The sequence below is a fragment of the Jeotgalibacillus proteolyticus genome (assembly GCF_002926065.1).
GTDB classification, from domain to species: domain Bacteria; phylum Bacillota; class Bacilli; order Bacillales; family Jeotgalibacillaceae; genus Jeotgalibacillus; species Jeotgalibacillus proteolyticus.
Genome location: NZ_PREZ01000005.1, coordinates 345,201 through 510,702, shown reverse-complemented (window position 1 = coordinate 510,702; position 165,502 = coordinate 345,201). Strand labels below are relative to the sequence as shown.

The 165,502-nt window shown below is 43.4% G+C and carries 150 protein-coding genes, 1 pseudogene, 2 riboswitches and 1 other annotated feature (1 of these 154 running past the window's edge); of the genes and pseudogenes, 96 read left to right on the top strand and 55 right to left on the bottom strand.

Annotated elements, in window-relative coordinates:
• Positions 1 to 209 precede the first annotated feature (209 nt).
• Complete coding sequence (purU, locus tag C4B60_RS15530; protein WP_104058928.1) at positions 210 to 1,109, top strand: formyltetrahydrofolate deformylase; 900 nt, start codon at positions 210 to 212, stop codon at positions 1,107 to 1,109.
• 275 nt (positions 1,110 to 1,384) lie between these two features.
• On the opposite strand, the gene rluF is transcribed toward purU, so the two are convergent.
• Positions 1,385 to 2,092 carry a 23S rRNA pseudouridine(2604) synthase RluF gene (gene rluF, locus C4B60_RS15525; protein WP_104058927.1) on the bottom strand — a complete coding sequence of 236 codons (708 nt, stop codon included), beginning with the start codon at positions 2,090 to 2,092 and terminating at the stop codon, positions 1,385 to 1,387.
• Positions 2,093 to 2,254: 162 nt separating this feature from the next.
• On the opposite strand from rluF, the gene tlp reads away from it, so the two are divergent.
• Positions 2,255 to 2,476: a small acid-soluble spore protein Tlp gene (gene tlp / locus C4B60_RS15520; RefSeq protein ID WP_104058926.1), complete on the top strand. Its 222-nt coding sequence runs from the start codon at positions 2,255 to 2,257 to the stop codon at positions 2,474 to 2,476.
• Positions 2,477 to 2,518: 42 nt separating this feature from the next.
• On the opposite strand, the gene C4B60_RS15515 is transcribed toward tlp, so the two are convergent.
• The 3 genes from C4B60_RS15515 to C4B60_RS15505 form a co-directional block, all read right to left on the bottom strand.
• Positions 2,519 to 3,532: an LLM class flavin-dependent oxidoreductase gene (locus C4B60_RS15515; protein WP_104058925.1), complete on the bottom strand. Its 1,014-nt coding sequence runs from the start codon at positions 3,530 to 3,532 to the stop codon at positions 2,519 to 2,521.
• 133 nt (positions 3,533 to 3,665) lie between these two features.
• Positions 3,666 to 4,055, bottom strand: coding sequence for a diguanylate cyclase domain-containing protein (locus C4B60_RS15510; RefSeq protein WP_245154010.1), 390 nt, complete (start codon positions 4,053 to 4,055; stop codon positions 3,666 to 3,668).
• On the bottom strand, positions 4,034 to 5,299 hold the full coding sequence (locus C4B60_RS15505) for a diguanylate cyclase (protein WP_104058923.1): 1,266 nt from the start codon (positions 5,297 to 5,299) through the stop codon (positions 4,034 to 4,036). Before C4B60_RS15505 ends, C4B60_RS15510 begins: the two co-directional genes overlap by 22 nt.
• 274 nt (positions 5,300 to 5,573) lie before the next feature.
• On the opposite strand from C4B60_RS15505, the gene C4B60_RS15500 reads away from it, so the two are divergent.
• From C4B60_RS15500 to C4B60_RS15485, 3 genes are all read left to right on the top strand, one after another.
• The gene (locus C4B60_RS15500; RefSeq protein WP_104058922.1) at positions 5,574 to 6,782 is read left to right on the top strand and encodes an NAD(P)/FAD-dependent oxidoreductase; all 1,209 of its coding nucleotides are present in this window, start codon (positions 5,574 to 5,576) and stop codon (positions 6,780 to 6,782) included.
• Positions 6,783 to 7,059: 277 nt separating this feature from the next.
• Positions 7,060 to 8,400: a multi antimicrobial extrusion protein MatE gene (locus C4B60_RS15490; RefSeq protein WP_209020096.1), complete on the top strand. Its 1,341-nt coding sequence runs from the start codon at positions 7,060 to 7,062 to the stop codon at positions 8,398 to 8,400.
• Positions 8,401 to 8,509: 109 nt separating this feature from the next.
• Positions 8,510 to 9,433: an AEC family transporter gene (locus tag C4B60_RS15485; RefSeq protein WP_104058919.1), complete on the top strand. Its 924-nt coding sequence runs from the start codon at positions 8,510 to 8,512 to the stop codon at positions 9,431 to 9,433.
• A 40-nt stretch (positions 9,434 to 9,473) separates the two neighbouring features.
• Here C4B60_RS15485 and C4B60_RS15480 read toward each other — a convergent pair whose 3' ends face one another.
• Positions 9,474 to 10,457 carry a LacI family DNA-binding transcriptional regulator gene (locus C4B60_RS15480; RefSeq protein ID WP_104058918.1) on the bottom strand — a complete coding sequence of 328 codons (984 nt, stop codon included), beginning with the start codon at positions 10,455 to 10,457 and terminating at the stop codon, positions 9,474 to 9,476.
• Positions 10,458 to 10,721: 264 nt separating this feature from the next.
• On the opposite strand from C4B60_RS15480, the gene C4B60_RS15475 reads away from it, so the two are divergent.
• Positions 10,722 to 11,744, top strand: a complete 1,023-nt coding sequence (locus C4B60_RS15475) for a serine hydrolase domain-containing protein (RefSeq protein WP_104058917.1) — start codon at positions 10,722 to 10,724, stop codon at positions 11,742 to 11,744.
• 44 nt (positions 11,745 to 11,788) lie between these two features.
• Here the strand turns inward: C4B60_RS15475 and C4B60_RS15470 are convergent, their stop codons facing one another.
• Positions 11,789 to 12,475 carry an HAD family hydrolase gene (locus C4B60_RS15470; RefSeq protein ID WP_104058916.1) on the bottom strand — a complete coding sequence of 229 codons (687 nt, stop codon included), beginning with the start codon at positions 12,473 to 12,475 and terminating at the stop codon, positions 11,789 to 11,791.
• 24 nt (positions 12,476 to 12,499) lie between these two features.
• Entirely contained in the window at positions 12,500 to 12,778 is a 279-nt protein-coding gene (locus tag C4B60_RS15465; RefSeq protein ID WP_104058915.1) for a hypothetical protein, read from the bottom strand.
• 70 nt (positions 12,779 to 12,848) lie between these two features.
• On the opposite strand from C4B60_RS15465, the gene C4B60_RS15460 reads away from it, so the two are divergent.
• Positions 12,849 to 13,760, top strand: a complete 912-nt coding sequence (locus C4B60_RS15460; RefSeq protein WP_104058914.1) for an aminoglycoside phosphotransferase family protein — start codon at positions 12,849 to 12,851, stop codon at positions 13,758 to 13,760.
• A gap of 191 nt (positions 13,761 to 13,951) precedes the next feature.
• On the opposite strand, the gene C4B60_RS15455 is transcribed toward C4B60_RS15460, so the two are convergent.
• Positions 13,952 to 14,929, bottom strand: a complete 978-nt coding sequence (locus C4B60_RS15455; protein ID WP_104058913.1) for a zinc-binding dehydrogenase — start codon at positions 14,927 to 14,929, stop codon at positions 13,952 to 13,954.
• A gap of 120 nt (positions 14,930 to 15,049) precedes the next feature.
• Positions 15,050 to 16,348: an MFS transporter gene (locus C4B60_RS15450; RefSeq protein WP_104058912.1), complete on the bottom strand. Its 1,299-nt coding sequence runs from the start codon at positions 16,346 to 16,348 to the stop codon at positions 15,050 to 15,052.
• A gap of 120 nt (positions 16,349 to 16,468) precedes the next feature.
• On the opposite strand from C4B60_RS15450, the gene C4B60_RS15445 reads away from it, so the two are divergent.
• Complete coding sequence (locus tag C4B60_RS15445; protein WP_104058911.1) at positions 16,469 to 17,722, top strand: helix-turn-helix domain-containing protein; 1,254 nt, start codon at positions 16,469 to 16,471, stop codon at positions 17,720 to 17,722.
• Between the two features lie 29 nt (positions 17,723 to 17,751).
• Entirely contained in the window at positions 17,752 to 17,982 is a 231-nt protein-coding gene (locus C4B60_RS15440) for an excisionase family DNA-binding protein (RefSeq protein ID WP_104058910.1), read from the top strand.
• A 72-nt stretch (positions 17,983 to 18,054) separates the two neighbouring features.
• Here the strand turns inward: C4B60_RS15440 and C4B60_RS15435 are convergent, their stop codons facing one another.
• Complete coding sequence (locus C4B60_RS15435) at positions 18,055 to 18,852, bottom strand: NAD-dependent epimerase/dehydratase family protein (protein WP_104058909.1); 798 nt, start codon at positions 18,850 to 18,852, stop codon at positions 18,055 to 18,057.
• Positions 18,853 to 19,042: 190 nt separating this feature from the next.
• Between C4B60_RS15435 and C4B60_RS15430 the strand changes: the two genes are divergently transcribed.
• Positions 19,043 to 20,413 (top strand): aspartate kinase, encoded by a 1,371-nt coding sequence (locus C4B60_RS15430; RefSeq protein ID WP_104058908.1) that lies wholly within the window; start codon positions 19,043 to 19,045, stop codon positions 20,411 to 20,413.
• Positions 20,414 to 20,456: 43 nt separating this feature from the next.
• Here C4B60_RS15430 and C4B60_RS15425 read toward each other — a convergent pair whose 3' ends face one another.
• Entirely contained in the window at positions 20,457 to 21,911 is a 1,455-nt protein-coding gene (locus C4B60_RS15425) for an alpha-amylase (RefSeq protein ID WP_104058907.1), read from the bottom strand.
• Positions 21,912 to 22,141: 230 nt separating this feature from the next.
• Here C4B60_RS15425 and C4B60_RS15420 point away from each other — a divergent pair, with 230 nt between their 5' ends.
• The 4 genes from C4B60_RS15420 (at position 22,142) to araA (ending at position 28,239) form a co-directional block, all read left to right on the top strand.
• Entirely contained in the window at positions 22,142 to 23,860 is a 1,719-nt protein-coding gene (locus C4B60_RS15420; protein WP_104058906.1) for an ABC transporter ATP-binding protein, read from the top strand.
• 436 nt (positions 23,861 to 24,296) lie between these two features.
• Positions 24,297 to 25,994: a ribulokinase gene (gene araB, locus C4B60_RS15415; RefSeq protein ID WP_104058905.1), complete on the top strand. Its 1,698-nt coding sequence runs from the start codon at positions 24,297 to 24,299 to the stop codon at positions 25,992 to 25,994.
• The gene (araD, locus tag C4B60_RS15410; protein WP_104058904.1) at positions 25,979 to 26,674 is read left to right on the top strand and encodes an L-ribulose-5-phosphate 4-epimerase; all 696 of its coding nucleotides are present in this window, start codon (positions 25,979 to 25,981) and stop codon (positions 26,672 to 26,674) included. Before araB ends, araD begins: the two co-directional genes overlap by 16 nt.
• Before the next feature lie 80 nt (positions 26,675 to 26,754).
• Positions 26,755 to 28,239, top strand: a complete 1,485-nt coding sequence (araA, locus tag C4B60_RS15405; RefSeq protein ID WP_104058903.1) for an L-arabinose isomerase — start codon at positions 26,755 to 26,757, stop codon at positions 28,237 to 28,239.
• Positions 28,240 to 28,510: 271 nt separating this feature from the next.
• Here the strand turns inward: araA and arfA are convergent, their stop codons facing one another.
• The 6 genes from arfA to C4B60_RS15375 form a co-directional block, all read right to left on the bottom strand.
• Entirely contained in the window at positions 28,511 to 30,031 is a 1,521-nt protein-coding gene (gene arfA / locus C4B60_RS15400) for an arabinosylfuranosidase ArfA (RefSeq protein WP_104058902.1), read from the bottom strand.
• 5 nt (positions 30,032 to 30,036) lie between these two features.
• A complete protein-coding gene (locus C4B60_RS15395) occupies positions 30,037 to 30,675 on the bottom strand; it encodes a YesL family protein (RefSeq protein WP_104058901.1) in 639 nt (212 codons plus the stop codon).
• Positions 30,676 to 30,709: 34 nt separating this feature from the next.
• Positions 30,710 to 31,546: a carbohydrate ABC transporter permease gene (locus C4B60_RS15390; protein ID WP_245154002.1), complete on the bottom strand. Its 837-nt coding sequence runs from the start codon at positions 31,544 to 31,546 to the stop codon at positions 30,710 to 30,712.
• Between the two features lies 1 nt (position 31,547).
• Positions 31,548 to 32,501: a carbohydrate ABC transporter permease gene (locus C4B60_RS15385; RefSeq protein ID WP_104058899.1), complete on the bottom strand. Its 954-nt coding sequence runs from the start codon at positions 32,499 to 32,501 to the stop codon at positions 31,548 to 31,550.
• Positions 32,502 to 32,568: 67 nt separating this feature from the next.
• Complete coding sequence (locus C4B60_RS15380; RefSeq protein WP_104058898.1) at positions 32,569 to 33,915, bottom strand: ABC transporter substrate-binding protein; 1,347 nt, start codon at positions 33,913 to 33,915, stop codon at positions 32,569 to 32,571.
• 344 nt (positions 33,916 to 34,259) lie between these two features.
• Positions 34,260 to 35,357, bottom strand: coding sequence for a GntR family transcriptional regulator (locus C4B60_RS15375; RefSeq protein ID WP_104058958.1), 1,098 nt, complete (start codon positions 35,355 to 35,357; stop codon positions 34,260 to 34,262).
• Positions 35,358 to 35,851: 494 nt separating this feature from the next.
• Here C4B60_RS15375 and C4B60_RS15370 point away from each other — a divergent pair.
• Both C4B60_RS15370 and C4B60_RS15365 read left to right on the top strand, forming a co-directional pair.
• A pseudogene (locus C4B60_RS15370) lies at positions 35,852 to 36,104 on the top strand (YjhG/YagF family D-xylonate dehydratase); the annotation flags it as partial.
• A 17-nt stretch (positions 36,105 to 36,121) separates the two neighbouring features.
• The gene (locus C4B60_RS15365; RefSeq protein WP_104058897.1) at positions 36,122 to 37,042 is read left to right on the top strand and encodes a dihydrodipicolinate synthase family protein; all 921 of its coding nucleotides are present in this window, start codon (positions 36,122 to 36,124) and stop codon (positions 37,040 to 37,042) included.
• A 76-nt stretch (positions 37,043 to 37,118) separates the two neighbouring features.
• Here the strand turns inward: C4B60_RS15365 and C4B60_RS15360 are convergent, their stop codons facing one another.
• Positions 37,119 to 37,409, bottom strand: coding sequence for a spore coat protein (locus tag C4B60_RS15360; protein ID WP_104058896.1), 291 nt, complete (start codon positions 37,407 to 37,409; stop codon positions 37,119 to 37,121).
• Between the two features lie 151 nt (positions 37,410 to 37,560).
• On the opposite strand from C4B60_RS15360, the gene C4B60_RS15355 reads away from it, so the two are divergent.
• The gene (locus tag C4B60_RS15355) at positions 37,561 to 37,869 is read left to right on the top strand and encodes a hypothetical protein (RefSeq protein WP_104058895.1); all 309 of its coding nucleotides are present in this window, start codon (positions 37,561 to 37,563) and stop codon (positions 37,867 to 37,869) included.
• A gap of 43 nt (positions 37,870 to 37,912) precedes the next feature.
• Here C4B60_RS15355 and C4B60_RS15350 read toward each other — a convergent pair whose 3' ends face one another.
• Together C4B60_RS15350 and C4B60_RS15345 are read right to left on the bottom strand one after the other, a co-directional pair.
• The gene (locus tag C4B60_RS15350; protein WP_245154001.1) at positions 37,913 to 38,458 is read right to left on the bottom strand and encodes a hypothetical protein; all 546 of its coding nucleotides are present in this window, start codon (positions 38,456 to 38,458) and stop codon (positions 37,913 to 37,915) included.
• 89 nt (positions 38,459 to 38,547) lie between these two features.
• Positions 38,548 to 39,432, bottom strand: coding sequence for a LysR family transcriptional regulator (locus C4B60_RS15345; protein ID WP_104058894.1), 885 nt, complete (start codon positions 39,430 to 39,432; stop codon positions 38,548 to 38,550).
• A gap of 165 nt (positions 39,433 to 39,597) precedes the next feature.
• Between C4B60_RS15345 and C4B60_RS15340 the strand changes: the two genes are divergently transcribed.
• The 4 genes from C4B60_RS15340 to C4B60_RS15325 all read left to right on the top strand — a co-directional run bounded on the left by C4B60_RS15340 (position 39,598) and on the right by C4B60_RS15325 (position 43,201).
• Positions 39,598 to 40,284, top strand: a complete 687-nt coding sequence (locus C4B60_RS15340; RefSeq protein ID WP_104058893.1) for a CoA transferase subunit A — start codon at positions 39,598 to 39,600, stop codon at positions 40,282 to 40,284.
• 30 nt (positions 40,285 to 40,314) lie between these two features.
• Positions 40,315 to 40,989: a 3-oxoacid CoA-transferase subunit B gene (locus C4B60_RS15335; protein ID WP_104058892.1), complete on the top strand. Its 675-nt coding sequence runs from the start codon at positions 40,315 to 40,317 to the stop codon at positions 40,987 to 40,989.
• A gap of 70 nt (positions 40,990 to 41,059) precedes the next feature.
• On the top strand, positions 41,060 to 42,379 hold the full coding sequence (locus C4B60_RS15330; protein WP_104058891.1) for a GntP family permease: 1,320 nt from the start codon (positions 41,060 to 41,062) through the stop codon (positions 42,377 to 42,379).
• A 45-nt stretch (positions 42,380 to 42,424) separates the two neighbouring features.
• Positions 42,425 to 43,201, top strand: a complete 777-nt coding sequence (locus C4B60_RS15325; protein ID WP_104058890.1) for a 3-hydroxybutyrate dehydrogenase — start codon at positions 42,425 to 42,427, stop codon at positions 43,199 to 43,201.
• A 47-nt stretch (positions 43,202 to 43,248) separates the two neighbouring features.
• On the opposite strand, the gene C4B60_RS21875 is transcribed toward C4B60_RS15325, so the two are convergent.
• A complete protein-coding gene (locus C4B60_RS21875; RefSeq protein ID WP_280632277.1) occupies positions 43,249 to 43,383 on the bottom strand; it encodes a hypothetical protein in 135 nt (44 codons plus the stop codon).
• Positions 43,384 to 43,540: 157 nt separating this feature from the next.
• Here C4B60_RS21875 and C4B60_RS15320 point away from each other — a divergent pair, with 157 nt between their 5' ends.
• Positions 43,541 to 44,104 (top strand): VanZ family protein, encoded by a 564-nt coding sequence (locus C4B60_RS15320; protein WP_104058889.1) that lies wholly within the window; start codon positions 43,541 to 43,543, stop codon positions 44,102 to 44,104.
• A gap of 725 nt (positions 44,105 to 44,829) precedes the next feature.
• Here the strand turns inward: C4B60_RS15320 and C4B60_RS15315 are convergent.
• The gene (locus tag C4B60_RS15315; protein WP_104058888.1) at positions 44,830 to 45,288 is read right to left on the bottom strand and encodes a hypothetical protein; all 459 of its coding nucleotides are present in this window, start codon (positions 45,286 to 45,288) and stop codon (positions 44,830 to 44,832) included.
• A gap of 182 nt (positions 45,289 to 45,470) precedes the next feature.
• Here C4B60_RS15315 and pxpB point away from each other — a divergent pair, with 182 nt between their 5' ends.
• From pxpB to C4B60_RS15275, 8 genes are all read left to right on the top strand, one after another.
• Positions 45,471 to 46,175 (top strand): 5-oxoprolinase subunit PxpB, encoded by a 705-nt coding sequence (gene pxpB / locus C4B60_RS15310; protein WP_104058887.1) that lies wholly within the window; start codon positions 45,471 to 45,473, stop codon positions 46,173 to 46,175.
• Complete coding sequence (locus C4B60_RS15305) at positions 46,172 to 47,197, top strand: 5-oxoprolinase subunit C family protein (RefSeq protein ID WP_104058886.1); 1,026 nt, start codon at positions 46,172 to 46,174, stop codon at positions 47,195 to 47,197. Before pxpB ends, C4B60_RS15305 begins: the two co-directional genes overlap by 4 nt.
• Positions 47,184 to 47,951, top strand: coding sequence for a 5-oxoprolinase subunit PxpA (locus C4B60_RS15300; RefSeq protein ID WP_104058885.1), 768 nt, complete (start codon positions 47,184 to 47,186; stop codon positions 47,949 to 47,951). Before C4B60_RS15305 ends, C4B60_RS15300 begins: the two co-directional genes overlap by 14 nt.
• 19 nt (positions 47,952 to 47,970) lie before the next feature.
• Positions 47,971 to 49,158: an NRAMP family divalent metal transporter gene (locus tag C4B60_RS15295; RefSeq protein ID WP_104058956.1), complete on the top strand. Its 1,188-nt coding sequence runs from the start codon at positions 47,971 to 47,973 to the stop codon at positions 49,156 to 49,158.
• 160 nt (positions 49,159 to 49,318) lie between these two features.
• Complete coding sequence (locus tag C4B60_RS15290; protein ID WP_104058884.1) at positions 49,319 to 49,972, top strand: ABC transporter permease; 654 nt, start codon at positions 49,319 to 49,321, stop codon at positions 49,970 to 49,972.
• Between the two features lie 18 nt (positions 49,973 to 49,990).
• Positions 49,991 to 50,983, top strand: a complete 993-nt coding sequence (locus C4B60_RS15285) for an ABC transporter ATP-binding protein (protein ID WP_104058883.1) — start codon at positions 49,991 to 49,993, stop codon at positions 50,981 to 50,983.
• Positions 50,984 to 50,987: 4 nt separating this feature from the next.
• Positions 50,988 to 51,725, top strand: coding sequence for an ABC transporter permease (locus C4B60_RS15280; protein WP_104058882.1), 738 nt, complete (start codon positions 50,988 to 50,990; stop codon positions 51,723 to 51,725).
• A 27-nt stretch (positions 51,726 to 51,752) separates the two neighbouring features.
• Positions 51,753 to 52,658: a glycine betaine ABC transporter substrate-binding protein gene (locus C4B60_RS15275; protein WP_245154000.1), complete on the top strand. Its 906-nt coding sequence runs from the start codon at positions 51,753 to 51,755 to the stop codon at positions 52,656 to 52,658.
• Between the two features lie 45 nt (positions 52,659 to 52,703).
• Here C4B60_RS15275 and C4B60_RS15270 read toward each other — a convergent pair whose 3' ends face one another.
• From C4B60_RS15270 to C4B60_RS15255, 4 genes are all read right to left on the bottom strand, one after another.
• Entirely contained in the window at positions 52,704 to 53,630 is a 927-nt protein-coding gene (locus C4B60_RS15270) for an ArsA family ATPase (RefSeq protein ID WP_104058881.1), read from the bottom strand.
• Between the two features lie 33 nt (positions 53,631 to 53,663).
• Entirely contained in the window at positions 53,664 to 53,924 is a 261-nt protein-coding gene (locus C4B60_RS15265) for a cory-CC-star protein (RefSeq protein WP_425331170.1), read from the bottom strand.
• Positions 53,925 to 54,069: 145 nt separating this feature from the next.
• Complete coding sequence (locus C4B60_RS15260; RefSeq protein ID WP_104058880.1) at positions 54,070 to 55,803, bottom strand: carbon starvation CstA family protein; 1,734 nt, start codon at positions 55,801 to 55,803, stop codon at positions 54,070 to 54,072.
• A gap of 234 nt (positions 55,804 to 56,037) precedes the next feature.
• A complete protein-coding gene (locus C4B60_RS15255) occupies positions 56,038 to 56,808 on the bottom strand; it encodes an SDR family oxidoreductase (protein WP_104058879.1) in 771 nt (256 codons plus the stop codon).
• 192 nt (positions 56,809 to 57,000) lie between these two features.
• Between C4B60_RS15255 and C4B60_RS15250 the strand changes: the two genes are divergently transcribed.
• From C4B60_RS15250 to C4B60_RS15240, 3 genes are all read left to right on the top strand, one after another.
• The gene (locus C4B60_RS15250; protein ID WP_104058878.1) at positions 57,001 to 57,528 is read left to right on the top strand and encodes a GrpB family protein; all 528 of its coding nucleotides are present in this window, start codon (positions 57,001 to 57,003) and stop codon (positions 57,526 to 57,528) included.
• Positions 57,529 to 57,597: 69 nt separating this feature from the next.
• A complete protein-coding gene (locus C4B60_RS15245) occupies positions 57,598 to 58,131 on the top strand; it encodes a GNAT family N-acetyltransferase (RefSeq protein WP_104058953.1) in 534 nt (177 codons plus the stop codon).
• Between the two features lie 63 nt (positions 58,132 to 58,194).
• A complete protein-coding gene (locus C4B60_RS15240; protein ID WP_104058877.1) occupies positions 58,195 to 58,575 on the top strand; it encodes a PH domain-containing protein in 381 nt (126 codons plus the stop codon).
• Positions 58,576 to 58,782: 207 nt separating this feature from the next.
• Here the strand turns inward: C4B60_RS15240 and C4B60_RS15235 are convergent, their stop codons facing one another.
• Positions 58,783 to 58,980, bottom strand: a complete 198-nt coding sequence (locus tag C4B60_RS15235) for a hypothetical protein (protein ID WP_104058876.1) — start codon at positions 58,978 to 58,980, stop codon at positions 58,783 to 58,785.
• Between the two features lie 214 nt (positions 58,981 to 59,194).
• Positions 59,195 to 60,229 (bottom strand): LacI family DNA-binding transcriptional regulator, encoded by a 1,035-nt coding sequence (locus C4B60_RS15230; protein WP_104058875.1) that lies wholly within the window; start codon positions 60,227 to 60,229, stop codon positions 59,195 to 59,197.
• A 338-nt stretch (positions 60,230 to 60,567) separates the two neighbouring features.
• Here C4B60_RS15230 and C4B60_RS15225 point away from each other — a divergent pair, with 338 nt between their 5' ends.
• The 6 genes from C4B60_RS15225 to C4B60_RS15200 all read left to right on the top strand — a co-directional run bounded on the left by C4B60_RS15225 (position 60,568) and on the right by C4B60_RS15200 (position 68,718).
• Complete coding sequence (locus tag C4B60_RS15225) at positions 60,568 to 61,881, top strand: ABC transporter substrate-binding protein (RefSeq protein WP_104058874.1); 1,314 nt, start codon at positions 60,568 to 60,570, stop codon at positions 61,879 to 61,881.
• Entirely contained in the window at positions 61,878 to 62,759 is an 882-nt protein-coding gene (locus C4B60_RS15220) for a carbohydrate ABC transporter permease (protein WP_104058873.1), read from the top strand. Before C4B60_RS15225 ends, C4B60_RS15220 begins: the two co-directional genes overlap by 4 nt.
• Positions 62,746 to 63,573: a carbohydrate ABC transporter permease gene (locus C4B60_RS15215; protein WP_104058872.1), complete on the top strand. Its 828-nt coding sequence runs from the start codon at positions 62,746 to 62,748 to the stop codon at positions 63,571 to 63,573. The genes C4B60_RS15220 and C4B60_RS15215 overlap by 14 nt, the downstream gene beginning before the upstream one ends.
• A gap of 34 nt (positions 63,574 to 63,607) precedes the next feature.
• Entirely contained in the window at positions 63,608 to 64,555 is a 948-nt protein-coding gene (locus C4B60_RS15210) for an MTP-1 family protein (RefSeq protein WP_104058871.1), read from the top strand.
• Positions 64,552 to 65,628 carry a BtaManbiosPhlase gene (locus C4B60_RS15205; RefSeq protein ID WP_104058870.1) on the top strand — a complete coding sequence of 359 codons (1,077 nt, stop codon included), beginning with the start codon at positions 64,552 to 64,554 and terminating at the stop codon, positions 65,626 to 65,628. The genes C4B60_RS15210 and C4B60_RS15205 overlap by 4 nt, the downstream gene beginning before the upstream one ends.
• 363 nt (positions 65,629 to 65,991) lie before the next feature.
• Positions 65,992 to 68,718 (top strand): hypothetical protein, encoded by a 2,727-nt coding sequence (locus tag C4B60_RS15200; protein ID WP_104058869.1) that lies wholly within the window; start codon positions 65,992 to 65,994, stop codon positions 68,716 to 68,718.
• A gap of 59 nt (positions 68,719 to 68,777) precedes the next feature.
• Here C4B60_RS15200 and C4B60_RS21870 read toward each other — a convergent pair whose 3' ends face one another.
• From C4B60_RS21870 to bglX, 3 genes are all read right to left on the bottom strand, one after another.
• Entirely contained in the window at positions 68,778 to 68,909 is a 132-nt protein-coding gene (locus C4B60_RS21870; protein WP_280632276.1) for a hypothetical protein, read from the bottom strand.
• 105 nt (positions 68,910 to 69,014) lie between these two features.
• A complete protein-coding gene (locus C4B60_RS15195; protein ID WP_104058868.1) occupies positions 69,015 to 72,320 on the bottom strand; it encodes a GH36-type glycosyl hydrolase domain-containing protein in 3,306 nt (1,101 codons plus the stop codon).
• Complete coding sequence (gene bglX / locus C4B60_RS15190; protein WP_104058867.1) at positions 72,321 to 74,498, bottom strand: beta-glucosidase BglX; 2,178 nt, start codon at positions 74,496 to 74,498, stop codon at positions 72,321 to 72,323.
• A 295-nt stretch (positions 74,499 to 74,793) separates the two neighbouring features.
• Here bglX and C4B60_RS15185 point away from each other — a divergent pair, with 295 nt between their 5' ends.
• The 4 genes from C4B60_RS15185 (at position 74,794) to C4B60_RS15170 (ending at position 78,908) form a co-directional block, all read left to right on the top strand.
• Complete coding sequence (locus C4B60_RS15185; protein WP_245153998.1) at positions 74,794 to 76,026, top strand: sugar ABC transporter substrate-binding protein; 1,233 nt, start codon at positions 74,794 to 74,796, stop codon at positions 76,024 to 76,026.
• Positions 76,027 to 76,110: 84 nt separating this feature from the next.
• Positions 76,111 to 77,010, top strand: coding sequence for a carbohydrate ABC transporter permease (locus C4B60_RS15180; RefSeq protein WP_104058866.1), 900 nt, complete (start codon positions 76,111 to 76,113; stop codon positions 77,008 to 77,010).
• A gap of 23 nt (positions 77,011 to 77,033) precedes the next feature.
• Positions 77,034 to 77,864 (top strand): carbohydrate ABC transporter permease, encoded by an 831-nt coding sequence (locus tag C4B60_RS15175; protein WP_104058865.1) that lies wholly within the window; start codon positions 77,034 to 77,036, stop codon positions 77,862 to 77,864.
• A 60-nt stretch (positions 77,865 to 77,924) separates the two neighbouring features.
• On the top strand, positions 77,925 to 78,908 hold the full coding sequence (locus tag C4B60_RS15170) for a LacI family DNA-binding transcriptional regulator (RefSeq protein ID WP_104058864.1): 984 nt from the start codon (positions 77,925 to 77,927) through the stop codon (positions 78,906 to 78,908).
• Between the two features lie 40 nt (positions 78,909 to 78,948).
• Here C4B60_RS15170 and C4B60_RS15165 read toward each other — a convergent pair whose 3' ends face one another.
• From C4B60_RS15165 to C4B60_RS15140, 7 genes are all read right to left on the bottom strand, one after another.
• Positions 78,949 to 80,091 (bottom strand): CAP domain-containing protein, encoded by a 1,143-nt coding sequence (locus C4B60_RS15165; protein ID WP_104058863.1) that lies wholly within the window; start codon positions 80,089 to 80,091, stop codon positions 78,949 to 78,951.
• 338 nt (positions 80,092 to 80,429) lie between these two features.
• Positions 80,430 to 80,936, bottom strand: coding sequence for a cupin domain-containing protein (locus tag C4B60_RS15160; RefSeq protein WP_104058862.1), 507 nt, complete (start codon positions 80,934 to 80,936; stop codon positions 80,430 to 80,432).
• Positions 80,937 to 81,165: 229 nt separating this feature from the next.
• Entirely contained in the window at positions 81,166 to 81,303 is a 138-nt protein-coding gene (locus tag C4B60_RS21525) for a hypothetical protein (protein WP_167578681.1), read from the bottom strand.
• A 39-nt stretch (positions 81,304 to 81,342) separates the two neighbouring features.
• The gene (locus C4B60_RS15155) at positions 81,343 to 81,885 is read right to left on the bottom strand and encodes a cupin domain-containing protein (RefSeq protein ID WP_104058861.1); all 543 of its coding nucleotides are present in this window, start codon (positions 81,883 to 81,885) and stop codon (positions 81,343 to 81,345) included.
• An 11-nt stretch (positions 81,886 to 81,896) separates the two neighbouring features.
• Complete coding sequence (locus tag C4B60_RS15150; RefSeq protein ID WP_104058860.1) at positions 81,897 to 82,526, bottom strand: methylthioribulose 1-phosphate dehydratase; 630 nt, start codon at positions 82,524 to 82,526, stop codon at positions 81,897 to 81,899.
• A complete protein-coding gene (locus tag C4B60_RS15145) occupies positions 82,523 to 83,191 on the bottom strand; it encodes a 2-hydroxy-3-keto-5-methylthiopentenyl-1-phosphate phosphatase (RefSeq protein WP_104058859.1) in 669 nt (222 codons plus the stop codon). Before C4B60_RS15145 ends, C4B60_RS15150 begins: the two co-directional genes overlap by 4 nt.
• Positions 83,191 to 84,417, bottom strand: a complete 1,227-nt coding sequence (locus C4B60_RS15140; RefSeq protein WP_104058858.1) for a 2,3-diketo-5-methylthiopentyl-1-phosphate enolase — start codon at positions 84,415 to 84,417, stop codon at positions 83,191 to 83,193. The genes C4B60_RS15145 and C4B60_RS15140 overlap by 1 nt, the downstream gene beginning before the upstream one ends.
• 81 nt (positions 84,418 to 84,498) lie before the next feature.
• Positions 84,499 to 84,608, bottom strand: a riboswitch (SAM riboswitch).
• A gap of 186 nt (positions 84,609 to 84,794) precedes the next feature.
• A riboswitch (SAM riboswitch) is annotated at positions 84,795 to 84,914 on the top strand.
• 119 nt (positions 84,915 to 85,033) lie between these two features.
• On the opposite strand from C4B60_RS15140, the gene C4B60_RS15135 reads away from it, so the two are divergent.
• From C4B60_RS15135 to C4B60_RS15110, 6 genes are read left to right on the top strand one after another with little or no spacing between them, the layout of a single operon-like run.
• A complete protein-coding gene (locus tag C4B60_RS15135) occupies positions 85,034 to 85,702 on the top strand; it encodes a sulfite oxidase-like oxidoreductase (RefSeq protein ID WP_104058857.1) in 669 nt (222 codons plus the stop codon).
• 25 nt (positions 85,703 to 85,727) lie between these two features.
• Positions 85,728 to 86,945 (top strand): S-methyl-5-thioribose kinase, encoded by a 1,218-nt coding sequence (mtnK, locus tag C4B60_RS15130; RefSeq protein ID WP_104058856.1) that lies wholly within the window; start codon positions 85,728 to 85,730, stop codon positions 86,943 to 86,945.
• A complete protein-coding gene (gene mtnA / locus C4B60_RS15125) occupies positions 86,942 to 87,994 on the top strand; it encodes an S-methyl-5-thioribose-1-phosphate isomerase (protein ID WP_104058855.1) in 1,053 nt (350 codons plus the stop codon). Before mtnK ends, mtnA begins: the two co-directional genes overlap by 4 nt.
• 60 nt (positions 87,995 to 88,054) lie before the next feature.
• The gene (locus tag C4B60_RS15120) at positions 88,055 to 89,209 is read left to right on the top strand and encodes a sugar ABC transporter substrate-binding protein (protein WP_104058854.1); all 1,155 of its coding nucleotides are present in this window, start codon (positions 88,055 to 88,057) and stop codon (positions 89,207 to 89,209) included.
• Complete coding sequence (locus C4B60_RS15115) at positions 89,173 to 90,747, top strand: sugar ABC transporter ATP-binding protein (protein ID WP_245153997.1); 1,575 nt, start codon at positions 89,173 to 89,175, stop codon at positions 90,745 to 90,747. The genes C4B60_RS15120 and C4B60_RS15115 overlap by 37 nt, the downstream gene beginning before the upstream one ends.
• A gap of 28 nt (positions 90,748 to 90,775) precedes the next feature.
• Positions 90,776 to 91,735, top strand: a complete 960-nt coding sequence (locus tag C4B60_RS15110; protein WP_245154009.1) for an ABC transporter permease — start codon at positions 90,776 to 90,778, stop codon at positions 91,733 to 91,735.
• A 667-nt stretch (positions 91,736 to 92,402) separates the two neighbouring features.
• On the opposite strand, the gene C4B60_RS15105 is transcribed toward C4B60_RS15110, so the two are convergent.
• Positions 92,403 to 93,569, bottom strand: coding sequence for an MFS transporter (locus C4B60_RS15105; protein WP_167578680.1), 1,167 nt, complete (start codon positions 93,567 to 93,569; stop codon positions 92,403 to 92,405).
• Positions 93,570 to 94,106: 537 nt separating this feature from the next.
• Between C4B60_RS15105 and hutU the strand changes: the two genes are divergently transcribed.
• The 5 genes from hutU (at position 94,107) to C4B60_RS15080 (ending at position 100,727) form a co-directional block, all read left to right on the top strand.
• Entirely contained in the window at positions 94,107 to 95,807 is a 1,701-nt protein-coding gene (hutU, locus tag C4B60_RS15100; RefSeq protein ID WP_104058850.1) for a urocanate hydratase, read from the top strand.
• Complete coding sequence (hutI, locus tag C4B60_RS15095; protein WP_104058849.1) at positions 95,807 to 97,060, top strand: imidazolonepropionase; 1,254 nt, start codon at positions 95,807 to 95,809, stop codon at positions 97,058 to 97,060. The genes hutU and hutI overlap by 1 nt, the downstream gene beginning before the upstream one ends.
• A gap of 19 nt (positions 97,061 to 97,079) precedes the next feature.
• The gene (locus tag C4B60_RS15090; protein WP_104058848.1) at positions 97,080 to 98,087 is read left to right on the top strand and encodes an agmatinase family protein; all 1,008 of its coding nucleotides are present in this window, start codon (positions 97,080 to 97,082) and stop codon (positions 98,085 to 98,087) included.
• A gap of 1 nt (position 98,088) precedes the next feature.
• Positions 98,089 to 99,591: a histidine ammonia-lyase gene (gene hutH / locus C4B60_RS15085; RefSeq protein WP_104058847.1), complete on the top strand. Its 1,503-nt coding sequence runs from the start codon at positions 98,089 to 98,091 to the stop codon at positions 99,589 to 99,591.
• A 416-nt stretch (positions 99,592 to 100,007) separates the two neighbouring features.
• A complete protein-coding gene (locus C4B60_RS15080) occupies positions 100,008 to 100,727 on the top strand; it encodes a YebC/PmpR family DNA-binding transcriptional regulator (RefSeq protein ID WP_104058846.1) in 720 nt (239 codons plus the stop codon).
• A 42-nt stretch (positions 100,728 to 100,769) separates the two neighbouring features.
• On the opposite strand, the gene C4B60_RS15075 is transcribed toward C4B60_RS15080, so the two are convergent.
• On the bottom strand, positions 100,770 to 100,985 hold the full coding sequence (locus C4B60_RS15075; RefSeq protein WP_104058845.1) for a hypothetical protein: 216 nt from the start codon (positions 100,983 to 100,985) through the stop codon (positions 100,770 to 100,772).
• Positions 100,986 to 101,177: 192 nt separating this feature from the next.
• Here C4B60_RS15075 and C4B60_RS15070 point away from each other — a divergent pair, with 192 nt between their 5' ends.
• Positions 101,178 to 101,543 (top strand): YidH family protein, encoded by a 366-nt coding sequence (locus tag C4B60_RS15070; RefSeq protein ID WP_104058844.1) that lies wholly within the window; start codon positions 101,178 to 101,180, stop codon positions 101,541 to 101,543.
• 53 nt (positions 101,544 to 101,596) lie between these two features.
• Here C4B60_RS15070 and C4B60_RS15065 read toward each other — a convergent pair whose 3' ends face one another.
• The 5 genes from C4B60_RS15065 to C4B60_RS15040 form a co-directional block, all read right to left on the bottom strand.
• Positions 101,597 to 103,414, bottom strand: a complete 1,818-nt coding sequence (locus C4B60_RS15065; RefSeq protein WP_104058843.1) for a mechanosensitive ion channel — start codon at positions 103,412 to 103,414, stop codon at positions 101,597 to 101,599.
• Between the two features lie 357 nt (positions 103,415 to 103,771).
• On the bottom strand, positions 103,772 to 104,473 hold the full coding sequence (locus tag C4B60_RS15060) for a pseudouridine synthase (protein WP_104058842.1): 702 nt from the start codon (positions 104,471 to 104,473) through the stop codon (positions 103,772 to 103,774).
• Positions 104,474 to 104,493: 20 nt separating this feature from the next.
• Positions 104,494 to 105,303: a Cof-type HAD-IIB family hydrolase gene (locus C4B60_RS15055; protein ID WP_104058841.1), complete on the bottom strand. Its 810-nt coding sequence runs from the start codon at positions 105,301 to 105,303 to the stop codon at positions 104,494 to 104,496.
• Positions 105,304 to 105,538: 235 nt separating this feature from the next.
• Positions 105,539 to 106,792: an MFS transporter gene (locus tag C4B60_RS15050; RefSeq protein ID WP_104058840.1), complete on the bottom strand. Its 1,254-nt coding sequence runs from the start codon at positions 106,790 to 106,792 to the stop codon at positions 105,539 to 105,541.
• Between the two features lie 515 nt (positions 106,793 to 107,307).
• Positions 107,308 to 107,561, bottom strand: a binding site (T-box leader).
• Positions 107,562 to 107,613: 52 nt separating this feature from the next.
• The gene (locus C4B60_RS15040; RefSeq protein ID WP_104058838.1) at positions 107,614 to 109,785 is read right to left on the bottom strand and encodes a beta-propeller domain-containing protein; all 2,172 of its coding nucleotides are present in this window, start codon (positions 109,783 to 109,785) and stop codon (positions 107,614 to 107,616) included.
• Between the two features lie 242 nt (positions 109,786 to 110,027).
• Here C4B60_RS15040 and C4B60_RS15035 point away from each other — a divergent pair, with 242 nt between their 5' ends.
• The 32 genes from C4B60_RS15035 to C4B60_RS14880 all read left to right on the top strand — a co-directional run bounded on the left by C4B60_RS15035 (position 110,028) and on the right by C4B60_RS14880 (position 147,955).
• On the top strand, positions 110,028 to 111,053 hold the full coding sequence (locus C4B60_RS15035; RefSeq protein WP_104058837.1) for a Gfo/Idh/MocA family protein: 1,026 nt from the start codon (positions 110,028 to 110,030) through the stop codon (positions 111,051 to 111,053).
• Positions 111,054 to 111,067: 14 nt separating this feature from the next.
• Positions 111,068 to 111,820: a sugar phosphate isomerase/epimerase family protein gene (locus tag C4B60_RS15030; protein WP_104058836.1), complete on the top strand. Its 753-nt coding sequence runs from the start codon at positions 111,068 to 111,070 to the stop codon at positions 111,818 to 111,820.
• Positions 111,821 to 111,822: 2 nt separating this feature from the next.
• Complete coding sequence (locus C4B60_RS15025) at positions 111,823 to 112,902, top strand: Gfo/Idh/MocA family protein (RefSeq protein ID WP_104058835.1); 1,080 nt, start codon at positions 111,823 to 111,825, stop codon at positions 112,900 to 112,902.
• Between the two features lie 108 nt (positions 112,903 to 113,010).
• Positions 113,011 to 114,006 (top strand): LacI family DNA-binding transcriptional regulator, encoded by a 996-nt coding sequence (locus C4B60_RS15020; protein WP_104058834.1) that lies wholly within the window; start codon positions 113,011 to 113,013, stop codon positions 114,004 to 114,006.
• Positions 114,007 to 114,393: 387 nt separating this feature from the next.
• Positions 114,394 to 115,755: an ABC transporter substrate-binding protein gene (locus tag C4B60_RS15015; protein ID WP_104058833.1), complete on the top strand. Its 1,362-nt coding sequence runs from the start codon at positions 114,394 to 114,396 to the stop codon at positions 115,753 to 115,755.
• Between the two features lie 28 nt (positions 115,756 to 115,783).
• Positions 115,784 to 118,720: an extracellular solute-binding protein gene (locus C4B60_RS15010; protein ID WP_104058832.1), complete on the top strand. Its 2,937-nt coding sequence runs from the start codon at positions 115,784 to 115,786 to the stop codon at positions 118,718 to 118,720.
• Positions 118,720 to 119,622, top strand: a complete 903-nt coding sequence (locus C4B60_RS15005) for a carbohydrate ABC transporter permease (RefSeq protein WP_104058831.1) — start codon at positions 118,720 to 118,722, stop codon at positions 119,620 to 119,622. Before C4B60_RS15010 ends, C4B60_RS15005 begins: the two co-directional genes overlap by 1 nt.
• A 4-nt stretch (positions 119,623 to 119,626) precedes the next feature.
• The gene (locus C4B60_RS15000) at positions 119,627 to 120,511 is read left to right on the top strand and encodes a carbohydrate ABC transporter permease (RefSeq protein WP_104058830.1); all 885 of its coding nucleotides are present in this window, start codon (positions 119,627 to 119,629) and stop codon (positions 120,509 to 120,511) included.
• Between the two features lie 19 nt (positions 120,512 to 120,530).
• Positions 120,531 to 122,522 carry a YIP1 family protein gene (locus C4B60_RS14995; RefSeq protein WP_104058829.1) on the top strand — a complete coding sequence of 664 codons (1,992 nt, stop codon included), beginning with the start codon at positions 120,531 to 120,533 and terminating at the stop codon, positions 122,520 to 122,522.
• A complete protein-coding gene (locus C4B60_RS14990; RefSeq protein WP_104058828.1) occupies positions 122,515 to 124,776 on the top strand; it encodes a DUF5696 domain-containing protein in 2,262 nt (753 codons plus the stop codon). The genes C4B60_RS14995 and C4B60_RS14990 overlap by 8 nt, the downstream gene beginning before the upstream one ends.
• 6 nt (positions 124,777 to 124,782) lie before the next feature.
• The gene (locus tag C4B60_RS14985) at positions 124,783 to 125,643 is read left to right on the top strand and encodes a carbohydrate ABC transporter permease (RefSeq protein WP_104058827.1); all 861 of its coding nucleotides are present in this window, start codon (positions 124,783 to 124,785) and stop codon (positions 125,641 to 125,643) included.
• 6 nt (positions 125,644 to 125,649) lie between these two features.
• Positions 125,650 to 126,609: a carbohydrate ABC transporter permease gene (locus tag C4B60_RS14980; RefSeq protein ID WP_425331169.1), complete on the top strand. Its 960-nt coding sequence runs from the start codon at positions 125,650 to 125,652 to the stop codon at positions 126,607 to 126,609.
• Between the two features lie 18 nt (positions 126,610 to 126,627).
• Positions 126,628 to 127,857 (top strand): glucoamylase family protein, encoded by a 1,230-nt coding sequence (locus C4B60_RS14975; RefSeq protein WP_104058826.1) that lies wholly within the window; start codon positions 126,628 to 126,630, stop codon positions 127,855 to 127,857.
• Complete coding sequence (locus C4B60_RS14970; protein ID WP_104058825.1) at positions 127,854 to 130,268, top strand: beta-galactosidase; 2,415 nt, start codon at positions 127,854 to 127,856, stop codon at positions 130,266 to 130,268. Before C4B60_RS14975 ends, C4B60_RS14970 begins: the two co-directional genes overlap by 4 nt.
• A gap of 312 nt (positions 130,269 to 130,580) precedes the next feature.
• Entirely contained in the window at positions 130,581 to 131,405 is an 825-nt protein-coding gene (locus C4B60_RS14965; protein ID WP_104058824.1) for a M55 family metallopeptidase, read from the top strand.
• 12 nt (positions 131,406 to 131,417) lie between these two features.
• The gene (locus C4B60_RS14960; RefSeq protein WP_104058823.1) at positions 131,418 to 132,350 is read left to right on the top strand and encodes an ABC transporter permease; all 933 of its coding nucleotides are present in this window, start codon (positions 131,418 to 131,420) and stop codon (positions 132,348 to 132,350) included.
• Positions 132,351 to 132,352: 2 nt separating this feature from the next.
• Complete coding sequence (locus C4B60_RS14955; protein ID WP_104058822.1) at positions 132,353 to 133,303, top strand: ABC transporter permease; 951 nt, start codon at positions 132,353 to 132,355, stop codon at positions 133,301 to 133,303.
• A 13-nt stretch (positions 133,304 to 133,316) separates the two neighbouring features.
• Entirely contained in the window at positions 133,317 to 134,351 is a 1,035-nt protein-coding gene (locus C4B60_RS14950) for an ABC transporter ATP-binding protein (protein WP_104058821.1), read from the top strand.
• A gap of 80 nt (positions 134,352 to 134,431) precedes the next feature.
• Positions 134,432 to 136,066, top strand: coding sequence for a peptide ABC transporter substrate-binding protein (locus C4B60_RS14945; protein WP_104058820.1), 1,635 nt, complete (start codon positions 134,432 to 134,434; stop codon positions 136,064 to 136,066).
• A gap of 148 nt (positions 136,067 to 136,214) precedes the next feature.
• The gene (locus C4B60_RS14940; RefSeq protein WP_104058819.1) at positions 136,215 to 137,135 is read left to right on the top strand and encodes a S66 peptidase family protein; all 921 of its coding nucleotides are present in this window, start codon (positions 136,215 to 136,217) and stop codon (positions 137,133 to 137,135) included.
• Position 137,136: 1 nt separating this feature from the next.
• Positions 137,137 to 138,216, top strand: coding sequence for a mandelate racemase/muconate lactonizing enzyme family protein (locus C4B60_RS14935; RefSeq protein WP_104058818.1), 1,080 nt, complete (start codon positions 137,137 to 137,139; stop codon positions 138,214 to 138,216).
• A 102-nt stretch (positions 138,217 to 138,318) separates the two neighbouring features.
• Entirely contained in the window at positions 138,319 to 139,245 is a 927-nt protein-coding gene (locus C4B60_RS14930) for a C40 family peptidase (protein WP_245153995.1), read from the top strand.
• 30 nt (positions 139,246 to 139,275) lie between these two features.
• Positions 139,276 to 140,235 carry an ABC transporter ATP-binding protein gene (locus tag C4B60_RS14925; RefSeq protein ID WP_104058816.1) on the top strand — a complete coding sequence of 320 codons (960 nt, stop codon included), beginning with the start codon at positions 139,276 to 139,278 and terminating at the stop codon, positions 140,233 to 140,235.
• 466 nt (positions 140,236 to 140,701) lie between these two features.
• Complete coding sequence (locus tag C4B60_RS14920; protein WP_104058815.1) at positions 140,702 to 140,902, top strand: cold-shock protein; 201 nt, start codon at positions 140,702 to 140,704, stop codon at positions 140,900 to 140,902.
• 194 nt (positions 140,903 to 141,096) lie between these two features.
• The gene (locus C4B60_RS14915) at positions 141,097 to 141,708 is read left to right on the top strand and encodes a DNA-3-methyladenine glycosylase (protein ID WP_104058814.1); all 612 of its coding nucleotides are present in this window, start codon (positions 141,097 to 141,099) and stop codon (positions 141,706 to 141,708) included.
• A 13-nt stretch (positions 141,709 to 141,721) separates the two neighbouring features.
• Positions 141,722 to 142,723 carry an NADPH:quinone oxidoreductase family protein gene (locus C4B60_RS14910; protein WP_167578679.1) on the top strand — a complete coding sequence of 334 codons (1,002 nt, stop codon included), beginning with the start codon at positions 141,722 to 141,724 and terminating at the stop codon, positions 142,721 to 142,723.
• A gap of 271 nt (positions 142,724 to 142,994) precedes the next feature.
• Positions 142,995 to 144,077, top strand: a complete 1,083-nt coding sequence (locus C4B60_RS14905; RefSeq protein ID WP_104058812.1) for a type III polyketide synthase — start codon at positions 142,995 to 142,997, stop codon at positions 144,075 to 144,077.
• Positions 144,078 to 144,090: 13 nt separating this feature from the next.
• Positions 144,091 to 144,615, top strand: coding sequence for an isoprenylcysteine carboxyl methyltransferase family protein (locus tag C4B60_RS14900; RefSeq protein ID WP_104058811.1), 525 nt, complete (start codon positions 144,091 to 144,093; stop codon positions 144,613 to 144,615).
• A gap of 337 nt (positions 144,616 to 144,952) precedes the next feature.
• Positions 144,953 to 145,951 (top strand): LytTR family transcriptional regulator DNA-binding domain-containing protein, encoded by a 999-nt coding sequence (locus tag C4B60_RS14895; protein ID WP_104058810.1) that lies wholly within the window; start codon positions 144,953 to 144,955, stop codon positions 145,949 to 145,951.
• A 182-nt stretch (positions 145,952 to 146,133) separates the two neighbouring features.
• A complete protein-coding gene (locus tag C4B60_RS14890; RefSeq protein ID WP_104058809.1) occupies positions 146,134 to 146,988 on the top strand; it encodes an ABC transporter ATP-binding protein in 855 nt (284 codons plus the stop codon).
• On the top strand, positions 146,985 to 147,728 hold the full coding sequence (locus tag C4B60_RS14885) for an ABC transporter permease (RefSeq protein WP_104058808.1): 744 nt from the start codon (positions 146,985 to 146,987) through the stop codon (positions 147,726 to 147,728). The genes C4B60_RS14890 and C4B60_RS14885 overlap by 4 nt, the downstream gene beginning before the upstream one ends.
• Positions 147,729 to 147,766: 38 nt before the next feature.
• Positions 147,767 to 147,955, top strand: a complete 189-nt coding sequence (locus C4B60_RS14880; RefSeq protein ID WP_104058807.1) for a DUF6440 family protein — start codon at positions 147,767 to 147,769, stop codon at positions 147,953 to 147,955.
• On the opposite strand, the gene C4B60_RS21865 is transcribed toward C4B60_RS14880, so the two are convergent.
• Positions 147,936 to 148,064 carry a hypothetical protein gene (locus C4B60_RS21865; protein ID WP_280632275.1) on the bottom strand — a complete coding sequence of 43 codons (129 nt, stop codon included), beginning with the start codon at positions 148,062 to 148,064 and terminating at the stop codon, positions 147,936 to 147,938. The two genes, C4B60_RS14880 and C4B60_RS21865, sit on opposite strands and share 20 nt — an antisense overlap.
• A 596-nt stretch (positions 148,065 to 148,660) precedes the next feature.
• Here C4B60_RS21865 and C4B60_RS14875 point away from each other — a divergent pair.
• Complete coding sequence (locus C4B60_RS14875; protein ID WP_104058806.1) at positions 148,661 to 149,428, top strand: threonine/serine exporter family protein; 768 nt, start codon at positions 148,661 to 148,663, stop codon at positions 149,426 to 149,428.
• A 29-nt stretch (positions 149,429 to 149,457) separates the two neighbouring features.
• Entirely contained in the window at positions 149,458 to 149,901 is a 444-nt protein-coding gene (locus C4B60_RS14870) for a threonine/serine exporter family protein (RefSeq protein WP_104058805.1), read from the top strand.
• Positions 149,902 to 149,993: 92 nt separating this feature from the next.
• Here the strand turns inward: C4B60_RS14870 and C4B60_RS14865 are convergent, their stop codons facing one another.
• The 3 genes from C4B60_RS14865 to nagA form a co-directional block, all read right to left on the bottom strand.
• A complete protein-coding gene (locus tag C4B60_RS14865; RefSeq protein WP_425331168.1) occupies positions 149,994 to 150,152 on the bottom strand; it encodes a YjcZ family sporulation protein in 159 nt (52 codons plus the stop codon).
• 114 nt (positions 150,153 to 150,266) lie between these two features.
• Positions 150,267 to 151,028, bottom strand: a complete 762-nt coding sequence (gene nagB, locus C4B60_RS14860; protein ID WP_104058803.1) for a glucosamine-6-phosphate deaminase — start codon at positions 151,026 to 151,028, stop codon at positions 150,267 to 150,269.
• Positions 151,029 to 151,030: 2 nt separating this feature from the next.
• A complete protein-coding gene (nagA, locus tag C4B60_RS14855; RefSeq protein ID WP_104058950.1) occupies positions 151,031 to 152,206 on the bottom strand; it encodes an N-acetylglucosamine-6-phosphate deacetylase in 1,176 nt (391 codons plus the stop codon).
• Positions 152,207 to 152,344: 138 nt separating this feature from the next.
• Between nagA and C4B60_RS14850 the strand changes: the two genes are divergently transcribed.
• From C4B60_RS14850 to C4B60_RS14825, 6 genes are all read left to right on the top strand, one after another.
• On the top strand, positions 152,345 to 153,325 hold the full coding sequence (locus C4B60_RS14850) for an N-acetylglucosamine kinase (protein ID WP_104058802.1): 981 nt from the start codon (positions 152,345 to 152,347) through the stop codon (positions 153,323 to 153,325).
• Positions 153,326 to 153,367: 42 nt separating this feature from the next.
• On the top strand, positions 153,368 to 154,288 hold the full coding sequence (gene murQ / locus C4B60_RS14845; protein ID WP_104058949.1) for an N-acetylmuramic acid 6-phosphate etherase: 921 nt from the start codon (positions 153,368 to 153,370) through the stop codon (positions 154,286 to 154,288).
• Between the two features lie 122 nt (positions 154,289 to 154,410).
• Positions 154,411 to 155,673: an ABC transporter substrate-binding protein gene (locus tag C4B60_RS14840; protein ID WP_245154008.1), complete on the top strand. Its 1,263-nt coding sequence runs from the start codon at positions 154,411 to 154,413 to the stop codon at positions 155,671 to 155,673.
• A gap of 252 nt (positions 155,674 to 155,925) precedes the next feature.
• The gene (locus C4B60_RS14835; RefSeq protein ID WP_104058801.1) at positions 155,926 to 156,819 is read left to right on the top strand and encodes a carbohydrate ABC transporter permease; all 894 of its coding nucleotides are present in this window, start codon (positions 155,926 to 155,928) and stop codon (positions 156,817 to 156,819) included.
• A 17-nt stretch (positions 156,820 to 156,836) separates the two neighbouring features.
• Positions 156,837 to 157,679, top strand: coding sequence for a carbohydrate ABC transporter permease (locus C4B60_RS14830; RefSeq protein ID WP_104058800.1), 843 nt, complete (start codon positions 156,837 to 156,839; stop codon positions 157,677 to 157,679).
• Between the two features lie 27 nt (positions 157,680 to 157,706).
• Positions 157,707 to 158,591, top strand: a complete 885-nt coding sequence (locus C4B60_RS14825) for a MurR/RpiR family transcriptional regulator (RefSeq protein ID WP_245153993.1) — start codon at positions 157,707 to 157,709, stop codon at positions 158,589 to 158,591.
• A 280-nt stretch (positions 158,592 to 158,871) separates the two neighbouring features.
• Here the strand turns inward: C4B60_RS14825 and C4B60_RS14820 are convergent, their stop codons facing one another.
• The gene (locus C4B60_RS14820; RefSeq protein ID WP_104058799.1) at positions 158,872 to 159,297 is read right to left on the bottom strand and encodes a MarR family winged helix-turn-helix transcriptional regulator; all 426 of its coding nucleotides are present in this window, start codon (positions 159,295 to 159,297) and stop codon (positions 158,872 to 158,874) included.
• A 168-nt stretch (positions 159,298 to 159,465) separates the two neighbouring features.
• Here C4B60_RS14820 and C4B60_RS14815 point away from each other — a divergent pair, with 168 nt between their 5' ends.
• Positions 159,466 to 160,917: a DHA2 family efflux MFS transporter permease subunit gene (locus C4B60_RS14815; RefSeq protein ID WP_104058798.1), complete on the top strand. Its 1,452-nt coding sequence runs from the start codon at positions 159,466 to 159,468 to the stop codon at positions 160,915 to 160,917.
• Positions 160,918 to 161,458: 541 nt separating this feature from the next.
• On the opposite strand, the gene C4B60_RS14805 is transcribed toward C4B60_RS14815, so the two are convergent.
• The 5 genes in view from C4B60_RS14805 to C4B60_RS14785 are tightly spaced (at most 13 nt apart) and all read right to left on the bottom strand, a layout consistent with a single transcriptional unit that may run on beyond the window.
• On the bottom strand, positions 161,459 to 162,427 hold the full coding sequence (locus C4B60_RS14805) for a sugar phosphate isomerase/epimerase family protein (protein WP_104058796.1): 969 nt from the start codon (positions 162,425 to 162,427) through the stop codon (positions 161,459 to 161,461).
• Positions 162,428 to 162,440: 13 nt separating this feature from the next.
• Positions 162,441 to 163,481 (bottom strand): Gfo/Idh/MocA family protein, encoded by a 1,041-nt coding sequence (locus tag C4B60_RS14800; RefSeq protein ID WP_104058795.1) that lies wholly within the window; start codon positions 163,479 to 163,481, stop codon positions 162,441 to 162,443.
• A gap of 9 nt (positions 163,482 to 163,490) precedes the next feature.
• Positions 163,491 to 164,516, bottom strand: a complete 1,026-nt coding sequence (locus C4B60_RS14795; protein WP_104058794.1) for a Gfo/Idh/MocA family protein — start codon at positions 164,514 to 164,516, stop codon at positions 163,491 to 163,493.
• Positions 164,517 to 164,521: 5 nt separating this feature from the next.
• On the bottom strand, positions 164,522 to 165,250 hold the full coding sequence (locus C4B60_RS14790; RefSeq protein WP_104058793.1) for a ThuA domain-containing protein: 729 nt from the start codon (positions 165,248 to 165,250) through the stop codon (positions 164,522 to 164,524).
• A gap of 13 nt (positions 165,251 to 165,263) precedes the next feature.
• A protein-coding gene (locus tag C4B60_RS14785; RefSeq protein WP_104058792.1) for a carbohydrate ABC transporter permease crosses the window boundary here: on the bottom strand, positions 165,264 to 165,502 show its 3' portion. 583 nt of this gene lie beyond the right edge of the window; the window shows 239 of its 822 coding nt (coding positions 584-822); its start codon lies beyond the right edge, outside the window; the stop codon is at positions 165,264 to 165,266.

The following is a 165,502-nucleotide window of genomic DNA, read 5'->3' as shown; positions in this document are numbered from 1 at the left end:
GGGAGCTTGAGATCCACTTGCGTTAGCAAGTTAGCTCAAGCCCCTCCCCGCGGAAAGCATGCCCCTGCAGTGGAAATCAACACGACACATTTTAAAGACAAGCTAAATACTAAATATAACTCCCCAAACCACATCCCTTCCATTCTGCGCCAAAATCCAGTAGGATCAAACTAATGATTTTCAAGCACAACTGCCTTAAGGAGGATAACATGACACGAGAAATAGAAAAACAACTATCAGCCCATCAGGAACAATATAAAAACCGAGGAATCCTGCTCGTTCGCTGCCCTGATCAGCCTGGAATCATCGCAGCCGTATCAAGATTCCTATTCCAATACAGCGCCAACATCATCGATTCCAGCCAGTATTCCACCAACCCTGAAGGCGGCGACTTCTTCATACGAATCGAATTCGCCTGTGAAGACCTGCAGCAAAAGAAAGAAGAAATCAAAACCTCTTTCAAAGCCATAGCTGAAAACTTCTCAATGGATTGGAAAATGAACTTCCCATCAGAGGTAAAACGAACTGCAATATTTGCCTCCAAAGAACTCCATTGTCTAAGAGAACTCCTTTTCGAGTGGCAGAGCGGAGACTTAATCACAGATATCGCCGTCGTGGTCTCCAATCACGAAACTGCCCGGGAGCTAGTCGAAGGCTTTGGCATTCCGTTTGTCCATATCCAGGCAAGCAAGGAAAACAGAAGTGAAGCAGAAGCTGCACAGCTGAAAATACTTCAGGATTATGAGATCGACGTCATTGTCCTTGCACGGTACATGCAAATCTTAACTCCGGCATTTGTAGAAGCCCATCCAAAACAGATTATTAATATTCACCATTCCTTTTTACCTGCCTTTGTCGGAGCCCGTCCATACGACCGTGCCTATCAGCGAGGTGTAAAACTGATCGGAGCCACCGCCCACTATGTAACCAACGACCTGGACGAGGGGCCGATCATCGAACAGGACATCGAGCGTGTAAATCACCGGGACAATATAGAAAACATGAAAAAAATCGGCCGCTCCATCGAACGAAGAGTCCTCGCACGAGCCGTCAAATGGCACCTCGAAGACCGCATCATCGTCGACGGAAACAAAACCATCGTATTTTAAGTAATTTATTATTTTCCTTATGGTAGGAAAGAAATAAAACACCGGAGAGTTTGCACTTCTAAAGTTAAAATTTCGAAGACGTAAACTAATTCCTAGGAGTGGATTGAAGCGGAAGGGGGCGACTCCGAGGGGAGAGAAGCGGGGAGGCTGAGATCCATTGGCGAAGCCAATTAGCTCAGCCCCCCCCCGAAAAGCGTCCCCCTGAAGCGGAAATCCACATGCTATTTTTAGAGGTGAATTAAAAAAACGGCTCCCACCAAACGGAGCCGTTTTCCTTATTTCTTCTTAGGCACATACTTCAAATCGTCAAACAGCTTCGTCCGCTCTTTCTCGGTCAGATCCCGCCATTGCCCTCTCTCAAGACCATCCAAATGAATATCCATAATCCGGATACGCTTCAGGCTCCGAACAGAATACCCCAAAGCCGTACACATCCTTCTAATCTGCCGGTTAAGTCCCTGCATCAGCGTAATCTTAAACACATGGCTTGAAAGCTTCTCCACCTTACACGGCAGTGTCTTCGTATCCAATATCCGGACTCCAGCTGCCATCTGTTTTAAAAACTCCTCAGAAACAGGCTGATCAACCGTCACAATATATTCCTTCTCATGCTTGTTTTCAGCACGAAGAATCTCATTTACGATGTCACCATCATTTGTAAGCAAAATAAGTCCCTCAGAATCCTTATCTAAACGTCCCACATGGAAAATCCGTTTAGGGTGGTTAACAAAATCAACAATATTTCCTTCGATATGGCGCTCTGTCGTACTCGTTATTCCCGTTGGCTTATTAAGTGCAATATAAACATAATCCTGTTCAATGCTAACAGGCTTTCCATCTACATAAACCACGTCGTTTTCTTCCACTCTGCTACCAAGCTCGGCATGCTCTCCGTTAATTGTGACTCTGCCTTCAGCAATCCATTTATCCGCGCCTCTGCGGGAGACTATGCCTGCTTCACTCAAATATTTATTAATGCGCATAATTGATACTCCTCTTAATTCATTGTGCTTTCAAGATACCTTATTTTCTTTATACAATTCAAGTAGTACGAAGAAGGAGGACTTTACATTTTTTAAGAATAAAAATCAACTGCATGGGGAAGCTACAAGGTGCAAGAAACCCTATTAAAAGGAGGAACCAGCATGACACAGCACAACAGACCGAACCCTGATGACCGTTCAGACAATGCAGAAAAACTAAAAGAAATGGTACAAAACACACTGGAAAACATTGAGGCAGCAGAAGAAACGATGGTCTTTTCTAATGACAAAGAAAAGGAAGCCATTAAAAGAAAAAATGAGCGCAGAAATGACAGCATTGACAGCATGCGCAGTGAAATAAAAGACGAATCAAACCAAAACTAAATTTAAAAACCGCTCAGCTAATAGATAGCGAGCGGCTTTTTATTATTTACTTTCCTCAATTATTTCTGCCACGATTTCAAAGGATCTGAGCCTTTCTTCATGGTCATAAATTTGAGAGACAACCATCAGTTCGTCTGCCTGAGTTTCCTCTGCAAACTGCTGAAGCTTTTCTTTAACTGTTTCCTTGCTGCCGATAATGGAGGAGCCTAGCTGCTGCTGCAGGGCTGCTTTTTCATAATCAGACCAGATTTCATCCATATTCTCAACAGGAGGAGGAAGAGGGGACTCCGTGTTGCGAATCAGGTTTAAAAATTGCTGCTGCAGCGTTGAAGCAAGATAGTGGGCACGCTCATCTGTTTCAGCCGCAATAACATTTACCCCGACCATTGCGTAAGGCGCTGAAAGATCCTTTGATGGAGTAAAGGAACGCCGGTATAAATCAAGTGCCGGCAGTGTATTATCGGGTGAAAAATGGCTGGCAAATGAAAACGGCAGTCCAAGCTGTCCTGCAAGCTGCGCGCTGAAGCCGCTTGAGCCAAGAAGCCAGATCGGAATGTTTAAATTTTCACCAGGCACTGCTTTTACCGGTCGGCTGTCCTCTGAAAGTGAGGGATCAAAATACGCTCTAAGCTCATCAAGAAGCTCAGGGAAATCCTGCCCGTTATTTCTGCTTCTGCGCAGGGCATAAGCAGTCCGCTGATCCGTTCCTGGCGCGCGGCCAAGTCCTAGATCAATGCGTCCCGGGAAAAGGGATTCAAGCGTTCCGAAATGCTCCGCAATAATTAATGGGGAGTGATTGGGAAGCATAATACCCCCTGATCCGACCCTGATTCTTTCTGTGCCTGCAGCGACATGTCCAATTAAAACAGAGGTTGCAGAGCTTGCGATAAAGGGCATATTATGATGCTCCGCAAGCCAAAAGCGATTATAGCCGAGCTTTTCAGTATATTGTGCAAGAGAGAGTGTATTTTTAAATGCATCTGCTGCTGTAGCTCCGGCAACAATTGGCGATAAATCCAATACGGATAATTTTACTTTACTAAGAGAATCGGTCATAAAACCAGCTGCTTTCCTTGAAATTGATAGAAGGAACAGGGAGAAATTACGTCTTTCCTTAAATCATTTACCAGTTTATCAAGTTTTATTCCCATCCGATACTAAAATGCCTGAAGCAAGAGCAGACTCTACTCTAATCAAATTTAGAGTAAAACGTCACTCTGTTTTTTCCAGCTTCTTTAGATGCATACAAGGCCTGATCTGCATACGAAATTAGTGTATGAAAATCATTAAATTCATTGTCAGGAAAAATGGAAATCCCGATACTGCAGCCTATTTGTGTCAATTTCCCCTTTAACATAATGGGTACATTAATTTTTTCAATTAAATTCTGTGCAAGCGCCTGAAGATCCTTCTTCGAATGCTCTGTTAAAGGAAGCAGAAGAATAAACTCATCACCGCCGATTCTTGAAATAAAGGCATTTTCCGTCAGCTCTTTTCGGAATACTTCAGCTACATGCTTCAAGAGAAGATCACCAGCCTGATGACCGAGTGTATCATTTACCTGCTTAAAGCGGTCCAGATCGATATAGAAAAAAGCAAGTTTGTGCCCCTCAAGTTTAGCAGTTTCAGCAATTCATCCGCAGTGAGCTCCAGTGAAATCCGGTTTGGCAGATTAGTCAGGGCATCCCGGTAAGCGATTCCTTCCATTTTTAAAAGGTTCGATTCCGTTACACCAAGTGTATTAATTAAGGTCTGAAGGGAACTGGAAAGCTCTTCAATTTCTTTAATATCCGTTTTAAAGGGGATGAAATTTGCACTGTTTCCCTTAGTGTAAAGCTCCGCCTGCTGTGTGATCCGGTGAAGCGGCTTGGCAATTTTCCCTGCCACCCTAAAGCCAATCAGAGCAAAAATAGCGGCACTGATGATCCCGCTGATTAAAATAACGATACTTAAATGATGAGCAGCAGTATAGGCCGCTTTTTCAGGCTGACGAATTAAAACGGTCCATTCGAGCCCGGGATAATTAAGGCTAATATTGTTTTGGGAATAGCCGGTCAAAAAGCTCTGATCATCCTCCCAGGTCTCAACCTCCCAGCCATTAGTGAGGTTTGATTTTGTCAGATCGGTAAATGGAAGAGTCTGGCCAATATATGATTCAGGTCCAAGGATTACCCGCTGATCCGTTGAGCTGAGGATAAAAACCTCCATTTCCTCTCCGCTGTCAATGTAAGGGTTGATGATCGAAGACTGAACCTCTCTCGCCCACTCCCAGCTCAAATGTGCAGCCAAAACGCCCTTAAAGTCGCCTGAGGTGTTCACTAAAGGGACACTGATATCCACCAGCTCAAGTTTTCCGCCATCAGGTCTTGGCAATAAATCATTCAGCAATAAAGCTTCATGAACATCTCCTATGAATGGACCTTCACGGGCTTCTATAAAAACAGGGCGCTCAGAAATAGTTTGATTCTCCAGAAGCCCTGAGGTCGAAGCTTCGATCATGCCGGATTCATCTGTGATACCGATCCAGGAAAAAGCGGGTATTTCCTCTTGCACACGATTAAGAATCTCCCGTTTATCGCTAATAGAGTCATTGGAGTGAAGGCTGTCAAGCTTACTTAAAATCGTAATTTCGCTGTACCTGCTCCACATATAGCGGTCGAGGTTATTAGCAATCTGCAAAGATAAGTTGGACAAACCCTTGCCCTTATCTTCTTTTATATAACTGTTTGTCAGGTGAACGGTAATAAACGTTAAAATAAAGGTAAATAAAATGAGAAAAACGGAGAAAGCAATTCCCCAATATACTTTCAATGGCAAAGACATTCAACAAGCTCCTTATAAATCATCTTTCACGATTATAACAAAAACCTTTAATGAAGAAGCATGAAATATGAATGTTTGGGTAAATACAGGCAATAGTATGTCTAGTAATTTCACCATTATATAAAAATTTTTTCACTGTCTATTTTTAAAAAATAAATTCCGGCATAATAAAATCAAGGACGTAAAACCTGCCCTTTACCCGAATGATTTTTTAACAGCATTTTTAACAGCAATTGTTGTACAATGCCAACCGAATAAGTAGGAGGAACAAGAAATGAAGCTACATGCCGGAAGACCTTATTGGCCTGAAACAGCAGCAGAAATAAAAAAATATCCCACACTTGAAGAAGAGGTCACATGTGATGTGTTAATAGTGGGAGGGGGCATTGCAGGATCTCTATGCGCAGAAGAGCTATCTCAAACGGCTTTAAAAACCGTTGTGGTTGAAAAGGGGACGATCGGAAGCGGAAGTTCCTTAACAAACACCGGTCTGCTTCATTATTCCAGCAACTTAATGCTGCATGAGTTAGCGGAAGAATTGGGTGAAGAGAAGGCGGTTCATTTTTATTCCCTCTGTCTTGAAGCAATCCAGGAGCTGCAAAAGGTTTCCGGGACATTAACGGAGCGGGTTGATTTTGTCCGCAGACCCGGTTTGAACTATGCAAGCAATGAGGCAGATGTAGAAAAATTAAAGAAGGAATACGAAATTCTCAGCAAGCACGACTTTGAAGTTGAATATTATACGCAGGATAAAATAAAGGAGCTGTTTGGCTTTGAAAAACCGGCAGCCTTGATGATTCATGGTAACGCGGAAGTAAACCCGTTAAGATTGGTTCATTCCTTAATTAAGACAGCCCATTCACGCGGCGTAGAAATATATGAGCATACCGAAGTAACTGCAGAAGGAACGGAAGGAGAGCATCAATGCTTTGTTGCCTCCAACGGCACAAAAATTCTTGCGAAAAAGGTCATTTACTCAACAGGCTATCAGTCATTTCCTTTCGAAAATCGATCGGTTGCTGAACTGAAAGAAACATTCGCCATTGCAACAGCACCGGTTGAAAACTTAGCTGACTGGACCTATCAGGCATTAATATGGGAAACAAAAAGACCTTATTTTTATATGAGAACGACTGAGGATAACCGGATCATTGCTGGAGGACTTGATGAGGAAGAAGGGGTGACTTCCCTGAATGCACAGAAGCTTGAGGAAAAGGGTGAAAGACTGCTTGAGAGAATAAAAGAGCATTTTCCAGCCTTAAATCTTAAGGTATCCCATGCATGGAGTACGCAATTTGGAGGAATAAAGGATGGGCTCCCGCTAATTGGACCGGATCCGGAAAAAGAAAACGTTTATTATTGCCTTGGTTTCGGGGTCAATGGAGTCCTCTACTGCAAGCTTGGAGCAAGGCTATTAGGTGAAATGCTTCAAGGGGAAGAAAATGAGGAGGCAGAAATGTTCTCCTTATCACGATTATCGTAAGTTTAGCGCAGTGAACCGGAGGAACGAGGTTGAGGCACATAGTTGTCTCAACTTTTTTTCATTTTTAAAAACCATTTGTTTCTTAATAGGAGGCCCTGAATGAAGGGTCTACACCTGAATTTTAGTAGAGTTAGCCCGGCATTCCGGTCAGTTAATGGGTTTGAAATAACCTTAAAAAATGTATATACTAAAATAACAACGTTGTTATTTTTAACTATCCCTTTTAAAACAAGAGGGATTACATATTATTTTCAGAATGCTCCCGGAATGAATACGGTTGATTAAAAAAGGACTGAAGGAAGGGAATCAAATGGGGGCCAGGGAAAATCAATTTACCTACAGGGAATTAGCGGCATTTTTTGTTCCGCTTGGCTTTTCAGCCAGCTTAACCTCAATTACCCACGTTATTATTAATGGCACCCTGAGCAGGGGGGAGGACGCAGCCTTTATTATCGCCTGCTACGCTGTTGCCATTTCATTATTTGGAATTATTGAAAGGCCGATTATTGTTTTTAGACAGACATGCTCTACGCTTGTTAAGGATATTACAGCTTTTAAGAAATTAAACAAATTTATGTTCATCGTCATTGGTATTATTATTGCTTTGAGTATGCTGATGTCTTTTACGCCCCTAGAGGATTGGGTTTACATTCGGCTGTTTAATGCGCATGAAAATATGGTGACCACAATTTCAACTACCTTTAAAGTAACTGTACTCGTTATCATTTTTTCAGGAATCAGAGGGATTTATCAGGGTATTATTATTAAGCAATTAGCAACACAATGGCTGTCTATTATGGTTGTGATCCGGCTTTTTGCTATGTTTCTGGCATCCTACTTATTTGTGCTCTTTGGCTATGTAACAAGTATGACCGGTGCATGGATCTTTCTAATTGGAATGATGATTGAATGCCTGATCAGTGTGTGGAAGGGCAAAGAATTATTAAAAACGCATTATCCTGAAAAAAGGAAGGAATTAAAAAACAAAGAAATCGCCAATTTTTATTTTCCGCTTGTTTTTTATTTTGTCATACAAACAATCCTGATTCCTGTCATTTATGTTTTTCTTGCTCAATCAAATGAAATTGAGCTGAGCATTGCATCATTTGCTCTTGCCTACAGCATTACCATCATGCTTCTTAGCTTTTTTATGTACACACACCAGCTGGTTCTGCAGCTTTACCAGAAAAATAAAAGAAAGGTTATTATCTTTTTTACGCCAGTCAGCCTTCTTCCGGCGATCTCGCTTATCATTCTGTGCTACACCCCGGCTGGCTTCTGGTTTATGGAGACTGTGATGGGAGCTGATGAATCACTTTCTTTAGCAACCCTTGCTGTTTTAAAATTTTTTATTATTAAGACCCTTGTATTCCCCTGGGTTGATTTTCTCAATGGTTTCTTAATGCTTCAACGGATGACAAGGAGAATGCTTGCAGCACAGATTGGAAATATGCTCGTGGTTTGTGTTTCAGTTTTCCTGCTTGTTGCATTATATCCTCAGCTCAATGGAATAAATGGGGCTCTTGCCGCTTCCTTAGGTGAGCTGACCGGTCTGCTTATCGTTATTGCCATCGTAATGCATGCAGTTAAAGGAAAGCGCAGTTTGGCTTCGGATTGAGCGCTTTAAAATAAGGGGCGGTACGGTGCAAATTAAAATATAAGAGAAATAGTTTTGGTGCTCTTTCGCAAACGAAGTCTTTTCTCGATAAGAAGAGGATGAACGAGCAATGGAAATGATTTTTATCTTTTTAAATATTCTTTTGCCAATCTTTATTCTGGTTGGACTAGGCGCATGGATGCATAAAGCATTTGAATTGAACCTCTATACACTGGCGAAGCTGAATATCTATTTTCTGAGTCCAGGCTTTGTATTAGTCCGTCTTTATGAATCATCTTTTTCTGGTGATCTTTTACTTAATGTGCTGGTTTTTTTCGGACTGTTTGTCATCTCGCTTTATTTGCTTGCTCAGGGAATATCAGCGATTGGGGGATATAGCAAGGGGAAAAAAGGGGTGTTTACAAATAGCATCCTTCTGTTTAATTCAGGAAATTACGGGATCCCGGTAAATGATCTTGTATTTAAACAGGATCCATTTGCGATGACTGTGCAGGTGATGGTCATGACTTTTCAAAGTGTCCTTGCGTATTCCTATGGTGTTTTCACACTGAGGGCTGCTGATGCAGGGCGCCTAAAAGCGCTGCTGGGGCTTCTTCGAATGCCTGTTATTTGGGCGATGGTGCTGGGACTTGCCCTGAACGCAGCGTCTGTACAGGTTCCAGTCTTTTTAATTAAGCCTGGTGAATATATGGCTGATGCATTAATAGCGATCGCTCTTTTAACATTGGGAGCGCAGGTAGCTCAGCTGACATTTAAGCCGAAGCTGTTCATTGTCTATGTCACTCTTTTTGCCCGTTTAATTATGGGCCCGGTAATTGGGTTGATTATTATCACGCTGCTCGGGTATGAAGGAATTTTAGCTCAGGCGCTTTTCATTACCTCAAGCGTGCCGACCTCGGTGAACAGTGCCATTATTGCACAGGAATACCGCAGTGAACCGGAGCTTGCCGCTCAAATCGTTATGGCATCTACTGTTTTTAGTATGTTTACTGTGACACTGACAATCTATTTTTCACATATTTTATTCGGCTAGAGGGGTTGTCGCTGCCTTTACTCATCCTGATTCCTGAAAATTAGGTAAAAGGCTTGCAGGAATTCCGGAGAGAAAGCCCGGGCTCCAAATAAATGATGTTCTCCTTAGAGTCGTGTTCAACAACAACATCCATTAAAGCCTCTGTAAGCTTTTCCGTGATGATCTCCAGCGGGACCCCAACAGTTGAAATTGGGACCTCCAGCTCGTTCACTTCAGGGATTGTATCGTAACTGATAAAAGACATATCTTCTGGGACAGAGACATTCAGTTCCTGAAAAGCCCTTAAAATCCCTTTTGTTAAATCATGACTGCTGCTGATGATCGCTGTTGGCTTAACCTCCTGCTGCATAAGTTTTTTTGCTGCTAAATAACCCTCGTATGATTCAAGACTTGAAACGGGGACATGCAATGTCGGAAACGCTTCGAGCTTAAACTTTTCGACTGCCAGATCAAAGCCCTTAGCTTTTTCCCTTTGCATAACATCAGGCGTATCCATGACGCCGAAATAACTGATTTTTGTATGCCCAATCGAATGAAGGTATTCAGCAGCTAAGTAAATTGCTTTTCTGCGCTGGACATCGACTGTTGGAACAAATGGAGAGGATTCTGCAATCCCGTAGCTTACTACAGGAACCTTTGAGGGACTTAGCCCTTGATTACTGCCATCATCAAAAACTAGGACAGCATCAACCCGGTAGCGGTTAAAAACATTTATTGCAAATTCCATTTCATTTATGGAAATAAGGCTTGTATAGGATAGTTGTTCAAGCCGGTTATTCATACTCGTAATTAGAGAAGAGTGTGCTGCACGCTCGATCGTTGGCCAGACGATTCCAATGGTGTGGGATTTTTTAGACACAAGACTTCTTGCGGCGGCGTTTGGCTGATAGCCAAGCTGATCGGCAATCTTCTTAATATGCTTCCTGGTCGGCTCTTTCACTAACGGACTGTTTCGAAGTGCTTTTGAAACCGTTGAATAACTCACTCCTGCTGCTCTTGCAATATCCTTAATTGTAACGCTCATATAGCCCTCCTTCTATCCGGCATAAATGGTGCCGTGATGGGGTTCACATCATTATAGTAACAACGTTGTTATTTCGGAGCAACTATTTATAGCATTGGAGGGGAGGGGGCGTTCTGTACTCGTAATGGAATCTTCATTTTTACTAGCATTCAAAGACAAATAAAAAAATCCCATCAATCAGCCTGATTATTTCGGAAATTAAAAAGGAATCCGGCATTGTTTCGAGAAAGTAGTAAAAGACAAGAAAGGAACGGGGGACCAGCTATGGGAAATTTTAAGCATGAAAGCAGTAAAATTGAAAGTGCAGCCAAAGAAATTGAGTTTTCAGGCGTCATCCAGGTGGAGAAATTGAACACTCCTTTAATCAAACGTTCGTTTGGATACTCCAATCGTTCTGAAAGCCTTGAAAACAATGAGGAGACCCGCTTTGGCATTGCATCAGGCTGCAAGCTATTTACCGCGATTGCGATTGTCCAGCTGGCAGAGCAGGGTGAGCTAAGCTTTGATCAAAAGCTGAGTGAGGTTCTGGATGAGTCATTTCCGCATTTTGATCCCGAAGTAACCATTCATCATTTACTTACCCATACATCAGGCATTCCGGATTATTTTGATGAGGATGTAATGGAGGATTTTGAGGAGCTTTGGAAGGACCGGCCAATGTACAGAATGAACAGCTTAACGGACTTCCTGCCATTATTTCAAAACGAGAAAATGAAATTTTCTCCAGGAGAAAAATTTCATTATAATAATGCGGGCTTTATTTTACTCGGATTGATCGTTGAGAAAGTATCAGGCAGGCGTTTTACAGATTACATCAGCGAAGAAATTTTCACTAAATGCGGCATGACAAGCTCAGGCTACTTCCCGTTGGATCAGCTTCCCGGTAATACTGCACTGGGATACATTGATGAAGGGGACAACTGGAGAACGAATATTTACTCGATTCCAAGAGTAGGAGGAGCAGATGGCGGTGCGTTTACGACAGCGGGGGATCTGAGTAAGCTTTGGGCGTCTCTTTTTTCATTCAGTTTGTTAAGAGAAGAATCTGTAGAGAAGCTTTTGACGCTTCATTCCCAGGAGGAAGAGGATGACTTTTATGGCTATGGAATATGGATAACGAAAAGAGAGGATTCGGTTTTCAGGTATCATATTATGGGCTATGATCCCGGTGTTTCTTTTCATTCAGCCTACTATCCCGCTTATTATGTAACGATTTCGGTTCTCTCGAATAAAAGTGAGGGTGCTTTTGATATGCTGGATGCTGCTGAAGATCATTTTTTAAAATAAAAAACGTGCCATCTCTGCTGCTCAGAAAAGACACGTGTATGAGGCTATCTAACAGCCGGATCTGCTAGCAGCTTCCATTGTCCAAGAATAGAAATAAGCTCCCCCAGCTGGTCGATTTCAGCATCTGCCTGGACATTTTCGCTTCTTGAATGCTTTTTCCAGACAGCCTTCATGCCTGCTGCCTGAGCAGCTTTTATGTCTTTTTCCGCATGATCTCCGATGTACACCGCTTCTTCAGAGTCGACCTCAAGCCGGTTAAGGGCGCGGATGAATATTTCTTTATCAGGCTTTGCGCAGCCTTCTTTTGCAGAAATTAAGATTTCATCAAAGAATGTTTCAATGCCAAGACCTCGGATTGAGCGGGATTGGACAATTTCGAGTCCGTTCGTAATCATGCCAAGCTTATAGCCGGAAGCGCGAAGGGAATGGAGGGTGGAATGCAGCCCGGGATAGGGGATGCAGCTTTCCTGAAAATGATCGGTATAATCATCCACCAGCATGTCAGTCGTACATCCGGAAAAAGAAAACTCGTCAATCATTTGGCGGTAGACTTCTTCTTTCCACACATAGCCGTTTTTTTCAAGCTCATTGAAGCGCTTGATGAAAATCGGTTTTTCAATCATGCTTACCCATGCGTGCAGTCGTTCATACTGTTTTTCTAAAAAGATGTTAACTGAGGCTTCCCGGTCCAGTAAGGTACCATCAAGGTCAAAAATAACAGCTTTAATCATGCTCTTCCTCCTCAAAAAATCGTTTCATAGTGGAATAGTCAATACGAAAAACACAATAAAAACAAGATAGCCAAGCATACGGATAGGATGTGAAAAGTAGTAATCCTTCAATGGCATGATCAGTTCAATAATCAGGTTTAACAGCATTAAGCCGGCGCCAAATGCAGCAAGGGAAATAACCAGGTGAAGCTCGGTCCGAAGTAATTCAAACATCTGCATATAAAACAACCCGGCAAGATTTCCTAAGAAGCTCATTAAAATAAGAATTTTTACGTACTCTTTATTTAACCGCTTTGTCTGCAATTAATCGCCTCCATTTAAGAGTAGGTTACCACATTCAGGAAAGTGCTGCACGCATAAAAGGAGCGATAAAATGTCTGTTGCCTTAAAACTAATTCAAACAATCCCTTCACTTTCTAGAGCTTTTTCAATTACTCAGGTATCGGAAGGTTATTCTGCACATGAAAAGATGATCATCGGATTTAAGAATAGCGAACCGGTGATGCTGAGGTTATTTCCTTTGACTGACTTGGAAATGAAGAGAGAGGAATTTACGATTCTAAAACAATTAAAGAAGTTAAAGGTGAATGTACCGGAGCCAATTGATATCGGTACACTGGAGGGAAGAGGGTACACTCTTTATTCATTTATTAAAGGTGCAGCTGCACAAAGTGCGCTTAGAACAGGAAATGGAACGTTCAACTATCAAATGGGCGTGGATGCAGGGCGGGAATTAAAGCAGATCCATCAAATAAAGGCATCTTCAGGCAGGGGGGCGTGGTCCAAACGAGCCTTGGATAAGCATGAACGTTATGTTAAAAGCTTCAGGGAATGCGAGATAAAGATTAATGGGGAAGAACAGATCTTATCTTTTATTGAGCAAAAAAAGACATGTTTAGACGGAATAGCGAATTATTTGCAGCATGATGATTATCACCCGGGAAATATTATTGTCGAAAATGGTCAATTAAAAGGAGTGATCGACTTCAATATTGACTGGGGAGATCCTATTCATGACTTTTACAAGGTGGCACTCTTCACCTCCGAGCAAAGTATTGCATTTTCCAGGGGGCAAATTCATGGCTACTTTGAAGGGGAATCCAATGTAACTCCTCAGTTTTGGGAAAGGTACGCACTCTATGCTGCAATGGCGATTTTTTCTTCGATTGTCTGGGCAGCCCGGTTTACACCTGAAGAAGTGCCGGAAATGAAAAAGAGAGTGGAAAGAATTATAGATGAGCATAAGGGGTTTGAAGACACTGTGCCTTCCTGGTATAGAAACTAAAAGGGGTAAGACAAATGTGTGGCTTATTTTCTTTTATCCGGCTCACTGCACTTCAGGCGGACGCTTTCCGCGGGGCGGGGCTTGAGCTAACTTGCTTCGCAAGTGGATCTCAAGCTCCCGCTATATCCCGCAGGAGTCGCCACCTTCCGTTCCGTTCACCTCACGTTTCTAAAATTATCTCTTGCACTCGATTAAATCCTTGCCACAATCTTCCCTGTGGTTCCCCGGCTTTCAAGCTCCTCAAGCCCTTTTGGAACCTCTTCCAAGGAAAGTACTTTCTCTACTAATGAGTGAATCTTTTCTTCGGCGAGCAGCTCCACCAGATGATCTCCTATTTGCTTTAACGTTTCTTCTTCTGCCCGGTTGCAGGATTGGTAGACGCTTCCAAGCGCTACATGGTGGAAGGAAATAGGGTGGCCGAATGAGATGGAGTCATTCATCTCAGGCTGACCGGCAATAAAAGCGATCTGTCCGTTAAAGGCGAGTGTCTCAAGTGATTTTGTTGCATTTTCTCTGCCCACAGTATCAAGCACATAATCAACGCCGAGCCCATTCGTAATTTCTTTTGTTTTTTGAACAAAATCTTCATTTTTATAATCGATTGCATAATCCGCTCCAAGCTGTTTCACATAGGAGTGCTTCTTTTCTGAAGCGGTTGTAATAACGGTTAATCCGGCGTATTTGGCAAGCTGGATAGCAAAGCCTCCGACCCCGCCGGCTCCAGCATGAATAAGTATGGTTTTATTTTTTTGGACATGCAGCTTAAAAAACAGTGCCTGGTATGCAGTGTAAGCAGCTACCGGGAGTGCAGCAGCATCTTCGAATTGAACAGAATCAGGCAGCTTCGAAACCGTATGTGCTTTTGTTACAGCATACTCAGCAAATCCTCCGTGTCTGGACATATCGTTTAAAAATACTACACGGTCTCCAGCCTTAAAATCTGTAACTTCAGCCCCGGTCTCTTCCACAACCCCGGCAACATCGAGACCTAATACGTGAGGGAACGTCCATCCAGGATAGCCGTTGCTCCCGGTTTTATAGTCTACCGGGTTCAGCCCGGCTGCTTTTACATTAACAAGGATTTCATCTGCCTCTGGAGAAGGCGTGTCCAATTCACTTACCTTCATGTCCTTCCATTTACCTTTTTCTTCTAAAAGTAATGCTTTCATTTTAATATCCTCCTAACCGATTATCAAAATCAATTCATATTTTTCTTTTTACCCGACAATGCGGGCTCGATAAACAAACAAAAAGCCATGCTCGTTAGCATGACTTTTTCATCGATTGTTTTAAGAAGAAAGGGTTTCTGCCAATTCTTCTTTAACCTCTGTCTTAGGCTCTGTATCCTTCACACGGGAAGGACGCATCCCGTAAAGTGTCACAAGGAATAGAAGCGCAGCTGACACGATAAGAATCCATTGCGGCGAAACAGAGTCGTACAAAAATCCGAACAGCACAATTCCAAGAGGGGAAATCCCTGATGCAAGCATCTCGATTAAACCAAACACTCTCCCTTTATAGTGATCCGGCGTTGTTTTATGCAGCAGAACCTGGATGGGTGTATTGACGATCACCATAAGAACTCCCATAAGTAACGCAATTCCCATATAGAAAGCAGCAAAACCTAAGTTAGGCATAGAAATGAGCAGAGGTATCGCCATAAGTCCTAAGGCAAGAGAAATAAAGAGCAGACCTCCCCGGACGGTTTTAATTGGTTTTTTTATCTCTTTGCGGGTTGAAAGATAAATGGAGGTTAAGAGCGTACCGGCACCAAGCATCGATTGGACCACACCTAATTGGTTGGAGGTTCCTTCCAGCACCTCAACAAAGATGAATGGGAGCCCCACTGCGCTCGCCATGAAAAAAAAGTTAACCCAAAGGGCAACGGTCATGATGGCAAAGAGAAGAGGGTGATTTTTAACATAAAGAGCGCCTTCTTTAATACTGGTCAGCATCGGCAGTTGTTCCTCGGGCTGATCATCTTCAGAAGCAAAACTGCGGAATAAATTAAAATGCATATTTGCAACAAGCAGGGTAACAATCGAGTATGCTAAAGCATGGCAGATCAGGAAGACTTCAATGGAGAAAAAGCCGAACATTACGCCACCTGCAATCGGTCCTAAAATAGCTGCCAGTGAATTAGAAGATTGAGTGAGAGAAACCGCCCGCTGAATCCTGTTTTCATCTACGAAGTTAGCAATAGAGGCAGTAAGGCTGATCCCTGCAAAAGTAGCAAAAATGGCGAGCATCGCAGCCGTTCCATAGATGAGGGGCAATGACAGCTCAAAAGCTAGCGTGTAGCTGAGGACAATCGCCATTGTCAATGCCATAAGGGCATGTGAGATAACTGCAACAATCTTCTTTGGCCATCGGTCGACGAGATGGCCGGCGACGGGGGAAAGAAGGATGCGGGGGACCATAGAGCAAAGCATCGTCAGGGCGAAGTTTGTAGCTGAGCCGGTTAGTCCTAACACAAAAAGTCCGATTCCAAACATATAAATAGAGGAACCAATTGTTCCAATAAATTCACTTCCTGTAAACAAAACAAGATTGCGGCTGGCACGTTTCATTTGAAGAGCTTCACTCATGGTAAAATCCCCTTTATTTAACAGTTTAATTTAATTAAACTTATAATAGCACCTTCTCACTTTCCATTCAATAGACAGTTTAATATAATTAAACTGTCGAGAAAGGAACGTGACGCTGCAATGAAGGAACTTGGAGAACGCATTCGAATGCTTCGTAAAGAGAAGGGCATGACACTTTTGGATGTGGCTGGAGACCATCTCTCAAAAGGGATGCTCAGTTTGATTGAAAACGGACATGCCAAGCCTTCGATGGAAAGTCTGAATTGGATTGCAAAACAGCTGGGAATTGAGGTTCATGTTCTTCTTGAGGAAAGATCTAGTGAAGAAATAAAACAGCTCCTTGCAAAAACAGAGGACCTGATCGAAGAAGCGGAAAGCAAGCCGTACAGTGAATTGAAGAAACATTATCATGAAGTGTATCTTACTCTTGCTCCGGTTTATGAGCAGGCATTGCCGACGACCTATGAGACTGGGCGTTTATATGAGCTTGGCGGCCGCTGTTTAATGAATACGGAGGAAAAAGAGAAGGGAAAGCAATTAATACAGAAAGCAATCGCAATGTATGAATCTCTTTCTTTGTATAATCAGGCATTTAAAGCAAAAAGCCGTTTTGTTTATGAAAAGCTGCAGGAAGAAAATTATCAAGAAGGACTTCATTATTTATATAAAATCATTAATGAATATAAAGAAAAAATTATCGTATTGGAGCCAACGGTCCAGATTGACTACGATTTTCTGGAGATGATTACGCTCTTTGCGACTGGAGAATATACAGAAGGGAAAGCCGTTTTAGACCGGCTGATTACCTTTTCCAAACGAAAAGGTGTCTTCTACAGAATGGATGACATCTATCGGGTAGGGGCCTTTTATGCGCTCCTTCATAAAGATATTGATTCCTTTAACCGCTATTTACTTAAGGCCAAACAGTTTGCGGAATTTACGGATAGCAGCGGGTCAATTGCTGCCAGTCAATTAATTGAAGCTCATTATCATAATGAGCTTACAAAGGATTTTGACAGGGCGCTTTCAATCTTAAACGAAGAAAAAACCTTTGCGCCGCTGTTTGTTCATGAATCATCGGGCTATTATTATCTGGAAAAAGGGAAGGCGTACTTAGGGAAGGAAATGGTGGATGATGCATTAGAGCAATTTGATCAGTTTTTTTTTCCTCTTCAACCAAGCCATCCGTTTGATCTTGCCATGCTCTCTACCATTGATTCTTACCGGGCATTGGCGTGGCTTGAAAAGGGGGATATAAGTAAGGCGCTTTCGTATGCTGAAAGTTCAATTGACCTGGTTGCACCGCTGCCGGAAACCCCTTATCATAAATTTATAGAGGAAACGCTTGAAAGGATTAAAATGAAAGCTAAATAGTAATACTCTATAAGAAGGGTGTTAAAAGAATGTATATGACGATTAAAGAGGCAGCAGTATATTTATCTATTTCTGAATATAACCTGACTGCGCTTATCAACGAAGGGAAGATCAGGGTGGTTCACGACGGCAGCCAATACCTGCTGAATAAAGAACAATTCAATACCCATTTTGAGCAGCTGGAGCAGGCGAAAAAACTGCTTGAGGAATGGCGTAATGAACCGATCCCTGAAAGCGTGGATGTTAAAGACGAAGATTAAGTGAATACAAAAAAAGCGCCGGTTCTTCCTCAGGGTATTTGGGAAGCACCGGCACTTTTCATTTTTTTGGATTTACTCTTTAAGGGCAGCATCCTTTTTTACAAATGCGTGCCCGCCGACAAATTTCCGGTCATCCTCATGCCCGAAGCTGTCGGGGAGCTTGTGAATATAATCCTCTGCATTATCCTTAGGCTGATAGCCAAGCGGGTTATCCTTATCTACTGAGAAGAACGACCTTGTATTGGCAGAGATTCCGTAGATAGTGACTACTTCATCAATTTCAGCAGTGATTGATTTTTTCACCAGCTGAATCAGGTCGTCATGGCTTAGCCAGATCATTAAATGCTCCTTTGAATCCGGTTCCTCGACACATCCGCAAATGCGAAGATTTACGACCTCAATGCCAAACTTATCATGATATAACTTGCCAAGATCCTCATTATATACTTTACTTAAACCATAAAAAGTATCAGGACGTGTTTCAGTATGAATATCGTAGGGTGCATTTCGTGCATCTAAAAAGCCGACAGCATGAATACTGCTTGCATACACTACCCTTTTAACGCCATGCAACCGTGCGGCCTCATAAATATGGTAGGTTCCTCTTAAGTTAGCGTCCAGAATTTTTTCAAATTCATTTTCAACCGGGAGACCTCCAAAATGAAGAACGGTTTCGATATCATGGTCTTTAAAAATAGATTCGATTGCATCAAAATCATTTAAATCTGCTTTGATGAAAGGAATATCACCCGGGATTTCTTCCTCCGGTTCTGACCGGTTTGTTAAAACCAAATCAAATTCATCAGCCAGCGCTTTTGTCAAAACGGTTCCTAATCCGCCTGAAGATCCTGTTAATAAAACTTTACCCATATCTATCTCCACCTTTCTGGTTCATAAAACTCTTTACCCATTTTTTCTAAATACAACCTACTTTATACAAAGGTTTTTAATTGATAGGTGACAATGATCCATACTTCTAGTATACTAATCTTTAAAATTCCACAGAGGAAGAACAAATGTCTTTTCAAAGAGGACAATAAGATAAAGGAGTTTTGCCTTTATGAAGGTTGTTAAATTCGGAGGAAGCTCAGTAGCAAGCGCCGAGCAATACAAAAAGGTTGCTGAGATCATTTTAGCGGATAAAGAACGGAAAGCCGTCATCGTCTCAGCTCCTGGCAAGCGATTTGACGGGGACCAAAAAACTACAGATCTTTTGATTGAGCTGGCTGAAAGCATCAACAATGGAAAAACGGATCAAGCTGTAATGGCAAAGGTTCTTGATCGCTACAATGAAATTATAAGCGAATTACATCTCGACTCTTCACTTATCCAGACAATTAAAGGCAGACTGGAGGAACTGATCTCTCTTTATAAAGAAGATGAGGAAAGGCTTTTAGATGCGTTGAAATCAAGCGGTGAGGATAATAATGCCAAGGTTATGACCGCTTATTTACTGTCTCTTGGCCATCAGGCTTCCTACATATCACCAAAGGAAGCAGGAGTCATCGTGACAGATGAGCCGGGGAATGCTCAGATCCTGCCTGAAGCATATGAACGTATTGCTGAGCTCCGCAACCGGGAAGGGATCCTGGTTATCCCGGGCTTCTTCGGCTACTCCTACCAGGGGAATATTGTTACCTTCCCAAGAGGGGGGTCAGATATAACAGGTTCGATTATTGCTGCAGGATTAAATGCGGTAGAGTATGAGAATTTTACAGATGTAGATTCGGTTTATTGTGTGAGTCCCAAAATGGTTAAAAACCCTAGGGAACTAAAGGAAATCACTTACAGGGAAATGCGAGAGCTTGCGTATTCCGGCTTTTCGGTTTTTCATGATGAGGCACTTCAGCCTGTGTTTCAAAAAGGAATTCCGGTACGGGTGAAAAATACAAACCGCCCTGAAGCGGAAGGGACGCGTATTGTGCTAAAGCGGGAGCTAAAAGGGCAGACGGTTATTGGGATCGCGAGTGATAATGACTTCTGCAGTTTGAATATTACCAAGTATTTAATGAACAGAGAGCTTGGTTTTGGGCGCCGTTTACTGACGATCTTAGAGGACGAAGGCATTTCCTATGAACACACACCTTCTGGAATTGATAATATGTCCATTATTCTTCGCTCTCATCAGCTGGTAAATGGTAAAGAAGAGCGTGTACTTCAGCGTATAAAAGAAGAGCTTGATGTGGATGACATAAACATCGAACGAAAGCTGGCAATGATTATGGTCGTTGGAGAGGGGATGAAGGAGGCTGTGGGTGTTGCAGCAAAAGCGGCCCAGGCACTTGCCGAATCCCGTTCCAATATAAAGATGATTAACCAGGGCTCCTCAGAGGTGAGCATGATGTTTGGTGTTGATGAAGAATCCGTCACACGAGCTGTTAACTGTCTGTATAATGCTTATTTTCCTTCAACAGAAAAAGCAATTCATTAAAAACACGCCTGGTGATTTCACCAGGCGTGTTTGTTTGTATTGATTAAAATCCAGGGTAAGCCCAAACTGAAACTCCACCGGCAGTAACTGGGAAGACACCGTAGCCTTCTTCGTCAATTTCGACGCGGTCCTCATGGGATTTTGTATAATCAACCCATTGCTCCCCGGCACGCAGCTTTCCAACAAACATGCGTTTCTCTCCAGCTCCACTATTAGTGATCACAACTGCACACCCGGAATGAGGGAATTCCTCAGATCCCCGGCGCACCCATCCGATTGTGTTTGGGTGATCAAAGTAATCATCCTGCTGACCATATGCTTTATGCGCACGCACGTAAACAAGAGGATCGATCTGCTCTTTTTTCCCTTCGATAGGACCGTCTCCCTCAATTCCAAAATAATCGCCGTAAAAAATACAAGGATAGCCATCTTTTCGAAGCAGAATCAGTGCATAAGCACTTGGTTTAAACCAGTCCTCAATCCAGGATTCAAGCGATTCTCCTGGCTGTGAATCGTGATTATCAACAAATGTTACAGAATTTAAAGGATATTCCTTCGTGAGTGTATTATCAAAGATAGATGGTAAATTAAACTCGTTCCCTTTTACTGAGGCTTCATGCAAATTGTAATGAAGGGTGACATCAAATAAATCAAGTTGAAAATCTGTTTCCTCTAAGAAATTTCCGCAGGCTTCAATATCGTCATTCCAATATTCGCCGAATACGTAGAAATTGTCAGTATGCTCTTTAACTTCACGAATAAATTCACCAATAAATTCATGGCTGATATGTTTAATCGCATCCAATCTGTAACCGTCACACGAGATCGTATCTGGCAGCCACTTACCCCAGCTAATCACTTCATCCCGAACTTCCGGGTGTTTATAGTCAATATTGGCAAACATTAAATAATCATAATTTCCAAATTCGTCGTCGACATTCTCATTCCAGCCTTTGTTTTCTCCTAGAATTCGGAAGAAGCCGGTTCTGCCTTCTTTTTCATCCCAGTCTGTTCCGTTAAAGTGATTGAAATCCCATTTAAAATCAGAGTATTTATCTCCACGTCCAGGGAAGGTGAATTTTGTCCAGCCTTCGATTTCAAACGGTTCCGATATATCTACCAGCCGATTATCCGGATCTACTTCAATTACTTTAAACGATTCAGTTTCATCTGCACCGGCCTTATGGTTCATAACGATATCCACATATACGCAGATCCCATGCTCATGGCAGGCAGCTATGGCTTCATGAAGTTCATCTTTTGTTCCGTATTTTGTACGCACGGTACCTTTTTGATCAAATTCTCCCAAGTCATACAAGTCGTAAACACCATAGCCGGTGTCATCTGCAGACTGACCTTTTGTAATAGGAGGAATCCACACACCATCAATTCCATTTGCCTTTAAATCAGGCGCAGCATCACGAAGCCTGTTCCAATGTTCACCATCCGCTGCTAAATGCCACTCAAAAAACTGTATCATGGTATGATTTCTTCCCACTTTTCATTCCTCCTTGGTTCTCTATATAAAAAGCTACTAACCTTTTTGATGAAAGTATAAATATGACATAAAAATAAAAACGTCAGATGAAGGTATCTACCCCTATCCACAATTTTAAAAACCTTTAAATAGGAAGAAATAGTTTCGATTCCCTAAAAAAAGACTGGATTCGACTTTGTTTTCTTGTAAAATAAAGATATTGCTGTAAAAAAATGCGAGGAGAACCTATTATGCTAAAAAGATTTTTTGGTTATTATAAGCCCCACCGCAAGCTATTTGCGATTGATTTTAGCTGTGCGGTAGTAGTAGGGCTGCTGGAGCTCGGATTTCCGCTAGCGGTTGCCTGGTTCATTGATGATCTGCTGCCTGAAGGGAACTGGCAGGCGATTACCTGGGTCAGCTTTATTTTGCTCGGGCTGTACATGATGAGCACGTCTCTCCAGTATGTGGTGAATTATTGGGGGCATAAGCTTGGAATTAATATTGAAACCGATATGAGGCAGGAGCTATTTGAGCATGTTCAAAAGCAATCCTTCCGATTTTTTGATAACACAAAAACCGGTCATATCATGAGCAGAATCACAAATGATCTGTTTGACATAGGGGAGCTAGCTCACCATGGTCCGGAGGATATTTTTATTGCTTTTATGACGTTTATCGGAGCGTTTTGGATTATGCTTACGATCAACGTAAAGCTTGCTTTAGTCGCGATTATCGTTGTTCCGTTTTTAATTTGGCTCATCACCTACTGCAATATTCAAATGAATAAAGCGTGGAAGAGAATGTACGGTAATATTGCCGAGGTAAACGCACGCGTTGAAGATAGTGTTTCCGGTGTGCGGGTGGTTCAATCATTCACAAATGAGAACCACGAAATAAAGCGTTTTACAACTGATAATTCAACGTACCGTAAATCAAAAATCAGCGCCTATAAGGTCATGTCGTTCAGCTCATCGGGCATTTACATGATGACGCGGATGATCATATTAGTGGTTCTTGTCTTTGGTGCGTGGCTAAGCTTTACAGGCGAGCTGTCCTACGGAGAATTAGTCGGTTTTGTCCTTTATATAAACGTCTTGTTTAAGCCGATTGATAAAATTTCAGCCTTACTTGAAATGTATCCAAAAGGTATGGCCGGATTCAAACGGTTTACTGACCTGCTTGATCAGTATCCTGACATCACAGACCGCCCGGATGCGGTCGAGGTAAATGAGCTTAATGGTTCGATCGCATTCAACAAGGTGACCTTCAGCTATGATGAACATAAGCCGGTATTAAATGATATTTCCTTATCGCTAAACCAGGGGGAAACAGTGGCATTTGTAGGACCATCTGGAGCAGGGAAAACCACGATCTGTTCATTAATTCCGAGATTTTATGATGTAAAAAAAGGCTCCATTACGATCGATGGAATCGATATTCGCGATATGACAAAGGCCTCTTTGAGAAATCAAATTGGAATCGTTCAGCAGGATGTATTTTTATTTACCGGAACTCTTCGCGAAAACATTGCCTATGGAAAGCTTGGGGCAGCTGATGAAGAGATCAGGGAGGCAACAAGACGCGCCAATCTGGAATCAGTCGTGGAATCTCTTCCGATGGGCTATGATACACAAATAGGGGAGAGAGGACTTAAGCTGTCCGGCGGTCAGAAGCAGCGAATTGCTCTTGCCCGGATGTTCTTAAAAAATCCGCCTATTTTAATTCTCGATGAAGCAACCTCCGCACTTGATACAGAAACAGAATCGATCATTCAGGATGCGATTGCTGAATTATCTAAAGGAAGAACAACGCTGGTCATTGCCCACCGTCTGGCGACGATCCGCAAGGCAGACCGTGTCATTGTGGTGACAGAGGAAGGAATTGCCGAGGATGGAACGCACGAAGAGCTCCTTGAAATGGAAGGGATCTTTGCCAACCTCCACCGTGTACAGTATGAACAGGGGTAACAAAAAAGCAGCTGGGGACAGATGATCCTCAGCTGCTTTTTTCTATTAAAATGAGGAACTAATCTGTTATTCATAACATATTGACACATTTTCAACTTGTATGAAAAATTGACCTCTTTTTGTACGTACGATTAGTTAAACGCTATTAATTTCAACAGTATTAAAAAGTATAGGTATGGCTCTCGATGTTGAGGAAATTCCCTTATAATAAAAGTTATCCTATTCTAGAAAGCGTTTACAAAATAATGCGTAAAAGTATTGAAAAAAGAAAATGAAGTGATAAAATTAATATAAGGTTATACGTACATGTTGTCATTTCCGTTCTATCATAATCGTATAAGTTGGCAGGTTGTTATAGGGTTCGGTTTCTAAGATGTATTGCACCAGTCTTGAGGTTCACTTCTAAACGATTCTTGTTAAAGGCAGGGGATAAAAAATGGCTAAGTATTCAATAGGAGTTGATTATGGAACTCAATCAGGAAGAGCGGTCCTGGTTGAAATCGGTACTGGAAAAGAAGTCGCGACAGCTATCAAACCATATACTCATGGAGTGATAGATGAATACCTACCTGATGGCAAAACGAAGCTTGAGCATGACTGGGCTTTGCAGCATCCATCGGATTATCTGGAGGTTTTAAGCGTAACCATTCCGAAGGTGCTGTCGGATGCAGGTGTTTTACCTGAAGAGGTTATCGGCCTGGGAATTGATTTTACAGCTTGTACGGTTTTGCCGGTGGATTCAGATGGAACACCATTATGCTTAAAGCAGGAATATAGCCAGAATCCTCATAGCTACATAAAACTATGGAAGCATCATGCAGCACAGGATGAGGCTGACCGTTTAAATACAATTGCAGAAGAGCGCGGGGAGAATTTTCTGCAGCGCTATGGAGGTAAAATTTCTTCAGAGTGGATGATTCCGAAGGTTTGGCAGATTTTAAATGAAGCTCCGGAAATCTATGAAGCTGCAGATCAGATCCTTGAAGCCACTGATTGGGTCATTTCTCAATTAACTGGATCAGTAAAACGAAATAGCTGTACAGCCGGGTACAAAGCGATTTGGCACAAGCAGGAAGGGTACCCATCCAAAGATTTTTTTAAAGCGCTCGATCCCCGTCTGGAAAATGTCGTTGAAGAAAAATTATCGTCAGAGATTTTTTCCATCGGTTCAAAAGCCGGAGAGATCACGGACGCAGCTGCGAAGCTTACTGGCCTGATCCCGGGGACAGCGGTAGCCATAGCAAATGTCGATGCACATGCGGCGGTTCCGGCAGTAGGAATCACAGGACCTGGAAAGCTCTTAATGGTTATGGGTACTTCCACCTGTCATATTTTATTAGGCGAGGAAGAAAAAATAGTTCCTGGTATGTGCGGAGTTGTGGAGGATGGTGTTTTGCCTGGATACCTGGGATATGAAGCAGGTCAATCCTGCGTAGGCGACCACTTTGAATGGTTTACAGAGAACTGCGTGCCGGCAAATTATTATGAGGAAGCGGAGGCAGGTGGAATAGGTATTCATCAGCTTCTAACTGAAAAAGCAAGCATGCTTGAGGCAGGAGAAAGCGGGCTATTAGCGCTGGATTGGTGGAATGGCAATCGTTCAACACTTGTTGACGCTAATCTGACCGGATTGCTTATAGGATCTACTCTGCTTACCAAGGCTGAAGAGATTTACCGTGCGTTAATTGAAGCGACTGCATATGGGACACGAATGATTGTTGAAACGTTTCGCAGCAATGGTGTACCTGTAAATGAAGTATATGCAGCTGGCGGGATTGCTGAAAAAAATGGATTAATGATGCAGATCTATTCAGATGTATTAAAAATGGATGTCAAAATTTCAGCCTCTTCCCAAACACCTGCTCTCGGTGCAGCAATGTTTGGAGCTGTAGCAGCAGGGAAAGAACGGGGCGGCTATGAAAGCATCGTAAAAGCAGCAGAAGATATGGGGAAAGTAAAAGAAAAAGTCTATCAGCCGATTGAAAAAAATTCTGAGGTCTATGAGCAATTGTTTACTGAATACGCCAGGCTATATGAGTATTTCGGACGCGGTGAAAATAATGTGATGAAGACCCTGAAAAAAATCAAAGCAGAAACCGCCAGGAAGGGGGAGAAGGTATGCTCGAACAACTGAAGCAGGACGTTTTGAAAGCAAACCTGGACCTTCCAAGGCATGGATTGGTTACGTTTACGTGGGGGAATGTAAGCGGAATTGACCGCGAGCAGGGCCTTGTAGTGATCAAGCCGAGCGGCATTCCTTATGAACAGCTTAAAGCAGCGGACTTGGTAGTAGTAGATTTAGAGGGGACTGTTGTGGAAGGCTCATTGCGACCCTCCTCAGACACCCCGACTCATCTTGCGCTTTACCGCGCATTTGCAGAGATCGGAGGAATTGTCCATACACATTCACCGTGGGCCACAACCTGGGCCCAGGCAGGACGGGGGATTCCGCCGCTTGGAACTACTCACGCAGATTACTTCCATAATGAGATTCCCTGCACCCGGGGACTGACCCGGGAAGAAATTGATCGGGCCTATGAACTTGAAACAGGAAATGCCATTATTGAAACCTTTACTAAAAATGGAACGGACCCGGCGGCAATGCCTGGAGTTCTTGTGTCTAATCACGCTCCGTTCTGCTGGGGGAAAAACCCTGATCAGGCGGTACATAACGCCGTGGTTTTAGAGGAAGTGGCCAAAATGGCCTGGCATACGTTTCAATTAAACCCTGATATTGAGCCGATCGATCAATTTTTGTTGGATAAGCATTACATGAGAAAACACGGTAAAAATGCATACTACGGACAAAAATAAAGAACCGGAGAAACGAAGCGGCAGTCTGAACCTGCTGAAAATTTAGCGCAATCATTCACTCTATCCAGGAGGGATTCATCTTGTTAACTACTAAACCTTATGAGTTTTGGTTTGTCACCGGCAGTCAAATGCTTTACGGAGAAGATGTCATTAGAACAGTAGAAGAGCATTCGAAAACAATGGTACAAGGATTGGACAGGGACGAAAGGATTCCATATGAATTAGTTTTTAAAGCAGTTGTAAAAGACGCAGATGCCATTCGCCGTCTGGTGCTCGAAGCGAATGCCGATGAGAACTGTGCAGGGATTATTACCTGGATGCATACGTTTTCCCCTTCAAAGATGTGGATAGCGGGTCTTTCTTCATTGCAAAAACCGTTTTTGCATCTGGCCACCCAATTTAATCGGGATATCCCCTGGGACAGCATAGATATGGATTTCATGAACCTGAATCAATCCGCACACGGGGACCGTGAACATGGTTTTATTACAAGTCGTTTAGGTGTAAAACGTAAAATTGTTGCAGGCCACTGGGAAAGTGAAGAAGTGAGGGAGCGTCTTGGCAGCTGGATGAGGACAAGTGCTGCCTTTGCTGAAAGCAAGACCTTGAAGGTGGCCCGGTTTGGTGACAATATGCGGCAGGTAGCGGTAACTGAGGGCGATAAAATTGAAGCCCAGATTAAATTTGGGTGGACGGTTAATGGTTACGGAGTAGGCGATCTGGCAGACTATATTAACGCAGTAAGTGAAGAAGCACTTGATGAATTAATGGATGTGTACAAAGAAAAGTATGAGTTCGTATCAGAAGCGCATCGCGAAGGATCTATTAGAGACGCAATACGTTATCAGGCAAGAATTGAGCTTGGAATGAGAGCTTTCCTTGAGGAAGGCGGGTATACTGCTTTTACCACCACTTTTGAGGACTTGCACGGGATAGACCAGCTTCCTGGATTGGCCTGCCAGCGTTTAATGGAGCAAGGCTACGGGTTTGCAGGGGAAGGGGACTGGAAAACAGCGGCGCTAGTTCGTGTCATGAAAATCATTGCGGGCAATGAAGGCACATCGTTTATGGAGGATTATACTTATCACTTTGAGGAAGGAAATGAAATGGTTTTAGGCGCACATATGCTTGAGATCTGCCCGACGATCTCAGCCGGCAAGCCAAGAATAGATGTTCATCCGCTGGGTATTGGCGGCAAAAATGATCCGGCGCGTATTGTATTTAACGGCAGAGGCGGCTCGGCGTTAAATGCAACCATTATTGACCTTGGGCATCGCTTCCGCCTGCTTGTAAATGAAGTGGACGCAGTGCAGCCTGAAAAAGACATGCCCAATCTTCCAGTAGCAAGAGTGCTATGGAAGGCCCAGCCATCTTTGAACCAGGCAGTGGAGAACTGGATCCAGGCAGGCGGTGCGCATCATACCTGCTTCTCCTATAACGTATCAACTGAGCAATTACGCGACTTTGCGGAACTATCCTCGATTGAATTACTGGTAATCAATAACGATACCAATCAGCATGCTTTCAAGAATGAAATACGATGGAATGATGTAGTCTACCGATAATCTTCACAGAATAAAGAAATGTAATGTAGATAAGGAGGATGGCATTTAACTCCATAAGGTAGATGATGGAAGACTGTTACGATAAGAAACGTGAGGAGAACGGAGCGTAAGGGGGCGACTCCTGCGGGATGAAGCGGGAGCTTGAGATCCACTTGCTGAAAGCAAGTTAGCTCAAGCCCCGCCCCGCGGAAAGCGTCCCCCTGAAGCGCAGTGAACCGGGCAGGGGGCTGAGACAAATAAATGTCTCAGCCCCCTGCTTCTTTCTTATTAATCAAGCTTCCTGTTTTCCCAACCGAAGCATATTCCATGACATCTTTGGCAGCACAGCCGTTAAATGACTGTTATCGATATACGATTCCTGGCTGGTGTGAGGCTTTACTTGCTCATTTCCAAGCAGGTTGACTGCTTTAGGGTTGTCATTTTCAAGCACAACATGTTCAATCAGCTCGTATCCTTCAAACGATCGAATATCAACATCAACCAATAATTGATTTTCCAAACTGCGATTAACTGCAAAAATCACTAATTCATCCTTTTCCTCATTAAAAACAACGGATTGATCCAAATAAGGAACATCAGTAAAGTCTTTGCTATCATATTTAGGAGAATCGGCAATTGAATGAAGGGCAGTTCCCCGGCCATAAACCGATGTATAGTAGTATGGATAAAAGATAGATTGCTTCCAGATACCGCCGCCTGTTTCAGTCATAATTGGGGCAATAACATTAACCAGCTGCGCCATACAAGCCATTTTCACACGGTCTGAATGCTTTAATAATGTATTTAGCATGCTGCCTACGAGGAGCGCATCCTCAAATGTGTAAATATCCTCAAGAAGCGGGGGAGCCTTAGACCATGGCTCAACTTTTTTATCCTGGTCATTTGAATGAAACCATACATTCCATTCATCAAAGCTTAGGTTAATCGTTTTTTTGCTGCGCTTCTTTGCTTTCATATAATCACAAGTGGAAATAACCGTTTTGATGAAATTATCCATATCTAATGAATTGGCTAAAAAGTTTGCCGTATCATTGTCTCTATTCCCGTAATACTGATGAAGAGAAATATAATCGGCATATTCATACGTATGCTCCAGTGTTTCGGCTTCCCATTCTGGGAAAGTTGCCATACCGGACCCGGAGCTGCCGCAGCTGACTAGCTCTATTGAAGGATCTACCAGTCTCATGGCTTTTGCCGTTTCACTGGCGAGCCTGCCATATTCATATGCGGTCTTCATGCCGATTTGCCAAGGGCCGTCCATTTCATTTCCTAGACACCAGACTTTAATTTTGTGTGGATCATGAAATCCATGCTCTTTTCTGAGATCGCTCCAATACGTACCGCCTGGATGATTGCAATATTCTACGAGATTTCGTGCAGCGTCTATTCCTCGCGTGCCCAGATTTACAGCCATCATTGCCTCGGCATTAACCTTTTTAGCCCATGCTGCAAATTCATTCGTCCCTACCTCATTTGTTTCCAGCGAACTCCATGCCAATTCTAATCGTTTCGGCCTCGATTCCTTCGGTCCGACCCCGTCCTCCCAGTTATAGGCTGAAACCATATTTCCTCCTGGATAACGAATAATCGGCACCTGCAGCTCCTTCACCAGCTCCATTACATCCTGACGAAACCCATATTCATCAGCAGTATGATGGGCAGGTTCATAGATTCCGCCATAAACAGCACGCCCCAATTGCTCAATGAACGACCCGTAGATTCTCGGATTAATTTCGGCTATTTTATAGGATTTGTCAATTACCATTTTCGCTTTTTTGTTGCTTATGGTCATTTAGGTCACCCCTCTACCAACAATGGTTTAGTCATTTTCTGATCATTTTTTTGGAATAGGTTCATTGACAGCCTGATCCACCCGTAAGCTGCGATGCTTATAGTGAAAAACGGGAGAAGACCAGGGAATTTTAATGAAAAGTAAAGCACGATAAAAAGATACATACCGATCGCGATTGTGTAATGAAGCTGGCCAAAGCCAATGATGATGGCATTTCTAAAGAAGTGTGCAATATTTCCGTTGTAATGGGCTAATTGCGGGAAAGACCATATAACCAAATTCACATAAAAAAGAATCAGGAGATAAAAGGCGACAGAAAAAATGATGTTGATATCACCCATGCTTTTTATGGCTAAATAATTCGTATAAAGAACTGCCCCTGCGATGGTAAGGATCCAGCCTACTATATTAGCGTTTATAAACTCCTCTCGATATTCCTGTTTAAAGGTTTTCCGTATTGAAACATCGAGGTCGCCCATGGTCCACTTCCTGAAAATTTTTAATGCCGCGATCGTAGCCGGAAAGATTCCGCCCACGATTAATCCAAGCATTGTATATAAGACCCATAATACATTTACGAGTACTAAGCGCATGATCCATGTCAGGATTTTATCCAATGAGTTTACAATGTTTTGGCTGGTCATTCGCTGACACCTCTTTGAAAAGTAGTTGTCTTGATCATCCTTTTACACTACCGGAAGCAAGACCTGCAACAAAGTATCGCTGGAAGAAGATAAAGAGAATAATGATTGGGATAATGGTCATGACAGACCCTGCAATTAATGTGTCATAGTTATTCCCGTAAGGAGTCAGCAATGTCGCCAGTCCAATAGGCAATGTGAATAAATCGTTTGACCGTATGACAAGCAGCGGCCATAAAAAATTGTTCCAGCTGTTTAAGCCTTGCAGGATAGCCATAGCTGAGAATGAAGGAAGCATCAAAGGCGCCATGATCCTGAAGAAGATTCCATATTCCGTACAGCCGTCAATTCGAGCAGAGTCCATTAATTCAGTCGGGAGACCCATAGCATATTGTCTGAAGAAAAAGACAGCAATAGGAGCCACGATTAATGGGAGCATCACGCCTGTATACGTATTAATAACATTTAAATTAATCATTAATTGATAGAGCGGAAGCATAAGGATTTCAAATGGAATCATGATTATAACCAGTACGAACAGGAACAGCAGGTTTCTTCCTCTGAACTTATATACGGCTAGGGCGTAACCTACCATAGATGAAAAGAAAAGCGATAATACGATCGTGAGTGTTGAAATGATTAAGCTATTTCCATACCATTGCCAGTAAGAAGGAGAGTCAGTAAAGATATGAATATAATTCCGAAGGGAGAGCTCACTCCAATTAATCGAAAAAGATATTCCGTTTCTCATTAATTCTGACGATGGACGAAAGGAGGAAATAATCAGGCTTAATAAAGGGAACAAGGCAATAAACGCGATAAGTATAAACGCACTATTTGCGATCCATTTAGCTAAGGTATTATTTTTTCTCATCCTACTCATCACCTCTTTTAAATGCACCAGTCAGTAGAAGGTAGATTATACTCACTACAAATATTAGAATCAGCAGAATGACACCAATAGCAGCGCCAAAGCCCATATCATTTTGTTGAATCCCCTGCTGATATAACATTCCGACAAGTGTTAATCCGATATTTCCAGGGGAAGTTCCCTGCCAGATAACATAGCTTTCTTCGAATACTCTAAAACCGCCAATGATACTGATGGTCGTTACAAAAATAATGATTGGCTTTAAGAAGGGGAGGGTTACATTTGTGAACCTTTGATAGATATTTGCTCCATCAATTTCAGCAGACTCATATAATTCCTTAGGGATGTTCTGCAAGCCGGCCAAAAAATATAAGACGTTGACGCCCATCCATCTCCAGGAAGCCATCATGACCATTAAAAACATTCCTGACCACGCAGTGAATTGCCACCTGATCGGGTCAAAGCCAAAGAAGCCTACAATCTGATTGGCAATGGCCTGATCCGATTCTGAAAAAACTAATCTGAAAATAACTCCGGCAACGACAATAGAGGTTAATGCCGGAATAAACAGTGCAGAACGGAAAAAGGTTTTAAATTTAACTAATCTGGAGTCCAGTAAGATTGCTAATATAATAGGGACAGTGACTAAAATTAATACGGTTAAAAGCATGAATATGGTCGAATTGGCTAATGCCTTATAAAAAGTCTGATTAAAGATCCGCTGGTAATTTTGTAGTCCTATGAATTCAACTTGACCCGGAAGAATTCTCTGGAAGCTCATAATAAATGCTTGAATTGTCGGGTAAAGGGTCAGGACTGAAAAAGATAAAATAAATGGAAATACAAAAATATAGGGAGCTACTTTTTTTGAATTTAAAAACCTCAACATTTTATTCTCTCTCTTTGCAGGTGCTAAAGTGGATGGATTGTTACTTTTATTAACATCTAATCCGCTCATATTATCCCTTCTAACTTTAAATAGTAGATCATGGGCAGGGGGGAGCCTGCCCATGGTGCACTGTATTTTAATTTCCTATTTTCTGTCTTATCGTATCAGCCGATTGCTTCAAAGCTTCTTCCGGTGTCTGATTTTGCTCTCTTAGAACGTTGTGCATAATGTTCGTATCAATCTCTGTTAAAACATCCGGCGTGTATTCATTTATTTGGATGCCTCCGACATTATCTCTAATGCCCAGTAGGATATCAAAAATATCATCGTGGAAGTATTGGTAATACACATTATCTTCTCTCATTTCCTCGTCCTCCCAAACATCCCATCGAGGAGGATCAAAGCCAAGCTCTTTCCATAGCTGTATATTTCCTTCTTTAGACATTTTAGCGAAGTAAAGAAATTCCTTTGCCAGATCAGTATTTTCTGATTGACTGATAACAGAAGTTCCGGTTCCTCCCATGGTGACAGTCTGGATGTCTGAATCAGACCATGTCGGCATAGGACGAATTTGAATTTTGCCTTCGAGATCCGGCATATACGTTGTGAAATCCTTCATATAAAACATTGGAATAACTAGAGATGCCTGACCGCCATCATTCATAAAGCCATAAAACTCCTCAGAATGATATCCTCCTCCTGGAGCAAGCTCGGCAATTTCATATTCATTCACTAAGTCATCAATAAATTGCAGTGTTTCAATGTTTTCTTCGTTGTCTAATGTTAATTCTCCATTTTCATCAAAGAAGTCAGAGCCTTTTTGCACCACATATGGCCAGATTCCGTACCAGTTATCGGCAATTGTTGTCATTGGTTTTCCTGTTGCTTCTACAACCGTCTGTCCCGCTTCTACGTAATCATCCCAGGTTTCAATTGAGTCAATATCAACGCCTGCCTGGTCCATAATTTCAGTATTGTAGTAAACAACTGAAGCGCCTAAGTGGGTAGGGGCTCCATAATAATTCCCATCCTTAGCATAGATGTTTAATCTTTCTTCCATAAATCCATCCAGTTCAGGCTCAATGAGATCATTAAGGGGTTCTAATTGAACATCGCCTCTAAGGAAGTTAGAGAATTTAGCCAGTTCAATATCAGCTAAATCAGGTGCACCAGAACCTGATTGTAAAGCCATTAATAGGTTATTGTGCATTTGGTCAAATGGATACGTTTCAGCTGTTAATTGGATCGGATTATCCGGATTTTCTTCGTTCCATCTGTCAGCTGCATTTGCAAAGAAGGTTGCGTGGGTGCCGGCAAAGGTCCAAAAAGTTAATTCTGTTGCATCTTCAATGTCGGAACCGGCAACTTCTACCTCATCAGCTTCAGATGATTCAGCGGCATCTTCTCCTCCACTGCATGCAGCTAAAACGAGTACCAGCGATAGTGATAAAGGACTTAAAGCAGAAAGAGTTTTCTTTTTCATTTTTTATTCCCACCTTTAATTTATTTATCTATTAAACAAACAAAGTTTTGGAACAATAGAGCTTATAACAGCGATCCTCCTTCCCTTATATTAACAAAATTTTCAGTTATATTTTTGGAAGCGCATACATTTATTAAAACAAGTATAAGAAACATATACGTATATGTCAACAGCAAAAAATGGGATTACATCCGGAATATCTTTCATTTCGTACGTACAAGGGAAAAGGGGGCAAATCATTACGGTGTAGAGATAGAATCCTCTAAGCAGGTTTGGGGAGAGGACAGATGAGCAATAGGGATGCTTGTTTTGTTTAAATAAAAAAACTAACGAAGGACAAGCGGTCAGCTCTTCGTTAGTTCTTTTGTGGAGTTTCGATATACAATGACCGGTTCAAATAAATGGGATTCTAGCTCAGCGAGTTTAGCGTTATTGGTTTTTGCATTTTGAGTGAGTTCAATTATTTTTTTTGCGGCCATTTCACCAAGCTCACTTTTAGGATGCTTTATACTCGTCAGCTTTACCTCTGATACATCAGCAAAAAATGAATCATCAAATCCTATAATGGATATATCATCTGGCACGCATAAATTATGCTGCCTTAAAACCTCCAATAATTTCATCGCAAGCTCATCGTTATAACACACAATGCCGGTCGGGAGGGTCGGGGAATCCTGAACTATCTTTTTTAAGGCTTCAACCGGTTTAGCAAACTTACCCTCAGTTGAATAGGTAACAATATTTTCAGGGTTAATTGGGACGCCGTTTTTACGATGCGCCTTTATGAATCCTTTCATTCTTTTTAGTCCTTGTAAATCATCGTTTTTAAAAAAGCCAACGATATCGTTATGGCCGGAACTAATTAAATGCTCGGTCTGAAGGTATCCGCCCTTTTCATCATCTAACACAACATTTACGGGTTCGAGCTCATCATACGCTGCATTAATCATTACATAAGGGATATTCTGAGCCTCTAAGTTCAAATAATAATTAATATTTGGATTGGCAATTGCACTTCTGGTAGGCTCAACAATTACACCATCGAATTTCCGGGAGATGATCGTTTCTAATATTTTTCTTTCCTGGCTGTGATCACTATTTGTACTAAACAGACTTACCTGGAAACCGGCTTGTCTTAATACATTCTCTGCGCCGCGGATAATAGAGGGAAAGATATAATCAGATATATAGGTAACAATAATAGCGATACTCTTAGAAGCAGCCGTATCAACAGCCATAATTTTTTCGGTTCGTTCTGCTACATACGTTCCAGCCCCTTGTTCCTTATAAAGCCAGCCTTCACTTACTAATTCTCCGAGAGCTACTCTGACCGTATGCCTGCTGACAGTAAATTTCTCCATTAATTCACTTTCAGAATGGATTTTTTGCCTAGGCACAAAAGTACTGTCCTGTATTTTCGATTTTATCCAGTTTTTAACCATTTTATATTTTGCTTCACTCACTACTAACACTCCATCCGTTCACTAAAAATAAAATTGTGCGTATAAGTATAATAGCATAATAGCATAATTTTCTTCCGGTATTCTAAGTGGCGGAGATTTGGATGCAGTACTTCGGAGGGTTTAATAATTTTTCGGTATAAGGTGAATCAATTAAAAAGTACAGTAGAGAAGGGCAAGGCTATTTAAAAGGAACAATTTCTCACTCATATTGAGAAGGCTGAAGTAGTCATCGAGGATCTTAAGGGGCATGCAGGGAAAATTTCTGACAAGCTGGGATACTAGAATTGACTATAAGGAGTTTTATTGATGGTTTCATTTGCAATTTTCTGATTACTAATTGCAAAAAATTATCCAAAGTGCAACAATATGGATATCAATAAAACATTTTACCTAACCGTACAAGTAATAAACATTCACTAGTCTCATTTTGTGAATAAATAAGAACATTATTTGATAATGCAGAACACTTTTTTTCTTACGGAAAATACTTCACGCTGTTAACCGATGGACGGTTTTCGGGAGTATCAACGGGAGCCTGTCTTGGTCATATTGGTTCGGAAGCGTGATTAAATAGAAAATCCTGATCTTCCTGACGATACATAACTTTTGCCGGCTCTCCAGGCAGCAAGCGGCGGCACGTGGAAAGGCGGCATTTACGATATTGATCAAATTATTGAGCTTTTGGAAAAAGGGAAGAAGTATACCGAGGAGCAAAAAACAATTTGATGTCAGGAGGTAAAAATATGAGCAGGACCCCAGCGTTTAAAGGAGTTATCCCGCCTGTATCCACCATCTTTAGTGAGGATGAAACTTTTGATGAAGCAGGAATGGCAAAATTAATTAATCATCTCATCGAAAGGGGTGTAGATGGGCTGTTTTTTCTAGGGACGGGAGGAGAGTTTAGTCAATTATCCATTGAAGAACGAAAAGAAATTGCTGAATTGGCCGTTAAAGAGGTAAATGGGCGGGTGCCGGTTTTGATTGGAACGGGTTCTACAAGCACGAGGGATGTAAAGGAATTAAATGCTCACGCAGCCCGTATAGGCGCAGATGCGGCAGTTGTTATAAACCCTTATTATATGAAGCTTTCCGAAGAGAATTTGTATGAACATTACAGCAGTATTGCCAAAGAAGCGGAACTTCCATTATTACTTTATAATTTCCCCGCATTGACCGGTCAGGACCTTTCGCCATCACTGATTCTGAAGCTCGTTAAGGAGTACGATTCAATTGTGGGGATTAAGGAAACGGTTGACAGTATAGGCCACATAAGGGAGGTTATAAGTACAGTTAAGGAATACAAACCGGAGTTTTGTGTGTTTTGTGGGTTTGAAGATTTATTTTTAAACACACTTAGTCTTGGCGGCGATGGAATTATCGCTGCAACTGGAAATTTTGCTCCTGAGCTTTCCGCAGATCTTTATAAAAGCTTTATAAAGGGTGACACAAAAAAAGCTTTGGAATTAAACAAAACCTTAACCTCTTTGCCATTCATTTATAAGCTCGATGCACCTTTTGTTAACGTGATAAAAGAGGCCATTACCATATGCGGTTTAGACGTATCAACAGCTGTTTTACCGCCTTCCCGAAAGCTGCCTGACGAAAAAAGAGAAACGTTAAAAGAAACGCTCGTTCGTTTAAAGCTGGTGAATCAATTTCAGTAATACATTTTACCTAATAAAATGTATTAAAAAAGAACTCCGGGAAATCCTGAGTTCTTTTTGTTTGCTTGATAATGGCTTAATAATAATAGCCCGGATAATAAGGAGCGTAAGGGTATGGATAGCCGTAGCCAAAACCAAGGCCTGGGCTAAGCAATGCGCCTGTCAGAAGTCCGCCAGCAAAGGCACCGGGAAAACCGAAGCCGCCATAGCCGTAGCCAAATGGGCGTCCGTAGCCAAATGGCCGGCCATAGCCAAATGGACGTCCGAAGCCTCCTGGTCTCCCAAAGCCAAACGGTCTAATTCTCTGGTCTTCTGCGCTGATGCTGTCATATGTGTAATCTGATAAAGCTGGAAAAGCATTGTTCATCATTATACCCTCCTAAATAGTTATTCTTTAAAAGCATATGCCTAACCTCTGTTTCCTTCTTGGATGAATATCCCTGTTTTTAAAAATAAGTGAGTATTGCTGAATCATATTGGAGGAAAAAGAGAAGCTAAGGGTAAGAGGAGGGAAAATCATGGACTTGCCAACGATCCAAACAAATATATGGGACGCGATTATCGCGGTACCCGTGATTGTCATCGTTATACAGCTGGCTAAAGTAGCTTTTCCAATTAAAAAAATTTATCTTCCTACCTTAGCGAATATACTCGGCCTGGTTATTTCAATTTTTATCAGTCATAAAGAGCATTTAGGAACAGGGATCTTTATGGGGTTTTTCTACGGAAATGCAGCAGTCGGAGTTTATGCCTCTATTAAAACCACGATTGTTTCTTATTTGCAAAAGGTTAGAAGAACCGGTGAATATGCGAAGACGGCAAAGTAAAACAGCCATCCGCTCTAACGAATGGCTGTTCATCTGATGACCGTTAAAAGCAGCTGACCACTTCAATACTGGCTGTATCCAGGCCAATATACGTCCATCTGCGGCTCCAATTGTTCCAATAAAAACCGCCGACAGAGTTACGGCCCAATACAATAGGATAAAACCAAAATTGTGCTCCATTTCGTAACCAGACATAGGTAAACCTAAATAGGCATGGCCGGATAACATTAGGATTTACCAGGAACGCCTGAGGTCCTCCTGCTGAAAGGGGCTTAGGAGGAATTTGTGCTGGCGGGGGGCCGGTTGGAGCACTTATGTTGCCTCCACCTCCGGGAAAGCCGGGACCACCTGGCTGTCCTCCGCCTCCAGGGAACCCGGGGCCGCCTCCTCCTCCGGGAAAGCCGGGACCACCTGGCTGTCCTCCGCCTCCGGGAAAACCAGGTCCACCGCTACCAGGGAATCCCCCAGGACCGCCCGGCTGCCCGCCACTGCCTCCCGGAAGAGGGAACCAGGTAATCGGGCTCAAAATTCTTTCATCATAATAATACGGATAAGCATACTCATGGTCACCATAATAATAGTCGCTCATAACACATCATCCCTTCTGGACTGCCTAACTAAGGATAGTGTATTTTCAAAGAGGCGAAAGGTGTGTGCAAAAGCCCGGTTTAGATGAAGTTATTCAACCTTCGGGAGCGACTTCACAAGAGAAATAAACTCTTTTGATGTAAAAGGAACGTATCTATTTTTAGCCAGAATCATGCCTAAATGCCAGGGGAAGGGCCGTGTGAGTGAAATCATCTTAACCGGGCCGCTTTTTACCTTGTCACAAATTAACTTAGGCATAAGTGTAACCCCAAGGTTTTTCTCCACCATTCCCACAATGAAATCCCACTGCGAGCTTTCATATGCAATCTTTGGTGTAAAGCCCTCACTAATACATACCTCAATTGTTCTGCTATTTAATGTAAATTCCTTGCTCAGCAGCAGGAAAGGATCATCCTTTACCTCAATTAAATCGATGACTTCCCGGTGCGCGAGCAGGTGGGCTTCATGAACAAGCAATTTGATTTCCTGTTCCACAAAGGGAATGACATCGAATTTATCTTCATTAACCGGCAGCAAAACAAACCCTAAATCCACTTCACCATCCAGAACCTTCTGCTCTACCTTCTTTGCTCCATCCTCTGCCAGTATCACAGTTACCTCAGGATATTCTTTCTGAAATTCTGCAATGATGGTCGGGAAAAAAAGCGTACTGATAACCGGAGGAAGCCCAATTTTAATCTTTCCCTTCTTTAAATTCATCACATCGTAAAGAGAAGCGGATAAATCCTCTAAGCTATTGACAACATTTTGTGCATGCTGAAGCACAATTTCTCCTGCATCTGTCAGAACAATTTGTCTTGCCGAACGGTCAATTAATGTAACCTCCAGTTCTTCTTCAAAGCTCTTTACCATTTTACTTAACGTGGGCTGAGTTACATGAAGAGCGCGGGAAGCCTTTGTAAAGCTTCTGTGTCTTGCGACTTCTATAAAATAAAGCAATTGGCGAATGTCCATTTTGTATTCTCCTCCTATAACTAAAAGTTATAAGTATTATAGTTATTATTCATTTTACCTATCTTAAAAGAAAAGGTACACTGTAAAAAGTAAATAAGTCAAAATATTGACACAAATTAACCAACAAAAAGTAAGCGATTACATTTATAGGTCAGGAGTGAGGAAATGAAAACCATTTATACTTCCTTTGATGAAGCAGTCAATCAAATTAAAGACGGTTCAACGATTATGGTGGGCGGCTTTGGACTTGTTGGCATCCCTGAAAATCTATTGCTGGCACTTGAGCGGTCGGGAACGAAGGATTTAACCGTCATTTCAAATAATTGCGGAGTGGACGACTGGGGTCTTGGATTGCTCCTGAAAAATAAACAGATTAAAAAAATGATTGGATCCTACGTTGGGGAAAATAAAGAGTTTGAAAGACAGGTTCTATCAGGAGAGCTTGAGGTAGAGCTGACACCGCAGGGAACATTGGCAGAAAAAATCCGGGCAGGAGGAGCGGGCATCCCGGCATTTTTCACACCTGCTGGAGTGGGTACCCCGCTTGCAGAAGGAAAGGAAGTCAGAGAATTTTCAGGCAAGGACTATATGCTTGAGGAAGCGTTAAAGGCTGATTTCAGTCTGGTACGGGCAGCTGTTGCAGATAAGGCTGGAAATCTTGTATATAACAAAACAGCACGTAATTTCAATCCAATGATTGCGGCTGCAGGAGCCGTTACGATTGCAGAAGCTGAAAGCATTGTGGAAACAGGCACGATCCAGCCGGATCAGGTTCACACGCCGGGAATTTACGTTCAGGCACTTATTCAGGGAGATCAGGAAAAAAGAATCGAGCGGCTTACAACCAGCTAAGACGAAAAATATAGAACGGAGGGGAACATAATGGCTGTTACGTTAGACAGAATGGAAGTTAGAGAAAAAATAGCTAAACGCGCTGAACGGGAAATTGAAAGCGGTTTCTATGTGAATTTAGGGATTGGCATGCCCACTGTCATTGCTAATCACATTTCTGAAGACAAAGAGGTAGTCCTGCAGTCGGAAAATGGATTGCTTGGAATTGGGGCTTACCCGAAGGAAGAGGAAGTCGATCCGGATTTAATCAATGCAGGAAAAGAAACCGTAACGGCTGTAAAAGGCTCATCTTTTTTTGACAGCGCGGAATCCTTTGCGATGATACGGGGAGGGCATATCGATATCGCGATTCTTGGCGGCATGGAAGTCGATGAAAATGGAAACCTGGCCAACTGGATGATTCCCGGGAAAATGATTAAAGGAATGGGCGGAGCGATGGACCTTGTCCATGGAGCAAAGAAAACCGTGGTCATTATGGAGCATGTAACTAAAAACGGGGCTCCTAAAATATTGACGGGCTGTACGCTCCCATTAACCGGCACTGGTGTTGTAGACAAAATCATCACCGACCGGGCTGTGATTGAGGTAACGGATGATGGCCTTGAGCTGAAAGAAACAGCAGAGGGCTGGACGGTGGAAGAAATTATTCAATCCACTGAAGCGCGCCTGACCGTCAGCGATTCCGTTAAAGTAAATGCATTTTAATCAAACTGCTCTTATTAATCAGGGGGATTTAAGAGAGCTTATTTAAAAAGTGGACAAAGGGGGAAAAGAAATGTTAAGCATGATTGGATTAGTCGGGGGACTTACTTTACTGATTGTTTTAACGATGAGGGGCATGAACCTGCTCGTGGCAGGTCCGCTATGTGCATTAATCGTAGCACTTTTTAGCGGAATGCCATTATTTCCTCAGCTTGTGGAAGCAGGAGAATCAAACTATTTATCGAACTATATGAGCGGATTTTCTGGATTTATTACGTCCTGGTTTCCGATGTTCTTGTTGGGCGCTATCTTTGGAAAAGTGATGGAGGACAGCGGAGCAGCAGACAGCGTTTCTAAATGGCTTGTAGGAAAGTTCGGGCTGAAGCAGGCCGTTCTTGCCATTGTAATTGCCTGTGCTGTTTTAACCTACGGGGGAGTAAGCTTGTTCGTCGTTGCATTCTCTGTTTATCCAATGGCTCTCAGCTTATTTAAACAAGCTGATCTTCCAAGAAGATTCATACCTGCAGCACTTGCTTTTGGTTCGGTTACTTTTACGATGACCTCAGCCGGATCTCCTGAAATCCAGAACTGGATTCCGATCGAATACCTTGGAACAAGTCCATGGGCCGGCTGGGAAGTCAGTTTAATTGTCGCTGTTTTTATGGCGGTATTTGGCTATTGGTGGCTTAAGCGTATGATTAATAAAGCAGTAGGCAGGGGAGAACGTTTTCAGGCCCGGGATACAGATCCGATAGTAGCAGAGCGTGCACTGCCAAACCCGTTCATGGGTGCTATTCCGCTTCTTGTGGTACTTATCATTTCGTTCATTTTCCATGATTCGCTTTTAACCTCTGCACTTATTATTGCGTTGCTTGGCGGAATCATCACTACGTATCTATTAAACAGAAAGTACTTCCTTAATTTTGGAAAGGCAATATCAGAAGGGACAGTTGGCGCGTTAATTGCGATTGGCAACACGGCGGCAGTTGTAGGATTTGGCGGCGTGGCAAGAGAAGTGCCGGCCTTTAGTGTAGCAGTAGATGCTATGACAAGTATTCCGGGAAGCCCGCTTATTGGCGGAGCAATAGCGGTTAGTGTCATTGCCGGATTAACGGGGTCATCATCAGGCGGTCAGGTCATCGCGCTGCCGTTGCTTGCACCGCATTATATTGATATGGGTGTTAACACAGAGGCTCTTCACAGGACGTTATCTATTTCCTCAGGAGCGCTGGATTCACTGCCTCATAACGGCTACGTCGTAACAACGATCCGCGGGATTTGCGGAGAAACACATAAAGATGCATACGGTCCAGTGGGTGCCTTGACAGTGATTGTCCCATTGATCGGTCTTATTATAGCGATAGCTTTATTTTCAATAGGATTGGGAATCTAATAGGTAAAGAATTGTCTCTTATGTCTTAAGGTCAGGAGGAATAAAATGGTTGAAAATAAAGTAGTGTTTATTACAGGCGCAGCCAGCGGGATCGGGTTTGAAGTCGGTCAGGAGTTTGCCAGGGAAGGAGCCCGGGTTGCACTGACTGACATTAACGAAACAGCAGTAAAAGAAGCTGCTGGTAAATTATCGGGGGATGGATTTGACTGTATTGGACTTAAATGTGATGTGACAGATGAAGCTCAGCTAAAGCAGGCCATTGATCAAACCATTGAACAGTTTGGACGTCTGGACATTTTGATTAATAACGCAGGCCTTCAGCATGTGGCTCCCATAGAAGAATTTCCAACAGAAAAATTTGAGCTTCTCACAAGGATTATGCTGGTCGCTCCATTTATGGCCATAAAGCATGTATTTCCCATTATGAAACGTCAGGGGCATGGCAGGATCATCAATATGGCTTCCATTAATGGCCTGATTGGATTTGCCGGAAAGGCAGCGTATAACAGCGCCAAGCACGGTGTCATTGGATTAACAAAGGTAGCGGCGCTTGAAGGAGCAGAGCATGGCATCACAGTAAACGCTTTATGCCCAGGCTACGTTGATACCCCTTTGGTGCGGAACCAGCTGGATGATTTAGCCCAAATACGAAATGTTTCCTTGGAAACAGTACTTGAGGATGTTATTTATCCTTTAGTACCTCAAAAAAGGCTCTTATCGGTGCAGGAAATCGCTGACTACACATTGTTTTTAGCCAGTGATAAAGCTAAGGGAGTCACTGGGCAGGCAGTAGCGCTTGATGGCGGCTATACCGCGCAGTAAACAAAAAACACAGCAGAATTCTGCTGTGTTTTTTTGTTTGCTAATGGTTAAGTAAGCCAGGACATGAGGATATCAATTGCACTGCCGCCAATCAGGAGGACCATGATTAGCCCAAGCAGCAAACTGAGAATAAGGCTTCCAGCTATGTATAAAATGATCTTGCCAAGTGCTTGAGTAAACATGAAGTAACACCTCCCGTTATAATCAGCAGCTGCGAAATAGACAATGCGAAACAGGTAAAGAAAACCATTAAATGATTCTCTTTCACCTTCTCAGTCAAAATGTTTTACAATGGACTAATAGACCAGTAATGCAATGGATGATGGAGAGTGACAGAAGATGGTGCAAACAACCATTCCCGTATTTTTAGTAGGGGCCCTTGTCTTTTTTATAATCGTAATCAGGGATACCCTTTCGAAAAAGAAGAAGCCCAAATCAGGAAGACTATTTTTTTATAGCTTTATTGTTTATTGTGCCGTTGTAGCGCAATTAACATTTGGCAGTCTTGCTTTTCCGCCATTTAACGATGCGCCATTGAGAATTCAGCTTCAGCCTTTTTATTTTATACAGGAATGGAGCACGTATAATGAATTTGACGGGTATCCGTTTTTCAATAACGCACGCTTAACGTTATTTAATTTTCTCATGCTGATGCCGCTTGGGTTTTACCTCGCTTATTTGTTTGAGGTTAAAAAGATGTGGAAGGCAGCAGCTTTTCTATTTAGCACAAGTCTTTTGATCGAAACCACCCAGCTTGTGCTTTCCTATTTTGGTTTTGTGTGGATGCGCGGGTTTAACACCGATGACTTAATCATGAACACCCTGGGCGGACTTCTTGTCTTCGTTGTCTGCTGGCTGATAAAGCGGAAGAAAAAAAGAAAAAAGCAGTCTGATGCAGCCTGACAAAGGGGCACTTCTTCCCAGGGAGTGCCTTTTTTACGTTTCAGAGTGTAGTGGGGGAACTACTGAAAGGTATGTCCTTTAGCATGCGTTGATTTCCGTTCCAGGGGGACGCTTTCTGCAGGAACGGCGAAATAAACAAGCCTAATTAAAAGGTTTTTATGTCATAGCACCTAAATTTCGAAGAGACAAATAGATTTTCAACGAGTTGATTGAAGTGGAAGGGGCTGACTCCTGCGGGATGAAACGGGAGCTTGAGATCCACTTGCGTTAGCAAGTTAGCTCAAGCCCCGCCCCGCGGAAAACATGCCCCTGCAGCGTAAATCAACACGCTATCTAAAAGGGTATTTACTTCTAGCACTCTAATTTTCAATGATGTAAACAAATTACTCAACGAGTTGATTGAAGTGGAAGGGGCTGACTCCTGCGGGATGAAACGGGAGCTTGAGATCCACTTGCGTTAGCAAGTTAGCTCAAGCCCCGTCCCGCGGAAAACATGCCCCTGCAGCGTAAATCAACACGCTATCTAAAAGGGTATTTACTTCTAGCACTCTAATTTTCAATGATGTAAACAAATTACTCAACGAGTTGATTGAAGTGGAAGGGGCTGACTCCTGCGGGATGAAACGGGAGCTTGAGATCCACTTGCGTTAGCAAGTTAGCTCAAGCCCCGTCCCGCGGAAAGCATGCCCCTGCAGCGTAAATCAACACGCTATCTAAAAGGATATTTACTTGTGGATCATTGCTTCAGATGATGCTTTCTCCTTAAATTGAACCAGCACACTCAATGTCAGCAAACAAAAAAGAATAATAAAGAACACTGCCAAACTATCAATCGCCCACCTCGACTCAATTCCGGCATTCAGCGGCAGGCTGATACCCGTAAACACAATCGCCATCACACCAGCTGCCAAGCCAATCAAGGCTAGAAGAATAACAGGCGCTCTTTTCCCTGAAAAACGGGACACAAAGCTCCCAGCTTTTCTTTCCTGAAAAAAGGTTATAAGATAAATACCACCTGTAAAGAAGGTAACAAAAAGAAGAAAACTGATTGTCGATCCTGGCAAATTTAAAACGCTAGTTTGAAAAAGCTCCTGCAGTAGTTCGGCGTAATAGCTTAAGGAGATTACAGCTCCAACCATCACCAGCAAATTTAAAAGCTGCAGGTAAAACCATTTGGAAAACATTTTTAACACTCCTATCCTTACTAAATATTAACGTTTTTACCTGTCAAAAGTTTCAGTTTTTTCTGAAATAGAGTGGAGAAATGTTCATTAATCGCAACTCTGCTTGATCGATTTCTTATAAATACGATACAATGCATCCATGATAAATATTCAGAAAACTGTATAACGAGGAGGCGAAACGCATGAATTATTCACTCCACCCTTTGGGAGACCAGGCGATATTGATTGAGTTCCCCCAGGAAGTAAATGAAGAAATCCATTCTCTGGTTCAGGGTGTTAAAGGACGTATTGAGAAAGAGAAATGGGAATGGGCCGTAGAAGTAGTTCCTGCGTTTGCTTCCATTGCGATTCACTATGACATTCGTAAATTACAGATTCAATCTTTGCCTTACAGCTTTGTGGAAGCAGAGGTCAAGAAGCTGCTTTTTGATGGGGGATCAATGGCTGAAGCCTCTTTTCGTGAGGTTTCCATTCCGGTTTTATATGGAGGGAAGAAGGGTCCGGATCTTGAAGAGGTTGCAAGCCATAATGGACTGACCCCGGAAGAAGTAATTGAACTGCATACGAGCGGTGAGTACATTGTCTATATGCTTGGATTTGCCCCGGGCTTCCCGTACATAGGCGGCTTAAATGAAAAGATTGCCACACCGAGAAAGTCAAAGCCGAGATTGAAAATACCTGTTGGCTCTGTTGGAATTGCCGGGAAGCAAACAGGCGTCTATCCGATTGAAACGCCAGGAGGGTGGCAGCTGATCGGGCAAACACCGGATGCTTTATTCAGACCCCAAAATGAAGAAGAGCCAACGCTTTTAAAGGCAGGCGACCGAATCCGTTTTTATGCGATTACGGAGGAGGAATTTACCCAAAGACAGGAGAGAACCAGATGATTCGAATAATAGAACCAGGTCTTCTCTCTACCATCCAGGATGAAGGCAGGCATGGATTTCAGCAATTTGGTGTTATTACAAATGGAGTAATGGATCCTTTTGCTCTTCGGATTGCCAATGTGCTCGTAGGAAATGAAGAAGGGGAAGCGGGGATAGAGGTAACCCTGACAGGACCGACCATTCAATTTGAGGAGGATGCACTCATTGCTGTGTGCGGTGCAGACTTTTCTGCTCTTTTGGATGACGAACCGATGCCGCTTTGGCGTCCGGTCTGGATAAGTAAAGGCAGCACTTTACATATGAAGTTCAGTAAAACAGGGTGCAGAGCGATCATTGCGATCGGCGGGGGGCTCGATGTGGAGCCTGCTATGGCCAGCAAATCAACCTATGTGCGCGCCGGTATTGGGGGCTATCAGGGGCGGGCGCTAGATAAAGAAGATGTGATAAAAGCACGTCCCTTAACAGCAGCCTCTAAAAGAATCGCCAAATCTCTTACCAAAAGAACAAATAAGCTCCTGACTGCGAGCTGGTCCATTTCATCTGTCTATTTAAAAAAATTATATGAACCTGAGAGTATAAGAGTAATGAAAGGCAGACAATACGATGAGTTCTCGGAGGAAAGTAAAATGGATTTTTGGAAGGAAACCTATAAGCTTTCTCCTCAATCTGACCGAATGGGCTACCGGTTAAATGGACCTGCGCTTAAAAGAGAGGTAACAGAGGATTTGCTTTCAGAGGCAGTAGCGTTTGGGACCATTCAGGTTCCGTCAAATGGAGAGCCGATCATTTTATTGGCTGATCGCCAGACAATTGGCGGCTATCCGAAGATTGGTCAGGTTGCCTCGGTTGATCTTCCTGTCCTTGCTCAGAAAAAGCCGGGAGAGGCATTAACCTTTATAGAGGTCTCTCATGCGGATGCCCAAAAGCTGTTTCTTCAGCGTGAGCAGGAAATTCGCGAATTAAAATGGATCATTGATCAGAAATTAATAAAAGAAGGGGTTGATACGAATGCTGCGAGTTGATCTTAATTGTGATATGGGAGAAAGCTTTGGCGCTTATAAAATGGGGAATGATTCGGCCATTTTAGATTATGTCACCTCAGCTAATATTGCCTGCGGTTTTCATGCGGGCGACCCTTCGACCATGAAAAAAACCGTTAATCTTGCATTGGAAAAGGGAGTCGGAATCGGCGCGCACCCAGGCTTTGATGATGTTGTTGGCTTTGGTCGCCGGAATATAGCTATTAGCCCTGAAGAGGCATATGACTTGGTAGTCTATCAAATTGGCGCACTCTATGGATTTGTTAAAGCATCAGGAGCTAAAATGCAGCACGTAAAGCCGCATGGAGCTTTATACAATATGGCTGCAAGAGACCCCTTGCTATCTGAAGCGATAGCAAAAGCTGTTTGGGATGTAGATCCTGAGCTTGTGTTATTCGGTCTGTCAGGGGGAGAGCTTGTGAAGGCGGGAGAAAAAAGAGGGCTGAAGACAGCTAGCGAGGTTTTCTCTGACCGTACTTATCAGGTGACAGGAGAGCTTACTTCAAGAAAGGAGGCAAATGCCTTAATAGAAGATGATAGCCAGGCCGTATCACAGGTTGTACGAATGATCAAAGAAAAGCAGGTGCAAGCTGTAACAGGGAAGGATATCAGCATTCAGGCCGATACAGTGTGTATTCATGGAGACGGGGCGCATGCCTTAAGCTTTGCTGAGAAAATTAATGAAACACTCCGGGCAGAAGGTGTTGAGCTGCTATCGATCGGTGTTGAAAGATAAAAGAAATGGGGAAGAGAAAATGAAAAATTCAAATCGCAGTGTTTTGCTGGGGGCAGCGTTTTTAATGGCTACCTCCGCAATTGGTCCAGGATTTTTAACGCAGACGACCACCTTTACCCAAACACTTGCCGCAAGCTTCGGTTTTGTTATTTTAGTGTCAATCATCATTGATATCGGAGCTCAGATGAACATCTGGCGGATTATTGCCGTCTCAGAAAAGAGGGCGCAGGACATTGCGAATGATGTTTTTCCGGGACTCGGTTATGTATTAGCTTTCCTTATCGTGATGGGAGGCCTTGCGTTTAATATCGGAAATATCGGAGGAGCGGGACTTGGAACGAATGTGCTTTTTGGTGTTTCACCGGAAATGGGCGCATTATTCAGCGGAATTGTCGCAGTAGGTATTTTCCTTGTGAAAGAAGCGGGGCGCTTAATGGACCGTTTTACCCAGCTCCTTGGATTTTTAATGATTGGTCTGACAATCTTTGTAATGTTCCAGTCGCAACCACCGATTGGAGAGGCAATTACACGCACCTTTATTCCTGAGACCATTGATTTGCTTGCGATTGTAACGCTTGTTGGCGGTACTGTCGGAGGATATATCACCTTTGCAGGCGGTCACAGATTGCTTGATGCCGGGTTAAAGGGTAGAGAAAACTTAGGTGAAGTAACAAAAAGCTCGATCTCTGCCATTGGGATTGCCTCCATCATGAGGATTTTCCTGTTTCTTGCTACATTTGGAATCGTTGCTCAGGGTCTTCAAATCGATCCGTCTAATCCTCCTGCTTCTGTCTTCCAGCTTGCTGCAGGAAATGTCGGATACAAAATATTTGGTGTCGTGATGTGGGCAGCGGCTGTAACCTCTGTTGTAGGAGCAGCTTATACGTCAGTCTCCTTCATCAAGACCTTCAGCCCTGTTTTACAAAAGTATGAAAAGCTATTAATTGTAAGCTTTATCGTTATATCTACCACAGTTTTTGTTATTGTCGGACAGCCTGTAATGATCTTAATTCTAGTTGGTTCAGTGAATGGCTTGATTCTGCCAATTTCTCTTGGCGTTATGCTGATTGCTGCCCACAAGGCGAAAATTGTCGGGGACTATAAGCATCCTATTTGGATGACGGTATTCGGAGCCATTATCGTGGTTGTGATGGCGTATATGGGCGGCTACACGCTGATAAATGGTATTCCACAGCTATTCTCATAAGCGGTGATTTTCGATGGATTTTGACAAAAAACACGCTTTTTCTACTGATTATGTTAACTATGCTATACTTAAAGAAGAGTTATCAGATGTAAAGTCTGTATAACTCTTTTTTTTTAGACGCAAAATAGAATAGAAACGATCTGGAAGGGAGGAAAATAGGTTGGAGGATTGGGTACGATTTTTAGAAATTAATGCACCCCGTATTTTAGAGCTGACGATTGACCATGCCATCCTTGTTTCTTTAGCCATCATTGTAGCCCTATTAATCGGTGTGCCGCTTGGCATTTATCTCACCACAAACGAATACCTCGCAGGAACAGTACTTCAAGTAGCTTCTGTCACACTCACGATCCCAAGTATTGCACTGTTTGGGGTTATGATCCCTATCTTTTCATTAATCAATCAGGGAATTGGTTTTCTGCCGGCATTTGTGGCGCTGGTTTTATATTCTCAGCTTCCCATCATTCGCAATACCTACACAGCAATTAAAAATGTGAATCCGGAAATGCGTGATGCTGCAATTGGCATGGGAATGAAAACACATCAGCGTTTGCTGCGGGTTGAAATTCCAAATGCCATGCCGGTTATCATGGCGGGAGTTCGCACAGCGGTTGTTCTTAATATAGGTATAGGCGTCATAGCTGCTTATATTGGAGCGGGCGGATTAGGTGTGCTTATTACTCAGGGAATCAGCAGGGGAGACAACTATCTTATAATCTCGGGTTCTCTCGCTGTCGCATTACTGGCAATCATTGCGGATGCCATCCTTTTGATGATCCAAAAGCGTTTTACAGCAAAAAGCCTTGCCAACTAACTTGTAAGAGGTGAAAAAATGATTACGTTCAATCAGGTAACGAAGCAATATAACGGAAGCAGTACAGCCGTCAAGAACGTTGATTTTACGGTTGATCAAGGGAAAATTGTTGTTTTGCTCGGTCCTTCAGGCTGCGGCAAAACGACTCTTCTGCGAATGGTAAACAGACTCGAATCCATTACAGAAGGAGAAATCATTATCGATAATGATAATTCAAAGGATCTCGATGCCATTGAATTAAGAAGAAAGATTGGCTACGTCATTCAGAGCAACGGTCTTTTTCCAAATATGACGATTGAAGAAAATGTCATGATTGTTCCGGATCTGCTTGGGTGGAGCAAGAAGAAAAAGAAAGAACGCTTCAATTATTTAATGAAGCTGATTGGCCTGGATGCAAAGGATTATGGCAAACGGCTTCCGCAGGAGCTTTCCGGCGGACAGCAGCAGCGAATAGGGGTTGTGCGTGCACTTGCAGCAGATCCGCCTGTTATGCTGATGGACGAGCCGTTTGGCGCTCTTGATCCGATTATCCGGGAAAAAATCCAGGACGAATTTTTAGCCATCCAGCGCGAAGTAAAAAAGACAATTTTGTTTGTAAGTCATGACATTGATGAAGCCATTAAGATGGCCGATAAAATTATGCTTTTGCGTGACGGGGAAATTATGCAATATGATACTCCTTCAGAAATGATGATGCATCCTAAAAATGAATTTGTCTCTCAATTTTTCGGTAAGGACCGGGCCATTAAAAGTCTGAGTCTGCATACGGTTAAAAATTTGGAGGAGGTCATTGGGTTAGCCCAAATGGATGAGTCCATTCAGGATACCAAAACAATCAATGTTCATCAGGACCTTAGAAACACATTATCAATGTTATTAAACCAGGAAGCGGATCAGGTTATTGTAACGAATGATGAGGGCGGGAAAATTGGCTCCATTACCATCGATCTTGTTCAAAAGTATCTTCATTTTGAAATAAAAGGGAAAATGTCCGTATCCCAGGAAGGGTGATTCGGTGAATAGAAAAAAACTAATTGGCAATGCTTTTCGGATAGTCGTTTACGCACTTGTCATCGGCTTTTTCATTTGGGCCTTAAGCAATCAGTATTTATCGTATATATGGAGTGATTCCAGCACGTTTCTTGTTTTGCTGCGCCAGCATTCAGAGCTTGTTCTTGTATCATCAATTCTTGCCATCCTGATTGCTGTACCAGCAGGAATACTCATTACAAGACCCAGGTTCAGAAAAGCTGAATGGCTGGTAACGAATATTGTTAATTTTGGACAGACGATCCCAAGCTTAGCTGTACTGGCCCTTATGATAAGTGTATTGGGAATTGGCTTTCAAACAGCCGTTTTTGCCCTATTCATTTATTCATTGCTGCCGATTTTCAGAAACACAGTAGCGGGACTTGATACCATTGATAAAAATTTAATTGATGCGGCAAAAGGGATGGGCATGAGGCCTTATCAGATTCTTTTTCGCATTGAACTGCCAAACTCCGCTTATTCAATTCTTGCCGGGATCAGAACGGCGGTTGTGCTGAATATCGGGACAGCAGCACTTGCCTATGTAGTGGGCGGAGGAGGACTTGGTGTCTGGATTTTTACAGGCATTCAGCTGTTTGACAATGGATTTTTAATTTCCGGAGCGATTCCTGTCACCTTAATGGCAATCGGAGCCGATTATCTTCTGCGCAAGGCTGAATATGTCTTAGTGCCGAAGGGCTCAAGGCAGGAAGCAAGAACATAGGAATTGAAAAATGGAGGTCGTAGAATTGTGAAAATATCACTTAAGCTTATTCCTCTTTTAATGACCGCTGTCATCCTGGCTTCTTGCTCGGGAATTGGAATCGCAGAAAAAGAGGTAACAGTAGGGGGAAAAAACTTTACTGAGCAGTACTTATTATCGGAAATGACCGCCTTTTTACTGGTGGAAGAAGGCTTTAAAGTAAATCAGATGAATAACCTCGGAAGCAGTGTCGTCCGTTCCGCCTTGGAGAACGGACAGGTTGATCTTATGTGGGAATATACCGGGACTGCGCTCATGACCTATATGGGAGAGGAACCCATCATTGATCCGGGTGAAGCCTTTGAGAAGGTAAAGGAAATTGACAGTGAAAAAGAGATTCACTGGATGAATATGTCCAATGTTAATAATACGTATGCACTTGCCATGAGAGCTGAACAGGCGGAGGAGCTTGGAATTGAATCGATCAGTGATCTGGCTGAGTATATTAATGAGAATCCTGGAGAGCTTTCGATGGCTTCTGATGCTGAGTTTGCCAACCGGGCAGACGGGATTCCCGGGCTCCAGGAGACATACGGCTTCGAATTTGGCTCTACTCAAATTAATCAGATGGATATCGGCCTGACACAACGGGCGCTGGATAATGAACAGGTGGAGGTATCTGTTGCATTTGAAACAGATGCCACGATTAAAAGCTACAATCTGATCGTTCTTGAAGACGACCAGGAATTCTTTCCGCCTTATCGAGCAGCGGTGTCCATTAACCAGGACATCCTTGATGAGTATCCTGAAATAGAAGACATCACAGCTATTTTAGCGGAAAGACTGGATAGCTCGATTATGAGAGAATTGAATTACCGCGTTGATATTGATGGGGAAAGCGTTTCGGTCGTTGCGTATGAGTGGCTGAGGGATAACGGACTGGTCGAAGAATAAAAAAAGAGCTTAAAAGCGTAAAAATCGCTTTGAGCTCCTTTTTTATTACTTAAAGTGATTACTGAACCATTCCAGATGATGCTTGCTTACAATATCCTGGGAAAAGAGGGGAACAAAGATTAACTGCTGCTTTTTAAACGTTTCTTTAATCAGTTCTGTGTACTGCAGTTCATGCTTTTTCCGCTCCAGCATAAAAGCGCCGTCCGCATCATCCGGCAGGACCTTATTAATAATCAGGGTTTTAACATGAAGATCATATTTATGAAGAAGCTCTAAGGCTTTTTTTGTCTCAAGAATTGGCAGCCGTTCAGGGTTGAGAACGAAGATAAAGCCGGTTTCTTTTTCGCTTAAAAGAAGATCGCGCGCTTTTGAAAAACGTTCCTGTCTTGTACGAAGCACATCATAAATTGGATCCTCCACAGGCTCCCCGTCGTTTAGCAATGCGGCATAATTTTCGTTTGTTTTCTTTCTTTTTTCAAGAAGGCCTTCAATCCAAACACCCATTAATTCCGGAAGAGTCAAAAGCCTGATCGTATGGCCGGTAGGGGCAGTATCAAACACGAGCTTATCAAAATTAGCCCGCTCTTCAAGAATAATGGAAATCAGCTTATCAAATAAAGCAGCTTCATCAGCCCCTGGGGAAGCCTTAGCTGTGTCAAGCTGGCGATGAACCTCCTCCATCATTCCAGAGTGCACAACGCCTTTAATATTTTCCTTTACCCCTTTAATGTAATTTGCCGTTTCGATCTCCGGATCAATTTCCAGTGCGAAGAGATTCTTCGAAATTTCTTTTATCTTCCCGCCTATTTTCTGATCAAAAATATCGCCGACATTATGGGCGGGGTCTGTTGAAATCAGCAGGGTGCGGTGGCCCTGTCCGGCTGATTTCCACGCTATGGCAGCAGCTGACGTGGATTTGCCGACGCCGCCTTTTCCTCCCACAAAAATGATGCTTTTCGTTAAAACTTCCATATGAATTCTCCTTTTAATCATGGATACGCGTCCCTAGCAGCAGCGGATGCCTGTCATTGGTGATTTTTCCATGCCCATTCGCAAATGCCAGTCATGGAACTTTTCAATCATATAAGGGTAGAGCTCCAACGTGTAGTAATAAACAGGATTTGGAATGCCGATCATTTCAGAATAAAGCAGCAGAAGAAATAAATCGTCCTCATTCCGAAGCTCACGGGCAATTTCCTGACGGTGGGGCATGCTGAGCACTTCTTCATAATACGCAATAAGCGCTTTTACTTTGTCGATCATCATAGCCAAGCTACCTCCGTTCTGATTAGGAAAAGGGGCCATCATAAGTCTGAAAAATACGACTGTTGACAAGCCCCTCCTTAGTAATCGTTTACGCGCATTTATGGACTGTTTCTCAGGTCTTTAATAGACTGAATTTGCAGGCTGTTTACTCATTCGGGTCAAGACGATCCGTACTTCTAAGTGCTGAAACAGCTGTAATGATGATCCAGATAGCAAAGCCCATGATAATCGCTCCGAAAATAAAGAGCAGTGAGTTCGAGTTGCTCCCCCACCACGACCACTGGGTAATTACCTGAATGAACATCGCATAAAGCGTCATGACTAACAGGAAGATCATTGGAATAATCGTAACCAGATAATTTCTTCCCAGTCTCTTCAGCCAAACAGAAATGAGCATTAAACTGATTCCGGCAAGCAGCTGATTTGCGGTACCAAATAGCGGCCACAGCAGATAGCCTCCTGAACCAAAGCCCTGAGGTCCTTCTGGAATTAACACAAGCGCAGCACTTGAAACAACAGCGATCGTTGTAGCAACATGCGTTTTTGTCAGTGCCGGAATCTTATATTCTGATCCAAGCTCAGAAATGATGTAGCGCATAAGCCGAACAGACGTATCAAGTGTTGTTGCTGCAAAGCTGACTACAATAATTGACACGATTGTTGCAGCTACTTCAACAGGAATGCCAAGACCGGTTGCAAGCTGACTCGCTCCTTGTACAAATGAGCCAAGTCCTCCTGCGCTTGCCGCCTGAAAGCTTTCGTAGGTAGCTAAAAAGTCTTCTTTTGTTGGGAAAAGTGTGATGACGGCAATAATTGAAACTAAAGCGAGAATCCCTTCCCCTACAGCTCCAAGATACCCGACAAATCGTGCATCTGTTTCTTTATTCAGCTGCTTGGAGGAGGTTCCGGATGAAACAAGGCCGTGAAATCCTGAGATCGCCCCACAGGCGATGGTGATAAAGAGAAGAGGAAGCCAGGATACATCATCAGCATTCGGGTTGGTGATTGGTGCTGTGATTTCAGGATTTGTAAATAGAAGCCCAAGATACAAAATGGCCAAACCGACAACCAGCTGGTGTGAGTTAATAAAGTCACGCGGCTGAAGCAGCTTCCATACTGGAAGGGTGGAAGCGATGTACACATAGATCATCAAAATAATAATCCAGATAAAGAAGGCGCTTGAAACAGCTCCAAGACCAAAAATTCCTGCTCCTTCTGCTCCGCCCATATAACGAACCAGGTCAATTTGGAGAAATTCGACCCTTGCTGAAATGATGGCAACAAAATACATAACCGCAAGTGCGATAAGTGATGGCACAAGCATTTTTGCATTCCGCTTATAAACGGCATGACCGATCCAGATGGCAAGCGGAATCTGGATAAACACAGGCAGCACGCTTGAAGGGAAAGTAATAAACAAATTGGCAATAACCCATGCAAATACTGCATTAACCATCAATACAAGAATTAAAATGATAAAAAGAAATAAAATCTTTGCGCGTTGGCCTACAAGTTTATTGGCTAATGTACCGATCGACTGGCCCTTATTACGCACAGAAATAACCAGCGTTCCAAAATCATGAACTCCGGCTGCAAAAACAGTTCCGAAAACGACCCATAATACAGCAGGCAGCCAGCCCCAGTAAACCGCAATTGCCGGTCCTAAGATCGGTGCTGCTCCCGCAACGGAAGTGAAGTGATGCCCCCATAATACAAACTTATTTGTTGGAACAAAATCCACGCCGTCCGTAAAGCGGTGGGCAGGCGTAACATAATTTGGGTCTAAACGGAAAATCTTTTCCGCAACGAATTTCGAATAAAAGCGGTAACCCAGAATGAAAATAAAAATACCGATTGCTGCTAACGCAATTGCATTCAATACCTTCTCCTCCCCCATTAAATAGTAATTTTTACTTATAAGGTAGTTAAACGATTTTATGTAATCGTTTTCAATACCTCATCTTAATAATAGGGTATAAGTAATGTTGTGTAAATATTATAAATTATTAGATTTTTGAATTATGTCGAATATTATCGAATAATGACAGGAAAGAAAGGAGAATTATGGAAGTTAATGGGTTTGAGGAGAGTGAAAGGCGAGGAGAGCTGGAAATCAGCTCCTATTGCGAAAGCCGCCTTCTGAATGAATAACCTGACCGGTCACCCACTGTGCACGATCACTTGCAAGGAAGGCAACAAGATTTGCTGCATCCTTTGGTTCACCCAGGCGTCCGGAAGGGGATTGGGCTAAAATTTCTTTTTTGATTTCATCGTTCATCCAGCCTGAATTTGTAGGGCCCGGATTTATGGCGTTAATTGTGATCCCTTTTTCAGCAAGTGTAGAAGCGAGGGTGTAGGTAAGTGTCTCGACAGCTGATTTAGTCAGAACATAAGAAAGCTCTTCAGGCATTGGCCCTTGAGACCACCCTGTAGTGAGATTAATAATGCTTCCTCTATCACCTTCAAACAGCTGCACAAATTGTGATGTGAGAAAGGTTACAGCACGCACATTGATACGGTAATGATCGTCAAGGCTCTCGGGTGTAATAGAGCAAAGATTATCATTTATTGAAACGGCAGCATTGTTAACGAGCACAGAAGGATAACATCCGAACTGCTTCTTACAGAATTTGAACGGTTTATCAAACGATGCGGTATCCTGAAGATTCAATTCGATTTTCTCACAACGGACGCCTATGTCGAGAATCTCCTGCTGAATATGCTCAGGATCCTGGTATTTTTTATGTAAGGACACTTCCTCATCGTACTTGGTCCAGTATGTAAATAAAATATCAAAGCCATCCTTTGCAAGCTCTCTGCAAATGGCGGCGCCAATACCTTCAGATCGGCCAACCCCGGTAATAAAGGCGACTCTACGATTCATCTAAACATATCCTTTCGTTCTTCAGCTAAGCTTGCACCGGCTATATGCCAGAGCCTAACCTGCTGAGGCTTCTGATAATCCTGAAATGATCTGCTTCTATTATATCATTAAATAGTTTTAACTTTCAGACTGTTTATAGGAGAGACTGGCTTATATAATCAGGAATACGTTTACTAAAGGGAGTGATTAATGATGATTGGCTTAAAAAAGGGAAGCGTTATTCTGGCATCTCCTGCAGTGGAATGGAAGAGGTCCTTTCACGAAGAAAAAGAACTGCTTCAGTCTGTACTCGGTGAAGAGATTATAGATATTCAGCATATAGGCAGTACTGCCATTAAAGGCATAAAAGCAAAGCCGATTATCGATATGATGGTAGGGATTGAAAATGTAGAGACTTTTAAAAACTGGAAAATAGAACCGCTTCAAAAAGAGGGTTATTACCATTTAGGAAAAGTAAAGCTGGAAGGAAAAGAAGTTCTGGCAAAGTTTTCTGATCTAAAAACATTAACAAAGACGCATATTGTTCATGTGGTTCAATACAAAGGTCAATGGTGGCAGGAGCATACCTTTTTTAGGGATTATTTGAATGCCAATCGCGATCGCGCCAAAGAATATGAAGCACTTAAAGAGAGGCTCGCAGCACTCTATCACAATGAGGATATAGAATACACCGACCAAAAGAAAGAGTTTGTAGATTCGATTCTTCTTAAGCAGCCCTAAAACAGTATTGCGCATCTAACTGTTTGTGGTTAAAATAGGAAAAAATGAAAAGGGATGCTGCAGATGTCTATGGAAAAGGTTTGCTTAATCAAGCCGTCTGAAAATATAAAAGAACAGTATGTAGACTACTACGAGGAATGGCTTGAGAGCGGAGAATCCATTATTCCTCACTCTACCACCTATGAGCCGTATAACTTTGCTGAGCTGCTTCAAAAATTTGAAAACGATGAAGCAGGGATTGGACTTATAGAGGGCTGGGTGACGAGCAGCACATTTTTACTGACAGGGGAGTACGGCCGCATTATCGGGGCAGTCCATATTCGGCATGAACTAACAGAGGATTTGACCAACCGCGGCGGTCATATCGGCTATGGGATCCGTCCAAGTGAGCGCAAGAAAGGATTTGCTACTAAGCTTCTTGCGCTTGCACTTGCAGAAGCGAAGATTCTTGGAATCTCCAAAGCGCTGGTCGTTTGTGATGCAGACAATACAGCGTCTGAAAAAACAATCCAAAAGAATAACGGAATTCCCACCAGTGATTTTGTGGAAGAAGACGGAAATGTCATTAAACGTTATTGGATTTCAACAGACGGCAGCAGGTAATGAGTGATCGGTAAAATAAGACGTGATAGGATAGGAAAAAAGAAAATGAAAGGGGAGAGTGTAATGGGACTTTTTGATGGATTAATAGGAAATGCCTCTGAGGTTAAAACGGGGGATGCTCAAAAGGAATTCGGAAATCTGCTGATTGAAGGGGAGCAGATTGAAAAAGCCTATAAACTGATTCGCGATTTGTTTTTGTTTACAAATAAACGACTGATCTTAATCGACAAACAGGGTTTGTCCGGCAAGAAGGTAGAATATCACTCGATTCCTTACTCAAACATCACACATTTTGCTGTTGAGACAGCGGGCACCTTTGATCTGGATGCCGAGCTTAAAATATGGATCTCAGGAATGAATGAGCCGCTTTCCAAAACCTTTAACAAATCGCTTAATATTTATGATGTACATGCTGTGCTTGCGAATTATATTTTAAAGAAATAAATGGTCTCGATAAAACAATAAAGGGTATGCAATTGGTGTTGCATACGTGAGGTGAACGGAGCGGAAGGTGGCGACTCCTGCGGGAAGAAGCGGGAGCTTGAGATCCACTTGCTGAAAGCAAGTTAGCTCAAGCCCCGCCCCGCGGAAAGCGTCCGCCTGAAGCGCAGTGAGCCGGGGGTAAGATACCGAAACTACTATGTCCCTTCCTTACTTTTTAAAAATAAGAGCAGCAGCTATGGAAGTAAGACCTGCCAATATTGCTAGTGGAACTGCCCGGGCCGTTAATTCTTCTGGTATGTAGCCCGCTTGAAACACAACGAGTAAACTAATGGAGGAAACAATCAATACAATCAGCACAATCCACTTAACTGCTTGTTCAGTAACCTTCAGTATTTGTTCGTTCATTTCGTCTGCCTGCTTTCTATCTATTGCGTAATAACGAAGAACTGACTGCTCTACATTACTACACATAGTCCTGATTTAGTAATTATTATTAATAATTACATATTTTATGTAATGAAGGGTAGAGGAATATTTTTTAAGCTTAATTATTTGAAAGCGTATGAGACCAAAAAACCTGCAGATACATTTTTTGTATCTGCAGGTTTTCTTTATGCTTTTAATGGCTGTTACCAGCCAGTGAAGCATGAGGAGCCTTTGCAGTTGATTCACGCTTAATTAAAGTGGCTGGAAGCAGAAGCTCAGTGATGGGCTCTTCTTTATTTTCCATTCTCCAGGAGAGCTGTTCTACTGCCTTTTTGCCATATAGCGCAAGGTCGATCCCCATCGTTGTGATTTTAGGGGTGGAAAGCTGAGACAGCTGGCCGTTATCAAAGCTCACGACTGAAGCCTGATCAGGTATTTTGATCCCCTTTTGCTGCAGCTTTGAACTGATTAAAAAACCGAGTCCGTCATTTACGCAAAACCAGGCAGTAGGGGATTCATTCAGCCCGTCAATGAAGCTGCCGATACTGCTTTCTTCCTCTTTGGCATCTAGAAACATCCATTCCTTCGCCGGCTCAATTCCATTTTTTCTTAAAGCCAGTTTATAGCCTTCCCATCTTTCCTGATAGCTGGGAGAAAAAGTTATATCGCCAATAAAGCCAATTGACTGATGACCAAGCTCAATTAAGTGGTTGACAGCTGTATAGGCACCAAAGCGGTTATTTGTGAGGATGGCATCTGCCTGAATAATAGGATCGTGGTGATCAATGAGGACGGTAGGAATGCCTGTACTAATGATCTTATTTATATAATCAGTGCTTATATGTGAAAGAATTAATAAACCGTCCACACTTTTGTTTTCTATAAAGGAAGGAAGAATCATCTCATCCTTTAACCGGCTGCTGATCGACTGAATGGTTAGGTCCATTCCTCTTTTGGTGGCTTCTTTTTCCGTGCTTAAATAGATTTCCCCGAAAAACTGCCTGTGGGAAAAGGCGAAATCAGAAGCAATTAACCCTATATTCTTTCTTTCTGTACTTAAATTCTTTCCGGCCGTTCTATATTGATAACCTAATTTATCAGCAGCTTCCTTAATGACTTTTCTGGTCTCCTCACTTACCCCCGGCTTTCCTGATAAGGCTTGAGACACTGAATTCTTAGAAATGTTCAGGTAATCAGCGATGGCTTGCATGGTCACTTTTTTGGCCATTTTAATGTAATCAACCTTTCCGATAAAAAGTAGGTGAAGCAGGTAAAATGTAACGTTACAATTTTAATATACGCTATTTGGAATCAATAGTAAATTAAGAGTTGAAAAATACAGAATAGTTTAAAAAGTAATTGACTAAAGTCGTTTTCAATGTAATAATTCATTTGTAATGTTATAAATCACGTTATTAAATTTTATTATAACTTAAATAATCATATTTTGTCATGTTCACTTTGGGAGGTTTGTTACGTGACTACTTGAGTTCAAATTATCATCAATTAAATGACAGCGCTATCATTTTGTGAGGCATTTTAAAATCAGAACTGGGGGAAATCATTGTGAAAAAGAAAACACTGGCACTTTTAGTTACAGCTTCATTGGGCGGTTCAATTCTTGCAGGTTGTTCAGGCGGGGATGAAGCTGCTTCCTCTGACGGAGTAACAAAAATCGAATTTTGGGCGGCGCCTAACCCGACGCAGCAGGTTTACTGGGAAGAAATGGCCAATAAATTTGAAGAAGAGAATGATCATATCGACATTGAGGTTAGTCCGATGAAGGAAAGCCCTACCTCTGAGGCAAGTATTCAAACTGCGATTGCCGGAAAGAGTGCACCAACCATGTCTGAAAATATTAACCGCGGATTTGCAGCTCAGCTGGCACAAAGTCAGGCGCTTGTCCCGTTAAATGAAATTGAAGGCTGGGATGAACTGGTCGCTAACCGCAATATGGAGGACACCATACAGACCTGGAAGTTCTCTGATGATAATCAGTATGTACTGCCAATCTATTCAAATCCTATGCTGTTTGGATGGAGAATCGATATTTTAGAAGAGGTTGGGGTAACGGAAACACCAAGAACCTATAGCGAAGTGCTTGAGGCAGCGAAAAAATTAAAAGAAAAATATCCTGATAAATACGTCTGGGCAAAGCCGGATCTTGCTGATCCAACCGCCTGGAAAAGATGGTTTGACTTCTTTATGCTGTATGATGCAGCATCCGGCGGCAACAACTTTATCGAAGGGGATAACTTTGTAGCAGATGATCAGGCCGGCGTAGATGTTCTGACATTTATGGATGACTTACGTGCTGAAAAAGGCATTTTGACAAAAGAAGCAACGGATCCATTTGAAAGCGGTCTAGGCATTTTCACTGATCTTGGCCCTTGGACATTCAGCTACTGGGAAGAGAAGTTTCCCGAAATGAAATTTGGCGAAACCTTTGACCTTGCTCTTCCTCCGGTTCCGGACAGTACTGATTTAGAAAATGTTAATACATTTGCTGATACAAAAGGGATTGTCATTTATGCCTCTGCAACAGAGGAAGAACGGGCTGCTGCATTGGAATTTTTAAACTGGGTCTACGAGAACCCTGATCATGACTTGGAGTGGCTTGAGACAACTAAGCTTCCTCCTGCTAGAGATGATTTGTCTGAGAACGAGTCATTTACAACCTTCTTTGAAGAGAACCCTGAGCTAAAGCCTTATGCTGAAGCGGTGCCATATGCCATTCCTTCAATTGACAACGCAAAATACAATGAGCTTCAAACCCATATTGGAAGTCATGCGGTTAATCCTGTGGTAGAAGGAACCGTTGCGCCAAAAGAGGGCTGGGAAGCGATGAAGAAAGCAATCGAGGAGGAGCTTTCTAGATGAAGAAAAACGGATTAAAAGGGTCGGGCTGGCTATTCGCCAGTCCCTACCTTTTTTATGCACTCGTTTTCTTTCTCATTCCATTAGTATGGTCGTTCTACCTGGCCTTAACGGACTGGAATTTAATTTCACCAGTTTATAACTTTATCGGATTGGACAATTTTATTGAAGCGGTCAAGCATCCCGGTGTACAGGCGGCCTTTTTTGTCACATTTAAGTTTATGGCTGCATTTGTCCCGATGGTCATCGTATCTTCCTTGACGGTTGCCCTTGTTATTAACAGCCTGCCTCGCTTTAAAGGTCTTTTTCTAATTGGATTTTTCCTTCCTTATTTAGCGTCCGGGGTTGTTTCTTCTTTAATCGTCAAAGGGCTTCTTTCGTATAACAGCCCATTAAATACATTTCTGCGCGGTACCTTTGGGCTTGATATCGACTGGCTTAATTCACCGCTTTCCGCATTGCTCGTTGTCGCAGGAATTATCGCGTGGAAATTCACCGGTTATTATGCGCTGATACTTACTGCAGGCTTTGCAAGTATTAGCAAAGAGGTGTATGAAGCGGCGGCGATAGACGGGGTTACACCATCTCAGCAATTCTTTCGAATAACGCTTCCTTTGCTTTATCCGGCGCTTTTTACCACATTAATTCTCTCGATCGGCGTTTCCTTTGGTATTTTCACGGAGGTCTACCAGCTGACAGGAGGAGGGCCAAATTACGCCACCAATACATGGCAGATGGAGATCTTTAAACAGGCCTTTACAAATCTGAATGCAGGCTATGCTTCAGCTGTTGCGATCATTGCTTCCATTGTCACGTTTGTTGCGATTCTATTAATTAGAAAACTACTAGAGGTTTGGGGGAGACGTAATGGTTGGGTCTAATAAAGGATTAACGGGTCGTTATATCATCGCTTTTGCTTTACTCACCGTTATGGTTTTTCCTTACCTCTATATGGTGTTAAGCTCATTTGCCGACTGGAGTCAGGTAGATAAGCAGATTATCCCGACTAAATTTACGCTTCGCTCCTATGAATGGCTGTTTTTAGGGGGAGAAGCTGCGATGCCAAGGCCTTGGCTGCGGGCTTTCTTTAATAGTTTAATCGTATCTGCCGGCTCGACTGCCTTAATGATGATTACTGGCGCTATGGTTGCTTATGCTCTGGCAAAAATGAATTTCAAGGGAAGAGATTTCATCAATAACGCTGTGCTTTTTCAAATGTTTTTTCCGGCGATTATTCTTCTGATTCCTACATTCTTAATTGTTCAAAATGTCGGAATGTATGATACGTATATGGCGATGATATTGCCTAAGGCATTGAGTTTATGGGCTGTATTTATGTACACAAACTTTTTCCGCGCCATCCCGGATACTTTTATCGAAGCAGCAAAGCTTGATGGTGGATCGAATTTTCAAATTTTAATACGTATTGTGCTGCCAATGTCAAAATCAATCACCACGGTTATTTTCCTGTTCCTGTTCATGGAAAGATGGACAGAGCTCCTTTGGGACATGATTGTCGTCCGGAGTGATGAAATGCTGACACTGAACGTACTGCTTTCCCAAATGTTCGGTCCTTACGGCGGATATCCTGGTCCGTTATATGCGGCTTCTGTTGTGTTAACCATTCCGATTATTATCCTGTTTTTGTTTTTCTCCAAACAGTTTAAGGAAGGAATGCAGTTTACACTTAAGTAATGTGCTGGAATTTAAGTTACGGAGGGATTAATGAATGGGTAACATGATTAAAACATGTGAGGTTCTTTTAGAGGAATATAAAAAGACTGAAGCGCCGGTTTATCCTGAAAAGCTGCTATTTAAAGGAGCAGAAGGGCGCGATGTTTACAATATAACTGCTCCATTTTGGGATGAAGGGGAGCTCGTGATTGCCGGAAGAGTAGAGGCGCGGGACAGTGAGGAATCAGAGGTTCATTTTTTTGTGGAGCAGGGAGAGGTATGGGTGCCTCGTGAAGACACACCTGTCTTTAAGCTTCAGGATCCCTTTTTTACAAGGATCTCAGGTGAGCTGATCCTTGGCGGCGTTCAAACCTTTCCGCACCCTCAACTGGAAGATGCGCTTAGCTGGAGGACGGTGTTTTATAAAGGAGCTTCCATTGCCCGGCTCGAACCCTTTGCCCACGGGCCTGATGGCATGAAGGATCTTCGTTTGATTGAGCTGCAGGATGGAAAAGTTGCAGTTATAACAAGACCTCAGGGTGAAAAAGGAGGCAGGGGGAAGATAGGCTTTACCGTCATCTCATCCCTGTCAGAGCTCACGATTGAAACGGTTGAAGGGGCACCTTTACTTGAAGGTCAATTTACAGATGAAGAGTGGGGTGGAGGCAATGAAGCCCATTTATTGAGCAACGGATTAGTAGGGATTCTAGGCCATATCGCAAGCTTTGATGGTGAAGGCAGCAGACACTACTATCCGATGGTATTTACCTTGAATCCGGAGACAGGAGAAACGACCCCGATTGAGCTGATCGCTGTCCGAAATGACTTTCTTCCGGGTCCTTCTAAACGACCGGATTTGGAGGATGTTGTATTCAGCGGAGGACTTATCCGAAAAGAAAATGGCAAGGCAGAATTATATGCAGGGATCAGTGATGCGGAAGCACAAAAAATTACATTAAATGATCCTTTTTTACGCTATGAGAAAAAGGAGCTGTCAAAATGAATGTCTATCGATATGAAGAAAACCCGCTAGTCACACCTGCGTCGATCAAACCGCATAAAGAAGGATTTGAAGTCATCGGTGCCTTTAATGCAGGCATCACGACATTTAACGGAGAAGTCATTATGCTTCTTCGGGTAGCTGAACGTCCGGTATCAGAGGATCATCATACCGTAAAATCACCTGTATTTAATCCAGAAACAAACAAGCTTGAGATTTTGTCCTTTAGCCTTAATGATCCGCGTTATGATTTTTCTGATCCAAGAGTCATCAATCAACAAGGCAGCGATCAATTCAGCTATTTAACCTCACTTTCCTATTTGCGCATTGCACGAAGCAGGGACGGCAGGAATTTTACGATTGATGAGGATCCGTTTATTTATCCTTCTACTAATCTGGAGACTTTTGGCATTGAAGACCCGCGCATTACTAAAATAGGCGCCGTCTATTATATCTATTTCAGTGCGATCTCTAAGAATGGGGTAGGGGAGGTGCTCGTTTCGACTGAGGATTTTAAAACATACGAGCATCTTGGCATGATTTTTGCCCCGGAGAATAAGGATGTACTTATTTTTCCTGAAAAAATAAATGGGAAATACTATGCCCTTCATCGCCCTGTTCCTAAAAGCACAGGTGCACCGGAAATTTGGATCGCAGAATCTGATAATCTTCTGTACTGGGGAAATCACCGTCACCTGATCGGGCTGCGTGAAAACAAATGGGATAACGGACGAATCGGAGGAGGTGCGGTTCCAATCAAGACAGAAAAAGGCTGGCTGGAGCTGTACCACGGTGCGTCGAAGGAAAGCCGTTATTGCATGGGTGCGGTGCTGCTTGATTTAGAGGACCCATCTAAAGTCCTCGCACGATCGGATGCGCCGATCCTTGAGCCGGAGGCGGACTATGAGGTACAAGGCTTTTTTGGAAATGTCGTATTTTCCTGCGGTGTATTGGTCGAAGGGGATGTGGTCAAAATGTATTACGGCGTAGCCGACACCTCCATGGCCTGTGCAGAACTAAGCCTCCAGGAGATACTTGACTCATTGGTTTATGAGAAATCAGTGATTAGCAGATAAGGTTGTAGTGAAAATCAATCTATTAAAAGTTAGCATGTGCTTCGAGATTTATTGTTGTTATTGGTGAATCCCTCTTAATGTAAAAATTGATTTCCGTTGCAGGGGGATGCTTTCCGCGGGGCGGGGCTTGAGCTAACTTGCTAGCGCAAGTGGATCTCAAGCTCCCGCTTCATCCCGCAGGAGTCACCCCCTTCCACTGCAATCAATCCGGCAATCTAAAAAGGTTAGTTGAAATTCATATGTTAGAGAGAATGTACTTCGAATACAGAAGTTGATTTTCTCTTTGCATTGATTGTTCCATTCTCCATCGAAAAATAATGTTAAGTAACGTTACAAAAAATAACTCACAAAAAGGAGAAATGCATGAAAAAATTAGTTTTGATCCTTCTGGCTGTCTCCCTGCTGCTGCCCTTTGCCCCCGAAGCAAACGCCCAGGCTAAACCTAACAAAGGCTCCTTGAAAAAAATTGAAAAAGCCATCGAAAAAAACGAGTACAACAAAAGCTTTGATTTCGACCAGGACGGCGAGCTCACCCGAAAAGACCTCTCTTACTTTAAAAAATTCAAACTCGGAATTAAAGATGAGCTGTATCTGAACCTCGACCACCTCAACTGGCTCAGTCAGGACATAACCGTCGATGGGACAGAAATGATGATCACAAGATTATACGCGGAACCGAATAACCCTGACGATCTAAGCGAGGGCTATCATTATGTCGGAGACCCTCAGGAAGGAATAGCGGCGCTCGATGACGTAGCAAGAGCCGTAACAGCGTATGCTGAGCATTACCAGCTGTACAAGGACGCTCATAGCCTCGACCAAATAACGAAAGGGCTTGAATTTGTCATGTGGATGCAGGAAGAGGATGGAGACTTCCGAAACTTTGTTGCACTTGATGAAAATGGCGGACTATTTAAACGCGATTCTCACTCCTCCTCAAAAACATTCAGTTACTGGGCAGTGAGAGCTTATACAGCCTTAAGCTATTCCTATGAAATTCTGTTAAAGAAAGATCCTGAAATGGCCGAGAGAGTTAAGCAGCATCTGGAGCTCTCAAGTAAGCGGATTAACGAAAAGGTTAAGCCTTTATATGGCACCTATACGACGAAGGGCGGGGAGGATTATCCTGCCTGGGATCTGTATGATAACTGGGTATCAACAATCGCAATTGAAGCACTTACGAAGCATTATGCTCTCTTACCGGATGAAACGGTGAAAGAAAATATTCAAATGCTGGGGGAGGCTTTGTATGCTTCTCAATATGGAGATTTTAAGGAGTATCCGCTTGGCGGTTTTATGAGTACCTACTCTGAACGGGTGGATGTCTGGAATGAGTGGGGAAGTCAGCAGACAGCGGCCATGGCGCTCGCTGGTGAAGCAGTAAACAATAAAAACTGGATTGCAGCTGCAGAGCTTGCAGCAGACAGTTTTTTAAGCGATATGATGATTTCAGGCAGAGCATTTTCAAAGCAGCCAAACGCTATTGTGTATCCGCAAATTAATTACGGAACAGCATCTTATGTTGATAATTTCATTAAATTATATGAAGTCACCGGAAAAGAAAAATACGCCTTTATGGCTGGAGTAGCAGGTCAGTGGTGGCTTGGGAATAACGACAAAGAAGTTCATATGTTTAACCAGGAAACCGGCGTTGCATTTGATGCGATCGATGAAGACAAAGTAAATATAAATTCAGGCGCAGAATCGAATATTGAAGCAGTCAGGGCACTTGCACGCATCCTGCAGCATGACACGAGCAAAGTCGCTTTGTTCTCTGCTGAAAAAGAAAAGGAAAAAGCTTTTACATTGGAGATGGAGGATCAATACGGTGAATTGCCGGATGAACCGCTGACTATTATGAATGCGAGTTTGTCAGATGAAAGTAAAGCGTTAGTATATAAACCCTCTACTGATCCAGGGCTTGATGAAACAAATGAATCGGCTCAAAAAGAAGATGTTATTCCTGAAGCATCAAGAGATCAGGAAGCACAAATTTACGAGAACTGGTTCGGTCAAAATGCTCTTTTTGTAAAAGGAGCAGGGTTCAACAATACGAGATTATATGGAGATTCCTATCTATATCAGGATATTTCCATTGGCGACGAAGATGGTGCACCGCAAATTGGCGACGCCATTAACCTCCAGTTTTCAACACGATTAGAATTCGATACAGAGCTGAAGGCTGAGGTTTTTGCTCTAAATGAAGAAGGGGAAAGCACCGTTATCTCAGAGGTACAGGGAGTAAATTATCATTACCGTCACTGGTATTCAGGAAGCAGCGCCATCAAAACCGTACCTGTGTCTGCTATTCCTGAAGACGCAGTAAAGATCCGGATTCAATTTTCAGTTCAATCTGATAATGAGTGGTTTAATAAAGGTTATATAGCGCTTGCTGATATAAAATTATTTAAATCAAACACACCTGAGCTGCGGGCAGGAGGAACCGATTTTTCTAAAGGAGCCTATATCGAAATGCCTGCAGGTCAGCAAAAAGAGATTCAATTCCCTGATGGAGTCAAGGAAGGGAACTATAGAGTGTATGTCAGCGCACGAACGAATACAGAGCCGGGCGCTTTAGGCTTACATATTAATCAACAAACTCTCTCTCTTGATTTGGAGGATGAAAGAAGAGCGGTGCAAATTCTTTATGCAGGGGATGTAGAGCTCGAAGAAGGGCAGGAGAGCTTTTTGATTGAAAACATCGGAGACCTGCCGGCAGACATTGATCAGCTGACCTTTTATCCGGTACTCTCAAGCGTTGTCTATGAAGCTCTTGACGGGAAAGCGTATAAAGTGATTCGTGACAGTATCAATAACAATCTGATAGTCGAAAGAGAAAACAAAGGGAAAAGCCCTTACTTCATTGAATCAGCGTACAAGATTGATGGAGAAACGGTAGTAATTGCAGGAACTGTTTCAGGTGCAAAAGGAAAGACTGAAAAGGGCGGCTTTATAACTGTTAAAGGGGATAAGAGCTACAGGGCGAAGCTGAATAAAAATGGTGAATTCAGTATCGTCGTTCCTTATGAAAAGGAACTAAAGCGAATTGAACTTGAGTATAAAAAAACCATGGGTTATGTGTATTTTTAATAATTGAAAGGAGCTTTGGTAAGAGCGAATGCTGCTCATACCAAAGCTCCTGTTTTTTATTATTCTTTCGGATCAATCTTTACAGAGTCCTTTGGATCGAGCGCAAGGGTCCTTATAAAATAAAAATAAGCTCCGCCGACCATTCCTAAGACCATTAAAAAACCTGCAGTCACAACACCCATATATGCCATATAAAGCAGCCCCCTTTTTGGATGTATATGCAAAAGGAGACTGCCGGTATGAAAAATATCGTAAAACAAGCAGACCTATTTAAAGGCCTGCTCGTTTTAAAGAAGCTATCCCCATATTTCAATGAGGTTATGGCTGTCCGTCAATAAAGCATACAGATCATCTTTTCTGATCCTGATGCCATTTTGGCGATAAGGATTTTCAGGATGGCTGCTTTCGATTTTTTGTCCGTTTACAATCGCATATGTTTTTTCCTGAGAAAGGTGATAACGGATTGTTACCGGCTTATTGTAAAGCTTAAATGTAAACTCCAGTCCGTCTAGAGAAGCAGGGAGGACAGGGTCAATAATGAGATGATCTGCCTGCTGGCGGAACCCGAGTGCATTTGAGATTAATTGATTCATATAAATCCCCGGGCCGCTTGAGTAAATTCTCCAGCCGCCTTTTACCGCAACATCACCTGTGCGCAGCTCCGCAAATCGTTCCTGTGCCTCATAACGGGTATTGAATTTTCCATCAGAAGAACTGAAATATGCATTGCTTTGACGCTTTTCGGCATTAGGCACGACGGATGTGATACCAATCGGGTTAATGGTTTCAAGGCCTTTCCATACTTCTTCTGTTCTGCCGAGCTTCGCCATTGCCTCTACAAAACGGATATGTGCATGTACGTATTGAAGACCAATTTCTCTTCCAAAGTTTGCCGCCTGTTCTGCCCGTTTGAAATGCTTTGAAACTCCGCCTTCATAATTAGCAGGACGGCTCATGAGCCGGACACCATCAGGATAATAGAATTTCTCCATCACAAGCTTCCTGTATTTTTCTGCTTCCTCCGGTGTTAAAAGCTCACTGATCATGCTGCGTGTCATTGGCAGGAGACGGTAGTGAATACCGGTTTTTTGATCATCCGGGTGAACCATGTTTTCCGGATTCTCAGGATCTTCAAAATAAAGGAACCCTGGAATCACATCTGTTTTTAATAAATATTTTCTGAAATCATCTCTGATGCCTTCAGCAAGACTGGCAAATTCCTCTGCTTCTTCCGGATAAGCATCCTTCAGACTTTTAGCGAACGTACGGACCGACTGATACGTAAGTGCAACGGTCCAGCTGCTGACCATATATTGTCTCAGCTGTTGATTAGCTGGCTGAAGCGTATCATCCCAATCACCATCACCATAAGAAGAAAGGTGGGTGTCATGAAGGAAATCATTTTTGATTGTTGAAATCTGCTTTTTAATATGATCAAGCAGCGGTGCCTCCTGAGTAAACGAAAAGCCGTTTCGATCTGTGTAAGGAACAGGCATTTCAAGGATAGAAGCATCATTGGTCGCTGTCAGGTAATCTGCAACAACCTTAAGCGGCCAAACGATTACATCCCCGTGGCTGTGATCCTGTTGAATGTGGCTGTAGGCATCAAACATAAACCACTGCGGCCAGCTTCCTTTATCCTCGTATTGGTGAGAATATACGGTTTTAATGATTTCTTTTACGCTGTCATATTGAGCAGTAGCTAAAAAGTATTCAGTTGGTCCCTGACAAACATCCCGCGTACCCCAGGCAGCGCCGCCGTACTGCTCAAGACCGTGCGGAACGGAGTAGTGAACGAGCATATTATGCGTATACCACCAGGCGATCGCGTTAACTTTTTCAACTTTTTCCTGATTGGCAGGAAGAGCTAATTCAAAATGGTTCATCACATGTTTAAAATACGTTTTGTAGCGTTCTTTTTCCTCATTAAAATCGAGTACTGTCTGCTCTTCAAAATCGCCTGTCAAAGATCCATCGACAGTTAGTGTCCATTCCTTTGAGCGTTCCAGCTGGATGCATAAAAGCGAATTCTCTTCTTTCGTGACTTTCGCATTTTTATGATCGAGGGAAAAACGGTAGGCAAGGTCAGGATGTACTCCGCCATTATCGGAAGAAGCGTCTCCGGAAACGGTAAAGTAGTCATCACCCGTCGTCAGGTGATAAGGCACATCATATTCATTGCCATTCATAATGACCTGGTTTGTCACTGCAAAATCATAATCAATCCCATTTTCAGAAGTCAAATGAACCGTCACGGATTTCTTATTTGTTGCAGTGAAAACTGTAATGGTCAGCCGGTCCTCCGGCAGCTTATAAATCCAGCGGGCGTAATTAAAGCCAAGCTCATAAACAGCAGGCATGGTCAAAAGCTTATATTCACCTGCCATTTTCATATAAATACGCTGTCCTGATGCCTTAAATACATTCAATGCATTTCGGACATTTGATAAAAGCTTATTCATGGTCGTGTTCCCGATTACAAGCTGAGCATTGAATACACCCGTCGTGTAGGAGGTAGAGGTAATGACAGGCTGACCGCTGAGCTGGTGATTTTCACCGCTCATTAAAATATGACCGTGCGAACGCTCTGACTGAAGCTCTTTTTCCTTTAAAATAATATGTTCAAAGGAAGGCGTGAAAAAGGACAGGAGAGTGCTGCCATCCCATTCTTCAAGTGTTCTTTCAGGATACAATTGGTTTATTTCCTCAAGGGTCGCTGCTTCTGAGGCAAAGACACCGGAGCCTGCCAAAAGGGGTTGGTCGTAGGCTGCAGCAGGTTCAAAAGTCTCTTCCTCCTTGCGAATGCCTTCCCATACTTCAGCCAGTTGAGGCTTAAAAACAGGCGCTGTTACAGCCTCCGCATGATCCTCTGCAAAACCTCCGTAAAACACAAAGGAAGCATTTCCGTTTAAATGAATTCGTTCACTTTGAAGCGCAGTATAGGCAAACTCATACTGGTACGTTTTGTTTTCCAATGACTTTTCAGTCAGTGCTTCCGGGATATTCGTTTCTTTATATGACAGCCCGAAAAATTGGAAGCCGTCTGTGCTGTAGCCTGTATTTTTCCCGAGTGACCCCTGCTCGAGGTAAGGGAACTCTTCCCCTTGAGGCTGATTTTGACGGGAACATACCACATAGCCTTCTGAATCGTTAAAGACAGCATGGTCCACGTACTGGGCGATGTAGGCTTCATTTGAGCGGACTGCATTTTTATCGGCAAGTCCCATGTCCTGTCCGTAAATTACATCGATTTCATGGCCGGCGCCTGACGTTTTTACTTCCCAGAACCAAAGCTTTTCAGAAGCCAGGTGGAATATCACTTCATAGGTTATGCCGTTATGAACGGTCCCTTCCCATTTTGCTTTAGTAGGGGAGATTGAAAATGTACTTGTTGAATTTTTTCCTGCAAGCGGATAGAAAACGATCTCCCCATTTTCAAACACACGCAAATATAAATTGTTTAACGAGCCGTCCAGCGTATTGCCTTGTAATTGATTAATCATTATATGCTTGTGTGAAAAAGTGGAAATGTCTCCAGTCGGCAGGAATTGAACGGTTGTGTCGCCATTATTTAATTGAAGCTGATTTGTTTTTAGTAGCATCTAGTATTGTCCGCCTTTCTTAGTTAAAGTAAATGTCCGGGAAAGAACTTCTTGGCTGTTTTTTCCGATAAATAACTCAAACGCACCGTTATCACTTGAAAAGGAAAGATCCTGGTGATGATAGCGTAACTGATCTTCAGTAATCGTAAACTGCACCTCAGCTGATTCGCCGGGGCTAAGCGAGATGCGCTTGAAATCTTTTAATTCCTTCATCGGACGAACGGTTTCGCCTGAAATATCACGAATATAGAATTGCACGATTTCCTCGCCGGCTTCTTTGCCGGTATTGGTTACCGTTATCGAAGCTTCAATAACTGATTTTTCATCCAAAATCTCAGTGGAAAGCTCCAGGTTTTGATAGGAAAAAGCAGTATAGCTCAGTCCGTAGCCAAACGGGAAGAGAGGGGAGTTTGGCGCATCCATATAATCTGAAACATAATGCTCCTGTGCATCCGGCGCTCCCTTTGGCCGCCCTGTATTAAAGTGGTTATAGTAAACAGGCACCTGACCAACATTGACAGGGAAGGACATGGATAGCTTTCCTGAAGGGTTAACATGTCCAAATAATAGGTCAGCAACTGCATTTCCTCCTTCACTTCCCGGGTACCAGGCTTCAAGAATGGCATCGCTGAATTCCGCCACTCCGCTAAGGTCAAGAGGTCTACCGTTAAATAACACTGTGATAATCGGTTTATTCAAAGCTGCAAGCTTCTTGAGGAATTCAAGCTGGACTTTTGGCAGCTGAATATTAGTTCTGTTATTTGCTTCCCCGCTCATGCTGCTGCTTTCACCTAGGGCGGCAATAATGACATCTGCCTGGGAGGCCGCGTTTATCGCTTCGTTCATCTGTTCAAGTGTGCCATCCTGAATTCCGCATCCTTTGGCTGTTAAGAAAGAGGAAGAGGTATGTTCAAATGCTTCCTTTAAAGAAACCGCCTCTTTCTGATCCCCAACGCCTGCCCATGGCCCTAAAAGATCCTGGCTGTCAGCAAAAGGTCCGACAAGAGCAAGCTGCTGTTCCTTTTTAAGAGGAAGAACCTGATTCTCATTTTTTAGAAGAACGCATGATTTTGCAGCAATCTCCCGGGCGGTTCTACGGTGATCAGGGTGGCCTGTGATTTCTTTTTCTTTTTCCACGTCAGCACTTCTGTACGGATTGTCAAAAAGACCGAGCTTTTCTTTTAAAGCCAGAATTCGAAGGACGGCTTCATCGAGCAATTCAAGCTTGATGCTGCCTTCTTCAATCAGCTCCTCTAAATGCTGAACGTAGCACTCAGTCATCATTTCAATATCGACGCCTGCAAGAAGGGCTTTTTTAGCGGCTTCTTTTTCGTCCTCTGCGACGCCATGCGGAATTAATTCCTTTACTGCTCCCCAGTCAGAAATGAGCACACCATCAAATCCCCATTCCTCCCGCAGAAGGCTTCTCATGAGCTCTTTATTTCCTGTAGCAGGAATTCCATCGACCGTATTAAAAGCGGTCATCACCATTTCACAGCCGGCGTCTAAAGCTGCTTTGTAAGCAGGGAGATAGCTTTCCCTCAACTGTCTTTCGGACATATCCACGGTATTGTAATCTCTGCCTGCTTCAACCGCGCCGTACGCTGCAAAATGCTTTACACAGGCAGCAACGGCATCAGGATTATTGCTGAGGTCTGTGCTTTGAAACCCTTTTACAAAGGCCTGTGCAAAACAGCTGTTTAAATACGGGTCTTCACCGGTAGACTCCATCACCCTCCCCCAGCGAGGGTCCCTGACAAGGTCCACCATCGGGGCAAATGTAACGTGTACACCAGATACAGCAGCTTCTCTTGCCGCAGCTTCAGCACTCTTTTGTGCTAACTCAAGATCCCAACTGCAGCCGATCGCAAGCGGAACAGGGAAAATGGTTTTATAGCCATGAATGATATCTGCCATGAATAGAAGGGGGATGCCCAGGCGGTTTTCTTCAAGATGCTTTTTCTGAATGGAAATCACTTCTGCTGCTCCTGAGACCCCAAGGACAGAGCCTGCATTAAGAACATGTTCATCTGTTATAGGCATTTCAGCCATTGGACCGGTAATCTCACCCTGTTGGTTTGATCCTTTAAAAAAAGGTCCGGCAAGCTGGATAAGCTGGGCAATTTTCTCCTGTAGCGTCATTTTGCTAAGAAGCTGCTGAATACTGGCTGTTGTCATCTTATTACCTCCCGATCCTTAAATAGTGAAACGTTTCAATTTAAATCCAAAAAAATAAACTGGGGAAAATATGTAGAAAATACTTATTCAATAGAGATTAATTAAATATTTGCTAAAAGTCTTGAAAGCGCCTTCAGAATTTATTATAATCAATTTAGTGAAACGTTTCAATAAAATATTTGAAAAGTTTTCGTTAAAGTTAAATAGTTTATTTTTCACAGAATTAGTTAAAACTCAAGTATTATATTTGCAGTCTCGTGAAAATTAAAGAATAAAGTAGAGGAGATGGGAAAAGATGTTGAAGAAAAAAGGGTTTATTTATCCAACAGTGTTAGCAATGGGATTATCAGCTGTGCTTGCCGGCTGCGGAGGCAGTGATAGTGGAGAAGACAGCGACGCCATTTCAGTATGGGCAATGGGTGAGGAAGGTAAGCTTTTAAATGAGATGACAGCAGGCTACGAGGAAGAAACCGGTGTGAAGGTCAATGTTCAGGCAATCCCGTGGGATCAGGCTTATGACAAGCTCCTGACAGCTGTTGCTTCAGGAAATGGTCCGGATGTGCTGCAGCTTGGAACGACCTGGGTAGCTGAATTTGCAGATGCAGGAGCGTTGCTTGACCTTACTGAGCATATGGAGGAGTATCCTGATTTTGATTTAGAAAATTACTTTGAAGGCGCTCAAACCTCTATGAAGTATGATGATCAGATAGTGGGGATTCCGTGGTACGTTGAAACACGTACGATGTATTACCGTACGGATCTGCTTGAGGAAGTCGGATATTCAGAGCCGCCTGCAACATGGGACGAGCTGAAGGATGCAGCTTCTAAACTTACGGAGTCAGGTGATAATGATAATGTATACGGGCTTGATATTGATCTAAACGACCAGATCACGCCATTTATTTTTGCTTGGCAAAATGGCTTTGAGTTTGATGCAGAGAATCCTAATTTTGATTCTCCTGAATTCAAAGGAGCACTTGAATATTATACAAGCTACTTTGAGGAAGGAATCAGCACAACCTCAGAGGGAATTGATATTGTCCAGGCGTTTAAAGACGGACAGAAGCCGATCTTCTTTAGCGGTCCATGGATGATTAATATCATGAATGACCAGGCGCCTGATTTAGAAGGAAAGTGGGCAGTAGCTCCAATGCCTGCACAGGAAAACAATCTTTCAAGCATTGGCGGAGCTAATTTCTCTGTCTTCCATAATTCTGAGAAGGTAGATGAGGCGTTAGATTTTATTGCTTATATGAATGAAGTTGACACGCAGCTTGAATGGATGGAAAAATCAAATACGCTTCCTTCACGCTTAGAGGCATGGGAATCACCTGAGCTTGCTGAAGATGAAATGTATTCTGTGTTTGGCGAACAGCTTGAAAACACAAAAGGCGCTCCTCCAGTTAAGGAATGGGAAAGAATTGCTCAGGAGCTTCTTGCTTCTATTGAAAGAATTAATATCGGCGGTGCTGATTTAGACGCTGAAATGGACGAATTTAATTCAAAGGTAAAGAGCATGCTCGAATAATGATAAAAGAAGGCAGGTAAGTGACGATTCGTGTTCACTTACCTCCTTTTATCAATAAAAGCGGCTGGGAAAGGCGGGGCAAGTATGAGTCAACTTATAAAGGGCGCAGTTCGAAACAGACATCCGTTTATCTTTATTGCGCCGGCATTAATTATTTTAATTCTTTTCAGCCTGATCCCTATCTTGATTGCGCTGGTGATCAGCTTTACTGATATGGATTTAAAGGGCCTGGCAAACTGGTCTAATATTAGCTTCATCGGATTTGAAAACTATATTAATCTACTTTCAGACACCGTTTTTCATAAAGCGGTTTATAACACTTTTTTCTATGTAATCATCGGAGTCCCTCTTGTCATTATCTTTTCACTTGGTATTGCACTGCTTTTAAATTATGGGAAAAACTTAATCTTTACCGTTTTCCGGGCCGTCTATTTCATGCCGGCCATTACGAATATCATTGCGATTGCCGTTGTATGGGGGTTTCTGTATAACACAGAATACGGTTTGTTTAACTATCTGCTTTCATTAGGCGATATTGGCAAGGTACCGTGGCTTGAGCACCCTGTAATTGCTAAGCTTTCACTAATTCTGTTAGCGGTCTGGAAGGGCATTGGGATCAATATGATTATCTTCCTTGCAGCCTTGCAGGGAATTCCGCAGTCCTATTATGAGGCAGCGCGTATTGATGGAGCGAAGCGGTGGCAGATCCTATTTTATATCACCATTCCGCTGCTGCGCTATGCCGTATTTTTCGTGACAGTGACAACGTTAATTGGCTGGCTGCAATTCTTCGAGGAGCCGTTTATCATGACGCGCGGCGGTCCGCTTGACGGCACGGTATCAATGGCGTTGTTCATTTACCAGCGAGGCTTCCAATTCAGTGAATTTGGCTATGCAGCTGCAGGGTCCTTTGTTCTTTTTATTGTGATCATAATCGTGACGCTGCTGCAGTTTAAACTAAGAAAAGCCGATACAGAATATTAACCGATCGAAATGGGGTGACATCAATGCCTTCAGGAAAAGCTAAAAATAACGCAGAAAAATGGATTGCAACAATTTTGCTGGTGGTGGGAGGATTAATTGTTTCCCTGCCGTTTCTCTGGATGATTTCAAGCTCCTTTAAGCCTGAAAATGAAATACTTCAGATGCCGCCGACATTAATTGCGGAAAATCCAACCCTGCAAAATTATATCAACCTATTTACTAATTTAAACTTTGGCATTTACTTAAGAAATACATTAATCATTGTTTTATTATCCTTTGTCGGCCTGTTCTTTAATGCCATGGCTGGCTATGGGTTTGCAAAATACCATTTTAAAAATAAAGAAAAAGTCTTCTATTTAGTGCTTGCGACCATGATGATTCCAGGTCAGGTAACGATGATTCCCGTGTATTTGCTTTTAAATGAAATGGGACTGATCAACACAATGGCAGGAATCGTGCTGCCTGGGCTCGCTGCTGCTTTCAGCATTTTTTTATTCAGAATGTTTATGGCAACAATTCCGACAGACCTGATCGAAGCGGCAAGACTTGATGGAGCAGGGGAGTTTTATATTTTCTTCCGTCTGATTATGCCAATCTCAAAGCCTATTTTTGCCGTGCAGGGGATCCTGACCTTTATTGCTGCCTGGAACAGCTTCCTGTGGCCTTTGATCATTGCAAACGATGAATCGCTTTATACATTGTCAGTAGGGCTATCTTTACTCAAAGGGCAATACGCGAGTAACTTTGCGCTCCAAATGGCAGGAGCAGCCTTTATGGTTATTCCAATCATTATCATTTTTTCTTTTTTTCAAAAATACATTGTGGAAGGTTTTACTACTTCCGGGTTAAAATAAAAGGGTAGTACGATGACGTCATGTATACTTGATACAGAGAAACGAATGGGAGGATAAGCTGTGGCAACAATAAAAGATGTAGCCAGGCTCGCGGGAGTAGCCATTTCAACGGTTTCTTATGCGCTAAATGGCAGTGAGAAAATCAGCCCGGCAACCAGAGAAAAAGTGATTGGTGCAGCACGCCAATTAAACTATCAAAAAAACGGCTTTGCCTCTGATTTGAAGCGGACAAAAACAAATACAATTGCTTTAATCCTAAGTGATCTGGCGGGACCTTACTATTCTGAGCTGACAAAAGGAGTGCAGGAAGTATCCGTGGCAAACGGCTATGATCTCATTGCCTGCAGCTCTAAAGGAGGGCCGCTATCCACGGCCACCAAGTTTTTAAAAGAAAAACGGGTGGATGGAGCGATAATCTTAGCTCATAATATTTCAGATGAAGTGATCGTTGAATCAGCACGCCAGGGGTTTCCGATCATTGTATTGGACCGCCATCTTGAAAATGAATTTGTTATTCAGGTGGAGGTTGATAATTTTCAGGGCGGCTTTGTTGCGACAGAACATTTAATCGAAAAAGGCTTGAAGGATATAGCGTTTATTAGCGGACCTCCACGCTCTCATGACAGTAAAATGCGGTACAAAGGCTATGCTACTGCGTTAAAAGAGTACAAGCTTGATGTGAACGGGAAATGGGAAATTCACGGTGACTTTACCCGCGAAGGAGGGTACAGAGCAACGAAAATGCTCATTGCCCAGGGGCGGCTGCCTGAAGCAGTCTTTTATGCAAATGATGAAATGGCGATTGGAGGCATTCAGGCGTTCCAGGAAAATAAAATCCGGATCCCTGAGGATATTTCAGTTATTGGGTATGATGATATTCAGCTGGCAGAGTTCATGACACCGCCGCTTACGACGATTCGTCAGCCAAAGTATGAAGCTGGGGCGCTTGCGATGCATATTATTCTTCAGCAGCTTGCCGGTGTGGAAGTGAATTCCTACTACAAGCTTTCGACAGAACTAATTACAAGAAAATCTGTAAAATAAAAAGGAGACCTCGCTTTTTTTAAGCGGGTCTCCTTTTTTGTCACTTATTAAAAAAATTCTCAGTAAAATAAGGCTGTGAATCGTCGTTAAAAGCAACGCCTACACCAAGATAGCCAAATTCAGGTTTTAAAATATTTTCCCGGTGGCCTAATGAGTTCATAAGGCCTTCATGGGCGTAAATACTGCTAAATTGTCCGTAAGCCAGGTTTTCCCCGGCAACTCTATAGCTGACCCCATCTTCTTTCATCCGGTCGAAAGGGGATTGTCCATTAAGGTTAGTATGGTCAAAGTAGGAGTTTTCAGCCATATCAAGACTATGCTTTCTGGCTGTTTCCCTGACCTGTTCATCCCATGTCAGAACGCTTTGACCATGCTCGACACGTGCCGCATTGGTTAAATCAAAAAGCTGATACTCAAAGCCTTGTTTTAATGAATCAGACGGCTCTGTATAAATTTCTGTACGTTCACTCTCAAGACTTTCATGGATAATTTGCACAGCGGTAACGGTATAGTCTTCATGCTTATCGTAGAAGATTGTGGCGTATGCATCATCCACCTGATAAACATCGTATTCCCCGTCATTTTGAAGCTGATATCGTATTAAACCCTTGCGGATCGTTGTAAGCGGGTCGCCCAGCTCTTTGCGGACATTTTCTTTGGAGCTTTCAAGCGTTACGCCGATGGAAGAGGTAATGAGGTCCTGATTCGTAAAGAGGCCATTCACAAGCCCGTCTTCGTTGTAGGACACCATGACGAAGTTTCCGAAATTCTCATGATAGGCATACCAGCTAGAGCCGAACTCATTTTGGGATTGACGTGCAGGCTCGCCAAGCTCCTGTTCAACCTGATCCCTGGAATCGCCCAGCTTTATATTGTAGATCGAGAAGACCTGCTCTGTCGGAATGGAAAGATCAGGTTTTTCAACACTTGGAGCGGGCTCATCAGACTGAATTCTTGGTGCCTGCTGGACTGCATCGTCGATATCCACAATGATGGCTGTGATCGTGTCCGTGAACGTTTCCAGTGCGTTAGATATATTTGGTGTTTCAATGACTGATAAAACCCGGTCAGAAATTGTATCCATAAATGAAAGATCTGCATAAGGAGAAACTTTATCCTCCCAAAGCGGTCTTGAGATGAACACAGCAATGACTAATAGCAGCAGAAGAAATAGTTTTCTCATGTAGTTCACCCCTATGCTGCTATTTTACCCTAAAAGCCTGATTGGTATAAAGGCAGAGCTCTTTTACGCTATTCAAATTGTTAAGAAGTGGTGAATAAGCAAGTAAAAAAGGTTGAGACAAATATGTGTCTCAACCTTTTACCCGGTTCACTGCGCTTCAGGGGGACGCTTTCCGCGGGGCGGGGCCCTTCGCTAACTTGCTTTCAGCAAGTGGATCTCAAGCTCCCACTTCCTCCCGCTGGAGTCGCCCCCTTCCACTCCGTTTACCTCACGTTACGTAAACAAATAAACACTAAACACATACCTTTTTTGTCTAGTTATTTTTCCAGCCTCGACTGTTACCGGCTGAGTGTCCAGTTGGATAGCAGGGGGCCGTCCTTCCCGTAAACGGGATCTGTATCAGGAAGCGGGACGTGCCATATTTCCTCAAGAACATCCGGTCGTTCGCCTGGTTCTCCAGTACGCATATTATATTCAGCACCTTCAGGGTAGGCGCCCACAATTCTAAAGTCTTCAGTAGCTTTCATATTCCGGTGTCCCGTACCGGCTGGAAGCACCAGCACATCACCGGCTTCGATATTAATCATCTTGCCTTCCTCGCCGCCAATCTGCAGCATGGCAGATCCGGATTGAACGCCAAGTACTTCATGGGTATTGCTATGGTAGTGGTGAAAGTCATGGACACCCCCAACCCAGCTATTTCCCCAATTATTTTCATTAAAGGTCTTTTCAATGCTATCAGGATTATCCTTAAATGCGCCTTCATAAACCAGCACAGAAAGCTGTTGGTTGTTTGGGATAGATCCATCGTCTTCAAATGGATATAGTGTTACATCGGCAGTCATAGAAATCCCTCCTCTTTGGTAAATGTATACCCGCTTTTGAAAGAACTACACAGGTAGGTAAATACATTTTTTCGCAATAAATGCATTTAAGAGGCTGAATTTCCAGCGAAAAAAATTATAAGTAAAACGGCAAAAAAAGAAACTGAGAAAAATTTATCTCAGCTTCTTATACCCGGTTCACTCTGCTTCAGATGGACGCTTTCCGCGGGGCAGGGCTTGAGCTAACTTGCTAGCGCAAGTGGATCTCAAGCTCCTGCTTCATCCCGCAGGAGTCGCCATCTTCCGCTCCGTTTACCTCACGTTTATTAAATGTTATACCTTTTTCAGTAATTGTTATTTCCCAAGCTCTCTTTTGTATCTGGTTCATTTTTAGGCAATGCTTTCCGAAAAGAACAATGAGAAGGGATTATTTTGCCTGTTCAAATTCAGGGTCCTGGAATGGATGGGCAACCCAGCCTTCTTTTTCAATAAATAACCGGACAGCGACTACCTGACGCTCATCTGTCAGGGTGAAAAAGTGGGGGACATTAACGGGAACAGAAATTACATCTCCAGGCGCTAAATTCACATCGAAATAGCCTTTGTCTTCACTTTTAATAATGAAAATCCCGGAACCTGCAGTGATGGCGCGGACTTCATCCTCAGTGTGTGTGTGAACCTGCTCAAACTTTTTAAGCAGCGCATCAAGATCAGGGGTTTTTTCATTTAACGCGATAACATCCCAATTATGATAGCCGCGTCTTTCGGCAAGGGATCGGATTTCTGAATCAAATGTTGAAAGCACCTGCTCTTTATCCTCATCATTAATATGCGTTTCGTTTTGCAGAGCAGCTGGTAGCTTTGCTGTATCCCATTTTTCATAAAGAACGCCTTGTGCTTCAAGGAATTGCAGTACGTTTTCTTCTCCTTCAATTACCTCGTTTGTGTTGCGGATTTTAATCGTCGCCATATTAATTCCTCCTAAAATTTTTTAAATGAAGAAAGAGTAAGCTGATAATTGAATAGAAACTCAAATGCCTCTAAATGTTTTTTAGCTTCGAATCCGTTTTGACCCCAAACGGTAATCCCGTGATTGCGAATCAGAACACCATAGGTCTGGTCGGTAATCTGTTCAGCCAAAAGCTCCGCTAAAGCAGGGAGATCTGATAGGTTGTCGATGATCGGGATGGTGATTTCTCCATCCTCCTCCCAGATATTGAAGGCTTTAATCAGTTCAAGACCTTTAAAGGTAATTCTTCCTTCATCTCCGTAAAGCTCGGATATCACATTGTTTGCAACTGTATGAACATGAAGCGAGCAGCCGGCATTTGTTTTTTGGTAAATTTTCTGGTGCAGGACGGTTTCAGCGGATGGACGGAGGGTTCCGCCATGCACTGGAAGGCTGTTTTCATCTACTAAAATAAAATCCTCCGGGGTCCGCTTCCGTTTATCTTTTCCGCTTGCCGTGACAAGAAACTGCAGCGGTTCATCTCGCACCTTTATCGATAAATTTCCGCTCGTTCCCGGAAACCAGTCGCGCTCAGCAAGCTCATCTTTAATTTCGGCAAGCTCCTGCCATCTTTCTGTATAAAGGGTGGATAAGGATGTCAAGAAACCGCCTCCTTTTGATGCTCAAGCTTTTCAATAATTTCATGGAAGGAATGGAAACGCGTATACGTAAGACCTAGCTCCTCACATTTATCTGCCAGATAGTCATCACAGGCATACACATGATCAGCAATCTTAGCTGCTTCAAGATCAGTTACTGAATCACCGATGACAATTTTATAATAGTCTTGAGCCGGATAGGTTCTGAGAATACTTGGCTTGCAGCAGCCGCATCCGTTTGAGCAGTTCTCATCACAGGCATGAGGCCAAGTAATTCGAATTCTCTCCCCGGAAAAATCGCTGCCGTTGCAGAATATATCCTTTTCGAGTCCGTATGGCTTTAGAAGGGGATAAACAAAAAAGTCGATTCCTCCGCTTACAACCTTTAGTTCAATATTTTCCTTGCGGGTATAGGATACGAATTCTTCAAAGCCATCCCGAATGACTATCTGGCTAAACAAAAAGTCTTCAATAGCATTCTTTTTATGGGAAGGGAGGGTGTTAAACAGAGCACCAACGCCTTCCTGTATAGAAACTTCCTGTGCAAGAATCCGGTCTTTAATTCCTTCCCATTCAGGAGGAGCAAATTCTTTCATGATCGCGATGATATTGTCGGACGTAGTAATGGTCCCATCAAAATCACAGAAAATGATTCTTTTCTTTTTCATTATCCACGCCCCCAAAGAGTAAGAGCCGTCTCGAGCTCAGCGGAGTTTGATGCAGCTTCATCCAGCGATTGGCCGCTTACGATTCCATCGATCGCATCGCGGAAAGCCTTCGCCCCGGCAGCAGCTCCTTCCGGGTGTCCGTGAATACCTCCGCCCGCATTAATAATGCTGTCTGTACCAAAGTCCTGGATCAGCTTTGGCGTGAGCCCTGGGTGAATCCCGGCAGATGGCACCGGAAAGGCTTTTCTTAGACTTCCTTCAGACGTCAGGGCATTGGCAATAGCGAGTGTTTCCCCCTTTTCCATCGCGACACTGCCATATGGAGAAGGGAAGAGTACAAAGTCAGCTCCAGCTAACCGGAGCAGCTTCCCGAGCAGCACCTGATTTGAAATGCCGTAAAGCGGTGACGCCGTTAATGCACCGGAAACGGCCGGGTGCGCCATAATCGGCACATGGATATCCGGATCTTCTGCAAGAGCTTGAAGCGTGTCCAGTCCATAAGCAAAAACATTAAACAGCAGGGCATTAGCGCCTAACTCCACAGCTTTTTTTGCTTTTTCCTTCAGATCAAAGGTCCGACCGGTCAGGTTAACAGCGTATAGAGTTTTATGTCCGCTATTTTCATATTCCATATTTAATACCTGTCTGCCGATGGCAATACGCTCTTCAAAAGGAGTTAAAGGATTATCAAATAAAATTTCATCGTCCTTAACCAGGTCAACACCGCCTGCTGCCTGAGCCTTAAGCTGTTTGCTGAATTCATCAAGATCCCGTCCAAGGATTCCCTTGAAAATGCTCATAAGGAGCGGCCGGTCATACACATTCAGCTCTTCTCGGATTGAATCAATTCCAAACTGAGGACCGGGGAAGGCTTTCAGCAGTGATTCGCTCACGTCAATGTCGGTCAGCTTGATTTCCCCATCAAGAGACAGCTTGCCGAAGATAGTCGTTAAAATAGCCGGAATATCTGCGCTGAAATTAGCAGCAGGGTAGGCGATTTTAATTTCACCAGCTGTTCTTTTTGACGTGAAATGTCCGCTTGCAGGGGAAGGCTCGACCGCCTGAACTGAAATCACTTCGCCTTTATGTTTTTTCAGCTGCTCCTGATCAACGGCCGGGAGATTGGTCCAGGACCCTACCGTTAAGCCCAATGCAATAGATTCTGCTTTTTTCTCAAGGTCTCCTTTTTGGTCGTGAACATAATACGTTGCTGTAACAGTCGTCATAATTAGCCGCCTCTCGATTTTGAAAAAAATAAAAGTCCTCTTCCAAAGGAGGAAGAGGACATCGTTAAAGTAAGGGTCTTCCTCTTATCCTTCAGCTTGCACTGTGAGAATTAGCACCTTGAATCAGCTTGACGCTGAAACAGGTTGCCGGGTTTCATCGGGCTCGTCCCTCCACCTGCTCTTTATAAGAGATTGTTGTTATTTAGTTAGATATATAGAAAAGCATGTAGTGAATTATTGCAAAATTTTTCTAACCTGTCAACAACTTATCTGAAAAAAATATTTATTCTAAAAATGGATTGACAAACAGCCGTAAGCTTCGTAAACTTGCAATTATGAATTAATAAAAATGAAAATTTTGTAACTAAATAGAATTACTCTTATCGAGAGTTGGCAGAGGGAATTGGCCCTGTGAAGCCCGGCAACCGGCCTCAAGCAGATTAAGCTTGAAGGCACGGTGCTACATCCAACAGACACACCAGTCTGAGAGATAAGAGGTAGGATCCTGTATTTTTCCGCCTCTTTCTTTAACTAGAAAGAGGCTTTTTTATATTTAAAAGCTCTGACGTACGGATATTCAGTGCCTTAGACCTCGTGAAATAAGGAGGAATGATTGATGAATAAAGCACAGCGGATAAAGAATTCAAGAATTCCTGATCAAAAGGATACATTCGGGGGCAGACTGCCGCCTGGACAGACACTGACGGAGAAATTTCCCATCCTCCATGAAGGTGAAGTGCCGGAATACGACTTAACTAAGTGGGAGCTTAGCATTTTTGGAGAAGGAATAAAAAGTCGCAGCTTCACGTATGAAGAATTGATGCGAATGCCACAGTCTACGATTGTAAAAGACATTCATTGTGTTACAAGGTGGTCAAAATTCGATAATGAATTTAAAGGAATCAAGTTTCTCGATTTCCTGAAAGAAGCAGCTATCGAAATTCCTCCTTCGGCTACACACATCATGATTTATGGCGATCATGACTACGATACGAATTTGCCAATAGAGGATCTATTACGGGATGACATTTTACTTGCTCATTCCTATGAAGGAAAACCGCTGACACCTAAGCATGGATGGCCATTGCGTCTCATTGTTCCGCATTTATATTTCTGGAAAAGCGTGAAATGGCTGCGCGGCTTTGAATTTATGAGCAAAGACCGAAATGGATTTTGGGAAAAAAACGGATTTCATCATTACGGAGATGTGTTTAAGGAAGAGAGGTTTTCAGGGGAGGATCTTGATATCCCTGAGGACGAATGGAAAAAGAAGGACTTCGATTAAAGAGTAAAAGAAAGGGAGAGTACAAATGACGTTAACTCAAACGCATTCATATAAAGAACTAAACGAAAGGAGCGTCCTTTCTTACCTTGAGGACAAAAGGCTTTTAACTGATAAAGAAAAAGCATCCTGCAAGGAGGTAGGGGATGGTAATTTAAATTATGTTTTTATCGTAAAAGATGAGGTAACCGGCAAAACCATTGTGGCAAAGCAGGCACTTCCTTACGCCAAGGTTGTGGGAGAAAGCTGGCCGCTCTCACTTGAGCGTGCACGGATTGAAGCTTCATCACTAAAACACGCTGCAAAAACAGTTCCCGATCTTGTACCTGAAGTGTATGGCTCGGACGAGGACTATGCACTGACGGTCATGGAGGATTTGTCAGACTTTACAATCCTTCGCAAAGGGCTAATTGAAGGGGAAACCTACCCGCATCTTGCAGATCATGTAGGAAGATTCCTTGCTCAAACCTTATTCAGTGCATCTGATGAAGCCCTTGGGCCGGTGGAAAAAAAGAAGCTGGCAAAACAGTTTATTAACCCGGATCTTTGTGACATCACAGAAAAGCTTGTTTTTTCGGATCCCTATTACAATGCAGACACGAACAGCTTCCCAGAGGAGTTAAGAGAGGATGTAGAAGCTCTTTGGCAAAACAGCGGGCTTAAGTTTGAAGTGGCAAAGTTAAAAAAGAAATTTTTAACAGAAGGCGAAACGCTGCTGCATGGGGATCTACATACCGGCAGTATTTTCGTAACAAACGAAGAAACAAAGGTAATCGATCCGGAATTCGCCTTTTTTGGACCTGCAGGCTTTGATGCCGGTGCTTTTTTAGCCAATCTCTTTTTAAACTATCTTGCTCAAAACGAGCGTCAGACAGATGAACAGAAAAAACAGGCATCAAGACAGTACCTGCTTAAAACTGCTGTGAAGACATGGGAGGTTTTTGAAAAGCAGTACAGAGATCTGCTAAAGAAAAAAGGAATCGATGAGCAAAGCAGAACAGACGAATATGCAGACTACCTGCTTGATAAAATACGGACCGATGCTATCGGTTTTGCAGGCTGTAAAGTCATTCGCAGAATCATAGGGCTTGCTCATGTGGAGGATGTGGATGGGATTGAAAATGAAGAGGGCAGACTTCGGGTACAACGAAAAGCCCTTGAGCTTGGCCAGGAGCTAATTTTAAAAAGAAATACATTTACATCCATTTCCGAGCTTGTTACATGGATCGGAGGAGATCAATCATGACGATTACAAAAGATTTTATTAAACCGATGACCTGGCAAGGTGATTCCATCAAACTATTGAATCAGCAAAAGCTTCCTGGTGAAATCGAATTTATTTTTTTAACAACAATCGAGCAGGTTTGGGAAAGCATTCACAGTTTAAAGGTCCGAGGGGCGCCTGCAATCGGTATTACTGCAGCCTATGGACTGGCTTTATGGGGACTGCAGTCAGATTATACTTCTGAAGAGGATTTTCGAAAAGAACTCTTAGAAAAGGTCAACTATCTGGTTTCTTCACGGCCAACAGCCGTTAACCTTTACTGGGCATTAAACCGTCTTGTGCAAAGCGTTCAAGCGGTTCACGGAGTGGAAGAGATCAAGTCTGTCTTAGTCAATGAGGCCATCCTGATTCAGCAGGAGGATGAACAAACATGCAGAGCAATCGGGGAGTACGGCTTTTCTTTATTCCCGGAAAGTGCGACTGTCCTAACACACTGCAATACAGGCGGAATAGCCACCTCTAAATACGGAACCGCACTTGGAGCGTTTTATATCGCAAAGGAAAAAGGGGCGGAGCTTTCCGTTTATGCAACCGAAACAAGGCCGGTCCTGCAGGGAGCGAGACTGACAGCCTGGGAGCTTCAGCAGGCAGGCGTTGACGTGACGCTGATTACAGATAATATGGCAGCACATGTATTGCAAAGCAAAAATGTTGATGCGGTCATCGTAGGAGCAGACAGAATTGCAGCAAACGGAGATACAGCCAATAAAATTGGGACGCTCGGTCTTGCGCATTTAGCGAAAGCATTCAACATCCCGTTTTATGTCGCTGCCCCGTTTTCTACCATTGATTTAGCCATCCAGGACGGCAGAGAAATCCCGATTGAAGAGCGTTCAAGCGAAGAGATTACGCATATTGCCGGTACACGCGTCGCCCCGGAAAATGTTAATGTCTATAATCCGGCTTTCGATGTCACACCGAACGAGCTGATTACAGCAATTATCACGGAAAAAGGAATCGTAAAAGGAAACTATGCAGAAGAGCTTAAGAGGGTAAAAGAGCTAGTTTAAGCTCTTTTATACTTTCATCCTTCAGCACGGTAATTTACTAAAATTAGAGGAGAGAATGAAATGAAAAAGGGATTAAAACTGCTTGTACTACTATTGGTCTTTTCCGTTTTTGCTGCAGGGTGCACGGATCAGCAGCCATCAGCGGCAAACGATGATGAAGCTGCAGCTAATGAAAGCACAGAAGATACACAGGCACAGGAATCTGAAGATACCTCAGGCGAAGAAGCTCCCGTAAACGCAGAGATTCCGGAAGCTGTGCAGCAGCCATTAAAAATTGCGGCGATTATGGAATTTTCAACAGGCACCTTTGCTTCACAATATGTAAGCGGAGTGGAAAGCCAGGTGAAGAAATTTGGCGGTGAGGTTCAGGTTTACAATGCAAACAATGATCTTGCTCAGATGGCCAACCATCTTCAAACGGCAATTAATCAAGGGGTTGATGGTATTTTAATTGATCACGGACGCGCAGAAGCACTAAATCAAGGGGTACAGGAAGCATTGGATAAAGGCATTCCAGTCGTTACCTTTGATAATGACATTACGCTTGAGGGCGTAACAGCTATCAGTCAGGATGATTATAGTCTTGCCTGGGGTACGTTAAAGCGACTTGCTCAGGATATTAACGGTGAAGGAAATATTGTTTATGTATGGGCAGGCGGATTTACGCCGCTTGAACGCAGAAATGTAATTTATGAGGCATTTCTTGAGCATTACCCGAATGTAAAAGAAGTAGCGCGTTTTGGCAGCGTCAGCAATAACACAGCGCTTGATTCACAAAGTCAAATGGAGGCTGTGCTGAAGAAGTATCCGGAAGAAGGCTCGATTGATGCAGTATTTGCACCTTATGACGAGTTTGCAAAAGGGGTTACACGAGCTATTGAACAAGCAGGTAGAGATGATATTAAGGTTTACGGCATTGATTTAAGTGATGAAGACCTTCAAATAATGCAGGCTGAAAACAGTCCATGGGTTGCAACGGCTGCAACGGATCCGGCTGAAGTGGGAAGCGTACAGGTTAGATTTCTGTATCAGAAAATAGCAGGAGAAGAAACACCTGCCATTTATGCACTTGATCCATCCGTTGTAACACAGGATCAATTACCGGAGGAAGCCGTTACGATGGCAAATATCTCAGAGCATATTCCAAACTGGGGTCAATCAAATGTAGCTTATTCCGATTGGATGAAAGCATTAGAGGAGCAGAACGGGGAATGAGCCTGCTTGAAGTAAGAAAAATTTCAAAAAGCTTCGGCCAGGTACAAGTGCTAAAGGATGTGGACTTCTCTGTTAAGGCGGGAGAGGTCCATGCCTTGCTCGGGGTAAATGGCGCAGGGAAAAGCACCCTTGTAAAAATCCTTTCAGGGGACTACACAAAGGATACAGGGAAAATACAGTTAAACGGTGAGGAAGTCTCCTTTAAAAATCCTGCTGAAGCCAAAAAGAACGGAATTGCCATGGTGGTGCAGGAGGTGGATACAGCGCTGATTTCAAATCTCTCTGTTGTTGAAAATCTCACACTCGACGATACCTTGTCAGGCAGTCCGTTTGGAGCAGTGAGCTGGAAAAAACGAAAAAGGAAAGCTGTTGAATTGCTCCAAAGAGTCAATAAAAAGATCGATTTGAACAAACTTGTATCTCAGTGTTCACTTTCTGAAAAGCAAATGATCTTAATTGCCAGAGCCTCAGCTGCCAATGCATCCTTCATTATCTTTGATGAACCGACAGCACCTCTAAGTGACAGTGAAACCAAGCAGCTATTTGAAGTGATCGCCGGGCTGAAAAATGAAGGTATTGGCATGATTTATATTTCTCATAGGATGAATGAGATTAAAAAAATCGCTGATCGTTTAACTATTATGCGGGATGGCAAAGTGGTAGATGTACAAAAGACGGAAGACCTTTCTGTTGAAGAAATCATTTCAAAGATGCTTGGAAAAACACTGAAATCCGCTGATTATACACATCGGGAGCTTGGTAGCAAAATTGCGTTTGAAGTGAAAGATGTGAAGGTGCCTGAAACCGGAAGCAGCTTTAGCCTGAAGGTGAAGGAAGGAGAGGTTGTCGGAATTGCCGGTTTAGTTGGTGCGGGGAAATCTGAAACGGCCAACGCACTTTTTGGGGCAAGCAGGACAAAAGGGAGCTGGCTGATCAACGGCATTGAAAAGAGAATCCACTCACCGCTTGATGCGATTCATGCCGGTATTTCCTTTGTGCCTGAGGAGCGAAGAAAGAGCGGCATCCTGATCGACTTTTCAGTAAAGGACAATTTATCTCTCCCTGCCATTAAGTCATTTTCACCCTATGGCTGGCTTCAGCAAAACAAGGAGCGTGATTCGGCGCTCGCTCAGATGAAGGAGCTCGGGATTTCAGCTTCATCGCCTTTGACTCTTTTAAAGCATTTGAGCGGGGGAAACCAGCAGAAGGTTTCAATTGGAAAGTGGCTGAATCGGGAAAGCAGTGTTTTCTTATTTGACGAACCGACAAAAGGAATTGATGTCGGCGCGAAAAACGATGTATTTCGCCTGATCGCCTCACTGGCAGAGGAGAAAAAAGGAATTGTCTATTTCACCAGTGAATTCGATGAGCTCCTTCAAATTGCCGACCGGATCCTTGTGATGTACGACGGAGAAATTATAGAAGAATTAACAAATGCTGAGGCGAGTCATGAAAAGATCATGCAGGCAGCAACTGGAGGGAACACCGTTGAAGCAACCGATAGAATTGAACAATTATCCTCAAGCGGAAAAGCGTGATCGAAAAGAAGGCGTGATCGATTTTCTAATGAAATATGGAACGCTGATCGCTCTTGGCCTGATTATTATTTTTTTCAGTTTGATGAATGAACAATTTTTAACGTATGGCAACATAACCGATATTCTCAGATCCATTTCCATTGTAACGCTTGTCGCTATTGGTGTTACATTTTCAATGATTGTCGGAGGCTTTGATCTGTCAGTTGGATCAACAGTAAGCCTTGCGACTGTCGCAAGCGCCTCGCTGCTTGTTTGGCACAGCCAGGAGCTATTAGTAGTACTTGTAGTGCCGTTACTGCTTGGAGCATTGATCGGGCTGATTAATTCATTTATCGTCGTGAAAATTAAGATCCCGGATTTAATCGGGACACTTGCAGTTATGTACATTATAAATGGCGTTCATTTAACCTACACGAAGGGGTATTCCATTTACAGCAATATGCCTATGCCGGATGGCAGCGGAACGGCTCCGGGGATCTTTATTCCAGCCTTTCAGTTTATCGGGCAGGGACGGATTTTTACGATTCCGTTTCCCGTTATTTTAATGGTTGTGCTGGTAGCGCTTGTTCATGTGTTTTTGAATTATACAAAAGCTGGGCGTCTGTTTTATATTACTGGCGGTAATAAGGAGGCAGCGCGGTTGTCCGGTGTTCCGGTGGACCGCTACCGAACGTATGCCTACGTGATCAGCGGGGTATTTGCAGCGCTTGCCGGTATTGTGCTGGCGGCACGCATAGGAACCGGGCAGGTTTCTGCGGGTGATTCGCTTCTTATGGACGGGGTAGCGGCTGCACTGATCGGGTATTCTGTGTTTGGAGCAGGGAAGCCGAATGTGATCGGGACGTTTATTGGAGCGATTATTATCGGGATTTTGCTGAACGGGCTGACGATGATGAATGTGCCTTATTATGCGCAGGATATTGTAAAGGGCGGCATTTTGGTTGGTGCGCTGGCGCTGACGTATTTTAAGACGAAGACAGATTCGTGATAGGAGAAGAAAGGCTGGAAGGAAAGATTTCAGCCTTTTTTGTATGGGATTAATGACTTTTAAATTGATGTGTTATGAGTGAAAGCGTTTTAACTTAGCGTGTTGATTTCCGCTGCAGGGGCAGGCTTTCCGCGGGACGGGGCTTGAGCTAACTTGCTTCGCAAGTGGATCTCAAGCTCCCGTTTCATCCCGCAGGAGTCCGCCCCTTCCGCTGCAATCAACTCCTAGGNTGAAAGCGTTTTAACTTAGCGTGTTGATTTCCGCTGCAGGGGCAGGCTTTCCGCGGGACGGGGCTTGAGCTAACTTGCTTCGCAAGTGGATCTCAAGCTCCCGTTTCATCCCGCAGGAGTCCGCCCCTTCCGCTGCAATCAACTCCTAGGTAATACATATTCTGCTCTAAATTTAATGTGTTAGGAATGAATGCGTCTTAACTTAGCGTGTTGATTTCCGCTGCAGGGGCATGCTTTCCGCGGGGCGGGGCTGAGCTTATTGGCAGCGCCAATGGATCTCAGCTTCCCCGCTTCTTCCCGCAGGAGTCCGCCTCTTCCGCTGCAATCAACTCCGTGATAACTTATGGTGTTCTTTAAAATCTTCTTGTTAGGAGTAAAATTACGCTCCCTTTACTGCAACTATAAGAGGGTAAAAAAAGGACTGTTTGCACAGTCCTTTACGTCTTTTTAGGAAAGTATTTTTTTGATTTGAATGTTGCAGCGAGACAAAGGATCCCCAGGAATAAAAAGCCCAGTGGAACGGTGTAACGGGTTGCGAAGTAGCCGAATCCGAGACCTGCTGCGATGAGGACAGAGTGATAGGCCAGGGAATGGAACGACTCCAGTGTTGCCCTCATTTTGTCGTCGGCTTTTTCATGCAAGGCGCCTAAAACGATAGGTTCCGTTATTCCTGATACGAGTAAAAGCAGAAGCAGGGATATAGCCCCCAGCCAATCGACCGAAAAAGCAGAAAGAATCAGGGATAGCGCTCCAATAAAAAGAGCCGAACGTAAAAGCGCCTTTCTTGTGAAGCGATTCTTTACATAATGTGCAAGCAATCCTCCAGGAATTTGTATCACCATAGACGCAGCTGAAAATATCCCGAAGAAGTAAATGGCAATCCCGGCATCTACTAGATAAAGCTGCCAGAACTCCTCTGTAAAGCTGGCAGCCAACCCAATCACAATTCCAAGCATCAGGATATAAAGAAGGGCTGGATTGGCAGTGAAAAATAGAAATGAATCACGGATTTGAGTACCAGAGCTTTCATACTTCTCAGTACTAGGCGTAAAATATTCTTTCAGCAGTAATGAAAGAAGAAAAGCTATGCCAATACTACAGAGAGAAAGAAGATACGTGAATTCAAAGTCCAATCTTACAGCAAGAAGGCTCCCTGCCATTGCTGCGAATATAGCTGAAATGAGTTTTACTGCCTGAAGTCTTCCTAAGTGCCAATCAAAATACTGCTCTTTCTCTCCATTCGCGAGTGTATCAAATAATAGGGCATTGTTAGCGCCGCTCAGTAAAGCGCCTCCTGCTCCCGAGCAGACAATCGCAAATGCAAACGCCCAAAAAGAATGGGCGAAGAAAATAATGGCAAACATGACCCCTTCGAGAAAAATCCCGCAAATGATCAAGGGTCTTCTGCCTATCCTGTCTGCGAGCATTCCTGATGGTACCTCAAGAAGGATGACCGTTACCCCAAAAATGATTTCCACGAGTACAACATCCAGCACGGACATACCGCGCTGTTCCCAAAAAAGCCGTTCAATGACATAAGCGGGAATGAGGTAAAAGAAAAAGCTAATTCCGTAAATTAACGTAAGATTATGGTTTGTCTGCAAAGTGCCTCCGCCTTTCATTTAAGATGCTTGAATCATCAGCATCCTATGGCGGGGGACGGGGAAAACGGGGTAAAAATTAACAAGGGGGACGGGCGAATAGAGCCATTATAATCCTCTCCTTTTTCTTCTAATTATACTATGTGAACACAGTTGTGAAAACGTTTTATCGGATCTGCTATTTATTCATTCATCGTTTCGAGTATATGCGAAACTTCTTTTGGATTTGTCAATATGTATTTTACTTATATTACCTTATTCTTCAGATAATCTTCTCTCGATTTCAATTGGCAGCGATTCAATCTGATCTTTCTGCTCAAAACGTTATTCATTACTCATTCCTGCTACTTTTCTATTTCTCAAAATTAGCTTTAGGTGAACTATGAGTTAAAAAAAGAGATTACTATGCTTTACTCTGCTAACATGCTTCTCCACTAATGAACTAAAGGATAAAATTTACTAATTATTAATTTTATTAATAACCTTTTTAAAAAGTGAAGTTTAGAATAAGATAGAAATATAGAAACGGGGAGGGATAAAATGAAAGCGCATACAAACAAAGGGATGACGATAAAAGCGAATAGAGGAACAGAGCTTGAAACAAAGGGGTGGCAGCAGGAAGCAGCGCTTCGTATGCTGATGAATAATTTGGACCCGGAGGTAGCAGAACGTCCGGAGGATCTGGTTGTATATGGGGGGATCGGAAAAGCGGCGAGAAACTGGCCGTCCTACTATGCCATTGTAGATTCGCTTAAGAAGCTTGAGAATGACGAAACGCTTCTCGTTCAGTCCGGCAAACCGGTTGCTGTATTTAAATCTCATACAAATGCTCCCCGGGTACTGATTGCCAACTCAAATCTTGTTCCTGCATATGCTACATGGGAGACCTTTCATGAGCTCGATAAAAAAGGACTGATGATGTACGGGCAGATGACAGCGGGAAGCTGGATTTACATCGGCTCGCAGGGAATTGTTCAGGGGACCTATGAAACATTTGCAGAGGTGGGACGCCAGCATTTTAATGGCACACTTGCCGGAACCATCAGCCTGACAGCCGGACTTGGAGGAATGGGCGGAGCGCAGCCTCTTGCTGTTACGATGTGCGGCGGGGTCTGTATTGCCATTGATGTCGATGAATCGAGAGTAGACCGGCGACTGGAAACAAAGTATTTGGATATAAAAACGTATTCGCTGAAAGAAGCGATTCAAAAAGCCCAGGAGGCAAAACATACAAAAAAGCCGCTTTCAATTGGCTTGATAGGCAATGCTGCCCAAATCCTGCCGGAAATGCTAAAACAGAATTTCGTTCCGGATATTTTAACCGATCAAACCTCAGCCCACGATCCGCTAAATGGATATCTTCCAATCGGCCTGTCGGTAAGGGAAGGGGACGAGATGAGGAAGCAGAATCCTGATGAGCTTGTAAAAAGAGCGAAAAGCTCAATGGCAGTTCATGTTCAGGCTATGCTTGATTTACAGAAAAAGGGATCTGTCACCTTTGATTATGGCAACAACATAAGACAGGTGGCAAAGGATGAAGGAGTCACTCAGGCATTTGATTTCCCGGGATTTGTTCCCGCTTATATAAGGCCGCAGTTTTGTGAGGGCAAGGGTCCGTTTAGATGGGTGGCACTGTCAGGAGATCCTGAGGATATTTATAAAACAGATGAAGTTATTTTGCGTGAGTTTTCCTATAACAAGCATTTATGCAACTGGATTCGTATGGCAAGGGAGAAAATTCAGTTTCAGGGACTTCCTTCCCGAATTTGCTGGCTTGGATACGGGGAGCGGGCAAGGTTTGGAAAAATTAATAATGACATGGTAAAAAAAGGGGAGCTAAAAGCGCCGATTGTCATTGGACGCGATCATTTGGACAGCGGCTCAGTTGCTTCCCCGAACCGTGAGACAGAAGCGATGCAGGATGGATCTGACGCTGTAGCGGATTGGCCCATTTTAAATGCCATGATCAACGCAGTTGGTGGAGCAACCTGGGTTTCTGTTCATCAAGGGGGAGGAGTCGGTATGGGCTATTCCATTCACGCAGGCATGGTCATTGTGGCAGATGGAACCGATGACGCTGCCAAAAGGCTGGAAAGAGTCCTGACGACAGATCCCGGCATGGGAATCGTCCGTCATGTGGATGCAGGCTATGAGCTTGCGAAACAAACAGCAAGAGAAAAAGGCGTTTCGATTCCAATGCTTGATCAAGAGAACACTGAAAAAAGTCAGGGGGATTCATAATGATGCCAATCTGGATAAAACATGCCAGCCAGCTTGTTACGATGATTTCTTCAGCCCCCGGACCAAGAACAGGCAGCGAAATGAGCGAGCTTGGAATCATTGAAGACGGGAGTCTATGGATCGAAGACGGCAAGGTGATTCGCGCCGGCACGACTGAGCAGCTGGAGCAGGAATTTACAGAGAGAGCAAGTGAAGCTGAAATCATCGATGCTAAAGGCCAGCTTGTAACTCCGGGACTTGTGGATCCGCACACGCATGTCGTTTATGGAGGCACGAGGGAAGTGGAATTTGAAAAGAGGCTTGAAGGCGCAAGCTACATGGAAATTATGAATGCAGGCGGCGGCATCCATGCAACAAGCAGTATGACAAGAGAAGCGACGGAAAAGGAATTGCTTGAACAGACGACAAAAAGACTTAATTCCTTTTTAAAACATGGGGTTACGACAGTTGAAGGAAAAAGCGGCTACGGATTAAATACTGAAACAGAGCTTAAACAGCTTAGAGTTATGAAAAAATTGAATGAAACACACCCTATAGACCTCATTCCAACATTCATGGGGGCTCATGCGGTACCGAAAGAATATAAAGGTAGAGAAGACGAGTATGTCACCCATATTATCGAAGACATGATTCCAAAAGTCGCAGAAGAAAATCTTGCCCGGTTTAATGATGTATTTTGTGAAAAAAATGTATTCACACCCGAGCAGTCAGAACGGATTTTAGAAGCGGGCAAGGCTTACGGGCTGATCCCTAAAATTCATGCGGATGAAATTGAACCTTATAAAGGGGCGGAGCTTGCCGCTAAAGTTGGAGCGATATCAGCTGAGCATTTGTTAAAAGCATCAGACGAGGGAATTCATGCAATGGCAGACAGCGGGACGATTGCGTGTCTTCTTCCGGCAACGGCTCTCTATTTGCGGGAAGAAGCAGCTAATGCCAGAAAAATGATTGATGCAGGCGTACCGGTAGCCATTTCAACCGACTGCAATCCGGGATCTTCACCGACAACAAGTATGCCTCTTGTCATGAATCTTGCCTGTATCTTAATGAGAATGACACCTGCAGAAGCTCTAAGTGCAGCAACCATTAATGCAGCATGGGCAATTGGGGAAGAACAGAATGCAGGAATAATTGATGCGGGAAGAAATGCCGATATTGTGCTTTGGGATGTACCAAGCTATCAAATGCTTCAATATGCCTTTGGGGTGAATCATGTAAAAGCGGTTTGGAAAAAAGGGGTCCGGTTCGTCTGAAGGAAGGGGGAAGGATGCAATGAATAGCCATCGATCTGACTTACTAAAAGCATTTATCCAGCAGCCGGAATGGTCCTGGACAAAAGAGGCCCAGCATGAGGGAAGAGTTCATCATTGGATAGAGAATGTAAATGAGTGGGACGGAAAAAAAGCAGATGCAGTATTGCTCGGTATGCCGCTTTCCCGCTCCTCAATCAGTGTCTCTGGGGCTTCTGAGTATCCTGATGCATTCCGTAAGAGCTGGAGGGGGTTTTCAACCTTTAATCTAGATGAGGGTGTTGATCTCTCGTCTCTTTCAGTTCTTGACCTGGGGAATGTCATGATGCATGGCACGGATATTTTGGAAAGCCACCGGCGAATACAAGCGGCAACGGTGGAGGCAGCAAAAAGGTTTAACGATTCCGTCACGATTGGGATCGGAGGCGATCACTCAGTGACAGCATGTGCAGTCAGAGGTCTAAAAGAGGTTTATCCGGATGAGACAATCGGCATCTTACAGCTCGATACGCATTTGGACCTCAGAGACACTTCGCCAAACGGTCCTTCGAACGGAACACCGATCAGACAGCTTATTGATGGTGGTGCTGTAAAAGGAGAGCATGTGTTTAACATAGGATTACACGGCTATTTTAACGCACCTGCACTTATTTCATATGCAAAAGAGCATCGAGTGAACATGATTACGCTTAAACAGGCAAGGCAAAAGGGGATTACTGAAACGGTTCAGGCTGCTCTTGCACAATTAAAGCAAACAACAGACCGTCTTTATGTAACCGTGGATATGGATGTGTTGGATATCGGCTTTGCGCCGGGAGTTCCCGCATCAACCCCAGGTGGAATGACCACGCAGGAACTGTTTGATGCCTTGCTTGTAATCGGAAAGGATGAGTCGCTTAAGCATATTGATTTTGTTTGCCTTGATCCGGTGAAGGACACAGTCGGGCTGCCAACTGTAAAAGCGGGAGTCTATAGCTTTTTACAGGTGCTGACAGGCATGGCTTTAGCCAAAAGAGAAAGGGGGGAGTAAGGTGATTACGTTAAATGGAAGCTCTTTAACCATCGATCAGGTAAAACGGGTTTTGTATGATGAGGAAAAAGCAATGATTGATAAAAAGAGCATGGAGCGGGTAATGAAGAGCCGCTTTGCTGTGGAAGACATTGTTGCAACGCACAAAATTACTTACGGGATTAATACGGGTTTTGGAAAGTTCAGTGATGTGGAAATAGACAAAAAGGATGTCCATGCACTCCAGCTTCATCTCATTCGTTCTCATGCCTGCGGAATCGGTGATCCTTTTCCTGAAAAGGTGTCCAGAGCGATGATCCTGCTCCGGCTGAATGCTTTATTAAAAGGGTACTCAGGGATCCGTCCCCTGCTGGCCGAACGCTTACTTGTCATGCTGAATGAAAAAATCCACCCGGTCATTCCAACACAGGGCTCGCTTGGTGCTTCCGGCGACCTGGCGCCTTTATCTCATTTAGCGCTTGTGCTGATTGGCGAAGGGGAGGTTTGGAAAAATGGAAAGCCTGAGAATGCGGCAGCGAGCTGGAAAGCACTAGGTCTTGAGCCAATCAAGCTTCAGGCAAAGGAAGGTCTGGCCCTTATAAATGGGACTCAGGCAATGACGGCAATGGGGGCGATTAACTGGATTGAAGCAGAGCAGCTGGCTATTCAAAGTGAAATGATCGCGGCTATGACAATGGAAGGGCTGCACGGGGTAATGGATGCCTTTCATCCGGCTGTTCATGAAGCGAGGGGATATCCTCAGCAGATGGCAGTGGCAGAGCGGATGCGCGGCATTTTACATGACAGCAGGCTGACCACAAGACAGGGAGAGCGCAGAGTGCAGGACGCATACTCCTTACGCTGTATTCCACAGGTTCACGGGGCGAGCTGGCAGGTGCTTGACTATGTAAAAGAAAAGCTTGAAATTGAATTCAATGCAGCTACAGATAATCCGCTAATTTTTGATGACGGGGAAACGGTCATTTCAGGCGGGAATTTTCACGGTCAGCCAATTGCCTTTGCGATGGACTTTTTAAAGGTGGCAGTTGCTGAGCTTGCCAATATTTCAGAAAGAAGAATTGAACGCCTTGTAAATCCGCAGCTAAGTGACGGCCTTCCTGCATTTTTAAGTCCACAGCCTGGTCTTCAGTCAGGTGCAATGATTATGCAGTATGCGGCAGCAAGTCTTGTGTCAGAAAATAAAACGCTGGCGCATCCTGCAAGTGTTGATTCCATTCCTTCCTCCGCCAATCAGGAGGACCATGTGAGCATGGGAACGATCGGAGCGAGACACGCCTATATGATGATCCAAAACACGAGAAGAGTACTGGCGATCGAAGCCATCTGCGCGATGCAGGCAGTAGACTATCGCGGTGTACTCGGAATGAGTACGGCTACGAAGTCCAGTTATGATGAATGGCGGGCGCTTATACCTCCGATTATTGAAGACCGGCAGTTTTCAAAGGATATTGAAAGACTGAGTGAATACTTGAGTAAAGGAAGAACAGGGGAAGCGGTTGTATAGGAGTAATTCGCTCGTCACTAAATAAAATTCAAAGAAGCAAATAACTTACTAAGAGTTGATTGAAGTGGAAGGGGCTGACTCCTGCGGGATAAAGCGGGAGCTTGAGATCCACTTGCTGAAAGCAAGTTAGCTCAAGCCCCGCCCCGCGGAAAGCAGCCTCTGCAACGGAAATCAACACGCTCCATTTAGCGCGCATGCCCTTTTCCTTCAGTAAGTAAACTAACAATTTACCTCTGTATTTGCTGGCAAAAAAAGTGATAAATATCTGAAATGCGTTATAATAGAAAAAGTGGTTTCTCTTTTGAATATGGCAGCTATCTTCGAAAATAGTCCGTCAATTAAAAAAAACCGGTTAAAATCAACTCCATTATATTTTAGAATATGAAAGCATTCAGATAGAAAGAGAGTGAACTAGTATGGGTCGTAAATGGAACAACATTAAAGAGAAAAAAGCCTCCAAGGATGCAAGCACTAGTAATGTATACAATAAATTCGCACGTGAGATTTATGTTGTAGCCAAGCAGGGCGAGCCGGATCCGGAATCAAACCAGGCACTTCGCGTAGTGCTTGAGCGGGCGAAGACCTACAATGTGCCAAGGGCCATTATTGATCGGGCAATCGATAAGGCAAAGGGCGGTTCAGAGGAAAACTTTGATGAGCTTCGTTATGAAGGATTTGGACCGAATGGATCAATGATTATCGTTGATGCACTTACGAATAATGTAAACCGCACAGCTCCTGAGGTTCGTGCTGCCTTTAGTAAAAATGGCGGAAACATGGGCGTCAGCGGATCCGTTGCTTATATGTTTGATGCAACTGCGGTATTTGGAATCGAAGGAAAATCAGCTGATGAGGTGCTTGAGCTTTTGATGGAGCAGGACGTAGAGGTTCGCGACATCTTAGAAGAGGATGAAGCGGTAATCGTCTATGCGGAACCGGATCAGTTCCATGCCGTGCAGGAAGCATTTAAAGAGGCGGGTATCACAGAATTTTCAGTAGCTGAATTAACGATGCTTGCTCAAAATGAAGTAACATTAGAAGAAGATTCAATGGCTCAATTTGAAAAACTAATTGACGCATTAGAGGATTTGGATGATGTGCAACAGGTGTATCACAACGTGGATTTTGGAGAATAAGCTCAAAGCAGGCCTTTTAGGAGGTCTGTTTTTTTTTTTTTTTTATACGTTTTTGACTAAATAAAAAGAACCATCCCATCCATCACTGGTTAGCTGGTTCTTATGTTTTCGCTGATTCAGTTTTTCCTGTTTTGTTTTGGTTGTTTTGGTGCGAAGATCCATGTCAATTGTTGTGAAGGGGCTGCGTTTTACCTGTGGGTCCATCCGTCCTTCACGAAGCAGTTTTTTGCGCTGTTTCTGCGCTTTTGATCGTGCCATGCTGATCATCCTTTCAGTTTGTATGTATTGATAGTATATCATCCAAAATGTGAAATGAGAAACGATGTTAGACCAATGTATTGTCTCCCATTCGCTTGTCCGGTTCACTGCGCTAACTTTTTAAGCATTTTACTAAGTTTTGCTTTACCATACTAGATAAAGAAGGTTTTAAAAAAAGGAGGGATACAGGCAATGAGGGATAACAAACACGTTCCCGTTCAATTTGCTCAACAGCTATTAGCCAATGAGCGGACTTATCTTGCATGGATCCGGACTTCTGCCGCTATAGCTGGAATCGGTTTTCTCGTCACCAATCTTCATTTTGTCATGGGGGATACGGGGGATCAGACACTCGATACCTTTATTATGATCATTGGCATAGCTTCTGTTTTTACAGGCATACTTATGATCGTGATCAGCACGGTTGATTATTTTAAGAAAAACAAGGATATTGTAAGCGGATATATCAGACCCTCGTCATTAAAGATATGGGTTTTATCTGTCTCGATGTTTCTTATGCTCAGCACATTTTTGCTTTACTTCATTTTAATTAATTGAACGTAAAAAATCCCTCCTATGAATGATCATAGAAGGGATTTTTAGTTGAATAATTATCGTCTAGGCGGATTTAAATCATCAGGTCCAAACGTTGAATCATCTTCATTGTTTGGGTTGTCCCAAGCTGATGTATCATTTGATAAATCCTCACCTGTTCCATCCCAGCCTGTTTGTTCGGTTGGAAGGTCTTCTGCCTCGTAAAGAGAAGAAGGGTTTTGCTTACGCTGATTCGGACGTTGAGCGTCTGTTGATTTTGCGTCACGAGCAGGGCGTTTATACTCATTCTTAATTTCTTCAGCTGTTTGCTGAGCGCGTTCTCTGGAAATTTCCGTTCTTTCGGCTTTACGTTCCATTTTATCAAGGTAGCGGGAAGCATTTTCTCTTCCGCCAAGACCAAATGCTAAGCCAAATGCCAATGCAAGTGCTCCAAGAATTAAGACGAACGCTGAAGTAACAATTGTGTCAGCTACACCAAGCTGATCAAGAGCCATAAATAGTGCAAGGGCCATGATCGCATATTTAGCAACTGAGCTTAGGACTGAAAGCTCAGATCCGGAGAACAGGCTTTCAAGGATGCGTTTAACAATATTCCCCAGGATGATACCTAGTGCAAGAATAACGACTGCTGTAATAACGCTAGGCAGGAAGGCAAGTACGGCTGTACCAAGCGATACCAGGAAGTCTAGACCTGCAATTTGGAAGGCTTCTACGATAAACAGGATGACAACCACAGCCTGTACAATATAGCCGACAATATCAGCAGGGGTCATTCTTGATTGTGACGCTTTCCATCCGCCAACCTTCAAGTGATTCGTTACATTATTAAAGCTTAGTCTGGACAGTAAATCTGCCACAAATCGGCGAACCCATTTACCTATCCACAGACCTACAAGAATAAGAGCGATAGCAATAATGATATTTGGAATCATCGCCATAACATCATTCAGCATGTTAATCGCAGGTCCTGTGATTCCCTGGATTTGCAGCTGATCAAGCGCTGAAATTGTAACAGGAATCATAATCAGTACAAATACGACTGTACCGATAATAGATGAAAGGGTTGTTTCTTTTAGGAAATTAGAAAAACCAAGGCGTTGTGACAGTTTGTCCGTTCCTACGGCATGCAGGAAGTTAGAGACAATATCACGAACAATTTTTGCTACAATCCATCCGATAAAGAAGATTAAAGCAGCTGCTACGAGTCTTGGGATAAAGGCAAGGAAGCTTTGCAGCATATTACTGAATGGCTCGGAAACCGCATTGATTCCAAGAGCGCCAAGCACACCCGGTAGGAACATAAGAAGTATTACGTAAAATACGATGGTTCCCAGGTTATCTACATACCCATGCAGATTGCCGCTGTCTTTTACGTATTTGTTGTCTCTTACTGATTTGTTTTTAGCTAAACGATGGCCTGCTTTTACAACAAGCGTACGCAGCACAAGTGCAATAACATAACCTAAAAGAAGAATTAATGCTGCAGTCAATACATTTGGAATGAATGCAAGCATGGTGCTCACCATATCTACAAGAGGAGATGCGATGATATTCAGGTTAAGGATGTTAAAGAACAGAATTAATACAAAAACCATTAAGATGTAAAATACAATGGTTCCGGCAACCTTTTCAGGCGGCCATTTGTTTCCTTTTTCTTCCCGTTCTGCTTTTTGAGGCTCAACAACACTTGAGCTTCTAGGAGAACGGAATCGTTTTACTACCCCGGTTTTGTAAAGAAGCTTTTCAACTGCTTTACCAATCGCTTTGGCAATCAAGTAACCTGCAAATAAAACAATGAGAGCTAAGATCAAATCGCCAAGCGTGTTTAATAGGGCATTCGTGTTAAAGCCTGATTCTGTAAAATATTCGTTCATACTGTATCCTCCTTCTATTTTTGAAGTTATCTTCACCTTTTTGTTCCCTAAGTCGAATCATGTAAAACAATTATGAAGACGTATCGTGAATTTTAGGAGTAAATAACCAGAGAAGCGACGAAATACCGAGACTTTTACAGATATATAAGGGTACGTTTATTTGAATACATAGGCCTAATGTAAAGAGGCTGAAACAAATGTATGTTTCAGCCTCTTTTATCCGGTTCACTGCGCTTCAGGGGGACGCTTTCCGCGGGGCGGGGCTAGAGCTAACTTGCTTCGCAAGTGGATCTCAAGCTCCCGCTCTATCCCGCTGGAGTCGCCCCCTTCCGCTCCGTTCACCTCACGTTTCAAAAATTAGTGTAATGTCCCATCCACTTTTAATAACTGATCCAATTCTTTGCGGCTTAACTCTCTCAGCCTCCCGGAAGGAAGGTCATCAAGGAGGAGGGACCCGATTCTGATCCGTTTAAGGGATTGGACTGTGAAGTCATAGGTCCTGCACATGCGGCGGATCTGTCGGTTTAATCCTTGAGTCAGGGTGATTGACATCGTAAAATCATCGATCTGAACTGCTTTGCAAGGGGAAGTCATTTTTCCGCGAATGGAAATACCGCCTTGCTGTATTCCTTCTACTAGGAGAGGGGTAATGGGACGGTTTACTGTCACCATGTATTCCTTTTCCTTGCTGAACTCTTTTTTCAGCAGCGGATTTACAATGCTTCCATCATTAGTGAGCAGGATGAGACCTTCTGAATCCTTGTCCAGGCGTCCAACCGGAAAGATGCGTTCGTGGTAATCGATAAAATCGATAATGTTGCCTTCAATGGAGGACTGTGCCGTACAGGTGATACCCCTTGGTTTATTAAAAGCCAGATAAACAGGAGGGGGAGGGGCAGGAAGAAGATTACCGTCAATCCGCACCTCATCGCCTTGCTCTACACGGGCCTTACTATCGCATACTTCTCCATTAATCGTGATTCTTCCGGCATGAGCCATTCTGGCGCTTTCCCTTCTTGAACAAAAACCGGATTTACTGATATACGATTGGATATGCATGGTTCTCCTCCTAAAGGGGTTTATGCTTTCAATAGAAACTCCTCAACAATCTTTGCTACGCCATCGTTCATATTCGTATCAGCTACAAAATTGGCTGCTTCTTTAATATCCTCCGGTGCATTGCCCATTGCCACTCCAAGACCGGCAAATTCGATCATGGATAAATCATTGTAGCTGTCGCCAACAGCAATAATTTCCCTTTGTTTAACACCAAGCTTTTCAGCGAGCTGCTCAATGCTTGTTCCTTTTGTTACACCATACTCGGTAAATTCAAGGAAATAAGGTTTTGAGCGCATAATGCTGTACTGACCCTTCAATTCTTCCTGTAGCTTTTTCTCCACATGAACGAGTTTCTCTCCGTCTTCAAGCATTAACAGCTTTACCACTGGCTGGGTTACGTACTCTTTAAAATCGTCTACTAGTTTAACCGGAAGGCCGGTAATATCTGATTCAATCTCAGAGTACGGATTTTGCTTCTCCGTTACGATGAAATCCTCTACATACGTATGGATTCCTACATTTTCGCGCTTGCTGATTTCATATAATTCATGCGCTGTCTCAGGAGAAAGCGTGCTTGCAAAAATTTCTTCATTTGTTTTCGCATTAATAATCTTTGCCCCGTTAAAAGACAGGATATAGCTCCCGTAATCAGCAAGTTTTAATTCCTCTGCAACATCAAGCATCGCATAAGTGGGGCGGCCGGAAGCGAGGACGACTTTCACTCCTTCTTCCTGCACCTTCATAAGCGCTGTTTTCGTTCTGTCAGAAAGGCTGTGGTCATCCCGTAAAAGGGTGTCATCCATATCGAGTACGATCATTTTATAGTTCATTTTTCATTTCTCCCTCTTGTATAAGCATATCTGGTTATTTTACTATACTTCGGGACAAGTAAGCTAGCATCCGGTCTATACAGATTTAATTTCATAGTAGTTTCAAAGAATTTCTTTCTGGGATGTAAGGGTTAACAATGTCTGAAAATACACAAAAGCTTCTTCACTAAAAAAGTGCTGAGACAGTTAGATTGTCTCAGCGCTTTATATTTATATTCAGTCAGTCCATGCTGATTTAACTAATCGAACGTATCTCAGCTTCTTGGGAAGGCTTTGTTTCTGAAAAAGCTGAACGTCTTACATATAAAAAGAGAAGAACAGCTCCGGCCATCATTATCAGCGTTCCGATTCTGACAACAGCCTGTACAGATAAGAAAAGCGTAAGGCCTCCAAGCAGCAGAGTGAAGGCAATAATTAAAACGGCTTCAATCAGGCCGTAAATACTCCCAACCCTGCCCATGACCTCAACCGGAATATAGGTTTGGTAAAAAGTGAGGTAACCGGTATTGGCAAACGAAATGAAAAAAGCGAGCGTGAAGCACCCGAATGCTGCCATAGAAAAAGTAGTGGAAAACGAAAAAACAACATAACCAGCTGCTACAAAAACAGCTCCTCCGCTTAGCAGGGTGAAGATCGAAAAAAGCTTTGTCATGAATGTATTAAGCAGCGAGCCAATGAGAATTCCGGCACCTGCAATTGAAACGAGGACGCCGTATTTACTGTCTGATAATTGCAGAACCTCTTTTGCGAAAGAAACCTCAAGGGAATCCACCGCTGTCGCTATGACGACCATTACACCGCTGAAAAGCAGGTAGACAGCCATAACCGGAAAGTTGTCTTTGCTAAATGAAAACACGTGGCGCCAATCTTTTTGAATCTCCTTAAGGTTTAGAGGGGAAGAAAGAGTATCTTCTGCTAAATTCCGTTCAAGGTTTGGCATCAGGGCAGTAAAGCCTGCTGATAAGGTAAATGCAGCTGCAGTGACAAATAGGGCTGAAGAAGGGGAGGCGGTTAAAAACAGAAGCCCTGCAATTGCTGGTCCGATTAAGAAAGCGCCGGAGGTCATTAGGTTGTAAAGGGAATTGAACATTCTCCTTTTTTCGCTTGGAATCAGCTTTGTGACATAAACCATTGATGCCGGCTCAAAAATCGCGCTTGCCATGTTGATGACGAAAGCAATAGTGTAGATAAGCGGCAGGGATGATAGAAAAGGGATGACGAGTATGAAAAGGGCTCTGGCGATATCAAGGTAGATCATCAGGTTGCGTTTGCTGCTGCGGTCGATTAAGCTGCCTGCCCAAGGGTTTGTGATGAGTGCTGCGAGCGGACCCAGGATGTATAGGAAGACGATGCTTAAGGGGGAGGCTGTCAGCTGGAATAGCATCAGGTTTAATGAGAGCAGGTAGACCCAGGCGCCTATGTTGGAGACGCCGACTCCCAGGATTAGTATGGCTGGGTATTTCCAATGGGCGGAAAGTTTTTTTAGCATTGATGATCATCTCCTTTGAGAAATTAGTGTGTTAGGGGTGAATGCTTATTAAGGTAGCGTGTTGATTTCCGCTGCAGGGGCAGGCTTTCCGCGGGGCGGGGCTGAGCTAATTGGCTGCGCCAATGGATCTCAGCTTCCCCGCTGCATCCCGCAGGAGTCCGCCCCTTCCACTGCAATCAACTGCTTGGTAATTTATTTACTGCTCTAAAATTAATGTGTTAAGAGTAAATGCCTCTTAATGACCAGAAAACTACTATGCTTCTCCGGAAAGGAATTTAAGAAAGCTTGTTGATATCCACTGCAGGGGCATGCTTTCCGCGGGGCGGGGGCTGAGCTAATTGGCTGCGCCAATGGATCTCAGCTTCCCCGCTGCATCCCGCAGGAGTCCGCCCCTTCCACTGTAATCAACTGCTGGGTAATTTATCTACTGCTCTAAAAATAGAGCGTTATGAGTGACTGTTACATTCGTCCGTTCTTTTTAAGACAATAAAAAATCCCACCTCCAAGATTTTCATCTTGGAGGCGGGATTATCTCTCACGGTGCCACTCCAGGTTTGCTGATTTGTCGCCAAATCAGCCTTATCAGGTACGGCTTTTGACAGCTTATACCCTGGCTCTATAACGGGAGCTCCCGTCACACCATCCCCTTTGTAAGGTTCCTTTGTGCTGCTCAGAGATTTGGTTCACCATAGAATCTCCTGCTCCTTCCCACCAGCTGGAGCTCTCTTTGAGGGATTCATTTGGCTACTCTTCTCATCATTGCGTTTAAATTTTTACCAGTTTAGCATTTAATGGGTTTGGTGTATAGCTTTTTTGAACCGTTAATTTAATTCATGAGCTTCTATGCCATTTCGTCTTACCGTGTAGAGCGTGTTATCAATATAGAGCAATCGCTGGACCTGTGTTTCCCAGTCTTCATAAATTTCACCTTCTTGTTTCTCATTCCAAATTTCTTTTACTAATTGAATGCCGTTTTCAGCGGTTATTGTATAAAGCATGGCGCCCTGGTTTACAAAGTTTATTTCGCTTTTTATGTCTTTTTGCTCGTAGACGGAAACCGGGAAGCCGAACAAGCTGCGTTCTTTATGGCGGAAAAGGGATTTATGGTCATGCATAAGAGTGGAATAGGTACCGGCACCGCCGATGATTTCGATATCCTTTTCCTTTGGATTTGAAAAGTCGGTAATGTCAAAAAGGGATATTTTCATTCCCGTTTGACGCACCATTGGAGGATCGCCGGCTGTTTCGCTGTTAAAAAGCTCGGTATCCACTCCGAATCCAATTAAATGATTTTCATCCAGGGGATGAAGATAGGTGCTGAAGCCTGGGATTTTAAGCTCACCTAATACTTCCGGTGCTTCCGGATTTTTAGTATCTATGACGAACAGGGGATCTGTCTCTCTAAAGGTGACCATGTAGGCCTTATCTCCAAGAAAGCGTGCTGAGTAAATTCGCTCTCCCTTTGCGAGACCCTCAACGGAGCCGATCTGTTCCATGTTTTCATTTAAGATAAAAAGGTGGTTAAGTGAATCTCTATTTTCTCCAAAGGTGTTTCCTTCTGTTGTTGCCACCCTGAAGTTGCCATTATGCTCATCCATTGAAAACTGGTTAAGGATTCCGCCTTTAACCGTGCCCTTAGCCATGAATTTTACATTCAGGCCATCAATGGCAAATTTATAAATACTGGTTTCTGAATTTCCCCCTCCTGCAGGCATAATGTCAATCGGCATAATGGTGAATGGGCCGCTTGAATTGGCTAAATAAAGATTGTTTTCGGACATATATACCTGACCGCTGCTGCCAAGATAGGTCTCAGTTGCAGCAGGGGATTCGAGATCATTCACATTCACTGCTGTAATAATGGAGTACTGGCTTTGTTCATTTTCAGGGATTATTTTAATGTCTTTCACATCGACAGGTGTAAATTCATCTTCATTTTGGCTGTCCCAGGTGCGGGGGCGAAGCTCCATGTCAGGCTGCTTTTCCATAAGCCAGATTTGAGGCTGCAGGGTTGTGATGAAATATAAATGTTCATCAATCATTCTTGCGTTTGAAAAATAACCTTCTGCACCGACCTCCCGAATAAGCTCGGGCTTATCGGGTGAGGTGATGTCATAAATTTTTGCGATTGTGGCACCTTGATCGATCACAAAATCTGATCCTCTGGTCGTTTGCTCCGGATAAGCGTTCCATTCCTCTCCCAGCACAATAAGCTTTTGATCCTTTAAAAACAGCTGGGTTGGATAAAAATTTCCTTCAAATGAAATCGTACCTGCAGCTGCAGGAGAATCCGGATATTGCTTTGCTTCAACGATTGAAATATTTTCATCACTGTTTATATGGTAAATGTAGTTTCCGTCTGTTTGAACGATATCCGATTCACTGACGCCTTCGACCTGGTTGTTCGTCTCAGAAAAATCACCGCCGCCCGATTCTTCCGCAGCTGCACCGGATGTGTCGGAAGCACTGAATGCGCTGTCATCAAGTGTCTCCGCATTATCAGTTGTTGAAAAGTCGCGCTGTTGATTCTTTTCTTTCTCGAGGAGAGCCGCAAAATATTTCTTTAAATATTCTTCTGATTCAACTGTAGGCAGATCATCGACGACCTGGAAGGAAATCGCCCGGGTTCCGCGTATGCCGAGTCCAAGCTTTGATTTTATTGCGTCTGAGAGGTGGAGGGTATATTCCTGAAGGTTGGCGTAGCCTTTTTCGGGTGAAGCAATAGACAATAAAGTACCTTCTTTGTTCAAAGTCATCTGGACGGGAATCCGCTCATTTTCTTTTGAGAGGACATAGACCGAATCCTCTGTGATCGTTTCTTTGTTAAGCGCTCTTGTAAAATGGAGGGTCCATTCCTTGTCGGAGAATACATAAGCAGCCTCATCGCTTTTTGCAAGTCCGGCCACAGCTGGCTGCATATAATACAACAATGTCCACAGCGATCCAATAAGCAATGCCGCCCCGCTAATGGCAAACCACCTTTTTTTATTCATTAAATACGCCCCCTAAAAATCGTTCTTTATAAAGTAGACGGAGGTTACAGACAGAGGTTACAAGTAAAAAAAGTTTTTTTAAAAATATAAAAAGAAAGGGTTTTCATTTTTTCGATTGAATGCTACTATATAAATCGAAACGTATCGATTTATACATAAAAAGATCTCGTGAATCTATATAATTTATAACGAAAATATCAAATCATAACGTTTCGATTTAAAGATTGAATGGGGATGAAGGAATGAAAAAAGTAAGAGTTGGAATTATCGGGTGTGGAAGCATTACAAAGCACCGGCATTTTCCGGAGTATACGGCAAATCCACATGTTGAAATAGCAGCATTTTGTGATCTAAATGAAGCGCGTGCAAAAAGCTTTGCGGATCAATCAGAGGCGAATGTATATACCTCTTATAAAGAATTATTGAGTGATCCATCTATTGATGCAGTAAGCGTAAATCTTCCAAACGCATTGCATGCACCGGTTACAATTGATGCCCTAAAAGCAGGGAAGCATGTGTTGTGTGAAAAACCAATGGCCACCTCAATAGAAGAAGCAGATGAGATGATCGAAACGGCAAAGGCCAATGGAAAAAACCTGATGATTGGGCACAACCAGCGATTTGTTGCTTCTCATGAAAAAGCCCGGACGTACATTCAAGAAGGGAAGCTGGGCAATGTTTACAGCTTTAGAACAGCATTTGGCCATGGGGGGCCGGAGGGCTGGAGCGTTGACGGCCGTAACAGCTGGTTCTTTGAAAAGGAGAAGGCTTTTATTGGAGCGCTCGGTGATTTAGGTGTCCATAAAAGTGACCTGATCCGTTATGTTTTCGATCAGGACGTAATAGAGGTCGGCGGATTTGTTGATACGATCGCGAAAGAAGACACCAATGTTGATGATAATGCGGTTTGCATTGTGAAGCTGAAGGACGGCACGATGGGGACCTTGACTGCCAGCTGGTCTCACAAAAAATTCGAGGATAACGCCACTATTATTTATGGTGAAAAAGGTGTTCTTCGCTTGGAGGATGATGAGGAATTTTCCTTTATTTTTTACCCTATTGACGGCCCGCCGGAAAAAGAGGATCTTGGTAAAATTCAGACGAATGATGAAGGCGGCCAATCGAGCACAGGCGTCATTGATGAATTTATTAGCTCTCTTGTGGAAGAAAGAACCCCTCTTATTCCGGGAGAAGAAGGTAAAAAAGCACTTCAAATCGTACTAGCTGCAATGGAATCAAGTAAAACGAAAAAAATCGTCAGCATATAAGTGGAGGGATAGAGATGAAGAAAATTGGACTTCAATTGTACTCAGTTCGTGACGCAATGGAAAAGGATGTTGCAGGAACATTAAAGACACTCAGTGAATACGGCTACGAGGGTGTTCAACTCGCTGGAACCTATGAAAAGGATGCTGAGCAGTGGAAATCAATGCTTGGTGAATACGGTCTTCAGGCAGCAGGCATGCATATAAGTGTGGACTTGCTGAGTGATGAAGCTTTACTGGACGAATGGATTGAATTTAGTAAAGTAATTGGCAATAAAAAGCTGATCATTCCTTATGTAGATGAGCAGTGGAGAACAAAAGAAAAATTTGAAGAGCTGGCAGAGCTGCTAAATAAAGCGAGTAGGAAGGTCGAAGCAGCAGGATTGGCTTTAGGCTACCATCATCATGATTTTGAATTTGCTGAGCTTGAAAATGGTGAGACGGGCTGGGGAATTCTTGAGCGTCTCACAAGCAATTATCCCGTATTTTTTGAAGTCGATGTGTACTGGACTGAATTTTCAGGAGTCGACACGGTTGAACTTCTTAAACGATTAGAGGATCGGGTATTTTCTATTCATATTAAAGATATGATAAGTGATGGAGGAGAAAGAAGAAGCGGACCAATTGGAACAGGAACGCTAGATTTAAAAGGAATTATTAAACAGGTTTCATTGGACTGGCTGGTTGTTGAACAGGAGCATTTTGAAGGGGAGCCATTAGAAGAGGTTGGACCGGCGCCAGCAGTACTAAGAGAGTGGACAGGAGGCTAACAATGAAAAAAATGCGTGCAGGAATTATTGGAGCGGGGAACATAAGTGATATTTATTTGGCCGCGCCTTCAAAATTCAGCAATATAGAGATGGCAGGAATAGCGGATCTTCTTTCTCATAAAGCAAAAGAGAAGGCTGAGCTGTATAGTATTCCTTTCTATGAAACACCGGATGACCTATTAGAGGACCCGACCATCGATATCATTGTCAATTTAACAATTCCAAGTGCCCATGCAAAAATAAATCTTGCAGCACTCGACCACGGGAAGCATGTCTATTCAGAAAAACCGCTTGCGACCCGATATGAGGACGGGAAAAAGATTATCGAAAAAGCAACAGCGTTAAATCTTCGTGTAGGAGTAGCTCCTGATACAATTTTAGGAGCAGGGATTCAAACAGCTGTTCAATTAGTGAATGAGGGCAAAATAGGTAAAATTGTAGGGGCAAAAGCATTTATGATGGGCAGCGGCCCGGAGAGCTGGCATCCAAATCCTGCATTCTTTTATGAAACAGGTGCAGGTCCTCTATTCGATATGGGACCTTATTATTTATCTTCGCTGCTGGTGCTGCTTGGACCTGTCGACTCTGTTACCGGAATCGCTCAGACGACCTACCTTGAACGGACGATTAAAAGTCAGGAGCGGGCAGGGGAAACATTTCCTGTTACAACACCTACTCATGTGGAAGGGCTTATGCAATTTAAAAGCAATGTGACCGCATCGATTACAGCGACGTTTGATATTCATCAATCGAAGCTGCCATTTATCGAGGTTTATGGTTCTAAAGGAACGATTCATGTTCCCGATCCAAATCTGTTTGGCGGTCCTGTTTCCTATCTGGCAGAGGGCGAAGCGGGCTGGCAGGAGGCTCCTCTCGTATCCGGATACATTGGAAATGAGCGGGGACTTGGTCTTTCTGATATGATCGAATCGATTCAATCAGACCATCAGCATTATTGTCATGGTGAACTCGGCTTACACGTGCTTGAGCTAATGGAAAAGCTGCTTGAGTCATCTGTTGAGCGTACGTTTAAAACGCTTGAATCGAATTTTTCAATGCGCACATTGCCTGAAAAAGTTTAATTGTGATTTAATTAAAACAGCAATAAGCGTTAAGGCTTCACGGGCCTTGCGCTTATTTTCTTCTTAATCAGCGATTATGACTGAGGACAAAACGAAAGAGGCAGGCTTATGACAACGATTAAAGACGTAGCAAAACGTGCAGGAGTAGCTGTATCAACGGCATCCTTAGCCATAAATCAAAGTGACCGTGTATCAAAAGAAACAGCTGAAAAGGTTCTGCGGGCAGCTGCAGAGCTTCAGTACCAAAAAAACGGCTGGGCGAGAGATTTAAAAATGAAAAAAACAATGATGATTGGACTCGTCCTGCATGACCTCTCTGGTTCTTTTTATGCGCCAATCATTAAAGGAATTGAACAAACACTCCATTCATATGGATATGGTCTGATCGCCTGCAGCACGATCGGTGAAAACCTGGGGACTGCTGAACGTTTTTTGCGGGAAAGGCGAGTGGACGGGGTCGTGGTGTTTTCCTCGGATATTAAAGATGAAGTGCTAAGTGAAATCAGCCGGGAAAAATTTCCTGTTGTTGTATTGGACCGGGAGTTTTCTCATCCCAACCTATATTCTGTCGTCGTGAATAACGACCAGGGAGGTTATCAGGCGGCTGAACATTTAATAAAGCTTGGGCATAAAGCCATCGGGTATATTTCAGGTCCATCAAATAACCGTGACAGCGAGCTGAGAACCATCGGGTTTACTAAATGCCTGACTGAACATGGTTATCCTTCTATTCCTTTTGCCTGGCATATAAAGGGGGACTACTCTCAAAATGGAGGGTATCAGGCTGCAAAACTGCTTCTGCAGCAGAAAACTCTTCCAACCGGCGTCTTTGTGTCTAATGACCAGATGGCAATCGGGGCGCTTGAGGCGTTTTCAGAGGCTGGCATTCAGGTTCCGGAAACCATCCAAATTATCGGATTTGATGATATTGAACTCTCAAGATACATCCGTCCTTCTCTTACGACCATTAAGCAGCCCAAGTTTGAAATAGGCGCTACAGCTGCTCATTTGATCATTCAGCATATACAGGGAGACGAGCCGAATAAGCATACTGTTTTGCCGACAGAAGTGATCCAGAGAGAATCAACCGGACCGCTGTATTAGTATATAAATTTTTCTTCAAGCCCCGCGTCAGGCAGATGCGGGGCTTGTGCCTGTTTACTAGATAAAATGTCAGAAAAGAAAAAAACTATTGAATAACTTAATTTCATTTCGTATACTTAGTTTATTGAAACGTTTCAATAAGGATTCCTTAAGAGGTTTCCCTTTTTTTGGAGTCTTATTGAAACGTTTCAACTAAAAAGTCTCATTTTTTATCTTGGAAAAAGGGGGGAGAGCCTGCTCTGGATACAAAAATGACGAGAACAATGTAAGCGCCTCCAATTATATGGAAAGCTTCTTGTGTTCTGAGCATGGAGCGGAGAAATGGTCATTTTTTTGGTTCATATTTGAAAGCGCTTTAATATAGCGGAAAAAGGGGAGGAAAAAAGGATGAAAAAGTTTTGGTCAATTTTAGGGGTAGGGACGCTTTCGTTATCGCTAATTGCCTGCTCGGATGATAGCGGAGATTCAGCAGAGGGCGATTCAGAGGATGCTGTCACAATCAAAGTGGCAAGCTGGACATTCGGTACAGAGGAAGAAATGAACCTGGAGCGTTTAATGCTTGAGGAATTCGAAAAGGAGCATCCGGATATTAAAGTTGAGTTGGATGAGACGATTGCAAATGATGACTGGAATGGAACGTTGTCTGCTGCAGCTTCAAGTGGCGCAATGCCTGATGTATTCATGCTTCCATCTGTTCCAACTGCTTTATCAAATGACTGGCTGATGGATTTAACGGATCTTACTGCAGAAGATGAGGATTTCGCCAATATCCCGGAAGTAGTAAAGGAAACATTAACGCATAATGACCAGGTAGTAGCATTGCCTGTTGCTCAGCATTTCCTTGGTTACTTTGTAAATAAGAATCTGTTCAATGATGCGAATTTGGATGTACCTCAATATGGAACGGATATTCAATCCTTTACTTCGGCAATTAAAGATGTATCGGATATGTCAAATGGAGTGGCGGGGACAAATCACCCATTTGCTATTCCTGACTGGTACCCATCAGCTGCTAATGAGGAGCTTGGCTGGTACACCTTTAACAATGGCTCTTATGAACTGGATGGACAGGAATTTAGAGACGCCATTGCCTTATCAAGCGATATTATTTCAAATAAATATGGTTTTGAAACCCTGACGGATGAAGAAAAAGCAAACTTCCAGGGAGAAGATCCTGAGCAGGTTTGGCAGCAAAGCGGCGTTGCCCTTAAGTGGGATGGCACATGGGGTACAGCGGATATGCTTGAAAACCTTGATTTCGAGTGGGACTTTATCGGTATCCCCGGAGGAAGAACCGTTATCGTAAATGATTACATGGGAATCTCAAAGTCTTCTGAAAATGCAGAAGCAGCCTACGAGTTTATTAAATTTATGTCATTTGGAGAAGAAGGTTTCTCTAAACGTGTTGAAGTGGCAGAAAGAGAAGGGAAAGTATTGAACTCTCTTCCAGTTACAACAAACGAAGCAATGCTTGACGAATATTTCGACATGCTTGAGGTTCCTGGTGTGCGTTTGGCATATGAAAATCTTGAAAATGGAATTACAGAGCCGGTTAAAATTGTTCCTGGATTTGCTCAATCAAGATGGGAAGCGCCAACAGGTGTTGCTGTCGAGGATAATGCCAATGCAAATGTCACTGAACTGATCGATGCCTTTACAAGAGGAAAATTAAAGCTTGAAGATTACTCTCAACAATTGGATGCACTTGCAGAGCAGGCATATGAGGATGCAGCCAGTAAATTAGAGTAAATGGTAGATATGGGGGAGGGGTACAGCCATGAAAAGAAATTGGTTTACTGGGTTAATCGTTCTTTTGCTATTGATCAGTCATTCAGCTGTCGCTAGTGGAGAGGAAAGGCAAGAGGAAGGGTTAGCTGATCAGTTAATTGAAGATTCCTATCATGATGTTCTCCTCCAATGGAAGAATGAAAAACAGCCGGAACAGGAGGGTGACCCAATCACCCTTTTTCCTTCAGGCTGGGATCTCCGCGGGGCACAGCTGTTAGAGGAAGCAGCCAGCAATGGCTACGGAGATCAAGTGGTTCATTTGGAGCGCGATCAGCAGGTTGAAGCAGAGGTTGAGGTGGAAGCCAGTGGTTTTTACCAGATTCATTTTGATTACTACATAGAAAGCAATCCTATTTTACCAGTAGAGATTGCCGTGCAAATTAATGGTGAATATCCGTTTTATGAAAGCCGCAGAATTTCATTTATGTCCAAATGGATGAATGATCCTTCCTACAAGGGTCCTGATGAAAACGGGAATGAACGCATTCCGACCAAACTGCCTATTTCTGAATGGTCATCCCTTTTAGCAGAGGATGCAAGTCATCTTCATGATGACCCGCTGCTTTATTGGCTGGATGAAGGAAGCAGCACAATTACACTTAGCGGACTGAGAGGGGAAGTGCTGCTCGGGGAGGTTTCCCTTGAAGCACCGGAAGAAAAGCTCTCCTATGAGGAATACAGCAGTAATTATAAAGATACGCCGGCTGGAGAAGGCCTGGTTACGATCGAAGCAGAGAAATTTACGAGTTTAAATAGTTCTCATATTCGTCCGGAAGCGCTGAATGATCCTGATGTTGTTCCGTACGAAAACGGTAAGAGATTATTAAATGTTATTAATGCCCATTCCTGGTCAGAAAGCGGTCAGGAAATGACATGGGAAGTAGAGGCTCCTAAGGATGGTTTGTATGCGATCACGATGAAAGTGAAGCAAAACAAAGGAACTGGCGGGCCGGTATTTAGAACACTTGAAGTGAATGGTGAAGTACCTTTCAAGGAAGTACAATCCTATCTCATTCCTCATTCGACTAAATGGCAGAATGTAACCTTTGGCGACAAAGAGGAAAAGCCTTATCTATTTTTCTTAAAAGAAGGGTCCAATGAACTTTCTTTAAAAGCAAGTGCAGCTCCGTACCAATCTGTGGTCAATGACATTTCTTCCGTGATGGCAGAGATTGATGAGCTTGCTTTATCCATTCGAAAATTAACTGGAAATCAGCGGGATCGTTCACGTTCCTGGGAGATTACAGAATATATACCTGAAATCGAAACGCAATTAATTGGCTGGGCTGACCGGCTAAATGCACTTGGCAAGGAGGTTCAGGCTCTTACAGATCAACAGTCGGAATCGAAAGAATTTGTGTCGATCGCCTTGTCTGAAGAAAAGCTGAGGGGACTTGCTGCAAAGCCAAACGAAATTCCTGTTCGGATGACGGAGCTTTCAGAGGGCTCCAACTCGGTTTCACAGCTATTAGCTAACTTGATGATTGATATGACCGGCACGCCATTATCCATGGACCGCTTCTATTTTCATGGGGAAAAAGAGACAATCCCGGATCCTTCTTTAAACTGGTGGGCATCCGTACGTGAAGGGGTAAAAAGCTTTTTTGCTTCATTTAGCCAGGAAACGCTCGCAACCTCCCAGACAGATGAAGAAACCTTAAATGTCTGGGTGAATCGCCCGAGGCAATACGTTGAATTAATGCAAACGATGGTGGATGAAAGCTTCACAGCAGAAACCGGCATAAAGGTAAAGCTTTCTTTAATGCCTGATGAGCAGAAGCTTATCCTTGCCAGCTCAGCCGGGACTCAGCCGGATCTTGCGTTAGGGGTCAGTAACTGGCTGCCTTATGAGATGGCGATACGGGGAGCAGTTGAGGATTTGCGTCAATTTGATGATTTTACAGAATACTCGAAGCAGTTTTCGCCGGGCGCCTTTTTACCCATGATGGTGGATGAAGGTGTATACGGACTTCCGGAAACACAGGACTTTTTTGTTCAATTTTACAGAAAAGATATCCTGAACGAGCTGAATACACCGGTTCCGGATACATGGAATGATGTGATTGAAATTCTTCCTGAGCTGCAGCGCTACGGGATGAATTACTACACTCCTATAGCAGGAGCGATTGGATTTAAACCATTCCAGACGACAGCCCCTTATATTTATCAGTTCCAGGGAGATATGTATGCAGAGGACGGTATGTCAACGGCGATTGATGAAGAAGCAGCACTGAATGCGGTGACATTTATGACGGATCTGAACACGATCTACAGTATGCCGCTGCAGGTGCCGAATTTTTATAATCACTTCAGGTATTCAACCCTGCCGATTGGTATTTCTTCTTTTACTACCTATGTTCAACTCACCTCAGCTGCACCTGAAATTGCAGGATGGTGGGATATTGCACTCCACCCCGGCATTGAAAATGAAGAGGGCGAGGTTGAGCGCTGGACAACGGGTTCAGGGCAGTCCGATATGATTTTAAAAGGAACAGATAAGCCCGATGAATCATGGGAGCTATTGAAATGGTGGATGTCGGCTGATACTCAGACGGAATTTGCCAATACGCTGCAGGTGCTTTTTGGACCGGAGTATATGTGGAACACAGCCAACCTGGATGCCTTTGTTGCGCTGCCATGGCCTGAGGAGCATAAAGAAATAATCCTTGAGCAGTGGGAGTATTTAAAGGAAGTACCGAAAATTCCGGGAGCTTATTTAGTTGAAAGAGAGTTAAGTAATATCTGGAACAGAATTGTCTTTGACGGAGAAAACCCCCGATCAGCGATTGATGATTCCATCATTGCGATCGATCGTGAAATCACACGCAAAATGGAGGAGTTTGGCTACGTCGAAAACGGTGTGAATGTGAAGCCGTACCGTGTTCCTACGATTGAAATGGTAGAAAGCTGGGGCGAGGAAGAATGATGAAAAAAAGAAACAGAGATCATAACGGAAGTCCCTGGGTTTTCCTAAGCCCTTATATTATTCTCTTTACTTTATTTATCGTCATCCCATTTTTAGCAGCGATAGTTCTTTCATTAACTTATTTTAATGCGATTGAGTTTCCCAGTTTCATAGGGTTCGCTAATTACATCGGGCTTCTTACCCAGGATGAAGTATTTATGCAGTATGTTCTTCCAAACACCTTAACCTTTGCCCTGATTGTTGGCCCTGGGGGATACATTCTGTCCTTTATTCTGGCCTGGACACTTGCCCAGATTTCGAAAGGGCCAAGGACGGTGCTTGCGCTCATTATTTATTCACCATCCATGACAGCAGGAATCGCGATGTCAGTAGTTTGGACGATTATTTTCAGCGGTGATGAGACGGGTTATTTAAACAGTCTGTTAATCACATTCGGGCTGATTTTTGAACCGATACAATTCCTGCAGTCTCCTGAGTATTTAATGAATATTATGATTGTCGTCACACTTTGGGGAAGCATGGGTGTCGGGTTTCTGGCGATGCTGTCAGGGGTTTTAAATATTGATAGTGAAATTTATGAAGCCGGCTATATAGACGGCATTCGCAACCGATTTCAGGAAATTATTTATATCACGATTCCTTCCATGCGCCCGCAGATGCTGTTTGGTGCCGTAATGGCAGTTGTCGGCACCTTTCAGGCAGGAGCAATTGGGGTGGCGCTTTCAGGGTCCAACCCGACTCCGCAATATGCAGGTCAGCTTATGGTCAACCATTTAGAGGATTATGGCTTTATCCGCTATGAGATGGGCTATGCAGCTGCTGTGTCGGTTATTTTGCTGATTGTAGTGTATTTATTTTCTAAAGTGGCGTGGAAACTATTCGGCGATAAAGAGGAGGCATAAGCAGATGGCGAAATCATCCTTTCATGGCACCAAGATTAACCCCTCCAAATTCCATTGGAGTCAGATGAAGTTTTATTTGTTCCTGATTCCGCTCGCAGTCTTTATGGCGCACCCTATTGTGTATATTTTCTTTCATGCATTCAAGCCGATTGATGAGCTGTTTGCTTTTCCCCCAAGATTTTTTGTCGAAAAGCCGACGATGCAGAATTTCTCAGACCTGTTTTCCGCTTCATCTGAAACCGGTGTACCGATGGCGCGCTACCTTTTCAACAGCATTATTACGACCGTTATTGTGATGCTCTTTACGGTGCTCATCTCTACAATGGCCGGATACGCGCTTTCAAAAAAGAAATTTAGAAGTAAGAAATATATCTTTGAAATTAACACAATTGCGTTAATGTTTGTACCCGCAGCGGTAGGGATCCCTCGTTACCTCCTGATTGAAAATATTGGGTTGATCGATTCGTTCTTCGTTCATATTTTCCCTTTGCTGGCGATGCCGATCGGACTGTTTCTTGTTAAGCAATTCATTGACCAAATACCGGATGAACTCCTTGAAGCCGCGAGGCTGGATGGAGCAAATGATTACTATATATTTATGAAAATCATCATCCCGCTCGTTAAGCCTGCGATCGCTACAATCGCTATCTTATCGTTCCAGCTCGTTTGGAACAATATTGAAACTTCAACGTTATATGTGAACGACGAAGGGCTAAAAACCTTTGCTTTTTATATGTCTACTCTCGCTTCACAGGTTGAGGGCAATACAGTGGCTGGACAGGGAATGGCTGCCGCAGCATCACTTATCATGTTTTTGCCAAACTTAATTATTTTTATATTCCTGCAGCGGCAGGTAATGAACACGATGGCACACTCAGGGATTAAATAGAAGAAAAGGGAGGGAGGTTATGAGAAAGCTCATATTGGTCTTAATGGTGCTTAGACTGATGCTCCAAACACAGGCCTATGCATCGATTCCGTATCCTACGGTCACATACGAAGATGATGGCACAGAGGTGCTGACACAAACAACATTTCTTCCTTTAGGACAGTTTCAGAAGGATAATCGGTTAATTAGCCCGGAAGATCTTTTTATTGATCATCAAAATCAGGTTTATGTGGTGGATTCAGGTACAAAATCAGTTCTTAAATATGATCAGGCCGGAGAGGAAATCGCAGAATTTGGCGCCGGTGTACTCGTGCAGCCAACAGGTCTATTTGTTTCCGAGCAAGGCGATCTTTTTGTGGCTGATTATGGTGCATCCAAGATCGTTCAAATTAATCAGGATAACGAAATTGTAAATGAATATGAAAAGCCTGACTCTCCGCTATTTGGGGCACGCTCAAGCTTCAAGCCGACAAGTGTGGTCCTCGACCGACGGGGGAATTTATATGTCATCAGTGAAGGATCAACAAACGGCATTATCCAGCTTAGTAAGGAAGGGGAGTTCTTAGGCTATTACGGTGTCAACCGAACCCAGAATGCTTTCACTTCAGTCATTCAGGAAATGCTTTCACTCGATTCCAGGCTGTTTTCACGTAATCCTCCTGCTCCCCAGAACATAGCGATTGATGAGCAGGGACTTATTTATTCCATCACGCAGGGAGCAGAAATTGAGCTGATTAAAAAGCTGAATGTTGCGGGAGATAACATGCTGCCATTAGATGTTGCAAGCGGGATTTCCTACGTTGATATTACAGTAGACCAGCATGGAAATATGTTTGCCATTGACACCGATGGGATCATTCATGAGTATGACAGCTTTGGAAATCTGCTGTTTCTATTTTCAGGTCCTGATGAAGGGTTCAATCAATGGGGACTGTCTCAGCAGGCCAGCAGTATTGCAATAGATACGAATGGCTTTTTGTATGTAGCCGATCGCGAGCGGGGAATTATCCAGCGTTTTGGACCAACTGCTTTTATTAACGAAGTGCACGCCGGAATTGCGTTATTTAAAGAGGGCTTATACGTGGAGAGCAGGGAGTACTGGGAAAATGTATTGGACCTTAATACCTCCTTCGGACTTGCTCATACCGCGATGGGCCGCGCTTATTTTAAAGAACAGCGCTACGATGAAGCGCTTGAACAATATAAATTGGCGAATGACAGATCCGGTTATTCAGAAGCCTTTTGGGAAAGGCGTCATGCATGGCTGCAAAATTATTTAGGAATCTTTATTTTAGTGCTGATTGGCTTAATGATCAGCTGGTCTTCCTTAAAGTACGCCGATCGAAAAACAGGAATCGTTTTTTCGCTTCGGGAAAGGCTGCCATCTCCGCGCTTATTGAAGGACCTTGCTTTTGTCGGGTATTTTATTAAGCATCCCATTGATGGGTTTTATTACATCCGGAAGGGAGAGAGGAGCTCTGTACTGTCTGCGGGTATTTTATATGTTCTTCTTGTTCTGATCTATCTTTACTCCAGACTTCAGACAGGATTTATTTTTACAGTAGCCGGAGATGCCGATTTTGTTCTGGTCAGAGAACTGCTGATTGTTATCGGGCCGGTCGCCTTGTTTATCGTCTCAAACTATCTCGTAAGTACGATCAATGACGGACAGGGACGGTTTAAAGATATTTTTATTGGAACGATCTATGCCTTAGCGCCTTTTCTGCTCTTTATGGTGCCGGTTACGCTGCTTTCAAAGGTTCTTACACTTAATGAAGCTTTCATTTATCAGTATTCCATCGTTGTCATTTTTGGCTGGTGTCTGCTGATCCTGTATTTCATGGTGAAGGAAATTCATAATTACATGATTTCAGAAACAGTGCGCAATATTTTACTGACAATATTCGGCATGATCATGCTCGTGTTAGTCGGGTTCATTTTATACATTTTGTTAAATCAGGTAATAGACTTCTTATTCTCAGTTGTGAGCGAGGTGATGGTTCGTGTCTAAAAAATGGAGCATGCTTTTGATCATCCCGCTTATTCTGACAGGTTCCTCTGCAGGAGCAGCTGAAGAAGAGAAGGATGAAATCATTGAAGAAATTATTTCTGAGGTTCCTCAATCAATCTTTTATGAATCAAATCAGTTTACGCAGGCCATAGAGGATGAGGAGATGACTGAACAAGCACCTCAGGAAGAAATTGGAGAGCCCTATGAGCTGATGGCCGAAAATGACCGCCTTGCCTTATATGTTGATCCGAAAACGGTGGCCATTAAAACGCTTAACAAGAATACAGGCTATGTGTGGAGTTCGGGCTTGGACAATATTGAGGAATACCGTCTGAATAACACATGGCAGCAATTTGTGCAGTCTGCTGTAACGATTGATTACGTTGATCAGCGTGGAAATGGCAAAACCGAAAGTATTTTAACAAACGGCTCTCAGCCAATGGTCACACCTACAAACAATGGCTTTAAGGCATTTATTGTTTTTATTGGGTCAAATATCGAAGTGACACTTGAGGTTGATCTGACGGAGGAAGGGCTCAATTTCCGTATTCCAAAAGAAAATGTTGATGAAGGAAAACGGAATTTACTTACCTCATTAAGACTGTATCCTTTCCTTGGTGCATCTTTTCAGACAGGGCAGGAGGGCTATATGATGATTCCCGACGGCTCCGGCGCCTTAATCCGTTACGGGGAGAAGAGTCAATTTGCTGATGCGCCATTAAGTGCTACGGTGTATGGCCGGGATTTAAGTGTTGCCAACTCATCAAACCAGATGAATCAATATCTTTCATTACCGCTTTATGGAGTTGTCCATGGATCCCATCAAAACGGGCTGTTAAGCATTATTAACAGCGGGGAGCATTATGCTGAAATTACTGCCTATACTCCTGGCGTTTCAACCGATTTTTATTGGGTCTCACCGGAATTTCATTATCGCTACAATTATTTTCAGCCAACGAGCAGGGATAAAAGCGGGGTAAACGTCTACCAGCAGGACCGCAATGCATTTGATATCGATCTGCAGGTACATGTTCTGGAAAACGAAAAAGCGAATTATACCGGAATGGCTAAAACCTATCAGGAAAAGCTGCTGGAGGAAGGGCAGCTGGTTGATCGGGAGGACCAGTATAAGGTCCGCCTTGAGTACCTTGGCTCTGAAACAAAGCCTGGTTTGCTGTGGAATTCCGTCCTGCCTGTCACGACGGTTGACCAGGTTAGAGAGCATGTGGATGAGCTGAAAGCGGACGGCCTGGACGATTTACTTCTCGTTTATAGAGGCTGGACAAAAGGAGGATTCACTAATACACTTCCTGCCAGATTTCCAGTCGAAAAGAAAATTGGAGGCGAGGATGAATTAGTCGAGCTCCATGACGATCTGGAAGCAGAGGGCATTCCGTTTTACTTATACAACGACTTCACTACCGCCTATAAAGGAGCCGGGGGCTATGAAGGCAGTAAAGACGTCGCAAGACAAGCAAATTCCCAGCTCGTTATGTGGGGGAAGACGAAGAATTATAATGAAATGTATTTCTTAAAGCCTGAGATTTCAAAAGCCCATGCAGAGGCTGCGGCAGATGAATTTTCAACACGCGGACTTAACCATATGGCAGTGGATTTCACAAGCTACATGCTGTATTCAGACTTTGAAGATGGAAAGGAACGCACAAGAGAGGATGCTGAGGAAACCTATAGGGAGCTCTTTGAAGGGCTTGGCGAAAAGACAGCTGCGCTGGCTGCATATATGCCTAATCCGTATGCCTGGTCAGGAACGCATCATTATTTAAGCATTCCGATGTATTCCTCCAACTATATGATGGTCACAGATACCATCCCATTTTTACAAATTGTTTTGAAAGGGTTAATGCCTTACTACTCCAATTACGTAAATGTTCAGGTGAATGAGCAGCAGGATCTGCTCCGAATGGCTGAATACGGCGTTTACCCGTCCTATTTTATTACCGGTGAATCACCTGCCATTCTTGCCGATACGCCTTCGTATGACATTTTTACTTCGCAGTTCAGTGTATGGAAGGAAGACATCCTTTCGAAAAATAGCCGATTGGTCGAGGTGCTGAAGCAGGTGGAAAATGAAACGATTGAACAGCACGAAATGGTGTCGCCAGGCGTTGCTGCTGTTACGTATTCTAACGGGAAAACGATCATTGTTAACTACACAACAGAGACGTTCGAAGACGAAAATGTCCAGGTTGACTCAATGGATTTCACCATTGTCGATCAATGGAAAGGAGCATAAGGCAGTATGCGTAAAATTCAACTGAAGAAGCCATCTTTTGCCTATTTCTTTATCGCTCCCTGGATTATTGGTTTTCTTGCCTTCACGGCACTGCCGCTGGTCTATTCCTTGTATTTAAGCTTTCATCAGGTCAGCTTAACAACAGAAGGCATCCGGACAAGCTTTGTATCGTGGGATAATTTCCGGTATGCCTTCACGGTTGATGGCGTTTTTGTAGGCTACCTGACTGTTTTCTTCAGAGAGCTTCTGATCTCTGTGCCGATCATCATTGTCTTTTCCCTGCTCATTGCGTTGCTGCTTAATCAGAACATCCGGTTTCGCGGGCTGTTTCGGACCATCTTCTTTTTACCGGTCATTATTGCAAGTGGTCCTGTTTTAAAAGAGCTTCAGGACATGGGGGTTACAACGATCCCTTCTATAGAAGAGGTTTTTATTTATAGCATGGCAAGCAATAACGCCGATTCATTCATTCCGGGAATTTTGTTATATGTGCTCGATAATATCATTATGATTCTCTGGTATTCAGGGGTGCAAATTCTAATCTTTCTGGCTGCGCTCCAAAAGATTGACCGCCAGATTTATGAAGCAGCGATGATTGACGGGGCTTCTGCCTGGGAGATTTTCTGGAAGGTGACACTGCCAAGTATTTTCCCGATGATTGTCGTCAACACCATCTATACAATTGTCGCGTATTCAATCTTTTCACTGAACCCGATTATCGAACATATAAAAGCGCAGATGTTTGAGCTTGAGACAGGGTTTGGCTACGCATCCGCCCTCAGCTGGGTTTACTTTATCGTCATTGGATTAATACTGGTGCTCGTTTTTGTCATGATGAACAGTCAAAGTAAAAAACGTTATGCCTAAAGGGGGGTGGAACAATTGAATCAGTCGATAGTGCGAAAAGGAAAATCAGCAGGCGCCAAATTGAAAAGGTGGATGATTGGAGTCAAAGGCAACGATGGCTTTTTGATCAGAACACTTATTTACGGGCTCTTAATCGGCATTGGATTTGTCTATATTTATCCGGTTATCTTTATGACTTCCTTTAGCTTTAAAAGCTTAGAGGATTTACTTAATCCGCTTATAAATTGGATTCCAAGCGCGTTATATATGGAGAATTTTAAACAGGCCTTTCAGGTGCTGAACTTTTTCCCTACTCTTCTTGAAACGCTGTATGTGACCATTCTGCCTGCTATTGCTCAAACAGCAGTAGCGGCATTTATAGGCTATGGCTTTGCCAGATTTACTTTTCGCTTAAAGAATTTCCTCTTCATATTGGTCATGATCACATTCATCATTCCTCCCCAGGTCACGCTGATTCCCCGGTACCTGGTATACAGTGAATTGAATTTGCTTGGCAATATTCAGGCTTTTCTATTGCCTGCCACATTTGGCCAGGGGATTAATAGTGCGATCTTTATTTTAATCTTTTATCAGTTTTTCCGCTCGATTCCAAAAACGCTGGAGGAAGCGGCGCTGCTTGACGGGGCTGGGCATCTTCGGATCTTCTTTACCATTGCGATCCCTATGGCGGTGCCGGCGATTATCATTTCGTTTCTTTTTTCCTTTGTGTGGTACTGGAACGAAACGTATCTTGCCGCTATTTTCTTTGGAGATCAGCTGACAACACTGCCGCTTGAGCTTCAGAAATTTGCAGCGAGCTATCAGCGGATGTTTCCAGCGGGGATGGATGAGTCAGCAAGCAGGCTGAATGAAGGCATCCGTCTTGCCGGAACGGTACTTAGTATTCTGCCATTATTGGTCGTTTATTTTATTGCTCAAAAGTGGTTTGTTGAGGGCGTCGACCGCTCAGGTATTACAGGAGAATAAAAAAAGGATGTGGAACAAATGACACGCACACAGGAACTGCTGGACAGAGAAGCAAAGGGCTCATTTGATTTTTTCTGGAAAGAAGTAAATAGTGATCCATCAAGTAAGGGATACGGACTAATCCGTGACCATTCAGGAAAAGGCGGAGAGCATGTAGCAAGCATTGCTTCCAATGGATTTGGGTTATCTGCCATCCCGATTGGAATTGAGCGGGGCTGGATCACCCTTGAAGAAGGAAAAGAGCGTACACTTGGCACCTTGAAAACATTTTTCTATAACGTTGAGCATAGGGACGGCTTCTTTTATCATTTTTTAAATATGGAAACGGCTCAAAAAAATGAAGGCTTTTATGACTGTCCTTCGATCATCGATACAGCCATTTTGCTGAACGGGGCAATTACGGCTCGTGAATATTTTGGCGGAGAGATTGCAGAGCTCGCTGATCAAATTTATGACCGTGTTAATTGGCAGGTGTATGTAAACGAAGAAGCGAATCAATTTTATATGGGGATAGATGATGACGGAAAAGGCTTTGGCGCCTGGGATATGTATGCTGAACAGCTGATGCTCTATTTTCTGGCAGTCGGCTCCAGAACCTACCCTGTGTCTCCTGAAATTTATAATGGGTTTAGACGGTTTGAAGGCACATATGGCGATTATACCTTCTACCCTTCACCTGGCGGCCAGCTTTTTACGCATCAATACAGCCATGCCTGGTTTGATTTTTCAAGCTGGATCGATCCGGATGGCATTGACTGGTTTGAAAATTCAGTGAAGGCAACACTCGTAAACCGGCAGTATTGCATCGATCAGCAGGAGGCATTTAAAACCTACAGCAGCGAGTCCTGGGGGCTTACAGCCTGCGATGGTCCAACCGGCTATACGCTGGCAGGGGCGCCGCCTTATTATCCGACAGTGACCGTTCAAAATGACGGAACGGTCGCACCAAGCGGTCCTGCAGGCTCCATTGTCTTTGCAAAGAAAGAGGTAGTTGAATCGCTTGCGTATTTTGATTCGATTGAAGAGCTATGGGGAGATTACGGGCTGATTGACAGCTATAACCTTGAAAAGGATATGCCATGGTACTCAGATAAAGTGATCGGAATTAATAAAGGCGTTACCCTCCTGATGCTCGAAAATGATCATTCAGAGCAAATTTGGAAGCTCTATCATCAAAACGAAAGAATCCAGCTTGCTATAAAAAAACTTGGCTTTCAGCAAAAAGGTGATGGAGGAACAAGTGAATGATTGAAATTAAAGAAAAGAAAATTCTGATCGACGGTGAGCCTGTTTTACTTATGTGCGGGGAAGTTCACTATTATAGGCTTGAACGGAGTGATTGGCAGGCAAGGATTGATCAGCTGAAGCTTTCCGGATGCAATGCAATTGCAACCTATATTCCATGGCTTTGTCACCAGCCTGAAAAAGACATCATTGATATTACCGGCACAACACAGCCGCAGCTTGATATTGTCGGTTTTTTAGATCTTTGCCAGGAAAATGATCTCTATCTATTTGTCCGTCCGGGACCGTTTATTATGGCGGAAATGAAGAACGAAGGGATCCCGCATTGGGTGTATACCGATTACCCTGATGCGATTCCAGTCGGCTGGGACAGTAATGAAGTAACGACAAAAACCCTTGATTACTTGAACCCGGGCTTTTTAAAGGCAGCAAGGGAATGGTACAGCATCATTCTTCCTCCTATACAGGAACGCCTTTATCAAAACGGAGGAAAAGTCATTGCTATACAGCTGGATAATGAAGTGGGCATGCTTTCCTGGGTGAGCAACACGCCTGATTTAACGGACCTCGTCCTTGAGGATTTTACGAATTGGACGAAAGAACGCTACGGCTCCACCGTAAACAGCCGCTATCCGAATGTTTTTTCAGAAGACAGGGATAGAAGAAATGAACTGCTGCGCTCGCCTGCAGAAGAGATCGCTCCTTTTCTATTAAAGGATTTGGGCTACTATATGCGTAGCCGCTTTGCCCGCTATATTAGTATCTTAAGAGGCTATTGTGAAGAAGAAGGAATCAAAGACATCCCGTTTGTCGTTAACATCCACGGAACAGGCGGCGGACGAGGCTTTACGTTTCCGATTGGCATTAGTCAGCTTTTTGAAAGCTATACACAGGATGAGGGGTATTTGTCAGGTTCTGATATTTATTTCGGCGATTTTAATATGGATATGTTCCAGGACCTTTATCTTATTAATGGCTTTATGGATGCCATGCATTTACCGGATCAGCCATTAACCTCTGTTGAATTTAATTGCGGCGACGGGAACTTTGGAAGCACATTCGGGGGAAGAATGGACCCTTCTGCAGCTGATCTTAAGATGCGTATGTGCATCGCGCAGGGCAACAGGCTGATTAATTATTACCTTTTGACAGGCGGCTATAATTACCGGATGGATCAAACGCTGAATGATGGCAATGACCGTATCGCTTTTACAGGAGAACGCCACGGATTTGCAGCTCCGATCAGTCCGGAAGGCGAGCTTAATTTTACCTTTCCAAGAATGGCTGAATCCATCCACCGTGTGATGGCGGTGTCAGATAAGCTTGCGGGGATGAATGAAGAAAAGGACGGAGCAGCCTTTGCCTTTATTCCTGACTACTATATGACGGAATATCGTTATCCGAAAAGCAGCAAGATGAAGGATATCATTGAAAACATTGAACAAAACCGCGGCGGAAGCGCCTGGGAGGTCGTTGCCCGTGCCATGCTTCTTCACGGACTGAGGTTTGGCTCGGTGGATATTCAGCATAAAGAAATTAATAGGGAGATTAAATCTCTTATTGTTCCTTCGGCAAAATATATGCACAGCCATATCCAGGAAAAGCTCGTGTCGTATATGAACAAAGGGGGCAATGTTCTTCTTTATGGAGATCTGCCTCAGTACGATTTTGAAGGGAACCCTTGCACGATTCTTGCAGAAGCAGCCGGCGTTTCCTATAAAACGACGTATCGCGATTCCGGAGACTATTATTTATCTCTTGAAACCTCCAACTTTAGTAAACGCTACCCGGAGGTTCGCACTCATATTGCACATACAGTAGATTTGAAGAAACACGTCACTCCGCTGCTGAGGACCTATGATACGAAGGAAGTATGCGGCTTCGAGTCGCGGGTAGGAGACGGAAAGCTCATTGGCATTCTCACTCATTACAGCTGTGATCTCACTTTTTTTAAAGAGATCTTTGAAAAACTCTCGATTACGCCAGCTCTTACTCATGATTATTCGTACCATGGAATCTTTACTACGTCTGTAGCGAATGAGAACAACGAACGGTTTATTCATCTTATGAATCTGGACGGTCTGAAAAAGAATTTTCATCTCTTTCAAAATGGTCAGCCTTTATTTGAAGAGAACACTGTGTCCCTTCCTTCAAGAACGGGACTTATGCTGCCGGTGGAGATTGCGCTTGAGAAAGCAGTCATATCCTACTCGACTGCAGAAATCAAACACCGTGAACAGGATCGTGTAACATTTGCCCTTCATGGGGAGGAGCAGGTCGCAGTTTTTCAGACTGAACACGAAGTTCTATGCGAGCCTTCAGGTGTACAGGTTAAAAAAGAAGGCAGGCGCTATACAATCATCATGAATAAATATGATTGCCGGGGAGAAGATGTGACTGTTACCTTCGCTTAAATCATTATTTCGGCCAAACAATATATGCTCAATTTAGAGAGGCATCATTCTTTTGGGATGGTGCTTTTCTTCTTTACTCTGCCTCCTTGATGAAAATAAATTTCGTCTGGGTGATTTTAACAGATCAATATGTAGAAACACTGGTAAAATAGGGATTTTTACCCTCAGAGACGACCCCGTTTTACGTCTTATGCGCCTCTAAATAGTCCTTCCTTCATTTGAAGGAACTGCTTTATTTTGGTATAGTAGTGAGAAAATTGTGATTTTAATAGAATAATATGAAAGCTTTTGAGAGAAAAGGGGTTAGGGGTCTTGAAGGTATATTTATCTGTAGATATGGAAGGCATCACTGGATTACCGGACTATACATACGTCAGCTCTAACGAAAAGAATTATGAACGGGGAAGAAGAATTATGACCCGTGAAGCAAACTATGTGATTCAGGCAGCTTTTGACCAGGGAGCCACAGAGGTACTGGTGAATGATTCTCATTCTAAAATGAATAATCTGCTCATTGAAGAACTGCATCCTGACGCAATGCTGATCACGGGAGATGTAAAGCCTTTTTCAATGGTCCAGGGGCTTGATGCCAGTATGGATGCGGCGATTTTCATTGGGTATCATGCCAGAGCCGGTCAAAAGGGTGTCATGTCGCATGCGATGACATGGGGCGCAAGGAATATGTACATAAACGATGAGCCGATAGGAGAGCTTGGCTTTAACGCCTATGTTGCAGGCTTCTATGGAGTTCCTGTGGTATTAGTGGCAGGAGATGACTGTGTGGCAAAAGAAGCTGATCTGCTTTTAAAGGGCGTACATACTGCAGCTGTAAAGGAGACCATTTCCAGGTCTGCGGTAAAAAGTCTTACACCTGTTAAAGCGGGAGAGCTCTTAACAAAACAAACCGCTCTTGCGCTGCAAAACAGGGCTCAATGCTCCCCGCTTGCTCCGCCGGAAAATCCGGTGTTAAAAGTGGAGTTTACAAATTACGGAGAAGCTGAATGGGCCAGTCTGATGCCTGGTGCTGCGATTATTCCCGGCACCTGTATTGTCACCTATCAAGCAAAAACAATCCTGGAGGCGTATCAGGCAATGCTTGTCATGACAGAGCTTGCGATGCGCACCACATTTTGTTAGGAGGCAGACAGAGTGGCTAAATACATAGTTAAACGTTTTTTCATCATGATCATTACCGTTCTTTTAATTGCCACACTGACCTTCTTTTTAATGCACTCCATCCCGGGCTCTCCATTTAACCAGGAGAGGGGAACAAGTGAGGCCGTGCAGGCGAATTTAGAAGCATTTTACGGACTCGATCAGCCATTATATGTTCAATACGCGATGTACATAAAAAGTATTATTACATTTGATTTTGGCCCGTCAATTAAAAACCCGAACCAGACGGTAAATGACCTTTTATCGAGAGGGTTTCCGATTTCCTTTGAGCTTGGGATTATCACCATTTTAACGGCACTGGTCTCAGGAGTTACCCTCGGCATTATCGCAGCTCTACGCCACAACGGCTTTATTGATTATCTTGCCATGACCTTTGCAGTGCTTGGCATATCGATCCCAAACTTCGTGTTAGCCACGCTTGTCATTCAGCAGTTTGCCGTTAATTGGGGCATTCTTCCTGCAGCAACATGGTCTAGCCCTGCTCATATGGTGCTGCCGACACTCGCACTTGCAACCGGGCCAATGGCCATCATTGCCAGATTAACGCGATCCAGTATGCTTGAGGTGCTGACGCAGGACTATATCAAAATGGCAAAAGCCAAGGGGCTTACACCGTTCAGGATTATCATAAAGCATGCACTGAAAAATGCGATGATGCCTGTTGTCACGATTTTAGGGACATTAATTGCAGGAATTTTAACAGGGACATTTGTTATTGAAAAAATCTTCGCGATCCCGGGCATGGGGAAATATTTCGTTGACAGCATTAATAACCGTGATTATCCCGTCATTATGGGAACAACGGTATTTTACAGCTCTATTCTTGTGTTCATGCTGTTTCTCGTGGATATTGCATACAGCTTACTTGACCCTAGAATCAAGCTAAACGCAAAAGGGGGAGAGTAGACGTGAATAAACAGCAAACAAATCTTCCGTCTAAACAGGATATTCCGGAGGATTGGTTCAAACCGATCGGCAAGAATCGTGAAAAAGCAGAGGATGTAGTACGCCCGTCTCTTTCTTATTGGCAGGATGCATGGAGGAGACTGTTGAAAAACAAGCTTGCTATGGGCGGACTCGTTTTCTTAGTTCTTTTGGCGTTAATGGCCATTTTTGGTCCATTGCTGACTCCGCATTCACCAACGGCGCAGAATCTGCCTAATCAAAATCAGGCTCCAAGTATGAATCATTATTTTGGAACAGATAATCTTGGCCGCGATGTTTTTACCCGCACGTGGTACGGGGCAAGAATTTCCCTTTTTGTTGGACTCGCCGCTGCGTTAATTGATTTCTTTATTGGCATTATTTACGGCGGGGTTGCCGGCTATAAGGGCGGGCGTACAGACTCAGTTATGATGAGAATCGTAGAGATTTTATACGGCCTGCCATATTTATTGGTTGTTATTTTGCTGCTGGTTGTCATGGGACCGAGCCTGACAACGATTATTGTGGCGCTGACAGTGACAGGATGGATTGGAATGGCGAGGATTGTCAGGGGACAGGTCATGCAAATTAAAAACTATGAATTTGTAGCCGCCTCCCAATCCTTCGGGGCTAAAACCTCCCGGATTATTAAAAAGAATCTGCTGCCAAATACGATGGGACCGATTATTGTCCAAATGACGTTGACCGTTCCGACAGCTATTTTTGCAGAAGCCTTTTTAAGCTTTTTAGGACTTGGCATACAGGCGCCCCATGCAAGCTGGGGAGTAATGGCCAATGATGCCCTTTCTACTATTATATCGGGGCATTGGTGGAGATTATTTTTCCCTGCGCTCTTTATTTCCTTAACAATGTTTGCGTTTAATGTACTGGGAGACGGACTTCAGGACGCGCTGGATCCGAAGCTGCGCAAATGATAGGAGAGAAACGATGAAGATAGCAAACGATGAAAAGATAAAACAGAATCCAAAAGCCAAGACGTATGAACAGCCGGTTCTTCAAGTAGACAATCTTGAAGTAACCTTTAAAACGTATGGCGGAACCGTTCAGGCAGTAAGGGGCGTAAGCTTTAACATTATGAAGGGGGAAACACTTGCCATCGTCGGGGAATCCGGGTGCGGCAAAAGTGTAACCTCAAGCGCCATTATGGGGCTGATCCCATCACCGCCAGGCAAAATTACAAATGGACAGGTTATGTTTAATGGCCGGGATTTAACCGGTCTTGCAAAAAATGAACTGCGGAAAATCAGAGGCGCTGATATCTCCATGATTTTTCAGGATCCAATGACTGCATTGAATCCAACATTAAAAATCGGTGATCAACTAATCGAAGGAATAATGCAGCATACCTCCATTTCAACAGCCGATGCAAAGAAAAAAGCGATTGAGATGATGAAGCTGGTCGGCATTCCGAATCCAACTGAACGAATGAAGCAATATCCTCACCAATTCAGCGGAGGAATGAGACAGAGAATTGTTATCGCGATTGCTTTAATGTGTGAGCCAGAGCTATTAATTGCGGACGAACCGACAACCGCTCTTGACGTAACCATCCAGGCGCAAATTCTGGAACTGTTTGAAGAAATCCAGCAAAAAACGGGAGTAGCCATTATTTTAATTACACATGATCTTGGCGTTGTCGCTAAGATTGCCAACCGGATTGCTGTTATGTATGCAGGGAAAATCGTTGAGACCGGAACGAAGCGGGAAATTTTTTACGAGCCCAAGCATCCTTACACGCAGGGGCTGCTTAATTCCGTACCGCGTCTGGATTTAAAAGGGAAGCCGCTCGAGCCGATTGAAGGCACACCGCCGGATCTTTTTGCGCCTCCTGTCGGCTGCCCATTTACCGCAAGATGTCCGCATGCGATGACAGTATGTGAAAAAATAATGCCGCAGCAAACAGCTCTTTCCCAATCTCATGGTGTCAACTGCTGGCTGCTCGATGAACGGGCTCAGCGTTAATTTCCTGGCTTAAAAGAGACGCTTCGAAAGCCGAACAGCTTTTAAGCCGGGGCTTTTACTACATAAAAGGGGGAAACAAGATGAAAAAGTGGGGAATCTTTTTGTTCTCAATCATGCTGGTGCTTGTATTAGCAGCATGTACAGCCAATGAAGAGGCCGGTGAAGACCCGGAGAACAGCGATGATGAAAATCAAGAGGAGTCAAGCGGTGAAAAGGTCTTACGAATGAATAATGGAACAGAACCGACGTCATTAGACCCATCGATCGGCTTTGATGCTGCATCGTGGAATGTCCTTAACAACCTGATGGAAGGATTAACCCGTCTTGGAGAGGATCATCAGCCGCAGGAAGCTGTCGCAGAATCATGGGAGGTTTCTGAGGATGGCCTGACATATACCTTCCATATCAGAGAAGATGCAAACTGGTCAAATGGAGACCCTGTTACAGCTGAAGACTTTGTTTATGGATGGACGTATATGCTCGATCCATCTACTGCTTCATCTGCTGCGTTTCTTGCTTATTTTATCGAAGGAGCAGAAGACTTTAACAGCGGTTCGGGTGATGCAGAAGCTCTTGGTCTTGAAGCCATTGATGAAAAAACCTTTGAGGTAACGCTAAATGCGCCGACTGGAGCATTCCTTAACATTATCTCAAATCCATCCTTCTTCCCGGTAAATGTAAGTGCCGCTGAAGAAAATCCTCAGTGGTATGCAGAAGCAGATTCGTTTGTTTCAAATGGTCCCTTCATGCTTGAATCATGGGAGCATTCAAGTGAGCTTGTCATGGTGAAAAACCAAGAGTACTGGGATGCAGATACAGTAAAGCTGGATAAAGTTCACTGGGCTATGGTGGACGATGTAAATACAGAATATCAAATGTTTGAAAGCGGAGATTTGGATATTTCAGAAATCCCTGCAGATGTCGCTGATCAATTAATTGATGGTGACAATGTAGTCATGGAGGATCAGGCTGGTCTTGCCTTCTACCGTTTTAACGTGACAGAAGAGCCATTCCAAAATGAGAAAATCAGAAAAGCCATTGCGATGTCTGTAAACCAGCAGGAAATTGTTGATTATGTAACGAAAATGGGTGAAGAGCCGGCTTACGGTTTTGTAGCACCAGGCTTTACCGATGCAGATGGAAATGATTTCCGTGAAACGAATGGAGATCTACTCGAATATAACCCGGATGAAGCGAAAGCCCTTCTTGAAGAAGGCATGGAGGAAGAAGGGTATGACGAACTTCCTCAGGTCACTTTGTCATATAGTAATACAGAAGCAAACCGTGTAAGAGCTGAAAGCATTCAGCAAATGATTAATGAGACACTTGATATTAACCTGGAGCTTAGAAGCTCTGAAAGCAGTGTTTTCCTTGACGAGCAGCGTGCACTACAGCATCAATTTACAACAAGCTCCTTCCTGCATGACTATGCGGATCCAATCAATGCACTTGAAAGCTTTATCACGGACTCTTCTATGAACCGTACGGGCTGGTCAAATGCAGAATACGATCAACTGATTGCAGACGCAAAAACAGAAGCAGATGAGCAGGCGCGTTTTGAATTGTTATATGAGGCTGAAAAGCTGTTAATGGATGAAATGCCAATCTTCCCTCTTTACTTCTACAACCAGGTTTACCTGTATGCAGATGATGTGAACAACATCGTACGCCACCCGGTGGGCTATGTAGAACTGAAATGGGCTGACAAACAATAACAGCTTTATCGCAGTTTAAATCAACGGACTAATTTTAATGTAGAGGGAGCGCTTCTTTTGCGCTTCCTTTCATATGACGGATTATTTTCTTTGCTGTGAAAAGGAAGGGTCATTCCTTATTTTTCAGAGCAAAGAAAGGAGAATGTACATGATACTGCCAAAAAAACTCAAAAGAGGGGACACTGTCGGGATCATTGCCCCGGCAAGCCCCCCCAATCAGGAAAATCTCGAAAAATCCTTTTCGTTTCTAAAGGAGCTTGGCCTAAACGTTAAAATAGGCAGTCACGTGAAAGAAGTGTACGGCTATTTGGCTGGAACAGACGAAAACCGCCTTCGTGACCTTCACACCATGTTCAGCGACCCGTCAGTTGATGCGATCATCTGCGCGGGCGGCGGCTATGGCACAGCTAGAATAGCAGCCCATATCGACTACAGCCTAATTAAGAATAACCCTAAAATATTTTGGGGCTACAGTGATATAACCTTTTTACACACCGCCATCAGACAGGAAACAGAACTCGTAACCTTCCACGGACCGATGCTTGCATCAGATGTTGGAAAAGAGGAATTTCAGGATTTATCAAAGAAAATGTTCCTGCAGCTTTTTGAACCGAAGGAGCTCCATTACAGCGAGCAGATCTCCCCGCTTGAGGTCATTTCAGAAGGGGAACGGACAGGAGATCTTGTTGGCGGAAACCTTTCGCTTATTCAAAGCTCAATTGGAACACCTTATGAGCTTGATACAGAAGGAAAGCTTCTTTTTATCGAGGATATAGATGAACCGCCTTACCGGGTTGACGGGATGCTGAACCAGCTATTAATGGCAGGAAAACTGCAGGCAGCAGCGGGAATAGTCGTTGGAGATTTTAAAAATGCGGTCCCTACTAATAACAAGCCTTCTCTTTCGCTAGATGAGGTGCTAGAGCATTATCTTGGCGGACTCCAAACGCCTGTTTTAAAAGGCTTTAAAATCGGCCATTGCGAACCGCATTTTTCCATTCCTTTAGGAGTGAAAGCCAGACTATCCTCCAAAACAAAATCTCTGACGATTATGCCAGGGGTTCAGTAGGATGAAGATCCAGGCAATAGAGACATTCAAAATTACCGTACCATTAAAAAAACCGTTTAAAACCGCCTTGAGAACGCTGGCTGTTGCTCAAAGTGTCGGGGTGAAAATGACGACTGAGGACGGAAAAACAGGCTACGGGGAAGCGCCTCCCACCCATGTAATTACAGGAGATTCACTTGCAAGTATTGAAGCTGCTATCAATGAGGTTATGGCGCCTGTCCTGTTAAACGAGTCATTGCTTGAAAGAGAAAATCTATTATTTCGTTTAAATAAATCGATGGTAAATAACACAAGTGCAAAAGCGGCGCTTGACTGTGCGATCCATGATCTGCTGGCTCAGTATGCAGGAATGCCGCTGGTTCATTTTTTAGGAGGAAGCAAGACCGAGTTCCTCACAGATTATACAGTCAGTGTAAATGAGCCGGAAGAAATGGCTGGGGACGCTCACCAGTTTGTACAGGATGGCTTTTCCATATTAAAAATAAAGGTTGGGACAGGCACCATTCAGCAGGATCTTGACCGGATCAAGGCCATTAGAGAAAAAGCGGGATACGGGTGCAGACTGAGACTTGATGCGAATCAGGGCTGGACCGCCAAGGAAGCTATTTATGCGATTCGTAAGATGGAGGACGCAGGGATGGATATTGAACTTGTGGAGCAGCCCGTTAAGGCACACGACATTCAGGGGCTTAAGCAGGTGACTGATCATACATCGACACCTATTATGGCTGACGAAAGCGTGTTTAGTCCTCAGGATGCGATCCAGGTGCTTCAAACAAGAAGCGCTGACTTGCTTAATATTAAGCTCATGAAAGCAGGAGGCATTCACCAGGCCCTGACGATCAATAAGCTGGCAGAAGCCTACGGCGTTCCCTGCATGGTCGGCAGCATGATTGAAACAAAAATCGGCATCACAGCAGCCGCTCATTTTGCAGCAAGCCAGCATAATATCACTCACTTTGATTTTGATGCACCACTTCTTCTCGCAAAGGATATAGTCAGCGGCGGAGTGGAGTACAGAGGAGAAAAAATGCATCTGTCCGAAGCTCCGGGACTTGGTATTACTGGAATTACAAACTAAAAAACAAAAATGAGTGAGGGGAGGATGCGAGACACCCGCGGAAAGCGAGCATCCTACCCGAACGGGTTTATAACCATTCATTCAACAAGGGAGGAGATCAGTTTGAGCATCAGCGCAGCACAGGTTAATGTAACCGTCGCGACCCTCTGGACAGAACCGGCATCCGTACGAGCCGTTGACCAAAAAGCCATCCAGCACCCGGTGAACGCAAAAGGCTGGATCAGCGGTTTAACTGCTGAAGATAAAAAAGCCCTGCTTGACGAAAACCGCGTCCAGTCCCAACTCTTATATGGAGAAACCGTCTACATCACAGACGAACAACAAGGCTTTGCAAAGGTCGTCATCCCAAGCCAGGCATCCAAAAAGGACTCCAGGGGCTACCCGGGGTGGATACCTGCTGTCCAGTTGACCAAAGCTGAAAACGAAGACATCGAAGAGCTTCATCAGCTTCCAATAGCTCGAGTAAAAGAAAAATCAGTTATGCTTTTTGATAAAAAAGGCCAGGAAATCATTCCTTTAAGCTTTAACACCCTTTTGCCCATTTCACAGGAGCATGATCACTTTTGGGAGGTCATCACTCCCCATGGTGCAGCCTTTTTAAAAAAAGAAGCTGTTACTACATATCCCTCCATTCAGGCAATTCCAACGAAAAATGGACAAAGCATTGTCAGGGAAGCAGAGAGATTTACGGGGCTTGAGTATTTGTGGGGCGGAATGAGCAGCTATGGCTACGATTGCTCAGGGTTTTCCTACACCATGCTAAGAGCAAATGGCTATATCATCCCGAGAGATGCATCTGACCAGGCAAAAAGCGGACTTCACATTGAAAAAGAAAACGTCCAGCCTGGGGATTTACTGTTCTTTGCTTATGAAGAAGGAAAGGGAACGCTGCATCATGTAGGGATATATTATGGGGATGGAAAAATGATTCATTCTCCTACACCAGGCAAAAAAATAGAGATTCAAACAATACAAGGAAGCTTTTATGAAAAAGAATGGTGCGAGACACGGCGGTACTGGAAAGAATGAACCGGAGAATAGAATACTGGAGGCATTACGATGGCAAATGAAGTGTTATTAGAGGTTAAGGAGCTTAAAAAGCATTTTGACTTGGGGAAAAATCAGCTTCTGAAAGCTGTCGATGGCGTAAGCTTTGATATCTTTAAAGGAGAGACGCTGGGGCTCGTCGGCGAATCAGGCTGCGGAAAATCCACGACTGGACGGACTGTTATGGGAATGTATAACCGGACAGCAGGAGAGGTGGAGTATGCAGGGCAAAATGTTCACGGAATGAATGAAAAAGAACGCTTTTCCTTTCTTCGCAATATGCAAATGATTTTTCAGGATCCTTATGCCTCCCTAAATCCGAGATCCACTGTACTTGAAATTATTTCAGAGCCGATTGAAATACACGGGCTGATTAAAAATAAGAAAGAGTTAAAAAAGAAAGTGCATCAGCTTTTGGAGGATGTGGGATTAAACCGTGATCATGCAAATCGTTACCCGCATGAGTTCAGCGGAGGACAAAGACAGCGGATCGGGATTGCACGTGCGCTGGCTCTTGATCCAGACTTTATTATTGCGGATGAGCCCATTTCAGCTTTGGACGTGTCGGTACAGGCCCAGGTCGTTAATCTATTAAAGGATTTGCAGGAGGAGAAAGGGTTAACTTATTTGTTCATTGCACATGATCTGTCGATGGTTAAGCATATTTCTGACAGGATCGGGGTTATGTATCTTGGCAATATGATGGAACTGACCTCAAGCGGAGAGCTTTACGACAATCCACTCCATCCTTACACCCAGGCGCTGCTATCTGCTATTCCTATTCCTGATCCTGATATAGAAGAACAAAGGGAGCGGGTTTTATTACAAGGAGAGCTGCCCAGTCCGATTAATCCGCCAAGCGGCTGTGTATTCAGGACGCGCTGTCCGCTTGCACAGGATCGATGTGCAGCCCAGAAGCCTGAATGGAGAGAAGTGAAGAAGGACCATTTTGTTTCCTGCCATTTTGTGTAAAAAGAAATAGGGATGTTTGTCGAAGCCTCCTATAGGGAATATTCTAAACAAAACAGGAGGGATCAATATTATGGGAAAATTAGTGCGTAATGTTATTAAATTCGGTCCAATTATTTACCCGATTATAAGAAAGTTTATGAGGAACAGAAAGACAAAAAAATATTAAAGAAGTTAAGTCCGCCAAAAATGCGGACTTTTTTGTATTAAAATAGAGAAAAAATTAAAAAAATTGTCGAAAAACAGAATAAAAACTCGTTGACAAGATCCTTTAAATAAGTTATTCGATAAAGGGTTGCTATTTGTTTTTATACGTGCTAAGATTGGTCTATGCTTAATAAGTAACAATCTTTTAATTCACATGTTAACAGGAATTATATTTCTTTTGACAGTGTAGTTCGTGTTAACATGTGGATTGTCTATTTTTACAGCGTTAAGTAAAATTTAATTAATTGTTGGAGGTTTTACCATGAACGAAGGTACAGTAAAATGGTTTAATGCAGAAAAAGGATTTGGCTTCATCGAGGTTGAAGGCGGCGAAGATGTATTCGTACATTTCTCAGCTATCACTGGAGAAGGCTTCAAATCTCTTGAAGAAGGCCAACGCGTAAGCTTTGATATCACTCAAGGTAACCGTGGCGACCAAGCTGCTAACGTTGTAAAATTATAATTTTTACAATCCGGAACGACTGACAGATTTTCTGTCAGTCGTTTTTTTGTCGTTATACATAACTTTTTTCCTTAGTCCGGTGTAAAACTTTCTTTATTTAAAACTGGAAAATATTTTATACAGCGTTTCAGACAGCCCATCATAAGGGAATGTAGAGTAACAGTTAGCTTTTATAAGACAGGAGCGTTCGACCAATGGAGCATTATCAAGCTTTACCGCAAGCCTTTTATAGCCAGCCTACACTTGAGCTTGCCAAGAGCCTTTTAGGCTGTTTGCTGGTAAAGGAAACGGAGGAGGGGCTCGCTTCAGGGTATATTGTGGAAACGGAAGCCTATATGGGACCTGAGGACCGTGCAGCTCACAGCTTTGGCAATCGAAGAACAAAAAGAACGGAGATTATGTTTGGGCAGGCTGGATCGGTGTATACATATACCATGCACACGCACACGCTTGTCAACGTAGTAAGCAGTGAAATCGGCAGACCGGAAGCAGTCTTAATCCGGGCAGTCGAACCGCTTGAAGGAAAATCTCTGATGGAAATAAGACGGGCTGGCCGTCCTCAGTTTGAATGGACGAACGGTCCGGGTAAATTAACAAAAGCCTTGGGTATAACGATGGACGACTATGGTAATCATTTTACCTCCCCGCCTTTACTAATTTGTGAAGGATGGACGAAAAGTTCCTTTGCTATATCAACTGGACCCAGAATCGGCATAGATAATACCGGGGAAGCCCGGGATTATCCATGGAGGTTTTGGGCATCAAATAATCCATATGTTTCAAAAATAAGGAGAAAAATGAACTGATAAGGGGTGGGTAATGATGTCGAGTTTCCGGGCAGTAGTAATAGATAAAAAAGAGGAAGATGTCACAGTAGAGGTCAAAAACATCGAACAAAACAGTCTCCCAAAAGGAGATGTTTTAATCAGGGTTGCCTATTCAAGTGTTAATTTTAAGGATGGGCTTGCAGGAGTCAAAGACGGAAAAATTGTCCAGTCCTATCCGATGGTGCCAGGAATTGACCTTGCAGGTACAGTCGTTTCTACGACAGACCCGCGCTTTAACGAGGGTGATCATGTTATTGCAACAAGCTACGATATTGGTGTCTCTCATTATGGAGGTTACAGTGAGTTTGCCTGCATACCGGCAGAATGGGTTGTGCCGCTGCCACAGAATATGACCTTAAAAGAAGCAATGGTATATGGAACGGCAGGCTTTACTGCAGCTCTTTCCATCCATCGATTAGAAGCAAACGGTCTTACGCCTGATCAGGGAGAGGTCCTTGTAACCGGTTCTACCGGGGGAGTTGGAAGCATGGCCGTTGCGATGCTTGCGAAGCGTGGATATAAAGTCGTCGCAAGCACGGGCAAGGAAGCTGAACATGAACATTTGAAAAAAATAGGCGCCGACAGCGTGATTTCACGTGAAGAGGTATATGATGGCGGAAAGCTTAAGCCCCTGCAAAAAGGCATTTGGCAGGCGGCTGTCGATCCTGTAGGCGGCAAAAGCCTGGCAGCTGTGCTCAGCAAAATTAAACAGGGCGGTTCCGTGGCAGTGAGCGGATTAACAGGAGGCACCGACGTTCCTACGACGGTTCATCCATTTATTTTAAGGGGAGTAAACCTCCTTGGAGTAGATTCAGCCTATTGTCCAATGCCGCTAAGACAGGAGATCTGGACCCGTCTTGCCAGTGATTTAAAGCTTGATGATATTACTGATCTGATAGACAGAGAGGTTTCCCTGGAAGAAACACCTGAAGCAATGCGCGATATTTTACAAAGCAAAATACGCGGACGTGTATTAGTGAGAATGGATTCTTAAAAAAAGTCCGTGACATAACAATAATTATAGAAACGTGAGGTGAATGGCGCGTAAGGGGGTGACTCCTGCTTAGAGGAAGCGGGAGCTTGAGATCCACTTGCGAAGCAAGTTAGCAAAGGGACCCGTCCCGCGGAAAAGCATCCCCCTGAAGCGCAGTGAATCGGGTAAAAAGAGGCTGAGACGACATTTGTCCCGGTCTCTTTTTTTGTTTAAAACCCCATGGCAGGGAAATACTAGTGAAATCTGAGTTCATTTCCAGGAGGGAAGTTCCTTGCCAAAGATTTTATCTGTCAGCTCCCATAAACCGGCGTATAAAGTAAATCAGGAAGATACAGCAGCCCTGACGCGAAAATTATTTCAACACGATTTTAATGAAATAGACCGCCTGATGAACGTTTTTCAAAATGGTGAAATTAAAACAAGACATTTTTGCGTGCCGTTAGAATGGTTTGAACAACCACATGATTTTGAGGAACGAAACGAGCTTTATATAAAACTTGCCACACAATTAGGGCAGGAAGCGATTATAGCCTGCTTAAAAAACAGGACGTTTTTAGAGGATGACATTTCCTGTGAGGATATCGATGCGATCCTATTTGTTTCAAGCTCGGGAATTTCAACTCCAAGTGTGGATGCAAGAATTATGAATAAGCTTCCTTTTAAAGATACGCTAAAACGGATCCCGATCTGGGGCCTGGGCTGTGCAGGCGGTGCCGCAGGACTTAGCCGTGCATATGATTACTGCCTCGCACATCCTTCTGCAAAGGTGCTTGTGCTTTGTGTTGAGCTTTGCAGCTTAACCTTTCAGCATGGAGATCGGTCAAAAAGCAATTTGATTGGCGCCTCTTTATTCGCCGATGGGGTGGCCTGTGCGCTTGTTGCGGGAGACCAATCGGATATAAGAACAAAAAAACCTGTGCCGGATATTATATCGACTGCTTCCAAATGGATGCCAGACTCTGAGGACGTCATGGGGTGGGAGGTTAAAAACAGCGGGCTGCATGTTGTTTTCTCAAAGGATATTCCATCCATTATTGGCGGGTGGCTTGGTCCGTTTGTTCAGCAATTTCTCTCGGATCAACATATAAACACTGAAAGCATCTCCCATTTTGTTGCTCATCCCGGAGGAAAAAAGGTACTCCGTGCCTACGAAAAAGCCATGAACTATTCAACTGAAAAAACAAGCCACTCAAGAGAAGTGCTAATTCAAAACGGGAATATGTCTTCACCGACCGTTTTATATGTTTTGGAGGAATTTATGAAAACGGGCGAATGTGCACCGGGAGAGTACGGGCTAATGACAGCACTTGGCCCGGGGTTTAGCGGCGAACTTTTGCTGTTGAAATGGGGCTAAGGAGGTAGAGGACATGATTTTTTATTTTGTATATAGCGCCGTGCTGCTTCAGCGGCTGGCAGAGCTTGTACTGGCAAAGGAAAACGAAAAATGGATGAGAGAGCGGGGAGCATTTGAAGCAGGCGCTTCCCATTATCCCTTTATGATCGCCCTTCACGCCGGTTTTTTTATCTGCCTGCTCGTTGAGACTGTGGCATCAAATAAACCACTTTCACCTATATGGCCGTTTCTCGCGTTTCTTTTTATTTTAACCCAGGTCCTCAGAGTATGGTGCTTATATTCATTAGGACGTTTTTGGAACACAAAGATTCTCATTCTGCCGGGAGCGAAGGTAGTAAGAAGAGGACCTTATGCCTTTATAAAGCACCCCAACTACGTAATCGTAACCATTGAAATCCTCCTCCTGCCACTCATTTTTCAGGCCTATGTCACCGCAGCAGTCTTCACCCTCCTGAATGCAGCTATGCTTTCTGTCCGAATTCCGGCAGAAGAGAAGGCCTTGAAAAGCGTTACCAATTATCAAAGGGCATTTGAATAATTTAAAAAGGATAGATCCCCTGGAAGCTGATGCAGTAAAAAGCAGCTTCCTTTTTTAGGAAGAACGGTTTATAAAAATTTTGAGGCTTAACAAATACAAATTGAGTGTCAACTGATACAAGCATTGGTGGGGAGGCAAGCTTTAATTTTTATATGGTACAAAAGGAAATGATGGAAATGTATGATCATTAAAAACCAATGGGTGAGGTTTCTTAAAAAATTACGGGGCAGGGCACTTGCATCTTGTAAGAATAAATAAAAAGGTATCTTTCCCAGATTTCATGTTCTAGTATGTAATCTATAAAGTAAAAAACATCAGAAACGGATGGCGAGTACGAATGAACTTAGTGACGTTAGAAAACGTAATGAAGCAGAAGAATAATCGCACGGTCTTAAAAGGGATAGATTTGATGATTGAGGAGTATTCCCAAATCGGCATCAAAATGTCCAGAGAAGAAAGTGAGCTTTTTTTTGAACTGCTTTCGGGTAAAATTACACCTTCTAGCGGACATATTTATAGAGAAACAAATTCCGTATTAGCTGATATTAGAGAAGATGGCTTGTATGAAAATTTAACGGTGCAGGGTTATTTGAATTTCTTTAAGAAAATTTCGGATTTTGAATCTTCTCCAGAAGGTTATATTGCGGCATTCTCACTGTCTGACGTGTGGCAGACAAAAATAAAACGGCTGACGATCGATCAGATGCGAAGAGTCAGTATGTTTCGTATGTTTTTGATGTCTCCCAAGCTGTTGTTAATTGAAAGTCCTCTAACCAATTTAACGGATGAAGGCATTGAACTGTACTTAAAAGGGGTGGAACATTTGCGGAACGCAAAGATCACCATTTTGTTTACTTCCCATTACATAGAAGAGCTCCTGCTGTTAAGCAAGGAGGTTTATCGATATTATCCTCAAACCGGTCTGCAAAAGACCGATCTCGCAATTGAGGCAGAGCCGGACGACGAGATAAAAGATGAGCCGAAGGAGATAAAGCCAAGCATTGTTTATAAAGTGTCAAGTAAGCTGGAGGATAAGACGATCTTTTTTAGTCCGGATGAAATTGATTTTATAGAAAGCATAAACAGTGTGAGTAATATTCGTATCGGTGAAGAATATTTTCCGTCTGATTTAACAATGAATGAACTGGAAGGAAAGTTAGGGAAATTCGGCTTTTTCAGGTGCCACCGTTCCTATTTAATTAATTTGCAGCGTGTATCCGAATTAGTTAGTTATTCTAAAAACAGTTACACATTAATTTTGAAAGGGAACCCCAAGGTGAAATTACCTCTTTCGCGATCCCGGCTTGAAGAAATGAAGGAATTAATAGGTTTTTAACGTACCATTGAGGTTGAAATTCGTATATTTCAGCCTCGTTTTTTTACATTTGAGCACTTCTTAGTACTGTTCAACGAATTTTTACGACTTTTCGATGTTCTTCTCCTACTATAGAGATCAGGAAGTTAACTTCTTGAATGCCATTCAACCAATAGGTTCGAAAGTAACGAAGGAGAGATAAAATGAAAAAACGTAAAGTGATTAATGTTGAACATTTATCAAAGAAGTTTCATAAAGAAACGGCGTTAAAGGATTTGAATTTTAGCGTTCATGAAGGAGAAATTATCGGCTTTCTCGGACCTTCCGGGTCTGGGAAAACCACGACGATTAAAATATTGACCGGCCAGCTGCCTCAAACCTCTGGTAAAGCTTCAGTATTAGGAAAACCTACAGAACAAATAGATGAGGAGATTTATGAGCAGGTAGGCATCGTCACGGATAACAGCGGACTATATGAAAGACTGACGGTCTACAGAAATTTAACCGTATTTGCGAAGCTGCTGGATGTAGAAAAACAGCGCGTCGATTTTCTTTTAAAAAAAGTAGGATTGTATGAGGATAAAGATAAACTGGCGAGCAAGCTGTCTAAGGGGATGAAGCAGCGGTTAATTTTGGCGAGAGCAATGCTTCACGAGCCTAAAGTGCTGTTCCTTGATGAACCGACTAGCGGATTGGACCCCGTGAACTCTGAAGCGATTCATGACCTGCTGCTCGAATTAAAAAAGATCGGTACAGCCATCTTCCTAACTACTCATAATATGGAGGAGGCAGCCAAGCTATGTGACCGGGTCGCTCTGCTAAACGACGGCCTGATCGTAGAAAATGACTCTCCTAAAGCGTTAACCCTTAAATTCAATAAAAACAAACAGTATCAGGTTTTATTAAAGAATGAGATCGAACATACTTTGCCTCATACAAAAGAAACGATAGAAAAAATCAGCAAATGGATGGCGAGTGATGAGTTACTAACGATTCATTCGTGCGAACCAACGTTAGAAAAAGTTTTCTTAGAAGTAACAGGGAGGGAATTAGTGTGAAGGTATCACTGAAAAAAATTAATGCCATCTTTCAATTAAAACTACAACTGCTGCTAGGAAATATGAGTGTGATCTTAACCCCTGTCTTCGCCATCGGTTTTGTTCTGATTATGAAAAATCTTATCCCTGAGGTCAATGTGGAGGAGGAGGGAGTTACCTTTTTAACAGGTGCTTTCCTACTGGGGTTCGGACTTATCTTTAACATTGGGATCGGCGGGGTTTCAATGAGCAGCCATCCGATCGCTGAAGAAAAGGAAAAGAACACATTAAGAGTGCTCATGACCTCTTCTGTCAACGGTGTGGAATATTTTATTGGCAGTATGCTGCCGACGCTAATCATCTTAATGCTCGTCAATGTGCTATTGATTCCTGTCAGTGGAATTGCTTTTGGTGATATTCAAATGCCGACCTATCTCTTAATTACAGCAGCTGCCAGCATTATCAGTATCTTAATTGGCTATATTATCGGGATTGTCTCGAAAAACCAGACACAAGCCGGTCTTGTAGGTATGCCAATTTTACTTGTCTTAACTTCCGCACCATTGTTCCGTATTTATAATGAAATGATCGCCGATGTCCTTAACTACACCTATGCAGGAGTCCTGACTAACCTATCGCAAGGATTGTTTTCCGGGGGCTACGAATGGAGTTTATTAGATAGTAGTGTACTGATCGGCTGGTTCGTCGTTTGTTTAGGACTGTTTGTCTACGTTTATAAAAGAAACGGGCTGGACAGGTAAAGAAGAAGTTAACTTTAATAATAAAAGGAGGACTAAAAATGTTTAAAAAAGAAGAAGGGCGCTTTCACGTAAAATCCTCAGAATACTTTTCAAATACGCAATTGACGGTTTTGATTGACAAAGAAACGGGTGTTCACTATCTTCATTCCTGGATTACCTCAGGAGGCGGGGGGCTTACTCCGTTGTTAGATGAAAACGGAGATGTAATCATAAATAAAAATTTTTAAGAAATTCATTCATTATTTCCACTTCCCATGCATGGAAGTCAAGCGCCGCCAGCTGAATTGCATTCTCTAGCACAATCTGATCTGCTTCTGTTACTGTCTTTTCGTCCATTGCGTATTGCACCATAGCAATCCCGTCAGTAATAGATGAGTAAACAATTTGTCATATTTTCCATATTTAACACCTCTTGGTCAAGCTATGCCCTTTAAAAACTTTCTTAAAAGTTATTTTGAATAATTATCCAAATTAAAGAGAAAATATATGGAGCAGGATCAAATAAATATCTCAGAGATTAATGGAAGTGAAAAAACTCATAACCCTCTAAATTAAAGCAGCAAATGAATTATCAGGAGTTGATTGAAGCGGAAGTGGGTGACTCCTGCGGGATCAAGCGGGGAAGCTGAGATCCATTGGCGCAGCCAATTAGCTCAGCCCCGCCCCGTGGAAAGCATGCCCCCTGCAGGATGAAACGGGAGCTTGAGATCCACTTGCGCTAGCAAGTTAGCTTAAGCCCCGTCCTGCGGAAAGCATCCCCCTAAAACGGAAATCAACACGCCACATTAAGAACCCTAAACTTAATTACATTCCAAGATACATAAAGCTTACAAAATCCCCCTTTACCAAATTAACGCAAAAAACACCCTCAACCCCAACCCCTCATGATACACTGAACCATAGAAAAGAAGATGAAAGCCGGAGCGATCAAAATGAACCTAGAACAATCTATAGAAAAACAATACGACATCATGGACGTTAGCCTACTGGCCGGAAAAATCATGCTCGAAAGCGGTGCCGAAACCTATCGCGTAGAAGACACAATGATGCGCATTGCTGCTTCTTACGGCATCAAAGAATCACACAGCTACGTTACCCCGACCGGCATTATGTTCTCCATCGAAACAGAAGAACCAACCAAAACAAAACTAATGAGAATCTCAGATAGAACCACAGATCTGAAAAAAGTAATGCTTGTTAACAGCACCTCCAGACGCATCTCCAATGGGGAGCTCGACGTACCGCAGGCGTATCGAATCTTAAAGCAAATTGACCGATCTGAAGAAACATATTCTCTTAAGATCAGAATTGGTGCTGCTTCCATTGCAAGCGGCTGTTTTTTACTCATGTTCCAGGGAAGCACTGCGGATTTTATCCCTGCCGTTATAACCGGAGGAATCGGGTTTATGAGCGTAGTGTATTTTCAACAGCTTATATCGATCAAATTTTTTGCTGAATTTATGGCTTCTTTCATTATCGGGCTGCTTGCATTATTATTTATCCAGCTTGGAATTGGCCAGGAACTCGATAAGATCATTATCGGCTCCGTTATGCCGCTTGTGCCTGGTCTTTTAATTACGAATGCTGTGCGGGACTTGATGGCAGGCCATTTAATATCAGGCCTTTCAAAAGGAGCGGAAGCCTTTTTAACTGCTTTTGCCATCGGCTCTGGTATCGCAGTGGTTGTGACCTTTTTATAAAAAAGCATTTGTTGAAAAGAGGAAAGTAAATGGCGATGTTGATCCAGCTGATCACCAGTTTTATAGCAGCTATGGGTTTTGGTATTATTTTTAATGCCCCGAAGGAGTCTTTGTGGAAATGCGGGTTTGTCGGCATGCTTGGCTGGATGACCTATATTCTCATAACCGCTCAGGGGGTTGATGAGGTGCCGGCTACTGTGGCGGCAGCATTTTTAATCGCCATTGTTAGCCAGGTCTATGCAAAAGTATATAAAGCGCCTATTATCATTTATATTGTGGCAGGCATTATCCCGCTTGTTCCTGGAGGAATGGCCTATAATGCCATGCGAAACTTTGTAACAAATGACTATATTACTGCACTTTCTTTGGCGGCCAAGGCCTTTATGATTTCGGGCTCCATTGCGATGGGCATTGTCTTTTCAGAGGTCGTCAATCAGCTGTTAAAGCAAAGCAGGCTGAAGAGAATCGGTTAACTGGATGGAAATTAAAAAAGAAGCCAATCCGGCTTCTTTTTTTTGTTAAACCCCAATCTGCTGTGCTGCAGCAAAAGGAGAAGAGTATTTAATTAATACTTGCAAAATGAAGCACCAATAATAATCAAAAGAATAAATAAAACTACGATCAGCGCAAAGCCTCCACGGTAGCCATAGCCTCCGTATCCGCCGTGGCCTCCACAGCCGCCGCCGTATCCTCCGCCGTATCCCCACATAAAGATCACCTCCATGAAGAATCTTAGATGTCTTAAACATCTTTTATATCCTATGATGAAATTGCATGAGTGATTGGGTGATTATCATCAACAAAAACAGGACATTTTCAAGAGAAAATGTCCTGCTGGTTAAAGGTATTCTACATTAAAGATGGTTTCAGATGACGAACTTACTTCAGACCAGGCTTCTCTGTCTGCAATGAGAACAACGTCTGAGTGCTGCAGGAGAGCGGAGGCAGGAAATTTTTCATCAATGCCGCCGTCTAATAGGCGTTTAATTGCTGCTGCCTTTTTAGTTCCTGAAGCCAAAAGAAGAATTTGTCTGCTTTTTAGGATCGATTTAATCCCCATCGTAATGGCATGTGTTGGTACCTGATCCACCGAATCAAAAAAGCGGGCATTTGCTTTTCTGGTAGAGGAAGCCAGCTGAATAACATGGGTTTCACTTGAGAATTTGCTTCCAGGTTCATTAAAGCCGATATGTCCGTTTTCACCAATCCCGAGTACTTGAACGTCTGGAGGACCGATTTCATTGATAAGTTTTTCATATCGGCTGCATTCAACGTCAAGCGGCTCCGCCAGACCGTTTGGAATATGAGTTTGATGAGAGGGGATATCGATATGGGAAAAGAAATTTTCTCTCATAAACGTGTGGTAGCTTTGCAAATGATTCCGATCAAGTCCAATGTATTCGTCAAGGTTAATCGTCTGGACATTCTGAAACGACAGACCGTTGTTCTCATAGCGGGAAATGAGCTCCCGGTATAATCCCATAGGCGTACTGCCTGTTGCCAGCCCGAGAACAGCGGATGAATTTTTTAAATAATCTTCTACAATATCGGCTGCTTTATAGCTAAGCTCCTGATAGTTCTTCGTAACAAAAATTCTCAAGGCTACTCCTCCTTTGTAAAGGTTATTTCCCCCCTGCAAATGGTTAAAACAACATCATAATGCTCGGATACAATTACAATATCTGCATCCTTACCTTCTTGAATGCTTCCTTTGCGGTCCCAAACGCCAATCTGCTTAGCTGCATTTTTTGAGGTAATCGCGACTAATTCTTTAATCGTAATGCCAATAAGTTTGCGCATATTCAGAACTGCTTCCTGCATGGTTAAGATGCTGCCTGCAAGTGTGCCATCACTCAGTCTCGCTTCTTTATCTTTCACAAAAACCTCCTGGCCGCCTAGATCATATTTGCCATCGGGAAGTCCTTTTGCCCGAATAGCATCAGTGATAAGAATCGTCCTGTCTGCCCCTTTTGTAAGATAAGCAAGCTTCACTGCATTTGGATCAATATGTACAAAGTCTACAATCATTTCAACCGAAAGCTCGTTCAGCAGAAAGCTTGCTCCAACAACACCGGGCTCCCGGTGATGCAGGGGGCTCATTTGATTAAAAAGGTGAGTAACATGGTTTGCTCCGTTAGATACAGCTTGTTCCACCTCTGAATAAGCTGCATCAGAATGGCCTATAGAAGCGGTTACGCCAGAATTGCTGACGTGGCTGATAAAAGTCTGTCCGCCTTCCATTTCAGGAGCTGAGGTCGTTAAACGGATCATGCCTCCGCTTTCTTTTTGCCATTGATCAAAAAGTCCGTTGGAAGGGAGAGTGATGAATGCTGAAGGCTGAGCCCCGGCTTTGGATGGTGAAATAAAAGGTCCTTCAAGATGAATTCCAAGCATTTCAGCTTGTCCTGAAGCAGGTTGTTTTTTACCGAAATTACCGGCTGCTGATACGGCTCTCGTTATGGCTTCCTCTGATTGGGTCATCGTCGTGGCTAAGAAGCTGGTCGTTCCCTCAGCCGGAAGCGCACGTGAAATTCCATCTATCGCTTCATAGGTTGCGTCCATCACATCATGACCTGCTGCACCGTGAATGTGAAGATCGATGAAGCCGGGAACTGCTGTCCATTTTTCACCACTTGCATCAATAATCTGATCAGCAGGCTCGCTGATTGAAGCGGCAATCCTAATAATTTTCCCATCTTCAATAAGCAGATCACCATATAACAGTTCTTCATTTTCTAAATAGATCATCAGCTGTTTAAGTAGAATTATTTTGCTCATGAGTATCCCCACTTTTGTTAATGTATTTTTAAATAACTCCAATTATACTTCCTTTGAAATAAAATATCAGTATTTTCGAAATATATTGACATAAAAAATCAGCGACATTATAATTAAAAAAAACAGTGGAGGAAAAGGATGGGATATGTAATTGGCGTTGATGGGGGCGGAACGAAAACCGCTTACTCCATTTGTAAACTAAATGAGAGCCACCCAGCTCTTATCCAGCCTGCTTTTACACTTATTGGGGAAGGAACAAATCCCCAGGCGATCGGCTTTAAAGAAATGGCCAGCCGTATTGCAAACACCCTGCTGGAGTTCCTTCAAAAGGAATCCATACTGCCCTCTGAGGTAAAAAGCATATGCTGCGGATTAGCAGGTGTAGGACGACAAGATGATGAAACGATGGCTCTACAGGCCTTAACGGAACCGCTTTACAGGGCAGGGTTTCACCCGGATATGCCTCTCATGATTTGTTCGGACTTATATATCGCCATAAAAGGAGCGCTTAAGCCCGAGGAAAAAGAAGGCATTCTTATTATATCAGGAACCGGCTCCAATGCGATTGGACTGACAGGGAGGGAAGAGGTTGTTACAAGTGGGGGCTGGGGCCATATTTTAGGCGACGAAGGCAGCGGCTACCAAATCGGTTTACAAGCCTTAAATAGATTGACAAGAACTTATGATAAGAGGGCAGATAAAACGATTTTAAGCTCTATGATTCTGACAAACCTTAACATGACCAGGGAAACGGAACTCATCTCATACATATACAGCAAAAAATCAGGTAAACACGACATCGCTAAGCTTGCGAAGCTTGTCATCGAGGCTGCAGACAGGGGGGATCCTGCTGCCCTGACTATTTTACAGAACGCAGCGGATGAACTTGTTCTTCATGTGAAAAGCCTGTTTAACATGCATGACGGCTTTAATGAAAAAACCATTGTTACGACAGCAGGCTCCATTTTTACTCATTCTGAAATCATAAGAGAACGGTTTAAAAATGAATTGGGTAAAGAGAATCTCGGTATATACCAGGAGCCTTACAGCTCCCCGTTAAATGGTGCAGTTCTCATTGCATTGGAGCAGCTTAGGGAAAAGCATTCTTCCAAAGAATAAGGGATTCCTTGACTAATAGAAAAGAAGGTGATGTGAGTGACAATCAATCTATCTGCACTGGTAACAGAACAGCGAAATGAAAACAGCATGAAGCTGGATCAAATGGACATCGCGGATATTATGACAGTAATTAATAATGAGGATAAGAAGGTTGCTTTTGCAGTCGAAAAGGTTCTTCCGCAAATCACATATGCAACGGAAAAGATCGTTGAAGCTTTTTCAAAGGGAGGACGGCTATTTTACAGCGGTGCAGGGACGAGCGGCAGACTTGCGTACATTGATGCCTCGGAGTGCCCTCCAACCTTTATGACGCCTCATGAGATGGTTCAGCCCATAATGGCAGGAGGAATTCATGCGTTCGGAACTGCTGTAGAGGGCTCTGAGGATCAGGAAGAACAGGGAGCAGACGATCTTCGGGTGAAAAATATAACTTCAAATGACGTCGTTGTAGGTATTACGGCAAGCGGAAGAACACCTTATGCGATTGGAGCATTAAAGCTTGCGAAGGAAAAAGGGGCCTATACCATCGCACTTTCAAGCAATAAAGACGCGCTAATAAGTAAAATTGCTGATTGCAAAATTGAAGCGGTTGTAGGGCCTGAAGTACTCACCGGCTCCACCAGGATGAAGGCAGCATCTGCCCATAAAATGATTTTAAATATGCTAAGCACTGCAGCAATGGTAAAGATGGGGAAGGTGCAGGAGAATTTAATGGTGGATGTGCATGCCAGTAATTATAAGCTGATGGAGCGTGCGAAAAGAATCATTATGGAGCTTACAGAAGCTAATTATGAAAAAGCGGAAGAAATGCTGATGCTTGCAGGGAAAAAAGTAAAGCCGGCAATCGTCATGATTGAAGCGGACGTTTCCTTAGAAGCGGCTCAAAAAGCCATAGAAGAAAGTAAGGGCTTTATGAGAAATGCGATCCAGCTAGCAAAAACCCGTAAAGACCTGAAGTCGTGAATGATCATTACATAAGCTAATGATTTTCAAATAATTCTTTTAAAACAAAGGGGGCAATTTTTTTGAAAAAGTATTGGAAAAGCTCAAGCATGCTTTTAGGGGGAGTCATACTTTCGGCAGGAATGATTGCAGGCTGTTCATCAGATGAAGGGGACGGGGACAACGGAAATTCAGGCGGAGAAGGAATGTCAGGAGAACTTGAGATTCAATATTTTGTAGGAGGCTACGGTGATTCGTGGTGGAATGAGGTCATTGCTGATTTTAAAGAGGAATACCCTGATTTAACCATAACCGAGCACAAGGGTCCGAATATTAATGATGAAATGAGGTCCAGATGGGTATCTGATAATCCGCCGGATGTTGTATACATTGACGGAGCGGGCTCAAGTGAAACGCAGATGATTGAAGACGGCCAGCTGGCAAATTTAACTGAGCTGGTAGAAGGAATGGAAGTGGATGGGGAGCCTTTATTGGATAACTTTATTGTGGACCCGGATCGTCATGACGGCGAAATTTTCAGTCTTCCGTTGGTATTTGATACGTGGGGAACCTGGTATGATAAAGCCTGGTTTGAAGAAGAAGGCTTTGAAGTACCGACTGACTTTGACAGCTTTATGAATTCAATGGGGGATATTCAGGATAAGGAAGGGATTGATCCACTTGTTACAAGCGGTCAGCATCCTTATTACTTCCTGAGAGGTATGCTATATCCTGCATTTGGCGCAGCAGGCGGCGAAGAACTGCTGAATGATGTCATTACAGGAGCTGAAGGGGCATGGACGAGTGATGTCGTGCTTGAAACAATGAAGAAGGTTGAAAGCATGCAGCAGGCAGGCTATTTTGATTCCGGTCTTGGTGCTTTAAATCACACCCAGTCCCAAATGAACTTCCTGTTACATCAAAATGCTTTTGTACCGGTTGGCTTCTGGCTGCCAAATGAAATGGCAAATGACGTACCGGATGGACTTGAGTTTGGCTTTATCCCATCGCCGATGCAGGATGCCGGAGAGCCTTATGCGATTGTGCCGGATCTTCGTCCATTGGCAATTGCTGAAAACGCTGAAAATAAAGAAGCTGCTGAAGCTTTTGTTGAATTTGTTTTCACAAGAGAATATGCAGAACTTTTCTCTGAGCACACTGGAGCCATCATGAACGTTGCAGGTGTGGATTTAACAGAGAATGAAAATGTTCCTGAATATTTGAAAGAAGCAAACGAAATGATTAATGATCCTGAGCAGGTACAAATTTATCAAAAGCCTCATCCAATGAGTGCAGACCTGGAAACGCCAATCGGAAATGCCCTGTTATCTCTTATGCTTGGAAATATAACTGCTGAAGAGTTTACAGAGGAAGCCGAATCAGCGGCAGCTTCGTATCGTCAATAATTACATGATGAAAAAGAAATGCATCTGGAACATAAGAATAATTTTAAAAACGTGAGGTAAACGGAGCGGAAGGGGGTGACTCCTGCGGGATGCAGCGGGAGCTTAAGATCCACTTGCTGAAAGCAAGTTAGCTTAAGCCCCGCCCCACGGAAAGCGCCCCCTGAAGCGAAGTGAACCGGACGAAAGAGGCTGGGACATACATTTGTCTCAACCTCTTTTTAAAAAAGATTTTTAATGAGAAAGAGTGATGGAATGGTACAGTCTAAAAAGCAAAAATATGTTTTTTTAGCTTTTTGTTTAGTCCCGACCTTTATCCTGTTTTCAATTTTTACGCTTTATCCGCTCTTTAGCGGACTGTATTTTTCCTTTTTTGAATGGTCAGGCTCCTCCTCAAACAGGGAGTTTATCGGCCTGAGCAATTACGAGCGATTATTTCAGGATAAAATTTTCCCAAGAACGATTCTTCATGACTACTTTTTAGTGGTGACGAAGGTTATTGGTATTATGATTTTGGCGATCTTTTTTGCCGTAGCCCTTACCCAGTTGAAAATTAAGGAAGCACCTTTTTACCGAGTGGTGTTTTTCTTTCCAAATATTATGTCTGTCGTGGTCATCGGAATTTTGTGGACGTTCATCTACAATCCAAGCCTTGGTCTTGTTAACTCCGGGCTTGAATTTATGGGACTTGGGGAGTGGGCGAGACCATGGCTTGGAGATGAAAATTGGGCGCTGCCAAGTCTTGTTCTTCCTTCCATCTGGGCAGGAATCGGTCTGTTCATGCTCTTGTTAATCGGCGGGATTTCAAATGTATCCAAAAGCTATTACGAAGCAGCAGAAATTGATGGAGCGAATGAATGGCAGCAATTTTGGAAGGTAACACTGCCGCTGATCTGGCCGCAGATCAAAATTTCAATTCTCTATATCGTGATTACGACCCTTAATGGATCTTTTATTATTGTTCAAATTATGACAGGCGGAGGACCTAACAACTCAACGCATGTGATGGGCTCTTACCTGTATCAGCAAGCCTTTGTACAGTATAACTTCGGATACGGGGCTACGATCGGTGTAGTTATTTTAATTCTTTCATTAATTACCGTACTGATTTTACAATTTCTAATGAAAAGAGAAAAAGTGCAATACTAGTGAAGGAGGGGCGGGGAATGAAGAAAAAAGTACGTCCGGCAGTAATCCGGACTGGAATAAGAATACCGTTAATCCTTTGGGCAATAGCTGTTTTATACCCTATCATCTGGATGTTTATCGGCTCGTTAAAATCAAATGCCGAAATCTATTCAAATCCCTGGGGGCTGCCGGAATCCTTTAACTTTCAAAATTTTATTGATGCCTGGACAAATTACAATATTGATACCAGTGTATTTAACAGTGTCATCGTAACGGTCATGGGAATGTTTCTCACGCTTGTGCTTGCGCTGCCGACTGCTTATGCGATTGAGCGAATCAAATTCAAAGGCAGCGGAATCTTATTTACCGTCTACATATCAGCCATGATGATTCCTATGGTACTTGGCTGGATCCCATTGTTTTTTCTATTAATGGATTTTAATCTGCTTGATAATTTATTTGGTCTGGCAGTGGTTTATGCAATTTCCCAGCTGCCGTTTACCATTTTTGTTCTGACCAGCTTTATGGGTACAATACCGAAGGAGCTGGAGGAATCAGCTTCTATGGACGGACTGTCGCCTTATGGTATACTTTTACGGATTATTACACCTTTATCGACGACAGCGATTATCACGGTGTCCATTATGAATGCTATTCAATTCTGGAACGAGTATTTTATGGCCCTCATTTTTCTTCAATCAAGAACTAATTATACATTAGGGCTTGCGATTGATTTTATCAGCAGTGAGGCGCAATATACCAATGCCTGGGGAACCTTATTCGCCAGCTTGACGATCGCGATTATTCCAGTCATTATTCTCTATGCAATATTCCAAAAAAGAATTGCAAAGGGAATGACCGAGGGAGCCATAAAAGGCTAAGAATCTATATTGAAGGATTGAGCGCAATTGACGGATCTAACAAAATCAAAATCATCCCTATCCGGAGGACTTGTGCTGCTGAATGAGGTAAAGCATAAGCTGCCGCCGTCAGAGAGAAAGCTGGCTGATTTTATTATCCAGCACCCTCATGAAGTCATTTATATGACTGTGGCTCAGCTGGGGGAAGCAAGTAGTACAAGCAGTGCAGCGGTCGTCAGGCTTTGTAAATCGCTTGGCTTAAAGGGGTTTCAGGAGTTAAAGCTTCGCATTTCAGGCGATCTGCATAAAGACCAGGAGGATCATTTTAGTGATATTCATCCTGGGGAGAATCAGGAATCAATCGTTCAAAAAGTGACCAATAACAGCATACAGGCGATTAAGGAAACCACGGAGCTCGTTAACTATGAAGCGCTTGGAAAAGCAGTACAGGCACTTCAAAATGCACAAAGAATACACTTTTTTGGCGTAGGGGCGTCGGGAATCATCGCGCAGGATGCCCAGCAGAAATTTATTCGAATGAATAAGGAAACATCAGCCTTTTCAGACATCCATAATGCTGGAATGTACATTGCGAATGCAAAGAGCACTGATGTAGTAGTCGGTATTTCTTTTTCAGGGGAAACAGAGGAGACCGCAAAAATCATGGGACTTGCAAGAGCGAGGGGGGCAACGACAATCAGTCTCACGCGTTATGGAGCTTCTCCTGTAACCCAGCACGCGGAAATTAATTTATTTATCTCTGCCTCGCGCGAAATCCCTGCCCCGTTTAGAAGCGGTGCAACCTCATCCAGGCTTGCCCAGCTTCATATGATTGATATTCTTTTTACAAGTGTTGTCACGAATCAATACAAGGAAGCCTCGATTTATTTAGAGGAAATCAAAAGTGCGATGGATTACTTAAAAAAGAAGTGATGGAGACGGTTAAACAAACGTTTGATTTAAGGGGGTAATTCTTATAAGGAAGCAAGAGGCTGGGACAAATGTTGTCTCAGCCTCTTTCCCCGGTTCATTGGGCTTCAGGGGGATGCTTTCCGCGGGACGGGGCTTGAGCTAACTTGCTTCGCAAGTGGATCTCAAGCTCCCGCTTCCTCCCGCAGGAGTCACCCCCTTACGCTCCATTCACCTCACGTTTCTAAAATTATTGTTATGTCTGAGCCTCTTTTTCTCAATATTGTATGGAACGCGTAAAAGGTTAAAGCTCTTTAATTGCGTAATTAAATTTCTTTAACAGCTCCCCGAAATTATCACACTCATCCTGACTCCAGTCCTCGAGCAGCATCGTTAATTTTTTCATCCTTGCTTCTTTATACTGCTGGAGCTCTTTTGCTCCTAACTCAGTAATTTGATAAAAATATGCGCGTTTATCCGCTGGACAGGGAGCTTTTTCTACATACCCTTTTTGTTCGAGGGAGGCGGCTTGTCTGCTCACTGTGGAGATATCCAATTGGAGGTCTGCAGCCAATGTTTTAACGCCAGCTGTACCATTTGTGGAAATATGAAGCAGTAACAGATAGGCGGAGCGGAGCAGACTTTCTTCTCTTCTTGAATTAATCGATGCCACGCGCCGGATCAGCACAGCCATTTCGAGCTCTATTGTTTTAAGTGATTCTTCATTCATTTGTTTACCACCTTAAATTAACCTTCTCTATTCTCATGATACCGAACGAAATTTGATTGTCAATTGTCGACGAATTCGTTAATTCATCTGGTTGACATTCCTTTTAGTTGTATTATACAATCATATAGTTGTATCATGCAACTATAGCGAATAGAAAGAAGGATACGTATGAATAATGTTCAGGGATCTGCTCAATCACAGACCTCCTTTAATAAAGTGCCGTTACTAATTGTATTAATTTCAGGTGCCTTTGCGGCTATTCTTAATCAGACACTGCTTGCAACCGCACTGCCTCATATTATGGTGGACTTGAATTTGGATGCGAATACAGCTCAGTGGCTTCAATCCATTTTTATGCTCGTAAACGGAATTATGATTCCCATTACTGCATTTTTAATCGAACGATTTACTACCCGCCGTTTATTTCTTACTGCAATGGGATTGTTCGGAATAGGGACACTGATTTGTGCAGTGGCACCCGGTTTCTCTGTTTTAATGGTGGGAAGAGTGCTTCAGGCATCCGGTGCAGGGATAATTATGCCATTAATGATGACTATTTTGTTTTTAATTTATCCAAAGGAAAAACGCGGGGCAGCAATGGGGATGTTTGGGCTTGTCATTGCATTCGCTCCGGCGATTGGGCCTACGCTGTCCGGATGGCTGGTCGATCAGTTTCCGTGGAGAAGCTTATTTTATGTAATTCTGCCGATTATCTTCATTGATATTATTGTTGCCTACTTTATTTTAAGAAATATAACTGAGCAAAAGTTTCCGAAGGTGGACGCTTTATCAATTGTTCTTTCTACACTCGGCTTTGGAGGCTTATTATACGGGTTTAGTACAGCAGGAAGCAGCGGATGGGGAAGTGCTGAAGTGCTTTTATCCATTTTCGTTGGGGCGATCACGCTAACCTGGTTTATTTTAAGACAGCTTAAACTCGAACAGCCGATCCTGCAATTTAAAGTGTTTCAATATAAAGTATTTACGATCACCACTATTCTTGGCATGCTTATTTTTATTGCCATGATCGGAGGCGCCGTAATTCTGCCATTATTTATGCAGAGTATGCTTGGATTTTCTGCTCTTGATTCAGGATTGATGCTGCTGCCAGGTGCTTTGATAATGGGGATCATGAGTCCGATTACAGGGAAGTTATTCGATAAATTTGGTGCCAGATGGCTGTCTATTGTTGGAATGTCTATTCTTGCCGTATCGACTTTTATGTTTACGAATTTAACGGTGGATACATCTTTTACGTATCTCGCGGTTGTTAATGCCTTTCGGATGTTTGGGATGGCGATGGTGATGATGCCGGTGACGACAGCTGGGTTAAATCAGCTGCCGCCTGGATTAATTCCGCATGGAACTGCGATGAATAATACGATGCGGCAGGTTGCCGGAGCAGTCGGTACAGCGCTGCTCGTTACGATTATGACAAGCAGTGCAATACCTGAGCAGGGGGCACAGGGAATGGTTCACGGAGTTAACGTGTCGTTTATTTTCGCTGGAGCTTCCTCAGTTTTAGGATTGTTTTTAGCTTTCTTTATTAAGAGCAAGAAGAATGAGGAAGAGCAAGCAAATGCTATGGTGAAAAATGCAGTGCTTAACAAAGAGGCTTAGGAAACAGAAAAAAGGCTTTAACGAATTTTTTATTCGTTAGAGCCTTTTTTTGATGGTAGGCAGTGGGCAGCCCCTGGGATCGTAAGTCAAGCACTGACTGAAGGCGAAGAGCAGCCTTCTGTCAGCACTCGCCTTGTGCTTGTCGCCCCTAAACGCCTGCTTCCGCTTTTATGATATCCAGCTCCAGGCGCTAGCTCCTCGAGTCATAAGTCACGCTGTCCCAGTGGACAAAGAGCGTCCACTGGGCCACCGCGCCTTATGCTTGTCGGAGCTGAACGAGCGCCTTACGCTTTTACGCTATCCAGCTCCAACGGGCAGCTCCTCGGATCGTAAGTCAAGCCCCCATTTAGGCAAAAAGCGCCTAATTGGGGGCTCGTCTTACGTCTGTCGGAGCTATACGCCCGTTTCCGCTTTTACGTTATCCAGCTCCAGCAGGCAGGGGCTCGAGGTCACAAGTCAAGCACTGACTGAAGGCAAAGAGCAGCCTTCTGTCAGTGCTCGCCTTGTGCTTGTCGCCCCTAAACGCCTGCTTCCGCTTTTATTATAACCACCACATTTCCGCTGGTTGGTCTTTGATGTTGACGGAGAGGAGGGTGGATACGGCGCGTTGGAAGCCTTCTTCGATGCTCATAATTGGGTCTTCGTGTTCGATGCTGACGACGTGGTCGTAGCCGTAGGTGCGGAGGGCGCTGATGATTTGGCCCCAGACGTCGGCTGCGTGGCCCATGCCGACAGAGCGGAAGTTCCATGCGCGTGTTTGGATCGCTCCATAGGATTGCATATCTGTTAATCCATACATGTTTACATTATCCTGGTCGATATACGTATCCTTGGCATGGAAATGGTGGATCGCATTTTCTTTGCCAAGAATCTTAATAGCGCCGACCGGGTCAATTCCCTGCCACCATAAATGACTCGGATCCAGGTTTGCACCGATGTATTCATTTGTTGCTTCACGAAGCTTCAGCATTGTATGAGGCGTGTGGACTGAGAAGCCCCCGTGAAGCTCAAGACCGATTTTAACGTCTGCCTGCTTTGCTATTTCAGCAATCTCTTTCCAATAAGGAATTAATTTCTTCTCCCACTGCCATTCAAGAACCTCGCCGTATTCATTTGGCCAAGGAGCAACCGGCCAGTTAGGGTGGTTAGAGGTTTCATCTGACCCTGGAGTACCTGAGAATGTATTAACTACAGGCACACCCATCAGCTGGGCAAGCTTAATGCTTTTACGTAATGCCTCGTCGCCTTCCTGTGCTACAGCAGGGTCGGGGCTTACCGGGTTTCCGTGACAGCTGAATGCACTGATCGTTAATCCGCGGGAGATAACAGCATCAAGGTATTGGTTTCGTTTGCCCTCATCCTCAAGCAATTCGTCAATCGGACAGTGGCTTGTCCCTGGATAGCCGCCTGTTCCAATTTCCACAGCATCAAGTCCGGATTCCTTTACATAATCAAGCATCTCTTCAAAAGTTTTTTGAGCAAAAAGAACAGTAAAAACGCCTAGTTTCATTTCTTATTCCTCCTTAAGTAAATGATATCGCCTTGCCTGTGTCACTGCTTTCATAGATTGCTTCGATAATTCTTGATATAATTAACGCTTCCTCAGGCTTAATAAGGGGCGTTTGGCGGCCTCGGCAGCTTTCTATAAAATTAACTGCTTGTGGAATTCCCGGATTTTCATCATCTGAAATCCAATAGGCGCTTTGGTCAAGCAGCATGCCGTATTTTGCCTGATAAAGCTTTAGAGGGTAAACATCAAGTCCGCCGTTTGTTCCGGACACACTGACCGTTTCCTGATCATCTGCAAGATTTGCAGCCCAGGAGGTTTCAAAGAGAAGGGTAGCTCCATCCTTAAATTTAATAAAGGCAGTAGCGTGGTCATCTACCTCAAAAGTGGCCGGATCGAAGGTTCCCCATTGGTTAACAATATCGTTTTGTCTGCTGAGCTCGTTGTATGTAGCACCTGATACCTCTGCAATTTCCGGAAATTCCATTAAATGAAGTGCGAGGTCAAGGAAATGACAGCCAAAATCAATCAAGCTGCCTCCGCCCTGAAGATCCTTGCTGGTGAAAACGCCCCAGCCTGGCACCTTGCGGCGGCGAATGGCCTGGGCCCGTGAAACAAGCGGCCGGCCAATTTCTCCTTCATCAATAAACCGCTTAGCAGCTCTGGCTTCTTTGGTGTAACGGTAATGATAGGCAATTAATAAGACCTTTTGGGCTTTTTGGGCCGCTTCAATCATTTCCTCACACTCTTTTGAAGTCAGCGCCATCGGCTTTTCACACATCACATGGACGCCTGCATTTAAAGCTGCAATTGAAATTTCAGCGTGAAATTTATTTGGGGTACAAATCGTTACTGCGTCCACATGCGGAAAGAGTTCCTCATATTGAGTAGTGTGAAACGGAATAGAGTGCTCAGAAGCGACTGATTTTACCCTTTCCTGGTTTACATCACATACAGCTGTAATTTCAACATGGTCGCTTAACGATTGATAGGAGGGGAGGTGCCGCGATACGGCAATCCCTCCGACTCCTATTAGTCCCATTTTTAGTTTTTCCATTTTTATCACCTATAGCTTTACAATTTGTTTCGTTTCATCCGATTTTAAGGCGCCCAGGATCACTTCAAGCGATTTTTTGCCTTCTTCGCCGGTAATTAAAGGGGCTTTCCCTGTCAAAATCGAGTCCACAAAATGATCAATCACACCAGTAGATTCCTGTCCACCTTCTTCGTTTGACTGGATCTTGCCAAGACTTAATTCTTCCTTCGTTCCATCATGCTTATGAAGGACAACTGAATATTCGGGATCATCCTCAAGACGGAGAACGCCTTTTTCTGTGTAGATAACAGTGGAATTATCCTCTTTGCCTTTATAGGACCAGCTTGCTGCCAGTGTACCGATAATTCCACTCTCCGTTTTTAAAAGGAGAACAGCATTATCATCGACATCCGTATTCTTCTTCGCAGTAGTTTCGACCATGGCTGCAACCTCAGTCATTTCTTCCCCTAAAATGTAACGGATAAGATCTGTTTTGTGAACACCAAGATCACCCATGGCACCGATAAAAGCTTCGTCTTTTTTAAAGAACCAGCTGTCAGCACCATCAGCACTCCAGGCTTCCGGGCCGGGATGGCCAAAGGCTGTTCTGAAGCTGAACACTTTTCCAAGCTTGCCCTCAGCAATCCATTTTCTTGCCTTTTGATGAGACTCTACGAGACGCTGATTATGACCAATCATTAATGTTTTTCCGGCTTTTTCTGCAGCCTGAATCATTTGATCGGCTTCTTTTTTGCTTGTAGCCATCGGCTTTTCACAAAGAACATGCTTACCAGCTTCGAGAGCTGCGATGGATACAGGGGCGTGCAGATAGTTCGGGGTACACACGCTCACTGCGTCCAGATCTTCTTTAACCAGGTCATGATAATCAGTAAAAACCTTTGCTATGCCAAATTTTTCTGCTGCTTCATTTGCGCGTTCTTCATTAATATCACAAATCGCAGCGACCTCCACATGCTCGTTATCTGCATATTCAAGCAGATGACGCAATTGCGCAATACTTCCTGCACCGACAACTCCTATTTTTAGCTTGCTCATTGATTCTATTCCTCCTTGTAGCCTTCGAGCTTTTCAAGCGGCTTCGCATTTCCGTAGACAGGATAGTCCCGGGTAGTCGGCGCCGCCCATTTCACACCGTTTGCAATGACTTTTTGAATCTGTTTATTATGATAGGTTGGATGCGTTTCATGACCCGGACGGAAGTAGAAAATCTTTCCGTTTCCGCGCTTAAAGGTTGCTCCGCTCCGGAAAACCTCGCCGCCTTCGAACCAGCTGATGAAAATAAGCTCATCCGGTGCCGGAATATCAAAGTGCTCTCCATACATTTCTTCTTCTTCAAGCTCGATATATTCTCCAATCCCATCCACGATAGGGTGACTTGGGTCTACAACCCAAAGACGTTCTTTTTCCTGAGCCTCACGCCATTTTAAATCACAGCCGGTGCCCATAAGCTTTTTAAAGATTTTTGAAAAATGAGCAGAGTGAAGGACGACTAATCCCATTCCCTCTAAAACTCTTTTTTGAACCTTTTCTACAATTTCATCGCTTACTTCCTCGTGGGCAACATGTCCCCACCAAAGAAGGACATCTGTGTTATTTAATACGTCATCAGTCAGACCGTGCTCCGGTTCGTCCAATGTTGCCGTTTTCGTATCGTAGCCATGCTCGGTAAGGGCAGAAGCAATGACTTGATGGATTCCGTCCGGATAAATTTTGGTTACTTCTTCATTGTTTTTTTCGTGACGGTACTCATTCCATACAGTTACGTTCATTTTAATAACACTCCTATTCTTTTACTGAGCCGGAGGTTAGTCCAGCTACAATTCTTCGTTGGAAAATTAATACCAGTATAACAATAGGAATCGTTACAATAACAGTGGCAGCTGAAATATCTCCCCAAGGGATGTTAAATTGACTCTGGTATAACGAAATCCCAACCGGTACAGTTCTCCAATTGTCATCAGTATTAATCGTTAGGGCAAACAAATACTCGTTCCACGCAGCGATAAATACTAGAATTCCGG

Excerpts from the sequence above, each read along its gene's own strand:
- bglX (WP_104058867.1), bottom strand. The coding sequence starts at position 74,498 with ATGACAACAGCCAGTATTCAGCAGCTTCTTAGCAAAATGACGCTACAG.
- C4B60_RS15255 (WP_104058879.1), bottom strand. The coding sequence starts at position 56,808 with ATGAATCGTAGAGTCGCCTTTATTACCGGGGTTGGCCGATCTGAAGGT.
- C4B60_RS14915 (WP_104058814.1), top strand. The coding sequence starts at position 141,097 with ATGGAGCATTATCAAGCTTTACCGCAAGCCTTTTATAGCCAGCCTACA.
- pxpB (WP_104058887.1), top strand. The coding sequence starts at position 45,471 with ATGAATTATTCACTCCACCCTTTGGGAGACCAGGCGATATTGATTGAG.
- C4B60_RS15445 (WP_104058911.1), top strand. The coding sequence starts at position 16,469 with ATGAAGGAACTTGGAGAACGCATTCGAATGCTTCGTAAAGAGAAGGGC.
- C4B60_RS14935 (WP_104058818.1), top strand. The coding sequence starts at position 137,137 with ATGAAGATCCAGGCAATAGAGACATTCAAAATTACCGTACCATTAAAA.
- C4B60_RS14995 (WP_104058829.1), top strand. The coding sequence starts at position 120,531 with ATGAGAAAGCTCATATTGGTCTTAATGGTGCTTAGACTGATGCTCCAA.
- C4B60_RS15265 (WP_425331170.1), bottom strand. The coding sequence starts at position 53,924 with ATGATGATCGACAAAGTAAAAGCGCTTATTGCGTATTATGAAGAAGTG.
- C4B60_RS14895 (WP_104058810.1), top strand. The coding sequence starts at position 144,953 with ATGAACTTAGTGACGTTAGAAAACGTAATGAAGCAGAAGAATAATCGC.
- C4B60_RS21865 (WP_280632275.1), bottom strand. The coding sequence starts at position 148,064 with ATGGACGAAAAGACAGTAACAGAAGCAGATCAGATTGTGCTAGAGAAT.
- C4B60_RS14795 (WP_104058794.1), bottom strand. The coding sequence starts at position 164,516 with ATGAGCAAGCTAAAAATAGGAGTTGTCGGTGCAGGAAGTATTGCGCAA.
- C4B60_RS15080 (WP_104058846.1), top strand. The coding sequence starts at position 100,008 with ATGGGTCGTAAATGGAACAACATTAAAGAGAAAAAAGCCTCCAAGGAT.
- purU (WP_104058928.1), top strand. The coding sequence starts at position 210 with ATGACACGAGAAATAGAAAAACAACTATCAGCCCATCAGGAACAATAT.
- mtnA (WP_104058855.1), top strand. The coding sequence starts at position 86,942 with ATGACGATTACAAAAGATTTTATTAAACCGATGACCTGGCAAGGTGAT.
- C4B60_RS15230 (WP_104058875.1), bottom strand. The coding sequence starts at position 60,229 with ATGGCCAAAAAAGTGACCATGCAAGCCATCGCTGATTACCTGAACATT.
- C4B60_RS15450 (WP_104058912.1), bottom strand. The coding sequence starts at position 16,348 with ATGAGTGAAGCTCTTCAAATGAAACGTGCCAGCCGCAATCTTGTTTTG.
- C4B60_RS15075 (WP_104058845.1), bottom strand. The coding sequence starts at position 100,985 with ATGGCACGATCAAAAGCGCAGAAACAGCGCAAAAAACTGCTTCGTGAA.
- C4B60_RS15500 (WP_104058922.1), top strand. The coding sequence starts at position 5,574 with ATGAAGCTACATGCCGGAAGACCTTATTGGCCTGAAACAGCAGCAGAA.
- C4B60_RS15035 (WP_104058837.1), top strand. The coding sequence starts at position 110,028 with ATGAAAAAAGTAAGAGTTGGAATTATCGGGTGTGGAAGCATTACAAAG.
- C4B60_RS14900 (WP_104058811.1), top strand. The coding sequence starts at position 144,091 with ATGATTTTTTATTTTGTATATAGCGCCGTGCTGCTTCAGCGGCTGGCA.
- C4B60_RS15245 (WP_104058953.1), top strand. The coding sequence starts at position 57,598 with ATGGAAAAGGTTTGCTTAATCAAGCCGTCTGAAAATATAAAAGAACAG.
- C4B60_RS15300 (WP_104058885.1), top strand. The coding sequence starts at position 47,184 with ATGCTGCGAGTTGATCTTAATTGTGATATGGGAGAAAGCTTTGGCGCT.
- C4B60_RS15375 (WP_104058958.1), bottom strand. The coding sequence starts at position 35,357 with ATGGTTAAAAACTGGATAAAATCGAAAATACAGGACAGTACTTTTGTG.
- C4B60_RS15005 (WP_104058831.1), top strand. The coding sequence starts at position 118,720 with ATGAAAAAAAGAAACAGAGATCATAACGGAAGTCCCTGGGTTTTCCTA.
- C4B60_RS14820 (WP_104058799.1), bottom strand. The coding sequence starts at position 159,297 with ATGAATGAAGAATCACTTAAAACAATAGAGCTCGAAATGGCTGTGCTG.
- C4B60_RS15480 (WP_104058918.1), bottom strand. The coding sequence starts at position 10,457 with ATGAGCGTTACAATTAAGGATATTGCAAGAGCAGCAGGAGTGAGTTAT.
- C4B60_RS15140 (WP_104058858.1), bottom strand. The coding sequence starts at position 84,417 with ATGACGACTGTTACAGCAACGTATTATGTTCACGACCAAAAAGGAGAC.
- C4B60_RS14805 (WP_104058796.1), bottom strand. The coding sequence starts at position 162,427 with ATGAAACTAGGCGTTTTTACTGTTCTTTTTGCTCAAAAAACTTTTGAA.
- hutU (WP_104058850.1), top strand. The coding sequence starts at position 94,107 with ATGAAAGCGCATACAAACAAAGGGATGACGATAAAAGCGAATAGAGGA.
- C4B60_RS14865 (WP_425331168.1), bottom strand. The coding sequence starts at position 150,152 with ATGGAGGTGATCTTTATGTGGGGATACGGCGGAGGATACGGCGGCGGC.
- C4B60_RS15435 (WP_104058909.1), bottom strand. The coding sequence starts at position 18,852 with ATGGGTAAAGTTTTATTAACAGGATCTTCAGGCGGATTAGGAACCGTT.
- C4B60_RS15505 (WP_104058923.1), bottom strand. The coding sequence starts at position 5,299 with ATGTCTTTGCCATTGAAAGTATATTGGGGAATTGCTTTCTCCGTTTTT.
- C4B60_RS14835 (WP_104058801.1), top strand. The coding sequence starts at position 155,926 with ATGGTACAGTCTAAAAAGCAAAAATATGTTTTTTTAGCTTTTTGTTTA.
- C4B60_RS15305 (WP_104058886.1), top strand. The coding sequence starts at position 46,172 with ATGATTCGAATAATAGAACCAGGTCTTCTCTCTACCATCCAGGATGAA.
- C4B60_RS14875 (WP_104058806.1), top strand. The coding sequence starts at position 148,661 with ATGAACCTAGAACAATCTATAGAAAAACAATACGACATCATGGACGTT.
- C4B60_RS15090 (WP_104058848.1), top strand. The coding sequence starts at position 97,080 with ATGAATAGCCATCGATCTGACTTACTAAAAGCATTTATCCAGCAGCCG.
- C4B60_RS14815 (WP_104058798.1), top strand. The coding sequence starts at position 159,466 with ATGAATAATGTTCAGGGATCTGCTCAATCACAGACCTCCTTTAATAAA.
- C4B60_RS15355 (WP_104058895.1), top strand. The coding sequence starts at position 37,561 with ATGGACTTGCCAACGATCCAAACAAATATATGGGACGCGATTATCGCG.
- C4B60_RS15340 (WP_104058893.1), top strand. The coding sequence starts at position 39,598 with ATGAAAACCATTTATACTTCCTTTGATGAAGCAGTCAATCAAATTAAA.
- C4B60_RS15335 (WP_104058892.1), top strand. The coding sequence starts at position 40,315 with ATGGCTGTTACGTTAGACAGAATGGAAGTTAGAGAAAAAATAGCTAAA.
- C4B60_RS15120 (WP_104058854.1), top strand. The coding sequence starts at position 88,055 with ATGAAAAAGGGATTAAAACTGCTTGTACTACTATTGGTCTTTTCCGTT.
- C4B60_RS14950 (WP_104058821.1), top strand. The coding sequence starts at position 133,317 with ATGAAGATAGCAAACGATGAAAAGATAAAACAGAATCCAAAAGCCAAG.
- C4B60_RS14910 (WP_167578679.1), top strand. The coding sequence starts at position 141,722 with ATGATGTCGAGTTTCCGGGCAGTAGTAATAGATAAAAAAGAGGAAGAT.
- C4B60_RS15180 (WP_104058866.1), top strand. The coding sequence starts at position 76,111 with ATGAGTCAACTTATAAAGGGCGCAGTTCGAAACAGACATCCGTTTATC.
- C4B60_RS14920 (WP_104058815.1), top strand. The coding sequence starts at position 140,702 with ATGAACGAAGGTACAGTAAAATGGTTTAATGCAGAAAAAGGATTTGGC.
- C4B60_RS14840 (WP_245154008.1), top strand. The coding sequence starts at position 154,411 with ATGATTGCAGGCTGTTCATCAGATGAAGGGGACGGGGACAACGGAAAT.
- C4B60_RS15460 (WP_104058914.1), top strand. The coding sequence starts at position 12,849 with ATGTCTGTTGCCTTAAAACTAATTCAAACAATCCCTTCACTTTCTAGA.
- C4B60_RS14880 (WP_104058807.1), top strand. The coding sequence starts at position 147,767 with ATGTTTAAAAAAGAAGAAGGGCGCTTTCACGTAAAATCCTCAGAATAC.
- C4B60_RS15470 (WP_104058916.1), bottom strand. The coding sequence starts at position 12,475 with ATGATTAAAGCTGTTATTTTTGACCTTGATGGTACCTTACTGGACCGG.
- C4B60_RS15145 (WP_104058859.1), bottom strand. The coding sequence starts at position 83,191 with ATGAAAAAGAAAAGAATCATTTTCTGTGATTTTGATGGGACCATTACT.
- C4B60_RS15160 (WP_104058862.1), bottom strand. The coding sequence starts at position 80,936 with ATGACTGCCGATGTAACACTATATCCATTTGAAGACGATGGATCTATC.
- C4B60_RS21875 (WP_280632277.1), bottom strand. The coding sequence starts at position 43,383 with ATGTTTACTCAAGCACTTGGCAAGATCATTTTATACATAGCTGGAAGC.
- C4B60_RS15060 (WP_104058842.1), bottom strand. The coding sequence starts at position 104,473 with ATGCATATCCAATCGTATATCAGTAAATCCGGTTTTTGTTCAAGAAGG.
- C4B60_RS15110 (WP_245154009.1), top strand. The coding sequence starts at position 90,776 with ATGAAATATGGAACGCTGATCGCTCTTGGCCTGATTATTATTTTTTTC.
- C4B60_RS15015 (WP_104058833.1), top strand. The coding sequence starts at position 114,394 with ATGAAAAAGTTTTGGTCAATTTTAGGGGTAGGGACGCTTTCGTTATCG.
- C4B60_RS15250 (WP_104058878.1), top strand. The coding sequence starts at position 57,001 with ATGATTGGCTTAAAAAAGGGAAGCGTTATTCTGGCATCTCCTGCAGTG.
- C4B60_RS15395 (WP_104058901.1), bottom strand. The coding sequence starts at position 30,675 with ATGACCAGCCAAAACATTGTAAACTCATTGGATAAAATCCTGACATGG.
- C4B60_RS21525 (WP_167578681.1), bottom strand. The coding sequence starts at position 81,303 with ATGAACCAGATACAAAAGAGAGCTTGGGAAATAACAATTACTGAAAAA.
- C4B60_RS14890 (WP_104058809.1), top strand. The coding sequence starts at position 146,134 with ATGAAAAAACGTAAAGTGATTAATGTTGAACATTTATCAAAGAAGTTT.
- C4B60_RS15000 (WP_104058830.1), top strand. The coding sequence starts at position 119,627 with ATGGCGAAATCATCCTTTCATGGCACCAAGATTAACCCCTCCAAATTC.
- C4B60_RS15420 (WP_104058906.1), top strand. The coding sequence starts at position 22,142 with ATGCTAAAAAGATTTTTTGGTTATTATAAGCCCCACCGCAAGCTATTT.
- C4B60_RS15210 (WP_104058871.1), top strand. The coding sequence starts at position 63,608 with ATGGGTAACATGATTAAAACATGTGAGGTTCTTTTAGAGGAATATAAA.
- C4B60_RS14830 (WP_104058800.1), top strand. The coding sequence starts at position 156,837 with ATGAAGAAAAAAGTACGTCCGGCAGTAATCCGGACTGGAATAAGAATA.
- C4B60_RS15240 (WP_104058877.1), top strand. The coding sequence starts at position 58,195 with ATGGGACTTTTTGATGGATTAATAGGAAATGCCTCTGAGGTTAAAACG.
- C4B60_RS15025 (WP_104058835.1), top strand. The coding sequence starts at position 111,823 with ATGAAAAAAATGCGTGCAGGAATTATTGGAGCGGGGAACATAAGTGAT.
- C4B60_RS15360 (WP_104058896.1), bottom strand. The coding sequence starts at position 37,409 with ATGAACAATGCTTTTCCAGCTTTATCAGATTACACATATGACAGCATC.
- hutI (WP_104058849.1), top strand. The coding sequence starts at position 95,807 with ATGATGCCAATCTGGATAAAACATGCCAGCCAGCTTGTTACGATGATT.
- tlp (WP_104058926.1), top strand. The coding sequence starts at position 2,255 with ATGACACAGCACAACAGACCGAACCCTGATGACCGTTCAGACAATGCA.
- C4B60_RS15380 (WP_104058898.1), bottom strand. The coding sequence starts at position 33,915 with ATGAAAAAGAAAACTCTTTCTGCTTTAAGTCCTTTATCACTATCGCTG.
- C4B60_RS15295 (WP_104058956.1), top strand. The coding sequence starts at position 47,971 with ATGAAAAATTCAAATCGCAGTGTTTTGCTGGGGGCAGCGTTTTTAATG.
- C4B60_RS15455 (WP_104058913.1), bottom strand. The coding sequence starts at position 14,929 with ATGAAAGCATTACTTTTAGAAGAAAAAGGTAAATGGAAGGACATGAAG.
- C4B60_RS15070 (WP_104058844.1), top strand. The coding sequence starts at position 101,178 with ATGAGGGATAACAAACACGTTCCCGTTCAATTTGCTCAACAGCTATTA.
- C4B60_RS15485 (WP_104058919.1), top strand. The coding sequence starts at position 8,510 with ATGGAAATGATTTTTATCTTTTTAAATATTCTTTTGCCAATCTTTATT.
- C4B60_RS14970 (WP_104058825.1), top strand. The coding sequence starts at position 127,854 with ATGATTGAAATTAAAGAAAAGAAAATTCTGATCGACGGTGAGCCTGTT.
- C4B60_RS15235 (WP_104058876.1), bottom strand. The coding sequence starts at position 58,980 with ATGAACGAACAAATACTGAAGGTTACTGAACAAGCAGTTAAGTGGATT.
- C4B60_RS14870 (WP_104058805.1), top strand. The coding sequence starts at position 149,458 with ATGGCGATGTTGATCCAGCTGATCACCAGTTTTATAGCAGCTATGGGT.
- C4B60_RS14940 (WP_104058819.1), top strand. The coding sequence starts at position 136,215 with ATGATACTGCCAAAAAAACTCAAAAGAGGGGACACTGTCGGGATCATT.
- C4B60_RS15185 (WP_245153998.1), top strand. The coding sequence starts at position 74,794 with ATGTTGAAGAAAAAAGGGTTTATTTATCCAACAGTGTTAGCAATGGGA.
- C4B60_RS15165 (WP_104058863.1), bottom strand. The coding sequence starts at position 80,091 with ATGAGAAAACTATTTCTTCTGCTGCTATTAGTCATTGCTGTGTTCATC.
- C4B60_RS15325 (WP_104058890.1), top strand. The coding sequence starts at position 42,425 with ATGGTTGAAAATAAAGTAGTGTTTATTACAGGCGCAGCCAGCGGGATC.
- C4B60_RS15065 (WP_104058843.1), bottom strand. The coding sequence starts at position 103,414 with ATGAACGAATATTTTACAGAATCAGGCTTTAACACGAATGCCCTATTA.
- C4B60_RS15040 (WP_104058838.1), bottom strand. The coding sequence starts at position 109,785 with ATGAATAAAAAAAGGTGGTTTGCCATTAGCGGGGCGGCATTGCTTATT.
- C4B60_RS21870 (WP_280632276.1), bottom strand. The coding sequence starts at position 68,909 with ATGGCATATATGGGTGTTGTGACTGCAGGTTTTTTAATGGTCTTAGGA.
- C4B60_RS15135 (WP_104058857.1), top strand. The coding sequence starts at position 85,034 with ATGAATAAAGCACAGCGGATAAAGAATTCAAGAATTCCTGATCAAAAG.
- C4B60_RS15200 (WP_104058869.1), top strand. The coding sequence starts at position 65,992 with ATGAAAAAATTAGTTTTGATCCTTCTGGCTGTCTCCCTGCTGCTGCCC.
- rluF (WP_104058927.1), bottom strand. The coding sequence starts at position 2,092 with ATGCGCATTAATAAATATTTGAGTGAAGCAGGCATAGTCTCCCGCAGA.
- nagA (WP_104058950.1), bottom strand. The coding sequence starts at position 152,206 with ATGAGCAAAATAATTCTACTTAAACAGCTGATGATCTATTTAGAAAAT.
- C4B60_RS15030 (WP_104058836.1), top strand. The coding sequence starts at position 111,068 with ATGAAGAAAATTGGACTTCAATTGTACTCAGTTCGTGACGCAATGGAA.
- C4B60_RS15390 (WP_245154002.1), bottom strand. The coding sequence starts at position 31,546 with ATGAGAAAAAATAATACCTTAGCTAAATGGATCGCAAATAGTGCGTTT.
- arfA (WP_104058902.1), bottom strand. The coding sequence starts at position 30,031 with ATGACCATAAGCAACAAAAAAGCGAAAATGGTAATTGACAAATCCTAT.
- C4B60_RS15010 (WP_104058832.1), top strand. The coding sequence starts at position 115,784 with ATGAAAAGAAATTGGTTTACTGGGTTAATCGTTCTTTTGCTATTGATC.
- C4B60_RS15195 (WP_104058868.1), bottom strand. The coding sequence starts at position 72,320 with ATGCTACTAAAAACAAATCAGCTTCAATTAAATAATGGCGACACAACC.
- C4B60_RS15220 (WP_104058873.1), top strand. The coding sequence starts at position 61,878 with ATGAAGAAAAACGGATTAAAAGGGTCGGGCTGGCTATTCGCCAGTCCC.
- C4B60_RS14850 (WP_104058802.1), top strand. The coding sequence starts at position 152,345 with ATGGGATATGTAATTGGCGTTGATGGGGGCGGAACGAAAACCGCTTAC.
- C4B60_RS14975 (WP_104058826.1), top strand. The coding sequence starts at position 126,628 with ATGACACGCACACAGGAACTGCTGGACAGAGAAGCAAAGGGCTCATTT.
- C4B60_RS15285 (WP_104058883.1), top strand. The coding sequence starts at position 49,991 with ATGATTACGTTCAATCAGGTAACGAAGCAATATAACGGAAGCAGTACA.
- C4B60_RS15330 (WP_104058891.1), top strand. The coding sequence starts at position 41,060 with ATGTTAAGCATGATTGGATTAGTCGGGGGACTTACTTTACTGATTGTT.
- araD (WP_104058904.1), top strand. The coding sequence starts at position 25,979 with ATGCTCGAACAACTGAAGCAGGACGTTTTGAAAGCAAACCTGGACCTT.
- C4B60_RS14790 (WP_104058793.1), bottom strand. The coding sequence starts at position 165,250 with ATGAACGTAACTGTATGGAATGAGTACCGTCACGAAAAAAACAATGAA.
- C4B60_RS15320 (WP_104058889.1), top strand. The coding sequence starts at position 43,541 with ATGGTGCAAACAACCATTCCCGTATTTTTAGTAGGGGCCCTTGTCTTT.
- C4B60_RS15345 (WP_104058894.1), bottom strand. The coding sequence starts at position 39,432 with ATGGACATTCGCCAATTGCTTTATTTTATAGAAGTCGCAAGACACAGA.
- C4B60_RS14925 (WP_104058816.1), top strand. The coding sequence starts at position 139,276 with ATGGCAAATGAAGTGTTATTAGAGGTTAAGGAGCTTAAAAAGCATTTT.
- C4B60_RS15430 (WP_104058908.1), top strand. The coding sequence starts at position 19,043 with ATGAAGGTTGTTAAATTCGGAGGAAGCTCAGTAGCAAGCGCCGAGCAA.
- C4B60_RS15215 (WP_104058872.1), top strand. The coding sequence starts at position 62,746 with ATGGTTGGGTCTAATAAAGGATTAACGGGTCGTTATATCATCGCTTTT.
- C4B60_RS14945 (WP_104058820.1), top strand. The coding sequence starts at position 134,432 with ATGAAAAAGTGGGGAATCTTTTTGTTCTCAATCATGCTGGTGCTTGTA.
- C4B60_RS15270 (WP_104058881.1), bottom strand. The coding sequence starts at position 53,630 with ATGGAAGTTTTAACGAAAAGCATCATTTTTGTGGGAGGAAAAGGCGGC.
- C4B60_RS15315 (WP_104058888.1), bottom strand. The coding sequence starts at position 45,288 with ATGTTTTCCAAATGGTTTTACCTGCAGCTTTTAAATTTGCTGGTGATG.
- C4B60_RS14985 (WP_104058827.1), top strand. The coding sequence starts at position 124,783 with ATGCGTAAAATTCAACTGAAGAAGCCATCTTTTGCCTATTTCTTTATC.
- C4B60_RS15385 (WP_104058899.1), bottom strand. The coding sequence starts at position 32,501 with ATGAGCGGATTAGATGTTAATAAAAGTAACAATCCATCCACTTTAGCA.
- mtnK (WP_104058856.1), top strand. The coding sequence starts at position 85,728 with ATGACGTTAACTCAAACGCATTCATATAAAGAACTAAACGAAAGGAGC.
- C4B60_RS15350 (WP_245154001.1), bottom strand. The coding sequence starts at position 38,458 with ATGAGCGACTATTATTATGGTGACCATGAGTATGCTTATCCGTATTAT.
- C4B60_RS15050 (WP_104058840.1), bottom strand. The coding sequence starts at position 106,792 with ATGCTAAAAAAACTTTCCGCCCATTGGAAATACCCAGCCATACTAATC.
- C4B60_RS14800 (WP_104058795.1), bottom strand. The coding sequence starts at position 163,481 with ATGGAAAAACTAAAAATGGGACTAATAGGAGTCGGAGGGATTGCCGTA.
- C4B60_RS15365 (WP_104058897.1), top strand. The coding sequence starts at position 36,122 with ATGAGCAGGACCCCAGCGTTTAAAGGAGTTATCCCGCCTGTATCCACC.
- C4B60_RS15475 (WP_104058917.1), top strand. The coding sequence starts at position 10,722 with ATGGGAAATTTTAAGCATGAAAGCAGTAAAATTGAAAGTGCAGCCAAA.
- C4B60_RS15515 (WP_104058925.1), bottom strand. The coding sequence starts at position 3,532 with ATGACCGATTCTCTTAGTAAAGTAAAATTATCCGTATTGGATTTATCG.
- C4B60_RS15440 (WP_104058910.1), top strand. The coding sequence starts at position 17,752 with ATGTATATGACGATTAAAGAGGCAGCAGTATATTTATCTATTTCTGAA.
- araB (WP_104058905.1), top strand. The coding sequence starts at position 24,297 with ATGGCTAAGTATTCAATAGGAGTTGATTATGGAACTCAATCAGGAAGA.
- C4B60_RS15020 (WP_104058834.1), top strand. The coding sequence starts at position 113,011 with ATGACAACGATTAAAGACGTAGCAAAACGTGCAGGAGTAGCTGTATCA.
- C4B60_RS15205 (WP_104058870.1), top strand. The coding sequence starts at position 64,552 with ATGAATGTCTATCGATATGAAGAAAACCCGCTAGTCACACCTGCGTCG.
- C4B60_RS15055 (WP_104058841.1), bottom strand. The coding sequence starts at position 105,303 with ATGAACTATAAAATGATCGTACTCGATATGGATGACACCCTTTTACGG.
- C4B60_RS15155 (WP_104058861.1), bottom strand. The coding sequence starts at position 81,885 with ATGGCGACGATTAAAATCCGCAACACAAACGAGGTAATTGAAGGAGAA.
- C4B60_RS15175 (WP_104058865.1), top strand. The coding sequence starts at position 77,034 with ATGCCTTCAGGAAAAGCTAAAAATAACGCAGAAAAATGGATTGCAACA.